Raw genomic sequence first — 219,908 nt, 5'->3', positions numbered from 1 at the left:
CCAGCACCTGGTACTGGAAAAGGTCGATGGCATGGCGCTGCTGCGCCTGCGCCCGGACGGCAGCGGCGGCGGCGGCGCTGGCGGCATCCCCACCGACACGGTCCGCGTCTCCCCGCGGATCCGCTACGAAGCCCTGGCGGACGCAGCCATTCCCACCCTGCAGCCCCAGGTGATCGAGCCCTTCCTGTCCCAGGCCATGATCGTGGACGAGCTCACGCTGGAGCGGGCGCCGCGCATCGTCGGCACCCAGGACGGCCGGGTCCTGCTCACCCGCGGCGACCGAGCCTATGCGCGCGGCGCCAACGGCTCTCCCTTCACCGAGCAGGATCCCACCAAGAGCGAGCAATTCCGGGTGTTCCGCAACGCCAAGCCGCTGCGCGACCCGGTCACCAAGGCCATCCTCGGTTACGAGGCCGCGTACCTGGGCAAGGCCTCGCTGATGCGAAGCGAGACGGTGCGCGACATCCAGACAGCCAGCGGCGCGGTGCAGAACACGGTAGTTCCCGCCACGATCGACATCATTGCAGCCAAGGAAGAGATGCGGGTCGGCGACCGGCTGGTCCCGGAGCCGCCGCGCGAACTGGTGAGCTACGTGCCGCGTGCGCCCGAGCGGCCGGTCGACGCCACCATCGTGTCCGTGTACGGCGACGCCGTCTCCATCGTCGGCCAGAACCAGGTGGTGGTCATCAGCCGCGGCACCCAGGATGGCGTCGAGACCGGCCACGTGCTCGCCATCCAGAAGGCCGGTGCGGTGATCCTGGACCGCTCGCAACCCGGCGAGCGCGCCACCCTGAAGCTGCCGGACGAACGGGCCGGCCTGCTGATGGTGTTCCGCGCCTTCGACCGGCTGTCCTATGCGCTGGTGCTGGAAATCACCGACACCATCCAGGTCGGCGACAAGGTCGTGAACCCGCGTTGACCGCGGTCCGGGGCGATGGAGCGCGAGGAACTTGGCTCCTGGCTCCGGCTGGCCCTGACGCCGGGGGCCGGTAACGCGGCGGCGCGCAAGCTGATGGCCGCCTTCGGCCCGCCCTGCGACGTCTTCTCCGCTCCCGCCGCCGCCCTGCGCGAATTCGCCGGCCCGACGCTGGCCGCTGCCCTGGCCCAGGAGCCGGCGGAACTGCCGGCCCAGCTGCGCGCCACGCTCGAGTGGCTGGACGCGGAACAGCCCGGCGTGCCCCGCCGCGTGCTCAACCTGTCCGACGTCGACTACCCGCAGGCCCTGCTGGACACGGAAGATCCGCCGCCGATCCTCTACGTCATGGGGCACGTCCAGATGCCCTGGCCGCGAGCGATCGCCGTGGTCGGCAGCCGCAATCCGACGCCGCAGGGGCAGGCCAACGCCCGCCAGTTCGGCCGCAGCCTGGCACAGGCCGGACTGACCGTGGTGTCGGGGCTGGCGCTGGGAATCGATGGCGCCGCGCACGAGGGAGCACTGGAGGGCGCCGGGCCGCAGCAGCTGGCAACCATCGCGGTGGTCGGCACCGGGCTGGACAGCGTCTACCCGCGCCAGCACGAAGCGCTGGCCGGGCGGATCGCGCAGCGCGGCCTGATCGTCAGCGAATATCCGCTCGGGACCGCGCCGCTGCCCGCCAACTTCCCGCGCCGCAACCGCATCATCGCGGGGCTGAGCCAGGGCACGCTGGTGGTGGAGGCCGCCGTGCGATCGGGCTCGCTCATCACCGCGCGCATGGCGATCGAGCAGGGCAAGGATGTGTTCGCGATCCCGGGCTCGATCCATTCGCCGCAATCGCGTGGCTGCCATGAGCTGCTGCGCCAGGGCGCCAAGCTGGTGGAGTCGGCGCAGGACGTGCTGGAAGAATTGCACCCCGGCGTCGCAGCGAGGGCAGAGACGGCAGGCACGGCACCCGCGCCTGCAACCGGCGCGCCGGCCAGGCTGCTGCAAGCGCTGGGCTTCGATCCGGTCAGCCTCGACGCGCTGGTGGCGCGCACCGGAACCAGCGCCGCCGAACTGCAGGCATTGCTGCTCGAGCTGGAGTTGTCGGGCCACGTTTCCCGGCTGCCGGGCGGTCTGTTCCAGCGCAGCGCGGCCGTCTGAGATTTGCCACACATCGCGGCGCCGTGAGCCCGAACGCAGCGTCGTTCTAGGCTATATTGGGGCATGTTTGAAGTGCTCGTGTTCGTGTACGAAAACTACTGGCGCGGCGATGCGTGCCCCGAGCTGGAGCAGCTGGGCCGAAAGCTGAGCGCCCACGGCTTCGAAGCCGAAGAAATCAACGAGGCACTGGTCTGGCTCGATGGCCTGAACCTGGCAGCCCAGAACACCCAGCTCACGCCCGATCTGTCGCCGCATCCCGCCGTCGGCCGCGCGCAGGCCAGCACCAGCATGCGCGTGTACTCGGTCGCGGAACAGGACCACCTCGGCGCGCAGTGCCTGGGCTTCGTGAGCTTCCTGGAATCCGCCGGCGTGCTGCCGGCGCCGATGCGCGAAATCGTGATCGACCGCGCCATGGCCGCCAGCGGCGCCCCGGTGTCGCTGGACGACCTGAAGATCATCGTGCTGATGGTGTACTGGAGCTTCGGCGAAGAGCCCGATGCCCTGGTGCTGGACGAACTCTGGGACGACGCCGAGTTCCGCCTGCCGCACTGACCGCCTTCTACCCCAGCAGCCGCTCCGGATTAGCGTCCAGCTTGGCCAGCGCGTCGCGCGTCGCGCGGACCGTGAGCGCTTCCTCTTCGTTGGGCAAGAGCAGGCCGGCCTGCAGGTAAGACGCCATGCGGCGGGCCTGCAACAGGTAGCTGCGGCCTTCGGGCGACGCGAACAGGTGCAGCTGCTTGCGGTCGCTGCGCCACACGTACTGCACCTGCGCGGTGATGCCGTTGTGGTCCAGCGTGAACCAGTTGCCCAGCTGCAGCTCCTGGGCCCAGGCCACCATCGCGATCGACGGCCGCGAGCCGCCGTCGGCGATCACCTCGATCATCGAGGCGTCGATGCCCAGCATCAGCTCGATGCTCTCGGCATCCAGCGGCAGGTCGGTGTTCGGGTCGTCGCCGACGAAGTCTTCCAGGTTGGCCAGCCGCTGCGCCATCGCTTCGATGCGCGCCTGCGGGATCGCCGCGGTCTTGGACAGGAAGGCATCGGCCAGCGTGTCGCCGATGATCTTGATGTGGCCTTCCTGCTCGGAGCCGGTGATCGCCATCAGCTCCATGCCCTGGCGCAGCTTGAGCAGCAGCGCCGGCAGGTCCTGGATCACGCGGGCGCGGTCGTTGCGATTGGGCTTGGCGCTGGCGGCCCAGACCAGGTCGGTGGCCGCCTTTTTCAGCGCCAGCGTCTCTTCGTGCTGCGGGCCGTTCTTGACGGCCGACACGGCCAGCACCTCGGCCCACACCTTGAACAGGAATTCGCGGATCTCGTCGCGCACCGGCATGTCGTTGAGCATCCGGCGCATCTCGATGGTGTACTGGATCGCCATCGTCTCCTTCTGCTCGACCTGCTGCGCCACGCTCACCAGCCGCTGGGTCGGCCCCTTTTCCGTGAGGAAACGGGACAGGAACTTCTGGAATTCGTCGTACACCAGCTGGAACACGCGCCGCCCCGTCTCCGGGTACTGCTCGATCACCTGCACCACGCGCTTGATTTCGGTTTCCAGCGCGCTGCCGCCGATGCTGCTGGCGTCGAAGCCCATCACGCAGGAGCCCATGCGGTCGATCAGCTGGCGTGCCGGGTGCGAGAGCGAGCCGAAGAACTCGGGCTCCGCGATCGCGACCCGCAGCACCGGCATCTGCAACCGCGCAAACCAGACCCGCACTGCCGGCGGAATCCGCTCCTCGGCCAGGATGCTCTGGAACATCAGGGCCACGATCTCGATCGTCGCCTTTTCGGTCGAGGTGACGGCCTTCTTCTTGAGTTCGCCGGTGCGCTGCCGCAGCTCGGTGGCGACCTGCTCGACCCGGGCGTTGTCGTAAACCACGATCTCGTCGCCGCTGGCCGTCGTTCCGGCCGAGCCACCGGCCTGCGGCCCGCCACCCAGGGCGCCGGCGACCGTGTTCTGGACCGCGGTCTGCTGGATCGACAGCGCCTCGTCGAGCGCCGGCGAAGGCCGGGTCTCATGGTTGATGTCGAAGCCCGCCACGCGATCGGTCAACAGGCGCCGCAACTGGCCCAGCACGCCGTTGGCGCGCTGGCGCGCGCGCGCCAGCGGCGTCCCGCTGGTCATCATCCGTGTTTCTTCGCTGACGTTGCCGGGGCCGCGCGAGGCCTCGCCCGAGCCGCCCCTGCCGCCGCCGGCCGGCGCCGCGCCGGAGCGGCTTCCCAGCTGCGCGGCGTTGGCCGGGACGGAATCGGCATAGCCGCCGCTCCCGCCTCGCCCGCCGCCCTGGGCGCCACCACCGCCGCCACCGGCCGCGGCGCTGCCCGGGGCGCCGTAATTCGAGTCGCCGCCGCCGTAGCCGCCGCCGCCTGGACCGCCGCCACCGCCGCCGCCCGGGCCGCCGCCCATGCCTTCGTCGCCATAGTCGGTCGACGGGGCCTGGCCGGCCTGGCTGCCCGCGCCCCGGCGGGCACTGGGCGCCGGGGCGCCGCGCTTGACCTTCTTGGCCAGGTCAATGTCGGGCAGCACGCCGTGGTCCACCAGGAACTTGTTGGTGCGCTTGTATCCCTCCAGCAGCCGTTCGACCATGTGCTGCTGGATCACGTCCTTGACCAGGCTCCAGCTCTGGCGGTTCAGTTCCGAGCCCGTCCATTGCTCGATCAACACCTGCGACACCGCCTCCGGCTGCAGGATGTCGTGGCTGGCCAGGTCGTCGGTGCCTTCGAGGTGCTGCATCCGCACCTTCAGGTCGTTGAGTTCCCAGCTGGCCTTCTCGCGCACGGCCAGCGCCAGGCGGGACGACAGGATCTTCTTCTCGACGACGTCGTCGCCGATCAGTTCCAGGTTCACCGCCCCGAGCCGGACCCGCGTCGTTGTGGTCGGCGGAATCACGGCGTCGTGCCAGGCCTTGGCCGTGGCCTGCACCCAGCGGGCCCGCTGCCGCTCGAAGTCCAGCATGGCGTCGCGCCGGTCCTGCATGTCGCGGGTGCTGGTGCCGGTGTCCACAAGCTCGATCAGCTTGAGGCGGATCGCATCCGACAGCGGCGTCAGCACGCCTTCGACATAGGCCACGAACTGCTCACGCGCCTGCCGCGCGAGCGGCACGGGGGAAGCTGGTGGCAATTGCTCCGACATTGGATGGCGGCTAGACGGTGGCGCCCGCGTTCGGGTCGTTTGGATCCTCGCCCTTGCGGCCGGACGACTTGACCAGGTCTTCGCGCTTGACGCCCAGCCACATGGCGATGGCGGCGGCGACGAACACCGACGAATAGATGCCGAACAGGATGCCGATGGTCAGCGCCAGGGCGAAGTAGTGCAGCGTCGCACCGCCGAACAGCAGCATGGACAGCACCATGATCTGGGTGGAACCGTGGGTGATGATGGTGCGGCTGATGGTGGACGTGATCGCATTGTCAATGATCTCGACCGTGTTCATCTTGCGATAGCGCCGGAAGTTCTCACGGATCCGGTCGAAGATCACGACCGACTCGTTGACCGAGTAGCCCAGCACGGCCAGCACCGCCGCCAGCACCGCCAGCGAGAACTCCCACTGGAAGAAGGCGAAGAAGCCCAGGATGATGATGACGTCGTGCAGGTTGGCGATGATGGCCGCGACCGCGAACTTCCACTCGAAGCGGAAGGCCAGGTAGACCATGATGCCCACCACCACCATCGCCAGCGCCTTCAGCCCGTCGGTGGCCAGCTCCTCGCCGACCTGCGGACCGACGAACTCGGTGCGGCGCAGCACGACGGCCGGATCCTGCGCCTTCAGGGCGGACAGGACTTTCTCGCTTTGTTGCGCGGAGCTGACATTTTTCTGGGCCGGCAGCCGGATCATGACGTCGCGCGAGGTGCCGAAGTTCTGGACCTGGACGTCCGAAAAGCCCAGGCCGGCGACGGTGCTGCGGATCTTTTCCACGTCCACCGTCTGCGTGTAGGCCACCTCCATCACGGTGCCGCCGGTGAACTCCACCGACAGGTGCAGCCCCCGGTGGAAGAGGAAAAACACGGCGGCGGCGAACGTCAGGAAGGAGATCACGTTGAACACCAACGCGTTCTTCATGAACGGGATGTCCCGCCGAATCTTGAAAAACTCCATATTTCTTGTACTTCCTCACTCGGCTTTGGTTATAACGCCTTCGCCCGACGGGCGCCAGACGGTTCCGATCGAAACCGTCTTGAGCTTCTTCTTGCGGCCGTACCAGAGGTTCACCAGCCCGCGCGAGAAGAACACCGCGCTGAACATGGAGGTCAGGATGCCGATGCAATGGACCACCGCGAAGCCCCGCACCGGTCCCGAGCCGAAGGCCAGCAGCGCCAGGCCGGCGATCAGGGTGGTGATGTTCGAGTCCAGGATGGTGGCCCAGGCCCGGTCGTAGCCGGACTGGATCGCCGCCTGGGGCGAGGCGCCGCTGCGCAGCTCCTCCCGCACCCGTTCGTTGATCAGCACGTTGGAATCGATGGCCATGCCAAGCGCCAGCGCCATCGCCGCCATGCCGGGCAGGGTGAGCGTGGCCTGCAGCATCGACAGCACCGCCACCAGCAGCAGCAGGTTCACCGCCAGCGCGATCCCCGAGAACACGCCGAACAGCATGTAGTAGATCGCCATGAAGGCGCAGATCACCGCGAAGCCCCAGGCCACGCTGTGGAAGCCCTTGGTGATGTTCTCGGCGCCCAGCGTGGGGCCGATGGTCAGTTCCTCGATGATTTCCATCGGCGCGGCCAGCGAGCCGGCGCGCAGCAGCAGCGCCGTGTCGTTGGCTTCCACGGTGGACATCCGGCCGCTGATCTGCACCCGGCCGCCGCCGATCTCGCTGCGGATCACCGGCGCCGTCACCACTTCGCCCTTGCCCTTTTCGAACAGCAGGATCGCCATCCGCTTGCCGACGTTCTCCCGGGTCACGTCCTTGAAGATGCGCGAGCCCTTGGCGTCCAGCGTCAGGTTCACCGTCGGTTCCTGGGTCTGGCTATCGAAGCCGGGCTGGGCGTCGGTCAGGTTCTCGCCGGTCAGCAGCACCTGCTTCTTGACGATCACCGGCTGGCCGCTGCGCTCGAGGAAGCGCTCGTCGCCGAACGGCACGGCGCCGCTGCCGGCCTCCGCCGCCCGCGCCTCGGCGCTCTCGTCCACCAGCCGCACTTCCAGGGTGGCGGTGCGGCCCAGCAACTCCTTGGCCTTGGCCGTGTCCTGCACGCCGGGCAGCTGCACCACGATCCGGTCCAGGCCCTGCTGCTGGATCACCGGCTCGGCCACGCCCAGCTCGTTGATCCGGTTGTGCAGCGTCACCATGTTCTGCTTGAGCGCCTGCTCCTGCACCCGGCGCGCCGCCTCCGGCTTGATGGTGCCCGTCAGCTTGTAGTCGGTGCCTTCCATCGTCTCGGCGACCACCAGGTCGGGAAACTGGTCGGCGATGACGCCCTTGGCCGCGGCCAGCGTTTCCGAGTCGCGGAACCGCACTTCGATGGCCTGGCCGTTGCGGCTGATGCCGGCGTGGCGGACGTTCTTTTCGCGCAGGATGCTGCGCAGGTCGCCGGCGAAGGATTCCGCCTTCTTGGTCAGCGCCGCCTGCATGTCCACCTGCAGCATGAAGTGCACGCCGCCGCGCAGGTCCAGCCCCAGGTACATCGGCGCGGCGCGCAGGGCCGACAGCCACTTGGGCGACGCGGACAGCAGGTTCAGCGCCACCACGTACGACGGATCGGACGGATCGGGCACCAGCGCCTTCTGGACCGCGTCCTTGGCCTTGAGCTGGGTGTCGCCGTTCTCCAGCCGCACCTTGACCGAGTTCGGGTCGAGCGTGATCGCCACCGGCGTGATGCCCGCCGCCGCCAGCGCCTGCTGCACCCGCACCTGGGTCGTGCCGTCCACCTTGACCGTGGCCTTGGCGGAGGAAACCTGCACGGCCGGCGCTTCGCCGAAGAAATTGGGAAGCGTGTAGATCGCCCCCACCAACAGCGCGATCACGATGATCGCGTACTTCCAGACCGGATATCGGTTCATGTGCTTGTCAAACCTTCAAAGACGCGCGGTGCGCAGCACCAGCGTTCTTATTTAATGGTGCCCTTGGGCAGGACCTGGACCACGGCGCTGCGCTGCACCGTCACCTCGGTGCCGGGCGCGATCTCCACGCTCAGGTAGACGTCGCCCAGCTTGGTCACCTTGCCCAGCAGCCCGCCGGCGGTGGCGATCTCGTCGCCCCGGGCCAGCGCCTCCACCATGGTGCGGTGCTCCTTCTGGCGCTTCATCTGCGGCCGGATCATCACGAAATAGAGCACCACGAACATGAGCACCAGCGGCAGCATGCTCATGAGCGACGACTGCATGTCGCTGCCTCCGGCGGCTGCGGGTGCGGTCTGGGCGAAAGCGGAAGAAATGAACACGGAAACTCCAGGACGGGTCGGTTATCGGTTGCCCGCTCGCAGGCGGGCACGCCCGGGCGTGCCACGGGCGGGACTTGCGATTGTAGGTGCACGCCCGGACGGCGTGCGTCACGCGTGGCTTCAGGCGGCCTGGCGGGCGCTTTCGGGATCGTTCCACTGCTGCTGCAGGCGCGCCCACTGGAGGCGGGCCGCCGCCAGGTTGCGCTCCTTGACGTGGCCGAAGCCCTTGATCTGCTCCGGAATCCGCGCGATCTCCACCGCCAGGGCGTGGTTGCCCGCATCCAGCGAGTCCAGCACCCGACCGATACTTTCGCGGTACTGCCCGATCAGGGCCCGCTCGCTCCGGCGTTCGTGGGTGCGCCCGAACGGGTCGAGCGCCGTGCCGCGCAGTCCCTTGAGCCGGGCCAGCAGCTTGAAGCCGGTGAGCATGGCGGGGCCGAACTTCGACTTCTGCAGCTCGCCCTTGTCGTTGCGCTTGGCCGTCAGCGGCGGCGCCAGGTGGAAGTTGATCTTGTAGTCGCCTTCGAACATGGCGGCCACCTTCTGCTGGAAGCCGGTTTCGGCATGCAAACGGGCCACCTCGTATTCGTCCTTGTAAGCCATCAGCTTGAACAGGGAGCGGGCGACGGCCTCGGTCAGCGTCGTCTTGCCCAGCGGCGCCTCGGCGGCGCGGACCTTTTCCACGAAGGCCCGGTACTGGCCGGCATAGGCCGCGTTCTGGTAATCCGTCAGGAACTCGACCCGCCGCCCGATCACGTGCTCCAGCGTCTCGCGCTTCTTGAACTCCACCACCTGCGCCGGTGCCAGCAGCTTCTCCACCGAGGCCCAGTCGTGGGCGGCCCGGCGGCCCCATTCGAAGGCGGCCTTGTTGTTGTCCACCGCCACCGCGTTCAGTTCGATGGCCCGGATCATGGATTCGCGGCTGAGCGGAATCCAGCCCTTCTGCCAGGCGTAGCCCAGCATCATCGGGTTGGTGTAGATGCTGTCGCCCATCAGGCGGGTCGACGCGGCATCGGCATCGAAGGCGGACACGCCGTCCGGCCCGACCGCATGGACGATCTCGGCGGCGCAGGCGTCGGCCGGGTTGTGCCAGTTGGCGTTCTTGACGAAGGCCGCGGTCGGCGTGCTGTGGGAGTTGAGCGCCACGTGGGTGCGGCCCGGCCGCATGCGCAGCACCGTTTCCTTGCCGGCGGTAACGATCGGATCGCAGCCGATGATCAGGTCCGCGCCGGCCATGCCGACGCGGGTGGTGCGGATGTCCTCGGCGCGCTCGCCGATCAGCACGTGGCTCCAGGTGGCGCCGCCCTTTTGCGCCAGGCCGGCCGCGTCCTGCGTCACGATGCCCTTGCCCTCGATGTGGCCCGCCATCCCCAGCAGCTGGCCGACGGTGATGACGCCGGTGCCGCCGACGCCTGCCACCACGATGCCGAACGCGCCGTCGATCGACGGCAGCTGCGGCTCTGGCAGTGCGCCCAGCGAGAACGGCGACACCGCCTTGTCCTTGGCCTTTTTCTTGAGCTGTCCGCCTTCCACCGTGACGAAGCTGGGGCAGAAGCCCTTCAGGCAGCTGGTGTCCTTGTTGCAAGTGCTCTGGTTGATGGTGCGCTTGCGGCCGAATTCGGTTTCCAGCGGCTCCACCGACAGGCAGTTGCTCTTCACGCTGCAGTCGCCGCAGCCTTCGCAGACCAGGTCGTTGATGACCACCCGCACGGCTGGATCGACCATCGTGCCCCGCTTGCGCCGGCGCCTCTTTTCCGTGGCGCAGGTCTGGTCATAGATGATGACCGTCGTTCCCTTGATCTCGCGGAACTCGCGCTGGATCTTGTCCAGGTGGTCGCGGTGCTGGATGGCGATGCCGTCCGGCAGGCCCTTCACCTCATCGTATTTTTCCGGCTCGTCGGTGACGATGGTGATCTTCTGCGCGCCCTCGGCCCGCATGCTCTGCGCGATCTGCACCACCGAATGGCCCTCGGGCCGCTCGCCGACCTGCTGGCCGCCGGTCATGGCCACCGCGTCGTTGTAGAGGATCTTGTAGGTGATGTTGACGCCGGCGGCGATCGACTGGCGGATTGCCAGGATGCCGCTGTGGAAGTAGGTGCCGTCGCCCAGGTTGGCGAACACGTGGTTCTCGGTGCTGAACGGCTGCTGGCCGACCCACGGCACACCCTCGCCGCCCATCTGGGTGAAGCCGATGGTGGCGCGGTCCATCCAGGTGGCCATGAAGTGGCAGCCGATGCCGGCCATCGCGCGCGAGCCTTCCGGCACCACGGTGGAGGTGTTGTGCGGGCAGCCGGAACAGAACCAAGGCTGGCGGTCGCCCTTGACCTCCAGCACCTGCATCGAACGCTCCTTCGCCTCGAGGATTGCCAGCTGCGATTCGATGCGCGCCGCCATGTCGCCGTCGATGCCCTGCTTCTTGAGGCGGTGGGCGATGGCGCGGGCGATCAGCGCCGGCGACAGGTCGGCGTTGGCGCGCAGCAGCGTGTGGCCGGTCGGATTGGGACGCGACCACTCGCCGCCGGAAAAATCGCCTTCCTCGTCGTTGAACTTGCCGACCACGTTGGGCCGCACGTCGGGCCGCCAGTTGTAGAGCTCCTCTTTCACCTGGTACTCGATGACCTGGCGCTTTTCCTCCACCACCAGGATCTCGCGCAGCCCGGTCGCGAATTCACGCGTGCCTTGCGCCTCCAGCGGCCAGACCACGCCCACCTTGTGCAGCCGGATGCCGAGCTGGCGGCAGGCCGCGTCGTCCAGGCCCAGGTCGATCAGGGCCTGGCGGGTGTCGTTGTAGGCCTTGCCGCTGGCGATGATGCCGAAGCGGTCGTTGGGCCCTTCGATGACGTTGTAGTTCAGCCGGTTGGCGCGGATGTACGCCAGCGCCGCGTACCACTTGTAGTCGAACAGGCGCGCCTCCTGCTCCAGCGCGGTGTCGGGCCAGCGGATGTGGAGGCCGCCCGGCGGCATCTGGAAGTCGGGGACCACGATCTGCACCCGCTCCGGGTCGATCATCGCGGTGGCGCTGGATTCGACGATCTCCTGGATCGTCTTCATGCCGGCCCAGACGCCGGAGAAACGGCTCAGTGCGAAGGCGTGGATGCCCAGGTCCAGGATCTCCTGCACCGAGGCCGGGAAGAACACCGGCAGCCCGCAGGCCTTGAAGATGTGGTCACTCTGGTGCGCCGCCGTCGAGCTCTTGGCGACGTGGTCGTCGCCGGCCACCGCGATCACGCCGCCCCATGGCGTGGTGCCGGCCATGTTGGCGTGCTTGAAGACGTCGCCGCTGCGGTCCACGCCCGGGCCCTTGCCGTACCAGATGCCGAACACGCCGTCGAACTTCTGGGTGCCGGCCGGCGCGAACCCGAGCTGCTGCGTGCCCCACAGCGCGGTGGCCGCCAGCTCCTCGTTGACGCCGGGCTGGAACACGATGTTCTGCGCCTTGAGGAATTTCTCCGCCTTCCACAGCGCCTGGTCGTAGCCGCCGAGCGGCGAGCCGCGGTAGCCGCTGATGAAGCCGGCGGTGTTCTTGCCGGCCTGCGCATCGCGCAAGCGCTGCAGCATCGGCAGCTTGACCAGGGCCTGCACCCCGCTCATGAAGGCACGGCCGTAGTCGAGCGAATACTTGTCGTCGAGCGTGACGGTTTCCAGGGCCTTGCGGATGTGTTCGGGCAGCGGTGCGTTCATGAAGCTGTTGTCTCCGGAATCGTTCGGCAAAGTGTATGCCCGATGCCCGGATCAGTCATTGCTTTGTGTGCCCGGAGATTGGCAAGCCGCGAAAGGATCTTGCTTAAACTCCAGCGATATGGGAACACTCGACAAGTTTGACGTGAAGATCCTGCAGCAATTGCAGGCCGACGCCCGGCTCACCAATGCCGAACTGGCGCAGCGGGTCGGCCTGTCGGCCGCGCCGTGCTGGCGGCGCGTGCGGGCGCTGGAGGAGGCCGGCTACATCAAGGGTTACCACGCCGAGATCGACCGCCACAAGATCGGCATGGGCGTGCTGGCCTTCGTGCGGCTGGACGCCAACCGCAACACCGGCGAACTCACGCGCGAGATGGAGGAAGCGATCCGCAAGATCCCGGAGATCGTGTCCTGCCACTACATCAGCGGCGCCGGCACCTTCGAGCTGCAGGTGGTCGCCCGCGACCTGGACAGCTTCTCGCAGTTCGCCCGCAAGGTGCTGATCAACCTGCCGAACGTGAAGGACCTGCACACCAGCTTTTCGCTGGGCGAGGTCAAGTCCAGCAGCAGCGTGCCCCTGAACCATCTGCCCGTTTGACGGGCGGTCGCACCGACCGGGAGTGACGGCAGGGGGCGCTAGTCGACAGCCTTCAGGTCGTCCAGCAGGTACGTGAAGTAAGCGTCGCGCCAGACCGAGTCCGGACATTCCATCAGCAGCCCGCCGCACTTCTTGCGCGCGAGCACGTTGGCGCCCAGCCAGTCGTCCAGCGGCACGCCGGCCCGTTGCGCCAGCAAGCCGGGGAGAAAGACGATGTCGGTCACGGTCGCAGGCCCCCGGGTCAGCGGCGTGCCCATGTTGGTGGAGATGTTGTACCAGGTGATGAGCTTGTCAGGAACCTGGGGCTGCGCCGGTGCGGCCTTGATCGATTCGCGCAGCACCGGCGCCCCGGCCAAAGGTGGCTGGTGGTCGCCAAACCACGCGAGGACCGCCGGCTTGGTGTAGTTCATCTGCGACACGTCTGCGACGAGATAGCCGGTCGCGGCCCCGGCCTCTCCCTGTCAGGTGGCCCCTGTCAGCGCGGTGACGCGCCGATCGCAGCATCGTGTCCGCGCCTCAGCGCGGCCACAGCACCCACAGCCGCAACGGCTGCTTGAGCCGCCCGGCCAGCTCGCCGGCCTCCGGCCCCCAGCCGGCGAAGTAGTCGGCGCGCACGGCGCCGTTGATGGCGCTGCCGGTGTCCTGCGCCAGCACCAGCCGCTGCAGCTTCAGCAGCGGCCCGCTGGAGGCCAGCCAGACCGGCGTGCCGTAGGGAATGCTGTCCTTGTCCACGGCGATCGAGCGGCCGGGCGTGAGCGCGACGCCTTGCGCGCCGCGCGGGCCGAAGGCCGCATCGAGCTCCGACATCGCTTCCTCGCGGAAGAACACGGTGCGCGGATTGCTCCACATCAATTCGTTCAGGCGCTGCGGGTTCTGGGCGACCCAGGCCTTGATGCCGGGCCAGGAGGCATCGCGCACCGCGCCCTGCTGCAGCAACCAGCCGCCGACGCTGCGATAGGGCTGGTCGTTGGTGGCCGCATACGCCAGCCGCACGACGCGCTGGCTGCCGTCGCGCTCGACGATGCGCAGCCGCCCCGAGCCCTGGATCTGCAGCATCAGCGCATCCAGCGGATCGGCGACGTAGGCGATCTCGCGCCCGCGCAGCGCCGAGCGCGCGGCCGGCAGCGTGTCGATTTCTTGCCGGCTGTACCAGGGCCTTCTCTGGCCGATGCCGGCCGGCGGCGCGTACAGCGGGATCTCGTAGCCCGGCCCCGGCTGGCGCGAGGCCTGGATGACCGGCTCGTAATAGCCGGTGAGCAAGCCTTCGGACGGACCGAAGAGCGGCTCCACGCGGTACGGCTGCAGCCGCTGCACCATCCAGGCGCGCTGCTCCTCGCCGCTGGCGATCGACAGCCGCCGCACCTCGGGGCACAGCGCCGCGAAGGTCGGGCCCGGCCGTTCGCAGCTCTTGATCCATGCATTCCATGCTTCGTGCAGTGCGTCCTCGGCGAAGCCGGGCAGCTCGGACCAGCGCACCGCGATCCAGCGCGAGCGTCCCTGCAGCATCGGAGGCGGCAGCGGCGCGTTGTCGGCCGGCAGGTTGGCGGCGCCCGTGTCCGCCGGCGCCGCGACCGCGGGGCGGTCCAGCGGCGGCTGGGGCGGCAGGGGCACCGAGCCGCAACCGGCCAGCATTCCTACAATGGCACCCAACCTGAGGAAACGGTTCATGCTGCTGATTCTGCTCGAAGCCCTGCTGGCCGGGGTGCTGTTCATCGTCATCGTCTGGTGGACGATGTTCTCCGGCCGCAAGGGCGGCGAGCCGCCGCGCGACGACCATCCTCCCGAGGAGCGCTGAGCAAGCTCACAGGTTGCGCAGGAGGTTGGCCAGCTCCACCGCGGACTTCACTTCCATCTTGTCGAACACCCGGGCCCGGTGCACTTCCACCGTCCGCACGCTGATATCGAGCTGGTCGGCGATCAGCTTGTTCGGCAGGCCCTCCACCACCAGGCCCATCACGTCGCGCTCGCGGTCCGTCAGCTCCTGCAGCCGCGCCTTGAGCTGCTGGCGCGCCTGCTGCGCCGCCAGCACCCGCGCCGATTGCGTGATCGCCTGCTCGATCCGGTCCACCAGCGCGTTGTCGGAAAACGGCTTCTCGCAGAAGTCGAAGGCGCCGCGCTTGACCATGTGCACCGCTGTGGGCACGTCGGCGTGGCCGGTGAGGAAGATCACCGGCATCACCTCCACCAGCGCCCGGCCGGCCAGCAGGTCGAACACCTCCAGCCCCGACAGCCCCGGCATGCGGACGTCCAGCAGCAGGCAGCAGGGCTGGGCCGGAACGAAGCCAGCCTCCAGCATGGCGACGAAATCCTCGCCGCTGCCGAAGGTCTCCGACAGCAGCCGGCGCGAGCGCAGCAGCCAGGCCAGCGCATCGCGCACGCTGGCGTCGTCATCGACGATGAAGACGGTGGCGTCGAGTGCGGGCTGCATCAGGCGGGGGAAGGTGAAGCGCCCGGATCGACGGGCAGGGTGAAGCGGAAAATCGTACCTTGGGGGCGGTTGGCCTCGAATCCGAGGAATCCCCCATGTTGCTCCACCACCGTGCGGCACAGGCTCAGGCCCAGCCCCATGCCTTCGGCCTTGGTGGTGTAGAACGGCGTGAACAACTGCTGCGCGACCGGCTCGGGGATGCCGGGGCCGCAGTCCGCCACCGAGAACTCCACCCACCCCTTGGGGCCGGTGTGGCGCTCGCCGCCGCCGGCGCGCCGCACCTGGATCACCAGCGACGGCTCGCCGGCCTCGGCCTGGTCCATCGCCTGCATCGCGTTGCGCGCCAGATTGAGCAGCACCTGTTCGACCATGGTGCGGTCGCACAGCACCCGCGGCAGCCCGCCCTGCAGCTTGAGCTGCACCCGCACACCGAGCTTGCGGGCCTGCAGGTGCACCAGCGGCATGATCGCGTCCAGCAGCGCCTGCGGCGCGACCGGCTCGCGCTCGTTGTCGCGGCGGCGCACGAAGTCGTGCACGCTCTTGATCACCTTGCCGGCGCGCTCGGCCTGTTCGGCGATCCGCCGCATCGCCAGCTCCAGGTCCGCCACCGCATGCGGCCCGTCGCGCAGCAGGTTCAGCGAACCGTTGGCGTAGCTGGAGATCGCCGCCAGCGGCTGGTTCAGCTCGTGGCTCAGGAGCGACGCCATCTCGCCCACCGTGGCCAGCCGCGCGGTGGCCTGCAGCCGTTCCTGGCTGGCGCGCGACATCTCCTCGATCCGGCGCTGCTCGCTGATGTCCAGGAACGCGCTCATCCAGCCGGTCTGCACGCCGACCGCGTTGATCAGCGGCGCCTCGATGATCAGCACCGGAAAGCGCGAGCGGTCCTTGCGCATGAACACCGACTCGTAGCCCTCGCGCGGCGGCGCGTGCTGGCCGGACAGCCGGATCTCCTGCCGCTTCTGGTATTCGTCCGCCAGTTCCGGCGGCCAGTAGGGCGCCGGCGTGCCGTGCCCGAGCAGTTCTTCCGGCGCGAAGCCCACCATCGCGCAGAAGGCCGGATTGACATAGGTGATCCGGCCCTGCAGGTCGCGCGCCCGCAGGCCGGTCACCAGCGAATCCTCCATCGCCTTGCGGAACGCGAGCGCGTCGGCCAGGTCGTGCTCGGCCCGCAGCCGCCGCCGCATGTCCTTGCCCAGCATCACCAGCACCGTGACCAGCGCGATCGACATCGCCGTCACCAGCGCCGTCAGCACGTTCGGGAACAGGTCGGGCGCGCCGCGCCAGCTGTCCATCCGCAGCACCATGGTGTTGCCGGTCAGGTCCAGCAGCTGCTGCGAGGTGAACACGCGGCTGCCGCGGCGCGCCGAGCCGTGCATGGCCAGCCGGGTGCCGTCGGCCTCGGTGAAGGAGATCTCCTGGCTGCGGGTGAGCTGCGAGCCGACCAGGCCGCCCAGGATCTCGGACAGCGAATAGGTCGCCACCGCATAGCCGGTGAGCTGGCCGCCGTCGACCAGCGGCAGGCACAGCTCCATCACCTCGATGCCCAGGCCGTCGGCCTGCGGCACGAAATAGCTGCTCGAATAGGCCGGGCCGCTGACCCGGCGGGCGTTGGCGCAGGCCAGCGCCACGTCGGCCTGCGCGGTGGGCCGGCCCAGGCGCGAGAACACGGCCGGCCGGTACGGCGTGTCCACCGCCTCGCGCGTGACCAGCGAGCGGTCGCGCCACTCCAGGCGCATCCATTCGCGGTGCTCGCGCAGCAGCGCATGCGCGGCCGGCCTCCAGGCCTGCGGCCGCGGGCTGCCGGCATGCAGCGCCTGCAGGCTCTGCACGTTGCGCGTGAGGGCCGAGCGGATGTCGCCGAGCGCGTCGGCGGTGTCGCGATCGAGCTTGCTCTGGACCTGGCTGGCCTCGTAGCGGCCCGCCAGCCAGACCAGCGTCACCAGCAGCGCCGCCACCAGCGCGCTGAGCAGGATCCACAGCGACCAGCGCAGGTAGGCCGACGACCGCCGCGAACCCGGCAGGCGGGGCAGGGGCAGGGCGCTCACAGCACGCGGTGCTCGAGCGCGGGCAGCTGCTGGCGCACCTGGGCCAGCCGCCCGCGCTCCAGCGCGGCGGCCACCACGCCGGCGCCCTCGTCGCGCTGGGCCAGCACCTCGCCCCACGGATCGACCACCATCGAATGGCCCCAGGTGCGGCGGCCGTTCTCGTGCAGCCCGCCCTGCGCCGGCGCCACCACATAGGCCAGGTTCTCGATCGCGCGGGCCCGCAGCAGCGTCTCCCAATGGGCCTGGCCGGTGGTGTGGGTGAAGGCGCTGGGCACCAGCAGCACGTCGGCATTGAGCCGTCGATACAGCTCGGGAAAGCGCAGGTCGTAGCAGACCGACAGCCCGATGCGCCAGGCCTGGCCGTCGCGTGCGGCCAGCTCGAAGGCAACCGGCTCGCTGCCCGCCTCGATCACCCTGGCCTCGTCGTACTGCTCGCGGCCGTTGTCGTAGCGGAACAGATGGATCTTGTCGTAGCGCGCCGCGCAGTTGCCGTCCGGCCGGTACACCATCGTCGTGTTGCGCACGTGGCCGTCGTCGGCCGCTTCCATCGGCAGCGTGCCGCCGACCAGCCACAGCTTCAGTTCCTTCGCGCTGTCCGCCAGGAACTGCTGGATCCGCCCCTCGCCGGCGTGCTCGCGCAGCGCCAGCTTGTCGGTGTCCTTGCGCCCGAGCAGGCAGAAGTATTCGGGCAGCACCGCCAGTTCGCAGCCGGCCGCGGCGGCCTGCTGCAGCAACTCGCGCGCGGCCTGCAGGTTGCCCTCCAGCGCCAGGCCGGACACCATCTGGATTGCAGCGGCCTTGATCAATTGCTTGCTCCCGAGGTGGATTGCTGGGATGCGCCGGTGCGCAGTTCCACCGGGGCGATGGTGTGCGGCACCTTGGCGATCTTGGGGTCGGCCCAGGTGCCGTTGATGTGGAACTCCTGCGTGTTGGCCCTGATCAGCGGCTGGCGCAGGAACATCTGGGCCAGGAAGGTGCCCAGCCCGATCGCCGGGTTGATCACCGTCGCCACCAGCGAGGCCGTACCGGCGTTGATCTCCGGGATGACCACCACCTTGAGGTCCTGCGTCTCCTGCGCCAGGTCGGCCCGGCCTTCCATCAGCACGGCGGCGTTCACGCCCTTCATCTGCAGGTTGTTGGTGGCGGCCAGGCCCTGCTGGATGGTGATGTCGCCGCGCACGAAATCGAAGGCGAAGCCCTCGGTGAAGACATCGCGGAAGTCCAGCGTCAGTCGGCGCGGCAGCGACTGCAGGCTGAGCACGCCCAGCAGCTTGGCCAGCCCGGGGTCGGCCTTGAGGAACTGGCCGGCCTCCATGTTGACGTTGAAGGCGCCGTTCATCGACGGGTAGTCCAGCGACAGCGGCGAGCCGACCCAGGCCACCTGGCCCTCCATCCGGCCCTTGCCGCGCCGCACCACGTCCTTCATGCCGAAGCGCGCCAGCAGCTGGCCCGAATCGGCGATGTCGAAGCGGAAGTTCATCACCATCCGGCGCCGGTCGGCCGGCCGGGCGCCGGCACGCGCGGCCGGTGCCTGCGCGTTGAGCGCCACCCAGTTGCCATTGGCCATGAAGGCCGCTTCCGGCATCGTCAGGTTCAGCTTGTTCAGGCGCCACTCGCGCACGCCCTGCGCGGCCACGCGGTTGACCGCATCGACCTCCAGCTTTCCCAGCTTCTTGCCGCGCAGCTCGAAATCGTCCACCACGATGTCCAGCGCCGGCACGTTGGTGGGCTGCTCTTCCAGCAAGGCCTCCACTTCGCTGGCGGCGGCGGCCGCGATGTTCAGCCGCGCCAGCCGCGCCGCCACCAGGCCGCCGCTGCTGGCGGTCGGCTGGCGGTATTCGACATAGCCGTTGAGTTCCGCGGCGTCGACGTTGGCGCGCCAGACGGTGCCGTCGCGCGAGCCGCCCACCACCACGTTGTGCAGCTTGCGGCCTTCCATGGTCAGCTCGCGGGCGCGCACGGCCAGCACCGTCGGCAGGTAGCCCAGCGAAGCCGCCGCGCCGCCGGCGCCGGGACGCAGCGAAGGCGCCCCCGGGCCGGCCGCCGCTTCCAGCACCCGGCTCCACGCATCGACGTCCACGTTGGCCAGGTTGATGTTGGCGGCCACGCCCTGCTCGGGCATCGGCGCCGCCTCCCCGGCGGCCAGTCCGGCGCCGATGGCGCCGCGGATCACGCGCGGCTCCGCGCCCGACAGGTCACGCACGTACGCAATCGACAGCACCCGGCCCAGGTCCAGCGTGAGCTGGTCCTGCAGCCGCGGCGGGTTGGTGCCGAGCGAATCGCGCAGCAGGCTGTTCTCGAAACGCAGCGGCAGCACCTGCTCCGCGCTCTTGTTCAGCGGCGGCGGCAGGCTGGTCGCCAGCCCCTGCAGCGTGCTGGTGACGCCGATCTCGAACACGCCGCGGCGCAGTGCAAGCACTGCGTTGTAGGCGGCGCTGCCGCTGGTGTCCCTGGCCAGCCGCGACAGGAAACCCAGCTCGCGCGCCTGCCGCAGGCCGTCGGCGCTGGCCGTGCCCTGCACGCGCAGGCTCAGGCTCGGCTCGTTGCTGCCGGCAGCCAGGCTCTGGCTGCCGCCGTCCAGCCGCAGGTCGCCGCCGAGCGCGCGCGCCTGGACGCCCGCGATGTTGAAACCCGCCTCGCTGAAATTGACGACGCCACGTGCGCGCGCCAGCATCGGCGTCTCGGGCGAGATCTGCACGTCGTTGCCCGCCAGCGTGACGCTGCCCTTGACCCGCGATTTGTCGATGTGCGCGATCGGCAGTTCCAGCTGCAGCCGCACGTCGGCGTTGCCGTTGGTGCTGGCCTTGGCCAGCGCGTTGCCCATCAGCGGCGAGACCGGCGAGCCGTTGACGATGGCCAGCGATTCGGCCAGCGGCCCGTGCACCTCGCCCTTGACCAGCACCGTGGATGCCTTCAGGTCCGGGATCTGCGCCTCGGCCTTGAACTGCAGCCCGGCCGAGCCGGTGAAGCGGCCTTGCGCGCCCTTGATCTGCATGCTGTTGCGGTCGAACACGAGCTCACCCGCCAGCTGCGTCAGGGCCGGCCAGCTGCCGCCCGGATGCGCCCGGCTGGCCGGCACATAGGCATAGGTGGCGTTGCGCACGTCGGCGCTGACGCGGAACTCGCCCGCCCGCCCCTCGCTGAAGGGGAAGTCGTGCAGGTCGCCCTTGATCCGGAACTTCACCGCGCTGGCAGTGCCCACCGTCACGGACTCGCGCACGTAATCGCGGGTGGGCTTGGCAATGGTCTGCGGCAGGTAGCGGTAGACCCGCGTGCCGTCGGCCCGGCTCATGCTGGCCTGCAGGTCGAGCACGCCGGGAAAGCGCGAGCGCGTCGCCACCCGCGCCGGATCGCTGGTGTGCCAGCTGCCCTGGCCCTCGCCCTGCGCGTCCGCGTTGGCGAACTTCAGGTTGGCGACCGACACCGAGATGTCCTCGCCCTTTAGCCTCCACTGCAGGTCCGCGGCCAGCTCGTCGAGCAGGATCACCGGTTCCTCGAACACGCCCGGAAAGTCCAGCGCACCGCGCAGGATCGCCAGTCGGGCCTTGCCGCCGGCCTGGTTCAGGTCGAAGTCGACCGCCGCGCCGCGCACGCCCGGCGTGCCGACCGGCGGCCGGTTGGGTACCGGCGTGCGGGCCACGCCGGGCTGCGACGCCAGCTCCAGCCGCGAGGCCCGCCCCTTGGCTTGGTACTTGAGCGGCGCGTCCAGCGGACCGACCCAGCTGGCCTGCACCGCATCGACCATGCCCTTGGGTGCATAAGCCTGGATCCGGGCGTGCGTGACCGGCCCCAGCGGCAGCCGGCTGGCAATCTGGCTCAGGGCATCCAGGTCCAGCTTGTCGGCGCGCAGTTCGCCCTGCGCCGGCGCGCTGCCTTGCTCCTGGGTCCAGCCGACGAACACGTTGCCGCCCGGCCAGCGCTGGCCTTCGCGGGTTTCGAACTGCAGCCCGGTGGTCTGGAACTCGAAGCCGCCTTCGCGCCGCTTGCCGCCCAGCCGGCCCGACGCGGAACGCAGGGCCAGCGGCGTGAGGTTGCGCCCCAGCGTGGCCTCCACGTCGGCCAGCACGATGTCGGCGGTTGCACCGACCAGCCGGCCCTTGGCGACGTCCACCCAGGCGCGCAGCGCCCCGCGGCCTTGCGTCACCTCGACCCCCAGGCTGGCGTAGCGGCGCAGCTGCGAGACGTCGACCCGCGCGAAATCGGCGAACAGCTGGCCATCCCATTCCTGCCAGGCGGCCCGGCGCGCCAGCAGCGGCTGGCGGAACTGGCCGCGCAGGCTGAAGCGGTCGCCCCAGTCCGGCGGCGGCGTGGCGTCCAGCCGGATCGCATGGCGGCGAGTCGAGTTGCGCAGGGTGAAGTCGACGTCGCGCAGCGCCAGCGGCGGAGCGGCCCGCATGTCGTCGGTCCAGCGCACCGTGCCCTGGCGCACCAGCACCTCGGTCTGGCCGAAGAACCAGTCGGCGGCGCGGCCGTCGCCGCTGCCGGCCTTGGAGAAATCGAGGCCGGCCACATGGATGCGGCCGTCGGCCGAACGCCGGATGTCGACCTCGGGGCGGTCGATCACCAGCTGCTCGAAGCCGAGGTTCCACAGCGACTCCGGCGTCAGCGCCGCCAGCACGTGCGGCAGCCGCACCGCTTCGCGGCCCTGCGCGTCCAGCAGCACCACGTCGGTGAACTCGAAGGAGGGGATCAGCCCTTCGCTCTTGGCGCTGATGCCGCCGATCCGCACCGGCACGCCCAGCACCCTGGATGCCTCGATTTCCAGGTCGGGGCGAAGCTCTCCGATTCGGGGCACAATCCAGCCATGCAGCGCTCCCCACGTGAGGGCCAGCAGCAGCCAAGCGGCCGCCAGAAGCCACAAGATCCACTGCGCGATGCTGGCGGATGCCTTCAACAGACGTGAGGGAGACGGCGTCGACTCGTTCATGAATACTTGGATGTGGCAGGAATTATGACCCTCGGCGGTCCATCGGGTTCAGCAGTCGCGCCACCGCCGATGTCGGACGACAGCGCGTTTCCGGTCGCCGCCAGCCAGCCTCCCCTTTCCGGTTTTTCCCGCTTCTGCCAGCGGCTGCGCCGCCGCTACGGCGCCGAGCTGCAGCTGCTCGCACCGGGCACGCCGGACCGCGCGAGCATGCAGCAGACCTACCTGGCGCTGCGCGCGCGCGGCGACGACACCGGCACCGCCTTGCGGATCCTGCGCCAGGTCGTGATGGAGCGGCTGATGCGGCTGGACTGCGACCAGCAGGCGCCGCTGGCGCTGGTGTGCGCCGTGGTGACCGAGCTGGCCGAGTTCGCGCTGGACACCGCCTGCACGCAGGCGCGTGGCGACCTCGACGCCGCCCATGGAGCGCCGCTCGGCCCCGAGGGCGCGCCCACCGCGCTGTGGGTGGTGGGCATGGGCAAGCTGGGCGCGCGCGAGCTGAACGTCTCCAGCGACATCGACCTCGTGTACGTGTACGACCAGGACGGCGAGACCGCCGGCAACGCCGACGGCCGCGGCCGCATTTCCAACCACGAGTATTTCGCGCGGATGGTCAAGGCCATCTACGCACTGATCGGCGACACCACCGAGCACGGCTTCGTGTTCCGGGTCGACCTGATGCTGCGCCCGAACGGCAACTCGGGCCCGGCGGCGGTGTCGCTGGGCGCCCTGGAGGAATATTTCCAGGTGCAGGGCCGCGAATGGGAGCGCTTCGCCTGGCTCAAGAGCCGGATCGTGGCGCCGACCGCCGCGGTAAAGGACGGCTCGGCCGCCGCGCTGCGCAGCGCGGTGCTGCCGTTCGTGTTCCGCCGCTATCTCGATTACAGCGTGTTCGATTCGCTGCGCACGCTGCACAAGCAGATCCGCGAGCACGCGGCGCGCCGCAGCGCCGGCCGGCCCGAGCGCGCCAACGACGTCAAGCTGTCGCGCGGCGGCATCCGCGAGATCGAGTTCATCGTGCAGCTGCTGCAGGTGGTGCGCGGCGGCCAGTTCCCCGAGCTGCGCACGCGCCCGACGCTGCAGGCGCTGCAGCGGGTGGCCAAGGCCGGCCTGATGTCGCAGGCCACCGCCGACGCGCTGGCCGCGGCCTACCAATTCCTGCGCCGGGTCGAGCACCGCATCCAGTACCTCGACGACCAGCAGACCCACGTGCTGACCTCCAGCGACGAGGACCTGGCCTGGATCGCCAGGACCATGGGCTATGCGGACTGCTGCCCGTTCCTGCACGAGCTGGACACGCACCGCGAATTCGTGGCGCAGGAGTTCGACACGCTGCTGGGCGGCGGGGCGGCCGAGTGCAAGAACTGCAACGGACCGCGCGGCGCCCGCGCCGCGCCGCCGGACATGGACACCCTGCTGACCCAGTTGCCGCCGCAGTTGCGCGAGCGCGTGGCGCGCTGGCGCGAGCACCCGCGGGTGCTGGCCCTGCGCGAAGATGCGCGCGCCCGGCTGGTGCGGCTGGTGGCGCGCACGGCCGGCTGGCTGCAGGAAGGGCGCGTCAGCGAGGAGGCGGCGCTGCGCATGACCGACTGGATCGAGCCGCTGCTGCGCCGCGAAAGCTACCTGGCCCTGCTGGTGGAGCGCCCCGGCGTGCACGAACGGCTGCTGCGCTTGCTGGGCGCCGCGCGCTGGCCGGCGCGCTACCTGCTGCAGCATCCGGGCGTGATCGACGAGCTGGCCAGCGACGCGCTGCTGTCGGACCGCTTCATCGCCGAGGAGTTCGACCGCGAGCTGGAGCACCGGCGCAAGTCGCTGCAGATCACCGGCGAGGACGACGACGAGGCGATGCTCAACCTGCTGCGCCGCGCCCACCACGCCGAGATGTTCCGCACGCTGGCGCGCGACGTGGAGGGCCAGATGACCGTGGAGCAGGTGGCGGACGACCTGAGCGCGCTGGCCGACGCCACCTTGCGCATCACCGCGCGCTGGTGCTGGCAGCGGCTGAAGAACGCGCACCGCGAGCAGCCGCGCTTTGCCATCATCGGCTACGGCAAGCTGGGCGGCAAGGAGCTGGGCTACGGCAGCGACCTGGACATCGTGTTCGTCTACGAGGACGAGGACGAACGGGCGCCCGAAGCGTACGCCGCCTTCGTGCGCAAGCTGATCAACTGGATGACGGTCAAGACCGCGGAAGGCGACCTGTTCGAGATCGACACCGCGCTGCGCCCCAACGGCAGCTCGGGGCTGCTGATCACCACCTTCGAGGCCTACGCCAACTACCAGCAGCGCCGCGGCAGCAACACCGCGTGGACCTGGGAGCACCAGGCCATGACGCGGGCCCGCTTCGTGCTGGGCGAGGAGTCGCTGCGGCCGCGTTTCGACGCCGTGCGCGAGGCCGTCATCACCGCGGCGCGCGACGTGGAAGCGTTGAAGCAGGAAATCGTGAGCATGCGTGACAAGGTGCGCGCCGCCCACCCGGTCAAGGCCGACCGCTTCGACGTCAAGCACAGCCGCGGCGGGATGGTGGACGCCGAATTCGCGGTGCAGTTCCTGGTGCTGGCGCAGGCGCACCGGCATCCCGAACTGATCCCCAACGTGGGCAACATCGCCCTGCTGCAGCGGGCGGAGGCCTGCGGCCTGCTGCCCGCGGGCGTGGGGCAGGCGGCCGCCAACGCCTATCGCGAACTGCGGCGGGTCCAGCACCGCGCCCGGCTGAACGAGGAGCCCACCCACGTCGCGCCCGACGTGCTGGCGGCCGAGCGCGACGCCGTGCTGGCCTTGTGGCAGGCGGCCTTCGGTTGAGCCTGCGACGCGCACCCCGGCCGGCTGGCCGATGGTAGGCTTGCGCCGATGAAAATGTTCCCCCTGCTCGCAGCGGTGGCGGCATCGCTGTGGCTGGCCGGCTGCGCGACGCCACCGCCACCGCCGGCGCTGGCGGCCGCCGCACCGCCGCAGTGGTACGCACCGCTGCCGCACCAAGGCACGCTGACCGACCTGACGCAATGGTGGCAACAGCTGGACGACCCGCTGCTGGTGCGGCTGATCGAGTCGGCCCAGGCCGCCAGCCCCACGGTGGCCAGCGCCCGCTCCCGCATCGAACAGGCGCGGGCCACCCGCACCTCGGCCCAGGCGGGGCTGTTGCCGACGCTGGACGCGCAGGCCAGCCTGCAACGCGGCAACACCCAGCCGCCGGTGCCGCTGGCGACCACGCTGCAGGCGGGCGTGCAGGCCGGCTGGGAGATCGACCTGTTCGGCGGCAACACGCAGGCGCTGCGGGCCGCGCAGTCGCGGCTGGAAGCGGCGCAGGCCGGCTGGCACGACGCCCGCGTCTCGGTGGCGGCGGAAACGGCGACCAGCTATGTGAACCTGCGCACCTGCCGGCGGCAGCTCGATGTGACGGCCAACGACGCCGGCTCGCGCGCCGAAACCGCGCGCCTCACCGATCTCACGGCCAGGGCGGGCTTCACCGCGCCGGCCACCGCCGCACTGGCGCGCGCCAGCGCGGCCGAGGCCGCGGTGCGATCGACCCAGCAGGCGGCGCAGTGCGAGCTGGAGCTCAAGGTGCTCGTCGCCCTGAGCGCGCTGCCGGAGCCGCAGCTGCGCGAGCAATTGCAGCAGCCCTGGCAGGAACCGGAGCGGCCGCTGCCGCTGCCCATCCTGGCGCTGCCGGCGCAGCTGCTGGAGCAGCGCCCCGACGTCTACCAGGCCGAGCGCGATGTCGCGGCCGCCGCCGCCGAGATCGGCAGCGCCCAGTCCCAGCGCTATCCGCGGCTGACCCTCAACGGCTCCATCGCCGCCGGCCTGGTGCGCATCGGCGGCGCAACGCAGGACGCGCAGACCTGGTCGATCGGACCGCTGGCGGTGTCGCTGCCGCTGTTCGATGGCGGCCGCCGCGCCGCCAACGTGGAGGCGGCCAAGGCCCGTTACCAGGAGGCGGTGGCGCTGTACACGGGGCGGGTGCGGCAGGCCGTGCGCGAGGTGGAACAGGCGCTGGTCAACCTGGAAAGCGCGCGCCGCGCGACCCAGGATGCGCGCATCGCGAGCGACAACTACCGCGCCTCGTTCGTCGCCACCGAGGCCCGCTACCGCAGCGGCCTGGGGACGCTGGTGGAACTGGAAGACGCGCGCCGCACGCTGCTGGCCGCGCAGACGACGCTCGTGACCCTGCAGCACGACCGCCTGGCCGCCTGGATCGCCCTGTACCGGGCGGTCGGCGGCGGCTGGACCCGGCCGGACATGCCGTCCGCCTGACACGATGGAACCGACAACAATGAACGACAACAGCCGATTCAATCCCGCCGTGCTGGCGGCCGCGCTGGGCCTGGCCGTCGCCGTGCTGGGGCTGCAGGCCGGCAGGTCGGGCGCCGCCGAGGAGAACAAGACCGTCAGGCCGGCGCTCACCGTCACCACCGCGCTGCCGCAGCGCGTCAGCCTGCCGGTCCGGCTGGCGGCCAACGGCAACATCGCCGCCTGGCAGGAGGCCAGCGTGGGCGCGGAGGCCGGCGGCCAGCGGCTGACCGAGGTGCGCGCCAATGTCGGCGACCGGGTCGCCAAGGGCCAGGTGCTGGCCACCTTCGCCGCCGACACGCTCGGCGCGGAAGCGGCGCAGGCCCGCGCCAGCCTGGGCGAAGCGCAGGCCAATGCGGCCAATGCCGCGGCCGATGCCGAGCGCGCGCGCAGCCTGCAGGCCACCGGCGCGCTCAGCGCGTCGCAGATCAACCAGTACCTGACGGCGGAGAAGACCGCGCAGGCCCGGGTGGAAGCGGCACGGGCGCTGTTCAATGCGCAGCAGGTGCGCCTGGGCCAGACCCAGGTGCGCGCGCCCGACAGCGGCATCATCTCCGCCCGCTTCGCCACCGTCGGCGCGGTGGTCGGCACCGGCGCCGAGCTGTTCCGGCTGATCCGCCAGGGCCGGCTGGAATGGCGCGCCGAAGTGACGGCGACCGAACTGGGGCGCATCACCACCGGCACCACCGCGCTGATCACTGCGGCCAGCGGTGCCCGGCTGGCCGGCCGGGTGCGCGTCATCGGCCCGACCGTGGACCCGCAGACCCGGGCGGCACTGGTCTACGTGGACCTGACGCCGCTGCCGGGCCCGGCCAGCGGCAGCGCCCGGGCCGGCATGTTCGCGCGCGGCGAATTCGACCTCGGCGCGGTGCCCGCGCTGACGGTGCCGCAATCGGCGATCGTGGTGCGCGAAGGCTTCAACTATGTCTACCGGGTCAACGCCGACAACCACGTCGCGCAGCTCAAGGTGCAGACCGGCCGCTTCGACGGCGGGCGGGTGGAGATCGTCACGGGCCTGCCGCCCGATGCGCGCATCGTCGCCAGCGGCGCCGGCTTCCTCAACGACGGCGACCTGGTGCGGGTCGCCGATGCGCCGGCCCGGCCGGCACCGGCCCCGGCGGCCACGAAGTAAGGCCACGCCATGATGAATGTGTCGTCCTGGTCGATCCGCAACCCGATTCCGGCGGTGATGCTGTTCGTGCTGCTGTCGTTCGCCGGCTTCCTGTCCTTCAACGCGATGAAGGTGCAGAACTTCCCCGACATCGACCTGCCCACGGTGATGATCAGCGCGGCGCTGCCGGGGGCGGCCCCGGCGCAGCTGGAGACCGACGTCGCGCGCAAGATCGAGAACGCGATCGCCACCCTGCAGGGGCTCAAGCACATCTACACCAAGGTGCAGGACGGCGCCGTCACCATCACGGCCGAATTCCGGCTGGAAAAGCCGGTGCAGGAAGCGGTAGACGACGTGCGTTCCGCCGTCGCCCGGGTGCGCAGCGACCTGCCGGGCGACCTGCGCGAACCGGTCGTCACCAAGATGGACCTGGCGAGCCAGCCGGTGCTGGCCTTCACCGTGAAATCGGCCAGGATGGACGAGGAGGCGCTGTCCTGGTTCGTGGACAACGAGATCTCGCGCCGGCTGCTGGCCGTGCGCGGGGTGGGCGCGGTCAACCGCGTCGGCGGCGTGACGCGCGAGATCCGCGTGGCCCTCGATCCCTCGCGGCTGCAGGCGCTGGGCGTCTCGGCGGCCGAGATCTCGCACCAGTTGCGCCAGGTCCAGACCGAGAGCGCGGGCGGGCGCACCGACCTGGGCGGCGCCGAGCAGCCGGTGCGCACGCTGGCCACCGTCACGACGGCGCGCGAGCTCGGCGAGATCGAGCTGCCGATCGCCGGCGCGGGCAGCGGCGCCGCTGCCGCCGGCCGCAGCCTCAAGCTCGCCGACGTGGCGACGGTCAGCGACACCACCGCCGAACCCAGGGCCGCGGCGCTGCTCAATGGCAAGCCGGTGGTCGGCTTCGAGGTCTCGCGCAGCCGCGGCGAGTCGGAAGTGGCGGTCGGCGCCGCGGTGCAGAAGGCACTGGCCGAACTGAAGCTGCAGCACCCGGACCTCGAGCTGACCCAGGCCTTCGACTTCGTCACCCCGGTGGAAGAGGAATACCACGGCTCGCTGCACCTGCTCTATGAAGGCGCGATCCTGGCCGTGCTGGTGGTCTGGCTGTTCCTGCGCGACTGGCGCGCCACCTTCGTCTCGGCGGTCGCCCTGCCGATGTCGGTGATTCCGGCATTCATCGGCATGCACCTGCTGGGCTTCTCGGTCAACGTGGTGACGCTGCTGGCGCTGTCGCTGGTGATTGGCATCCTGGTGGACGACGCCATCGTGGAAGTGGAGAACATCGTGCGCCACCTGCGCATGGGCAAGACGCCGTACCAGGCGGCGATGGAGGCGGCCGACGAGATCGGGCTGGCGGTGATCGCCACCACCTTCACGCTGATCGCGGTGTTCCTGCCCACCGCCTTCATGAGCGGCATCGCCGGCAAGTTCTTCAAGCAGTTCGGCTGGACGGCGTCGCTGGCGGTGTTCGCTTCGCTGGTGGTGGCGCGGGTGCTGACGCCGATGATGGCGGCCTACATCCTCAAGCCGATCGTCACGGCGCACCAGGAGCCGCGCTGGATGACGATCTACCTGCGCATGGTCAACTGGAGCATGCGGCACCGGGTGGTGACCATGGTGCTGTCGACGCTGTTCTTCATCGGCTCCGTCGCCCTGATCCCGCTGCTGCCCACCGGCTTCATCCCGCCGGACGACAACTCGCAGACGCAGGTCTACATCGAGCTGGCACCCGGCTCCACGCTGGAGCAGACCAAGGCGGTGGCGGAACAGGCCCGGCTGATGGTGGCCGGGGTGGACCACGTCAAGAGCGTCTACACCACGATCGGCGGCGGCGCCGCGGGAACCGACCCGTTCGCCAACGTCGGGGCGGCCGAGGCGCGCAAGGCCACGCTCACCATCCTGCTGGCCGACCGCGGCCAGCGGCCGCGCAAGCAGGTGATCGAGAACAAGCTGCGCGCCGCGCTGGAGCCGCTGCCCGGGGTGCGCACCAAGGTCGGCCTCGGCGGCTCGGGCGAGAAGTACGTGCTGGTGCTGACCGGCGAGGAGCCGCAGGCGCTGCAGAGCGCGGCGCAGGCGGTGGAGCGCGACCTGCGCACCATCCCCGGCCTGGGCAGCGTGGCATCGACCGCCAGCCTGATCCGCCCGGAGATCGTGGTGAAGCCGGATTTCGCGGCCGCGGCCGACCTGGGCGTGACCAGCGCGTCGATCGGCGAGACGCTGCGGATCGCGACCGCCGGCGATTACGACATCGCCCTGCCCAAGCTCAATCTGGCGCAGCGCCAGGTGCCGATCGTGGTGAAACTGGACGACAAGGCGCGCCAGGACCTGAGCGTGCTGGAGCGGCTGACCGTGCCGGGCACGCGCGGGCCGGTCATGCTGCGGCAGGTGGCGAGCCTGGAGCTGAGCGGCGGGCCGGCGGTGATCGACCGCTACGACCGTTCGCGCAACGTCAACTTCGAGGTGGAGCTGTCCGGCCTGCCGCTGGGCGACGTCAAGGCCAAGGTGCAGGAGCTGCCGTCGATCAGGAACCTGCCGCCGGGCGTGCGGGTGGTCGAGATCGGCGACGCCGAGGTGATGGGCGAGCTGTTCGCCAGCTTCGGGCTGGCGATGCTGACCGGCGTGCTGTGCATCTACATCGTGCTGGTGCTGCTGTTCAAGGACTTCCTGCACCCGGTGACCATCCTGTGCGCGTTGCCGCTGTCGCTGGGCGGCGCCTTCGTCGGCCTGCTGGTCGCGCAGAAGAGTTTCTCGATGCCGTCGCTGATCGGGCTGATCATGCTGATGGGGATCGCGACCAAGAACTCGATCCTGCTGGTGGAGTACGCGATCGTCGCGCGCCGCGACCACGGCCTGTCGCGGTTCGACGCCCTGCTGGATGCCTGCCACAAGCGGGCCCGCCCGATCATCATGACCACCATCGCGATGGGCGCCGGCATGCTGCCGATCGCCATCGGCTTCGGCGCCGCCGATCCGAGCTTCCGCTCGCCGATGTCGATCGCGGTGATCGGCGGCTTGATCACGTCGACGGTCCTCAGCCTGCTGGTGGTGCCGGTCGTCTTCACCTACATGGACGACCTGGAGCACTTCATCAAGCGCAGCGCGGGCCGGCTGCGGCGCAAACCGCCGGCGGCGACGGTCGTTGCAGCAGCCACGGAGTAACGTCTCGTTTCATCTCTCGCCGCCTGTCCGCGCTTGATGAACATTCGTCAGTAGGTGTGATGAAGTTGTCGACGGCTCCATCCTGATCAGCTATACCCTCTCATCAACGCGACGAACGCCACCGCTTTGCTCCAATTCCTCATCTACTTCCTCGGCCTGGTCGCGATCGGCCTGGCCGGCTGGGTCAACCGCACCTTCGGCGACCCCACCATCGACCAGATCCTGTTCCACCTGCGGTTTTCCGACGGTGCGGCGGTGGAGATGAGCACCATCTTCCTCTTCACCTTCGTCGTCGAAGTCATCGCGTTCCCCCTGCTGCTGGCAATCGCCGCGGCACTGCTGCACCACGTGGTCGCCCAGGTCCGGCCCCAATGGCGCAAGCACGTGCTGCGCGCCCTGCCGCACGTTGCGCTGCTGGTCGGCGTCGCCGCGCTGCTGATGCAGTTCTCGGTGTTTTCTTACGCGGCGGCGCAGCTGGAGGGGGACCGCTTCGCGCAGGCGTATGTCAACCCGGCGGCGGTGCGGCTGACGGACGGCAAGCCGCGCAACCTGATCCTGATCTATGCCGAGAGCATGGAAGACACTTACGGTGAGAAGGCGCTGTTCGGGAACGACTTGCTGGCGCCTCTGCGCAAGCTGGGCGGCACCAGCTTCGACAGCTACCAGGAGGCGGTCGGTGCCAACTGGACGATGGCGGCGATCGTCGCGACCCAGTGCGGCGTGCCCCTGACCGTCTACAGCGAATACGACATCAAGCGCCGCGACGGGGGCAGGGTGTTCCTGCCCGGAGCCACCTGCCTCGGAGACCTGCTGCAGGCGCGCGGCTATCGCAATGTGTTCATGGGCGGCGCGCCGCTGTCGTTCTCAGGCAAGGGCACGTTCCTGCGCGACCACGGATACCAGGAAGCCTATGGTCGCACCCAGTGGAAGGAGCAGGGAGTCAAGGCGACCGAATTGAATGTCTGGGGGCTTTACGACAGCGCACTGTTCGAGCGGGCCCGCAACAAGCTCGATGCGCTGCATGCCTCGGGCCAGCCTTTCAACCTCACGCTCCTGACCCTGGACACCCACAATCCGCGCGGCTTCCTGTCGCCAAGCTGCGCCAGCCGCGGGGCCAAGGACTTCGAGGGCATCGTCGCCTGCAGCAGCAGCGCACTGGCGGACTTCGTGACCTTCGCGCGGGCCAAGGGCTACCTGAAGGACACCGACGTGGTCATCCTGGGCGACCACCTGGCCAAGCCGAACTCGGCATTCGACAAGCTGCAGCAGGAAGGCCAGCGCCGCATCTTCAATCTGTTCATCGCGCCGACCCGGATGCAGCCCAACGCCCGGGAGCTGGTTGCATTCGACATCTTCCCGACCGTGGTCGAGATGCTGGGCACGCACGTCGATGGCGACCGCCTGGGGCTGGGCTTTTCGGCCCTGGCCGGAAGCAGCGACTCGCTGGGCATCGGCAGGGCAAGCCGGTCCGATTTCGCGTCGCTCAGGGGATCGGGGGTCTACCGCGCCCTGTGGAGCCCGCAGCACCTGCCTGCTGCGGTGCATACCAAGCTCGCTGCCGCCATCGCGGCCAAGTGACTCAAAGCCCCGCCTGGATCCGCCGGACCAGCGCGGTGGTGGAATAGCCGTCCACGAAGGGGATGGCCTGCGCCCGGCCGCCATAGCTTTGCACCAGCTGCGTTTCCGCCAGCTTGCTCATGTCGTAGTCGCCGCCCTTGACCAGCAGCGCGGGGCGCAGTTCGCCGATCAACTCCAGCGGCGTGTCCTCGTCGAACCAGGTGACCAGGTCGACCGACCCGAGTGCGGCGATCACCTCCGCGCGATCCTGCTGCGAATTGAGCGGCCGGTCGGTGCCCTTGTTCAGGCGCCGCGCCGACGCGTCGGTGTTGAGGGCGACCACCAGGCTGGCGCCCAGCGACCGCGCCTGCGCCAGATAGGTGACGTGGCCGCGGTGCAGGACGTCGAACACGCCGTTGGTGAGGACCACCGGCTGCGGCAAGGCGGCGGCCCGACTCGCGGCCAGGGCGCGGGGGACGATCTTGTCCAGGAATGCCGGCGCGGTCACGGCCTCAGGCGGCGCCCGGGACCAGGCCGGCCTTGGCCGCGTTCAGCGATGCCGTCACTTCCTTGCGGTAGCGATTGAGCTCCTGCACGGTCTTGAAGCTGCGGTCCATCAGCAGGCTCATGTTGTGGAGGATGCGCTCCACCACCTTGCTTTCCCAGACGGCGTCGAAGTTGATCTGCTTGTCCAGCCAGTGCTCCAGCCATTCCGGGTCGGGCAGCCGGCTCTGGATGGTGTCGTTGGGGAACAGCGCCTTGTTGACGTGCAGGTTGGTGGGGTGCAGCGCCTGGGCCGTGCGGCGGGCGCTGGCCATCAGCACGCCGACCTTGGTGAACGCCGCCTTGGCCTCGTTGCCGAAGTTGTTGATGGCGCGCTTCATGTAGCGCAGGTAGGCGCCGCCGTGGCGCGCTTCGTCCTGGCTCAGCGTGGTGTAGATATGCTTGATGACCGGCTCGGTGTGCCATTCGGCCGCGCGGCGATACCAGTGGTTGAGGCGGATCTCGCCGCAGAAGTGCAGCATCAGCGTTTCCAGCGCCGGCGCCGGCTCGAACTCGAAGCGCACCTCGTGCAGCTCCTTCTCGGTGGGCGCCAGGTCGGGACGGAAGCGCTTGAGGTATTCCATCAGCACCAGGGAATGCTTCTGCTCCTCGAAGAACCAGATCGACATGAAGGCCGAAAAGTCGCTGTCGTCCTTGTTGTCTCGCAGGAACATCTCGGTGGCCGGCAGCGCCGACCACTCGGTGATCGCGTTCATCTTGATCGTCTGGGCCTGTTCGTCCGACAGTTGGCCAGGGTCGAACGCGGCCCAAGGAATATCCTTGTCCATGTCCCAGCGGACGGATTCCAGTTGCTTGAACAGTTCGGGGTAGAGCATCACGTTCCTTCTAGAGCGGCCGATTTTACGCGGCCGTGTTAAAAGTGCTTGACAAGAGTGCACAAACTTTTTACGGCGCGCGCGCCGGACAGGAGCCGACATGATCAATACACTGCGCCTGCTGGCCCTGCCGCTGGCCATCGCCGCTTCGCTGCCGGCGCACGCTGCCGACGAGGCCGGCTGCCCGAAGACGCTGCAGCACACCTTCCCGCGGCTGCAGGACGAGAAGCCGCAGTCGCTTTGCCAGTACAGCGGCAAGGTGGCCCTGGTGGTGAACACCGCCAGTTATTGCGGCTTCACGCCCCAATACAAGGGGCTGGAAGCCCTGTACGCGAAATACAAGGACCAGGGGCTGGTGGTCCTGGGCTTCCCGTCCAACGACTTCGCGCAGGAGAAATCCTCCAACAAGGAAATCGCCGATTTCTGCGAAAGCACCTTCGGCGTCAAGTTTCCGATGTTCGGCAAGAGCAGCGTGCGCGGGCGGGACGCCAACCCGCTGTTTCGCCAGCTGGCCGACCAGACCGGGCGCGCGCCGCTGTGGAACTTCCACAAATACCTGATCGGCCGGGATGGATCGATCGTCGCCAGCTACACCAGCCTGACGACCCCCACGGACAAGGCGTTGCTGCGCGACATCGAGAAGCAGCTCGCCGTGCACTAGTACCTTGCGCCATTAAAACTCATTGGTCATAATACGACTGATGAGTTTTCAGCGGTCGCAATCTCCGGGCGTGTTCACAAAAATTTACCTGCCGACAGGGGCGTCGGCGGGGAACTGCGCGGGTGCTGCACTCCTCTACTACTGGCATGCGGGACAAGTCCCGTCTAGATTCCAGTTATTGTTGCGAAGCCGGCCGGGAGCAGTTAGCCTGGCTGCAATCCCGGGGCGACTCTTCTCCTCCTCCCTCCCTCCCTCCTTCGTCCAGGGGCGCTTCGCAGCATTTTTCTTTCCCGCCGGCCGGCACAGGTGCCCGGCATGAGGGTCGCCATCGTCGGCTCCGGCATCGCCGGCCTGGCGGCCGCCCACACGCTGGCCGGCCATGCCCGGGTCACGCTGTACGAGGCGGGCCCCTGGTTCGGCGGCCACACCCACACGGTCGATGTCACCCTGCCCACGGCGCAGGGCCCCGTCACCCATGGCGTGGACACCGGCTTCCTGGTCTTCAACGAACGCACCTATCCGCGCCTGATCGAGCTGTTCGCGCAGCTCGGAGTGCCGACCGTCAAGTCGGACATGTCGTTTTCGGTGCAGGTCCCCGACGCTTTCCGCAGCGGTCCGCTGGAGTGGAGCGGCTCCAGCCTCAACACCGTCTTCGCCCAGCGCGCCAACCTCGGCCGGCCGCGGTTCCTGCGCATGCTGCGCGACCTGCTGCGGTTCAACCGGCTGGCCACCGCCTGCGCCCGCTCCGGCCAGGAGGCGCAGTTGCTGCAGCCGCTGGGCGAGTTTCTGGCCGACCACCGCTTCAGCGATGAGTTCCGCGACTGGTACCTGCTGCCGATGATCGGCTGCATCTGGAGCTGCCCGACGGACCAGATGCTGCGCTTCCCGGTCGCGACCCTGGTGCGCTTTTGCCATAACCACGGCCTGTTGCAGGTGACGGACCGGCCCCAGTGGTGGACGGTGGCCGGCGGGGCGCGCGGCTACGTCGACAAGATCCTGGCCGGCATCGGCGACCAGCGCCTGAACACGCCGGTGCGCAAGGTGATCCGCAGCGCCGGCGGCGCCACTGTCGTCACGGACGGCGGCAGCGAGCGCTTCGACCATGTGGTGATGGCCACGCATCCGGACCAGGCGCTGGCCGTGCTGGCCGACGTCAGCGCCGCGGAGTCCGAGCTGCTGGGCGCCATCCGCTACCAGCGCAACCGCGCTGTGCTGCATACGGACGCCTCGGCGCTGCCGCGCCGCCGCAGCGCCTGGGCCGCGTGGAACTACGAGAGCGGCCCGGCAGGCGGCGGGCAGGTGTGCCTGCACTACTGGCTCAACCGCTTGCAACCGCTGCCGTGGCCGCAGCCGGTGCTGGTCTCGCTGAATCCGCTGCGCGAGATCGCGCGTAACAAGATCATGGGCGAATACGAGTATGAACATCCCGTGTTCGATCGCGCGGCGATCGCCGCGCAGGCCGGCGTCACGCAGCTGCAGGGGCAGCGCCGGACCTGGTTCTGCGGCGCCTGGACCGGCTACGGCTTCCACGAAGACGGCCTGAAGGCCGGCCAGCGGGTCGGCCGCGCGCTGCGCGATGGCGCCAATCCGCTGCCCGCAACCGGCGTGCGTGTCCCTTCCGAGGCATCGACGTGAACGTGCCGCTGATCGGCTTCGGCCAGGTCCGCCACACGCGCGTGCGGCCGGTTCGCAACGCGTTTGCGTACCCTACCTACTTCCTGATGCTGCCGCTGCGGGCCATGCACCGCGACGGCAGCGGCGTGCTGGCGCACAACCGGCCCGGCGCGATCAGCTTCTTCGACCGCGACCACGGGGACGGCGGCGACAACGCACTGGCCTGGCTGGACGCGCTGCTGCGCGCCGAGGGCATCACCAACGCCACCGGCGAGGCCTGGCTGCACTGCTACCCCCGGGTGCTGGGCTACACCTTCAAGCCGGTGAGCTTCTGGTACTGCCACCGCGACGACGGATCGCTGCGCGCGATCGTGGTGGAAGTGAACAACACCTTCGGCGAGCGCCACTGCTACCTGCTGGACCAGCCGGCCTACGGCGTCGAGCTGCGCGCCGACAAGGCGTTCCATGTGTCGCCCTTCTGCGCGGTCGAAGGCGGCTACCGCTTCCGCTTCCTGGTCGATCCGCGACGCACGCACACCGTGGCCCGGATCGACTACGACGACGCCGAGGGCCTGCTGCTGCAGACCAGCGTCAGCGGCCAGCTCGAACCCATCACCCGCGCCGCGCTGCGCCGGGCACTTTGGCGCCATCCGGCGATGACGCTGGCCGTGATCGGCCGCATCCACTGGCAGGCGCTCAAGCTCTGGAGCAAGCGCGTGCGGTTCCTGCGCAAGCCGCCTGCGCCAGACACCTTCCTGACGCGGTAACCAGCCATGAACACGACGACTGCATCCCCGGCCTTCCCCGTTCCCGCCAGCGCCCCGGCCGCCGCCCGCCAGGTGCTCGGCCTGCTGCGCAAGCTTGTGCACGGTTCGCTGACGCTGCAATTGCCCGACGGCAGCAGCCTGCGCTTCGGCAACGGCCAGTCGCCGCACGCCGCCATCGCGCTGCGCAACTGGAACGTCTGCGCCGCGGCGCTGCGCTCGGGCGACATCGGCTTCGCCGAAAGCTATGCCGCCGGCGACTGGACCACGCCCAACCTGACCGACCTGCTCACGCTGTTCATCGCCAACCGGCGCGTGATCGACGACGTGGTGTACGGCAGCTGGGCCGGCCGGCTGTACCACCGGCTGCGCCACCTGCTCAATCGGAACACGCGCGGCAACAGCCAGAAGAACATCCACGCCCATTACGACCTGGGCAACCGCTTCTACGAGCTCTGGCTGGACGAGACGATGAACTACTCGTCGGCCTGGTTCCAGGGCGACCGCAGCCAGCCGATGGCGGCGGCGCAGGACGCCAAGGTGCGGCGCGCGCTGCGCATGGCGGGCGTGCGGGCCGGCGACCGGCTGCTGGAACTGGGCTGCGGCTGGGGCGCGCTGGCCGAGACCGGCGCCGGCGAGTTCGGCGCCCAGGTGACCGGGGTGACGCTGTCCGGCGAGCAGCTCGCGTTCGGGCGCAAGCGCATCGCCGACCGGCAGCTGGCCCAGCGCGTGGACCTGCGGCTGCAGGATTACCGCGACATCGCGGACGCGCCCTTCGATGCGGTCTGCTCGATCGAGATGGTGGAAGCGGTCGGCCGCGAGTACTGGCCCCAATACTTCAAGACCGTGCACCGGCTGCTCAAGCCAGGCGGGCGCGCCTGCATCCAGAGCATCGTGATCGACGACGCCCTGTGGGACCGCTACATCCACTCGACCGACTTCATCCAGCAATACATCTTCCCGGGCGGCTGCCTGCCGTGCCCGCGCGAGTTCCGGCGCGAGGCGCAGGCTGCCGGCTTCCGGGTGATCGACGAGATGGCCTTCGGTGCCGACTACGCGGAGACGTTGCGGCGCTGGCGCGACAGCTTCCATGCCCAGCGCAGCCAGGTCCTGCAGCTGGGATTCGACGAGCGGTTCATCCGCATCTGGGAGTTCTATCTGGCCTATTGCGAAGCGGCCTTCGACCAGGCCAACATCGACGTCGTCCAGTACACGCTGCTCCGGTGCTAGCCGCCCAGTTGCTGGCCGCGGCCGCCCTGGCCCTCGGCGCCCCCTGCGCGCTGCGCGCCCAGCCCGCGCCGGGCGTGGGGCAGTTCGTGCCCTCGGCTCAGGCGGCAGGCAGCGCCCGGCTGCGCTTCTGGGGCCTGGAGGTCTACGACGCCAGCCTGTGGGTGGCGCCGGGGTTCCGTCCGGCCGATTTCTCCAGCCACCGCTTTGCCCTGGAGCTGCGCTACCTGCGCGGCTTCAGTGGCGCCGACATCGCGCAGCGCTCGCTCGACGAGATGCGGCGCGTCGGCGGCTTCTCCGCCGCGCAGGCGGCACAGTGGCAGTCGGCACTGGCGCGGCTGCTGCCCAACGTCGCCGCCGGCGACAGCATCACCGGCATCAACCGTCCCGGCAGCGGGGTGCTGTTCCTGTCCAACGGCCGGCCGCTCGGCGAGATCGGCGACGCGCACTTCGCGCGGCTGTTCTTCGGCATCTGGCTGGCCCCCTCCACCTCCGAGCCGGCGCTGCGCACCGCGCTGCTGGCAGGCAGCCAGCGATGACGCCGCAAGCGCCCTTCTCCAGCATGGACGGCCTGCGCTACGGCCTGCTCGGCCTGCCGCTGGCCTTCGTCGCCTTGCCGCTCTACGTGATCCTGCCGAATCACTACGCCCGCGAGTTCGGCGTGCCCCTGGCCGCGCTCGGCGCCGTCCTGCTGGCCGCGCGCCTGTTCGACGCGGTGATCGATCCCTGGATCGGACGGCTGAACGATCGACTGTTCGCGCGCTCACCCGCTTCGGTGCTGGGGCTGGGCGCACTCGCGGCCCTGCTGCTGGTGGCCGGCTTCGCGCTGCTGTTCTTTCCATTGGCGCGGCAGCCCGGCGCGTTGCTGGCGTGGGCTGGCGCGGCGCTGGTGCTCACCTACGCCGGTTACAGCATGCTGTCGGTGGCGCACCAGTCCTGGGGCGCGCGGCTGGGCGGCGACGAAGCGCAACGCGGGCGCATCGTGGCCTGGCGCGAAGGCCTGGGACTGGCCGGCGTGCTGCTGGCGTCCGTGCTGTCGGTGGCCGGCGGCCCCGCGGTCGCGACCGCGGCCTTGGCCGTGGCCCTGATCGCAGGCTGGTTGGCGTGGGCGCGCAGCCGCCAGCCATCGCCTTCGCCGCCGGCGGCCGCGGCCTTCAGCCTCTGGCTGCCGCTGGTGCGCCCGAAATTCCGCCGCCTGCTGGCGGTGTTCCTGCTCAACGGCATCGCTTCCGCGATCCCCGCGACGCTGGTCCTGTTCTACGTGCAGGACCGGCTGCAGGCGCCGGCGGCGCTGCAACCGGCGTTCCTGGGCTGCTACTTCCTGTGCGCCGCGCTGGCCATGCCGCTGTGGCTGGCCGCCGTGCGCCGCATCGGCCTGGCGCGCAGCTGGCTGTGCGGGATGGCGCTGTCGATCGCCGTGTTCGCGTGGGCGGCGCTGCTGGGTGCCGGCGACAGCGCTTCCTTCCTCGCCGTCTGCGCCCTCTCGGGGGCGGCGCTGGGCGCCGACCTGGCGCTGCCCGGCGCGCTGCTGGCCGGGCTGATCGCCGACGCCGGCGAGCGCGGCCGCGCCGAGGGCGCGTACTTCGGCTGGTGGAACTTCGCCACCAAGCTGAACCTGGCGCTGGCGGCCGGCCTGGCCCTGCCGCTGCTGGCGCTGGCCGGCTACAGCCCGGGCGCCCGCGACGGCGGCGCATTGGGTGCACTGGTGTTCGCCTACTGCGTCCTGCCTTGCGTGTTGAAGCTGCTGGCCGCGGCCACGCTGTACCTGGGCCTGATCCGCCCCGAAAGGAACCGATGAAACGCCGCCTTCTCCTCGTCTCCACCGGCGCCGGCCTGCTGGCAGGCTGCGCCGGGCCGCAGCTGGCGGACTTCACCGGCGCCACCCCACGGCTGGACCTGCGCAGCTATTTCGACGGCAAGGTCGATGCCTGGGGCATCTTCACCGACCGGGGCGGCAAGGTGGTCAAGCGCTTCACGGTGGCGATGGAGTGCCGCTGGCAAGGCGACCAGGGCGTGCTCGACGAGGCATTCCTGTATTCCGACGGCACCCGCCAGCGGCGCGTCTGGCGGCTGACGCAGCTGGCGGACGGCCGCTACAGCGGGCGCGCCGACGACGTGGTCGGCGAGGCGCTCGGCCGCCAGTCGGGCAATGCCTTCCAGTGGCGCTACACGCTGGCGCTGCCGGTGGACGGCCGGGTGATCGAGGTGCAGATGGACGACTGGATGTACCTGATGTCCGAGCGCGTCCTGTTGAACAAGGCGGCGATGAGCAAGTTCGGCGTGCAGCTGGGTGAAGTGACGCTGTCCTTCACCAAGCGCTGATGGCCACCTGGTTCGGCCCGCTCAATCCGCCGCAGCGCGAGTGGCGCGGGCGCACGGTCTGGGTCGTCGGCGCTTCCAGCGGCATCGGCCGGGCCACCGCCGCGGCGCTGCATGACGCCGGCGCCCGGGTGATCGTCTCGGCCCGCAACGAACGGGCGCTGCTCGACTTCGCGAGGCAGCATCCGGGCGCGCTGGCGGTGCCGATGGACGCGGGCGACCGCGCCTCGGTGCAGCAGGCCGCGCAATCCATCCTGGCGGTGTCCGCGCTGGACACGGTGCTCTACTGCGCCGGCCATTACCGCGAGCAGCGGGCCAGCGAGTACGACCTGGGCGAGATGCTGCTGCACCAGCAGGTCAATTACGTCGGCGCGCTGAACTTGCTGGACGCCGTGCTGCCGCATTTCCTGGCGCGGGGCCGCGGCCACATCAGCCTGGTCAGCAGCGTCGCCGGCTACCGCGGCCTGCCCAAGAGCCTGGCCTACGGGCCGACCAAGGCCGCACTGATCAACCTGGCCGAGACGCTGTACCTGGACTTGCGCGACCGGCGCATCGGCGTGAGCCTGATCTGCCCGGGTTTCGTCGCCACGCGGCTGACGGCGCAGAACGAATTCGAGATGCCGGCGCTGATCACGCCGGAGCAATCGGCGCAGGCCATCCTGCACGGGTGGGCGAAGGGGCGCTTCGAGATCCACTTCCCGCGCCGCTTCACGCTGGCGATGAAGCTGCTGCGGCTGCTGCCCTTGCGGCTTTACCGCAACGTGGTGCGCCGCACCACCGGCCTGTGATCAGGCCGGCTTGCTGTCGATGAAACTCTGGCGCTGCATCAGCTTTTCCTGCAGCTTGGCCAGGTTGGGGTAGCCGGGGCGCCAGTCGATTTCCGGGAAGCGGAAATCCACATAGCCCAGCGCGCAGCCCACCGCGATGTCGGCCAGGCTGAGATAAATGCCGGCGCAAAAGGGCTTGTCACCCAGTCCCTGGCTCATGGCCTTGAGGCTGGCGTGCACCTTGGACAGCTGCCGGTCGATCCAGGGCTGGCAACGCTGCGCCTTCGGCCGGCCGGCCCAGTTGTTTTCCAGCCGGGCCAGCAGCAGCGCGTCCAGCACGCCGTCGGCCAGCGCTTCCCAGGTCTTGACCTCGGCGCGCTCGCGTCCCATTGCCGGGATCAGCTTGCCCACCGGCGACAGCGTGTCCAGGTATTCGACGATCACGCGCGAATCGAACAGCGCCTCGCCGCCTTCCATCACCAGGCAGGGCACCTTGCCCAGCGGATTGGAATGGCCGATCGACGTGTCGGCGGCCCAGACGTCCTCGATCACGAACTGGTAGTCCAGCTTCTTTTCCGCCATGACGATGCGCACCTTGCGCACGTAGGGGCTGCTGTCGGATCCAATCAGTTTCATGAAGGCTCTCTGCGTCTGTTCGAGTTGTCGGGGAAGGCTTGCATTTTAGGGGAAGCTGCACTTCCCCCTGTGGTTCCCCGGCGACATGATGACAGCGACCTACAATCCACGCATGACGCTTTCGACCATTTCAGCGCTGTCGCCGCTCGACGGCCGCTATGCCGCCCGGCTGGCGCCGCTGCGTCCGCTGATGAGCGAGCAGGGCTACATGCACCGCCGCGTCCAGGTGGAAATCTGCTGGTTCATCGCACTGAGCGATGCGGGCTTTCGCGAGTTCAAACCCCTGACGCCCGGAGCGCGCACTTACTTGCTCGGGCTGGCCAAGAACTTTTCGGAAAGCGACGCCTTGGCGATCAAGGAGATCGAGAAGACCACCAACCACGACGTGAAGGCGGTGGAGTACTGGATCAAGTCCAAGTTCGAGGCCCGGCCCGAGCTGAAGGCGGCCAGCGAGTTCGTCCACTTCGCCTGCACCAGCGAGGACATCAACAACACCAGCCATGCGCTGCAGCTCAAGGCCGGGCGCGACCAGGTCATCCTGCCCGCGCTCGACGCAGTGATCGCCAGGCTGCGCGAGCTGGCCCACGCCCATGCGGCGGTGCCCATGCTCAGTCGCACCCACGGCCAGACGGCCAGCCCGACCACCGTCGGCAAGGAAATCGCCAACGTCGTGGTGCGGCTGGCGGCGGCACGCGAGCGCATCGCCGCGGTCAAGCTGCTGGGCAAGATGAACGGCGCCGTCGGCAACTACAACGCCCACCTGGCCGCCTGGCCCGACTTCGACTGGGAGGCGTTCAGCCGCAAGGTGGTGGAAACCCCCGAGCCGCTGGGCCTGGGGCTGACCTTCCAGCCGTACAGCATCCAGATCGAGCCGCACGATTACATGGCGGAGCTGTTCGACGCGATCGCCCGCGCCAACACCATCCTGATCGACTGGTCGCGCGACATCTGGGGCTACATCAGCCTGGGCTACTTCAAGCAGCGGCTCAAGGAGGGCGAGATCGGCTCGTCCACGATGCCGCACAAGGTCAACCCGATCGACTTCGAGAATGCCGAAGGCAACCTCGGGCTGGCCAACGCGCTGCTGCGCCACCTGTCGGAGAAGCTGCCGGTCAGCCGCTGGCAGCGCGACCTGACCGACAGCACGGTGCTGCGCAACATGGGCGTGGCGCTGGGCTACGCGGCGCTGGCCTATCACTCGACCATCATCGGCCTGGGCAAGCTGGAACTCAACGAGGAGGCGCTGGCCGCCGACCTGGACCGCGCCTGGGAGGTGCTGGCGGAGCCGATCCAGACCGTGATGCGGCGCTTCGGCCTGCACGGCGCCTATGAACAGCTCAAGGAAGTGACGCGCGGCAAGAGCGTGCGGCCGGAAGACCTGCACGGCCTGGTCCGCTCGCTGGACATTCCGCAGGAAGAGAAAGACCGGCTGCTGGCGATGACGCCGGCCAGCTACATCGGCAAGGCGGCCGAGCTCGCCCGCAGGGCATAGGCGCTTTGGCCCTCAAGTCCACCATCTTCAAGGCGAACGTCCAGGTTGCGGACATCGACCACGGCTACTACGCCGACCACCAGCTGACGCTGGCCCGCCATCCCAGCGAGACCGACGAACGCATGATGGTGCGGCTGGTGGCGCTGGCCCGCAACGCCCACATGCTGCAGACCGTGCTGAACGGGGACGGCACGCTGTCCTTCGGTGCCGGCCTGTCCAATCCCGACGAGCCCGACGTCTGGCTGCGCGATTACACCGGCCGCACCCGCCTGTGGATCGAGGTCGGCCAGCCCGAGGACAAGCCGCTCACCCGCGCCTGCAGCAAGGCCGACCATGTGCAGGTCTACTGCTTCAGCCATGCCGCCGAGATCTGGTGGCGCGGGATCGAGAACAAGGTCGCGCGGCTGCAGAACCTGAGCGTGTTCCGGGTGCCCACCGAGCCCTCGCTGGCGCTGGCCAAGCTGGCGCAGCGCAGCATGCAGCTGCAGGCGACGATCCAGGAAGGCACCCTGATGCTCGGCGACGGCGCCACCACCGTGGACATCGAGCCGCAGCGCTGGAAATAGCGCTCAGTCCGGCATCGGCCGGCCGCAGTTCCAGCACGATTCGAAGCCGCCCTCCACCAGCTCGCCGCAGGCGCAGGTCCAGCGCCGCTGCCGCACGTTCTGCAGCGCATGCAGCAGCTCGCGGGCCTGCCCTTCCTGGGCGTCGTCGCTGATCCAGACTTCGGGCAGGCACTGGTCGGGCGGCAGTTCGCCGGCGACGGCGCCGAGGTAATAGCGCTGCATCGACGCCTGGATTCCCGCATGCAGCAGCGCGTCCACCCACAGCGCGGCGATCGCGATGTTGGGAGCACGCGTCAGGCGCCGCATCGGCCCTTCAGGTTGGCGCCGGGGTCGGCGTCGGCTGCGGGCCCTCGGCGGCGCGCTCGGCGTACTTGTTGAAGCGCCAGGCGTCGCTTTCCAGCGTGATCCGGCGCCAGGTCTGGCGCTTCTCGGCCGGCGTCATCTCGGGCCAGCGCTGCACCTCCTCGAAGCTGCGGCCGCAGCCCTTGCAGCTGTCGTCGCCCTGGCTGGTGGAGCAGATGGCGATGCAGGGCGTGTCCGGCGTGCTGTCGTACCAGGCCTTCCACGCCGCGTAAGCCTTGGGCGGGAAGCCGCGCTCCTCGGCCTGGTCCTCATGGTAGAAAACCATGAGCGCGTACACCTCCGCCAGCGCCCGCAACTCGGGTGCCAGCGTGACCCCGTCGGGGGAGGGGCTGCGGTCGCGCCAGTAGTTGATGGCGGCCTCGATGTCGGTGATGTGGATTCCGGCCATTTGCTTGCGGGTAGGGGAGCGCGATGATAGCGCCCCAGCATGCACCGGATTGCATGCCTGTGCTGTAATCGGGTCACGAAGGGGAGTAGCTCCCGCTCGTTGCGGCACAGGGAGGTGGCGGGAACAACCGGCATCGCTGCAGCGGGTATCAGCAAAGTCGTCAATACGAAGTGAAAACTTCCGGCTTGCTGGGCACAGATCTGCATGACACCATGCCGAGCAAGACCTTCGACTGGAACCCGGGACGGGTTCGGTCGAAGCGCGCTTGTGGTTCACGGCAGCCACCAGTTCCACCGGCCGGACGCGTCCCGGGTTGTTGATCGATTTCTTCAACCTGGAGTGTCTCGTCATGGAATTTCTATCCGCACCCTGGTGGTCCGCGCTGCTGGCCATCATCCTCATCGACCTGGTGCTGGCGGGCGACAACGCGATCGTGATCGCGCTGGCCGCCCGCAGCCTGCCCAAACACCTGCAGAAAAAGGCCATCGTCTGGGGCACCGTCGGCGCCATCGTCGTGCGCTCGGCGATGACCGTGGCCGTGGTCTGGCTGCTCAAGATCCCCGGCCTGATGCTGGTCGGCGGGCTGGGCCTGGTCTGGATCGCCTACAAGCTGCTGGCCGACCAGGGCGACAGCGGCCACCACGGTCCGCCGGCCAACAGCTTCTGGGGCGCGATGCGCACCATCGTGGTCGCCGACGCGCTGATGGGCATCGACAACGTGCTGGGCGTCGCAGGCGCGGCGCACGGCGCGTTCGACCTGGTGCTGATCGGACTGCTGGTCAGCGTGCCGATCGTGGTGTTCGGCAGCACCGTGGTGCTCGGGCTGGTGCAGCGCTTCCCGCTGATCATCCACGCCGGCGCCGCGGTGCTGGCGCTGACCGCCGCCAGGATGATCGTCAGCGAACCCCTGCTCGATCCGCTGTTCGACCCGCCGCAGCTGGCCAACACGGTCGCCCGCTACGGCACCTATGTGGTCGCAGTGGCCGGCGTGCTGCTGGCCGGCTGGTGGGTCAGCCGCCGGCAAGCCGAGGCCGCAGCCAAGTCCGGCGACGGCCACGCCGCCTGAGCGATTGCCGCCACCCCTTCAAACCTTGCAGGAGATCATCATGGAAACCATCATCGTGTACCTCGACGACGCCGCCCACGCCCAGCAGCAGCTCGCCCCGATGGCAGTCGCCGGTGCGCCGGCCGCCCATTGGGTGCTGGTGGCCTGCGCTCCGCGCATGACCCGGCACGTCAGCAAGTTCGTGACGCACAGCGCCCGCCAGAACTGGCGCGCCAAGTGGGCCGACAAACTGTTCCGCCAGGTCGTGCCCCACCTGGCGGCGCGCGGCGACGCAGTGACGGCAGTGCTGGCCAACGGGCCGCTGCCCGAGCTCACCCGCCAGCTCGCGGCCCGGCATGGCGCCGCGAGGGTGCTGGACGCCCGCAGGCCCCGGTTCGGCCAGGACCTGCAGCCGGTCACGCCGGAGCAGCCGACGGCGACGCAGGAACGCTGGTCGGTTCCCGGCGCCGTGCTGGGAATGGGCGCCGTGCTGCTGCTGGCTGCCGAATAGCGGCGCGCGCGCCGGCAATGCGGTGCTATCCTGCGCCCATGAAGCTCCTTGTCAAATGGCTGCTGAGCGCAGCCGCATTGCTGCTGGTCGCGTATCTGTATCAGGGCGTCGAGGTGCGCAGCTTCACCGCCGCCCTGATCGCAGCCTTCGTGATCGGCCTGCTCAACGCCGTGGTGCGGCCGGTGCTGGTGCTCCTGACCTTGCCGGTGACGGTGCTGACGCTCGGCCTGTTCCTGTTCGTCATCAACGCCCTGATGTTCTGGGCCGCGGCCTCGCTGCTGGACGGCTTCGCGGTGCGCGGCTTCGTCGCCGCCCTGATCGGCTCGCTGATCTACTCGGTGATCGGCATGGTGATCGAATCAGCGCTCGAGCGCCTGTTCCCGAAGCATTGACTGGACCTCCCGGGCGCGGGTGTCCACGATCGACGCCTCGATGTGGTCGCTGCCGGCGCCGCCGCGCACCACCAGTTCCTGCGCCGCCCTGAAGCGGTCGACCGCCGCTGCGTAATCCAGGTGCGCAACCTGCGCCTCCGCCTCGGCGCGGATCGAGCGCAGCGTCTGTCCCTGGGCGGTATAGGCACTCGCCAGCAGCTGCCACGCCGTGGCATCGCGCGGATGAAGCGCCACCCACGTCTGCAGGCGCGAGGACACCTCCGGCGCCCGGCCCGATCGCACGCGGGCCTGCGACCCCAGCAGCACTTCCGGCCGGCCGGGTGCAGCGAGGTCGACCAGGGCGGCGGCGCGGGCCGCGTTGCCTTCGCCCAAGGCGATCTCGGCCTCCAGCAGGCGCGTCAGGCGCGCTGCACCCGCGTCGCCCCGGGTCACGGCGGCGAGCCGCGCCAGCCACTGCGCCGCGCCGGCGCCATCGCGCAAGCGCGAGCTGGCGAAGGCGGCCGCGTACAGCACGCCGGCCTGGCGCGCGGGGGCCAGCCTGGCCGGGTCCATGCCCTGGGCCTCGGTGACCAGGGCCCGCAGCCCGTCGACGCCCGGATAGGAAAACACCTTGGCCCGGGCGGCCATCATGCTGTGCTCGAAGGTCGGCGCCGGCGGCGTCGCCGCGCGGCCCATCGGCTGGCGTGCCTGCATTTCGGCGATCCGCTCGGTGTTCATCGGGTGGGTGCGCAGGTACGGGAAACTGCCGTTGTCGTTCAGCCGCGATGCCTGCTGCAGCTTCTCGAACATGGTGACGAAACCCTGGGGGTCGTAGCCGGCCTGGGTCAGCACGCCGAAGCCGATGCGGTCGGCCTCGCGCTCCATGTCGCGGGAAAAGTTCAGCTGGCTCTGCACCGCCACCGCCTGGCTGCCGGCGATCATCGCGTTGGCGGCGTCGGGGCTCTTGCTGGCGGCCAGCGCACCGAGGATCATCGCAGCCAGCATCAGCGGGCCCTTGCGGTTCTCTTCGGCCATGATGCGCGAGATGTGGCGCTGGGTGACGTGACTGAGCTCGTGGGCCAGCACCGAAGCCAGTTCGTCCTGGCTGGTCGTGACGCTCAGCAGGCCCAGGTTCAGCCCCATCCAACCGCCCGGCAGGGCAAACGCGTTGATCGCCCGGTCCTTGCCGATCAGGACCTCCCAGGCGAAGCGATCATCGAGTTCCGCCGTCAGTTCGCCGCGCTGGCGGGCCGCGGTGAGCAGGCGCTGCCAGATGCCCTGGACGTACTCGGACAGCACCGGGTCATCGAGGTAGTCGGGATCGCGGTACAGCTCGCGCGCGATCCGCTCTCCCAGCTTGCGCTCGGCGCTGACGTTCAGGTCGCCGGCGTCGCCCAGGGTGGGCAGTTGCGCCCGGGCCGCGGGTTGCACCAGCGCGAGGCACGCCAGCAGGGCCGCGGCCGCCCGCCGGGCACCGGACAGCGTCCGCTTGGGGTTGGCAGTCGGGTTCAAAACGAATCCAGTGCGAGGAAAGCCACCACATCGGTGCTGGCCGGATCGACGAAGGCGGTCCAGAACGTCTTGCGTCCGGCCAGCGGAAGATACAGCGTGGTTGCCGGCTGGCACCCGGCCCGCGCCAGGGCGGCATCGATCTCCGCCGCCCGGGCCGGGAAGCGCGACTTGAGCTGGTCCACCGGCCTGGCCGCCTGCAGCACCTGTGCCCGTGCGTCCGCGTACGGCTGCCAGAAGTCGGGCCGCGTCCCGATCGGGATCCCCTGCAGCGCGACGATGGTCGCCTCGGCCTCCTCGTTGCGGCTGCGAAACGGCCGGACCGCCAGCATGGTGGGCCCCCGCAGCGGAAACGGGTCGATCCCCGCGGGCATCCGGTTCAACAGCTCCGGCGGCACGTCGACCGCGTGCACCACGCGATAGCGATCGATCTCGAACACCAGATGGACCGGGCGGGCCACGAACACCGTCCACAGGCCATAGCCCAATGCCAGCAGCTGGATCAGCACCACCACCGCCAGGTCGCGGCGCAGTTCGCGCCGCGGCTTGGCGCGATTGAAGATCGCCAGGGTGATCAGCGGCCCGAGCAGCACATCCACCGTGACCAGGATCAGGAACAGCTCCCGGCCGCCGGAAATCTCGCCGTATGGCGCCGGATACCAGACGACGAACACCAGCATCGCCGCCAGCAGCGCGACCGCAAGGCTGATTCCAAGATGGATGGCGGCGGCCCTGACCCGGACTTTCCAGTGAAGCATGGCCGTATGATGCTTGAGAAGCTGCAACGTTCCGGGCAGCGCTTTCCCCGAGCACCCGCATGAGCCCCTTGACCCACTTCGATGCCGACGGCCAGGCCCACATGGTGGACGTCGGCGCCAAGCCCGGCACCCACCGCGTGGCGGTCGCAGCCGGCCGCATCGAGATGCAGCCTGCCACGCTGGCGCTGATCCAGGCCGGCAACGCGAAAAAGGGCGACGTGATCGGGATCGCCCGCATCGCCGGCATCCAAGGCGCCAAGCGCACCAGCGAGCTGATCCCGCTATGCCATCCCCTGGCGCTGACGCGGGTGGCAGTGGAGTTCACCGTCGATCCGCAGGCCTGCTGCGTCCACTGCCAGGCGACCGCCGAAACCGTCGGACCGACCGGCGTCGAGATGGAAGCGCTGACGGCGGTCCAGGTGGCGCTGCTGACGATCTACGACATGTGCAAGGCGGTGGACCGCGGCATGACCATCACCGGCGTGCGGCTGCTGGAAAAGAAGGGCGGCAAGTCGGGCCACTTCGTGGCGGATCCCCCGCTCACTTCGTGACCTGGCTGGCCGGCCGGCTTGCCTGGCCCACCGCCGCCGCGGCAGCAGCCGCTTCGGCCGGAAAGGCCGCCCGATAGCGCTGCAGCAGCCAGAGCGCCTGGTCTTCGCGCCGCAGCACCATGGCGCTCTCGATCGCGACATCGATCACCCGGGGTTCCGGCGAATAGTGCAGCAACTCCATGGCCGCCGCATTCATCCTGGCCGCGTTGGCGCGCGTCAATGGCGTGATCGACAGAACGGCAAAACCGACCTGGTCGCGGTACAGCCAGGAGTCGCCGACTTGCGGCAACGGCAGGCGGCGAAACAGCGCAGTGCGGTTTTCCGCCGGGATGTAGATCTGGCTGATCCTCAGATAGTCCCAGGCGCTGAACAGCAACGCCATCGACAGCAGCCCCGCAACGGCCAGCCGGCCGCCGGCGCCGACCATGGCGGGAGTGGTTGGGCGCGGCTCGCGCACCAGCAGCCCGAGGGCTAAGCCGAAGGCCATCTGGAACGGCCCGTACCACAGGGGATACTCCAGCAGGCTGTGCAACAGGATCACCGCGATCACCGCCCAGGCCATCCGGCGGATGGGATCGGTCTCGCGCCAGGGCCGGCGCCAGGCCAGCCATGCAATGAAGCCGGCGCAGGCCAGCAACGCCACCGGCACGCCGAGCTCCACGGCCAGGTGCAGCGGCAGGTTGTGGGCGTTGTCCAGGATGTCGCAGAAGCGGGGGCCGGGATAGAGGGTGGCGAAGTGCGCGAAGTCCAGTTCGCCCCAGCCCCACCCGAACCACGGCTTCTGCGCGATCAGGTGCAGCACGTTGCCCCACAACACGGTGCGGCTGGCGCAGCCGTCGGCCGAGACCAGCCGGCCGAATGCATTGGGCGCGTCGACCTCCAGCAGCGCATGCAGCAACAGCGGAAAACAGAACGCCGCCGCGGCATAGGCCAGTGCCGCAGCGGCGCAAACGGCGGCCACGGCGCGGTGCATCGGACGTACCCACCACGCGGCCAGGCCGATCACCAGTACCACCTGCAAGGCGCCGGTGCGGGACGCGGAGGCGGCGTTGGCAGCCGCCAGCAGGACGGCGGCCGGCACAGCCCAGTGCAGCCGCACGCCCTGCTGCACGCGCCACAGCAACGCCACCAGCCCGATCGACGTGAGGGTGGCAAACTGGTTGCGCTGCCGCAGGTTGGCGAAGGCCTCGCCCGGCGAGGTCGGATTCACCAGCGGCGCCAGGTCGGCGCCCAGGCCGAAGTACTGGGCAATGGCGAAGGCGCTGCTGGCCAGGGCAGCCACCAGCCACGCGGTTGCCACCAGCGACGCCGCGCCCTCGCGCCGGAGCGCTGCGCCGACGGCGGCGCTGATGGCGATCACGATCAAGCCGCCGACCGCGAGCAGCACGGGCGGAGCCGCATGGCCCAGGCCGACCAGCGCGGCACCCACCGCCACGCTGGCGCCCAGCTGCATGCGCGTCACTTCCGGCGCCACCAGCACCCACAGCATCAAGGTGCATGCCGCCGCCACCAGCCACGGCTGGATCACGGCCGACGGGCCGCCGGCCAGCGGATTGAGCCAGGGCAGGACGGCGCAGGCCAGGAACAGCGCAACCGCGCCGCGGCCGGCCAGGCGCGCGCCGGACGAGCCGGCCTGGATCTTCCAATCGGCGGGCCTGCCCGCGGTGACGTCAGGGTCCATCTGCAAGCGCGGGCTCCAGTTCCAGCGGCGAGCGGCGCCACAGATCCCAGGCCCGTTCGATCACGTCGGCGAATTCCCGCAGGAAGCGCTCCTCGCTGAAGGTTTCGGCCCACTGGCGGCAACGATGCGGATCGAACACCGCGCCGGCCGCCTCGAACTCATCGACCGCGGCGGCCAGCGACTCGGGCGTCTGCTGCGCAAAGAACAGGCCGGTCGGCTCCGGCCCGTCGTGCAGGCCCCGCACCGTCTCGCACGCACCGCCGACGCCATAGGCGATCACGGGCGTGCCGCAGGCCTGCGCCTCCACCGGCGAAATGCCGAAATCCTCGTGCGCCGCAAACACGAAGGCCCTGGCGCGCCCCATGTAGTCCTGGACCACCTCGTCCGGCTGCCATCCCATCAGCTCCACGTTCTGCGGGCAGCGCGCGCGCAAGGCGTCGAGGTCGGGGCCGCTGCCGATGACCACCAGCTTGCGCTGCGGCATCGCCCGGAAGGCGTCCACGATCAGGTCCACCCGCTTGTACGACACCAGCCGCGAGACGGTGACGTAGAAGTCCTCTTTCACCGGCTGCAGCGTGAACGACGAGGTGCGCACCGGCGGGTAGAGGACCCGGGAGCGGCGCCGGTAGGTGCGCCAGATGCGCTGCTGCACATGGCGCGAATTGGCCAGGAACAGGTCGACGTTGTTGGCGGTCTGCCGGTCCCAGATCCGCAGGCGATGGAACATCCAGCGGGCCAGCCAGCCTTTCGCGCCGGAGTCGAGCTTGTAGTCGGCGAGATACTGATGGTGCAGGTCCCAGGCGTAGCGCATCGGGGAGTGGACGTAGCTGACGTGCAATTGCTCGGCCGTCGTCAGCACGCCCTTGGCAAAGGCATGGGAACTCGAAACGATCAGGTCGTGGTCGCGCAGGTCGTGGGTCTCGACCGCCAGCCCGGTGAGCGGCAGGTAGTTCCAGAAGGACCGGCGCACGAAGGGCGCGCGCTGCAGGAACGTTGTCGTGATGGACGGTACCGGAAGCATCGCCCTGTTCTTGGGGGAAAGGAAATCAATGGTGGCGTAGAGCCGCGAGCCGGGAAAGCAGTCCAGGATGCAGCGTGTCACGCTCTCGGAGCCGCCCCATTCCGTCAGCCATTCGTGCACGACGCCGACGCGCCGGGGACCGCCGAGTGGCTCTGCTTGTGTGGTCTGTGCGGACATTGCTTGTGGTGCCGTGGTAATCAAGGCCGGGCGACGGAACGCGGATGCAGCATCAACTTCATGACCAGGCCCGCGCGCGCCCATTCGCCGTGGATGACCCGGTCGGCGACCAGCAGGAGCAGGCTGAGCCAAACGACCGGAAGCAGGTGCGGAGAGAACTTGCGGGTGTATCTGAGGCGATTGAGGACGCCGTAATATTCCGACAGCATCGACTTGCGCCTGACCCCGCCGGTAGATCCCGTGCTGGCACCTTCCTTGTGTCGAACCCGGCTCTGGAGCGCGACGGCCGGCCGGAAGCCCTGGGCGCGGCCGCGCTCGCACCAATCCAGTTCCTCGTAGTACAGGAAATAGCCGTCGTCCATCGGGCCGACACGCTGCAGGTACTCTTCGGTGACGTAGAGGGACGCACCGACCGGATAGTCGATGTCGAAAAGAACGGACTGCGCCTGGGCGCCCGCCGGAACCGCCTTGGTATGCCATCCCACGGCAAGGTACTTGCGGAACACGCCTGCGATGGCCTGCACCCGCAGCGGCTCCTCCCATTCGAGCAGCACGGAGCCGCAAAGGCCCATGTCGGGATATCGCTGCGTTGCTGCCACCAGGTGGGCCAGGGCATCAGGCTCGACCTTCACGTCGTTGTTCAGGAGCCAGAACCCCCTGGCGTGCAGCTGTTGCCGGCCCCATTCGATGCCCTTGTTCAATGCGCCGGCGTAGCCGAGATTGGATGGGATCGGCATCAGGTACAGATCCTGCGGTGCCCCGCCGCCCTTCTGCGCGCAGCGCCCCAGCCTCATCACTTGCCCCTGCACGTCGCCCGGCGCAGCCGCGTCGACGGCGCCGCCGTCCGCTCGCAGGGCCTGGACGAGGTGCTCGATCGAGCCGTCGCTCGATCCGTTGTCACAGACCAGCACGGCCAGCCTGGGCTCCGTCATCGCGCAGAGACTGCGGATGCATTCGAGCGTGTCCTGCCATCCGTTCCAGTTGACCACCACGGCCAGGATCTCGGCGGGACGCAGCGGTCCGTTCGATGCGTCTGTCATGTCGGATCCCGCGGCGGCGCCAGGGCAGCGTCAGGCCTTTTCGAACAGGATGCCATCGTCCCCTTGGTCTTTGTCGAACATGTCCGCCAGCAGGGGCAGAAAGCCCGCAGCACCCACCGTCTCGCCTCGGGACGGAACCGTCAACTTGCTGAAATAGGGCGCCACGACGGACAGGAACTGCGCGACGGTAACACCGCTCACGTTCCTCAGATGATGGGGCAGGAACTCGACTGCCAGCAGCTTGGTGCCGGAGAGGATCTCCCGCATCCCGCGCAGCGCAAAATATTCCGACCCCTCGATGTCCATGATGACGACATCGAAGGCCTTGTCGTCCAGGTACTGGTCGAGACTGAATGCCGGCACGGTGATTTCTTCGGGACGATCGTAGTAGTAGGCGTGCGTCTTGTTGATCGGAGTACGCTTGCTTCCTCCTGAATTCACCTTGTTGAGCAGGAACTTGATGCTCTCTTCCTTGTCGCTCGCTGCGATATTGATCGCCTGGCAGTTGGAGATCGCATTCAGCGCGATATTCTGCGTCAGCAGCTTGTAGGTGGCGGGATTGGCTTCGATGGCGACGACTTCGCGGCATTTCCTCGCCAGCGGGATGGCCAAGGTCCCGATATGGGCGCCGACCACCAGCACCCTGCTGCCGGGCGTGATGCGCGAACCCAGTCTTTCGATCTCCTCGGTGCCGTACTCGCCGTTCATCCTCAGCTGCCGGCCGACCGCAAAATCCTCCGAGTCGATGGCGAAGAAGCCATTGCTGGTGTCCACGATCAATCCCGACACGTGGCGGCCGTTGATCTTCCTGGTCAAGGATCCGACCAGCGACCGGACGAACAGTTCGAGGCGTTGCAGCATGGTCAGGCTTTCGTTGGCCGCATGATATTTTCGATGGACATTTTCCGGAAGAACTGGCGCTCCGGAACCTCTCCGTACAGCTCGTAGCGGTCGTCGTAGAGGTCCTGGTCGGTCCACACCCAGCCGGCGCCCGGCGGGCACTTCCGGCCCGGGTGGGTGGGGCCGAAGATCGCTGTCAGGTTGGGGTTGAGGGCGCCGGCCATGTGCATCAGGCCCGTGTCGGTGCTGAAGACCGATTGCGCGTGTCTGAGCAGGTCCCACGCCTCGCGCAGACTGGTCCTGCCGCAGAGATTGACTGTGCGCTCGCCGGCGAATCTGTCGTAATACCGGGCTTCGTCCTTTCCGCCGAGAAAGACGACCTTGCCTCTGGCGCGGCAGGCGCTGACCAGGTCGGAGAACAGCGATTCGGGCATGCGGCGGACGGTCGATTGCTCGTTGGCGTTGGCGCCGCCTCCGTTGACCAGCACGGTATAGGGCTGCTCCATCGGGCAGGGGTCGGATGGCGGCAGCTCCATCGCAACGTCGGCACCGTCGATGGGCAGGCCCAGAGCTTCTCCAAGCGCCAGGTAGTAGGCGATCTCGTGTTTCACCGGGCCGTAGGGGACCGTGCGGGTGAGGAACATGGCGTCCAGCGGCCTGCGGGCAAAGCCGATGCGCACCGGGACCCCGGCCAGGCGCGCCAGCAACGCGAAGATCCAGTGCTTGTCGAGGACAAGGATGGCGTCATAGCCGCGCAGCAGGCGCACCAGGGAGCCCAGCCTCGCGATTTTGCGCCGGTACAGAATGCTCTCGTCGAAGCGGACGAGCCGGCTGATGTGCGGGTTCCCCTCCAGGATGGCGCCGCTGGCCTGCCCGACCAGGTAGTCGATGCTGGTCTGCGGAAGCGCCCGCCGCAGCTGCCGCACCAGCGGTGTCGTCATCAGCACGTCGCCCAGTGCCCCGATCTTCAGGAGCGCGATCTTCTTCACCGCGCGGCACCGGCGACGGCGGCGGGGAAGCAATCCGGCCCCAGGGCGCACACCTCGGCCGGCGCGGTTCTCATATCTCGCGGTCCCACGGCATTCCGGTGCGGCCGCGGATGTTCCTGCAGTCGACCACATCCTTGCCCGCCAGGACCCCCTCGACCGTGCCGATCGGCGCCGGGTTCAATGCCCGCCAGAATTTGTACATCACGGTTCCGTCGTCGAGCACATAGATCTTCATGTCGGACTCGGAATACTGGCGGACGGCGCCACCGTTGATGCGCATCGTCTTGGAGTTTCCGGGCGGGAAAAACCGCGGGCAGTCGTGCTCGATCCGGTTGAATACCAGCTCGACCCTGGGTGAAACCGGCTGCTCGGGCGCCTGCGTGGCGGCGACCGGGTAGCGCAGGGGGCAGACCCAGAACCCAACGCCCTCCGTTGCCGGGCCTTCCGGCTTGCGCCTGATGGTGATGGCTTCGATGCCGCGGGAGCGAAACAGCTTGCAGGTATCTCCCTCCAGCGCCAGGCGCTGCGAACGCAGCAGCTGGTCCAGCGCATCGCGCACCTTGGGTTTCGCCTTCCCATCCGGGGCGACCTCGCCCTGGATCGACGGCGCGACCAGCATGATCGGGCCCGGCGCCGCTTTCAGGAAGTCCTGCGCCCAATCGGCATCGCGCCCGACCGCACCGACGTTGGAGACGTTGATCCAGCGCGAGGCGGCGGGAAACTGCGGTGCGATCAGCGAATACGAAATGGAGCTCAAGGTCACATAGGTCGTCGGCGGCCCCGCTGCCAGGGACGCCGGGACGTCGATATGGAAGTACGGCGCCTCCTTCCACGGCAACCAGGCCCAGGAATCCCAGGGGGGAGTCATCGCGACGACGAAGGTCTGGACCGCCAGCACTGCAATGGCCAGAAAAGTCCGGAACCACCTGGTGAGCGGAAGCAGGTAGACCAAGCCCACGGTCAGCGGACCGGCGCACAGCAGCATGGGCAGGTAATAGCGGCCGTTGCCCGAACTCATCAGCCACGGCGGCACGGACACCACCAGCAGCAGCAGCATCACGAGTGCAGGGCGAGGGTTGGCGCTCAATCGCTTGCGAAAGGCGAAGACGGCAATGGCGAGGAAGACGATCGCGGCGAATCTGATGTCGGGAGCGGCGATTTCCACGTAGACATTGGCCTCCGGGGCCGCCATCGCGAAGAAGCGCAGCAGGCCGTCGCTGATCGTGTCCGGCTCGAAGCGAATCATCGCTTCCACCCGGTCGCGAGCCGCAACGGCTCCAGCCAGGGATCGAAGAAGGGGTAGAACGGATTGCCGTAATTGGTCCAGAGCAGCCAGCCCCAGTAGCCGTAAGTGACAGCCAGTGCCACGGTCGCGGCGAGCCCGCCAAGCAGCACGTTGAGCAACCTGCCGGACGGGCTTGCGCCGCGCCAGGCCCACAGCAGCGGCAACAGGATGGCGATCGGAACGTTGCTCAATTTGAAGCCCACCGAAACGCCCGCCAGCAGTCCCGACAGCACGACCGCCCTGCGAAAGCCGGTTTGCGCCGGCGAGGCCAGCGCCTCGATCATCAAGGCGATCGCCCAGACCAGCGGGATTGCGGCGAGCAGGTCGTTGCTCGTGCTGTCGAGCATTGACAGCACGACACCGCCCATGAATGCGAGCGCCACGGCAAGTGCGCGCATGCCGACCTCGAACCACTCGCGGCCCGGGATGCAGGCATGGGCGAGCTTCCACAGCGCCGGCGCCACCGTCAGGTGCAGCAGCGTCAGGACGATGCCGGCAACCACTCCGCTCGCCCCGAGCATGGCCAGCATGTACACCGGCCAATAGAGGTAGGGAAACTGGTAGGACTGGTAGGAAGCAGCGAGATAGTCCCGATCGAATCGCGGATGGTCCGCCGTCCACCCCAGGTAGATGTGGTGGTTCAGCGCATCCCAGCTCAGGCCGGTGTGCCCCAATGCGACCGGCACCGAACAGAGCGCCAGGACGCATCCCACAAAGACGATGAGGGGTTCCCACCGAATGAGCCAGTCGGGGGCCAGGAACCGCGTGTCATCCATTGCGTTTGCGATCCACCGTACGCCAGCAGATCTCGGCGGAACCGGCAAAGAGGGCGCCGGCAACCGCCTGCATGCCGACGATCATCAGGGTCACCGCGGGGATGACGACCCGCATGCCCTCTGCAGGATTGAGCGCGCCAAAGCCCGAAGACCCCCATCCGTACAGGATTCCGATCGACCACAGCACGCCGATCAGGAACAGCACGCCGCCGAACAGCAGGCCCGTCTCGACGGTGCGCAGGGGTTTGGTCCGCATCAGCCAGGGTGGCTCCGGAACGATGCCCGAGACGACGCCGAGCCACTTGGTGAGCAGTGCCAGCTGCACTGCCTGCACGCCGATCACGATGGCGGCCGCCATGTACAGCAGCGTGTGCACCCGGCTGCCCATGGAGAAGGCGAGCCCGAACAAGGGCTGCAACGCGAGAAATCCGAGCATCCCCACCGACGCCAGCAGCAGCCCGGGGTACAGGAACAACCAGCGGGGACAAAAGAGCAGCAGGAATCGCAAGTGCCGCCAGCCGTCGCGCCAGGTCCGCAGGTGCGGAGGGCGATCGCGCCTGTCGGGGCGAAGAACAGTAGGGACTTCCTCGATCCTGGCCCCCGCCAGGGCGAACTTCGCCACCATTTCCGACGCAAATTCCATCCCGGTACTGACCAGCCCCAGCCGCAGCACGGCATCGCGCGAAAAGCCTCTGAGGCCGCAGTGAAAGTCGCCAATCGACGTGCGGAAGAACAGGCGGCCGATGAAGCTCAGGACCGGATTGCCGAGATAGCGGTGGAGAAAGGGCATGGCGCCGGGCTCGATGCCGCCGCGGAAGCGATTGCCCATGACCAGCTCGGCGCCGGCGCGCAGGCGCTCGACGTACGCCTGGAGCTGCGAAAAATCGTAGCTGCAGTCGGCGTCTCCCATGATGATGAAGCGGCCCTTGGCCTCGTGGATTCCCGCCTGCAGCGCAGCTCCGTAGCCGCGGCGCGGCGCATGGACCACGCGGGCGCCCGCCGCTTGCGCGAGTTCGACCGATCCGTCGGTCGAACCGTTGTCCGACACCAGAACCTCGCCGTCGACCCCGGCGGTCGCGAGGTACTTGAGCGCGTCCGCAATGCAGGCTTGCACCGTCCGTGCCTCGTTGAGGCAGGGCATGAGCACCGTCAACTCGCACGACCGGATCATTGTTGAATGATGCATGACTTCGCAGTCGAGGCTAGCACGATCATGATGGATGTCCGTGTGGCCGACAGGACTTCCCGCGGGACAAAAAAAATGAGCGGCCGAAGCCGCCCATTTGACGTGTCAAGAATTAACCGCGGCAAGAGCCCGGCAGGTACTTGGCCAGGATCGGGCTGGTGGCGCCAGGGCCGCACTTCCAGCCGCCGACAACCGTGCCTTGCGAGTAGGCGGTGATGGCGGTGCCACCGGACGTGGTCGGGACCAGGTCAAGCGTCTTGTCGTCGATGTTGGCATCGCCGAAGCCCGTCGCCATGACGGTGATCTTGCCGGCGGTGTCGGTGTGGATCGACTTCACGTACTTGGAGGACTGGCCGGTCGACTCGCAACCCCAGGCGTCGGCAGCAACCGTCGACAGGGAACCGGTCTGATACACCTCGGAAATCGTCGTACGGCAAGCAGAAGCGGCCAGAACGACCTCAGACAGCTTGGCGCGCTTGGTGTAGTCCTGATAGGCGGGCAGAGCCACCGCAGCAAGAATACCGATGATCGCGACCACGATCATCAATTCGATCAGGGTGAAACCCTGTTGGACGGAACGCTTCATAAATCAACTCCTCAAGTGGTTTGGGTCTTGTTGGTCAGCAGGTTCTGTGCCAACCGGTTTTCGCGCTCTGGGCGGGGGCTGAATGTGAGAAAGTGCGGTTTCGGCGGCCTGGAGGGCCATTTTTGGCATTCGAAGTGACAAAAATGTTTCCCCTTACTTGATGCAGACCGACCTGACCTGCTTCAGGTCAGTCAGTCCCAGCATGATCTTCTCCATGCCGTCCATCTTCAGGGTCCGCATTCCGGTTTCGACCGCGGTGGCGAAGATCTCCGCCACCCGGGCCCGCTCCTGGACCAGGCGCTTGATGCTGTCATCGGCGATCAGGAGCTCGTGCAGGCCGATCCGGCCCTTGTAGCCCGACTTGTTGCACTTTTCGCAGCCCACCGCCCGGTAGAACTTCAAATTGCCGTCCTGGCCGTACAGCTCGACCCAGCTTTCATACAGGAGCTGTGCCTCGCCGCCCGGATCCGCCTTCCACTTCTGCGTGTGTTGCAGCTCCTGGGCGTATTCGGCAATGAAGGTCCGCAGTTCGTCCGAGCTCGGCGTGTACGACTCCTTGCAGTCGCACAGCTTCTTGGCCAGCCGCTGCGCCAGGATGCCGAGCAGCGCGTCGGCGAAGTTGAACGGGTCCATCCCCATGTCCAGCAGGCGCGTGATCGACTCGGGCGCGGAGTTGGTATGGAGCGTGGAGAACACCAGGTGGCCGGTGAGGGACGCCTCGACGCCCATCGCCACCGTTTCCTTGTCGCGCGACTCGCCCACCATGATGATGTCCGGATCGGCCCGCAGGAAAGCGCGCATCACGAGCGCGAAATCGATGCCCGCCTTCCGGTTGACCTGGACCTGCCGCAGGCCCTTCTGCGTGATTTCGACCGGGTCTTCCGCGGTCCAGATCTTGGTGTCGGGCTTGTTGAGGAACTTCAGCACCGAGTGCAGCGTGGTCGTCTTGCCCGACCCTGTGGGGCCGCAGACGTAGAAGAGGCCGTAGGGCTTGCTGACGGTTCTTTCCAGCCGCTCCCGGTTGTGGTCCGTCAATCCCAGCTTCTCCAGCGGGATCGGTTCGCCGGCCGCCAGGATCCGCATCACCACGTCCTCGACGCCGCCGGCCGACGGAATGGTGGCGACCCGCAGCTCGATGTCCAGCGGGCCGAACTTCTTGAACTTGATCTTGCCGTCCTGGGGCTTGCGCTTTTCCGAGATGTCCAGGTCGCACATGATCTTCAGGCGCGTCACGAGCGGCTGGCGGAAATGCGCCGGCACCTCCACGTAAGGCTGCAGGCTTCCGTCGATCCGGAACCGGATGCCGGTCTTGGCCTTGCCGGGAAGCGGCTCGATGTGAATGTCCGATACGCGCTGGTGGTACGCGTCGATGATCACCTTGTTGACGAACTTCACCAGTTCGTTGTCCGCAGCGGCCGATTCGAGGGTCGATTCGTCGCCGCTCTCGTCGTCGATCGGCGAGCTCAGGTCGGCCAGCAGTTCGTCGATGGAAGCGCCTTCGCCGTCCCCGTACAGCTGCCCCAGGGTCTGGTCGAATTCGGTCTTGGTAGTGACGCGATAGACGTACTTGCCGAAGCGGGGAAACACCTGGGGCACCACGCGGGAGCCGCGCACTGCCTCCGGGTCGAGGCACATCACCACCAGCCCTTCGGGGCTTTCTTCCAGCGGCAGCCAGCCCTGCTCATCGATGAACTCGCGCTTGAGCGGGCCCTGCAATGCCTCGATGCGGATTCTGCCGGCGTTGAACGGCTCGTACGGCACGCCGAAGAACTTCGCAAACGAAGCCCCGATCTGCGTCGGCAGGATGCGGTAGTCCGAGATCAGGGTCGCCTCGACCGAGCGGCCGTCGTCGCGCGCCTTTTGCACGCAGCGCTGGAGCTCCTCGGACGTCAGCACGCCGTCTGCGATCAGGCCGTCGTACTTGGTCGCCTTGCGCCGCTGCGCGTCCTCGGCCTTCTGCATGCGCTGGCGGATTGCGGTCGCCAGGGTGCGGCACAACTGGGTTGCGCCTTCGATCTCGAGATCGCCGAACGGCTGGTCGCTCTTGTTGTTGATCACCTGCAGCACGCCGTGCAGCGTGTCTCCGTCCAGGATCGGCACCACCAGCATCTGCTTGGTGCGGTAGCCCGAGCGCTTGTCCACCTGCTTGAGGAAAGTCAGGGTGGGGTGGACACGCTTGAGCGCTTCCTCGTCGTAGACGTCCGCGATGTTCACCATCTGCCTGCTGTACGCCGCATAGCCGGCGATGCTCTGCGCGCTGATCGGCAGCTTCAGGTCGCTGGTGGTGTTCAGGCCAGTCTTGACCTTGGAGATGATGGACGTGCGGTCGTCGCTGATCGCATACAGCGTCAGGCGGTCAGCGTTGAACAGCTTGCAGATGTCCTGGCTCGCCTCGAGCATGATCTGGTCGATGTTCTCGGTGTCGTGGATCCGGGTCGATACCTGCTGCAGCTGCCGATAGAACAGCACCTCGAACGTGACGCCGCGCTTTTCCGGCGGCAGCATCTGCGAATCGTAGAAAGCCTGCTCGGAGTCCCTGACAGGCCTGAGCACGGCGCTCACAGGTTGAACTCCTGTCCGGCGCGCAGCCAGCGGATGTCGTGGACCACGTTCACCCCGAAAGGCTGGGTCTGGTCGAACTTCTGGATCTCGCTCATGATCAGCTCGGTTTCGGCCGGCTTGGTGTGGGTGATGTAGATCGGGAAGGACTTGCCCTTGTCGATGCAGTCGAGTTCTTCCGCCAGCGCCAGCGGGGAAAGATGCAGGCTGCGCCGCGCGAGCTCCTTCTCGCGGTTGCTGAAGGCGGTTTCGATGACCAGCGCGGCGACGTCCATCTGGTTGATGCGGGCCCAGAAGGCCGGGTTGCGCTCGGTGTCGCCCGAAAAGACCCAGCAACCACGGCCGCTGCTCACGGCATAACCGACGGCGGGGACGGTGTGCACCGCCGGCAGCACTTCGATCCGCTTGCCCGTGATCTCCAGCGTCTGGCCGATCTCGATTTCGTGGAAGGTGATGAAGGGCGCGTCCACCGTCGGGATCCGGCTGAAGTCGGGCCAGATCACGTTGTTGAAGATGTGCGCCTTGATGGCGGCGATGGTGCCGGCCAGCGCATGGATGCGGACCGGGCTGGAGCGCTGCGCGGCGATCGCATCGATCATCAACGGCAGGGCGGCGATGTGATCGAGATGCGAATGCGTCAGCAGGACGTGGTCGATGCCGCGCATTTCGTCCAGGGTCAGGTCGCCGACCCCCGTCCCGGCGTCCACCAGCATGTCCGCGTCGACCAGGAAGGACGTGGTCCGGCAGTCCTTGGCGATGGCGCCAGAACAGCCGAGCACGCGCACCTTCATGATCGGATCCTTACTTGGTTTCGAAATTGGTGGCGCCGTCCCAGGCCGGGTCGAACGGAAGCAACCTCATCGAGGCTACACGGTCCGAATATAGTTCGTAAAGGTATTTTTTGGCATTCATCCTCTGCAGGTTGAGGAGCATCAGGTCGCATTGCTCCCAATCCTGCGCGCGATAGGCCTTGACCAGTCCGGCCCAGGTTTTCACTTCGTCGGTTTGCGCCTTTGGAAGCTCCTGCAGCAGCCCCAGCGGGTAAAAGATCCCGACGGCCTGCTCCTTGCCCTTGACCCGCACCTTGTCCAGTTCCTGCCAGCCGAATTCGGGCGCCAGCCTGCGCGTGCTCTCGCTGACCACGATGTCGACGCCGTAGACCTTGGACAGCCCCTCGAGCCGGGAGCCCAGGTTGACGGCATCGCCGATCACCGTGTAGCTGCGCCTGATGTCCGAGCCCATGTCGCCGACGCACATCGTGCCGGTGTTCAGGCCGATGCCGATGCCGATCTCGGGAATGCCCGAGGCCCGGTGCTCCTCGTTGATCTTCCTGACGGCGGCGGACATCTCGAGCGCGGTCTTGACGGCGAGGTGCGCGTGATTCGGCGTTTCCACCGGCGCGCCCCAGAACGCCATGACGCAGTCCCCCATGTACTTGTCGATGGTTCCCCGGTTGGCCTGGATCACGTCCGTCAGCCGGCTGAAGACCGCGTTCAGCAGCTCCTGCAGCCTGGTGGGCTCCATCGACTCGGACATCTTGGTGAAGCCCCGCATGTCGCAGAACATGACGGTCAGCTCCTTGTTGGTGGCCTTCATGCTGTAGCTCAGAGGATCCTTCACCATCTCGTCGACCAGCTCCGGCTGCACGTAGGTCCCGAACAGGTTGGCCAGCTCGCGCTTGGAGCGGCTCTCCACGAAATAGCCGTAACTCATGTTCAGCGCGAACGCGGTGATGGCGACGGTGAGCGCAGAAGCCAGCGGCAGCACCAGCCCGCCGCCCAGGTACAGCCAGACGTTCACCCCGATCAGCAGGGCCACCATCGCGGCGCTCACCATGACGGCCCTGGTGGCGGACAGCAGCGGCAGCGAAAACGCCAGCGCCAGGCCGGACAGGATCAGGATCACCACCTCGTATCCCACCGCGTAGTCGGGCTTGACGAAGATCTTGCCGTCCAGGAGTCCGGAAATGACGTTGGCATGCGCCTCGACCCCGGGGTAGGTTTCCGCGACCGGCGTGACCCGCACGTCCTGCAATCCGGGGGCGGTGGTGCCGACCAGCACGATCTTTCCCCTGAGGGTTTCCGGGGCCACCCGCTTTGCCAGCAGGTCGCTGGCCGAGACGTACCTGAACGAGCCCGCGCCCGGCCCGCCCGGGCCGCGGAACGGAACCAGCGTCGCCACGCGGGCGTCCACCGGGATCGCCAGGGTCTTGTCGCCCTGGCGCAGGACGATGCTCTCCAGCCCCTGGTAGTTGCGCGACACCAGCCGGTCCCGCGGAAAGCCCGGCTCCACCGCAGGCAGGCCATTGAGCAGCCGGAACATCGCCAGGGCCAGCGACTCGTAGTACTGGCCCTTGTACTCGGCGACCAGGGGAATCGAACGCACGACGCCGTCGGCATCGGTGATGGAGTTGAAGTACCCGGCCAGCGGCGCGGCGCCGGCGATCCGTGCGATGTTCGAGCCGTAGCCAGACCAGGTGGTGAAAGCGATCGGGCGGCCCTGCAGGCTTTCCCGCCCCATCACCGGCGCCGGCAGGACGCCTGAGGTGCGGCCGTCGCGATCGCTGGTCAGGTAGTAGCCGAGCACCACCCGACGCCGCTCCAGCGATTTTGCGAACAGCCCGTCGTAGTCCAGCGAGGGCTGCAGTTGCGCCAGCTTGTCGGCGAACCCTGGCTGATCGCGCAAGTCGGTTTGCGCCAGTTGCTGCAAGTGCTTCAGGCCCGAGCTTTCGTCGGGCTCGGCGAACACGATGTCGAACCCGAGCAGCGCGATCTTCTGCTGGCCGTACAGCTCGTCGACCAGGTCCGCAACGCGGCTGCGGGCCCAGGGCCAGTGTCCGACTTCGGCCAGGCTCTTTTCGTCGATGTCGACGATGACGATCCGTTCGTCCAGGGTGCGCGGCATGGTGGCCCGCAACCTGGCGTCGTAGATGATGTCGTCCAGACGCTGCACCACCCCGATCGGGAGTATCCCCGTGGCATGCAGCAGACCGAAAACCAGCGGAATCAGCGTGACGGCGATCCGGGACCAGTGTTTGGAGAGCAAGCCCATAAGCCCCCGACCTCGCTAGCGTGGGATGTTCGCCGGCCGACGGCAGGCGCTCAAACCTGCACGAACTGCATCTGCGTTCCGGCCAGCTCCAGCAAATCGCCGTTCTTCAGGGTGACCGGCTCGGCGCCGATGGCCGCTCCGTTGAGCGTCGGCTTGTTGGCGCCCTCCACGTGCGCCACCACGAAGCCGTGCGGGCGCTTGGTGATCGCGGCCACGGCAACGCCCGGCTTGCCGATGGTCGTCACTACCTTGACCAGTGGCACCTCGCGGCCGGCCGCCGCACCCGACAGGACCTTGATGGCCGCCGCCAGGCTGGCCAGTTCGGAGGCAGCGACGGTGCCGCCCTCGGCACGGGCGGCCGCCGACGCGGTCACCGGGGCGGGCGGAATCGAGCCCGCCTTGATGATCATCGTCTTCTCGTAACCGGGGTTGGCGGCCTCGTTGATGTACTTGATCTTGTACTTCCCGATCTCCACCGTGTCGTTGTTTTGCAACAACTGCTTCTTCACGGCCTTGCCATTGACGTAGGTGCCGTTGGTGCTGTTGAGGTCTTCGAGATAGACGTCGTTTGCCATCATCTGCAGGACGGCATGCTCGCCGCTCACCGCGAGATTGTCGATCACGATGTCGTTGTAGGGGCGTCGCCCCAGTGTCGTGCGGTCCTTCGTCAACTGCACTTCCTTGATGACAACACCGTCGATCGAAACGATCATTTTCGGCATGGTCGGCTCCTGTTTCTGAACTCGTTATCTGAGACTAACATCAAGTCCTATTTTCCCAGCAATCTGGAAATGAAGCCGCGTTTTTCGGATCCGGTCTTGGCGTAGGCGAGCAGAACCGAGATATTGTCCCGGCCTCCGTTGGCATTCGCGGCTTCGATCAACTGCTGCGATTTCTGCTCCAGTGTCGCCTCGCCCACCAGAATCTGCGAAATCGCATCGTCATCGAGCATGTCGGACAGGCCATCAGAACACATCAGGTACAGATCGCCGGCTTCGACGCGATGCTCGTTGACCTCCAGCAACACCGCGTCCTCGACCCCGAGCGCGCGGGTGACCAGGTTCTTGTTGGTGGACACGGCCGCCTGCTCCGGCGTGATCAGGCCGGCATCCATCTGCTCCTGCAGCAGGGAATGGTCCTTGGTGATCTGGGCGAACTCGGCACCGCGCAGCCGATAGCAGCGCGAATCGCCGATGTGGCCCAGCATCAGGCGTGAGTCCTGGAAGACGCCTAGCACCAGCGTCGTGCCCATCCCGCTGTATTGCGGGTTGGAGTTGGCGGCGTTGAAGATCGAGCGATTGGCATTGTCGACGCAGATTTCCATCGCGCGGCGCACTTCCCTGCTGTTGGCATGCCGTCCGGCCTGCGACAGCCAGCGCCCCAGCTCCGACTTGATGAAGGTGGTGGCCATCCCGCTGGCGATCTCGCCGGCGTTGTAGCCGCCCATGCCGTCGGCCAGGATCCCGAGCCGGGTCGGTTCATCGATCGCAACTGAGTCTTCGTTGTTCTCTCGGGCGAGACCCGGGTCGGTGCGGATGCAGAACTCGTAAATCATAGATGCCCGGTTGTCGTGTCGTCCCGATCGGACTTGCCGTCGCCAGCGGAAGGTACGTCCGGTTCGTCCGGCCTGGGGAAGGCGGCCGTCCTGACAAAAACCTCGCCCGCTGCTGCCTCCGGTCGCTGGGCGGAATCATAGCCGGGCGCGCCGGACGTCATGACGGTGGTCTTCTCCGGCACGGCAGGAACCTCGTTGTCGGGCCGCATCAAGGGCCCGGGGTGTGGCTTTTCTGTCGCAGACGGCTGCACTGCGGGGGCCGCCATCACCGCCCGGAGATCGGCGGCGAACGCGTCGCCGTCCTGGTAACGCAGGTCGGGACGCTTGGTGAGCGAGCGCGCAACCACGCCGGCGAGCTGCGGCGAGATCTCCTGGCGAACGGCGCGGATGTCCGGCGCCTCCTCGTTGGCGATCTTGTACATCAGTTCGGCCATCGAATCGCCCCGGAACGGCAGCACGCCGGTCAGCATCTGGTACAGCATCACGCCCAGCGAATACAGGTCGGAGCGGCCGTCCACCTTCTTGCCCGCGATCTGTTCGGGGGACATGAAGCTGGGGGTGCCCAGCACCAGGCCCGTCTTGGTCTTGCTCGAGTCCGTGATCCGGGCGATGCCGAAGTCGGTGACCTTGACCGTGTCGCTGTCGACCTCGTACATGATGTTGGCCGGCTTGATGTCGCGGTGGACGACGTTCTGCCGGTGCGCATAGGCCAGCGCCTCCGCCACCCGGGCCACGATCGACAGGACCTTGGGGATCGGCAACAACGCGCCGCCCTTGCAGAACTCCACCAGGTCGCGGCCCTTGAGGAATTCCATGGCGATATACGCCAGGTCATGCTCCTCGCCGGCGTCGAAGATCGTGACGATGTTCTGGTGCTGCAGCCGGCCGGCGGTTTCGGCTTCGCGGAAGAAGCGTTCCCGCGCGTCGGTGAGCTCCTCGCCCTCGAATTCCTGGCTCAGTGCCATCGTCTTGATGGCCACCACCCGGCCGATCTTCGGGTCCCTGCCCAGGTACACGACGCCCATCGCGCCCTTGCCCAGTTCCTTTTCCACCTGGTAGCGCCCCAGCATCGGCTTTTCGACGGCACCGCCATCGAGCAGCATGGTGCCGCCCGGGTGGGACCCGCCGCCGCCCAGGATCACCGTTTCCGACAGGTTCCTGGCGCGATTGAGCTTGGACTGCAGATCCTTGTAGTCCTTCTTCCACGCCGCCATGTGTTCGTAGATGGCCTGGGCCTTGTTGAACTGGCGCTTGCGTTCGAAGTCGAGGGCGAGGTTGTACAGGTTGTCCATCAGCGGCTCGCTCATGGGCACGCGCCGGAAGCGGTCGAACGAGGCGTCCAGCTGCCCCTGGCCCTGCAAGGCCAGGCCCATCATCCGGTTCGTCTCGGCCGACTCTTCGTCCGACTTGAGCTTGCCGGCCTCGGTCATGAGGAAGCGCTTGGTCGTCACGGCCAGATGGCCGATGACCAGCAGCGTGGCCGGCAGCATTAGCTTCAGCCACAGCGCCGCCCCGGCAAGCAGCCCGAATTCGGCGCCCAGCAAGGCGACGAAGAGGGCCGCCGTGATGGCGCCCGCCATTCCCGCCGACAGCCGCGGCAAGGCGGCAATCAGGTACGCCGCCACCAGCAGGAAGATGCCCAGGGCCGCGACCACCCCCCAACTGGGCTCCACGATGAAGTGCTCGCTGAGGATGCTGGAGGTGGTGTGCGCCAGCATCTCGGCCGGCGTCATGTTCGGATTGCCGGGCGCCGGAAACTGCGTGCCCACGCCTGCCGCCGTCGCGCCGATCAGGACGATCTTGTCCGTGTACTTGGACGCGGGGATCTTTCCTGACAGGACGTCGTAGAACGAATCGATCGCGAACGGCGGCTTGCCGTCGCGTGCCTTGTAGAACTGCGGCAGCATGCGCGCGATCTCGTTGGTCTTGATCCGCAGCTTTCCGATCTGCACCGACTCGCCCGGATTGAGCCTGATGTCGGACGGGCCAAGGTTCAGGCTGTTGCCGGCCGCGAGCAGCGCGAGCGATGGGATCGCCTTACCGTAATAGTTCACGAGCAGGGGCTGCTGCCGCACTGCGCCGTCCACGTCGTTGAGGAAGTTGAGGTGGCCTACCCCCGCGGCCGCATTGCCGATGCTGTCGATCGGTTGCTGCCCGCTGACTGCCGGCTCGGAAAAACCGTTGTTCTCGTCGATCGCGCTCTTCAGGGCAAAGGGCGGCAGCGGTTTGTCGGGCTTGCCCAGCGGCTCGGCCAGCGCGAACACCGACGGGATCAGGACGTTGCCTGCCTTCGCCATGCTCGCGGCGAGCTTGGAATCGGTGTCCAGCGACGATTCGGCATCCGCGATCACCTTGCCGAGTTGCTCCGTGAGGGGGCCCTGTTCGGCCCGGCCAAGTGCCTCCTTCATCTTGCGGATGTAGACCAGCCCGCGATCGGTCTGCGGCTCGAAGAAGAAGACGGTGTGGACGATGGTCTTGGCCTTCGCCGCCGCCAGCATGTCGATCAGCTGGGCGTGGACGTCGCGTGGCCACGGCCAGCGGCCGATGTTGCGCACGCTGGTGTCGTCGATCGCGATGATGGCGATCCGGTCGGAAGGCTGGCGGCCGCTGCTGGTGCTGGCGAAGTCGTAGAAGCGCCGCTCCAGTGTTTCCACCACGTCGGTGGAGCGGTCCAGGATGACCACCGCCAGCACGATGAGCACGGCCACGAACCAGTCCCTGCGCCAGAACTGCCCGCGTCTCTCGGATGAGGATGTGCTCACTGACCCCGCCTTTGAACAGATAGCTGGCCGCCTGTGTTTCCATCCACAGGCGCGCGCGCCGCACGCCTAGGATGGGTGCAGCTCTCCCTGCGGCACGTTAACAGAGGGCTCCACAGCGGACAAGCGACAATCGCCGGTCCCCGCTACGTTTTGTAGCAATTGTGCACAGATGCTGATGAGCAGGCTTTGCTTCAGGTCGCAGCCGGCTTCCGGCTGCGGGCGCTGATCAGCTTTCCGAGGGCGATCACCAGCGCAGCGCCGCCGGCGGCCGCGACGTAATGCGCCCACCCGTTGGCGGCGAAGAAGTCCTTGAACACGAAGTCGCTGGCGATGGTTTCGCCGCCCACCCAGCCGATCAACGCGGCACCGAGCACGACGATGATCGGGAACCGCTCCATCAGCTTGATCATCAAGGTGCTGCCGAAGATCACCAGCGGAATGCTGATCGCGAGGCCCAGGATCAGCAGCAGCATGCTGCCCTTGGCGGCGGCCGCGACGGCGATCACGTTGTCCAGGCTCATCACCAGGTCGGCGATCAGGATCGTCCGCACGGCCGCCATCAGCGTTCCGTGCTCCTTGGCCTCCCCTTCGCCCTCGTCCTCGTCGCCCAGCAACTGCACGCCGATCCACAACAGCAGCAGGCCCCCGACGATCTGCAGGTAGGGCAGGGCAAGCAGCTTGGCTGCAACCACGGTCAGCAGGATCCGCAGGACCACCGCCGCACCCGAGCCGAAGAAGACCGCCTTGCGCTGCTGGGTCGGCGGCAAGGTCCGCGCGGCCAGCGCGATCACCACCGCGTTGTCTCCCGACAGGATGATGTTGATCCAGATGATCTTCAGCAGGCCGATCCAGAAGTCGGCGCCTTGCAGCATTTCCATGCGGTGGTCCCCAGAGATATGAATGCGAAAAGCGCCCAAAACCGGAGTTCCGAGCGCTTTCTTTTCTAGACCGCAGTGTACCGGTCAGTTGCCGGTCAGCTCGTTGGTGATTCTGCTTACAGCAGCGCCTTCAGCAGCTTGGCCATCTCGGAAGGGTTGCGCGTGACCTTGAAGCCGCACTCTTCCATGATGGCAAGCTTGGCGTCGGCCGTGTCCGCGCCGCCGGAGATCAGCGCGCCGGCGTGCCCCATGCGCTTGCCGGCAGGCGCCGTCACGCCGGCGATGAAGCCCACGATCGGCTTCTTCATGTTGGCCTTGCACCAGCGCGCCGCTTCCGCTTCGTCCGGGCCGCCGATCTCGCCGATCATGATGACCGCGTCGGTTTCCGGATCGTCGTTGAAGGCGCTCATCACGTCGATGTGCTTGAGCCCGTTGATCGGGTCGCCGCCGATGCCGACCGCCGTCGACTGGCCCAGGCCGATCTCGGTGAGTTGGGCGACCGCCTCATAGGTCAGCGTGCCCGAGCGGCTGACGACGCCGATGCGGCCCTTGCGGTGGATGTGGCCCGGCATGATGCCGATCTTGATTTCGTCCGGCGTGATCAGGCCGGGGCAATTGGGGCCGAGCAGCAGCGTCTTCTTGCCGCCGGCGGCTTCCTTGGCCTTCATGCGGTTGCGCACTTCCAGCATGTCGCGCACCGGAATGCCTTCGGTGATGCAGATGGTCATGTCCAGGTCGGCCTCGACGGCTTCCCAGATCGCGGCGGCAGCGCCGGCCGGTGGAACGTAGATCACCGAGACGGTGGCGCCGGTCTGCTTGGCCGCTTCCTTCACCGAGGCGTAGATCGGGATGTTGAAGATCGACTCGCCGGCCTTCTTCGGGTTCACGCCGGCGACGAAGCAGTTCTTGCCGTTGGCGTATTCCTGGCACTTCTCGGTGTGGAACTGGCCGGTCTTGCCGGTGATGCCCTGGGTGATGACCTTGGTGTCTTTGTTGATGTAGATCGACATGGATTTGTTCCTAATCAGTTGAGGACAGAGCTGAAGATCTGTCCCCAAGGTCACTTGAGAGCGGCAACGACTTTCTGGGCGGCCTCGGCCATGGTGTCGGCGCTGATGATCGGCAGGCCGGACTCGGCGAGCATCTTCTTGCCCAGCTCCTCGTTCGTTCCCTTCATGCGCACGACCAGCGGCACACTCAGATTGACGGCCTTGCAGGCGGTGATCACGCCGGTGGCGATGGTGTCGCACTTCATGATGCCGCCGAAGATGTTGACCAGGATGGCCTTGACCTTCTTGTTCTTGAGCATGATCTTGAAGGCCTCGGTGACCTTCTCCGGCGTCGCGCCGCCGCCCACGTCCAGGAAGTTGGCCGGCTCGGCGCCGAACAGCTTGATGGTGTCCATGGTGGCCATCGCCAGGCCGGCGCCGTTGACCAGGCAGCCGATGTTGCCGTCCAGGCTGATGTAGGCCAGGTCGAACTTGCTGGCTTCCACCTCCGCCGGGTCTTCCTCGTCGAGGTCGCGCAGGGCGACGATCTCGGGGTGGCGGAACAGCGCGTTCGGGTCGAAGTTGAACTTCGCGTCCAGCGCCTTGATGCCGCCGTTGCCTTCCAGGATCAGCGGGTTGATCTCCACCAGGCTGGCGTCGGTCTCCATGTAGACCTTGTAGAGCTTCTTGAGCACGTCCACGGCCTGCGCGGTGGAACCGGCGGGAACGCCGATGCCGTTGGCCAGCTCGCGGGCCTGGTCGTCGGTCAGGCCGGCGATCGGGTCGGCCAACACCTTGATGATCTTCTCGGGCGTGGCGTGGGCCACTTCCTCGATGTCCATGCCGCCTTCGCTGGAGGCCATGAAGGCCACCTTCTGCGAGGCGCGGTCGGTCACGGCCGACACGTAATATTCCTTCTTGATGTCGGCGCCGTCCTCGATGAGGAGGCGGCGCACCTTCTGGCCCTCGGGGCCGGTCTGGTGGGTCTTGAGCTGCATGCCCAGGATCTCGCCGGCCAGCTTCTTCACCTCGTTGATCGAACGCGCCAGCTTGACGCCGCCGCCCTTGCCGCGGCCGCCCGCATGGATCTGCGCCTTCACCACCCACACCGGGCCACCGAGCTTCTGGGCGGCTTCCACCGCTTCCTGGACCGTGAAAGCCGGGATGCCGCGCGGCACGGGCACGCCGAAGTTGCGCAAGATTTCCTTGCCTTGGTACTCGTGAATCTTCATGAGGGTTCTCTGGAGGATCGAATGAATTTGAGGGCCGGAGGCTGGGCGCAGGCCCCCGGCAGAGGCTGCAAGGTGCAGCCGTGAACTGTATCATGGTGCGATGCACAAACTGGGTGCGCGGCGCTGCGTCAGCGCCGGCACTTACGACAGGAGAAGCGATGCCAAGGGTGTTCATTGACGGTGAGGCCGGCACGACCGGATTGCAGATTCGCGAGCGGCTCCAAAAGATGCCGCAGATCGAGCTGGTGAGCATCGCGCCGGAACGACGCAAGGACCCGCAGGCCAAGCGCGAACTGATGGCGGGCGTGGACCTGGTCATCCTGTGCCTGCACGACGACGCGGCGCGCGAGTCGGCCGCCATGGTCGCCGACATCGAGAAGACTTCCGGCAAGCCTGGCCCGAAACTGATCGATGCTTCCACCGCGCATCGCACCGCCGAAGGCTGGGTGTACGGCTTTCCCGAACTGGCGCCGGGCCAGCGCAACGCGGTGGCGAAGGCACGCCGGGTCAGCAACCCCGGCTGCTATTCGACCGGGGCGATCGCCCTGCTGCGGCCGCTGGTCGATGCCGGCTTGCTGCCCAAGGACTACCCGGTGGTGCTGCCCTCGGTCAGCGGCTATTCGGGCGGCGGCCGCACGATGATCGAAGCCTTCGAAGGCGGCAAGGCTCCCGCGTACGAGGTGTACGGCCTGGGCCTGAAGCACAAGCACCTGCCGGAGATCGTCAGGTACAGCGGGCTCGCCCGGCGGCCGATCTTCATTCCGGCCGTCGGCAATTTCCGCCAGGGCATGCTGGTCGAACTGCCGCTGCACCTGGACATGCTGCCGCGCCAGCCGACGATGGCCGACCTGCACGCCGCGCTGGCGAAGCATTACGAGGGCAGCGAATGGGTCGCGGTGGTCGCGCCGACCGAGGACGGCAAGCTCGAGCCGGAGGCGCTGAACGACACCAACAGGATGGAGCTGCGCGTTTACGGCAACGACGACCTGCGCCAGGCCATCCTCGTTGCCCGGCTGGACAACCTGGGCAAGGGCGCCAGCGGCGCCGCGGTGCAGAACCTCAAGCTGATGCTGGGGCTGTAGCCCGGGCGGCGAGCTCGCGCCGCACCCGCTCCAGCACTTTCGCCCAGTCGCGGCTCTCATCCTGCCGGAACAGGCGGGCGCCGGGGTACCAGGGGCTGTCCTCGCGCTGCAGCAGCCAGCGCCAGTCGGGGCTGAACGGCAGCAGCAGCCACAGCGGGCGCCCCAGGGCCCCGGCCAGGTGGGCCGCGCTGGTGTCCACCGACACCACCAGGTCCATCGCGGCCACCAGCCCGGCGGTCGCCGCCAGGTCCTGCAGTTCGGCGCCGACGTGGGGCACTCCGGCGGCCTCCAGCAATTGCGCTTCGCCGTCACGCAACTCCTTTTGCAGGCTCACCAGTTGCACGCCGGGCGTGGCCAGTTGCAGCATGGCCTTCAGCGCAATGGAGCGGTTGTGATCGTTGACGTGCGCCGGGTTGCCCGACCAGACGATGCCCACCTTCAGGCCGGCGCCGACCAGGCGCTCGCGCCATGCGCGCGCGGCGGCCGGATCGGCGGACAGGTAGGGAATGGCCGCCGGGACCGTCTCCGGCGTCGTGCCGAAAGCCAGCGGCAGGCTGGGCAGCGGACAATGGACATCGAAGCGCGGCAGGGGCTCGCCGTCCACCAGCAGCCTGTCCACACCGGCCAGCCGGCCCAGCAGGCGCCGGAGCGTCGGCGGCACGGCGAGCAGCACCGTGGCACCCCTGTCCTGCACCGCTTGCGCATAGCGGCAGAACTGCAATGTGTCGCCCAAGCCTTGCTCCGCATGCAGCAGCATGGTCTTGCCCCGCAGTGACGCCGCGCCGTCCCATTGGGGCTGCGAATAGCTGGCCGCCCCCTGCGCCAGCGTCAGCGCTTTGGCCTGTCGACGCCATTCGTGGCCACGCCAGCCCGCCTCCCAGTTGCCCGTCACCAGATGGCAGAGCGCCTTGTTCCAGTGGATGTTCGCATCCTCCGGCGCCAGCGCCAGGGCCTGTTCGTAGGCGGCCAGCGCCTGGTCGAATGCGTTCTGCTCCTGCAGGACGCTGCCCAGGTTGATCAAGGCCGGGAGATAACGCGGGTCGAGTTGAAGCACGGCGCGGTAAGACTGTTCGGCCTCGGCGAAACGCCCCATGCGCAGGAGCGCGTTGCCGCGATTGACCAGCGTGTCCGGCTGCCGCGGCTGCAACTCCAGCACCTTGTCGTAGGCCGCCAGCGCCTCGACCAGGCGGCCCCGCGCCAGCATGGCGTTGCCCCGTGCCGCATGGACGGGGGCGGCCTTCGGTGCCAGCTGCGCGGCGCGATCGAACCACTGAAGCGCTTCGTCATGCTGCTGCTGGCGCAGCAGAGAACGCGCCAGGCCGAAGGCGCCGGCGGCGGACGAAGCGTCCAGGGCCAGCAGGCGACGGTAGCACGCGACCGCCTGCTCCTGGAGGTCCTGGCTGCGGCTCAGGTCGGCGACCTCGAGCAGCAATGCGGGGCTCTCCGGCTGCAGCGCCAGCGCCGCTTCCAGGCTCCTGCGTGCCGCCTCCGGCCGGCCGCCCGCCTTGTGCAACGCAGCCAGGCGGACATGGGCATCCACGTCCTCGGGATTTGCCGCCACCAGGCCGGCAAAGATCTCGCCGGCCCGGCCGTGCTCGCCCCGCTCCAGCGCCAGCATGCCCGCGACGTGCAGCAGCTCCGGCGCGCCCGGACAGGCTGCCAGCCCCTGGTCGACCGCCAATTGCGCTTCCTGCGGCCGGCCCATCCCCGCCAGCAGGCTTGCCAGATCGCGCCAAGCCACGTCAAAGGCGCTCTTGCAGGCCAGCGCCGCGCGGTAGCTCGCCAGGGCCTGCTCATGGTGTCCCTGCTGCTGCAGCGCACCGGCCAGCAGATAGCGGGCGTCGGCCGAGCCCGCGTCCAGTGCCGCCGCCTGCTCCAGGCTGTGCTGCGCCGGCCCGAACGCCTGCAGCTGCAGCAAGGCAAAGCCCAGGTTGACGTGCGCGGCCGCACTGCGCGGATCGTGTTCCACGGCTTTGCGGTAGCAGGCGGCGGCGCCCTCGAGGTCGCCGGCGGCCAGCTTGCCGTTGCCTGCCTGCAACCAGTCGTCCTCGGGCCCGGCCGCAGCCTGGGCCGGCGGCGCAGCGCGCGACCACAGCTTCCTGAGGCCGCTCAGCATCGCGCCTCCCGCTGCGGCTCGGCGCCTTCCAGCTCGGCGCGCACCCGCGCCAGCACCGGCGCCCATTGGGCGTCCGCGCCCTGGCGGAACAGGCGGGCGGACGCGTACCACGGACTGTCCTGGCGCTCCAGCAGCCAGCGCCAGTCGGGCACCGCGGGCAACAACAGCAGCAGTCGCTTGCCCAGCGCCCCCGCGAGATGGGCGACGCTGGTGTCGACGCTGACCACCAGGTCCACGCAATCGATCAGCGCTGCCGTGTCGTCGAAGCCCTGCAGGGCGGCACCGGCGTGGAACATGCCGCTGGCCTGCAACACACCCGCATCGCCGGGCCGAACTTCCTTCTGCAGGCTGACCGGCGTGCAGTGCGCCGGCACCGCCCGCAGCAACGCCTCCAGCGGCATGGAGCGATTGGCGTCGTTCTTGTGCTGGGTGCCGCCGGACCAGACCAGGCCGACGCGCGGGCCGCGGCGCGGCCCCAGGGCCTGCTCCCAATGAGCGCGCTTGGCTGCATCGCTGCGCAGATAGCCGCCGGCCGCGGGGATGCTGTCCAGCGTGGTGCGGAAGGCGAGCGGCAGGCTCATGAGCGGGCAGTGGAAATCGAGGTGCGGCAGCGGTGCGTCTTGCGCCAGTAGCGTGCAAGCCGGGCTCAGTCCCGCGCACAGTGCGTGCAACGCCGGCGGCACGCGCAACACGATCCGCGCTCCCGCGGCCGCCAGCAGCGGGACATAGCGCACGAACTGGATGCTGTCGCCCAGCCCCTGCTCGGCATGGAGCAGCAGGGTCTTGCCCGCCAGCGGCTCGCCGGCCCACTGCGGATGGCTCTCGGTAAACGGCGCGCGCGCATGCCGCAGCACTGTCGCGCCCCAGCGCCATTCGTGCTCCGGCCAGCCCTGCGCCAGGTCGCCCAGCGTCAGCAGGGCCAGGCCGCGGTTCCAGTGCATGGCCGCATCCCGCGGTTGTTGCGCCAGTCCGCGGTCGAACCATGCCAGCGCATCCTGCAGCCGGCCCATGCGCATGCACGCGACCCCTGCATTGCCCATGGCATCGGCGAAGCCGGGATGCTGCGCCAGCACCTGCGCGCTGGCGTCCAGCGCGCCTTGGTGGTCCCCCAGTTCCAGCAGGATATTGGCCTTGCCATGCAGCGCGTCGGCATCGCCGGGCTGCTGCGCCAGGAGCTGGTCGATGCACGCCAGCGCTTCGGCATTGCAGCCCAGGCCATGCAAGGCGCGGGCACGCTGCTGCCTCAGGGGCATGGCCTGGCCGGCGCCCTGCGCATCGATCTGCGCCAGCGCCTCCTGCCAGCGTTGCAGGTCCAGCAGCAGGTCGATGCGCCCCAGCGCCGCGGCCGACAGCGCCGGGTCCAGCGCCAGCGCCCGGTCGTAGCAGGCCAGGGCTTGCGGCAGCAGGCCGCGCCGGGCATCGCTCTGGCCCAGCAGGAAGTGGGCATCGGCCAGGTTGCTGTCGATGCTCAGGGCGCGACGCAGGCAATCGCCGGCGGCATCGGCTTGCCCGGCCTGGAGCAAGGCGTAGCCCTGGTTCAACCAGGCCAGCGCGTCTTCGGGTGCGCTCTCGCAGGCGCGCCGGTAGCAGGCGATGGCCTCGGCGAGCGAACCTTGCTCCAGCAAGGCGTTGCCGCGCTGGCGCAGCGCTGCCGCCTCATCTTCCTTGTTGGCGTCAGGCGCCTGGCCGGCGCGCAGTTCGGGTGCGGAGTTGCGGCCGCCGCGCGCCGCCGACCAGATGCGCCCCAGGATGTCCATCCCCATGTCCTTGCCGCCCGTGACTTGTGCGGGGCATTATTCCATGGCGTGGTTTGCGCTATGCCGCTGTCATTGCCGCGGGGAGCGGCTCAGCACCTTGCCGATCACTTCCCCGTCGAAGCCCCGCGCCGCCAGGAAGCGCGCCTGCTTGCCGCGCTCCGCCGCATCGGACGGTGGCGCGTCGAACTTGCGGCGCCACACCTCGCGCGCCCGTTCCAGCTCGCCCGCCTTGAGCCCCGCCAGGGCGGCCTGCACCTTCTCGCTGTCCAGGCCCTTGGACTGCAGCTCCTGGCGGATCCGCAGCGCGCCGAGCTTGCCGGCGCGGCGGTGGACGACGGAATCGACCACCCGCTGCTCGTTGATGAAATCCTTGGCCTGCAATTCGTCGAGGACGCGGGCCAGCTGGCCCGGCTCCTCTTCATGCGGGGCGAGCTTTCTTTCCAGCTCGGCCCTTGAGTGCTCGCGGCCGCTCAGCAGCCGCAGGGCCCGGCCCTTCAGGGACAGTGTCGGCCGGGGCAATGGCATCGCGGGCTCGCCGATTGAGTCAGGCTTCCTCGACGTCTGCCGGCAGCAGCGGGATCTCCAGCGATTCGCGCACCTTGTTCTCGATCTCGCGCGCCAGCGCCGGGTTCTCGCGCAGGAATTCGCGGGCGTTGTCGCGGCCCTGGCCGATCTTCTCGCCGTTGTACGCATACCAGGCGCCCGACTTTTCCAGCACGCGGGCGTTGACGCCCATGTCGATGATCTCGCCGTGGCGGCTGATGCCCTCGCCGAACAGGATGTCGAATTCCGCCGTCTTGAACGGGGGCGCCACCTTGTTCTTCACCACCTTGACCTTGGTCTCGTTGCCGATCGCCTCTTCGCCCTTCTTGATGGTGCCGGTGCGGCGGATGTCCAGGCGCACCGACGCGTAGAACTTCAGCGCGTTGCCGCCGGTGGTCGTTTCCGGGCTGCCGAACATCACGCCGATCTTCATGCGGATCTGGTTGATGAAGATGACCATGCAGTTGGTCTTCTTGATCGAGGCGGTCAGCTTGCGCAGGGCCTGGCTCATGAGGCGGGCCTGCAGGCCGGGCAGCGAATCGCCCATTTCGCCTTCGATTTCGGCCTTGGGCGTGAGCGCGGCGACCGAGTCCACCACGATCAGGTCCACCGCGCCGGAACGCACCAGGCTGTCGACGATTTCCAGCGCCTGCTCGCCGGTGTCAGGCTGGCTGATCAGCAGGTCCGACAGGTTGACGCCCAGCTTCTGCGCGTATTGCACGTCCAGCGCGTGTTCGGCATCGACGAAGGCGCAGGTGCCGGCCTGGCGCTGCATCTCGGCGATGACCTGCAGCGTGAGCGTGGTCTTGCCCGACGATTCCGGGCCGTAGATCTCGATCACCCGGCCGCGCGGCAGGCCGCCGACGCCCAGCGCGATGTCCAGTCCGAGCGAGCCGGTGGAGACCACCTGGATGTCCTCGAGCTTCTCGCCCTCGCCCAGCCGCATGATCGTGCCCTTGCCGAACTGCTTGTCGATCTGCGCCAGTGCGGCCGCCAGGGCCTTGGCCTTGTCGCTGTCCGGGGCGCCGATCCGCGTTCCTTTGACTTGTGCATCCATGGGTTTCTCCTTGTGAATCAATGACTTGGGTTGATCGATCCAGTTGTTTTTATTCACAGGCTGGATGCTTGACCAGTAATGTAACGCGTCAGCTTGCGGAAGGTAAACCCGTTTTTTCGTCAGTTTGCCTTACCATCTTCCGATGATGCTGGAAGCGCTTTCCGAAACCCGCCGCCCGGTCCACCTGGGGCGCCTGCTGGGGCACGCGATGCGGCGCTTCGACGAACGTGTGCTGCACCTGATGGCCCACAACGTCGACGTGCCGCTGGCCCTGTCCAACCTGGCCGCGCGCGGCCAGGTCAGCGCGGCGCACATCCACATCACCCGCCATCTCGCGATCGACGGCGCGCGCCTGACCGACCTGGCCCGAAGCGCCGGCATGAGCAAGCAGGCGATGGGCGACCTGGTCGACCAGTGCGAAGCCTGGGGGCTGGTGCTGCGGGAAAAGGACAGCCGCGATGCCCGGGCCCGCCTGGTCCGCTTCACCGACAGCGGGCTGGCCTGGCTGCAGGCATTCAAGGAAGCGGTGGCCCAGGCGGAAGCGGAGTTCCGCGCCGAAGTCGGCGACGAGATCGCCGCCGTGGTCGCGCTGGGCCTGGAGGCTTACGCCGGCGGCAGCGCCTAGAATTTAAGCAGCGACCGGAGCCGGAGGCCGCGCCACAACGGGAGACAGGCCATGCGGATACTGATTGCCGAAGACGACCAGGTGCTGGCAGACGGCCTGCTGCGGACGCTGCGGGCATCGGGTGCGGCAGTGGACCACGTGGCCAGCGGCAGCGAGGCCGACGCCGCGCTGATGACCAACAACGAGTTCGACCTGCTGATCCTCGATCTGGGGCTGCCGAAGATGCACGGGCTCGAGGTGCTGCGCAAGCTGCGCGGCCGGGGCTCGTCGATGCCGGTGCTGATCCTGACCGCGGCCGACAGCGTCGAGGAGCGCGTCAAGGGCCTGGACTATGGCGCCGACGATTACATGGCCAAGCCCTTCAGCCTGCAGGAGCTGGAGGCGCGCGTGCGCGCGCTGACCCGCCGCGGCATGGGGGGCACCAGCAGCACGATCAAGCACGGCCCGCTGGTGTACGACCAGGCCGGCCGGGTGGCGACCATCGACGGCAAGATGGTGGAACTCTCCGCCCGCGAGCTCGGGCTGCTGGAAGTGCTGCTGCAGCGCGCCGGCCGGCTGGTGAGCAAGGACCAGCTGGTCGAGCGCCTGTGCGAATGGGGCGAGGAAGTGAGCAACAACGCGATCGAGGTCTACATCCACCGGCTGCGCAAGAAGATCGAGAAGGGCCCGATCCGCATCGCCACCGTCCGCGGCCTGGGCTACTGCCTGGAAAAAATCCCTCAATGAGCCCCCACGCTGGTCACTTCTTGGACTGCGCTGCCCCCCGAGGGGGCGTTCGCGCCGTGGGGCAGCCCGGCGGCGCTCAGTGAAGATCTTCCAGCGCGAACAGCGCTCGCTGTTCGGCGAGATCCTCGACTGGATGCTCACGCCGCTGCTGCTGCTGTGGCCCGTGAGCCTGGCGCTGACCTGGCTGGTGGCGCAAAGCATCGCCGGCAAGCCGTTCGACCGCGCGCTGGAATACAACGTGCAGGCCCTCGCGCAGCTGGTGACGGTGCAGAACCAGCGCGTGGTGTTCAACCTGCCGCAGCCGGCCCGCGAGCTGCTGCGCGCCGACGACTCGGACCTCGTCTACTACCAGGTGCTCGGCGCCAGGGGCGAGGTGCTCAGCGGCGACAAGGACCTGCCGGCCCCGCGCGAGGAAGACCGGCCGCTGGCCGGCGAAGTGCGCCTGCGCGACGACGAAATGCGCGGCCTGGACGTGCGCATTGCCTACACCTGGGTCAAGCTCGACCTGCCGGACTCGCAGCCCGCGCTGGTGCAGGTGGCCGAGACGCGCGAGAAGCGCTCGGTGCTCGCCACCGAGATCATCAAGGGCGTGATGCTGCCGCAGTTCGTGATCCTGCCGCTGGCGGTGCTGCTGGTCTGGCTGGCGCTGGTGCGCGGCATCAAGCCGCTGTCCCAGCTGGAAGAGCGGATCCGCCAGCGCAAGCCCGACGACCTCAGCCCGCTCGACGACAAGGCCGTGCCGCTGGAAGTGGCCCCGCTGGTGTCCTCGATCAACGACCTGCTGACCCGGCTGAAGGATTCGATCGCCACCCAGAAGCGGTTCCTGGCCGATGCCGCGCACCAGCTCAAGACGCCGCTGGCGGGGCTGCGGATGCAGGCCGATCTGGCGCAGCGCGAGGGCTCCAACGCCGAGGAACTGAAGCAGTCGCTCAAGCAGATCGGCCGCTCCAGCGTGCGCGCCACGCACACCGTCAACCAGCTGCTGGCGCTGGCGCGGGCCGAAAGCAGCGGCCAGCACACCATCGCGCGGCAGCCCTGCGACCTGGCGCAGCTGACGATGGAGGCGGTGCAGGACTCATTGCCCCGCACGATGGACAAGCGCTTCGACCTGGGCTATGACGGCGCCCGCCCCGGCGCGCCCGGCGTCACCCTGCCGGGCAACCCGACGCTGCTCAAGGAAATGATCCGCAACCTGCTGGACAACGCGATCAGCTACACGCCCTCCAGCGCCGACCATCCGGGCGTCATCACGGCGCGCGTGCTGGCCGATCCCTTCGGCCATGTGCTGGTGCTGCAGGTGGAGGATTCGGGCCCGGGCATCCCCGCGGCGGAGCGCGAGCTGGTGTTCCAGCCGTTCTACCGGGCGCTGGGCACCAACGTCGACGGTTCGGGGCTGGGCCTGCCGATCGTGCTGGAGATCGCGCGCCAGCACGACGCCAGCGTCACGCTGGAAGATGCCCATCCGGGCCAGGTTCCGCCCGGCACGCGGGTGACGGTGCGCTTCGTGGTCGGCGAGCCGAAGCCCGCCTAGGCAGGCTTGAACAGGTTCAGCTGCAGGCGCTCACGCTCGATCGCGCGCGCCACCGGCGGCAGCGCGGCGATCCGCTGCACGAAGGCCCATGTGGCCGCAAACGCGGTCGGGTCGATGCCGGCGATGCCGCCCCAGCGCGCCAGCGTCAGCGCGTAGGCGTCGAGCGGGCCGAAGTTGTCGCCTGCCAGGTAGGGCTTGCCCTGCGCCTGGGCCCTTGCCACCAGTGCGTCGAGTTCCGCCAGGTGGCCGCGGTACAGCCTGGTGTTGAAGGCCTTGAGTTCGGCTTTGGCGGCGTCGCTGTCCGCGAACTTCTGCGGCATGAAGATGTGGGTGAAGGTCGGATGCACCGTGTTGTTCATCCACGCCAGCGTCTCCAGCATGCGGGTGCGCGCGAGCGGGTCGCGCGGAATGAACCCGCACTGCGGGAAGCGGTCGGCCAGGTGGCCGACGATGGCCACGATCTGCGTGATCACCTGGTCGCCATCCACCAGCACCGGCACCTGGCTGCGCGGATTGATGGCCTTGTATTCCGGGCTGAAGTTCTCGCCCTTGTGCAGCTTGACCAGCACCGGCTCGAACGGCTCGCCGGCCGTCTCCAACAGCGTGTGCGGGACGAAGGAACAGGCGCCCGGCGAAAAATACAGCTTCATGCGACCTCCTGTGCAGGTTCAGCGGCAGGACCGCAGCGGCTTGCCGGCCAGCACGGTCTTGAGTTCGTCCAGCCGCGGGCGCAGCGCGTCGTCGACGGCCGGGAATTTCAGCTGCTGGCCGCGCACCTCGGGCCGCTCCACCACCACGCGGGCGGTGTGGACGCCGCGCTGCGACAGCTGGGCCAGCTGCTGGTTGGCTTCTTCCTCGGTGCGAAAGCCCCCCAGCGACAGGCCGAACTCCAGCGCCGGGTTGAGCAGCGACTGGAACGACACGCCGAGCTGGCGCAGCTCGCCCTTTTTCTTGTTCACCGCTTCGATGCTGGGGTACTTGCCCATGTAGACGATCCAGCGGGCCGGCTCCACGGTCTGCTCCAGCGTCCAGGAGCCGGTCGGCCAGGACGCCAGGCTGGCGCGCAGCGGCGCGGCCTGGGCTTCCTCGAACGGGCCGGCCAGCAGGCATTCCGCCGGCTTGGGTGCGGCCGCCGCGACCTCGACCTTCTTGGCTTCATCGGCCGGCAGGATCTTCAGCGCCTCGGGCCGGATCTGCTGCGCCAGCCGCTGCGGTTCGGACTGCTGCGCCGGCGCCACGCCCCAGTCGGCCAGCAGGCCGCGGGCCCAGGCGAAATAGGCGCCGTTGGCCAGCAGCAGCAGAAGGACGATCAGGCGCAGCAAGGTGGGTTAGGCGGAGGGCCGCACGCTGACTTCGGAGCTGGTGACGGCGTGCATGCCGTGCGCAGTATGCACCAGCAGTGCGCCGGTCTCGCTCACGCCGTGGGCCGTGCCGGCCGTGCCGTCGCTCAGGACCACGGCCCGCTCGCACAGCACGTCGCGCGCGTTGAAGCGGGCCTGGAAGGGCGCGAAGCCGAAGGTCTCGAAGGCCTGCAGCGTGCGCACCAGCGGCTCGGCAACGGCCAGCAGCGCCGCCGGCGCGTCGGCTGCGGGCAGCAGTTCGCGCAGGGCGGCGGGCGGGGTGGACAGGCCCGCCGCCGGTTGCTGCGCCAGGTTGATGCCGACCCCCACCACCGCATAGCGGGCCGCCGCGCCCGGGTCGGCGCCCGGGGAACTGGCGGTCTCGATCAGGATCCCACCCAGCTTGCGATCGGCCAGCCACAAATCGTTGGGCCACTTGAGCCGGACCTCCGGATGCAGGGCCTCGGCCAGGCAGACGCCCACCGCCAGCGACAGCCCGGCCCAGTCGGACGGGCGCAGCAGCAGCCCCAGCGAGAAGGTGAGCGAATCGCCCGGCCGGCTTTGCCACTGCCGTCCCAGCCGGCCGCGGCCGGCGCTCTGGTGCCCGGCCACCAGCAGCACCGGCTCGGTCTGGCCGAGGCGGGCACGCCGCATCAGCTCGCTGTTGGTGGAATCGACCTGCGGCAGCACTTCGACCGTGAAGCCGGGAAGGATCGGCGCCACCGCCTGCCAGATCAGTTCCGCGGCCCGGTGCATGGCCGCGTCACTTGCGGCGCTTGGGCGCCAGCAGGGTGCCGCGGCAGTTCTTGGCGCCGCACCAGCACGGATATTCGGCCTTGAGCTTGGGGGTATACCGCTCGTCGATGATCAGGCCGTAGTCGTAATTGAGCTCTTCGCCGGCCTTGATGTTGCGCAGGGCCTTGATGAAGATCCGGCCCTCCTCCTCGTCGGCCTCGCAGTTGGGGTTGCAGGAGTGGTTGATCCAGCGCGAGGAATTGCCGCCGACCTTGGCGTCGATGACCCTCTTTTCGTCCACGTGGAAGTAAAAGGTATGGTTCGGGTCTTTCGGGTCATGCGGATGGCGGCGCTGGGCCTCCTTCCACGTGATCACCTGGCCCACGTACTCGATGATCTTTTCGCCTTCGGCGATGTCCTGGACTGCGAAGACTCCCTTGCCATGGACGCCGGAGAGCCGGGTCTGGATCCGGCGGTTGTCGCCGGTTACTGCTTTTGCGGGCATTGCCGAAAACCTGTTAAGTTGAATATGCACACACGCGCGTGCATGCGCGAGAAAGCCGAGATTGTAAGGAGGCCGGGCGGTCTCCTATATAAAGCGGCCTAATGACGATTGGCAAAGACTGAAATGACGAAGACCCTGGTGATTGCGGAAAAGCCGTCGGTGGCGCAGGACATCGTGCGTGCGCTCACGCCCGATGCCGGCAAGTTCGAGAAGCACGACGAGTACTTCGAGAGCGACAAGTTCATCGTGACCAGCGCGGTGGGCCACCTGGTGGAGATCCAGGCGCCGGAGGAATTCGACGTCAAGCGCGGCAAGTGGAGCTTCGCCCACCTGCCGGTGATCCCGCCGTATTTCGACCTCAAGCCGGTCGACAAGACCAAGACCCGCCTGAACGCGGTGATCAAGCAGGCCAAGCGCAAGGACGTCTCCGACATCGTCAACGCCTGCGACGCCGGCCGCGAGGGCGAGCTGATCTTCCGCCTGATCGAGCAGTACGCCGGAGGCAACAAGGGCGGCAAGTTCGTGCCGCTGGGCAAGCCGGTCAAGCGGCTCTGGCTGCAGTCCATGACCCCGCAGGCGATCCGCGACGGCTTCGCCCAGTTGCGCACCGACAAGCAGATGCTGGGCCTGGCCGACGCCGCCCGCTCGCGCTCGGAGGCGGACTGGCTGGTCGGCATCAACGGCACCCGGGCCATGACGGCCTTCAACTCGCGCGACGGCGGCTTCTTCCTGACCACGGTGGGCCGGGTGCAGACGCCGACGCTGGCGGTGGTGGTGGAGCGCGAGGAGCAGATCCGCAAGTTCGTCAGCCGCGACTACTGGGAAATCCACGCCACCTTCCTGGCCGAAGCCGGCCAGTACCAGGCCAAGTGGATCGATCCCAAGTGGAAGAAGAATCCGGACGACGCCGAACTGAAGGCGGACCGGGTCTGGACCGAGCGCGAGGCGATGGCGATCGCCGACGCGGTGCGCGGCAAGGCCGCCACGGTCACCGAGGAATCGACGCCCACCACGCAAGCCTCGCCGGCGCTGTTCGACCTGACATCCTTGCAGCGCGAGGCCAACGGCCGCTTCGGCTATTCGGCCAAGACCACGCTGGCGCTGGCCCAGAGCCTGTACGAGCGGCACAAGGCGCTGACCTATCCGCGGACCGATTCGCGCCATCTGCCGGAAGACTATGTGGCGGTGGTGAAGAACACCATGGGCATGCTGGCCGACAGCGGCATGAAGCACCTGGCGCCGTTCGCCAAGCAGGCGATCGACGGCGGCTACGTCAAGCCGATGAAGCGCATCTTCGACAACGCCAAGGTCAGCGACCACTTCGCCATCATCCCCACGCTGCAGGCCCCCAGCGGCCTGTCGGACGCCGAGCAGAAGCTGTACGACCTGGTGGTCAAGCGCTTCCTCTCTGTGTTCTTCCCGAGCGCCGAATTCCTGGTGACCACCCGCATCTCGCAGGCCGTCGGCCACAGCTTCCGCACCGTCGGCAAGGTGCTGGTCAAGCCGGGCTGGCTGGCGATCTGGGGCAAGGAAGTGGCCGAGGAAGGCGACGAGAACGACAAGACGCTGGTGGCGGTCAAGCCTGGCGAGATGGTCCGCGCCGAGGTGGTCGAGCCCAAGCCGCTGAAGACCCGGCCGCCGGCGCGCTACTCCGAGGCGACGCTGCTGGGCGCCATGGAAGGCGCCGGCAAGATGGTGGAAGACGACGAACTGCGCGAGGCCATGCAGGAGAAGGGCCTGGGCACGCCGGCCACCCGCGCCGCCACCATCGAAGGCCTGATCAACGAGAAGTACATGTTCCGCGACGGCCGCGAGCTGATCCCGACGGCCAAGGCGTTCCAGCTGATGACGCTGCTGCGCGGGCTGGGCATCGAGGAGCTGTCCAAGCCCGAACTGACCGGCGAATGGGAATACAAGCTGGCGCAGATGGAGCACGGCAAGCTGTCGCGCGACGCCTTCATGCTGGAAATCGCCGAGATGACGAAGCACATCGTCAAGAAGGCCAAGGAATACGACAGGGACACCGTTCCCGGCGACTACGCCACGCTGTCCACGCCCTGCCCGAACTGCGGCGGCGTGGTCAAGGAGAACTACCGCCGCTACACCTGCGTCGGCAAGAGCGGCACCGGCGAGGACGCCTGCGGCTTCTCCTTCGGCAAGACGCCGGCCGGCCGCACCTTCGAGCCGGCCGAGGTGGAGGAATTCCTGCGCGAGAAGAAGATCGGGCCGCTGGAGGGCTTCCGCTCCAAGGCGGGCTGGCCGTTCACCGCGGAGATCGTGCTCAAGTTCAGCGAGGAAGACAAGAACTGGAAGCTGGAGTTCGACTTCGGCAACGAGAGCAATCCGGCCGAGACCGGCGAGGTGATCGACTTCAGCGGCCAGGAGTCGCTCGGCCCCTGTCCGAAGTGCGGCGCCCGCGTGTTCGAGTGGGGCAAGAACTACCTGTGCGAGAAGTCGGTGCCGACCGCCGAACAGACGGTGCCCAGCTGCGACTTCAAGACCGGCCAGATCATCCTGCAGCAGCCCGTCTCGCGCGAGCAGATGCAGAAGCTGCTGGCCACCGGCAAGACCGACCTGCTGGACAAGTTCGTGTCGATGCGCACCCGCCGCGCCTTCAAGGCCTTCCTGGCCTTCGACAAGGAAGCCGGCAAGGTGAACTTCGAGTTCGAGCCGCGCACCAGCAAGTTCCCGCCGCGCAAGACCGCCGGCGGCAAGGAGCCCGCCGGCAAGTTCACGCCGGTGGCGAAGGCGGCGAAGACCGCGGCCAAGACCGCCGCCAAGAAGGCGCCGGCGAAGAAGGCGCCGGCCGCCAAGAAGGCCGCAGCGCCCAAGGCGCCGCGCAAGCCCGGCGCGGGCCTCAAGCCCAGCGCCGACCTGGCTGCGGTGATCGGCGTGGAACCGGTGGCCCGCACCGAGGTGATCAAGAAGCTGTGGGACTACATCAAGGCCAATGGCCTGCAGGACGCCGCCAACAAGCGGGCCATCAACGCCGACGCCAAGCTGCTGGCAGTGTTCGGCAAGCCGCAAGTGACGATGTTCGAACTGGCCGGCATCGTCGGCAAGCACCTGAGCGCGCCATGAAAGACCTGATCTTCTATACCAACCCGATGTCGCGCGGGCGCATCGTCCGCTGGATGCTGGAGGAAGTGGGCGAGCCCTACGACACCGTGCTGCTGGACTTCGCCAGCACGATGAAGGATGCGAGCTACCTGGCGATCAATCCCATGGGCAAGGTGCCGGTGATCCGGCACCACGACACGGTGGTCAGCGAGGCCGCCGCCATCTGCGCCTACCTGGCCGACGCCTTCCCGAAGAAAAATCTGGCGCCGCCGCTGGACGAGCGCGGCCCCTACTACCGCTGGATGTTCTTCGCCGCCGGTCCGCTGGAGGCGGCAGTGACGGCCAAGGCGCTGGGTCTGCTGGCGCCCCCGGAAAAGCGCGCGATGGCGGGCTACGGCACATTCGAAACGACGATGGACACACTGGAAGCCGCCGTGGCCGGCCGCGAATACGTCGCCGCCGATCACTTCACGGCGGCGGACGTGTATGTCGGCTCGCAGATCGGCTGGGGCCTGATGTTCGGCACCATCGACAAGCGGCCCGCCTTCACCGCGTACGTGGAGCGGCTGCGCGCCCGTCCGGCGTCGCTGCGCGCAACCGCGCTGGACGACGCCGCGCTGCCGAAGAAAAGCTAGGGCCGCCCGGCCCGGCCCGTCACCGGGCCGCAGGCATGTGCTGCTCGATCTTGTCGAGCACTTCTTCCGGTTCGTCGGCGTCCTGCGGCGTCTCGTTGTTCAACACCTGCTGCAGCCGCACCGTGTCCAGGTCGCCGGTCCACTTGGCCACCACCACGGTGGCGACGCCGTTGCCCACCAGGTTGGTGAGCGCCCGTGCCTCGGACATGAAGCGGTCGATGCCCAGGATCAGGGCCAGGCCCGCGACCGGCACGTGGCCCACGGCCGACAGCGTCGCCGCCAGCACGATGAAGCCGCTGCCCGTCACGCCGGCGGCGCCCTTGGAGGTCAGCAGCAGCACCAGCAGCAGCGTGACCTGCTGGCCGATCGACATCGGCGTGTTGGTGGCCTGGGCGATGAACACCGCCGCCATCGTCAGGTAGATCGAGGTGCCGTCCAGGTTGAAGGAATAGCCGGTCGGGATCACCAGGCCGACCACCGACTTGCGCGCGCCCAGGTTCTCCATCTTGGTCATCATCCGCGGCAGCACCGATTCCGACGAGGACGTGCCCAGCACGATCAGCAGCTCCTCCTTGATGTACTTGATGAACTTCCAGATCGAGAAGCCGTGGTACCGGGCGATCAGTCCGAGCACGCCGAAGATGAACACCAGGCAGGTGAGGTAGAAGGTGGCCATCAGATAGCCCAGCTGCAGCAGCGAGCCCAGGCCGTACTTGCCGATGGTGAAGGCCATCGCGCCGAAGGCGCCGATCGGCGCCACCCGCATGATGTAGCCGACGATGGAAAACAGGACGTGGGAGAACTTCTCGATGAAGTCGAACACCAGCGTGCCGCGGCCGCCGAACTTGTGCAGCGCGAAGCCGAACAGCACGGCGAACAGCAGCACCTGCAGGATCTCGCCCTTGGCGAAGGCGTCGACCACCGTGTTGGGGATGATGTTCAGCAGGAAGTCGGTAGTGCTCGTCATCTGCCCCGGCTTCGTATAGGCGGCGATGCCCTTGGTGTCGAGGGAGGCGGCGTCGATGTTCATCCCGGCGCCGGGCTGCACCACGTTGATGATCACCAGGCCCACCAGCAGCGCGATCGAGCTGACGATCTCGAAGTACAGCAGCGCCAGGCCGCCGGTCTTGCCGACCTTCTTCATGTCCTCCATGCCGGCGATGCCGACCACCACCGTGCAGAAGATGATCGGCGCGATGATCATCTTGATCAGCTTGATGAAGCCGTCGCCCAGCGGCTTCATCGCCTCGCCGGCCTGGGGCGCCACATAGCCGAGCACCACCCCGATGACGATGGCCGTGATGACCTGGACATACAGCGACTTGTAGAGCGGCCTGCGCGCCTGGTCGTGGTCCATGCTGCCTCCTGGGCTGGTGAAGGCTGCCAGCCTAGCACCGGGCAGCCGGCCCGTGTGGCAAACGAGCCTCAGGTCGCCGGCAGCGGCAGGCGGCGCAGCCCGGCCAGGCTGGAGGCGAAGATGATCCAGGCCTGCAGGCCGAAGCCGGCCAGCGCCAGCCACAGGCAGGCCGCCTCGCCGAACTGCGCGCCCACCAGGCCGCCCAGGGCCGCGCCGACCGGCCGCGATCCGGCATTGACGGTGAGGAACACCGAGGACACCCGGCCCAGCATCGCGCCCGGCGTGACGCTCTGGCGCAGCGTGGTGGAGGTGATGGTCCAGATGATCGGCCCGGCGCCGAACAGGAAGAACGCCAGCCCGGCCAGCCAGCCCGACGGCAGCGCCAGCGTCGCCACCATCGTGGCAGCCGCCAGCACCGACACCGCCGGCCCGAGCTGGATGGCGCGCCCGAACGCCATCGCCGTCACCACCCGCGAGGCCAGCAGCGCGCCCACCACCATCCCGCCGCCGTAGCAGGCCAGCGTGATGCCGACCGCCTGCGTGCTCAGGCCCAGCACGCGCACGGCGTACGGGACGTAGGCGGCCTGCAGCACAAACCACGAGATGTTCCAGGCCACGCCGGTCAGCAGCATCGGCCGCAGGAACGGCTGGCGCCACACCATCTGTGCGCCGTCGCGGATCTCCAGCAGCGGATGGCGCGGCGGCGAGGCGGGGCGCGCCGGCTCATGCAGCTTCCAGAGCAGGGCGACGGCGGCGGCCGAGAGCATGGCGGCCAGCACGAATGCGGACGGCGCGCCTGCCCATGCCACCAGCGCCCCGGCCAGCGCCGGGCCGCCCGCGAAGGCCGCGCTGCGCGCCAGCTCCAGCCGGCCGTTGGCCTTGCCCAGCTGTTCGCGCGGCACCAGCGCCGGCACCAGCGCCGGCGCCGCCACGCTGAAGGCCACGGTGCCGACCGCGCCGAGGAAGCCCAGTACTGCCAGCCAGGGGATCGACAGCCGTCCGGACAGCACCATCGCCAGCAGCGCCAGCAGGGAAGCCGAACGCAGCACCTCGGCCGCGATCATCAGCCGCCGCCGCGAGATGCGGTCGGCAAGCAGTCCCAGCGGGATCGACAGCAGCAGGAAGGGCAGGGTTGAGACCGCCGCCAGCGTGCCGATCTCGCCCGGCCCGGCGCCCAGCGCCAGCACCGCCACCAGCGGCACGGCCGCCAGGCTCAGTTGCTCGGCCGACTGGGCCGCCAGGTTGGCGCCGGCCAGGGCGGTGAAGGAGCGCGGCAGTGGGGAGGCGGTGGACATGGAATCGAGTCTCGCCGAAAAGCGGACCGGCACTGGCCGTTTACGGACACGCGATTGCGCAGCATCATTGGCGTCCCGACATCCCACCACCAGGAGAGACGCATGTTCCAACGCACCCTGCTCGCCGCCGCCCTGCTCGGCGCCGCCACCCTGGCCAGCGCGGCCGGCTTCACGCTGAGCAGCCCCGACATCAAGGCCAACGGCATGATCGACAAGAAGTTCGAGTTCAAGGGCTTCGGCTGCGACGGCGAGAACAAGTCGCCCGCCCTCAAGTGGAGCGGCGCCCCCAAGGGCACCAAGAGCTTCGCCCTGAGCGTCTACGACCCCGACGCGCCCACCGGCTCGGGCTGGTGGCACTGGTACGTGGTGAACCTGCCGGCCGACACGACCGAGCTGAAGGCCGATGCGGGTGCCGTCGGCGGCGCCAACCTGCCCAAGGGTGCGACGCAGGTCAAGACCGATTTCGGCGCGGCCGGCTTCGGCGGCGTCTGCCCGCCGCAGGGGGACAAGCCGCACCGCTACATCTTCACGGTGCATGCGCTCAAGACCGACAAGCTCGACATCCCCGCCGACGCGTCGCCCGCGCTGGCCGGCTTCATGGTCAACGCCGACACGATCGCCAAGGCCAGCTTCACTGCCCGCTACGGCCGGGCGAAGAAGTAAGCAAGGAGACGGACATGAGCTTCACTCTCAACAGCCCCGACATCCCGGCCGGCGGCACCATCGACAGGCGTTTCGAATTCGAGGGTTTCGGCTGCTCGGGCGAGAACAAGTCGCCGGCCCTGAAGTGGAGCGGCGCACCAGCCGGCACCAAGAGCTTCGCCGTCACCGTCTACGACCCCGACGCGCCGACCGGCTCGGGCTGGTGGCACTGGTTCGTCGTCAACATCCCGGCCAGCGTGACCGAGTTGAAGGCCGATGCCGGCGCCGTCGGCGGCAACAACCTGCCCAAGGGCGCGAGCCATGTGCGCATCGACTACGGTGTGGCCGGCTTCGGCGGCGTCTGCCCGCCCGAAGGCGATCCACCGCACCGCTACATCTTCGCCGTGCATGCGCTGGGCGTGGAGAAGCTCGACATCCCGGCCGATGCGACTGCGGCGTTGGCCGGGTTCATGGTGAACGGCAATTCGATCGGGAAGGCGAGCTTCGAGGCGAAATACGGGCGCGGCAAGGCGCGTTAGCGCGCGACGCGAGCGTGGTTTGCCTGTATGGTCCGCGACGTGGCGCTTCGCCCACCCCCAGGAGACATTCGTGACCGTTCCAGCTTCCTTTCGCCTCGCAGCCGCACTGGCCGCCGGCGCCACGGCCTTGCTGACAGCCTGCAGCAGCTTCACGCCCGTCGCCACCGCTCCCCTCGGTTGCGACGACAACATCAAGAGCGCGTTCAAGCCGGATGCCAATACGACGGTCGTCGCCGTCAGGCAGGTCAGGAAGGGCGAGGCGCTCGTCGCCGTCGATTCGGCTTCGCCCATCACCGCCGCCACCGACATGTGCCTGGTGAAGCTGCTGGTCGGCCCCGGCGCAACCACAGAAAAAGACCGGACGGCGCGCTCCTGGTCGGAGGGCATCGGCATCGAGGTCTGGTTGCCCGCGCCTGCGAGCTGGAACGAGCGGATCCGCAATTACGGCGGCGGCGGCTGGGTCGGCGGCGGGCACCGCTATGCAGGCCAGATCGGCAGCAAGGTGCCGGCCATCGTCAACGCGAACATGGGCTATGCGTCGGGCACGACGGACGCCGGCCAACCCTGGTACCAGGACGCGTCGTTCGCATTCCTGTCGAATGGCAAGGTCAACGAGGAGTCGCTGCGCGACTTCATGTCGCGGGCGATGGTGGAGCAGGCCGTCAAGACGCGCGCACTGGTCAGGCTCTATTACGGCAGGCCGCAGAAGTACGCCTACTATGACGGTCACTCGCAAGGCGGGCGCCAGGGCCTGAAGGTGGCGCAGGAGTATCCGGACCTGTACGACGGCTACATGATCGGCCAGCCGGCGATCAACGCGCCCCGCTTCGGGACCACCGCCATGTATGCCCAGATCGTGCTCAAGACCGAGCTCGGATTCACAGCCGCGGACAAGGCCCGGGCTTCGGCCTTTGCAAAGAAGGTGGAGGCTGCGAACGCCCGCGCCGTCGCCAGCTGCGACAAGGAACGGCTGGGCTTCCTGCTCGATCCCTTCAGCTGCAGCTATGACCCGGCCGGGGATCCCGCCGCGCTTTGCGCCGGCGTCGCGGGCAAGGGAGTCACCGGCAGCAACACAGAAACCGCGACATGCATGACTGCCCGTGAGGCCGAGGCGCTCGGCAAGATCTGGTACGGCGCGACCACCGACGGCAGCTACAACGCCAGCCAGTCGGCCGATGCCCGCAGCGGCAAGTCGCTGGAGCCCAAGCAGCTATGGTGGACGTTCACCCGCGGCACGGCGATCGGCGGCCTCATCACGAGCGCCGGCACGGACAACCTGGCTCTGGCGCTGCAGGACGTCCGCTATGCTGCCGACGCGACGACGACATCGGCGCCGCCGATCCTGAATGCCTCGACTCCGGTGCGCAACAAATGGATGGAGCTGGGCTACGCGGATCTGGCGAACGCGCTCGACAAGGGCCTGGCGCAACCCGTCATCCGCAGCTACATGACCGACAACCCGGACCTGCGCAAGCTGCGTGACCTGGGCCGCAAGGTCATCGTCTGGAACGGGCTGGCCGACGACGCAATTCCGCCGGCCGGCGCGGTCAACTACTACAACCGCGTCGCCGCCGGCATGGGCGGGGATGCGGAAGTGCAGAAATTCCTGCGCATGTACATGCTTCCCGGCGTGGCCCACAGCTCGCAAGGCCGCGCCTACACCGTCACCGGCAACAACAACACGGTGCCGTTGCCGAAGCTTCCGGGCAATGCCAACCAGACGCCGCCCCGCGACCAGGACCAGCTGTTCAGCGCGCTGGTCGACTGGGTCGAACGGGGAACCGCGCCGGGCGAGATCACTCTTGTTTCCAGGGACAACAGCGTCAGCCTGCCGATCTGCGTGTATCCCAAGAAGACGACGTGGAACGGGACGGGGTCGGCTAAGGTGGCGGCGAACTACGGTTGCCGATAGACGACCGCGCTGCCGCGCCAGATGCTTCGCTCGACAATGTCCGGCGAGCGGCTGGCGACCACCCATCAGAAAGTTCGGATAAACGGCCCATCCAGACCGAAACCGCACCAAACAGGGCCGGTCGGCGCGACACTGGGGATCTCTCTCCTGCAGTGGAAGGAGGTGGCTGTGCCAGGCGCCGGACCCGATCCCCGCCCTTCGCTCGTCTTCATCGTCGACGAGGATGAAGCGGTGCGCCAGACCCTCACCAGCCTGCTGGGCCAGGAGGGACGGCAGGCGATTGCCTTCGGTTCCGGCCAGGAATTCCTGGCGGCCGAGCGGCCGCCGCAGCCGGCCTGCCTGGTGACCGAGGCCAGGCTCCCCGACAAGGACGGCCTCGAGTTGCAGTACGCCCTGTCGGACCGGGGCGACCCCATCCCGATCATCTTCATCGCCCGCGACGGCGACGTGCGCACCAGCGTGCGCGCGATGAAGGCGGGCGCGATCGACTTCCTCACCAAGCCGGTGGACGAACCGGAGCTGCTGGCCGCCGTGCGGCTGGCGCTCCAGCGCGACGAGGTACAGCGGCGCGAGCGCGAGCGGCTCGGCGAGCTGCGGCGGCGGATCGCTTCGCTGTCGCCGCGCGAGCGCGAAGTGATGCGCCGGGTGGTGCGGGGCGTGCTGAACAAGAAGATCGCCATCGAACTGGGCATCGCCGAGATCACGGTGAAGGTGCACCGGCGCCACATGATGGACAAGATGGGCGCGCAGTCGCTGGCCCACTTGGTGCGGATGGTGGACCGGGCCGAGCCCGAGCCGGACTGACCGCGCCCGGCGCCTTCAGGGCTGGCGCAGGTGCCAGGCCCGCGGCCGGGTGAAGGCCTGGATGCCATAGGTGGACAGCGTCAGGCCGATGCCCGAATCGCCGTAGCCGCTCCAGGGCAGGCGCGGGCTGACGCGGTCGCAGCAGTTCCAGTAGACGCTGCCGGCGTTCACCTGCGACAGCAGGCGGCGCGCCCGCGCTTCGTCCGGCGTGTAGACGCCGGCCGTGAGCCCGTAGCGCGTGTCGTTCATCAGGCGCACCGCTTCCTCGTCGCCGGCCACCTTCTGGATGCCGATCAGCGGGCCGAAGCTCTCCTCGCGCATCAGCGCCATCCGGTGGTCGACATTGGTCATCACCGTGGGCGCATACCAGTTGCCGGGGCCCGGCAGGCGCTTGCCGCCGGTGTGCAGCCTGGCGCCCTGCGCCAGCGCATCGCTCACCTGCGCATCCAGCACGTCCAGCTGCGGCGCTCGGGTGATCGCGCCGATGTAGGTGTCCTCGCCCATCGGATCGCCGGCCTTCATGCCTTCGACCGCGCGCACGAAGGCATCGACGAAGGCATCGTGGATCTTCTCGTGCACGTAGATGCGCTCCACCGAGCAGCAGCTTTGCCCCGTGTTGTACATCGCGCCGTCGGCCAGCGACGCGGCAGCGGCCTTCGGATCCGCATCCTCGCAGACGTAGGTCGGGTCCTTGCCGCCGAGCTCCAGCTGCAGCTTCACCAGCTTGCCGGCCAGCGCTTGCGCGATGCGGGCGCCGGTGGCGTGCGAGCCGGTGAAAAACAGGCCGTCGATCTTCTGCGCCAGCAGCGCCGCGCCGACCGCGCCTTCGCCGACCAGCGCGATGAACACGTCCTTCGGCACGCCGGCCTCGTGCAGCAGGCGCGCGATCTCCAGGCCGGTGAGCGTGGCGTATTCGGACGGCTTGTAGAGCACGGCGTTGCCGGTCAGCAGCGCCGGCACGATCACGTTGCAGCCGACGAACCACGGGTAGTTCCAGGCCGAGATGTTGGCCACCACGCCCAGCGCCACATGCTCGATCTGCTCGCGCATGCCGGCTTCGTCGAACACGGTCTCGGTCGCCGTCGCCGGCCGGGTCTGCTGCAGGAAGAAATCCAGCCGCGGCAGCAGGCCGTTGAGCTCGTTGCGCGACATGCTGATCGGCTTGCCGGTTTCGCGCGTCATGGTGGCGGCCAGCGATTGCAGGTCGCGCACCACACCGGCGCGGAAACGCTCGATGCAGGCCTGGCGCTCGGCCAGCGGCGTGGCGGCCCAGGCCGGCTGCGCCGCGCGGGCCCGGGCGGCCTTGGCGGCCACCGACGCCGCGTCGTCGGCCGGGACGACGGCGATGCGCTCACCGGTGGCGGGGTTGTGGATGGCAAGCTCGGTCATGCGGTCCTGCCGCGGGCCGCGGCGGCGGCCTCCAGAAAATCGTTGAGCAAGGCCGAATCGTCCAGCGTGCGCGACTCGGGAAGGTGGAACTCGGGATGCCACTGGACGGCGGCCAGGTAGGGCCGGCTGCCGTCGGCGCAGCGGATGGCTTCCACCAGGCCGTCCTCGTTGCTGACCGCTTCCACCCGGAAGCCGGGCGCCAGCTGCTTGATCGCCTGGTGGTGGATGCTGTTGACGGTGACACGGCCGGCATCCGGATAGAGCGCGGCCAGCCGCGAGCCGGGTTGGATGTCGATCGTGTGGAAGTTCTGGTCGTAGACCTTGGCGTCGCGGTGCACCAGCGAATCGGGCACCTGGGTGGCGATGTCCTGGTACAGCGTGCCGCCGTAGGCCACGTTCATCAGCTGCAGGCCGCGGCAGACGCCGAACACCGGCTTGCCCCGGCGCTCGAACGCCGCCACCAGCGCGATCTCGTACTCGTCGCGCACCTTGTCGCCGGCCCACTTCTCCTGCAGCGGCTGCTCGCCATAGCTCAGGGGCGACACATCGGCGCCGCCGTGCAGCACCAGGGCGTCCAGCCACTGCGCGAAGTGGTCCAGGGTGACGTCGCCGCGCTGGGTGGCGCCGGTGGGGCTGGGCACCATCACCGCCAGCGCGCCGGTGGACATGACCCAGTGGGCGATCGACTGCTCCACGTATTGCAGCGTCTTGCCGGTGAAGAGGGCGCGCGCCGGGTCGGCGTGCATGAAGCAGGCCGAGATGCCGATCTTCAGGCGCGCGCCGGCATCCATCCTTACATGGCCTCTTCGAACAGGCGGCGGAAATCGGCCGCCGCCACCGGCCGCGGGTTGGTCTTGTGGCAGATGTCGGCCACCGCAATCTCGACCAGCCGCGGCAGCTGCTCCGGCTTGACGCCGTGGTCGGCCAGCCGGCTCGTGATCCCGACGCGCGCCTTGAGCTGGCGCAGCCATTGCACGAAGGCCGGGCCGCCGCCCGCCACGCCGCAGACGTGGGCGAGCTCGGCGAATTTTTCCGGCGCCGCCTCGTAGTTCCAGGCCAGCACCGTGTCGATCATCAGCGCGTTGGCCAGGCCGTGGTGCAGGTCGCACACCGCGCCCAGCGCGTGGGCGCAGGAATGGACGGCGCCCAGGTCCTTCTGGAATGCGATTGCGCCCATCATCGAGGCCATCATCATGTCGCCGCGCGCCTGCAGGTTCTGCGGCTGCGCCACCGCCTTCACCAGCGCCCGCGCCGCGATCCGCGTGCCCTCCAGCGCGATGCCGTCGCACAGCGGGTGGTAGGCCGGCGACAGGTAGCTCTCGATGTTGTGGGTGAGCGCGTCCATGCCCGTGGCCGCCGTCACGTGGGGCGGCAGCCCCAGCGTCAGTTCCGGGTCCGCGAACACCACGCGGGCCAGCACCCTGGCATTGAAGATGATGCGCTTGAGGTGCGTCTGGTCCTCGCTGATCACCGCCGAGCGCCCGACTTCCGAGCCGGTGCCGGAGGTGGTGGGCAGGGCGACGAAGTAGGGCAGCTCCTTGTCGATCCGCCTGGCCTGCGGATGGTCCCAGGCGTATTCGATGATGTGGCCGCCGTGGGTGGCGGGGATGCCGACTACCTTGGCCACGTCCAGCGCGGCGCCGCCGCCGAAGCCGATCACGCAGTCCGCGCCATGGGCCTGGAAGGCCTGCGCCCCGTCCATCACCTGCTGCGCCGTCGGGTTGCCGTGCACGCCGGAATAGACCGAGACCTGCAGGCCGTCCAGGTGGCGCTTGAACTCGGCCAGCACCGGCAGCATGGCAATGGCCTTGTCGGTCACGATCAGCGGTCGCTTGAAGCCGCGCCCGATCAGGTGGGCGGCCACCTCCTTGCGGGCGCCGGGGCCGAACTTGATCGCCGTCGGGAAGGAAAAGCTGTTGATGCTCATGTCGGTTTCAGTTCGATGTACATGTGGCGCTTGGCGAAGCTGCGGCCGTCGACCCGGATCGCGTCCGGCTCGACCCCGAAGGAATGGAAGCCGGCGCGCTGGTAGAGCGTCGTCGCCGGCTTGTTGCCGTCGGTGACGGTGAGCACCAGCAGCTCGACGCCGCCCAGCCGCGCCTCCGCCACCAGCCGGTCGAGCAGCGCCCGGCCGATGCCGCGGCCGGCGTCCTCGGGTGCGACGTACATGCCCACCACCTTGGCCTTGTGCCGGGTCTTGCTGCGCTGCTCGCGCTCCAGCCCCACCATGCCGCACAGGCGCTGGCCGTCGAAGGCGCCCCAGAAGCGGCTGCCTTCGCCGGGCAGCAGCCGCTTTTCGGTGTGGGCCAGCGGCAGCAGCGCGTCGTCCTGGTGGCTGGACGAAAACGCCTCGGCGTGTTCGCGCAATGCGCGCAGGCGCAGCGCCCGGTAGGCCGGGGCGTCGCTGGGGGTGAGCTGGCGGATGTCCATGGGTGCTCAGATGATCTCGAAGTAGCGCTTCAATTCCCAGTCGGTCACGCCATCCAGCCACTGGCGCCATTCCCACTCGCGGGTGGCGGCGAAGTGCTCGACGAAGGTGTCGCCCAGCATCTCGCGCGCGATCGTGGAGTTGCGGAAGATCCTGGTGGTTTCGTTCAGCGAGCGCGGTGCGCGGGGAATGTCCTCGGCGCCCTGGTTGGTGCCGGTGATCGGCGGCGCCGTGAGCTTCATGCCCTTCTCGACGCCGTACAGGCCGGCAGCGATCACGGCCGCCATCGCCAGGTAGGGATTGACGTCGGAACCGGGGCAGCGCGTTTCCAGCCGCGTGCTCTTGACCCCGCCGGTGATCACCCGGAAGCTCGCGGTGCGGTTGTCGATGCCCCAGGTCGGCTTGACCGGCGCCCAGAAGCCGTCGACCAGCCGCTTGTAGCTGTTGATGGTGGGCCAGAACATCGGCGCGAATTCCATCAGGCAGGCCACCTGGCCGGCCAGGTAGCTCTCGAACAGCGGGCTCATCTTGCGCGGGCTGTCGGCGCCGTAGAACTGGTTGGCCTTGCCGTCCGACAGGCTCTGGTGGATGTGGCCGGAGCAGCCGGGCAGCTGCGCGTTCCACTTGGCCATGAAGCTGGGCATGATGCCGAAGCGCGCGCCGATCTCCTTGGCGCCGGTCTTGAACAGGATGGCCCGGTCGGCCTGCTCCAGCGCCTCGGAAAAGCCCAGCGCTGCCTCGTAGACGCCGGGCCCGGTCTCGGTGTGCAGGCCCTCGATCGGCACCCGGAACGCCTGCATCTCGTCCATGATGGCGTTGAAGAACTCGCGGTTCTGGTTCACCCGCAGCAGCGAGTAGCCGAACATCCCGGGCGTCAGCGTCTCCGGCCCGACCCCCTTCTTCGCGGCCCAGGACTGCGGCGTCTCGACGAAGTTGAACCACTCGAACTCCATCCCGGTCATCACCTGGAACCCCAGCTTGTGGGCCCGCGCCAGCACGCGCTTGAGCGTCTGGCGCGGGCACACGGCATAGGGCGTGCCGTCGGTGTTGATGAATTCGCCAAGGAAGAAATCGATGCCGCCGTCCCACGGCACGTTACGGTGCGTGTCCAGGTCCAGCCGCGCCAGCGCGTCCGGGAAGCCGTGCTGCCAGCCGGTGACGGCGGCGTTGTCGTACGGGCTGTCGCCCATGTCCCAGCCGAACACCACGTCGCAGAAGCCGAAGCCGTCGTCGGTCGCGCCCTCGAACTTGTCCTTGTGCAGGTACTTGCCGCGCAGCACGCCGTCGATGTCGCTGCAGGCCACCTTGACCTTCTGGACGCCTGACTTGCGCACTGCGGCCAGGGCGGGATGGACACTCGGGTTGGCCATGCTGGGGGGACCTCTCGTGAAGACGTTGCCCCGGATCGGGACAGGACAGCCTACGCGAAAAGCGGCGCGCCGTGGGCGCTAGCCGGCCCGGTCGTGCTGCGGCGGATTGCCGTGGGAGTCGAAGGAGCTGTCTTCGCCGTGCGCCGAGCTCGACGCCGAGCCCGAGGCTTCCATCTGCTGCTGGAGCAGCTTGCGCTGGATCGTGCGGCCCAGCTCCTTGGTGTAGTAAGCCACTTCGTATTCGCGGCGCGGCTTGCGCTCTTTTGCTTTGTCTGGTTCCATGGGGTGCAAGCGTAGCGAGCAGGCACTCACGTGGTGTAGGACAAGCGCCATCGCATTGCGGGAATCCGTCCGGCACAGCCGGTTTCACGGCGCGGCGTTTTCCCAGTTCCAAGGCGCCGCGGTCCGGCTTACCATGGGCCCCTGTTTCCACCGGAGACGTCCATGCCCATGCCCGACATCGCCGCGCTGCGGACCCTGGCCCTGGTGGGCCCAGCCACGGCGGGCAAGACCAGCCTGGTGGAGGCCCTGCTGTGGAAGGCCGGCGCCATCGGAGCGCCGGGCAGCGTGGAACGCGGCACCACCGTCTCCGACCACGACCCGCTGGAGCGCAAGGCGCTGCACTCGCTCAATTCGTCGCTGGCGCATTTCCGCATCGGCGACGTGCAGACCCACCTGATCGACACGCCCGGCGCGCCCGAGTGCCTGGGCCAGTCGCTGCCGGCGCTGGAAGCGGTGGAGACCGCCGCCGTCGTGATCAGCGCCACCGCCGGCGTCGAGCCGATGGCGCGCAAGATGATGGAGTGGGCGGCGCAGCGCGGGCGAGACCGGCTGATCGTCGTCAACAAGATCGACGCCCAGGGCGTCAATCCGCAGGCGCTGCTGCAGCAGATCCAGGCCGAGTTCGGCCGCGAATGCCTGCCGGTCAACCTGCCGGCCGGCCGCGGCGCCCGGGTGGTGGACTGTTTCTACAACAAGGCCGATGCCGGCACCGCCACCGATTTCTCCTCGGTGGAGCAGGCCCATCGGGCGCTGGTGGAGCAGGTGGTGGAGGTGGACGCCGCCTTTGTGGAGCGCTACCTCAACGACGGCGACGTCGACCCGGCCGAGCTGCACGCGCCGCTGGAACAGGCGCTGCGCGAAGGACACCTGATCCCCGTGTGTTTCGTGTCGGCGCGCACCGGCGCCGGCGTGCCGGAACTGCTGGAAGTGATCGCGCGGCTGCTGCCCAACCCCGGTGAGGGCAATCCGCCGGAATTCCTCAGGGGCGAAGGCGCCCAGGCCAAGCCGATCGAGGCAGTGCCGGACCCCGCGAAGCACGTACTGGCCCATGTGTTCAAGATCACGCAGGACCCCTACGTCGGCAAGATGGGGATCATCCGGGTGCACCAGGGCACGATCACGCGCGACAGCCAGCTGTTCGTCGGCGACGGCCGCCGCCCGTTCAAGGTCGGCCACCTGTTCATGCTGCAGGGCAAGGAATTCGCCGAGGTGCCGCGCGCGCTGCCGGGCGACCTGTGCGCCATCGCCAAGGTGGAGGAGCTGCACTTCGACGCGGTGCTGCACGACGCCGCCGAGGACGACCACATCCACTTGAAGCCCCTGGAGTTCCCGGTGCCGGTGCACGGCCTGGCGATCGAGCCCAAGCGCCGCGGCGACGAGCAGCGGCTGCACGAGATCCTGCAGAAGCTGGTGAGCGAAGACCCCTGCCTGCGGGTGGAGCACGTGCCGGCCACCAACGAGAGCGTGGTTTACGGCCTGGGCGAGCTGCACCTGCGCACGGTGCTGGAGCGCCTGACCGAGGTCCACAAGTGCGAAGTGAACACCCGGCCGCCCCGCATCGCCTACCGCGAGACCATCACCGCCCCGGCCGAGGGCCACTTCCGCCACAAGAAGCAGACCGGCGGCGCCGGCCAGTTCGGCGAGGTGTTCCTGAAGGTGGAGCCGCTGCCGCGCGGCTCCGGCTTCGAGTTCGTCGACCAGGTCAAGGGCGGCGCGATCCCGTACAACTTCATCCCCGCGGTGGAGAAGGGCGTGCGCCAGGCGCTGGAGCAGGGCGTGATCGCCGGCTATCCGGTGGTGGACCTGCGGGTGGTGGTCTACGACGGCAAGCACCACAGCGTCGACAGCAAGGAGATCGCCTTCATCACCGCCGGCCGCAAGGCGGTGATCGCCGCCGTCCAGGCGGCGGCGCCGAACGTGCTGGAGCCGATCGTCAACATGGAGATCGCGGCGCCGGAAGCCAACATCGGCGACATCACCGGCGACCTGTCCTCGCGGCGCGGCCAGGTCAACGGCACGCAGTCCGGCGGCAACGGGGCGCTGACGGTGGTCGGGCAGGCACCGCTGTCGGAGCTGGCCAGCTACCAGTCGCGCCTGAACGCGCTGACCGGCGGCCAGGGCAGCTTCCGGCTGGAATTCAGCCACTACGAGCCGGTGCCGCCCACGGTGCAGCGGCAGCTCGTGTCCCAGTACAAGGTGCGGGACGAGGCGTGACGGCGTGGCGCTGCTGCCGCATGGGCCGCTGGCGCTGACGCTGTTCAGCCGGCTGGCTTGAAAGACAATCTCCAGGCCCTCACCTGGGTGTTTTGGAGTGTCCATGCCAACCACGACCGCGTCTGCCGTCCTCGGCGTTAAGCCGCTGGGCTTCCCCTGGGAAACATCCGATCCCTTCCTGTTCTGCGCCTACCACGACGACGCTTATCCCAAGTCCAACGGCAAGCTGGGCGTGCTGCCGGCGGCGCTGGCCGGCCGCGAGATCGGCCAGGACTTCAGCCGCAAGGACGGCTGGAGCATGTACCACGGCGACAGCGTGCCCGGCTTTCCAGCCCATCCGCATCGCGGCTTCGAGACCGTGACCATCGTGCGCAAGGGCCTGATCGACCATTCGGATTCGCTGGGCGCGACCGCGCGCTTCGGCCAGGGCGACGTGCAGTGGCTGACGGCCGGCCAGGGGGTCGTGCACTCCGAAATGTTCCCGCTGCTCGACGCCAATCAGGACAACCCGCTGGAGCTGTTCCAGATCTGGCTGAACCTGCCGGCCCGCAGCAAGATGGCGCCGCCGCACTTCACCATGCTCTGGTCGGGCCAGATTCCGCGCAAGGTGGACACCGACGCGGCGGGGAGGAAGACCGAGGTCGCCGTGATCGCCGGGGCACTGGAGGGCGCCGGCAAGCCGTTGGCCCCGCCGCCCGATTCCTGGGCCGCGCAGCCGCAATCCGACGTCGCGATCTGGACCGTCACGATGGAGCCGGGCGCGCGCTGGACCCTGCCCGCCGCCGGCGGCGACGGCACGCAGCGGCGCCTGTATTTCTTCAAGGGCGCGTCAGTGCAGGTCGCCGGCCGCGACGTCCAGCCGGCGTCGGTGATCGAGCTGCAGGCCGATGCGCAGGTGGAACTGGTCAACGGCGACGGCATCGGCGAGTTCCTGCTGCTGCAGGGCAAGCCGGTCGGCGAACCGGTGGTGCAATACGGGCCGTTCGTGATGAACACCCAGGCCGAGATCATGCAGACCATGCAGGACTACCGCCGCACCCAGTTCGGCGGCTGGCCCTGGCCCGACAGCGCACCGGTGCACGGCACCGATCCGGCGCGCTTTGCCAGGCACCCGGGCGGGCGCGAGGAGAGGCCGGACCCGGTGTCCGGCAAAATCGCGGCATGAAAATCGCAAAAGACACCGTGGTCACCCTGCAATACAGGGTGGCCGATGCCCAGGGCAAGCTGGTCGAGGCCAGCGACAAGCCGATGACCTACCTGCACGGCGGCTACGAGAACACGCTGCCGAAGATCGAGCAGGCGCTGGACGGCAAGGAGGCCGGCCACCAGGTGACGCTGGCGCTCGACGCCAAGGATGCGTTCGGCGAGCGCGACGAAGGGCTGGCCAAGACCATCTCGCGCGCGGACTTCCCGCCCGGCGTGAAGGTGGGCGGCCAGCTCGAGGGCTACACCGACGACGGCCGCAAGCAGGTGTTCAACGTGGTGAAGATCAAGGGCCAGCAGGTGCTGCTGGACGCCAACCATCCGCTGGCCGGCAAGGCGCTGAAATTCACGCTCAAGGTCACCGGCGTGCGCGCCGCCAGCGAGGAAGAGATCGGCCACCGCCACGTGCACGGCGAACACGGACACCAGCACTGAGCATGGACATCCGACGCATCGCCGGCGCGCTGGGCGCCGAACTCTCCGGGGTGAATCTCGCGGACGGCGTGTCACCGGCGCTCGCCGCCGACCTGCGCCGGGCCTTCCTGGAGCACCAAGTGATCTTCCTGCGCAACCAGAACCTGACGCCGCAGCAATTCCTCGATTTCGCCAGGGCGATGGGCGAGCCGGTGGAGTACCCCTTCGTCAAGGGCATCGAGGGCTTCCCGCACATCATCGAGGTCAAGAAGCTGGAGCACGAGAAGAGCAACTTCGGCGGCATCTGGCATTCGGACACGACCTATCTGGACCAGCCGCCGATGGGCTCGATGCTGCTGTCGCGCGAGGTGCCGCCGTACGGGGGCGACACGCTGTTCGCCAGCCAGTACGCGGCCTACGATGCGCTGTCGGACACGATGAAGGGATTGCTGGCCAACCTCAAGGGCATCAGCAGTTCGGCCAAGGCCGACGTCAGCAAGACGCGCGAGGACCGGATCAAGGAGGGCGGCAAGCAGGAAGCGCCCAAGCAATACCTGGCCGAGCATCCAATCGTGCGCACGCATCCGGAGACGGGGCGCAAGGCCCTGTACGTGAACGTGGCGCACACGGCCGGCATCAAGGGCATGACCGACGAGGAAAGCGCACCCCTGCTGCGCTTCCTGTTCGAGCACCAGGTCAAGCCGGAATTCACCTGCCGCTTCGTCTGGGAGCCCAACGCGATCGCGTTCTGGGACAACCGCTGCGTGCAGCACAACCCGGTCAACGACTACCACGGCTTCCGGCGCGTGATGCACCGCATCACGCTGCAGGGCGATACGCCGGCGTAAGCCGCGTCATGCAGCCCGGTGGTTGTCATGCCGGGCCTGACCCGGCATCCAGACTGGGGCGGGCCAAAAAATACCGTCGATCAGGAAAGAAGCTCCAGCCTCCCTTCTTGATGACGGTATTTGCTTTCGGACCTCTGGATCCCGGGTCGAGCCCTGGATGACGCCGCTACGCTTGCGTCACTTGGCGACGACGCGCACCATCTCCAGGCACTTGTTCGAGTAGCCCCATTCGTTGTCGTACCAGGACACCAGCTTGACGAAGGTGCCGTCCAGCGCGATCGAGGCGTCGGCGTCGAAGATCGAGGTGCGGGGATCGCCGCGGAAATCGGTGGCGACCACCTTGTCCTCGGTGTAGCCCAGGATGCCCTTGAGCGCGCCTTCGCTCTGCGCCTTCATCTCGGCGCAGATCTCCTTGAGCGTCGCTTCCTTGACCAGCTCGCAGGTCAGGTCCACCACCGAGACGTCGGAGGTCGGCACCCGGAAGCTCATGCCGGTGAGCTTCTTGTTCAACTCGGGGATCACCACGCCGACCGCCTTGGCCGCGCCGGTGGACGACGGGATGATGTTCTCCAGGATGCCGCGGCCGCCGCGCCAGTCCTTGTTGCTCGGGCCGTCCACCGTCTTCTGCGTCGCGGTGGCCGCGTGCACGGTGGTCATCAGGCCGCGCTTGATGCCCCACTTGTCGTTGACCACCTTGGCCAGCGGCGCCAGGCAGTTGGTGGTGCACGAGGCGTTGGAGATGATGGCCTCGCCCTGGTAGCTGTTGTGGTTGACGCCGAACACGAACATCGGCGTGTCGTCCTTGCTGGGCGCCGAGATGATCACCTTCCTGGCGCCGGCGGCCAGGTGCTTGCCGGCGCCGGCCTTGTCCAGGAACAGCCCGGTCGACTCCAGCACGATGTCGGCGCCGATCTCGCCCCACTTGAGGTTGGCCGGGTCGCGCTCCTGCGTCAGGCGGATCTTCTTCCCGTTGACGATCAGCGTGCTGCCGTCCACCTTGACCTCGCCCTGGAAGCGGCCGTGCACGCTGTCGTACTGCAGCATGTAGGCCAGGTAGTCGGGCTCCAGCAGGTCGTTGATGCCGACGATCTCGATGTCGCTGAAGTTCTGCACTGCGCTGCGCAGCACGTTGCGGCCGATGCGCCCGAAGCCGTTGATGCCGATCTTGATGGTCATGAAAGCACTCCTGAGATGAAAGCCAAGATCCGTTCGACCTGAGCTTGTCGAAGGCTTCGACAGGCTCAGCCCGAACGGTGTTTAGTTGCCCGACAGCACCTTGCGCACGGTGTCGGCGACGTTTTCCGGCGTGAAGCCGAAGTGCTTGAACAGCACGCTGGCCGGGGCCGACTCGCCATAGGTGTCGAGGCCGACCACCGCGGCGCAGCCGTATTTCCACCAGCCGTCGGTGGCGCCCATTTCCACCGCAATGCGCGGAATGCCGGCCGGCAGCACGGAGACCTTGTAAGCCGCGCTCTGGCGGTCGAAGGCGGTGGTGCTGGGCATCGAGACGACGCGCACCGCGATATTGCGCTGCGCCAGTTGCTCCTGCGCCTTGAGCGCGAGCTGCACTTCGGAGCCGGTGGCGATGATCACGGCCTGCGCCTTCTTGGCCAGTCCCACCTCGGCCGGCTCGGCCAGCACGTAGGCGCCCTTGCTGATGTCTTCCAGCCCCGCCTTCGGCGCGTAGGGCAGGTTCTGCCGCGACAGCAGCAGCGCGGTCGGCCGGTTCATGTTCTGCAGGGCGACGGTCCAGGCCACGGCGGTCTCGGCCGTGTCGCAGGGGCGCCAGACGTCCACGTTGGGGATCAGGCGCAGGCTGGCGGCGTGCTCGATCGACTGGTGGGTGGGGCCGTCTTCGCCCAGGCCGATGGAATCGTGGGTGAACACGTGCACGACCCTGCGCTTCATCAGCGCCGCCATCCGGATCGCGTTGCGGCTGTAGTCGCTGAAGGTCAGGAAGGTGCCGCCGTAGGGGATGTAGCCGCCATGCAGCGCGATGCCGTTCATGATCGCGGCCATGCCGAATTCGCGCACGCCGTAGTTGATGTGGCGACCGATCTTGCCGTCCTCCGACAGCTTGACGTTGCCCGCCAGGTCGAAGCGCAGGGGCGGCGTGCTCTTGGTGTTGGTGAGGTTGGAGCCGGTGAGGTCGGCCGAGCCGCCCAGCATCTCCGGCAGCGCCGCGGTGAAGGCTTCCAGCGCCAGCTGCGAGGCCTTGCGCGAGGCCACCGTCTCCGCCTTGACGTGCGCGCTGACGGCGGCATCCACCGCCACCTGCGCGAAGTTGCGCGGCAGCTCGCCCTTCATGCGCCGGCCGAATTCGGCGGCCAGCTCGGGATGGGCCTGGCGGTAGGCGGCAAAGCGCGCCGTCCACTCGGCTTCGGCGGCCTTGCCCTTGGCCTTGGCGTCCCAGTCGTCGTAGGCGGCCTGCGGCAGCTGGAACGGCTCATGCGCCCAGCCGAGCGCGGTCCGGGTGAGGGCGATCTCGTCGGCGCCCAGCGGTTCGCCATGGGCCTTGGCGGTGTTGGCGCGGTTGGGCGAACCCTTGCCGATGTGGGTCTTGGCGACGATCAGCGTCGGGCCGGTGCTGCCGTTGCTGGCGCTGCGGCGGGCATCGGCGATGGCGCGGTCCACCGCCTCCACGTCGTGGCCGTCGACCGGGCCGATCACGTTCCAGCCGTAGGCCTTGAAGCGGGCCGGCGTGTCGTCGACGAACCAGGGCGTCACCTGGCCGTCGATCGAGATGCCGTTGTCGTCGTAGATGGCGACCAGCTTGTTCAGCTTCCAGGCGCCGGCCAGGGCGCACGCCTCGTGGCTGATGCCTTCCATCAGGCAGCCGTCGCCCATGAACACGTAGGTGTGGTGGTCGACGACGGCGTGGCCGGCGCGATTGAAGTCGGCCGCCAGCAGCTTTTCCGCCAGCGCCATGCCGACGGCGTTGGTCAGTCCCTGGCCCAGCGGGCCGGTGGTGGTTTCCACGCCGGGGGTGACGTCCACTTCCGGATGGCCGGGCGTCTTGCTGTGCAGCTGGCGGAAATTGCGCAGCTCCCGCACCGGCAGCTGGTAGCCGCTGAGGTGCAGCAGCGAATACAGCAGCATCGACGCGTGGCCGTTGGACAGCACGAAGCGGTCGCGGTCGAACCAGTGCGGATTGCCGGGGTTGTGCTTCAGGTGCCGGCCCCACAGCGCGGTGGCGATTTCGGCCATGCCCATGGGGGCGCCGGGATGTCCCGAATTGGCTTGTTGTACGGCGTCCATGGCGAGCGCGCGGATCGCATTCGCCATCAGGGAGGTGTTGGCCATCGGGGAGAACTCCGGGGGGAAGGGTCGGGAAAACCCGGGATTTTACCTGCTGCTCCTTCGCGGCCCGGGCGGGCCCGGCGCCGCCGGCCGCATCGTCTACAGTGGGGTGCATGCAAGGACTCCACCTCACCGCCGACCTGTACCGGTGCCGTTGCGACGGCGCCTGGTTGACGGATGCGCAGCGCCTGGGCGACTGGTGCGTGGAGGCGGTGGCAGCCGCCGGATTGCAGCCGGTGGACCAGTTGTTCCACACCTTTCCCGCGACCGCCGCCGGCGCCGGCGGCGTGACGGCGACGGTGCTGCTGGCCGAATCCCATGTCTGCCTGCACACCTGGCCGGAGCAGCGCTCGGTGACGGCCGACGTGTATGTCTGCAATTTCAGCGCCGACCATTCGGCCAAGGCGCGCCAGCTGATGGACGCGCTGGTGAACCGCTTCCAGCCGGAATGGACCGAGCAGCGCTCGCTCGATCGCGGGGACGGCCAGTGAGCGGTGCGCAGGCGATGGTGCTGGCGGCCGGCCGCGGCGAGCGCATGCGGCCGCTGACCGACAGCTGCCCCAAACCGCTGCTGCCGGTGCGCGGCAAGCCGCTGATCGAGTGGCATCTGGAGGCATTGGCTCGAGCCGGCATCGGCAGCGTCGTGATCAACACGGCCTGGCAGGAAGAACGGCTGATCGCGTCCCTGGGGGACGGTTCGCGCTGGGGATTGCGCATCCACTACTCGCGCGAAGGCCGCGACCACGGCGGCGCGCTGGAGACCGCCGGCGGGATTGCCAAGGCGTTGCCGCTGCTGGCGGAGAGTTTCTGGCTGGTCTCGGGCGACATCCACGCGCCCGCCTTCGACTTCGACCCCGCGGCGGCGGCTCGATTCGCCACCAGTGAACTGCTTGCCCACCTCTGGCTGGTGCCGAATCCGCCGTTCCACGCGCAGGGCGATTTCGGCATCGACGCCGATGGCTTCGGCCTGGCCGACGGCCCCGGGCCCGACGGCCAACGATGGACCTACAGCAACATCGCGCTGGTGCGGGCCGGGCTTTGCTCGCACATTCCTGTCGGCCGCAAGGTGCCGTTGGGGCCGCTCCTGTTCGAAGGCATGCGAGAGCGCCGCATTCGCGTCGCGCCGTACCTTGGCGAGTGGCACAACGTGGGAACCCCGCAGCAGCTCGAACAGTTGGCACAATCCAACGCACCAGCGTGAGAACACCATCTATGTCCGAAATCAACACCACCTACGCCCAGCGCCGCGCCCGCGTCGCCGCCCAGATCGGCGCCGAGGGCATCGCCATCATCCCGACCTCGCTGGAGCGGCCGCGCAACCGGGACAGCGATTTCCTGTACCGGCACGACAGCTACTTCTACTACCTCACCGGCTTCACCGAGCCGAACGCCTGGCTGGTCATCACCGGCGACGGCAAGAGCACGCTGTTCTGCGCGCCGAAGGACCTGGAACGCGAGATCTGGGACGGCTTCCGGCTCGGGCCGGACGCGGCGCCGGCGGCGCTGGGCGTGGACAACGCGATGGCCGTGGCGCAGCTGGACGAGCAGATGCCCAAGCTGCTGGAGAACCGCGACGCCGTTTGGTTTCCGTTCGCGATCCACGAGGGCCTGGAAGCGCGGGTCGGCGGCTGGCTGAACAAGGTGCGGGCACGGGTGCGCTACGGGGCGCTGTGCCCCGAGCAGCAGCGCGACCTGTGCGCCATCCTCGACGAGATGCGACTGGTGAAGGACGCGGCGGAGCAGGACACGATGCGCCGCGCCGCCCAGATCAGCGCCCGCGCCCACATCCGCGCCATGCAGCTGTCCGCGAAGATGCTGCGCGAAGGCAAGGACGTGCGCGAGTACCACCTGGATGCCGAACTGCTGCATGAATTCCGCCTCGGCGGCTCGCAGTACCCGGCCTATGGCTCGATCGTCGCCGCCGGCGCCAATGCCTGCGTGCTGCATTACCGCGCCGACGTGGCGCCGGTGCGCAAGGGCGAGCTGGTGCTGATCGACGCCGGCTGCGAACTGGACGGCTACGCCAGCGACATCACCCGCACCTTCCCGGCCGACGGCAAGTACAGCGGGCCGCAGCGCGCGCTGTACGACCTGGTGCTGGCCAGCCAGCAGGCCGCGGTCGATGCGACCCGGGCCGGCGCGCGCTTCACCGACCCGCACGACGCCACGGTGAAGGTGCTGGCGCAGGGCATGCTCGACGTCGGCCTGCTCGATCGCAACAAGGTCGGCAGCGCCCAGGACGTGATCGACAACCGCAGCTACTTCCAGTTCTACATGCACCGCACCGGCCACTGGCTGGGCATGGACGTGCACGACTGCGGCAGCTACGTCGAGCCGTCGCAGGTCGGCGAGGTGAACGAGCGCAAGGACCCGCTGTCGGGCGAGATCATCAAGAACCGTCCCAGCCGCATCCTCAAGCCCGGCATGGTGCTGACCATCGAGCCGGGCCTGTACGTGCGCCCGGGCGAGGGCGTGCCCGAGAAGTTCCACAACATCGGCATCCGCATCGAGGACGACGCCATCGTCACCGAGACCGGCTGCGAGCTGATCTCGCGCGGCGTGCCGGTCATGGCCGACGAGATCGAAGCGCTGATGCGCGCCTGAGCGCGCCGGGTTGGACGGGTCAGGCGCGGCGGCCCGCCTCGTGCCCGGCCGCCATCGCTTCCTCGAACACCGAGTAGCCCGACCAGTCGCTGTGCGCGAACAGCAGCCGGTCGCTGCGCAGGGCCGCGCGTCCGGCCCAGGCCCGCAGCGTGCCGGGCTGCGGCATCGCCATCGCATGGCCGTAGCGGGTCACCTCGACCCGGCTGGCCTTGGCCGCCATGTCGGGATGCGGCACCGACAGTTCGGCCAGCATCTGGTCGCGCCACGCCGTCCAGGGCTGGTCGAGCAGGCGCTGGCGGGCGCCCGGCTCGTCACCCAGCGGCCGGTACCAGCTCAGCACGGTCGGGCCCGGTGTCGGGTCCAGGCTCTGGTGCCGGGCGTCGACATAGCCCAGGCCCTTCGTTCCGTACAGCACGTTGTCCCAGGCCGGCGCCGGGCCGCGCCGGTCCGCCAGCGGCTCGCGCAGGTGCAGGTTCGCCACCACCCAGGGCGCATGGCGGATGCGCGCGGCCGCCTGCTGCAGCAGGGCCGGCGGGCTTTCGACCACGCGCGCGGCGACGAACACCGGCAGCGCCACGATGCAGCGCTCGGCCTGCCAGCGCTCGGCCACGCCGGTCGCGACGTTGACCGCATCCACTTCCACCTCATGGCGCAGCGATTCGATCCGCGTCACCACGCGGCCGGTGCGCAGGCGCTCGCCCAGCGGCCAGGCCATGCGTTCGCTGAGCCAGGCGTTGCCTTGCGGCCAGGTCAGGACGGCGTCGCGATCGGGTCCGTCGCCCGGCACGTGAAAGCCGTGCCGGCTCGCGAAGTAATGGATGCCGGCCCAGGCTGAAACCGACGCCAGGCCGGCCCCATAGTCGTCGCGGCAGCAGTAGTCCAGGTACCAGCGCAGGTGCGGATCGGTGAACTGTTCGCGCTGCAGCCACGCGTCGAATGTCTGGGCATCGAGCGCAAGCTGCGGCGCGGATGCCGGCGCGTCCGCCAGCGGGACCGAGTAGCGGGCGGCCTTGCGCGCATCCTCCACCCGCTGCGACAGGCGCCGGTATTGCGCGAGCGTGCCCGCGCCCACGCCTTGCAGCGGCAGCAGGCCGTCCTGCCACCGGCCCTCGAAGAACAGCCGCTCCTGCGGGCTGTGGCACAGGTGGCGCTCGTCGTACTGCCAGCGGCCGGCGACCCGGCGCCGCAGGCCCAGCTCCTCCAGCAGGTTCTGCACCTGGGGCGCATCGTCGCCCGGCAGCGGCAGGTAATGCGCGCCGAGCGGACACGCGATGCCGCCGACCATGCCGCCGCGGCTGTTGCCGCCGGCGCTGTCCTCCAGCTCCAGCAGCACGACGTCGTCGATGCCGCGCAGCCGCAGCGCGCGCGCCGCGGCCAGCCCCGCGATGCCGGCGCCGGCAATCAGCACCCGCGTGCGCCGCGTGGTCGAGGGAGGCGCCACGCCGGAGCGGTTGCGCAGCAGGTGGCCGCGCTCGTGGCCGATGCCGTTGAACCCGCCGGGAATTTCCGGCGCGCCGCTGCAGGCGAGCAAGGGCGTCGCGGCAGCCATCAGCAGCGCGCGGCGCGTCAGCGCGTCCGGCCCCGGGCCCGAAGGCAGCGTCACTGGGTCACCTTGCCCCATTCGCGCTCGTAGGTCGTCACCAGCACCTGGTTGGACAGGCGGTTGACCTCGGCCGGCACCCGCGCCATGTCGCGCGGAAAATCGAACAGCTGCGGCAGGCTCTCCAGCGTCAGGAAGCGCAGTCCGGCCGGCAGCTCCTGCGGCATCCGGAACGGCCGCCGGCTGGCGATGACGTAGCCCCACTCGCCGAAGCTGGGCACGTTGGCGTGATAGGGCGCTGCGCGCAGCCCGACCGATTCCAGCGTCGTCACCACCGTCCAGAAACTCTGGCGGGCCACCAGGGGCGAGGTGGTCTGGACCACGGCGTAGCCGCTGGCCGCGAGCCGCTGCTCCAGCAACGCGTAGAAGGACTGCGTGTAGAGCTTGCCGATCGAGAAGTTGGTCGGATCGGGAAAGTCGACCACGATCACGTCGAAGGTCTCGCGCGACTCCTGCAGCCACTTGAAGGCGTCGGCATTGACGATCTTCACCTTGGGCGACGCCAGCGATCCGCCGTTCAGGCGCGACAGTGCCGGGTGGCTCGAGAACAGCTGCGTCATGTTGGGGTCCAGTTCGACCAGCGTCACGCTCTCCACGCCCGGATAGCGCAGGATCTCGCGCACCGCCAGGCCGTCGCCGCCGCCCAGCACCGCCACCTTGCGCGCAGCGCCGTGCGCGGCCATCGCCGGATGGACCAGCGCCTCGTGGTAACGGTATTCGTCACGCTCGGAGAACTGCAGGTTGCCGTTGAGGAACAGCCGGTAGCCGGCCCGGCCGTGGGTGACGACGATGCGCTGCCATGGCGAGGTGGCGCTGAACACGATGCTGTCCTGGTAGAAGCGGTCTTCCGACAGCGTGGTGATCTGCGCCGCGCCGGCGAAGGCGGCCGCCAGCGCCGCCACCGTGAGCGCGCAGGCCAGGACATGGGCGCGCAACCGGCGCAGCTCGTGCCGGAACAGCCACAACGCCCACAGCGCCACCGCGGCGTTCATCAGGCCGAACAGCACGCCGGTGCGGATCAGCCCCAGCTGCGGCACCAGCAGCAGCGGGAAGGCGACGGACACGGCCAGGGCACCGAGGTAGTCGAAGGTGAGCACCTGCGACACCAGCTCCCGGAGCACCACGTTGCGGCGCAGGATCCGCATCACCAGCGGGATCTCCAGCCCCACCAGTGTTCCCACCGCCAGCACCAGGGCGTACAGCAGGAAGCGGAAGGCGGATGGCGCGTAGGCGTTGGCCAGGAACAGGGTGGCGGGCATGAGGCCGCCCACCAGCGCCACCAGCAGTTCGATGCGCAGGAAATGGGCCGGCAACTGGCGCTCGAAAAAGCGCGACAGCCAGGAGCCCACGCCCATCGCGAACAGGTAGCTGCCGATGACGGTCGAGAACTGCAGCACCGAGTCGCCCAGCACGTACGACGCGAGCGCGCCGGCCGCCAGTTCGTACACCAGCCCGCAGGCGGCGACCACGAACACCGAGGCCAGCAGCGCGACCTCCAGCGGTCGCGGCGCCGGAGCGTCCGGGCGGACGGCGGTGGTGCTCACCCGTGGATGGCGGCGGCCACGATGATCGAGATGCCCAGCGCCATCGAGGCCACCACCAGCGCCAGCGCGCGGTTCTGCTTCTCGACGATCTCCTCCCACAGCTTGTAGGGGGTGAGCAGGTCGATGACGATGAAGCCCAGCCAGAACACGACGACGCCGACCAGCGCGTAGACGATGGAGCCGAAGAAGGCGGCCGGTTTGAGCCATTCGATGTCCATGGGGTTCTCCTTGTGAAATCTTGAAAGCTACTTGTGGCCGCCGCCGCCGGAATAGCCGCCGAACGAGCCGCCGCCGCTGCGGAAGCTGCCGCCGCCGCCGGGCGCCTGGTCCGAGCAGGCGCGGATCAGCACCAGCAGGATCAGCAGCACGATGACCAGCAGGATGATCGTGCCGCAACCGATGCCGCCGATGCCTGCGCTGCTGGTCGGTCCGGCGTCGCTGCGCTTGAGCAACTGCTTCTTGTCCTGGACGCCGAAGGCCTTGGCCACCGTGTCGCTGTCGATGGTGCTGCCGCTGGACCAGGTGATCTCGCGCGGCGTCTGCTCCATCGACAACAGGCTGGCGCCGCTGGCGAAGTCGCGGTTGAAGCTGGTCTGGCCGCGCGCCACCGGCCAGTAGAACTCGCCCGCCACGAAGGAGGTGGTCGCCTGGTAGCTGTACTTGAGTTGATAGCTGGTGCCCAGGTAGCTGGCGAAGGCCGCGCCGTCGGCGTACTTGGGCGCGCCGGTGGTGGGCTTGACGACGCTCCAGCCTTCCTCGGTATCGACCAGGAAGATGAAGCCGCGCTGGCGGTTGTACAGCAGGTACTCGTCCCAGCCGAACTGCTCGTCCTCACCGGGCTCGTGGCCCATCCGGTGCTGGAACCCCACCACCTGCCAGGTTGCGCCCTGCAGCTGGCCGGTGCTGCCCAGCGGGATCAGCGGTTCGATGCTCTCCTCCTGGCGCACGTGCGACAGCTGGGCGCCGATGCCGCGGCTCAGATCGATCACGCTGTTGCAGGAGCGGCAGGTGACACTCTTGCTTTGCTCCAGCTGCACTTCCACCGGGGCGCCGCAGTTGGGGCAGGAGAACTGCCGCGCCTTTTCCTCCTTGACGCTGTCCTCGCGCAGGCCGCTGAGTTGCAGCTCCTCCAGCAGCACGGCGCGGCCGCGGGTGACGGCCGGCGGCACCGAGCCGTAGTCGATGCTCAGCACCTCGCCGTCGGCGCTGCGCAGCTCCACCATCGGGAACGGCTGGCCCAGCGGCGGCAGCTTGGGCAGCTCGCCCTGCGCCGAGGCCAGCATCACCGCCTCGTTCGACGCGATGTTGTAGGTCTTGCCGTCGATGGCGGTGGCGGCGCCGACCCGGAACCGCTCCGCCGGCGGCAGCTCGCGGTTGGCGGCCGCCGGCAAAGCCATGACGTAGGCGCCGTTGTCCTCGGCCAGCGTTGCGCCGCTGCCGTCGTCGAACAGCACGTTCCATTCGGCCCAGTTGCCGCTCGGGCCCTTGTATTGCAGCCGGCCGACCAGGGTGAAGGGTCGGGCCTGCCAGCGGCCCGACGCCATCAGCTGCAGCGGGCTGTGGTCGTCGAACACCTCGGCCATCTTGCCGATGCGCGACAGCGTCTCGCCGTCGCGCACGACGGTGCTGTGGCAGAAGCTGCAGACGGCGTAGGTCGACTGGGCGCTGCGGAATTCGACCGGTGCCCCGCAGCCGGGGCAGGGTGCGCGGTAGACGCGTTGCGGCGTCACACCAGCTTCTTGAGCAGCTCCGCCTTCTTGGCGTCGAATTCCTCTTGCGTCAGGATGCCCTTGGCCTTGAGCTCACCGAGCTTTTCCAGCGTGGCCATGACGTCGTCGGCTTTCACCGGGACGGCTGCCGCGGCCGCGGCAGCCTGCGAGGCGGCTCCGCCCTGCAGGCCTTCCTGCAGGTTCTTGGCCAGCACCTGCCCCATGGCGATGCCGGCGCCCAGGCCCATGGCGTCGCCGGCAATCCCGCCGCCGCCGCCGGACCCCACGCCCTTGGCCATCTCGGGAATGGCCTGCGCGGTCTGGTACTGCATGAACTTGCCCATGTCGTTGCCGACCATGCCCATGCCGATGCGCTGGTCCAGGAGCTTCTGCAGCTCCTCGGGCAGCGACAGGTTCTGCACCGTCATGCCTTCCAGCTTCAGGCCGATGGCCTCGAAGGCCGGCGCCAGCTCGGTGGCCAGGGCCCGGGCGAACTCGGTCTGGTTGGACGCCAGGTCCAGGAAGGGCAGGCCGCTGCTGGCGATGGCATCCGAGATGTGCTGCAGCACCATCCCGCGCAACTGGCCGTCGAGGTCGCCGACGGTGTACAGGTCGCGGGTGCCGGAGATCTGGGTGTGGAACAGCTTGGGGTCGCCGATCCGGTAGTTGTAATTGCCGAAGGCCCGCAGCCGCACGGCGCCGAAGTCCTTGTCCCGGATGGTGATCGGCTGCGGCGTGCCCCAGCGCTGGTCGACCTGCTGGCGGGTGCTGAAGAAATAGACGTCGGTCTTGAAGGGCGACTTGAACAGCTTGTCCCAGTTCTTCAGGTAGGTCAGCACGGGCAGCGTCTGGGTGGTCAGCTTGTACATGCCGGGGCCGAAGACGTCGGCGACCTTGCCCTCGTTGACGAACACCGCCATCTGCGATTCGCGCACCGTCAGCGAGGCGCCGTTCTGGATCTCCATGTCCTGCATCGGGAAGCGCCATGCCAGCGTGCCGTCGCGGTCCTCGGTCCACTGGATGATGTCGATGAACTGTTTCTTGATGAAATCCATCAGTGCCATGGCCGCTCCTCGTTGGGTGGAATGTCGGCGGATGATACTGCCGCGCCAAATGGGGGCTATCCATCGTTTAGCCAGAAGCAATTGGCATTTGATATAGCCAATGCCTACCATCTCAAATGTGCCGATCGATTCCCTCAATCGGCTTTGACCAAGGAGATCCCATGGCTGCCCTGCAACGCCCCGACATCAAGACCTTCGCCAACCTGGAAGCCGCCTTCGCCGGCGAGTCCATGGCGCACATCAAGTACCGCTACTTCGCCAGGCTGGCGCGCGAGGCCGGCGACGAGGAAACCGCGCGCACCTTCGAGGAGACCGCCAACCAGGAAGTGGCGCACGCATTCGGCCACCTCGACCTGCTGTATCCGAAGGCCGACATGACGCCGGCGAAGGCGCTGCAGATCGCCATCGACGGCGAGACCTACGAGTACAGCGAGATGTACCCCGGCTTTCGCAACACCGCCGAGGCCGAAGGCAACGCCGCCGCCGCGGCGGAAATGAACCAGCAGATCGAGGAGTCGAAGGTCCATGCCGCGCAGTTCCGCGCCACGCTGGAAAAAGCGCAGAAGCGCTTCGCCGCCCTGGCCAGGGTGGAAGAGCGGCACGCCGCCAACTACCAGGCGCAGCTCGACAAGCTGCGCGTTGCCGCCTGAGCCACCCGCCACCAGTCACCAGTCACCAGTCACTACCCGAATCATGAAAACCTATCTGTGCATCGTTTGCGGCTTCATCTACGACGAGGCCGCCGGCCGGCCCGAGGACGGCCTGGCGCCCGGCACCCGCTGGGCCGACATTCCCGACAGCTGGGCCTGCCCGGACTGCGGCGTGGCCAAGTCCGATTTCGAGGTCGTCGAGATCTGACGTGGGCGGCCTGCATGCGGCGCTGCGTCCCTGCCCGACGCCATGTGCGCGTCGGTTGCGCAGCAGCGGATCAGGCTGTTTTCGGCACGGCTGTCGTGACCGGTGCGGGCCGGAGCCGGGACTACAATCCCCCTCCCTCAGAAGCCAAACAGCGTCGCTGCGATGGCTTAAGCTGTGCTCCAGGAGACGACAACCATGCCAGACAACCAGCAGGCGACCGACATCGAGAAGCGCGCCGAACTGCGCCGCGCCGCCCTCGAATACCACGAGTTTCCGATCCCCGGCAAGATTGCGATCGCCGCCACCAAGCAGCTGATCAACCAGCACGACCTGTCGCTGGCCTACACGCCCGGCGTCGCGGCGCCTTGCGAGGAAATCGTCAAGGACCCGAACAACGCATTCAAGTACACAGCGCGCGGCAACCTGGTGGCAGTCATCACCAACGGCACTGCGGTGCTGGGGCTGGGCGACATCGGCCCGCTGGCATCCAAGCCGGTGATGGAAGGCAAGGCGGTCCTGTTCAAGAAGTTCGCCGGCATCGACGTGTTCGACATCGAGGTCAACGAGAAGAACGACCTGGACAAGCTGGTGGACATCATCGCCTCGCTGGAGCCGACCTTCGGCGGCATCAACCTGGAAGACATCAAGGCACCGGACTGCTTCTACGTTGAGCGCAAGCTGCGCGAGCGCATGAAGATCCCGGTCTTCCACGACGACCAGCACGGCACGGCGATCACGGTGGCCGCGGCCATCATCAACGGCCTGAAGGTCGCGGGCAAGGACATCAAGAGCGTCAAGCTGGTGACATCCGGCGCCGGCGCAGCGGCGCTGGCCTGCCTCTCGCTGCTGGTGAAGCTGGGGCTGCCGCGCGAGAACATCTACGCCACCGACCTGGCAGGCGTGGTGTACGAAGGCCGCAAGGAGCTGATGGACGAGGACAAGATCCAGTTCGCGCAGAAGACCTCGGCCCGCACGCTGGGCGAGATCATCGAGGGCGCGGACATCTTCCTGGGCCTGTCGGCCGGCGGCGTGCTCAAGCCGGAGATGGTCCGCAAGATGGGGCCCAAGCCGATCATCATGGCCCTGGCCAATCCCAATCCCGAGATCACGCCGGACGACGCCAAGTCGGTGCGCGACGACGTGATCATGGCCACCGGCCGCACCGACTACCCGAACCAGGTCAACAACGTCCTGTGCTTCCCCTACATCTTCCGCGGGGCGCTCGATTCCGGCGCGACCACGATCACGGCGGAGATGGAGATCGCCGCCGTGTACGCGATCGCCGAACTGGCGCAGGCCGAGCAGAGCGAGGTGGTGGCCGCCGCGTACGCGGGCCAGCAGCTGGCCTTCGGACCGGAATACCTCATTCCCAAGCCCTTCGACCCGCGGTTGATGATGAAGATCGCGCCCGCCGTGGCGCAGGCGGCCGCCGACAGCGGCGTCGCGCTGCGCCCGGTCAAGGACATGGACGCCTACCGCGAGAAGCTGCAGAGCTTCGTGTATGCCTCGGGCACCACGATGAAGCCGATCTTCCAGATGGCGCGCCAGGCGCTCAAGAAGCGCGTGGCTTTCTGCGAAGGCGAGGAAGAGCGGGTGCTGCGGGCCGCCCAGATCGTGGTGGACGAGGGGATTGCCCGCCCGACGTTCATCGGCCGGCCGGCCATCATCGCCCAGCGGATCGAGAAGTTCGGCCTGCGGCTCAAGGAAGGCGCGGACTACGACATCGTCAACGTCGAACACGACCACCGTTACCGCGACTTCTGGCAGACCTACCACCGGATGACCGAGCGCAAGGGCGTGACGGTCCAGATGGCGAAGATCGAGATGCGGCGCCGGCTGTCGCTGATCGGCTCGATGCTGCTGTACAAGGGCGAGGTGGACGGGATGATCGTGGGCACCTGGGGCCACACCTCCACCCACCTGCCGTACATCGACCAGGTGATCGGGCGGCGCGAAGGCGTCTGCACGTATGCCTGCATGAACGGGCTGCTGTTGCCCAACCGGCAGGTGTTCCTGGTGGACACCCACATCAATTACGACCCGACGGCGATCCAGCTGACCGAGATCACGATCATGGCGGCCGAGGAGATGATGCGCTTCGGCATCAAGCCCAAGGCCGCCTTGCTGAGCCATTCGAACTTCGGCAGCAGCAACCAGCCCAGCGCCGTCAAGATGCGCGAAACGCTGGCCATGCTGCGCGACCGTGCGCCCTGGCTGGAAGTGGACGGCGAGATGCACGGCGACGTGGCCCTGGACGGCGCCACGCGGGACGCGATCATGCCGCACAGCACCCTGTCCGGCGACGCCAACCTGCTGGTCTGCCCGAACATCGATGCGGCCAACATCTCCTACAACCTGCTGAAAACCGCGGCCGGCGGCAACATCGCCATCGGCCCGGTGCTGCTGGGCGCCGCCAAGCCGGTCCACATCCTCACGGCGAGCACGACCGTCCGCCGGATCGTCAACATGACAGCCCTGACCGTGGCGGACGCCAACGCCGCTCGCTAAGGCCATTCCCGACAGCAGGCGCTCACTCGCCTGCTGTCCGCCGGGCCATCAAAGGCCCCTGCGGCTGCCCAATTTTTGTGCATCCGCTTGCGTTTTCGTGGCAGATACGTCACACTAGCGCCTTGAAATTTCCGGGTTTACCCGAGGACCGTGATGGGTCCCGGGCGTCTGGAAATGGCGTCTCCCCCGAAGGTCACCCCCAAGAAGGTCCGTTCATGTCGCGCGCCGCGGCTATCAAGTTTGCACTTACTAGCTTCTTGTTGGCAGCGTCGTTGGCTGGTCCCACGTCGGTCCAGGCCAGGCAGCCCTCGTGGGAACGATCGGTCGGAAGCAAGTTGGCAGTCATCTCGACTGCCGAGCTGCCGCCGGCAGGCCGGGTGACTTACGAATTGATCCGCGCTGGCGGGCCTTTCCCCTTCGACAAGGATGGCGTGGTGTTCGGCAACCGGGAGCGACAGCTGCCGACCGATAGGCGCGGTTTTTACCGCGAGTACACCGTGCCGACGCCAGGATCGCGCGACCGGGGAGCCCGGCGCATCGTGTGCGGAGGGCCGGTCCGGGCGCCGCATGCCTGTTATTACACCGCCGACCACTACGCCAGTTTTCGCATGATCGTGGAGAACCCCCAATGAGTCGGGACCTGTTTTTGACTATGGAAAGAGACGCGGAGATGGATACACCACTTCGTCAGGAAGCCGGCGAGGCGCCCCTGAAGGGCGTCCGCAGCAACATCGTGCAGTCGATCCGCGCCTTCCGGGTGCAGGACCTGCAGGACGCTGCCATTTCGCTCGGGCAGCACTTCCTGTATGCGAACCTCGCCCCGGCGCAGAGCAAGCAGGACGTGCTCGACCTGATCGCCCAGCAGTTCACGTTCCCGTCGCACTTCGGCAAGAACTTCGACGCGCTGTACGACTGCATGACGGACCCGCTGCACAAATCGGGTCCCCAGCCCGGCTTCATCGTGGTGCTCGAGCAGATCCCGGCCAACGGCAAGTTCGACAAGGAGGCGCGCGAGCAGCTGCTGGATATCTTCCGCGATACGGCAGATTACTGGGCAGACCGGAAGATACCGTTCCGCTGTTTCTATTCTTTTCTGTAGCCCGTTCTGCACACACCAGCCAAGCAGAACGGGCGAACGAGGCTCAAGGGACCGAAGCGGCGGACGCTGTCGCACCGGTCACCGACAACGGCGAGAAAATGCCCACCGACCTGCTGGTCGACATTTCTCCCCTGGCGCTGCGAATGAGCAGCCCCTTCAACGCGGGATATTGGCTCGCGGCGGCCTGACTCTCCGCATCTTGAAAACGGCCCGTCCTTCGCGACGGGCTTTTTCTTGGCTGCGCACGATCGCCGCGCCGGCCAGGCTGGCCGCAGCCCCGCTAATCGAGGCCCTGGTCTTCAGGGCTGTGGCGAAACGGCGCGGGCGATGGCGAGGTATTCCGTCACCGGCACCTCCTCGGCGCGCCGCTGGACGTCGAACTCGCCGGCGAAGCCCTTCTGCTCCAGCCATTTGCCCAGCGTGTTGCGCAGGATCTTGCGGCGCTGGCTGAACGCCACCTGGACCAGCTCCGACAGCAGCTTCTCATCCACCGCGGCCGGCGCCGGCCGCGGCACCATGCGCACCACGGCACTGTCCACGCGCGGCGGCGGGTCGAAGGATTCGGGCGGCACGAACAGCACGTTCTCCATCTCGTAGCGCCACTGCAGCATCACGGACAGGCGGCCATAGTCGCTGGTGCAGGGCTGCGCCACCATGCGGTCGATCACTTCCTTCTGCAGCATGAAGTGCTGGTCCTGCACGCTGCCGACGAAGCCCAGCAGGTGGAACAGGATCGGCGTGGAGATGTTGTACGGCAGGTTGCCGACGACGCGGATCCGGGGCTGTCCCATCGAGGCCGCCAGCGCGGCAAAGTCCACCTTGAGCACGTCGGATTCGATGACCTCGAGCTGGCCGTGGCTGCGCAGGCGCGCCGCCAGGTCCCGGTCCAGTTCGATCACGGTGAGGCGGCCGAGCCGCTCCACCAGCGGCTGGGTCAGCGCCGCCAGCCCCGGCCCGATCTCCACCATCGCCTCGCCCGGCCGCGGATCGATGGCGCGCACGATCGCATCGACGATGCCAGCGTCGGCCAGGAAGTGCTGGCCGAAGCGCTTGCGCGGGATGTGCTTCATTGCGGCGGGTCGCGGTACTCCACGTAAGCCCGGCCGCGCACGTCCTGGGCCCAGCTGGCGTAGGCTTCGTCGAGCTTCTTCTCGCGCAGCAGGTTGCGGGCCAGGTCGCGCTGTTCGCGCTGGCTGAGCGCGGTTTCGCGCCGCTCCAGCAGCTGGATCAGGTGGACGCCGAAGCGCGACACCAGCGGCTCGGAGATCTGGCCGGGCGACAGGGCGTTGACCGTGTCCTCGAATTCCGGCACGAACAGGCCGGGATTGGCCCATCCCAGGTCGCCGCCCTTGGCGGCGCTGGCGTCCTGCGAATTTTCCTTGGCAAGCTGCGCGAAGTCGGCCTGGCCGGCCTCGATCCGCTTCTTGAACTCGGCCAACTTGGCCTTGGCCGCGGCTTCGCTCAACTGGGCGCTGGGCCGCAACAGGATGTGGCGCGCGTGGTTCTGGATCACGTGGGCGCCGGGCAGGCCGCCATGGCGCTTTTCGATCACCTTGATGATGTGGAAACCGGCGCCCGATCGCACCACCTTGCTCACCCCGCCTTCGCGCAGCGACTGGGTCGCCTCGACGAACAGCGGCGGATAGCGGTCCGCCGTGCGCAGGCCGACGACACCGCCGGTGGCCGCGGCGCCGGGGGCTTCGGAAAACTCGCGCACCAGCTTGCTGAAGTCCTCGCCGGCGGCGGCGCGCTCCTGCACGCGCTGCGCCTTGGTCTGCAGCGCGGACACCTGCTGGACGCTGGCGCCCTCCGGAATGGCGATCAGGATGTGGGCCAGGTTGAGTTCCACCGCCGACGTGTCGGTCAACCCCTGCTGCTCGCGGATGAACTGGTCCAGCTCCAGGTCCGAGACCTTGACGCGGCTTTCCAGTTCGCGATCGCGCAGGCGCGTCAGCAGCAGCTGGTTGCGCAGCTCCTCGCGGAACTGCGACGGCTCCATGCCGTCCGCGGCGATCCGGCGCCTGAATTCGGCCACGTCGACCTGGTTCTGGCGCGCCACGTTCTGCTCGGCCTGGTCCAGCATCGCGTCGTCGATCTTCAGCCCGGTCTCCTTGGCCAGCTGCAGCTGGGCCTTCTCGCTGATCAGGCGTTCCAGCACCTGGCGGGCCAGCTCCGGCCGCGCCGGCAGGGCCACGCCCTGCTGCGTGAGCTGCTGCTCGAAGCGGACCATCCGCGAGCGCACCTCGTTGTTGGTGATCGGTTCGGAGTTGACCACGGCGACGATGTAGTCGGCCGCACGCGGCCCGGTGTCCCCGGGGCGGGGGACGGGCCGGTTGGCGCCCAGCTGGGGCGACACCCGCAGGCCCTGGGCCTGCGCTGCGGGAAGCAGGGCCACGGCCTGCGCCGTGAAGGCCAAGCCCAAGACGAAGGCGCGTAGTTTGATCATGCTGTGCTTGGAATTCAATCGTAGTTGCTGAAGCGGCTGGGCGTGGTGACCTTCTCGCGCAGGTACTGATAGCGGGGAATGTTGTCCTTGAGCGACTGCAGCGCGCTCGAGCCCAGGCGGGTGAAGCCGACGAACTCGAGCTGGAACAGGATCCGCTTGTTGGAGGAGGTCGTGCTGCTTTGCAGCCGCTCGACCACCACCCGTCCCAGCCAGCAGCCGGCATCGTACTCCAGCCCGACCACGGCATCGACCAGCTTCTTGTCCATCAGGCTGTAGTTGAGCCGGCCGACGCTGTACCACCGGCCTTCGCCTTCGCCCATGCCGGGCCCGAGGTTCTGGCCCTTGTCGCCCCACAGGTCGTTGATCGGCCACTGCCAGCCGACGTCGAGCTGTTCGCTCGAATCGCGCTGCAGCCGGTAGGCGGCGCTCACCACCCGGTAGTTGCCGGGGCTGTAGCGCGCGCCGATGGTGGAGCGGATCGACCGGCCGGTCTTGGGGTTGTATTGCACGGTCGCATCGGTGCTCCACTGCGGCGCCCAGTTGATCGTCGCGCCGAACAGCACGTCCGACAGGCGCTCGCTGACCGGCGCGCCGCCCGGCAAGGTGACCAGCTGGTCCTTGAAGCGCAGCCGCTGGGCGACGCCGAAGCGCGCCGCCTCGGCGCCGGTGTCCGGGTCCAGCAGCCGGGTGGTGGCGCCCAGCGTCAGCAGGTTGTTGTCCGAGATGCGGTCGTTGCCGCCGAACGCATTCTCGGTGTAGATGGTCGCGAAATTGAAATCGGTGGCCGCCGAATCGTAGTTGGGCAGCTGGTTCTGGTCGCGAAACGGCGTGTGCACGTAGAAGGCGCGCGGCTCCAGCGTCTGGCGGAACGCGCGACCGAAGAAGCTCGCGTCCCGTTCGAACACCAGCCCGCCGTCCAGGCTCAGCGTCGGCACCACACGGCTGGCGGTGGTGGCGCCTGTGACCAGCGGCGCATCGAACTGGTAGCTGGTGGCGTGAAGCTGCAGTTTCGGCGTGAAGAACCAGCCCGGCGCCTGCCACGGCCGCGTGATCTGCGCCAGCGTGTAGGCGCGCTTGGCGTTGGGCTGGAGCGTGAGCGTGCGGTCCGAATGGAACTGCGTGTAGTCCCCCTCCACCGAGGCGTCCAGCCCGCCGGGCAGGCTGGTGCGCGAGTAACGCGCGACGATCTGCGGCAGGCGATCGTACGGCGGCACGATCGGCGAGCTCACGTCCTGCAGGGTCTGCCAGGTCAGCGAGCGCGCCAGCAGGGAGAAGTTGCCGCGCGCCCATGTCAGGGAGCCGTCACTTGCCAGCAGGCGCTGGGTCAGCGAGCTGCCGGAACGCGCGAAGTCGCGCCAGTAATTGTCGTCGCTGACATGGTTGAGGTTCAGGTTCAGGCCCACCGACCCGAGGCCGGCCAAGCCGGTGGTGATCGTGCCGGAGTGGATCAGCGAATAGCCCCAGCGATCGCGATCCCGCAGCGTGTCGGTCGGCATGTAATTCGCCCGCAGCGTGCCCTGGTAGTCGCGCTCCAGGTAGCGGAATTCGCCGCCCAGGTCGACGCCGCGCTTGGTCATCAGGGCGGGGAAGAACGTCGCATCGCGGTTCGGCGCGATGTCCCAGTAATAGGGGACCGTGAGCTCGACGCCGTTGAGGTTGTCCAGCCCGAAGGTGGGCGGCAGCAGGCCGGACTTGCGCTTGTCGCTCAGCGGAAAACTCAGCTCGGGCACGGGCAGGATCGGCACCTGGAAGAAGCTCAGCACCGCGCCGCTGGCGTGCCCCACCTCCTCTTCGTTGTCAATCCGGATGCTGGCCGCGCGGATGATCCAGTCGGGCAGCCAGCTCGGACCGGGCCGGCGCTGGCAGGTGGTGTAAGTCGCGTTCTTGATAACGGCGCGCTGGTCGTCCAGGAAGTCGACGCGCTCGGCCTCGCCGTAGGCATTGTTCTGCAGGAAACGGTAGCGTGGCGCCAGGAAGAAGCCCTCGAAGGCATCGATCTTGAGCTCCAGCGTCGGCCCGTCGAAGGTGTTGCCGGCCCGGTTGATGTGGACATTGCCGCTCGCCTTGGCCAGGTCGTCGGGCTGGTGATACTCGAGCCGGTCGGCGCGGATGATGGTGTCACCCCGGCGCAGCTGAGCGTCTCCCTCGATCACCGTTTCCAGGTCGGTGCGGCCGGAGGCCCGCTCCCCCGACAGGAAGGTGGGCAGGCCGGGCCGCACCGTGGCCGGAATGTCCTCGCGCAGGCGCGGGCTGGCCTTGAGCACCGGCTGCCCGACGTCCAGCGGGGGCGCAGCCGGATCGACGGCCTGCGCATGCACCGGGGCTTGGACCAGGGCGCACGCCACCAGAGCCACCGGGGTCAGGGCAAAGCAATGGCGAAACGCCTTCGTCGGGTGGTGCATTCGTGGACTGGGTGGGTTCCGGCCGCGAGCTGCCGGACTGGATTTGTAGAATGGATTATCCATGAGCAATCCACCGTCTCCGACCGCCGCACCTGCCTGCACCCCCCCTTGCGTCGAGTGGACCGACCCGGTCCGCGAAGCAGCCTTCCGCGGCTGGCTGGACCGCGTGGGCCCCGCCCATCGCCTGCGCCCCTTGAGCCTGCGGCCGGCCTCCGCCGACGCCAGCTTCCGGCGCTACCTGCGCATCGACGACGACCAGGGCAGCCGGATCATCATGGATGCGCCCCCCGAGCAGGAGAACTGCGAACCCTTCGTCAAGGTGGCGGCGCTGATGGCAGAGGCGGGCCTGCATGTGCCGCAGGTGCTGGAGTGGGACCAGGCCAACGGCTTCATGCTGCTGCAGGACCTGGGCACCCAAACCATGATCGACGTGGTGGACCGCGAGGTGGCCGGCGCCAACAAGGACCTGTACCTGCGCGCCGTCGACGCCCTGGTCGCCTGGCAAGCCGCTTCCCGGCCCGGCGTGCTGCCGGCCTATGACAAGCCCCTGCTGGCGCGCGAACTCGATCTGTTTCCGCAGTGGTACCTGGCCCGGCACAAGGGCATCACGCTCGAAGGCCGGGTCGGCGAGACGCTGGACGCCATGTTTTCGCTCATCATCGAGCGCAACCTGGCGTCGCCGTCGGTCTTCGTGCACCGCGACTTCATGCCGCGCAACCTCATGATGCCCGCCGATCCGGCCGAGCCGCGGCTGGGCGTGCTCGATTTCCAGGACGCGGTCTACGGCCCGATCACCTACGACATCGCCAGCCTGATGCGCGACGCCTTCCTCAGCTGGGACGAGGAGTTCGTGCTGGACATCACGGTGCGCTACTGGCAGCGGGCGCAGAAGGCCGGCCTGCCGGTGGACAGCGACTTCGGCGAGTTCTACAAGGCGGTCGAATGGATGGGGCTGCAGCGGCACCTCAAGGTGGCCGGCATCTTTGCCAGGCTGACGCTGCGCGACGGCAAGCCCCGTTACCTGGCCGACACGCCCCGCTTCCTCGGCTACATCCGCGCCACCGCCAACCGCTACCGCGAGCTGGCGCCCCTGTTGCGGCTGGTCGACGAAGTCGAGGGCACGCAGCAGGCCGCGGCCTTCATGTTCGGCCGGGCCTGACGCGGCCGCCCGAGTTCCGCCTCTTCGTCCTCGTCTTCATGCCACGGATCCATTGCCCGATGCCGCTGGCCAGCGGCGACACGCTGGCGCTGCCGCCGCCGGCGGCCCGCCACGTGCAGGTGCTGCGGATGCAGCCCGGGGACAGCCTGACGCTGTTCAACGGCGAAGGCGGCGAGTTCGAGGCGCAGGTCGAACGCATGGGCCGCAGCGACGTGAGCGTGATCGTCGGCGCCCACCATGCGGTCGAACGGGAAGCGCCGCGGGCGATCCATCTGGTGGTGGGGATGCCGGCCAACGAGCGGATGGACTGGCTGGTGGAAAAGGCTGCGGAACTCGGTGCCGCGAGCATCCAGCCGGTGCTGGCGCAGCGCAGCGTGCTCAGGTTGCAAGGGGAACGCGCCGAAAAGAAGCAGGCGCACTGGCAGGCGATCGCCATCGCCGCCTGCGAGCAAAGCGGCCGCAACCGGGTTCCCCAGGTGCACGCGGTGGCCGCGCTCGCGGCATGGCTGGGGGCGCTGGCGCCAACGCCGGGCGAATCGCGGCTGCTGCTGTCGTTGTCGGCGCAGGCCCGGCCGGTCCGCGTCGCCGCAGGGGACCAAGGCCCGGTCTGGCTGCTGTCCGGACCGGAAGGCGGGCTGGCACCGCAGGAGGAGGCGCTTGCCACCGGCGCCGGCTTCCAATACGCGACGCTCGGACCGCGGGTGCTGCGCTCGGAAACCGCTCCGCTGGCCGCGCTGGTGGCTCTTACACTTCAGGAATGAATCGCAACCTCTGGCTGCTGGCGGTCTGCCAGGGGCTGTTCCTCACCAACAACGTCACCTTCATCGCCATCAACGGCCTGGTCGGACTGTCGCTGGCGCCCCTGGGCTGGATGGCGACGCTGCCGGTGATGGGCTATGTGGTCGGCGGCGCGCTCTCGACCGGCCTGGTGGCGCGGACCCAGCGCCTGGTCGGGCGCAAGCGCTCGTTCCAGCTCGGGCTGGCGGTGGCGCTGCTGTCGGCACTCCTGTGCACCTACGCCGCCGCGAGCCGCAACTTCTGGCTGCTGTGCTTCGCCACCGTGGTGGCCGGCTACTACAACGCCAACGCCGGCCTGTACCGGTTCGCCGCGGCCGAACTGGCGGCGCCGGCAGCACGCGAGAAAGCCGTGTCGCTGGTGATGGCCGGCGGTCTGCTGGGCGCGGTGCTGGGGCCCAACCTGGCGGCGCGCACGCGCGACCTGTTCGACGTTCCATTCGCCGGGGCCTACATCTCGCTGGCGGCGGTGGCGCTGCTGGCCATGCTGCTGCTGTCGTTCATCGAGTTCGCGCCGCCCCCGCCCAAGGGCGGCAGCACCGGCGGCCGCCCGCTCTCGGCGATCATGGCGCAGCCGGTGTTCATCGTGTCGGCCGCCGCCGGCGCGCTCAGCTATGGCGTGATGAACCTATTGATGGCGGCGACGCCGATCGCCATGCAGCAGTGCCGGCTGCCCTTCAGCGACGCCGCGCTGGTGCTCGAATGGCACGTGATCGGCATGTTTGCCCCGGGCTTCTTCACCGGCCACCTGATCAGGCGTTTCGGCGCGCTGCCGATCATGGGCATCGGCGTGGCGCTCAACCTCGCCTGCGTCCTGATCGCGCTGTCCGGCGTGGAACTGCAGCAGTTCCTGCTGGCGCTGTTCATGCTGGGCGTGGGATGGAACTTCCTCTTCACCGGCAGCACGACGCTGTCGCTGGCGGCCTATGGTCCGCAGGAGCGCGACCGGGCGCAGGGCGCCTTGAATTTCTTCGTGTTCGCGACGCTCGCGATCAGCTCCTTGTCGTCCGGCGTGCTGGTCACCACGCAGGGCTGGACGCTGCTCAATTACGGCTCGCTGCTGCCGCTCGGCCTCACGGCCGGCGCGTTGGTCTGGCTGGGTCTGCGAAACGCTCGTCCAGCCACCGCTTGAGCACCTGGTAGACCGGCTCCGGGTCGGCCTCGTTGAACAGCTCGTGGTAGAGCCCTTCGAAGCCCTTGGTGCGCACCACGCCCGGCGGCGCCGCAGCGGCGAAGGCGCGGCTGCCGGCCGGGTTGACGACGCGGTCGTCGCCGGCGAACAGCAGCAGGGTGGGAACGGTCCAGGTCCGGGCGCTCGCCACCGTGGCGGCCGACGCGTCGGCGATGAAGCGTCCCATCCGGCCGGACACCCTGTCGTGCACCCGGGGATCGCGCCGGTAGGCAGCCACCACCTCCGGGTCGTGCGACAGGAAAGTGGGATCGATGCCGTTGCCCACGGCGAGGTTCGGCGCGATGCGCGGCAGCGTCGCCAGCAGCAGCTTCTGCAGCGGGCTCAGGCCTGGATCCAGCGCAGGTGAGGACATGACCAGCCCCTGGACCGGGCGCAGGTTCAGCGAAACGAAGCGGCCCGCCACCAGCCCGCCCAGGCTGTGTCCCAGCAGGATCAGCGGCGTGCCGGCCGGCAAGCGCAGGCGGGTGCTGTCGATGATGTCGCCCAGGTCGTCCAGCAGCCGCATCGGCGTGGGCAAGCGTCCGCGGCCGCCGCCCGATTCGCCATGCCCGTACTGGTCGTACCCGCGCACGGCAAAGCCCCAGCTGTTGAGGCGATTGGCCAGTGCGTCATGGCGTCCCGCGTGCTCCCCCAGCCCGTGCACCACGATCACCATGCCGCGCAGCGCCACGTCGTCCGGCAGCGCCCAGTCCTGCAAGGCAATGTTGTCGCCGTCGCTGGCGGTGTAAGTGGACAGCGTGGAGTCCGTGACGGGGCTTGTCATGGCTGGAATGATTGTCCTGCGCCGGCGCTGCCGCAATCCGCAGCGGACCGGCGGCAAGCGCGGCGGGACCAGCGCAACCGAAGCTGCGGGTGGTGCGCGCGATCGTGAATTAGTTGCGGCAGGCCGGGCACGCAGCCAGGCGTCATGGCAGCTGCGCGATCACTTCGGCCACGGCCGCGGTGAGCTTTTTCGCGTAGGGAACGTGCAGGAACTCGTTGGGGCCATGCGCATTGCTCTTCGGGCCCAGCACGCCGCAGACCATCATCTGGGCCTTCGGGAATCCCTGGCTCAGCATGTTCATCAGCGGAATCGTGCCGCCCTGTCCGATGTAGCCGCAGGAGGTGCCGAAGTGCGCCTGCGACGCGCGGTTGAGCGCCTGCTCGAACCAGGGCGCCGTGTCCGGCGCGTTCCATCCGGTGGCGCCGCCATTGCTCTCGAAAGTGACCTTGGCCTGGTAAGGCGCGTTGTCTTCCAGCAGCCGCTTGAGTTCCTGCACCGCCTGCCCGGCATCGATCAACGGCGGCAGCCGCAACGACAGCTTGAACGCGGTATAGGGACGCAGCACGTTGCCGGCGTCCTTGAGCGCCGGGAAGCCCTCGGCGCCGGTGACAGACAGCGTCGGCGTCCAGGTGCGGTTGATCAGAGCCTGCACCGGCTCGGTGGTGGTGGGCAGCGCGAACATCGTGGAGCCGCCGCAGTCGTAGTGCGCCCAGGGGAAGCGCTTGTACACCTCGTCGCCCAGGATGGCGGCCGTGGCCTTGGCCTGCGCCAGCCGCTCGGCCGGCATTTCGCAGTGGAAGCTTTGCGGCAGCAGGCGGCCGGTCTTGCTGTCCTCCAGCCGGTCCAGCACCTGCCGCATGATGCGAAAGCTGGAAGGCACCAGGCCGGAGGCGTCGCCCGAGTGCACGCCTTCGGTCAGGATCTCCACCTTCAGCGTGCCGCTGGCCATGCCGCGCAGCGACGTCGTCAGCCACAGCTGGTCGTAGTTGCCGGCGCCGGAATCCAGGCAGATCACCAGCGAGACGTCGCCCAGCCGCGTGCGCAGCGCGTCGATGTAAGGCAGCAGGTCGTATGAACCCGATTCCTCGCAGGTCTCGATCAAACCGACGATGCGCGGATGCGGCGCGTTCTGCGCCTTCAATGCCTGCACCGCGGCAATGCTGGCGTAGACGGCATAGCCGTCGTCCGCGCCGCCCCGGCCGTACAGCTTGCCGTCCTCGTACTTCGGCGTCCAGGGACCGAGGTCGCTGCGCCAGCCGGTGAATTCCGGCTGCTTGTCCAGGTGGCCGTACATCAGCACCGTCTGGGCCGACATCGGCTTGGTGGCGGCGATCTCGAAGAACAGCACCGGCGTGCGGCCCGGCAGGCGGACGATTTCCAGCGTGAGCCCCTCGACCTTCTGCGCTTCCACCCAGGCGGCTGCATTGCGCAGCACGGTCTCGATGTAGCCATGCTCGGCCCAGTCCTTGTCGAAGCCGGGCGACTTGGCCGGAATCTGGATGTAGTCGGTGATCTGGCGGACGATGTCGCGGTCCCACTGCTGGCTGGCATGGGCCAGCGCGGCGGTAGCGTCGAGCATGCCGGCCGGCATTTCGTGTTGGATCGGTTTGTTCATGTGCTTTGTTCCGGAACGGGTCGAACCCATCACTTTACGCCTGCCGCGCGGGCCGCGCCGGCCGGGCTACCATGTCCGCCGGCGGCCGGTGGGATCGCGCCGCGAAAGGAAACGACATGCAAGAAGATCAGCGCATTCGCGTCGGCGTCGGCGGCTGGACCTACGAGCCCTGGCGCAACAACTTCTATCCGCAGGGCCTGTCGCAGAGCAAGGAACTGCAATACGCCAGCAGCAAGCTGACGGCGATCGAGGTCAACGGCACCTACTACAGCACCTTCAAGCCGCCGACCTTCGCCAAATGGCGCGACGAAACGCCCGACGGCTTCATGTTCTCCCTGAAGGCCAACCGCTTCGCCACCACCCGCAAGCTGCTGGCAACGGCCGGCGAGTCGATCGAACGCTTCGTCGGCAGCGGCATCTCGGAACTGGGCGACAAGCTCGGCCCGATCGTCTGGCAGTTCATGCCGACCAAGCAGTTCGACCCTGCGGATTTCGAAGCCTTCCTCGCCCTGCTGCCGCGCGCGGTCGACGGCCGCAGGCTGCGCCACGTGCTCGACGTGCGCCACCAGAGCTTCGATACACCGGAATTCCTGGCCTTGGCTGGCAGATACGGCTGCGTCGTGGTCCACACCGATTCGGAAAAGTTCCCCGCCATCGCCGATGCGAAGGCGCCGTTTGCGTACATCCGCCTGATGCGCAGCGAGGCGGCGCTTCCCACCGGCTATCCGCCGGAAACGCTCGACCAATGGGCCGCGGGTGCGCGCGCCTGGGCCGGCGACTCGCAGCGCGATGCCTTCATCTATTTCATCAATGGCGCCAAGGAACGCGCGCCGGCAGCGGCAATGGCCCTGATCGAGCGGCTCGGCCCGACGTGAGCCCTGGGCTTTCACCGGTAGGAGCGGGCTTACACCTTGTTTCGGTCTCAACGGGCAACAAGGTTTACACGGCGGGTGCCAAATCTCGCCAAGGCAGTCGAACAAAAGGGAGATGACGCCATGGCATACGTATTCGAGAGCGTGCCTGCGCAACGCAGTCGCATCGACATGAGCAATCCGTCGGAAGTGATGTACTGGGCCAAGCAATTCGGTTGCAGCCAGGAGCAGCTGCGACAGGCGGTGGCCCAGGTCGGGGACTCGTCCGCCATGGTGGAACAGCTGCTCGACGGCAAGGACTTGCTGGCGCTCTGACGGCGCTCAGAGATCGTAGGTCACGGGAGTCTCGTCGAGCATCGACAGGTCCAGCGGACGCACCGCCCCCATCCACATCGCGCGATCCCGGTGGTCCACCAGGTCGTTGCCGGTGAGCGGGTGGACGAACACCACCAGCCCGTCGCGATTGAGCATCAGCCAGGGCACGACCTGCGCGAACAATTCCGCCCGGAAGGCCAGCTGGCAACTCCAGTCCGGATGCGGGCCGACCGGACGCTCGTGCACCCGGCCCATCTTGAGCGGAAACGCCGCGGCGGCGCGCTCGCACAGGGCGCGCGCACGCCCGGCACTGCCGGCGTCGAAATAGACATGGGCGTGATAGCCCTGGATCGCCGGCGTCATGCCCTGGCCTGCCGCTTCCATGCCTTCATCCAGCCCAGCCCCGCCGACGTGCCGCCCGGCGCGCTGCCGCGCGCGGGCCGGTATTCGCAGCCGACCCAGCCCTGCCAGCCGCACTGCGCCGACACCTCGTCGATCACGCCGAACAGATAGGGATAGTGCAGTTCGCCCAGGTCCGGTTCGTGGCGCTGCGGCACGCCGGCGATCTGGAAGTGGCCGACGTGCCCGGTCGGCAGGTAATGGCGGATCTTGCTCGCCACGTCGCCATCGACCACCTGGCAGTGGTACAGGTCGAACTGCACCTTGACGTTGCTGGCGCCGATCTCTTCCACCAGCCGGTGCGCATCGTCCTGCCGGTTGAGGAAGAAGCCGGGAATGTCGCGCGTGTTGATCGGCTCCAGCAGCAGGTCCACGCCCTGTTTGGCGGCGACCGCGGCGGCCTTGCGCAGGTTGTCGACGTAGGTGGCACGCACCGATTCCCGCGTGCTGCCGGCCGGCACCAGTCCGGCCATCGCGTGGATGCGTGGGCACTCCAGCGCCTGCGCGTAGGCCAGCGCCTGCTCGACCGCGCTGGCGAATTGGGCCTCGCGCCCCGGGATGCAGGCCAGGCCGCGCTCGCCGCCTTCCCAGTTGCCAGGCGCGGTGTTGAACAGCACCTGCTGCAGGCCGTTGGCCTTCAGGCGCGCCGCGATCTCGCGCGGCTCCCAGGCATAGGGGAACAGGTATTCGACGCCTTCGAAGCCATCCTTCGCGGCGGCCTCGAAGCGGTCCAGGAAGTCCAGCTCCGGATAGAGCATCGACAGGTTGGCGGCGAACCGTGGCATGGCCTTTTTCCTTCAGCGCACGGGCAGCTTGACGGCGCCCGGGTTCTCCCGGATGTAGTCCCGCACCACGCTCTCGAAGTCCTTGTCCGGCAGCAGCCCGAGCTTGCTGGCACGCACGGAGGCGACGTTGCCCGGCCAGGTGTTGACCAGCTTCAGGATCGCAGGGTCCGGCGTCCAGTCCAGCAAGGCGGTGGCGGCCTTGCCGCCGACCCGCTCGAGCGCGTCCGCCATGTCGCCCACAGTGGTGCGCAGGGAGGGCAGGTTCATGCCGGTGAGCGGTCCCCATTGTTCCTGCGTGGCCTCGGCCGCGCGGATGATGCCCTCGACCGTCCTCGCGGGAGATGCCAGCGCCACCAGGGTCTCGCGCGGCACCGGGCAGGCGCCCTTGAGCCCTGCGAGCGGTTCGCGGATCATCCCGCTGAGGAAGCCCGAGGCGGCGCCGTTGGGCTGGCCCGGCCGCACGCTCACCGTCATCAGGCGCACGCTGCGCCCGCGGATGAAGCCCTTGCGGGTGTAGTCCGCGACCAGTTGCTCGCTGATGTACTTCTGGATGCCATAGCTGCTTTGCGGCGTCGGCAGCGTGTCGTCCTCGATCAGCTCCGGCAGCGCTGTGCCGGGCGCGTTGCCGAACACCGCCAGCGAACTGGCGAACACGAAGGTCGGCTTGCTGCCCAGGGCGCGGCTGGCTTCGAGCAAGGCCCGCGTGGTGTCCAGGTTGCTGCGCATGCCGAGGTCGAAATCGGCCTCGCATTCGCCGCTCACGGCGGCTGCCAGGTGGAACACCAGGTCGGTGCCGGCTGCCGGCAGCTTGCGGCCCTGCGCCAGCTCCAGCAAGTCGCCCTGGACGAGCGCCACGCGCGGGTCGGCCGCCAGGTCGGGAGGCGCAGGCACCCGATCGGTCAGGGTCAGCCGCTCGATCCGCCGCGCCGGTTCGCCGGCCAGCGACAGAGCGCCTTGTTTCAGGAGGGTGCGCGCCAGCCGCGCGCCAAGGAAGCCGCAGCCGCCGGTGATCAGGATATTCATGGGCCTTCGTCTTTCAGCAAGAGAAACAAGCGCAAAGGATAACGCCGGTCGCCGCCCTCCGGCCTCAGGCCTCAGGCCGGGCCCGCCGGCCGCGGCGAGGCAGGGTTCCAGCCGTGGCTGTCGCCCTGCGACCATTTGCACCAGGCGTAAAGGGCGTCATACATCGGAAGCGCGGCAGCGAGCATCGCGTGGTCGTCGTCATGCAGCCGCGACAGGCCCAGCGACAGTGCCAACAGGCCGGCCGACTGGGGCGCCAGCTCCAGGCGCGCGGTATCGGCGCCGCGGACGATGGTTGCCAGCGTGGCAAGGCCCGGATCGTGCAGCCCGAACGCCTGCTTCAACGCATCGAAGCTGCACAGCTCGCCTTCGTGCGTGATCGGCGCGCCAGGAATGTCGTAGGCGACGGCGTCCAGCCGGGCGGCTTCGGCCATGACCTTGTCGGTCGGGACGTAGATGAATTGCGCCTGCGGGTCGATGAAGCGCAGCACCAGCCAGGGACAGGCGATGCGGTCGATCTTGGGCCGCTCCCGGGTGATCCAGCGCGACGGGCGGCGGAACTGCTCGAGGGAAAAGGAATGGGAATGGGAATGCATTGCGGTGTCCATGGATCGCTCCAGCTGCGTTGCCAGCGCTTGGACGGGACACCGTCTTGGGATGCCGGGAGGCTGGAATCCCGACGCCGCAATCCTACATCAGCCGCGCTTTTCCGGCACGCTTTCGCCGGTGGGCAGGCCGCGCAGGAAGTCGAAATCGCAGCCCTGGTCGGCCTGCGTCACAGCCGTCAGGAACAGCTTGCGGTAGCCCCGCGTCGCCGGGTCGGTCGCCCCGGCCGGCGCGGCGGCCGCGCGGGCCGCGAGTTCCTGCGGACTGACCAGCAGGGACAGGGTTCGGGAGGCGACGCTCAGCCGGATCCGGTCGCCGCTGCGCACCAGCCCGAGCGGGCCGCCCTTGGCCGTCTCCGGCGTCACGTGCACGACGATCGTGCCGCCGGCGGTGCCGCTGATCCGCCCGTCCGAGATCCGCACCATGTCCTTGACGCCCAGCCGCCCGAGCTTCTTGGGGATCGGGATGTAGCCGGCCTCGGGCATGCCGGGCGCGCCGACCGGGCCGATGCCCTTGAGCACCAGGATGTCGTCGGCCGCCACGTCCAGCGCTTCGTCGTCGATGCGTTGAGCCAGGTCCTGCATGTTCTCGAACACCACGGCGCGCCCTTCGTGCTCCATCAGCGCCGCGGTGGCGGCGGACTGCTTGATGATGGCGCCGCCCGGAGCGATGTTGCCGCGCAGCACGGCGATGCCGCCCTCGCGGTAGATCGGCCTGGCCATCGGCCGGACCACGTCCTGCGCGAAACCCTGGCCGGCAGCGTCGATCTCCTCGCCCAGCGTGCGCCCGGTGACGGTCAGAGCGTCCAGGTGCAGCAGCGGCCGCAGCTCGCGCAGCACCGTGACCAGGCCGCCTGCATGGTGGAAATCCTCCATGTAGTAGCGACCCGAGGGCTTGAGGTCGACCAGCACCGGCGTGTCGCGGCTCATCGCGTCGAGCCGCTCCAGGTCGATGGCGATGCCCAGCCGGCCGGCGATCGCCGTGAGGTGGATGATGGCGTTGGTCGATCCGCCGATCGCCAGCAGCACGCGCAGCGCGTTCTCGATCGACCTGCCGGTGAGGATGCGGTCCGGCGTCAGGCGCTGCTCGATCATCTTCATGGCCTGGGCGCCGCTGCGCTCGGCGATGCGGATCCGGTCGGCGGTGACGGCAGGCGGCGAAGCGGCGCCGGGCAGCGACATGCCGAGCGCTTCGGCGATGCAGGCCATCGTGCTGGCGGTGCCCATCACCGAGCAGGTGCCGACGCTGGCCACCAGCTGGTTGTTCACTGCGGCGATCTCCTGCGCGTCGATCTGGTCGCCCCGAAAGCTGGCCCAGAAGCGCCGGCAGTCGGTGCAGGCGCCGACCCGCTCGCCCTTGTTGGAGCCGGTCAGCATCGAGCCGGTCACCAGCTGGATCGCCGGGACGTTGGCCGAGATCGCCCCCATCAGCTCCGCCGGCACCGTCTTGTCGCAGCCGCCGATCAGCACCACCGCGTCCATCGGCTGGGCGAGCACCATCTCCTCGACGTCCATCGCCATCAGGTTGCGCAGGTACATGCTGGTCGGGTAGGCGAAGCTCTCGTGGATCGAGATGGTCGGAAAGTCGATCGGGATGCCGCCGGCCAGCATCACGCCGCGCTTGACCGCCTCGATCAGCTGCGGCGCATTGCCATGGCAGGGGTTGAAGCCGCTGCCGGTGTTGACGATGCCCACCACCTTGCGCTGCAGCGCGTCGTCGGTGTAGCCCGCGCCCTTGATGAAGGCCTTGCGCAGGAACAGCGAGAACTCGATGTCGCCGTAGTTGGTCAGGCCCTTATTCAGGCCGCCGCGTTCGTCGGTGGGATTCGTCATGCCCGCAATGGTAGTGCCGCGGGCGCGGTGCGTTCGCGCCTAGCCGCGCTCGAACTTGAACACCGCCGTGCCGGCCCTGGCGTTGGGCAGCAGGCGGACTTCGCGCCCCTCCTGCAGGCCGAAGGCGTCCAGGATGGTCAGCCGGTTCTTGGTGGCGAGCACCTCGAAGTCCTTGAAGGTGCCGACCCGGATGTTCGGCGTGTCATACCACTGGTAGGGCAGGCGCTTGGTCACCGGCATGCGGCCGCGGGCGATCGAGAGCCGGTTGGGCCAGTGCGCGAAATTGGGGAAGGCGACGATGCCGACCCGGCCCACGCGCGCCGTTTCCACCAGCATGGTTTCGGCATTGCGCAGATGCTGCAGCGTGTCGATCTGCAGCACCACGTCGAACGAGCTGTCGTCGAACATCGCCAGCCCCTCGTCGAGGTTCAGCTGGATCACGTTGACTCCGCGCTTGACGCAGGCCAGCACGTTGGCGTCGGCGATCTCGATGCCGTAGCCGTGGCAGCCGCGCTCGCGCTGCAGGTAATCGAGCAGGGCGCCGTCGCCGCAGCCCAGGTCCAGAACACGGGAGCCGTGCGGCACCAGGCGGGCGATCGATTCCATGGTCAGGCGGTCGCTCATCGCACAGCCTCCGCGGCGATCCGCTCGAAGTAGGAGCGCACGGTGCCGAGATAGCGCGGGTCTTCCAGCAGGAAGGCGTCGTGGCCGTGCGGCGCGTCGATCTCCGCGTAGCTGACGTCGCGGCGGTTGTCCAGCAGCGCCTTGACCAGTTCGCGGCTGCGGCGCGGCGCGAACCGCCAGTCGGTGGTGAAGCTCACCAGCAGGAAGCGGGCGCTGGCCCGGGCGAGGGCCCTGGCCAGGCTGCCGTCGTAGTCGAGCGCGGGGTCGAAGTAATCCAGCGCGCGGGTGATCAGCAGATAGGTGTTGGCGTCGAAATACTCGCTGAACTTGTCGCCCTGGTAGCGCAGGTAGCTCTCGATCTGGAACTCGATCTCCTGCGTGCTGTACTTCGGCGCGATGCCGTCCCGCAGCTGCCGGCCGAACTTCTCGTTCATCACGTCGTCGGACAGGTAGGTGATGTGGCCGATCATGCGGGCGATGCGCAGGCCGCGCTTGGGCACCACGCCGTGCTCGTAGAAGTGGCCGCCGTGGAAGTCCGGGTCGGTGACGATGGCGCGGCGCGCCACTTCGTTGAAGGCGATGTTTTCGGCCGTGAGGTTCGGCGCGCTGGCGATCACCACCCCGTGGCGGACCCGCTGCGGATACTGCAGCGTCCACGACAGCGCCTGCATGCCGCCCAGGCTGCCGCCCATCACGGCGGCGAGCGTCCCGATGCCGAGTCCGTCCAGCAGGCGGGCCTGGGCGTCGACCCAGTCCTCCACCGTCATCACCGGGAAGTCGGCGCCGTAGACCTTGCCTGTGTCCGGGTTCACGTGCATCGGCCCTGTCGAGCCGAAGCAGGACCCCAGGTTGTTGACGCCGATCACGAAGAAGCGGTCGGTGTCCACCGGCTTTCCGGGCCCGATCATCGTGTCCCACCAGCCCTGGGAATCGGGCTTGCCGGCGTAGACGCCGGCCACATGGTGCGAGGCGTTCAGCGCATGGCAGACCAGGACGGCATTGCTCCTGTCTGCATTGAGCGTGCCGTAGGTTTCGTAGGCCAGCGCGTAGTCGCGGATCGACGCACCGCTGCGCAGTGCGAGCGGGCGGCTGAACGACATGGACTGGGGCGAAACGATCATGGCAAAACAAAACCCGGCATCGCTAAGGAAACGAGGCCGGGTTCGGGCTGTCGGTCTTTAGCTGAATTTATTGAGCGCCCGCAAGCTGGAGCAAATCGGCGCTGCGGAAAGTATAAGCCAGCGTTTGCGAAGGGCAGCCCTGACGGGTGGTCTGCGGCGGCCGCACGCTTCTGGCGCAAATTTTGCTTGGTTATGGTGCGAGAGGCGCATCGAGCCCTCTCACGCACCAATAACACTCACATTTCATCGCAGAGGTTCTCATGGAAGCACTAAAACAGGGCGTCGACGCCCTGTTCATCCTGCTGGGCGGCGTCATGGTGCTCGCCATGCACGCCGGCTTTGCCTTTCTCGAACTGGGGACGGTCCGCCAGAAGAACCAGGTCAACGCCCTGGTCAAGATCCTCGTGGACTTTTCCGTCTCCACTGTCATGTACTTCCTGGTGGGATACACGGTCGCCTACGGAACCAGCTTCTTTGTCGGCGCCGAACAGCTGGCGGCGCGCAATGGCTACGAGCTGGTGCGGTTCTTCTTCCTGCTGACGTTCGCAGCAGCCATCCCCGCGATCATTTCGGGCGGCATCGCCGAGCGGGCACGGTTCGGTCCGCAACTGATGGCCACCGCCGTCATCGTGGGGCTGGTCTATCCGCTGTTCGAAGGCGTGGTCTGGAACCACCACTTCGGCATCCAGGACTGGATCAGGCGGGCGACCGGCGAGGAGTTTCACGATTTCGCCGGTTCGGTGGTGGTCCACGCCATGGGCGGCTGGCTGGCGCTGCCGGCGGTGGTGTTGCTCGGTGCCCGGCGCAATCGGTACCGCAAGGACGGCGCGGTCTCGGCCCACCCGCCGTCGAACATCCCCTTCCTGGCGCTGGGCGCCTGGATACTGACGGTGGGCTGGTTCGGTTTCAACGTGATGAGTGCCCAGACCATCGACAAGATCTCCGGGCTGGTGGCGGTGAATTCGCTGATGGCCATGGTGGGCGGCACGCTGGCGGCGCTGGCGCTCGGGCGCAACGACCCTGGCTTCGTGCACAACGGCCCGCTGGCAGGGCTGGTCGCGATCTGCGCCGGTTCTGACCTGATGCATCCGCTGGGGGCGCTGGTGGTTGGAGGCGTCGCCGGCGCGGTGTTCGTCGTCATGTTCACGCTGACCCAGAACCGGTGGAAGATCGACGACGTCCTGGGCGTCTGGCCGCTGCACGGCCTGTGCGGCGCCTGGGGCGGGATCGCCGCCGGCATTTTCGGCAGCAAGTTGCTGGGCGGCCTGGGCGGCGTCAACATCTGGGCCCAGGTCATCGGCACCGCCATGGGCGTCGGCTGGGCCCTGCTGGGCGGCGTCGTCGTCTACGGCCTGATCAAGTCGGTCACCGGATTGCGGCTGACGCAGGAGGAGGAATACGAGGGCGCGGACATCTCGATTCACCGCATCGGGTCGACGCCGGACCGCGAAGTGAACTGGTGAAGCGGGCAAACGAGCAACGCCGCAATGGGGTCTCTGCGTTTTTTTACCAAAGTCTCAGGATTTAGCCCATAATGGCCCGGTGCCGTGGTCCTAGACCCGGCGCAAGGTCTGCGGTGAATGGTCAGTTTCGCGTCTTCGAAGTGAAGTTTTTCGGTTTGTGATTGCGTGTCGGACTCCCCATCGCTTCGTGCGTATTTTTTTTAGATGATGGAGTCCAACGATGGGCAACAAACTTTACGTGGGGAACCTTCCCTACTCTTACCGTGACAGCGACATGGAACAGGCTTTCAGCCAGTACGGTACCGTGTCCAGCGCCAAGGTCATGATGGAACGTGACACCGGCCGCTCCAAGGGTTTCGGCTTTGTCGAAATGTCCAACGATGCCGAGGCGCAAGCCGCAATCGCTGGCATGAACGGCCAGCAAATCGGCGGCCGCGGTCTCGTGGTCAACGAAGCCCGTCCGATGGAAGCTCGCGCTCCTCGTAGCGGCGGCTTCGGCGGCGGCGGTGGTGGCGGCGGCTACGGTGGTGGCGGCGGCGGTGGCGGTTACGGCGGCGGTGGTGGCGGCGGTGGCCGTTCCGGCGGCGGCGGCGGCTACGGCGGCGGCGGCGGTGGCCGCAGCAGCTACTAAGACCTTCCTGTCAGCAGGAAGCAACAAAGGGACCTTCGGGTCCCTTTTTCATTGGCAAATCGCCTCTTTTCCACGCTTGAGCGCGACCGTTGCACTTGCCTCAGATCCAGACACCTGCGCCATAATGGAATTGCGTGAAGGCATTCTTCACGCAGGATTGCGGTGATCAGGTCACTTTCGCGTCACTGGCTCGGTTGAATGCGTTTTCGGGACTCCATCGCTCACGTCAATGTTTTTATAGGAGTCCCAGTCATGGGCAACAAACTGTACGTCGGCAATCTGCCGTATTCGGTGCGCGATAGCGATCTCGAACAGGCCTTCGGCCAGTTCGGTGCCGTCACCAGCGCAAAGGTCATGATGGAGCGTGAAACCGGGCGCTCCAAAGGCTTCGGATTCGTGGAGATGGGCAGCGATGCGGAGGCGCAAGCTGCAATCAACGGCATGAACGGCCAGCCACTGGGCGGACGCAGCGTCGTGGTCAACGAGGCCCGTCCCATGGAATCGCGTCCCCCGCGCAGCGGCGGTTACGGTGGTGGCGGCGGCGGTGGTTATGGCGGCGGTGGCGGAAGCGGCGGCGGTGGCGGCGGCTACGGTGGTGGCGGCGGCACGGGCGGAGGCGGCGGCGGCGGCCGCAGCGGTGGCGGCGGAGGCTACGGTGGTGCTGGCGGCGGCGGCCGCGATGGCGGGTTCCGCAGTCCCTACGGCTCCGGCCCGCGCGGCGGCGGTCGTGACGGCGGCGGCGGCGGCGGCCGCGGCGGCTACTGAAGCCAGCCGATCCCAGCAAAAAGGGCTCCGGTGGGAGCCTTTTCGCTGTCGGAGCATCTATTGCTCGTTGTGGCGCTGCTTGCGGGCCCGCCCGGCCAGCAGCTTGTCGAACAGCGGATTGGGCAGAAGGCGCAGCAGCTTGGCGACGATGCCCATCTGCCAGGGAATGACGCAGTAGCTCGCGCCACGGTCGATCACCGCGCTCGCGCGCGCAGCGAAGTCCGTTGCCGTCATCAGGAACGGCATCGCGTAGCGGTTGCTGCGCGTCAGCGGGGTGTCCACGTAGCCCGGGCAGATGGTCACTACCCGCACGCCGCTGGAGCGCAGCTCTCCGCGCAGGCTCTCGCAGTACGCAACGACGGCGGCCTTGCTGGCGCAATAGGCTCCGTGCCCCGGCAGCCCGCGGATGGCCGCGACGCTGGCGATGCCGACCAGCCTGCCGCTGCCGCGGCGGACCATGGGGGCCACAAAGGGCTGGAAGGTCGCCGCCAATCCGACGTTGTTCACTGCGAAGGTCCGCGCCAGGACATCCAGGTCCGCCCGGATGGCGGTGTCGACGCCGGCGCTGATGCCCGCGTTGGCGACCACCACGTCAGGCAGTCCCTGGCCCGCAATGCAGGCGAGGCCGGCCGCGACGATGCTGTCGATGTCGGCGACGTCGGCGCCGTAGATGGCATACCTTCCACGATCCAGCCGCTGCCCGTCGGCCCAGCGCTGGATCTCGTCGGCGCGGCGGGCCACCAGCGCCAGTCGCCAGCCGGCCTGGTAATAGCGCCAGGCCAGAGCCTGGCCGATGCCGCTGGAGGCACCGGTGATGAAGACGAGCTTGTCCATCGTGTGCGGTGGACGGCGCTCAGGGCTTGCGGGCCGGGGTCAGCGTCCCGCGCACCCGCCCCTGCAGGAGCACGACCCGGCTGACGTTGTCGAAGTCCAGGCTGTCGGCCGTGAACTTGTCGGTGCCGCGGATCAGGGTCACCGGCTTGTGCGACTTGACCCGTTCGGTGGTCACGAAGGCGTCCAGGAAGTCGCCGCGGAACTCGAGCGGTGGCGTGGCACGCCCGTCCGGACCCTTGGTGGGCTGGCGCTTGACGACCGCATCGCCGATCAGCTGCACCTCGGAGCCATCGGCATTGGACAGGGCCCGGGTCGCGGTCGCCTCGGTGAGTTCGTCGTGCTCGTTGTAGGCGCGGATGCGGGGCTTGTCGATTTCCAGCGTATCGGTGTCCGGAAAGTGGCGCGCCTCGGTGCCGAACACTTCGCTCTTGAGCCGGCCGGTGGCATCGAAGGTTTTGACGGAAAACCCGCGCATGTAGTAGTCGGGCTCATGCCGGGCGGGCCGCACGGGCTCGGGCAGGCTGAACATGGGCGTGTTGCGGGCCAGCCAGTAGGTGCCCAGCGCCATCAGCCCCATCAGGATGATCGGCAGGTAGATCGACAGCTGGTCCCAGGCGTCGCGGGCCAGGGCCTGGCCGGTGCGCGCCGCGGGCGCCGGAGCCGGAAGCACCGCGCTCAAGCGTACGACTCCAGCAGGCCTGCATAGCGCCCGCTGGCCACCAGCAGCAGGTCGCAGAACTCGCGCGCCGCTCCATGGCCGCCCGCGGCTGCCGTCACATGATGGGCGAGCGCCTTGACCTCTGCATGCGCGTTGGCCGGCGCCGCCGCCAGTGCGCAGCGCCTGAGCACCGGCAGGTCGGGCCAGTCATCGCCGATGGCTGCCGCCTGGGCCCAGTCCACGCCCAGCGTGGCGAGCGTCTTCGCGGCCGCCGGCGCCTTGTCCTCGGTGCCGTAATGCACGTGGTCCACGCCCAGCGCAGCCAGCCGGGCGCGCAGCGGACCGGAGTCGCGGCCGGTGATCACGGCCGGCGTGATGCCGGCCCGCTGCAGCAGCTTCAGGCCGAGGCCGTCGAGGATGTGGAAGCGCTTGAGGCTTTCGCCCTGGTCGGACAGATACAGGCCGCCATCGGTCAGCACGCCATCGACGTCGAAGAAGGCGACCCGGATTCCCTGGGCCCGGAGCAGCAGTTCGGGCGGAAAGTTCACTGCGGCCACTAGATCACCTTGGCGCGCATCAGGTCGTTGCTGTTGACGGCGCCGCACAGCCGTCCCTGCGCATCGACCACCAGCACGCTGGTGATGCGGTGCTTCTCCATCAGTTCGGCCGCCTCCACCGCGAGCGCGTCGTCGCGGATCGTGCGCGGCTGCGGGAACATCACCTCGCGGGCGGTGACGGCGCGCAGGTCCACGCCCTTTTCCACCAGCCGGCGCAGGTCGCCATCGGTGAAGATGCCCAGCACGCGGTTGTCGTCGTCGACGATCGCGGACGCCCCCAGCCCCTTGGCGCTCATTTCCCGCATCAGGGCGGTGAACGGCGTGTCAGGTCCGACGCGCGGAATCGCGTCGCCGGCGCGCATCACGTCGCTCAGGTGCGTGAGCAGCTTGCGCCCGAGCGCGCCGCCCGGATGGGAGCGCGCGAAGTCCTCGGTGCGAAAGCCACGCGCGTCCAGCAGCGCCACCGCCAGGGCGTCGCCCATCGCCAGTTGCGCCGTGGTGCTCGCCGTCGGCGCCAGGTTGAGCGGACAGGCCTCTTTCTCCACGCCGCTGTCCAGTGCGACGTCGGCGTGCAGCGCGAGCGTCGATGCCGCACTGCCGGTCATGGCGATCATCGGCACGCCCAGCCGCTTGAGAACCGGCAGGATGACCGTGATCTCCTCGCTCTCGCCACCGTTGGAGATCGCCAGCACCAGGTCCACCGGCTTGATCATCCCCAGGTCGCCGTGGCTGGCTTCGGCCGGATGCACGAACATCGCCGGCGTGCCGGTGGAGGCCAGCGTCGCCGCCACCTTGCGTCCGATGTGGCCGCTCTTTCCCATCCCCATGACGACCACCCGGCCGCGCACGTCGAGCATCATCCGGACCGCCCGGCCGAAGGCCTCGCCGGTGCGCGCCTTCAGGCCCAGGACCGCCGCCGCCTCGATCTCGAAGGTCTCATGGGCCAGGCGCAGGGCCCGGGCTGCATCGAAAGTCATCCGGCGATTCTATGGCCCGCCCAGGGGGCACGCTAGCATCGGGGCATGTCCGGCCTCGAACTCACGCTGCTCTACCTGCTGGCCGCCGTGATCGGCGTGGTGGCCAGCCGCTCGCTCAAGCTGCCGCCGATGCTGGGATACCTGGTGGTGGGCGTGATCATCGGCCCCAACGCACTGGCTGTGGGCCACAACGCGGACGGCGTGCGCCACCTCGGCGAATTCGGCGTCGTGTTCCTGATGTTCGTCATCGGGCTGGAGTTCAACCTGCCCAAGCTGCGCGCGATGCGCCGGCATGTCTTCGGGCTGGGGCTGATGCAGGTCATGCTCACGATCCTGCTGGCGACCATCGGCTCGCTGTTGCTGGCGGCGCTGGCGCCGACCCTCTGGAAGATGAGCTGGCAGACGGCGCTGACGCTGTCCGGGGCGCTGGCAATGAGCAGCACCGCGATCGTGATCAAGCTGATGGCCGAGCGGCTCGAACTGGAGAGCGAACATGGCAAGCGCGTGATGGGCGTGCTGCTGTTCCAGGACCTGGCGGTGGTGCCGCTGCTGGTCCTGATCCCGGCCCTGAGCAGCCCGCCGGAGACATTGCTGATCGCGCTGGGCGTCGCGACGCTGAAGGCCGCCGTTCTCATCACGCTGCTGCTGGTCGGCGGCCAGCGCATCATGCGCTGGTGGCTGACGATCGTCGCGCGGCGCAAGAGCGAAGAGCTGTTCGTGCTGAACCTGCTGCTGGTGACGCTGGGGCTGGCGTGGCTGACGCAGCTGGCCGGCCTGTCGCTGGCCCTGGGCGCCTTCATCGCCGGCATGCTGATTTCGGAGACCGAATTCAAGCACCAGGTGGAGACCGACATCCGGCCCTTCCACGACGTGCTGCTCGGACTGTTCTTCATCAGCATCGGCATGTTGCTGGACTGGCGGATGGTGGCGGACCGCTGGGGCCTCGTGCTGCTGCTGGTGACCGTGCCGGTGTTGTTCAAGCTGCTGCTGGTCACGCTGCCGGCGCGGCGCCTGGGCGCCTCGTGGGGCGTCTCGCTTCGCACCGGCCTTTACCTCGCGCAGGCCGGCGAGTTCGGCTTCGTGCTCCTGACGCTGGGGCAGCAGAACGGGCTGGTGCCGGCACGGCTGCTCAATCCCGTGCTGGCCAGCATGGTGCTGTCGATGCTGGCGACGCCGTTCATCATCATGTACAGCAACCGGATCGTTCTCAAGCTGGTGGCCGGCGAGTGGCTGCAGCAGTCGCTGCAGATGACCTCGATCGCGCGCAAGTCGATCAACGCCAACAGGCACGTGATCATCTGCGGCTACGGCCGCTGCGGCCAGAACCTGGCGCGCATGCTCGAACGCGAAGGCATTCCTTACCTGGCGCTGGACCTCGATCCCGACCGCGTGCGCCAGGCCGCCGCGGCCGGCGATTCGGTGGTGTACGGCGACGCCGCAAGGTTGCAGGCGCTGATGGCCGCCGGGCTTGCGCGCGCCAGCGCGGTCGTCGTCACCTACCTGGACGTCAACAGCGCGTTCAAGGTGCTCGCCCACAGCCGCAGCCACGCGCCGCACGTGCCGGTGATCGTGCGGACGCTCGACGACAGCAACCTGGAGAGGCTGCAGAAGGCGGGGGCGACCGAGGTCGTGCCGGAAACGCTGGAGGCCTCGATGATGCTTGCCAGCCACGCGCTCGCGCTGGTGGGGGTGCCGATGCGCCGCGTGATCCGCATCGTGCAGGACCAGCGCGATGCGCGCTACAGCCTGCTGCGGGGCTACTTCCACGGCGCCGACGACGACACCGTGGCGGAGCGCGAGCAGGAGCGGCTGTCGACCGTCACGCTGCCGCCGGACGCCAAGGCGATCGGCCATCCGCTGTCGACCTTCGCCTTCAATGCAATGGGAGTGCGCATCGCCAGCCTGCGCCGCGCCAACGGCCAGGCCGTGGCACTGGAAGGCCAGCCGCTGTTGCTGGACGGCGACGCGCTGGTGCTGTCCGGCGTGCCCGAGTCGCTGGCGCTGGCGGAAGAAAAGCTGCTTCGCGGCTGAAAGAGCAACCCATGGACCAATTCCCGAGCGTCAACGACTACCTGCGCCACCACATCCGCACCGTGCCCGACTGGCCGGCGCCCGGCGTGCAGTTTCGCGACATCACGCCGCTGCTGCAGAACCCGAAGGTGTTCCGCGTGCTGATCGACGCCTTCGTGCACCGCTACATGGACCGGCGGCCCGACGTGGTGGCCGGCCTGGATGCGCGCGGCTTCATCCTGGGCGCTGTGGTGGCGTACGAGCTCAACGTGGGCTTCGTGCCGATCCGCAAGAAGGGCAAGCTGCCCTTCACCACGGTGGAAGAAACCTATGAGCTCGAATACGGCAGTGCCACGGTGGAATTGCACACCGACGCCGTCCGGGCGGGCGACCGGGTGCTGTTGATCGACGACCTGATCGCCACCGGCGGCACCATGATGGCGGGCAAGAAGCTGCTGGAGAAACTGGGCGCCGTCGTGATCGAAGGCGCGGCGATCGTCGACCTGCCGGAACTGGGCGGCTCGGCCAGACTACGTGCCAGCGGACTGCCGCTGTTCACGCTGGTGGACTACGCCGGGCACTAGCGCAATTCGCCGTACTGCGTGCCGCTGAGCAACTGGGTCTTCTGCTCGGCATCCGGCATTTCGGTGTCTTCGAAGCCGGTCAGCAGGGTATAGCTGCGCGGGCCATGGTGGCCCTTGCCGTCCGGTCCCTGGGCGCTGGCGGAGCCGGGCGCTGGCGTCAACGCAGCGGGACGGGACCCAGCCACCAGCGCGCGCTTGAAGGCCTCCACTTCCTCGGCCTCGATCGGCTCGTACGCCGCACCCCTGGGCGCGGAGGCGACGATCGGCGCAGGCACGGAATGCAGGTCCGCCGGCTGCGAGTCGGCCTGCGGGTGCGAGTCTGCGGCGCGCTGGCGGCGCCGGACGTCCGCACGGCCGACGGCGACATGATCATTGACTCGCCAGTAGACGGCCGTCACCACGATGTCGTGGCGCGCCTTGGCCGACTGGGCGATCAGCGCCTCGATCTCGGCGAGGTTGGCCGCGTCTCCACCCATGCCGTGCGCGAGATCGACCATGATCAGGAACTGGCGGCCCTCCGCATCCAGGGACAGCACCTTGAACTTGTAGCTGGCCGACAGGACGCCGGCGCGAACCATCGCTTCACGCACCACCGCGTACAGCAACTCGCGCCGTGCCGCCCGCTCGGTCCTGCGCTTGGCGGAACTGGTGGCGGGCGCGGCTTCGCGCGACGACTTGCGTTGGACGCCCCCCGTGATCGTCGATGCGGGCGGGGCTTTCGAGCGCTTCTTGCTGGGGAAAAGCCAGCTCATGAGGGACATCAGTGGTCCTTTGTCATTTTTGGGAATTGTGGCTTGGGGCGCCGCAAAAGAGGAGGGCCGCGCTGCACTCGTGGGCGCGCGGAACGCAGCCGGCTTCAGGTGACTGCGACCCGGCGCGGCTTGTTCATCAGCCGCCGCGATACCAGCGAACCCAGCCCCATCGCAACCTCGAGCGCGACGGCGGGTTGGCGATTGGTGAGTTCGGTGAAGCGGATCGGCGTCAGGCACCAGATCTTGGCTGCGGTGGCGGCCTGGACCGTCGCGTTGCGGGGCAACCGGGAAAAGAACGCGCCCTCGCCGACAGCAGAACCCGGCTCCACCATGGCCAGGCGCACACGGCCCTTGTCGTCTTCGTAATGAACGCTGAGCGTGCCCGCTTCCACCAGGTACAGCGTACGGTCCAGCGCGCCTTGTTCGATCAGCTTCTGGCCCTGCGTCAGGGCAAAGGGCTGCAGGTAGCCTGCCAGCAGGTCCCACTGCTGCGGCGTCAGATGCGGGGTGAACGCGTCGGAGGACTCGCTCTGTTTAATGACCTTGATCAGGGCCTGGATGTCGAACTTGACGGGCGATCGCAGTGGGGCGTTCATGGTGGCTGAACAGTAACCAGCCGCAGCGGGCCCCACAAGGCCTTTAACCTGCCCTTACACCTGAAACGGAAGTTACAGCCACAGTGTTGCTACTTGCCGATGCAAAAGCTCGAGAAGATCACACCCAGCAGGTCGTCGGAGTTGAATTCCCCGGTGATTTCGTTCAGGCAATTCTGCGCCAGCCGCAATTCCTCGGCCATCAGGTCCAGCGCCTGCGCCCTCTGCGCCAGCAGAGCGCCCGCTTCCATCAGATGCGATTCCACCCGGCGCAAGGCGTGGACGTGGCGCTCGCGCGCCATGTAGACCCCCTCCGGCGCTGACTGCCAGCCGGCCACGTCCAGCAACTTCTGGCGCAGGGCGCCCAGTCCGGCCCCGGTCTTGGCCGACAGCGTGATGCTGTCGTGTCCGGCAACCCGCGCAACGTGGGCCGAGGGCGCTGCATCCAGTTTGTTCCAGACGTCGATCACCGGTACGGCTCTCGGCAGACGCGTGGCCAGCGCGTGCGCGACGGCAACGTCCCCGCAGAGATAGTCGGGCGAAGACTGGCGGGTCAGGTCGTGCAGGAACAGCACCGCATCGGCCGTTTCGATCTGGCCCCAGGCCCGCTCGATGCCGATCTTCTCCACCGCGTCCTGGCTGTCGCGCAGGCCGGCGGTGTCGATCACGTGCAGGGGCACGCCTTCGATCTGAATGGTCTGGCTGACCACGTCGCGGGTGGTGCCGGCGACCGGCGTCACGATTGCCAGCTCCGCGCCCGCCAGTGCGTTGAGCAGCGAACTCTTGCCCGCATTGGGCTGGCCGGCGATCACCACCTTGATGCCTTCGCGCAGCAGCGCGCCTTGGCGGGCGCGCAGCATGACGCGCGCCAGCGTCTGTTGCAGCCGCTCGAGCTGGCCCTTGGCATCCGCCTGCTGCAGGAAATCGATCTCTTCTTCGGGGAAGTCCAGCGTCGCCTCCACCAGCATGCGCAGGTGGATCAGCGCATCGCGCAACGCATGGATCTCGCCGGAGAACTCGCCGGCCAGCGAGCGGCTCGCGCTGCGGGCTGCCGCTTCGGTGCTGGCGTCGATCAGGTCGGCGATGGCTTCGGCCTGCGCCAGGTCGATCTTGTCGTTGAGGAAGGCCCGTTCGGTGAACTCGCCGGGCTCTGCCACCCGCATGCCGTTTGCCTTGCCGGCTTCCAGGCAGCGCGCCAGCAGCAGTTGCAGCACCACCGGGCCGCCATGCGCCTGCAGCTCGAGCACGTCTTCGCCGGTATAGGAATGCGGCGCCGGGAAGTGGATCGCCAGGCCCTGGTCGATGGCGCTGCCGTCGGCAGCGCGGAAGGGCAGGTAGGTGGCCTCGCGCGGCTTCAAGGCCCGGCCGCACACCGCCTCGATCACCGCCGCCACGGATGCGCCCGACACCCGCACGATGCCCACCGCGCCGCGCCCCGGGGCAGTGGCGATGGCGGCGATCGGGTCGTTGTGTCGCGCTAGCACCTTCAAGGACAAGGCGGCCCGCGGGCCGCCCTGCTTCTCCTCTATCTGAACTTGGGCAGGTTGAACTGCGGCGGCACGCCCATCCGCTTGTTGATCAACCATTGCTGTGCGATCGACAGCACGTTGTTGGTGATCCAGTACAGCACCAGGCCGGACGGGAAGAAGAAGAACATCACGCTGAAGGCCAGCGGCATGATCCACATCATCTTGGCCTGCATCGGGTCCGGCGGCGCCGGGTTGAGCGCGGTCTGCAGCATCGTGGTCATGGTCATCACCACCGGCAGGATGTAGAAGGGATCGGGAGCGGACAGGTCATGGATCCAGCCGATCCACGGCGCGCCGCGCATCTCGACGCTGGACAGCAGCACCCAGTACAGCGCGATGAACACCGGGATCTGCACCATGATCGGAAGGCAGCCACCCATCGGGTTGACCTTCTCCTCGCGGTAGATCTTCATCATCTCCTGCTGCATCTGCTGCGGGTTGTCCTTGAAGCGTTCCCGCATGGCCGTGACCTTGGGATTGATGGCCTTCATCTTGGCCATGCTCTCGTAGCCCTTGGCCTGCAGCCAGTAGAAGGCGATCTTGATCAGCAGCACCAGGCCCATGATCGACCAGCCCCAGTTGCCGACCACGCTGTGGATCTTGTCCAGCAGCCAGTACAGCGGCTTGGCCAGGATGGTGAGCCAGCCGTAATCCTTGACCAGTTCCAGCCCGGGGGTGATCTTCTCCAGCACTTTCTCCAGCTGCGGGCCGGCGAAGAACTTGGCGTCAACCGACCTGGCGCTGCCCGGGGCAATGGCGTCCAGCGGCGCGATCATTCCGACTGCGTACAGGTTGTTGTCGACCTTGCGCACGAACAGCTCGCGCTTGACGCCCTCCGGCAGGATCCAGGCGCTGGCGAAGTAGTGCTGCACCATGGCGACGTAGCCGCCGGTCGACTCCTTGTCGATGTCGGCCTTGTTGTTCTCGATGTCCTTGAACTCCACCTTGTGGTACTTCTTGGCATCGGTGTAGACCGCCGGCCCGGTGAAGGTCGAATAGAACGACGACTCGCCCGGCAGCTTGTTGCCGTCGCGCACCAGCTGCATGTACAGCTGCGGCGACACCGGGGCCGTGCCGGTGTTGATCACCTCGTGCTTGACGGCCACCTCGTAGGCGCCGCGGTTGAGCGTATAGGTCTTCACCAGCTTGACGCCGTTGACGTCGGGCGACTCGAACTTGATGGTCAGGGTGTTGGCGCCATCCCTGAGCTCGCGGGCGCCGCTCACCGTCATCGGCGTCTTGTGGTTCGGGAAGGTACCGCCGATCAGGCCGCTCTGCGCCACATAGACGCGGTCCGGTCCCTGGTCGAGCAGGACGAAGGTGCCGGTCTTGCCGCTGCCGGCCTGCTTGAGGAATTCGGACTTGACGATGGTGCCGCCTTCGGTGTCGAAGGTCAGGCGCAGCAGGTCGGTGGTGGCAGTGACGCGCTCGTGCGGGATGGCGGCGCTGTCGGTCGCGGGCGGCGGCGTGCCCGGCACCGACGAAGGCGCCGTGGCGGCCGCGGTCGAGGGGACCGCCGCCGACGGCACGGCGCCGCCAGCCGGCACGCTCGATGCGGCCGGAGCGGCGACCGGCGCCGGAGCGCTGACCGAGGCCTTGGTCCCGAGCAGGAAGGTGCCCTTCTGCCCGTTATGGATCTGCCACTTGTCCCACAGCAACACCATGGAGAAACCAAAAATCACCCACAGGATGGTGCGGCGAATGTCGTTCATGAAGACTTCTTATCTGAAAAGGGTGAAAGCAGGTGGGACAGGAAGCGCGGCGTTTCAAGCTGCTCCGGCACGGGATCGGACCCGCCCTGGCACCACGGGTGGCAGCGACCGAGGCGCGCCAGCGTGAGATAGGTTCCGCCCGCGGCGCCATGCCGTTCGAGCGCCTGCAGCGAATAGACCGAGCAGGTGGGTGTGAAGCGGCAGGCCGATCCCAGCCAGGGCGACAGCAGCAGCCGGTAGCCCTTGACCAGCCCGATGAGCGCGGCGCGGATCATTTCGCGGCCCGGGCAAACAGCTGCTGCAGCTCGCTGCGCACCGCCTGCTTGAGCGCTTCGGAGCTGGCGCTGGGAAATTTGGCGCGATCGAACGCGCTGCGCAGGCGCACGACGTGGGCGGCCGGCGTCAATCCGGGTTCGAGAGCGCTGCTCACGGCGTAGATCTGGCGCTTGATCGCGTTGCGCGTCACAGCCCGCTTGGCCCAGCGCTTGGGAATCAGGGCCCCGACCCAGGGCTCCATCACGGCAAACAGGGCCTGAGACGTCATGGACTCAGGCCCTGGATTTGCGGGTTGGAGCTGCGTGTCGAGGCCGGTCCGGTGCAAGGCGAAGTGCGCGGTTCTGGAGATCGTGGCGCCTGCCAGGACAGCCTGGAACTGCGCCCGGGTCTTGAGCCGCTGCACTGGACAACCGCGTGGCTGCGGCAGCGGCTTCAGACAGCCAGGCGCTTGCGGCCCTTGGCGCGGCGTGCATTGATGACGGCACGGCCGCCGCGGGTCTTCATGCGGACCAGGAAGCCGTGGGTGCGTGCGCGGCGCACTTTGGAGGGTTGGTATGTGCGTTTCATGTTGGCTCTCAGGGAAACCCATGATTATCGCGGAATTCTTCAATCGCGGCAAGGACATAGCGGTGCCCGAGGGGATTTGCCCCGGCCCTGGGCGGCCGGATCGGGGGCGGCCGGCGGGGCGGGGCGCGATTGTGGATAAGGCTTTGATAAATTAGAATGGCCGGTTTCGCGCAATGAACAATATCCACAGAGGCGTCAGCCAAGAATGAGCGAGGGGCAGCACAAGATCGTGGCCACCAATCTGGCCCTGAGTGCGGGCGAGAGCCTGTGGCAAGCATGCATCGAGCAGCTGGCGCAGGAGCTCCCGGAGCAGCAATTCAACACCTGGATCAAGCCCCTGCTGGCCCAGGTGTCGGACGATTTCACGCGCGTGACGTTGTTCGTCGCCAACAGATTCAAGCTGGACTGGGTGCGTGCACAGTACTCGCATCGCATCGCCGTGATGCTGGAAAAGCTGTATGGACAGCCTGTCCACCTTGAGTTAGCGCTTGCTCCGAGAGAAGCGCAAGCACGTTCTTACGCCACGCCGGCCTCTGCCGACATGGGCGCGGTCGCGGAGCCGGCTGAGCTGGCCGACGACAGCGCGTCGGCCGCTTTCAAGAACCGCCTCAACACCGCGCTGACGTTTGATACTTTAGTAGAAGGTACCGCCAACCGGATGGCGCGCGCCGCCGCCATGCACGTGTCGGGCATGCCGGGGCAGCTCTACAACCCGCTATTCATCTACGGCGGGGTTGGCCTGGGGAAAACCCACCTGATGCACGCCGTCGGCAACAAGCTGCTGGCGGACAAACCGGGCAGCAAGGTGCTCTACATCCACGCCGAACAATTCGTCTCGGATGTGGTCAAGGCCTACCAGCGCAAGACCTTCGACGAGTTCAAGGACAGGTATCACTCGCTGGACCTGCTGCTGATCGACGATGTCCAGTTCTTCGCCAACAAGGACCGCACCCAGGAGGAGTTCTTCAACGCCTTCGAGGCCCTGCTGGCCAAGAAGTCGCACATCGTGATGACGTCGGACACCTACCCCAAGGGCCTGGCCGACATCCACGAGCGCCTCGTTTCGCGCTTCGATTCCGGCCTGACGGTGGCCATCGAGCCGCCCGAGCTGGAGATGCGGGTCGCCATCCTGATCAACAAGGCCCGCGCCGAAAGCGCCGAGATGCCGGAGGAAGTGGCCTTCTTCGTGGCCAAGAACGTGCGCTCCAACGTGCGCGAGCTCGAAGGGGCGCTGCGCAAGATCCTGGCCTATTCGCGCTTCAACCAGAAGGAGATCTCCATCATGCTGGCGCGCGAGGCGCTGCGCGACCTGCTGTCGATCCAGAACCGGCAGATCTCGGTGGAGAACATCCAGAAGACGGTGGCGGACTATTACAAGATCAAGGTCGCCGACATGTATTCCAAGAAGCGGCCGGCCTCGATCGCGCGGCCGCGCCAGATCGCGATGTACCTGGCCAAGGAACTGACCCAGAAGAGCCTGCCCGAGATCGGGGAACTGTTCGGCGGGCGCGACCACACGACGGTGCTGCACGCGGTGCGCAAGATCTCCGGCGAGCGCCAGCAGCTGACCGAGTTGAACCAGCAGCTGCACGTGCTGGAACAGACCCTGAAAGGGTGAAAATGCTGTCTGTTGTGCCTGAAACGAAGAAATCAAACCACAAAGAGGAGTCCGCATGATCGTCCTGAAGGCAACTCAAGACAAGGTGCTCGCGGTGCTGCAGTCAGTCGCCGGCATCGTCGAGCGCAGGCACACGTTGCCGATCCTGGCCAATGTGCTGATCCGCAAGACCGGCAGCTCGCTCCAGCTGACGACCAGCGACCTGGAGATCCAGATCCGCACGACGGCCGAACTCGATGGCGACAACGGCAACTTCACCACCACGGTCGGCGCGCGCAAGCTGATCGACATCCTGCGCACCATGCCGGCGGATCAGACGGTCAGCCTGGAAAGCAACCAGAACAAGCTGATCCTCAAGGGCGGCAAGAGCAAGTTCACGTTGCAGACGCTGCCGGCCGAGGACTTCCCGCTGGTGCAGGAGGCAGCCAGCTTCGGCCCGGTGTTCAGCGTGCCGCAGAAAACGCTCAAGGACCTGCTCAATCAGGTCTCCTTCGCGATGGCGGTGCACGACATCCGTTACTACCTCAATGGCATCCTGTTCGTCGCCGAAGGCAAGCAGCTGTCCTTGGTGGCAACCGACGGCCACCGCCTGGCTTTCGCCAATGCAACCCTGGATGTCGAAGTGCCGCGCCAGGAAGTGATCCTGCCGCGCAAGACGGTGCTGGAGATGCAGCGCCTGCTGTCGGACGCCGAAGGCGCGATCGAGATGCAGTTCGCCAGCAACCAGGCCAAGTTCAGTTTCGGCGGCATGGAGTTCGTCACCAAGCTGGTGGAGGGCAAGTTCCCCGACTACAACCGCGTGATCCCCAAGAACCACAAGAACTCCGTGACGCTGGGCCGGGCGCCGCTGCTGGCCAGCCTGCAGCGCACCGCGATCCTGACCAGCGAGAAGTTCAAGGGCGTGCGCCTGAACATCGAGCCGGGCACGCTGCGGGTGGCCAGCAACAACGCCGAACAGGAAGAAGCGGTGGACGAACTGGACATCGATTACGGCGGCGACGCCATCGAGATCGGCTTCAACGTCACCTACCTGATCGACGCGCTGGCCAACATGGACCAGGAGATGGTGAAGATGGAGCTGGCCGACGCCAACAGCTCGGCGCTGCTGACCATTCCGGACAACGCGACCTTCAAGTACGTGGTGATGCCGATGAGGATCTGAGGCCGTTCGGGCTGAGCCTGTCGAAGCCCGAGAACGGATGAAGGACCCGCCCACAAGGCGGGTTCCGTGTTTCAAGAGTTTGAGAGAAGTTGTCTATGTCTGAAGAAAACAAGCCCGATGAGTCCGTCCATGTGGGCGCCGGTGAGGAAGGAAGCTCCAATTTCCAGCCCCTGATCGACACCAACCAGGCCGGCGCGAGCGCGGCCTATGGCGAGGGCTCGATCCAGATCCTGGAAGGCCTGGAAGCGGTGCGCAAGCGGCCCGGCATGTACATCGGGGACACGTCGGACGGCACCGGCCTGCACCACCTGGTGTTCGAGGTGGTGGACAACTCCATCGACGAAGCACTGGCCGGCCACTGTGACGACATCATGGTGACCATCCACACGGACAACTCGATCAGCGTCACGGACAACGGCCGCGGCATCCCCACCGGCATCAAGATGGACGACAAGCACGAGCCCAAGCGCTCGGCCGCCGAGATCGCGCTGACGGAACTGCACGCCGGCGGCAAGTTCAACCAGAACAGCTACAAGGTCTCGGGCGGCCTGCACGGCGTCGGCGTGAGCTGCGTCAACGCGCTGTCGAAGATGCTGCGCCTGACGGTGCGGCGCGAAGGCAAGGTCCACGTGCTGGAGTTCAGCCGCGGCTTCGTGCAGAACCGCATCATCGAGAACATCAACGGTGTCGAAGTTTCTCCGATGCAGATCCTGGGCGACACCGACAAGCGGGGCACCGAGGTGCACTTCCTGCCGGACAACACCGAGATCTTCAAGGAGAACAACGATTTCCATTACGAGATCCTCTCCAAGCGCCTGCGCGAGCTGAGCTTCCTGAACAACGGCGTCCGCATCCGGCTGCTGGACGAGCGCACCGGCAAGGAAGACGACTTTTCCGGCGCCGGCGGCGTCAAGGGCTTCGTGGCCTTCATCAACAAGGGCAAGCAGGTGCTGCACCCCAACGTGTTCCACGCGATGGGCGACCGCCAGAGCGACCAGAACACCAACATCGGCGTCGAAGTGGCGATGCAGTGGAACAGCGGCTACAACGAGCAGGTGCTGTGCTTCACCAACAACATCCCGCAGCGCGACGGCGGCACCCACCTGACCGGCCTGCGCGCGGCGATGACGCGCGTGATCAACAAGTACATCGAAGAAAGCGAGCTGGCCAAGAAGGCCAAGGTGGAAGTGACCGGCGACGACATGCGCGAGGGCCTGACCTGCGTGCTGAGCGTGAAGGTGCCGGAGCCGAAGTTCTCCAGCCAGACCAAGGACAAGCTGGTGTCCAGCGAGGTACGGGGGCCGGTGGAAGACGTTGTCGCGCGCACGCTCGGCGACTACCTGCAGGAGCGGCCCAACGACGCCAAGATCATCGTCGGCAAGATCATCGAGGCGGCCCGCGCCCGCGAGGCGGCGCGCAAGGCGCGCGAGATGACGCGGCGCAAGGGCGTGCTGGACGGCATGGGCCTGCCGGGCAAGCTGGCGGACTGCCAGGAGAAGGACCCGGCGATGTGCGAGATCTACATCGTCGAGGGAGACTCCGCCGGCGGCTCCGCCAAGCAGGGCCGCGACCGGAAGTTCCAGGCCATCCTGCCGCTGCGCGGCAAGATCCTGAACGTGGAGAAGGCCCGCTACGAGAAGCTGCTGACCAGCAATGAAATCCTGACGCTGATCACGGCGCTGGGCACCGGCATCGGCAAGGCCGGCGGCAACATGAACGCGAACGGCCAGACGGCCACCGGCGCCGACGACTTCAACGTCGCCAAGCTGCGCTACCACCGCATCATCATCATGACCGACGCCGACGTCGACGGCGCCCACATCCGCACCCTGCTGCTGACGTTCTTCTACCGCCAGATGCCCGAGCTGGTGGAGCGCGGCCACATCTACATCGCGCAGCCGCCGCTGTACAAGGTGAAGGCCGGCAAGGAGGAGTTGTACCTGCAGGGCCAGTCCGACCTGGACGGCTTCCTGCTGCGCATCGCCCTGAACGGGGCGGCGGTGCACACCGGCGGCGGGAACAGCAGCACCATCACCGGCGAGACCCTGGCGGAATTGGCGCGCAAGCACCAGGTGGCGCAATCGGTGATCAACCGGCTGTCCGGCTTCATGGATGCGGAAGCATTGCGGGCCATTGCCGACGGCGTGGGCCTGAACCTGGACACGGTGCCCGATGCCGAGGCGTCCGCCATCGCGCTGCAGGCGCGCCTGCAGGAGATGGATGGCGCCACCAGCGCCAGCCCGGCCGAAGTGGCGGGCGAATTCGACGTGCGCACCGACAAGCCGATCCTGCGCATCAGCCGCCGGCACCACGGCAACATCAAGAGCAGCGTTATCACTCAGGACTTCGTCCACGGCGCCGACTACGCGGCGCTGGCCGAGGCCGCCAATACCTTCCGCGGCCTGCTAAGCGACGGCGCCAGGGTGACGCGCGGCGAAGGCGAGCGGATGAAGGAAGAAAAGGTGGGCGACTTCCGCCAGGCCATGCAGTGGCTGATCGCCGAAGCCGAGCGTGCCACCAGCCGCCAGCGCTACAAGGGCCTGGGCGAGATGAACCCGCAACAGCTCTGGGAAACCACCATGGACCCGACGATCCGCCGCCTGCTGCGCGTGCAGATCGACGACGCGATCGAAGCGGACCGCGTGTTCACCATGCTGATGGGCGACGAGGTCGAGCCGCGCCGCGAGTTCATCGAGACGAACGCGCTCCGGGCGGCAAATATCGACGTTTGACCCAGCGCGCCGGCGCAAGAAAAAAGGGAGCCGAGGCTCCCTTTTTTCTTGCGGTCGGGGCGATTCCCGCCCTGGCTAAGCCTTGCGGCCGGTGACCAGTTGGAAAATGATGATGATCACTGCGATCACGAGCAGGGCATGCACGAGGCCGCCCGCGGTGAACGAAGTGACGAGGCCCAGGGCCCACAGAATCAGCAGAACGATGGCGATGGTGTAAAGCATGGGAAGCTCCTTGCGGGGACATGCGGCATGACATGGCCGCAAGCATGATCGAAGGTGTTCCAGCTGCCAGCCATCGCTGAGGTGGCTGCTTGACCTGTCGACGGGTCAAACATAGCCAAGCGCGGCTGGCTCGTGTGTAGGTGACACGACCGAGCGCTTGTAGGTGGCTCAGCCATTCCACCCTCGGGAAGACCCTAGCCCCCCGACCACGCTGCCAGCAATTCCCCCTCCACCTCTGCCTCCCTCCCGCGATACCGCGGCGAAAAATGAAAGGGCACAACCGACTTCGCGCCCAGCTCCCGTGCGATGCAGCCCGCCTGGCGCGCCGTCAGATGGTTCTTGCGCAGGCCGTGCTCACTGTCGGCGTCCAGGAAGACACTCTCGATGAACAACTGGTCGACGCCGGCCAGCAACTGGCCCAGGGCGCGCCGGTTGGCGTCGGTGAAGCGCAGGTCGGTCACGTAGCCGACGCGGCGGCCGGGGGCGACATCGATCAACACCGGCGCCAGTTCGCCCACGCTGCGCGTCATCTCGTGCTGGCCCAGCTGGTCGCGCCACTCCACCCGGATCGGTGTCTCCGCCGGCGCGCCCGACAGCACGGCCAGCTTCAGCTCGCGCAGCCATGGCCCGGTAGTCACCCCCAAGGCGGCAAGCCGGTCCTTGGCGACCCGGCCGCGCGCCTTCTCCTCCAGGGCGAACGCCAGGCAAGGCATCTCGTGGTCGACGAACCGGCCGCGCACGCGAAACAGCGCTTCGTCGTGCAGCACGTCGCCCTCGCATCGGAACGAAGCACCGTCCTCCCGCGCAAAGCCGGTGCGGCTGGAAAAGCGCGCGCCCCGGCCGCGGCCGTCGACGCCGACCTCGCGCACCGCCAGCACCAGTTCGACGGCGTAGCGGTGCACCACGTTCCACGTGTAAGCGCGCAGCTTGTGCTCCACCTGCGCGACGAAGCCCGGGCCGCCCACCAGCACGATGCAGTCCTTGCGCCCCAGCACCACCCGCAGCAGCTGGTCGAAACCGGCAAAGTGGTCCATGTGGGTGTGGCTGACGAACACGTGTGAAACCCGCACCAGCTTGCGCGGCGGCAGCGCACTGACGCCCCCCAGGTCGAACAGCAGCGCCCGGTGCTCGTCGTTGAAATCGACGTGCAGGCCGGGGTCGCCGAAGGCGTCGTTGACCAGGTGGGGCTCGAACAGGTGCCGCATTGGGTGGAGCTGCGATCCGCACGCAGCTTAGCGCGTGGCGATGGCAGCCGGGTCCCGCGGGGATGCCGGGCTCATGCGCGGCCTCAGGGCCTGTCAGTGAAGCGAAGAGGCGTTGGCCGTGGCGTCGGCGATGGCCAGTTCCTGGCCCTCAGCCATCATCTCGACCGCCGCCACGTAGGTCGGCTTCATCTCGCCGGCCAGCAGCGGCCGCAGGCCCTTGCCGGGCTGCGGATCGATCACCGTGCCGCCCAGGATCCGCACGTTCCCGCGCCGGGACTTCTCGTACGTCAGGCTCACCAGCACCACGGCATGCTGCATGGCGCCGAGCAACAAGGGGTTTCCATCGGCGAGCTCGGCGACGACCTTGTGCTCGCTGACCTGGAACCGGTTCGCGTATGCATCGGTGGCCACCGCGTGGCCCTGGAACGGCCGGTGCCTGCCATCCACCCAGGCCTTGGAGAGCGCCCTGGTCATCGCCTGGCCCGAGGGCGCCGGCATGTCGACAACCGCACCGTAACCGTCCTTGACGATGTCTTCCTGCCGCACGGCGTAGCCGTGGTGCGCGAAGATCATCGAGATGGCAGCCGCCCAGCACCATTGCGGCTGCTCCTGCGCGACGACCAGCCGCTCCGCGCTGCCGGCCGGCAGGCCGGCGCTGCAGATGGACACGCCGTCGCCGTTGGGGGTGCCGCAAACCTCTTCGGCCTGGCCTGGAAGTGCCAGCGCAGCCAATGCCAGAGCCGCCAGGAATGAGCGGAAGGTTGGCGGGGACAGGCGGCGAAACATGATTTGTCATCGTGAACTTGTTGGCGGGTCGCGAGTGTTACCAATGGCTAACCAGGGGGTAGGGATTTGACTTGCTCCTGGCGGAGTAGCCGGCGCCGACCGACGTCCGGGCGCTGCGGCAAACCCTGGGGACAGATCCGGCACAACTGTAGAGTTATCCACAGCAAACGCCCGGCCGGCCGAGTTGTTCATTGCGGCACGACAGCACGGACGCAGGGGTGCCCACAGCCGCGGCCCCGCGGCAAGTCGTTGATGCTGCTCGGGAAAGAGCGCTTGTCCACAGCGCAGGCCAGACCTTATCTACTACTACTAGTTTGAATAACAAGATAAAGAAGAAGACAGGCGCAGCGCTGCCCGGTGCGGCGGGGCCCTGGTCCGCGGCCCGACGTGGCTCGAGAATCGGCGGCCGAACCCCTGCGCACCGGCGCGATCCGGCAACGCAAAAATATTCTTTCCCACTGTTCGTGCACAGTGTCCGGCTCTGGTGTCAACAAGCTTGTCCGGCATGAACAGCGTTGCCGGGAAAGGAGAAAGCCAGGTTGTCCACAGGTGGATCGAACAACCTGAGATCGCTGGATAATTGGCGTTTGGACGGGGCCGACCGGCCAGCCGCACTCGCCGGCGGCCTGTTCGCAGCCCATAATCGCGCCTCCACAAACCGGAGGAGTGCCCGATGGCCGTCCTGATCCTGGGTCTCGTCCTCTTCCTGGGCGTTCATTCCGTGCGCATCGCTGCCGACGGCTGGCGCACGGCGACGATTGCCCGCATCGGCGAGAAGCCGTGGAAAGGGCTGTTCGCGCTGGCCTCGCTGGCCGGTTTCGTCCTGATCGTGCTGGGTTTCGGGCTGGCGCGGCGCAACCCGGTGTACCTGTGGGAAGCGCCGATGGGCATGCGCCACCTGGCCGGCCTGCTGATGCTGTTTGCGTTCGTCCTGCTGGCCGCCGCCTACGTTCCGCGCAATTCGATCAAGGCCAGGCTGCACCATCCGATGGTGCTGTCGGTCAAGGTCTGGGCCGTCGCCCACTTGCTGGCCAACGGCAACCTGGTGGACGTGGTGCTGTTCGGGGCGTTCCTGGTCTGGGCGGTGTTCGACTTTCGCGCTGCCCGGCGCCGCGATCGGGCGGCCGGCACCGTGTATCCCGCCGGCACCGCGGCCGGCACGGCCATCACTGTGGTGGTGGGCGTCGCCGTCTGGGCGCTGTTCGCGTTCTGGGCCCACGGCCTGCTGTTCGGCGTGCGGCCGTTCGGCTGATCGCAGCCGATGCAAGTCCACGTGCTGCGCCTGCAACCGGGCGACGACCTGCGGCTGTCGCTGGAGGCGGCCTTTGCGGAACTGGCGAAGTCCAAGGGCATTGCCGCCGCCTGCATCGTCTCCGCCGTCGGCAGCCTGTCGCGCGCCGTGCTGCGCTATGCCGACAAGCCCTCGGGCAGCGACATCAACGCTGCGCTGGAGTTGCTGATGCTGTCGGGCACGCTCAGTCCCGACGGCGCCCATCTGCACGCCAGCGTGGCGGATGAACAGGGCGAGGTGCGGGGCGGCCATCTGCTGCCCGGTTGCATCGTGCGCACCACGGCGGAAGTGGTGATCGCGCTGCTGCCAGGCTGGGAGTTCCGGCGCGAGCTGGATGCGGCCACCGGCTTCAACGAGCTGCAGCCGCGGCCGCGATAAGCTTGGTGCCTTGACCACCGTCGCCGTCATCGACTTCGAGACCACCGGACTGTCGCCCGCCATGGGCGACCGCGCCACCGAGATCGCCATCGTGATCCTGGAGGGCGAGCAGGTGGTGGACCGCTACCAGAGCCTGATGAATGCCGGCGTGCGGATCTCGTCGTTCATCGAGGCCTACACCGGCATCAGCAACGAGATGATCGCCGCCGCGCCGCAGGCGAGGCAGGTGATGGACGAGGCCAGCCGCTTCGTCGCCGGCCGGCCGATGGCGGCGCACAACGCCTCCTTCGACCGGCGCTTCTGGGCCGCGGAACTGGAGCGCATCGACCGGCCGGCCCCGGAGCCGTTCTGCTGCACGCTGCTGCTGTCGCGGCGGCTCTATCCGCACGCGCCCAACTACCGGCTGGGCTCGCTGGCGGCCTTCCACGCGCTGCCCACGTCGGGGCGCGCGCACCGGGCGATGGCGGATGCGGAAGTGGCCGCGGCCCTGCTGGGGCGCATCCGCGACGACCTGCGGATCCAGTTCAAGGTGCCGGAGCCCCGGCACGAACTGCTGATGAAGTTGCAGGCCTGCAGCCGCAAGGCGGTGCCCAAGGCAATCGAGAAGCACCTGGCCGGGGAGTCAAGCCAAGCCGAAGGGTGTCACCCCGGGGCAAGCCCGGGATGACAGCCTTTTACTGCGCGTTGGTCTGCGGCTGGCCGGCCAGCGTGGTGCCGGCGTTGCGGACGCGGTACTGCGCCAGGTAGGCCGAGCCGCTGTCTTCGCTGTTCAGCGCGGCGACCTGGTCGCGCGAGTTCACGTATTGGGCGGTGACTTCGGCGCGGGTGGTGCCGCTCTTGAAGCTGCGCAGCGGGTTGTACTGGATCGACCAGGGGCTGGTGCCGGACTGCTTGAACTGGCCCAGGTCGGCCTGCACTTCGGCGCGGGTCCTGGCGGAAACGAAGGGTGTGGTGTCGACCGTGATGTCGTCGGCGAAGGCATTGCCGGCAACGGCGGTGGCGGCAAGGACGAGGGCGGTAGCGAATTTGCGGGAAATCATGATGAGACCTTTCAGTGGCAGTGAGTGAACCGTTTGTGTTCCGGTGCATTCAATGTAGGTCTGCGCTCTTAGGCCACAGTGACGGCTTCGTTAGGCGGGAATTAGCTACAGTCGGACCATGACACGCTACCTCCTGGCCTATGCGGGCACCTTCGTTGCACTGGCTGCGCTCGACTTCCTCTGGCTCGGCGTGCTGGCCAGGAGCTTCTACCGCGAGGGCATCGGCCACCTGATGGCGCCGGCGCCCAACCTGGTCGCCGCGGCCGCCTTCTACCTGCTGTATCCGGTCGGCCTGGTGGTGTTCGCGGTGCTGCCCGCCGGCGGGGACTGGCCGCGCACGCTGGCGCTGGGCGCGCTGTTCGGGGCGTTCTGCTACGGCACCTACGACCTCACCAGCCTGGCCATCCTGAAGGACTGGCCGCTGCCGGTGACGCTGGTGGATATCGCTTGGGGGGCGGTGGTGAGCGCGGCCGGGGCATCCGCCGGGGCCTGGGTGCTGCGCTGGCTGGTGCGCTAGGACAGCACGCCGATGCGGCGCGTGAACAGTTCCTTGTCCAGCGTTGCCAGCATCTTGATCCAGCCGTTGCGCGTCTGCTCTTCGAACTGGTGTGCATAGCGGCTGTCGCCCATGTCGTGCGTCAGCCTCAGTTCGCAGGAGCCGATCCCCTGCGGCGCGATCTCGATGGTGACGCGGGTCGGGTCGTCGGTGTAGGGCGGAACGCTGAAATCGAACACCAGCCGGCGCGGCCGGTCGATTTCCACGTAGGTGCCGCGGTGCTCGGCGTCGAACACGCTCTCGTCGCCGTCCGAATGGGGCCGCCGGTCCGTCACCGTGAAGCCGCCGCCGACTTCGGGCTCGATCTCGCAGCGCAGGATGTTGCCGGTGCGGGTGGCGAAGAAGAAGCGGCTGGCCAGCGACGGCGTCAGCCAGGCATCGAACACACGCTCCGCCGGGACGTTGAACCGGTGCGTGACCTGGACCAGGAGGGGAGCTGCGCTCATTGGGCTGTTATCCCCGGCCTGCCCGCCGCTGTCAAGGCCCGGGCCGCTACTTGGCATCCGGAAGCTCGATTTTGACCTCCAGCACCTCCAGGTTGTCCTGGCGCTCCAGGTGCACCTTGATGTCGTTCGGGTTGATCTTGATGTAGCGCGAAATGACTGCCACCAGGTCGCGCTGTAGCGCCGGCAGGTAGTCCGGCTCGGCCGCGTTGCGGCCGCTGCGCTCGTGCGCCAGGATGATCTGCAGCCGCTCCTTGGCGACGCTGGCGGTCTTCTTCTTCTCGCCCAGCAGGAAGGACAGGAAAGAGCCCACGTCAGCGCCCCCCGAAGATGCGCTTGAGGAAGCCCTGCTTCTGGGCGTCGACGAAGCGCATCGGCTTGTCCGCGCCCAGGAAGCGCGCCACCACGTCCTTGTACGCTTCCGAGACGTCGCTGCCCTTCATGTGGACCGCCGGCGTGCCCTGGTTGGAGGCCTGCAGCACCGATTCGCTTTCCGGGATCACGCCGATCAGCGGGATGCGCAGGATGTCCTGGATGTCCTCCAGCGACAGCATCTGGCCCTGGTCGACCCGGCTGGGGTTGTAGCGGGTGATCAGCAGGTGCTCCTTGATCGCTTCCTTGCCCTCGATCGCGCGCTTGGTCTTGCTCGACAGCATGCCCAGGATGCGGTCCGAGTCGCGCACGCTGGAGACTTCCGGGTTGGTGACCACCAGTGCCTCGTCGGCGAAGTGCATCGCCATCAGGGCGCCGGTCTCGATGCCGGCCGGCGAGTCGCAGACGATGTACTCGAAGCCCATGGCGGCCAGGTCGCCCAGCACCTTCTCCACGCCGTCCTTGGTCAGGGCATCCTTGTCGCGGGTCTGGGAGGCGGCCAGCACGAACAGGTTGTCGCACTGCTTGTCCTTGATCAGCGCCTGGTTCAGGTTGGCCTCGCCCTGGATCACGTTGATCAGGTCGTACACCACGCGCCGCTCGCAGCCCATGATCAGGTCCAGGTTGCGCAGGCCGACGTCGAAATCGATCACCGCGGTCTTGTGGCCGGCCAGCGCCAGCCCGGATGCGAAGCTGGCGCTGGTGGTGGTCTTGCCGACCCCGCCCTTGCCGGAGGTGACGACGATGATTCTTGCCATGGGGAAGGGGTCCTTGGGGTTAGGTCTTGATCGGGTCCATCACCAGCTTGCCTTCGGCGCCGCCGACCAGGCGCACCTGGGTCGGCCGCGACAGCACGTCGGCCGGCAGCGGCACTTCGCTGGTCCGGTACACGCCGGCGATGGAAATGAGTTCGGGGTCCAGGCACAGCGAAAAGATGCGGGCCTGCGTGTCGCCGCGGGCGCCGGCGATGGCCTTGCCCCGCAGCGGCGCATAGACGTGGATGTTGCCGTCGGCGATCACCTCGGCGCCGGCGTTGACCATGGCCATCACCACCAGGTCGCGGCCGCGGGCATAGACCTGCTGGCCGGAGCGCAAGGGCTTGTCGATGACCATCGCGCCGCTGGGCACCGGCTCCGGCGCCGGCTCCTCGGCGCGTTCGGCCGGCGCCTGGCGCAGCCCCGCCAGCACGGCCTCGGGCGCGGCGGCCAGTCCTGCCGCCTGCGCCGCCTGCATCTGGGCCGCGCCGCCCCCTTTCACGGCCAGCGGCAGCAGCCGGTATTGGCGCAGCAGGGGCAGCAAGCGCGCGAAATCCGGCACTGCGCCGTCCGGCAGCGGCGCCAGGTCGATCACCAGCGGGTCGTGGTCGAAGAAGTCGGGGATGTCGCCGAAACGGACCGCCAGTTCGCGGGTCAGTTCGGCCAGGTCGGCGGATTTGAGCAGCAGGGCCACCAGGGGCAGGGTCGCGCTCTTGATCTCGAACGTGGCAGGCGTGCGGCCTGCGATGGCAACGGTCATTGAAGGGTACTGCGGCAGCCGGGGAACGAGAGGGAAAACGCGGCGAATCTTAACAGCCGGGCAGTTGAGCCGGCCCTGTCCTACACATTCTGTTGCCCATTGACGCTAGGGCATTTCCTGCGCAAGCTCACACTGACTGAGCATTCGCATCACCTGGAGAACTGCCATGCGCTTCAACCATCGTTCCCCGTATCACTGGCTGGTCGTCGCGATCGTCGCCCTGGTCGCGCTTCTGACCTTCGGCCGTGCCCACGGCCAGGGCACCGGCGCCGCGGCCGCCTTCGAGGGCCGGCCATCGCTGGCCGGTGCCCAGGGCGGCCTCGGGGCCCAGGCCGGCATGCCGCAGGGCGGCATCGGCGTGCAGGGCAACGAGGCGGCGCAGCGGCAACTGAAACTGCGCAAGCCCAGCGGCCTGGACAGCACGCCCGCCACCCCCGGCGCCGCGCCGCCGGTCGCCGCGCGCTCGGACGTGACCCTGGTGCCCAGCAAGGACCAAGTCGCGCGCGAGGTGCGCAGCCCCACCCGCACCATCAAGCGGGCGGCCAAGCGCACGCTGCAGCGTTCACGCACCGGGGTGGGGGGCATCGACGCCGCCGGCAACGCTTCCAAGTGAATGGGACTACAGTCACCCATGCAAGACACAAAACCCACTGACGCCGCCCTGAGCGACGTCGTTCGTGCCTATTTCGGCGCGTACGAAAGCGAAAACCGCGACGCCGCCGAACTGCTGCTGGCCGAGGGGTTCACCTTCACCAGTCCCAACGACGACGCGATCGACCGCGCCACCTACTTCGAACGCTGCTGGCCGCAGGGCGACGCCGCCCGCGACCAGACCATCGAGAAGATCGTGGTGGAAGGCGACAAGGCCTTCGTGACCTACAACTGCGCCACCGGCAACGGCAAGAGCTTCCGCAACACGGAGTTCTTCACCTTCACCGGCGAGCAGATCGCCAGCGTCGACGTCTATTTCGGCCCCGCCTACCAGGACGGCGTCATCGTCTAGAGCAGCTTCTTCGCCTGCGCCAGGTCGCGGGCGAACTGGGCGAAAGCCTGGTCGCGGTCCCCCGGCGGCACCCGCAGCAGCGCCGACGGATGCAGCGTCACCAGCACCTGCAGGCCGTCCTCGCGCGCCAGCCAGCGGCCGCGCTCGGCCATCACCGGCACCGGGCGCCCGAGCAGGGAGCGGGCTGCGGTGGATCCCAGCGCCACCAGCGCCAGCGGCTTGACCAGCGCGATTTCATCTTCCAGCCAGTGCAGGCAGGCCGCGGCCTCGCGCTGCGTCGGGCTCTTGTGGATGCGGCGCTTGCCGCGCAACTCGAACTTGAAGTGCTTGACCGCGTTGGTGACGAACACGCGGTCCCGGGCGATGCCGATCTGCTCCAGCGCCCGATCCAGCAGCCCGCCGGCCGGACCGACGAAGGGGTGGCCTGCCAGGTCCTCCTTGTCGCCGGGCTGTTCGCCCACCAGCATCAGCGGCGCCTGTTTCGGGCCTTCGCCGACCACCGACTGGGTGGCGAATTCGCCGATCGGGCATTCGCGGCAGCGCATGGTCCGCACCTTGAGCTGCGCCAGCGTGCTGATGCCATCCGGGCCCGGCACCGGTCGGCTCCTCAGGTGCTGTCGCGGCCGCCGAAGATGCCGCTGTAGCCGGCCAGCAGGAAGGCATCGTCCGGATGCGGGACGTGCGCCGGCGCCCCAGCCACGCCCGGCCCGAACTCCAGCCGCTCGCTGGCCGGCGTCCAGCGCACGCTGCGCTCGGGCGTGAGGATGGCCCAGCGCTGCTGGGCGAAGCGGCGCACGAACCAGGGCGCCGCCGCCTCCAGGATATGGTGCGACGGCTCGAACCAGCCCAGGTGCAGGGGCGAGTCGCCGTTGTTGTCCTCCAGCGGCTTGAAGCGCAGGAAGGCCTTCATCTTGTGCAGGTCGCGCCGCACCGCCTGGCCCATCTGCTGCGCCGCCAGCATGTCGGGGTCGATCGGGTCGCTGCGCAGCCCCGGCTCGTGAACCAGCCGCCACAGCAGCCGGTAGAGCAGCGCGAAGCGGTCCGGGTCGCGGTGCAGCACGACGATCTCGCACAGCCGCAGGAACGACGCCGGGACGATGGCCATCGCTGCCCGCGGCACGTGCTTCGAGCCCCTGGCGTCGGCCGGCACCACTTCGGCGAACTGGTCGGCGTTGTCGGCCGTGCGCCAGTCCACCTGGTCGGGCGGCACCTGGTGCGCCAGCAGCGAGCGCGCCTCTTCGCGGAAGCCCGCCAAGTCGGTTTCGCTGGCCAGGCGGGCTTCCATCTCAGGCCGCCGCTTTCGCGTCGCCGGTGCGCAGCGTGCCGCGTTTGGCCCGCAGCTCGAACACCAGGTACATCGCCGCGGCGACCAGCGTCGGCACGATGTAGTAGAGCGCCCGGTAACCCAGCAGCGCGGCCAGCAGCCGGCTCTCGGGAACCACGTGCGACAGCAGCGCGACGAACACGAACTCGAACACGCCCAGCCCCGCCGGCACGTGGGCCACGACGCCGGCGATGGCCCCGACCAGCAGCACGGTGAGCACGTCGGTGTACGCCACCTTCTGCTGCAGCAGCACGTAGACGATGCCGGCCATCAGCATCCAGTTGATGCAGGAGACCGCCATCTGCACCAGGGCCATGCGCCAGGGCGGCAGGTAGATCTCGTGGCCGCGCACGGTCCAGCGGTGGTCGCCCATGCGCACGCAGGCCACGATGTAGGCGCCGGAGATCGCGACCAGCAGCACGCCGACCCACTGCAGTCCGTGGTTGCCCATGTGCCAGGCCGGCGGCAGCACCAGCGGATGGAAGATGAACAGCAGGCCGGCCAGCAGCTTGTAGCCCAGCCAGTTGGTCAGCATGCTCATCGAGACGATGCGGGTGATCACGCCCTTGGCCAGGCCGGCCTGCGAATACAGCCGGTAGCGGAAGCCCACGCCGCCCACCAGCGAGCCGATGGTGAGGTTGAAGGCGTAGCTGATGAAGTTGATCGTCATCACGATCGGGGTCGGCAGGTTGTGGCCGGTGTAGCGCCGCCCGAGCAGGTCGAAGCAGCTGTAAAGCAGATGGCTGGCCACCGCCAGCGCGATCGCCGCCAGCAGCGCCGGGCGTGGCGTGTCCTTGATCGAGCTCCAGACGTCCTGCCAGTCCACGTGCTGGGCGTAGCGCCACAACAGCGCGGCGACGGCGCCGAAGAACAGCAGCGTCGTCGCCCGCTTGGCCCAGGGCCACCAGCGGCGGTCGGACAGGCGGGCCCGCTTGCGCCGCTCCGGGTTGCCGGCCGCCAGGTGCGGGTTGCTCAGGGCCTGGGCATTCATTGCGCCTGCCTGGCCCGTGGCTGCGGGGTGGTTGCCGCCGCGATGTCGTCGATCATGGCGGGGTGCAGCCGCGGCACGTGGCGCGGCAGCCACCTCGCCCAGCGGTGGTAGCGCCGGATCATGTGGAACGCCAGGTAGCTGCGCAACAGCTTCCAGCCGCTCAGGTCGCCTTCGTGCTGGATCTGGGTGCAGCTGTTCGACATCAGGTCCTGCAACCGCTGGGTGAGCCGCTGGTTGAACGCGCCGTCGCGGATCACGACGTTGGCCTCGAGGTTCAGCGACAGGCTCAGCGGATCGAGGTTGCTGGAGCCGACCGTTGCCCATTCGTCGTCGGCCACCGCCACCTTGCCGTGCAGCGGCCGGTCGGTGTATTCGTAGACCTTGACGCCGCCCTTGGTGAGGTAGCCGTACAGCATGCTGGCCGCGGTCTTGACGATCTTCATGTCCGGCATGCCCTGCAGGATCAGGTTGACCTCGACGCCGCGCCGAACCGCCTTGCGCATCTCCTTGATCAGCCGGTAGCCCGGGAAGAAATAGGCGTTGGCGATGATGACCCGCTTGCGCGCCGCCCGGATCGCGATGCGGTAGTGGCGCTCGATGTCGTTGAGGTGGTCGCCGTTGTCGCGGGTGACGAAGATGCACTCGGCGCTGCCGGCCGGCGGCAATTCCTCCGGGGTGCTGCGCAGCTGCTTGCGGCGGCGCCACCACTGGCGCTGGCGCTGGTGGCGCATGCCGGCGGCCAGGGCGCCATGGGTGAAGCGGTGGATCTCGGCCACCAGCGGGCCGCGGATCTCCACCGAGAAATCCTGCTTGGCCTCAGGACCGAAGTCGCCCAGGTGGTCGGCCGAATAGTTGATGCCGCCGACGAAGGCCACCTCGTTGTCCACCACCACGATCTTGCGGTGCAGGCGGCGCAGCAGGCTCACCCGGGCGCCGAGCACGGTCTTGCCCGGCTCGAAGATGTGCAGCCGGACGCCGGCCTGGCACAGCGAGGAGATGAACTCGGTGGACAGGTCGGGCGAGCCGAAGCCGTCCACCGTCACGTCCACCTGCACGCCGCGGTTGGCCGCCGCCAGCAGCGCTTCATGCAGCTGCAGGCCGACCTTGTCCTCGAACAGGATGAAGGTTTCCAGCACCACCTCGCGCCTGGCGCCGGCGATGCGCTCGAACACGGCGGGGAAGAATTCCTCGCCGTTTTCCAGCAGCCGGATGGCGTTGCCCTCGATCCACTTGCCGCTCATGGTCCGGCCTTCAGAGGTGGATCTCGGCCACCAGCGGCGCGTGGTCCGACAGGTGCGACCAGGGCTTGCGCGGCAGCACCACCGGCAGGTGCACCGAGGCGTTGCGCACGAAGATGCGGTCCAGCGAGAGGATGGGAAAGCGCGCCGGGAAGGTGCGGGCCGATTCGCCGTAAGCCGCCACGAACACCTCGCGCAGGCCCACTTCGCGCTCCAGCACGGCGGCGGCACGGCGCCGCCAGTCGTTGAAGTCGCCGGCGACGATCAACGGCGCGTCGTCCGGCACCTCGCTGCGCACCATCTGGCACAGCAGGTCCAGTTGCTGCTCGCGGTGGCTTTCCGCCAGGCCCAGGTGCACGCAGATGGCGTGGACCTCGCTGGCCTGGCCTGGCACCGCGATCACGCAATGCAGCAGGCCGCGCTTTTCCGGCCCGGCGATCGACACGTCGTGGTTCTGGTAATGGACGATCGGGAACTTGGACATCACGGCGTTGCCGTGGTGGCCCTTGGGATAGACCATGTTGCGGCCGTAGGCGAACTGGGGCCAGATCTCGTCGGCCATGAACTCGGCGTGGGGCGTGTCGGGGTGGTCGTGGCCGGTGCGGCCCTTGGTCTCGATCGTGCCCATCACCTCCTGCAGGAACACCAGATCCGCGCCCACCTTGCGCACGGCGTCGCGCAGTTCGGGCAGGATGAACTTGCGGTTGAAGGTGGTGAACCCCTTGTGGATGTTCACCGTCATCACGGTCAGCGGCGGTGTGGCCACGGTCTCGGTCATGTTGTCTTGGGCTCGTTTTCGGGGGAGACTTTTTTTACGTCCGGGGTCTGCGGGGGGGTGTAGGACGCGGCGCAGAGTTCTTGTCTGTCGTGATGCGGACAGATCGCGCAGCTGCCCTGGTGCACGCCTCCTGTAGGACGCCATCCATTTCTCCTTGACTGGCCCATCGGCATGTACCCAAACGCAGGTTCATTGCGCACACTCCGCGCGATGCAATCCAGACACATCCATCTCCGGTCGCTGGCGCTTGCCGCCGCCGCGCTCGCCATCGCCCTGCCCGCTGCCGCCGACGGTTGGCGGCCGGCCGGCTATTACGTGCAGGCCGGGATCGGCGACAAGAGCACCTGGGACGCCAGCGTCGGCCTGACCTGGCCCTGGGCCTGGAAGGGCAGCCTGCTGGGGACGCAAGTGGGCGGCCTCACCGAGGCCTACGTCGCACACTGGGATGCACCGGGCGCCGACGGCGGGCGGCGCGGCTTCGTCCAGGTCGGTTTGGTGCCGATGTTCCGTTTCCGCTTCGCCCAGGGCGGCTCGCCGTGGTTCGCCGAAGCGGGGATCGGCATCTCGACGATGAACCGGCACTTCGAAACGCCGGAAAAGCGCTTCACCACCGCCTTCAACTTCGTCGACGTGCTCGGCATCGGCCGCAGTTTCGGCAATGGCCAGGAGATCGGCGTGCGGGCGCAGCACGTCTCCAACGCCGGCATCCGCAGTCCCAACCCGGGCCAGAACTTCCTGCAGCTGCGCTACGGCGCGGCGTTCTGAGCGGCGCGGCTCATTTCGGGCGCGGCGCCGCCAGGTCGGCGCCCGGGTCTTGCAGGGCGCCGGCGCGCAGCAGGCCCACCGCCGCGGCCACCGAGCGCGCCACGTTGCGCACTTCCTCCTGCACCGCGGTATCGGCGTCGAGCGCCTCGTGGCTGCTGGCATAGGGCGCGTAGTAGCCGATGTAGCGGTCCAGCCGGGCCTTCGCGCCGGCATCGACCAGACCCATCCAGTCCAGCCAGTCGCACAGCGCGCGGCGCGAGCCTTCGATGCCGGCCACGTCGCCGTGCACCACCACGCCATAGGTGCGGCCGGCCAGGTGCTTGGGGTAGTCCCAGCCCTTGAGCTCCAGCGCCTTGGCCTCCTCGGGCTTCTTGCCGTGCGTGGTGGTCGGGTCCGGGTTGCCGCCGTCGGCGCATACCAGCCGGTCGATCATCAGCTTGAGCGGGCTGGCGACCTGGTACCAGTACACCGGCGTCATCAGGATCACGCCGTGGGCCGAGACCCAGCGTTCGTAGATGTCGGCCATCCAGTCGCCGGTCTGGCGCTCGGCGTGGTTGGGATAGCAGCTGCAGGGCCAGTGGCACAGCGGCATGGCGGTGGACACGCAGCCCTTGCAGGGATGGATGTGCAGGTCGTAGCTGGAGGTGACGAGGCTCAGGTCGAGGACGTCGACCTCGATCGCCGCCGCCTCCAGCACCTGCCTGGCCAGCTGCACCAGCCGGAAGGTCTTGGAGATCTCCCCCGGACAGGTGCCGTCGTTGCGCGAGGAGCCGCACACCAGCAGCACCCGCGACGGCGAGGCCGGCTCGCCCCAGCGTTGCTGCGCGGCGATCAGCTTGTCGCGGGTGGCGCGCCATTCGATCGACAGGTCGTAGTCCGGGTCGGCGAAGCCGGGCCCGGCCTTGGCGGTGCGCGGCGCCTTGCGTCCCTGCTGGTAGGCCTGGAAGGCGATCTCCTCCAGCCGGCCCAGCGCCGCCGATTCGGCCTGGTAGGCCGGGTCGTAGAACGACTGCATGAAGCGCAGGTGGAACTCGTTGCGCGCGAGGGGGGCCGGCGCCTGGCCTTTGCGGACGGTGCTCATGCGTCCAGTTTAGGAGCCGCGTGCGTGCCGTGCGGGCGCCGGGCCAGCTCGCGCCGGCGTCCTACAAGGGGCCCGGCGGCCGTCCGATAACGCGCCCTCTGCCGGCGTCTAGATTGGGTCATCGGCTGTCACACCGGGGGGAACGCAAATGGGTCATCAGGGATTCGCTGTCATGCTGCTGCTGTCTGCCGGCCTGTGGGCCGGTGCAGCGCAAGCGCAAGCTCAGGTACCGGCGGCCGACGCGCTTGCCGCCGCCAACGCCACCTCCAACGTGCCCCCGCGTTCCGGCGAGGCCAGCACCATGACCAACGGCGTGCCCAACCTGCTGACTTCCAACGTGCAGCCGGGCGAACTGGGCATCCAGAGCCGGCTCACGGTGCGCAAGAAGGCGGCCCCGGCGTATGCGGGCGACCCGGCGCTGAAGCTGATGGGTGCTTCCGGTCCGATGCGGCCGGTGCTGATTGCGCCTCCGCGCACCGAGCCCTGAGCCGGCGCGTAGGGGCAGGTCCTACAGCCCTGCCCGGGCTCGTCCGATAGTTCGGCGCCGCCGCCGCACCTAAGGTTGCGCCAAGCCCCGACTCCCGGGGTCCTCGATCTCAAAGGAATTTGAATATGAAGAAGCTTGCATTGACCTCCATCGCACTGGCCGGCCTGATGGCGCTGGGCGCGGCAAACGCCCAGACCGCAGCCGGCACCTCCAACACGCCGCTGCAGGCCGGCGAGGCAAGCACCGTCACGCAAGGCGCGCCGAACGCGGTGACCACCAACAGCACCGTGTCGGAAGCGCCGACGCTGAGCAAGAGCGAGATCCGCGAAGACGCGCAGGGTCGCAGCAAGGCCAGCGCCTCCACCCGTTCGCCGGGCCGCGCCGGTGAGGCCACCACCATGGTCAAGGGCAACCCGAACGCCAACCCCGACTCGCCCATGCTGACCAAGAGCAAGTCCGAACGCCGGATGGAAAAGGAAATGAAGAAGGCCGAGCGCCGGCAGGCCCGCGAGATTGCCGTGATGGGCCAGAAGGGTGCCCAGGCCGGAGCCGAAGCGGGCACGCCGCCGAACTCGCCGGCCGGCAACCCGTCGGTGTTCAAGGGCGGCACGCCCCAGTAAAACCGGCGTCGCCACGAAAAAGGCCTGCGCTTGACGGCGCAGGCCTTTTTTTCTGCTTCGGGCAGGGCTGCGGGTCAGCGGCCCCAGCCGTGGCGCTCGCCGCGGCCGCCTTCACGCTCGCCGCGGCCACCATGGCCGTGGCGCGTGGTCACCACGTCGAACACGCGCTTCTGGGTCGGGTTCAGGGTGGCGTAGAAGGCCTTGGTGGCGTCGGCGCGCCGGTCCGCCATCGCGTTGCGTTCGGCGCGCAGTGCCCGCATGCGGTCGATCCGCTCGGGCGTCGACAGGTGCTCGAGCTCGGCGCGGTCCGGCCGCTTCCAGTTGGCCGGCGGCTGCATCGCCGCGGTCCAGGCGGACCAGGCGCCTTCCTGCGCCGCGGTGATCTGCAGCGTGTCCTTCAGCTTGGCCATGCGCTGGGCGTGGCGCTGCTGCCGGAACTGCTGCATTTGGGCAGGGTCGGGGCGCTCCATCCGCTCCATCCGGCCAGGGCCGCCGGGCGGCGGGCCGGGCGGCATCTGGGCGACGGCGGCGAAACCGAGGCCGGCCAGCATCAGGGCGGCGATCAATTGCTTGGGAGAATGTGTCATGGTTTCCTTCCTTGGAGACAACGGGCCCGGGTCGGGGAACAGGCTCAGGCTGGAGGCAAGTTTGGGCAGCGCATGTATCGCCGCCATGGCTCTGCGGTAGCGATTGTGTAAAGCCTTTGGGCCCGCCGCGGGCTCAGCCGTTGCCGGCCCGTGCGTCCCTTCCTACAGCCGTTTGCCCCCTCGGGCCACAAGCCTTGCGCGGGGGCCCGGTCACCATCGCGCCAACATCAAGGAGACTTCCATGGGGATCCGATCGCTTGCTCCGCCGGCCCTGGCGGCCGCCGCGTTGCTGGGGGCGGCCGCTGCGATGGCCCAGACGGCAGCCCCGCGCGTGACCGACGTCGGGCCGCCGCCGGCCGAAGAGCGTGACAGCGCCGGCGCGGTGCTGCTGGAAAAGTCGCCGGTGCCGGCGCAGCGCAAGGCCTTTGCCGAGTCGGCCGCCCGCACCGGGGTGGTGTCGGTCGGCCGCGGCGTGATGCGCGCCACCACGCGGGCCCGGACGGCGGCGGCGCTGGCCAGTGCGCGCCAGGCCGAGGCGGCCGAATTCAGGCGCCGCGGCGCCGGCGCACTGACCGGGGACTGAGCGCGCTCAGCTCAGGAGCCGGGCCAGCAGGTCGGGGTGCAGCTTCCAGCCGGCAAGCCCGGCCAGGCCCATCACGGTGCCGAAAGCGGCCGGCACCATCGACAGGCCGAACAGCCACCAGATCTGCGTCAGCGAGGCGATGGCGAGCAGCGCGATGGCGATCGCGATGGCCGCATCCGACAGGTCGAACTGGTCGTCGCGGTAATTGAGCGTGTCGTAGGTCTGCTGGTCGGCCTGGGCCGACTGGCGCAACTCCTCCTTCTTGGCCGCCTGGTCGGCGGCGATCTTCTCGTACTGCGCGATCGCGGCGTCCACCTGCGGGCGCAGCGCCGGGGTGCTGGCGGCCGCCTGCAGGCGCAGCTGCACCAGGGTGCCCTTGGCCACTTCCTCGCGCAGGTTGCGCGCCTGGTAGAACGACCAGTGATCGAGCTTGTCGGCCTGCGCCTGCTGCATGGCCTGCACGATGTTGTCGTCCTTGACCTTGCACACGCCCATCAGCGTGCTGAGCAGGGCCACGGAGATGGCGACGGCGGTATTGAGCCTGGACGGGCTGCTGCTGGTTTCGACTGGGTCCACGGTACGCTCCAAGAGTGCTGGCATCATGCCTGCCCAGGCTGAGCGGCGCCTGAGGGATTCTGAACACCGCCTGACCACGCGGCTAGGTAGAAGCCACTGTGGTTTTCGCCGGGCGGCGCCCCAGAATCGTCGTTCCCGCAGTTGCATCGAGGAGGCAGGCGTGCAGATCAAAAGCCACAAGGATTTCTTCTCGGGCCTGCTGTTCATCGGCATCGGGATCGCGTTCGCGTGGGGCGCGACCACCTACAACGTGGGCGAGGGCGCGCGCATGGGCCCGGGCTACTTTCCGCTGATGCTGGGGATCGTGCTGGCGCTGATCGGCGCGGTGGTGCTGTTCACCTCGCTGGTGGTGGAAGTCGAAGGCGGCGACGCGGTCGGCCAGTGGGCCTGGCGGCCGCTGTTCTTCATCATCGCGGCCAACCTCGCGTTCGGCGTGCTGCTGGGCGGCCTGCCGTCGGTGGGCGTGCCGGCGATGGGGCTGATCGCCGCCATCTATGGGCTGACCGTCATCGCCAGCATGGCCGACGGCCGCTTCCACGGCCGCCACACGCTGATCCTGGCCACCGTGCTGGCGGTGGGCAGCTACCTGGCCTTCATCGTGCTGCTCAAGCTGCAGATCCAGGTCTGGCCGTCCTTCATCACCGGCTGAGGAGGACACGCGATGGACCTGCTTTCCAACCTGGCGCTCGGTTTCGGCGTCGCCTTCACGCCGATCAACCTGCTGTACGCCTTCATCGGCTGCATGCTGGGCACGCTGATCGGGGTGCTGCCCGGCATCGGCCCGGTGGCGACCATCGCGATGCTGCTGCCGGCCACCTATGCGCTGCCGCCGGTGTCGGCCCTCATCATGCTGGCCGGCATCTATTACGGCGCGCAGTACGGCGGCTCCACCACCGCCATCCTGGTGAACCTGCCGGGCGAATCGTCCTCGGTGGTCACCTGCATCGATGGCTACCAGATGGCGCGGCAGGGCCGCGCGGGACCGGCGCTGGCCGCGGCCGGCCTGGGATCGTTCTTTGCCGGCTCGGTCGGCACGCTGATCCTGGCGGCGTTCGCGCCGCCGCTGACGGAGCTGGCCTTCAAGTTCGGCCCGGCCGAGTACTTCTCGCTGATGATCCTGGGCCTGATCGGCGCGGTGGTGCTGGCATCCGGTTCGCTGCTCAAGGCGATCGGCATGATCGTGCTGGGCCTGCTGCTGGGACTGGTGGGGACCGACGTCAATTCGGGCGTGGCGCGCTACAGCTTCGACATCCCGGAGCTGACGGACGGCATCGGCTTCGTGGTGATCGCCATGGGCGTGTTCGGCTACGGCGAGATCATCAGCAACCTCTCCACCCACGAGGACGACCGCGAGGTGTTCACCTCCAAGGTGACCGGCCTGTGGCCGACCAAGGCGGACTTCAAGCACATGACGCCGGCCGTCCTGCGCGGCACGGCGCTGGGCTCCGCGCTCGGCATCCTGCCCGGCGGCGGCGCCTTGCTGGCGGCCTTCGCGGCGTACGCGCTGGAAAAGAAGATCAGGATGAAGCCGGGCGAGATCGCCTTCGGCAAGGGCAACATCCGCGGCGTGGCCTCGCCGGAATCGGCCAACAACGCCGGCGCCCAGACCTCCTTCATCCCGCTGCTGACGCTAGGCATTCCGCCCAACGCGGTGATGGCGCTGATGGTGGGCGCGATGACCATCCACAACATCCAGCCCGGCCCGCAGGTGATGACCAGCAACCCGCAGCTGTTCTGGGGCCTGATCGCCTCGATGTGGATCGGCAACGCGATGCTGGTGATCCTGAACTTGCCGCTGATCGGCATGTGGATCAAGCTGCTGACGGTGCCCTACCGCTTCCTGTTCCCGGCCATCGTGCTGTTCTGCGCCGTCGGGGTCTATTCGACCAACAACAACACCTTCGACGTCTGGATGGTCGGCGCCTTCGGCTTCATCGGCTACCTGTTCGTCAAGCTCGGATGCGAGCCGGCGCCGCTGCTGCTCGGCTTCATCCTCGGCCCGATGATGGAGGAGAACCTGCGGCGGGCGCTGCTGCTGTCGCGCGGCGACTGGAGCGTATTCGTCACCCGCGGCCTGTCGGCCGGGCTGCTGGCGGCCGCCGCCCTGCTGCTGGTGATCGTGCTGTTGCCGGCGGTCAAGAGCAAGCGCGCGGAAGCGTTCGTCGAGGAATGATGCTGCCGCCCCAACCCCTTGTCCCGGGCCGGCGCCGGCCGATGCTGGCCCGCGCCCGTCACCAGCCTGCCTGAAGGACCGGAGCCATGCGCATCCTGCTGGTCGAAGACGATGACGTGCTGCGGGACACCGTGTCGCGCAGCCTGCGCGACCGCGGCCACACCGTCGACGTCGCCGCCTCCATCGCGGCGGCCCGCCAGGCCTGGCGCGGCAAGAAGCTCGACGCCATCCTGCTGGACCTGCGGCTGCCCCGGACCGCGGCGCAGCGCAGCGGGCTGGGCAGCGGACTGAAGCTGCTGCAGGAAATGCGCGGCGCCGGCGACCGCACCCCGGTGCTGGTGCTGACGGCGCACGACCGCACCGAAGACCGCATCGCGGGCCTGAACGCCGGCGCCGACGACTACCTGGGCAAGCCCTTCGACCTGGACGAAGTGGAGGCGCGGCTGCGCTCGCTGCGGCGCCGGGTGCAGGCCGCCGACGAGCGCACCACGCTGGGCGCCCTGACGCTGGACCGGCTGGGGCGGCGCTTTTCCTATTGCGGCCAGTCGCTGGACCTGCCGGCGCGTGAATTCGAGGTGCTGTGGGAGCTGATGACGCCGCCCGGCCGGGTGGTCAGCAAGCGCGAACTGGCGCAGCGACTGTCGCAGCCCGAGGAGCCGCTGGCCGACAATGCGCTGGAGGTGTTCGTCTCCAAGCTGCGCAAGCGGCTGGCGCCCGGCGACGTCTCGATCCGCACCCTGCGCGGGCTGGGTTACTCGGTGGAGGAAATCCCGTCGCTGCGGGCCAAGGGCTGACGTATGCTCGGCAGCTGTTCCACCCTGTGACGGCTTGAACTCATGCGAATCCTGCTGGTAGAAGACGACGAGGTGCTGCGGGCACTGATGCTGCGCAGCCTGCTCGATGCCGGCCACCGGATCGATGTGGCGACCACCATCGAGGAGGCCCGCCACTGGTGGCAGGTGCAACCCTACGACGCGGTGCTGCTGGACCTGAACCTGCCCCATTCCGCCAGCGAACGCAGCGGCATGGGCAACGGGCTGGCGGTGCTGCGCGAGGCCCGCGCGCGCGGCGACCGCACGCCGGTGCTGGTGCTGACGGCGCGCGACCGCACCGAAGAGCGCATCGCCGGCCTGGACGGCGGCGCCGACGATTACCTGGGCAAGCCCTTCGACCTGGCGGAAGTGGAGGCGCGGCTGCGGGCGCTGGTACGGCGCGCGCACGGCACCGACGACCGAGTGGACGTCGGCCAGCTGGCGCTGGACCGGCGCGCCCGCCGCTTCTTCCTGGCCGGCCAGCCCTGGGACCTGCCGGCACGCGAGTTCGAGGTGCTGTGGGAGCTGATGACGCCGCCCGGGCGGGTGGTGAGCAAGCGCGACCTGTCGGGCAAGCTGTCGGAGGCCGACGGGGCGCTGGGCGACAACGCGCTGGAAGCCTTCATCTCCCGCCTGCGCAAGAAGATGGGTGCCAGCGGCGTCGCGATCCGCACCCTGCGCGGCCTGGGCTACGTGCTCGAGGAAGAACAGTGAGCGCGGACAGCGCGACGCTGTCCAAGCCAACCCTGCAGGCGCGGCTGGCGCGCCGCGTGATGCTGCCGCTGGTGCTGACCTGGGCGGTCGGCACCGCAGTGGCCATGGCGGTGGCCAACAATTTCGCCGGCCAGGCCTTCGACCGCGCGCTGCTGGACGACGCCTATGCGCTGGCCGCCAGCATGCGGGCGTCGCCCGAAGGGGCGTCGCTGGTGCTGACGCCCGCCGAGCTGACGGCCCTGATGTTCGACCGCAGCGAATCCAACTACTTCGCGGTCTACACGCCGCAGGGCAGGCTGGTGGGCGCCCATGGCGACCTCTCGCTGCCCTTCCTGCCGGCCGGCGGCGGCCACCAGTTCGCCACTGTGTCGCTGTCGGGGCGCGAGCTGCGCACCGTGGCGCTGTACCGCGACCAGCCGGCCGAGTTCACCGTGGTGCTGGCCCAGACCACGGCCAGCCGCAGCCGCCTGTTGCGCCGCATGCTGGCCTATTCGGCGGTGCCGCAGGTGCTGCTGCTGCTGTTCCTGGCGTGGCAGCTGCGCCGGGTGATCCAGCGCGACCTGGAGCCGCTGGCGCAGCTGCAGCAGGCGGTCGACCAGCGCGACGCCAGCGACCTGACGCCGGTGCCCGAGGCGATCACGCGCGACGCCAGCACGGTGGACGTGGAGCGGCTGGGCACGGCGCTCAATTCGATGCTGTCGCGGCTGGCGCAGAGCATCGCGGCGCAGCGCGAGTTCGCCGGCAACGTGGCCCATGAACTGCGCACGCCGCTGGCCGGCATCCGGGCCCAGGCCGGCTATGCGCTGGCGCAGAACGACCCGGCGGTGTGGCGCGAACAGCTGCTGGGCATCGCGCAGGGCGAGCAGCGGGCCAGCCACCTGGTCAACCAGCTGCTGGCGCTGGCCCGCGCCGACGAAGGCGCGCCGACCCTGCCGCTGCAGCAGATCGACCTGAGCCAGCTGGTGCGGGCGGTGCTGCTGCGCTTCCTGCCCAAGGCCGACGCCAAGGGGGTGGACCTGGGCGGCGAGGGGCTGGAGCATCCGGTGCTGGTGCGCGGCGACGCCGCCCTGCTGGAAGGCATCCTGAACAACCTGCTGGACAACGCGCTGCGTTACGGCACCAGCGACCAGCCGCGGGTGACGGTGGCGATCGGCCAGGAGGGCGAGCAGGTGCTGCTCAGCGTCTCGGACAACGGCCCGGGGCTGGCGCCGCAGGACGCCGAGCAGCTCGGCCAGCGCTGGGCCCAGGGCCCGGCCGGCCAGAAGCTGGGCGAGGGCGCCGGCCTGGGGCTGGCGATCGTCGGCCGCTATGCCGAGCTGCTGGGCGCCAGCTTCACGCTCGAAGCCGCGCCCGGCGGCGGCCTGCGGGCAGTGCTGCGGCTGCCGGCGCCGCCGGCTCAGGCCAGCGTCGGGTAGTCGGTGTAGCCCTTGGCGCCGCCGCCATAGAAGGTGGCCTTGTCCGGCGCGTTCAGCGGCGCGTCCTGGCGCAGCCGCTGCACCAGGTCGGGATTGGCGATGTACGGACGGCCGAACGCGACCAGGTCGGCGCCGTCGTCCAGCGCCTGCTGCGCCAGCCTGGCGTCGTAGCCGTTGTTCACCATCCAGGCCGCCTTGCCGCCGGCGGTGCGGTAGGCCTGGCGCAGCGCCTTGTAGTCGAAGGGCCGGTCGGCGATCTCGCGCGGGCCGCCGGTGGCGCCCTCGATCACGTGGATGTAGGCCAGGTGCAGCGGTGCCAGTTCGCGCATCAGGTACTCGAACAAGGCCTGCGGGTTGTCGTCGCTCACGTCGTTGGCCGGCGTGACCGGCGAGATACGCAGCCCGGTGCGGCCGCCGCCCACCTCCTCGGCCACCGCGCGCACCACTTCCAGCAGCAGCCGGGCGCGGTTCTCGATCGAGCCGCCGTAATCGTCGGTGCGCTTGTTGGCGCCGGTCTTGAGGAACTGGTCCAGCAGGTAGCCGTTGGCGCCGTGGATCTCGACGCCGTCGAAACCGGCGGTGGTGACGGCATGGCGGGCCGCGTGGCGGAAGTCGTGCACGATGCCCGGCAGCTCGGAGGCGTCGAGCGCGCGCGGCTCGGAGGTCTCGGCGAAGCTGCCGACGCCGTCCTTGATCAGGTAGGTCTTGGTCTTGGCCGTGATGGCCGACGGCGCCACCGGCTTCTGGCCATCGGGCTGCAGGTCCACGTGCGAGACGCGGCCCACATGCCACAGCTGCACCACGATGCGGCCCTTGTGCGCATGCACGGCGTCGGTGACGCGCTTCCAGCCATCGAGCTGCTCGGTGCCGTACAGGCCGGGCACGTCGGCATAGCCCTGGCCCTGCGCGCTGATGGCGGTGGCCTCGGTGATCAGCAGGCCGGCGCTGGCGCGCTGCGCGTAATACTCGGCCATCAGCGGCGTCGGGATGGCGCCGGGCGCGCGGTTGCGGGTCAGCGGCGCCATGACGATGCGGTTGGGAAGGTGCAGGTCGCCGGCGCGGGCGTGGTCGAACAGGGTAGGCATGTGAAGCTTGCTTTTGTGTTTGTGTAGTCCACAGGGTAATGCGCCTGCAAAAGCCTTGCCGCGACGGGCCGCCGGTTTTTGTGCCATGGCCGACAATCGCAGCGATGAGCCAACCTCCGGTCCGGTCGCAAGCGCAGGTGCTGCTGCTGGCCGCCGTGCTGTCGCTGGCGACGGCGATTTCGCTGGGCATCACGCGCTTCGCCTACGCGCTGCTGCTGCCGCCGATGCGCGCCGACCTGCAGTGGTCGTACGCGCTGGCCGGTGCGATGAACACCGCCAATGCGGTGGGCTACCTCGTCGGTGCGCTGCTCACGCCGGCGCTGCTGCGGCGCCTGGGGCCGTCGGCGCTGCTGCTGTGGGGCGCTGCGCTGGCCAGCGTGTTCATGGGCCTGAGCGGTTTCTTCGCCGCCGCCGGTGCGCTGCTGCTGCAGCGGCTGCTGGCAGGGGTGGCCAGCGCCTTCGTGCTGGTCTCGGGCAGCCTGCTGGCGGTGCGGCTGGGCGCGCTGCATCCCGGCCGCGGCGGCCTGCTGATCGGCTTGTACTACGGCGGCACCGGCGTCGGCATCGTGCTGTCGGCGCTGCTGGTGCCGGCCCTGCTGGAGGTGGCGGCCGGCCACCCGCACGGCTGGGCGTGGTCTTGGTGGGGGCTGGCGCTGGCGTGCGCGGGTGCGACCGCGGCGCTGGCATGGCCGGCGCGCGTGCTCGGGGGGCGGGCGGCCCCCGCGTCCGCGACGGGCGACGGCATTGCCGCGGCGATCGCGTTCCGCTGGCGCGACTTCGCGCCCTCGCTGGCGGCGTATTGCCTGTTCGGCGTCGGCTACATCGGCTACATGACCTTCGTGATCGCGCTGCTGCGCGAGCAGGGCGTGGGCCCGGGCCGCTTGACGTTGTTCTATGCGTTGCTCGGCGTCGCCGTGCTGGCGTCCCCGCGCATCTGGGCCGGCCTGCTTGATCGCTTCGACGGCGGCCAGCCCTTGGCCATCCTCAGCGCGCTGCTGGGCGCCGCGATCCTGGTGCCGGCGCTGACGGCGCAATGGGCGGCGGTGCTGGCCTCGGGCCTGCTGTTCGGCGCGGTGTTCCTGTCGGTGGTGGCCTCGACCACGGCGCTGGTGCGGCACAACCTGGCGCCCTCGCAGTGGACCGCCGGCATCAGCGCCTTCACCATCATGTTTGCCGCCGGCCAGATCGTCGGACCGACGGTGGTGGGCTGGATCGCGGACGGCGCGGGCGGACTGGCGCGCGGCCTGCTGTTCTCCGCCGGCGCGCTCTGGCTGGGCGCGGCGATCGCCTGGCGCCAGCGGCCGCTGGCCGCCAGGCGCGCCGCCGTGCTTACTTGAGCAGGCCTTCGGCCTTCATCGCTTCCTGCACCGCCGGCCGGGCGGCAACCCGCTCGCGGTAGGCCGTCAGGTTGGGATAGGCGGCCAGGTCGATGTTCATCGGCTTGGCCCAGTTGGTGACGGTGAACAGGTAGCCGTCGGCGACGCTGAAGTTGTCGCCCATCAGGTACTGCTTGTCCTTGAGCTCGCCGTCGATCCACTGGAAGCGCTGCGCCAGCTTGTCGCGCTGCATCTTCTTGACCTCTTCGGGCATCGCGGGATTGAACAGCGGCGAGAACTGCTTGTGGACTTCGGTGCCGATGAAGGTCAGCCATTCCTGCAGCCGGTAGCGCGGCAGCGTGCCGTTGGCCGGCGCCAGGTTCTTGGTCGGCACCTGGTCGGCGATGTATTGCACGATGGCCGGGCCTTCGCGCAGGCGGGTGCCGTCGTCCAGTTCCAGCATCGGCACGTAACCGAGCGGGTTGATCGCATAGTAATCGGTTCCATCCTGCAGCTTGTGGCTCTTGGTGCTGGCCAGCACCGGTTCGAAGGCCAGGCCGGCCTCGCGCAGGGCGATGTGGGGCGACAGCGAGCAGGCGCCGGGAGAGTAATAGAGCTTCATGGGGTTTCCTTCGCGCGATGGGTGAAATGGAGGCGCCCGCAATGCTAGCCGGTGGCGCCGATTCCTGCTGCCGGCGGCGCCGGTCGATTGGCGACAATGGGGCATGTCGCGCTGGATCAGGATCGTCTCGCTGCTGTTCGGGCTGGCCGTGCTGCTGCTGCTGGCCGTGGTGCTGTCGCTGCAGTACTGGGTCGGCACCGGCGACTTCAGGGGCCGCATCGAACGCGAGGCGTCCCTCGCGCTGGGGCTGCCGGTGCGCCTGCGGGCGGTGGCGGTCGACATCTTTCCGCTGCCCTCGGTGGCGCTGGACGGGTTGTCGATCGGCAGCCAGCCGCCGGTGACGCTGGAGCGGATCGAGGCGCGGCCGGTGTGGGCGGCGCTGCTGCGCGGCCGGCTGCAGGTGGCGACGCTGGTGGTGCGCGACGCGGTGATTCCCGGGCGCGGGGTGGCGGCGGTCGCCGCGGCCATGATGAAGCGCGCCCCCGGCGCCGCTGCGCCCGGGCCGGCGGCCAGCGCGCCGGGGCAGCCGTGGTGGCCCAGGCGGGCGCGCTTCGACCGGCTCAGCTGGACGGACGCGCGCGGAAGCACCACCACGGTCGACGCGCAACTCTCGATGGACGAGGACGGCCTGCCGTCGACTGCGTCGGTGAAGGTGCTGCGTGGGCGCGTGGCGGGCGCGACGGCCGACCTCACGCGCAAGGGCACCGCGTGGCTGCTCAAGGCCGGCGTCGGCGGCGGCACGGTCGACGGCACGCTGGCGCTGCAGGCCGCCGGCGGCAGGCCGGCCGGCACGCTGCAGGGCAATTTCCGGATTGCAAACGTGGAACTGGCGGCGCTGACGGCGCCGAGCCGCACCCTCGCCGGGCGGCTCGACGGCAGCACCACGCTGCGCGCGCCCCTGCAGGACCTGGGCAGGCTGGGCGAGACGCTGCAGACCCAAAGCCAGTTCACGGTGCGCAACGCGGTGGTGCATGGCATCGACCTGCGCCAGGCCGTGCGCACCGTGGGCCTGAACCGCGGCGGCGACACGCCGCTGGACATGCTGGCCGGCCGGCTGGCGACGCAGGGTGGCGCGATGCAGCTCACGGAGCTGGTGGCCAGCGCCGGCAACCTGTCGGCGACCGGCCAGGTGGCGATGGCCACCGACAAGAGCCTGAGCGGAACCGTCGACGTCAGCCTGGCCGGCGCCGCGGCCGGCAACGCGCTCAGCGTGCCGCTGCAGGTCGGCGGCACGCTCGACAACCCCAGCGTGACCCTGAGCCGCGGCGCCTTGATCGGCGCAGCCATCGGCACCGCGGTGATGCCCGGCGTCGGCACCGGCGCCGGCGCCAAGCTCGGCGACCGGCTGGGCCGCAGCCTGCGCGGCCTGTTCGGCAAATAGGACGCTCCTCGGCCGTGGGGCTGGTCCTACAGCAGCCGGCGGCCGCTGCCGATGACCTGGGGCCGGCGGATTCCCTATGCTGTGGCATCGCTTTCCGAGATTGATCCAGTGCACCTGTCCACCGTCGAAACCGTTCTCGAGTACGAGATCCTCGCGCCCACGCATTTCTGCTTCAACATCGAGGCGGCCCACTGGCCCACCCAGAACATCGTGAGCGAGCGGCTCGCCGTCTCCTCCGGGGTGTCGGTGCACAGCTTCACCGACCCGGGCAGCGGCAACCGCTTCTTCCGCTTCGACGCCTCGCCCGGCCCGCTGCTGGTCGACTACAAGGCCGAGGTCGAGGTGTTCACCGAGCACATCGACGAGCATCTGGCGGAAACGCCGGTCAGCCAGGTGCCCGACCAGATCCTGCATTACCTGATGCCGACCCGCTACTGCGAATCGGACCTGCTGGGCGCCGAGGCGCAGAGCCTGTTCGGCAACGAGGCGCCCGGCATCTCGCGCATCCGCAGCCTGATCCGCTGGATCCACGACAACATCGACTACCGGCCGGGCAGCACCACCTCGACGACGACGGCGCAGGAAGTGTTCACCCAGCGCTCGGGCGTCTGCCGCGACTTTGCGCACCTGGGCATCACCTTCTGCCGCGCCCTGAACATCCCGGCCCGGCTGGTGGTGGGCTACGTGTGGTTCGACGAGCCGCCGCAGGATTTCCATGCGATCTTCGAAGCCTGGATCGGCGGCCGCTGGGTGCTGTTCGACCCGACCGGCATGGCGCCGGTCGACCGGGTGGTGCGCATCGGCACCGGCCGCGATGCCAAGGACGTGGCCTTCAGCACCATCTTCGGCAGCCTGCGCATGACGCGCAAGGAAGTGAACGTGCTGGAGCACGACCCGCGCGGGCGCGCGGCCAGCGGAGCGGAGGCGCTACAGCTGGCGGCCTGCGCCCCGGCGGCGCCGCTGGCGGCCGCCTAGTCCTTGTAGCTGTCGTCGACCCGGTCCAGCCGGCGCAGCAGCGACGGCCACACGAACGCCCCGCCCAGGCCGCCGGTCTGCACCTTCATCGCCTGCGCTACGCCCTGGACGATCAGCGGGTTGACCTCGACCAGCTCGCCGCCGGCCTGGGCGTCGATCTGGATGCGGCAGGCATTCTCGAAGGTGTACATCGACAGGAAGGCGTCGGCGATGCTCTTGCCGACGGTCAGCAGCCCGTGGTTGCGCAGCACCAGGAAGCTGGCGGTGCCGAGGTCGGCCTGCAGCCGCGGCTTCTCCTCGTCGCGGAAGGCCACGCCCTCGTAGTCGTGGTACGCCAGCGAGGCCAGGATGAAGGTGGACTGCTGCGAGATCGGCAGGATGCCGCGCTTTTGCGCGCTCACGGCGACGCCGGCGCGCGTGTGGGTGTGCAGCACGCAGGTGATGTCCTCGCGCGCCTCGTGCACCGCGCTGTGGATCACGAAGCCGGCCGGGTTCACCGGGAACGGCGAGTCGATGATCTTGTTGCATTGCTGGTCGACCTTCACCAGCGACGAAGCGGTGATCTCGTCGAACATCAGGCCGTAGGGATTGATCAGGAAGTGGTGCTCCGGCCCGGGGATGCGCGCCGTGATGTGGGTGAAGACGAGGTCGCTCCATCCGTACATCGCGACCAGCCGGTAGGCCGCCGCCAGGTCGACCCGCAGCTGCCATTCCTGCGCGCTGACCACATGCTTGAGGGATGCGATTTCCATGGCGACTCCTGGGGACGTTAGCGGGATGCCTGCGGGCGCAGGCGGAATTCGCTGGGGCTCATGCCGATGTGGTCGCGGAACACCCGGCTGAAGTGCGACAGGTTCGAAAAGCCCCAGGACAGCGCGATCTCGGTGATCGGGCGGCCACCGGGCGCGTGCTCGCGCAGGTCGCGCACGCAGGCCTCGAGCCGCTGGCGCTGGATGTAGCCGGCCAGCGTGACATCGTCGCCGGCGAAGGCATTGAACAGGTGGCGCTTGCTGCAATTGAGCGCCCGGGCGATGCTGTCGATCGACAGCTGCGGGTCGCGCAGGTGGCTCGCGACGTGGTCGCGGATCCGGTCCTTCAGCGCCTCGCGCTGGGTGACCGCCGTTTCCTGGCCGGACAGCTCCAGCAGCGACAGCCGCACCAGCTGCATGATCAGCTCGCCGGCGCCGCGGGCCGCCGCCTCGCTCATGTTGGGCAGTTCCTGGTAGGTGCTGCGCATGGTGTCCAGCGCGATCCGCGAGATGCCGTTGGCGCCGCCCACGTGGCGCGCCATCAGGTCGCCCAGGCGCACGCCGCGCTCGGCCATCTGGTCCTTGGGCAGCATCACGATCAGGTGCTCGGCGCGCTCCGGGTTGGCGATGGAATAGCTGCCGGTGGTGTCGTAGATCACCCAGCCGCCGTAGCGGGCGGTGGCCGTGCGCCCCTGCTGCTCCACCTGCGCGCTGCCGCGCCAGGGGGCGACGATCTTCAGGTAGCCGGCGCTGCTGCCGCGCGCCATCTGCGGGGTGCGCACGACGCGGTGGCGGTTGGCATCGAGCCGGGTGAGGATGACGTCGCCGGCGTGCGAGGCCGCCATCCGGCCGTCGAACTCGGTATCGCCGTACAGGTCGGAATCGAGGCCGCCGAAGTGGCGGTAGATCCATTCGCGCCACAGCCCGGCCCGCTCCGCAGGAGCGACGTCGTCGGTGCTCATCACCGTTGTCGCAGTCATCGTGTGTGGGGGGCTTTGCTGGCTGGGGATGAAGCATTATGGTTGTGGTAACCGGGACGGCCGCCGCTGGCTGCTCGGGGTAAACCCCAGCGGCCATGCACGCCCAGGCAAGCGGTTTGTGCGCCCTGAGCAAAGCCCGGGCCGCCGCTCCTGCTTACGATTCGATTCCAGCCCAGCCGGGCGACAAGGAGACATCATGGTTCAGCAGACACGACGCCAATTGATCAAGGGTGCAGCCGCCGCGGTGGGCGCAATGTCGGTGGCGCCCGGCCTGCTGGCGCAGGGCGCGCCGGTGCGCATCGGCTACGCCATCGCCCGCACCGGTCCCTGGACCGGCGGCGCCCAGGTCAGCCAGGAGCCCAACTACCTGCTGTGGACCGAACAGGTCAATGCGGCCGGCGGCCTGAGCGTGAAAGGCGGCGCCCGGCGCCGGATCGAGTTGATCAGCTCGGACGACCGCTCGGACATGGAAACCTGCGTGCGCTCGTACGAAAAGCTGATGGGCAGCGACAAGGTCGACCTGATCCTGCCGCCCTGGGGCAGCAACGCCAACTTCGGCATCGCGCCCCTGGCCAACAGGCACGGCTACCCCATGCTGGCGCCGACGGCGCTGTCGCGCAAGCTGATCGACATGAACCTGCCGTACTTCTTCTCGCTGCTGCAGCAGCCCGACCGGATGATGGGCGCGCTGGTGGACATGCTGGTGGCCAACAACGTCAAGAACGTCGCCATCGTCTACATGGACGACCTGTTCGGGCTGGAGAATTTCGCGGCACTCAACAACGCGCTCAAGAAGACCAGCATCCACGTGCTCGAGCGCAAGAGCTACCCGCTGGGCGTCAAGGACCTGTCGCCGGTGCTGCGCGACATGAAGGCGATGAACCCCGACGCCTTCATCGGCATCACCTATCCGCCCGACACCATCCTGGCCAGCAAGCAGTCCAAGGAAATCGGATTCAACCCGAAGTTCTTCTACGCCTCGGTGGGGACTGCATTCCAGCTGTACAAGGAGGTGATGACGCCGGCCGGCGCCGAGGGCGTGACCGGCATGGGCTCGTGGAACACCAAGACCAGCCCCGGCGCCAAGGCGTACTTCGAGGCGCACACCAAGAGATTCGGCAAGGAGCCGGACCGCTGGGCCAGCGGCCATTGCTGGGCCGGGCTGGAGATCATGCAGGCCGCGGTGGCCAAGGTCGGCCTGGACCGCAAGGCGATCCGCGATTACGTGGCCAACACCAACCACAAGACCATCGTCGGCGACATCAAGTTCACCGGCAGCGAAAACACCAGCACGCCCGGCACGGTGAGCCAGTGGCAGAAGGGCGAGTTCGAGGTGGTCTGGCCGCAGAGCGTCGCCACCGCCAAGCTCAACCCGTCCAAGCCGGCCTGGTAAGACATCGATTCCGTTCGGGCTGAGTCCTGTCGAAGCGGCGCGAGCGCTTCGACGGGCACGGTGCGAACGGATGGATTGCGTTGTCCCATGCCCCTGTTTTCCTGGCTTGAACTGATCGCCTCCGGTCTCATCACCGGCGGCATCTATGCGCTCGTCGCGCTCGGGCTGAACCTGCAATACGGCCTGATGCGGATCCTGAACATCGCGCACGGCGAGTTCCTGATGCTGGGCGCCTACCTGACCTGGATGGCGTCCACCACGCTGGGCGTGTCGCCGCTGGCGATGGTCCCGGTGTCGTTCCTGGTGATGATGGCGCTGGGGATCGTCATCCACCGCCTGTGCTTCCGCCGGCTGGCCGCCACCTCGCCCAACCTCGACGTGTTCGAGGCCCGCGGCCTGATGGTGGCGTTCGGCCTGATGTTCGTGGTGCAGAACTTCGCCTCCTGGGTCTGGGGTGGCGACCTGCGCGGCTACGACTACCTGGCGGCGCCGGTGTCGATCGGCGGGGCCCAGTTCGCCGGCAACAAGCTGCTGGTGTTCGGGCTGGCGCTGCTGTTCTCGGGCGCGCTGATCGTGCTGCTGCGCATCACGCTGCTGGGCAAGGGCGTGCGGGCGCTGATGCAGTCGCCGGTCGGCGCGCAGCTGGTGGGCATCGACACGGCGCGGCTGCATCCGCTGATGTTCGGCGTCGGCCTGGGCCTGTCGGGCATGGCCGGCGCGCTGCTGTCGATGGCCTACACCATCAGTCCGGCAATGGGAGAGCCTTACACCGTGACGGCGCTGATCGTCATCACGCTCGGCGGCTTCGGCAGCATGAGCGGCGCGCTGCTGGGCGGCCTGCTGCTCGGCGTGATCGAGGCGCTGGGCATGCACTTCACCAACCCGTCGCTGAAGGCGCTGCTGTCATACACCGTGTTCATCGCCGTGCTGTTGCTGCGCCCGCGCGGGCTGTTCTCCAAATGAGGCCGCCCTCGCTGCCCCGGCGCGACCTGCTGGTCCTCGCGGTGCTGGGCCTGGCGTCGCTGGCCGTGCCCTTCGTCGCCAGCGAATTCCTGATGTCGCTGGCCCTGAGCTGCCTGATGTACGCGGCGCTGTCCTCCAGCTGGGCGCTGTTTTGCGGCAGCACCCGCTACCTGTCGCTGGCGACCTCCGCCTTCTTCGGCCTGGGCGCCTACGCCAGCGCGCTGGTGCTGGGACAGCTGCCGTGGCTGGTTGCGATCGGCCTGGGCGCGCTGCTGGCGGCAGCGGTGGCGGCGGTGATGGGCGCGGCCGTGCTGCACTTGCGCGGCACCTATTTCGCGGTGCTGACCTTCGGCATGACGGAGTTGATCCACCACGCGGTCACCTATTTCGAAAAGCAGGTGACGGGCACCGTCGGCCGCGTGCTGACCACGGTGCCGGAGCCGAACACCGTGTACTTCACGATGCTGGGACTGGCAGTGGCGGCGGTGGCGGTGTCGATCGCGGTGCGCCGCAGCCGCTTCGGGCTGGCGCTGGCGGGCATCGGCGCCGACGAGCAGCGCGCCCAGACCCTGGGCGTCAACACGCGGCGGGTGAAGATCGTCGGCTTCACGCTGACGGCCGCATTTGCCGGCGCGGTGGGCGCGGCGATGGCGGTGCGCTGGACCTACATCGATCCGGTGACCGTGTTCAATCCCTTCATCGGTTTCCAGACCGTGCTGATCGCCCTGATCGGCGGCGCCGCGACGCTGTGGGGGCCGCTGATCGCCGCGGTGGTGTTCAGCCTGCTGGCCGAGACGCTGCGGCTGCAGCTGCCGCAGATCTACATGATGACGCTGGGTGTCCTGCTGATCCTGTGCGTGCTGTACCTGCCCGGCGGGCTGGCGTCGCTGCGCTGGGGCATGTGGAAGCGCCGTGTGCCGGCCCCGGGCGAGGAGGGCGGCCATGGCTGATGCGCTGCTGCAGGCGCGCGACCTCACGGTGCGGTTCGGCGGCCTCACGGCGGTGGACGCGGTGAACGCGTCGTTGCGCCCCGGCGAGCTGGTGGGCATCATCGGGCCGAACGGCGCCGGCAAGACCACCTTCTTCAACGCCATCTCCGGCGTGATCGCGCCGACCTCCGGCGCGCTGCTAGTGGACGGCCAGGACCTGGCCGGCCAGGGGCCGCACCGCTACGCCGCGCACGGCATCGCCCGGACCTTCCAGACCCCGCGCGTCTTTGCCGACATGACGGCAGCGGCCAACATCGATTTCGGCCTGCAGTTCGCCGGCCGGCTGCGCCCGGCGCCGGCGCTGCTGCCGGACGCGGACGCGATCCTGGCGCTGATCGGGCTGTCGCGGCAGGCCCTGTATCCGGCGGCTGCCATCACGCCGTCGCAACAGCGGCTGCTGGAGATCGGCATGGCGCTGGCGACACGGCCGCGCATCCTGCTGCTCGATGAAGTGGCGGCCGGCCTGACCGAAGCCGAGGTGGAGGCGATGGCGCGGCTGATCCGCCGCCTGCGCGACGAGATGGGGCTGGCGGTGGTGTGGATCGAGCACGCGGTCACCACGCTGCTGCGCCATGTGGAGCGCGTGATCGTGCTGCACCAGGGCCGCAAGATCGCCGACGGCACGCCGGCCGAGGTGGTTCGCAACGCCGAGGTGGTCGAGGCCTACCTGGGAGACGAAATGAACGAGGAGACGGCATGAGCCCGGCCCACCTCCGCGTCCAGGGCCTGGCCGCCGGCTATGGCGGCTTCCTGGTGCTGCGCGACCTCAGCCTGGAAGCGGCGCCGGGGCTGACGGTGATCCTGGGCCCGAACGGCGCCGGCAAGACCACGCTGCTCAAGGCGCTGGCCGGCCTGATTGCGCGCACCGGCGACGTGCTGCTCGACGGCGAGCCGCTGCCACCCCTCAATGCAAGCGCCGCAGTGCGCCGGGGCCTGAGCCTGGTGCCCGAGGGGCGCCAGCTCTTTGCGCAGATGACGGTCAGCGAGAACCTGGAGCTGGGCGGCTGGCTCAGTACCAAGGCCGAGCGCACCGAGCGCCTGCAACAGGCCTTTGCCGATTTTCCCAAGCTGCGCGAGCGGGCCCAGCAACTGGCCGGCACCATGAGCGGCGGCGAGCAGCAGATGGTGGCGGTGGCCCGCGCCATGATGAGCGCGCCGCGGCTGCTGCTGCTGGACGAACCCTCGCTCGGCCTGGCGCCCCGGATGGTCGACGAGCTCTTGGCGATCGCCCGCCGGATCGCCGACGCCGGCACCACCGTGCTGATGGTGGAGCAGAACGTGCGCAAGGCGCTGGCCGTGGCCGACCGCGGCTACGTGCTGGAGCGCGGCGCGCTGGTCGCCAGCGGCCCGGCCGCCGAGCTGGCGCGCTCTTCCGCCGTGCGTGAGGCCTATCTCGGCCCGCAGGCCGCGGCCAATCCCTGATGTCGTTCCACAAGGAGTTTCCATGTCCGACCTGTCCATGCTAATCAACGGCCTGAAGCTGCCGGCCGAGAACAACGCGACCTTCGAGCGCTGCAATCCGCTCGACGGCACCGTGGCGACGCGCGCCGCCGCGGCCTCGCCGGCCGATGCGGTGCGCGCCGTCGAGGCCGCCGCGCAGGCCTTCAAGACCTGGGGCGACAGCGGGCCGGGCGAGCGCCGCGCGCTGCTGCTCAAGGCCGCCGAGATGCTCGAAGCCAGGCTGCCGCAGTTCATCGAGGCGATGGCGGCCGAGACCGGCGCCACCGGCATGTGGGCCGGGTTCAACGTGATGCTGGCCGCCGGCATCGTGCGCGAGGCGGCGGCGCTCACGACCATGGTCAGCGGCGAGGTGATCCCTTCCGACGTGCCGGGCTCGCTGGCCATGGGGATCCGCCAGCCGGCCGGCGTGGTGCTGGGCATCGCGCCGTGGAACGCGCCCATCATCCTCGGCGTGCGCGCCATCGCCACGCCGCTGGCCTGCGGCAACACCGTGGTGTTCAAGAGCTCGGAGAACTGCCCGCGCACCCACCAGCTGATCGTCGAGGCCTTCGTCGACGCGGGCTTTCCGCCCGGCGTGGTCAACTCGATCAGCAACGCGCCCGCCGACGCCGGTGCGGTGGTGGAGGCCATGGTGGCCCACCCGGCGGTGCGGCGGGTTAACTTCACCGGCTCCACCCGGGTCGGCCGGATCATCGCTCAGACCTGCGCCAGGTACCTGAAGCCGGTGGTGCTGGAACTGGGCGGCAAGGCGCCGCTGGTGCTGCTGGACGACGCCGACATCGACGATGCGGTGAACGCCGCGGCCTTCGGCAGCTTCGCCAACAGCGGCCAGATCTGCATGTCGACCGAGCGCATCATCGTCGACCGCAAGATCGCCGACGAGTTCGTCCGCAAGTTCGCAGCCAAGGCCGGCGCGCTGCCGCTGGGCGACCCGCGCAAGCCCGAGCCGGTGGTGCTGGGCAGCGTGATCGGCATGGCGACCGTGCATCACTGCAACGCGCTGATCGAGGATGCGCTGGCGCAGGGCGCGACGCTGGTGTGCGGCGGCAAGGCCGGCAGCACGCTGATGCCCGCGACGGTGCTGGACCACGTGACGCCCAAGATGCGGATCTACCACGAGGAGACCTTCGGCCCGGTGAAGTGCGTGGTGCGGGTGAACGGCACGCAGGAGGCGATCGCCTGCGCCAACGACAACGAGTACGGCCTGGCGGCGGCGGTGTTCGGCCGCGACATCGCGCGGGCCTTCAACGTGGCGCGCAAGATCGAGTCGGGCATCTGCCACGTCAACGCGCCCACGGTGCACGACGAGGCGCAGATGCCCTTCGGCGGCGTCAAGGGCAGCGGCATGGGCCGCTTCGGCGGCAAGGCCGGCATCGCCGAGTTCACCGACCTGCGCTGGATCACCATCCAGACCACGCCGCGGCATTACCCGTTCTGAACCGACCCGCTCGGCCGGCCGGGCGAGGTGAGTATTTCGAGCCGCGCCAGGAACAGCATCGCGTGCTCGCGGTCCGGGCCGCACATCTCCTGCGACGGCATCAGCTGCGCGCAGACGGCGGGACGTTCGACGCGGCCGAAGATCCTGCAGCCGTGGTCCGCATCGAGCTGGATGCAGCGCACGCCGGCCGGCTTGCCGTGCGGCATGCCGGGAATGGCGGAGCTGATGGAGGGCGCGGTGCAGCAGGCGCCGCAGCCGGGACGGCAGTTCATGCTATTGAATTAGAAGCATCAAATCAAGTCTGCAAGCGGCCCGCGGCCCAGACGACCTGGTCGATGACGGCCTGGACATGGCGCCTGGCAGGCTCGTTGACCAGCGCGCCGTCGGCGTCGAAGGCATCGGCGGCGTGCGCCAGCGCGAAGTTCAGCGGCGCCAGCCAGCATTGCAGGTTCAGCAGCAGCGGCGCCAGGTGGCTTTGCGAGCGCAGTCCGCCCAGCGCGCCCGGCGAGGCGCTGAGCATGCCCACCACCTTGCCGCGGGTGGAGCGGAAGCCGTCGTTCCAGGTGGCGTGGCCCTGCACCGGGCTGGAGACCCAGTCCAGCGTGTTCTTCACCAGTGCCGGATAGCTGGCGTTGTATTCCGGCGTGCAGATGATCCAGGCCGGATGGGCGTGCATGATTTCCTTGAGCCGCAGCACGTCGGCCGGCGTGCCGCGGGCTTCCAGGTCGGCGTTGTACATCGGGATGTCGAAGTCGCCCAGCTCGAGGTGGGTGACCTCGGGGCCGCTGGCCGAGGCCATGGCGGCCGTGGCGCGGGCCAGCTGGCGGTTGAAGGATTTCAGCCGCGTGCTGCCGGCAAAGACGAGGAGTTTCATGGCCCGATTGCAGCACAAGGGCGCGCAATATTCCTGCGAAGGGGGAGCAGCCGCCGGGCCGGGCAGGAATTGGCACCCGCCGGTAAAATCATGTCCCTTTCCCTCCGGGGCGCCGGCCCCACCGCGCAGAGGCGCAACTCCATGCTGTATCCAGAAGAATTCGACGTGATCGTGGTCGGCGGCGGCCATGCCGGCACCGAGGCTGCGCTGGCGGCCGCGCGCATGGGCTGCAAGACACTGCTGCTGAGCCACAACATCGAGACGCTCGGCCAGATGAGCTGCAACCCCTCGATCGGCGGCATCGGCAAGGGCCACCTGGTCAAGGAGGTGGACGCGCTCGGCGGTGCCATGGCCATCGCCACCGACGAGGGCGGCATCCAGTTCCGGATCCTCAATTCCAGCAAGGGCCCGGCGGTGCGCGCCACCCGCGCGCAGGCCGACCGCATCCTGTACAAGGCGGCGATCCGCCGGCGGCTGGAAAACCAGCCCAATCTCACGCTGTTCCAGCAGGCGGTGGACGACCTGATGGTGGAGGGCGACCGGGTGGTCGGCGCAGTCACCCAGGTCGGGATCCGCTTCCGCTCACGCACGGTGGTGCTGACGGCCGGCACCTTCCTGGACGGCAAGATCCATGTCGGGCTGAACAACTACGCGGCCGGCCGGGCCGGCGACCCGCCGGCGATTTCCCTGTCGGCACGCCTGAAGGAACTGAAGCTGCCGCAGGCCCGCCTCAAGACCGGTACGCCGCCGCGGCTGGACGGCCGCACCATCGATTTCTCCAGGTGCGAAGAGCAGCCTGGCGACCTCGACCCAGTGCCCGTGTTCAGCTTCATGGGCAATGCCGCCATGCACCCGGCGCAGGTGCCGTGCTGGATCACCCACACCAACGAGCGAACCCACGAGATCATCCGCTCCGGCTTCGACCGCAGCCCGATGTTCACCGGCAAGATCGAGGGCGTCGGCCCGCGCTACTGCCCGAGCGTGGAGGACAAGGTCAACCGCTTCGCTGACAAGGACAGCCACCAGATCTTCCTGGAACCGGAAGGGCTGACCACCAACGAGATCTACCCCAACGGCATCTCCACCAGCCTGCCGTTCGACATCCAGTACCAGCTGGTGCGCTCGATGGCCGGGCTGGAGAACGCCCATATCCTGCGGCCCGGCTATGCGATCGAATACGATTACTTCGACCCGCGCTCGCTCAAGTCCAGCTTCGAGACCCGCTCGATCGGCGGCCTGTTCTTCGCCGGCCAGATCAACGGCACCACCGGTTATGAGGAGGCGGCGGCCCAGGGCCTGTTCGCCGGCGTCAACGCCGCGCTGCAATGCCAGGGCAAGTCGTCGTGGTTGCCCGGCCGGGACGAGGCTTACCTGGGCGTGCTGGTGGACGACCTGATCACCAAGGGCGTCACCGAGCCGTACCGGATGTTCACCAGCCGGGCCGAGTTCCGGCTGCAGCTGCGGGAGGACAACGCCGACATGCGGTTGACCGAGCAGGGGCGGACGCTGGGCCTGGTGGACGACGCCCGCTGGGAGTCCTTCAACCGCAAGCGCGACGCTGTTTCACGTGAAACAGAGCGGCTGAAGTCGACCTGGGTCAATCCGCGCAACCTGCCGGCGGCCGAATCGGAGCGGGTGCTGGGCAAGGCGATCGACCACGAGTACAGCCTCGGCGACCTGTTGCGCCGGCCCGATGTGAGGTACGCCGGCCTGATGTCGCTGGACGCGGGCCGGTATGCCAGCGCCGATGTTTCACGTGAAACCCTGGCCGAGCTGTGGCAGCCGGTGGTCGAACAGATCGAGATCGCCGCCAAGTATTCCGGCTACATCGACCGGCAGAAGGACGAAATCCTGCGTGCCGCCCAGTACGAGCACCTGAAGCTGCCGCTGGATTTCGACTACCTGGGCGTGCCGGCCCTGTCGTTCGAGGTGCGGCAGAAGCTGAACAAGCACAAGCCGGAAACCCTGGGGCTGGCCTCCCGGATTTCAGGCGTCACGCCGGCCGCCATTTCCCTGCTGCTGGTCCACCTGAAGAAAAGCCGGGCCAGGGGCTTCGCCGCAGCGGCGAAGTCCGAGGACGAAGCGGCGGCATGAGCCATCCGCTGGAGCCAGGCCTGCGGCAGGGCCTGTCCGCGCTCGGGCTGGCGCTGGACGACAGGCAGGTCGGCCAATTGCTGGCCTACCTCGACCTGCTGCAGAAGTGGAACAGGGTCTACAACCTGACCTCGGTTCGCAGCCCCGCCGAGATGTTGACCGTCCACCTGCTCGACAGCCTGTCGGTGGTCGCTCCGCTGCGCCGGCAGCTGGGCGAGCGCCCGGTCAGCCTGCTGGATGTCGGCTCCGGCGGCGGCCTGCCCGGTGTCGTGATCGCGGTCTGCTGCCCGCAGGTGCAGGTGGATTGCGTCGACACCGTCGCCAAGAAGGCTGCCTTTATCCAGCAGGTTGCCGCCACGCTGCAACTGCCGAACCTGCGCGGGCTGCACGCCCGGGTAGAAACCTTGCATGGCCCCTACGACGTCATCGCCTCGCGCGCCTTCGCGTCCTTGCCCGATTTCGTCAGCTGGTCCGATGGCGCCTTGGCGCAGCAGGGCGTCTGGATGGCGATGAAGGGCAAGCGGCCGGAACAGGAGCTGGAGCGATTGCCCAAGGCCATCGACGTGTTTCACGTGGAACAGCTCCAGGTTCCGGGCCTGGATGCCGAACGCTGCCTGATCTGGCTGCGCCGGGCCGCCGACGTAACGTAAACTCAGCCTTCAGAATTCGGCGTCCAGCTCGGGGGAAACATGTTCGGCGTAGCAGACTACGGCGCTTTCGTCGCCGCCATCATCATCTTTCTCGCGATCCCCGGACCCGGCAACCTGGCCGTCATCACGTCCACCGGCAAGGGCGGAATCCGCGGCGGGCTGGCGGCGACGCTGGGCATCATGGTGGCCGACCAGCTGCTGATGTGGCTGGCCCTGGCCGGCGTCGCGGCGCTGCTGGCGACCTATCCGGCCGCCTTCCACATGGTGCAATGGGCGGGCGCCGCCTACCTCGGCTGGCTCGGCCTGCGGATGCTGCTGGCCAAGCCCGGCAGCAAGCCCGTGCTGAACATCCAGCCGCGCCACTACTTCAAGCAGGCCGGCCTGATCACCCTGCTCAACCCGAAGGCGATCGTCTTCTACATGGCGTTCTTTCCCCTGTTCGTCGATCCGGCCCATCACCGCGGCCTGCTGACCTTCGCGGTGATGGCCGGAACCACGGCCGTGCTGACCTTTGCCTACGGGCTGGGGGTGGTGCTGCTGACCCACCACCTGGCCGAGCGGATGCGCGCCAATCCCCTGATCGGGCGGGTGCTGGAAAAGCTGGCGGGCGTGTTCCTGCTGGGCTTCGGCGTCAAACTGGCGATCAGCAAGTGAGCGCCGCCGCGGCCGTATCGGCAACCACCGGTGCCAAGGTCTTCTGTGTCGCCAACCAGAAGGGCGGGGTCGGCAAGACCACCACCACCGTCAACCTGGCCGCCGGCCTGGCCAAGGTCGGCCAGCGCGTGCTGATGATCGACCTGGATCCGCAGGGCAATGCCACCATGGGCTCGGGCGTGGACAAGCGCAAGCTCAAGCTCACGGTGTACGACGTGCTGCTGGAATCGGCCTCGATCGCGGAAGCGAAGATCCGCAGCGAGAAGTGCGGCTACGACGTGCTGGGCGCCAACCGCGAACTGGCCGGCGCCGAGGTGGAGCTGGTGGAGCTGGAGCACCGCGACCAGCGGCTCAAGCAGGCCATCGCCGCCGTTGCGGCCGGCTACGACTTCGTCCTGATCGACTGTCCGCCCTCGCTGTCGATGCTCACGCTCAACGGCCTGTGCTCGGCCCATGGCGTGATCGTGCCGATGCAGTGCGAGTACTTCGCGCTGGAGGGGCTGACGGACCTGGTCAACACCATCAAGCAGGTCCACGCCAACCTGAACAAGGACCTGCAGATCATCGGGCTGCTGCGGGTGATGTTCGACCCGCGCATCACCTTGCAGCAGCAGGTCTCGGACCAGCTCAAGGCGCACTTCGCCGACAAGGTGTTCAACACCGTCATCCCGCGCAACGTGCGGCTGGCCGAAGCCCCCAGCTACGGCCTGCCGGGCGTGGTGTTCGATCCGGCGGCGCGCGGCAGCCAGGCCTATGTCGAATTCGCCCAGGAGATGGTGGAGCGCATCCGCAAGATGTGATTGCCATCACGATGCCCCGCAGACCGCGCCAATCCTGCAATCTATGCTATTGAAACAAGAGCAATGAAGCCCTCCAACGTGCTCCTGCTGCCCGGCTGGGAAAACAGCGGCCCGCAGCACTGGCAAAGCCTGTGGCAGGCCCGGCACGGCTATGTGCGGGTGGAGCAGCACGAGTGGATGAAGCCCCTGCGCGGCGACTGGGTGGCGCGGCTGGAGGAGGTGATCCTCACCTGCGACGAGCCGGCGGTGCTGGTGGCGCACAGCCTGGGTTGCGTGCTCACCGCGGCGTGGGCCGCGCACTCGCGCAACACCCACCGGGTGAAGGCGGCGCTGCTGGTGGCGCCGGGCGACGTCGAGCGGCCCGAGATCCGCGAGCAGCTCCCCAGCTGGTCGCCGATCGAATTGCGGGCGCTGCCTTTTCCCAGCGTGCTGCTGGCCAGCCGCGACGACCCGTACTGCGAGTTCGAGCGGGCGCGCCTGTTCGGCTATGCCTGGAATTCGCAGTTCATGGATTACGGACCCTGCGGCCACATCAACGGCGACTCGGGCCTGGCCAGCTGGCCCGAGGGCCATGTGCTGCTGCAGGATTTGATGAAGGATTGAGGTAACAAGAACATGGCCACCAAGAAACCCAAGGGACTGGGCCGCGGCCTGGAAGCGCTGCTCGGCCCGACCGCGCACGAGGGCGGCGAGGGCGAGCATGGCGCCACGCCGGGCTCGCCGTCTTCCCTGCCGCTGGGCGAGATGGTGCCGGGCATGTACCAGCCCCGCACCCGGATGGACGAGGGCGCGCTCTACGAGCTGGCCGAGTCGATCAAGGCGCAGGGCATCATGCAGCCGATCCTGGTGCGCCGGCTGGTCGACGGCGCCAACGGCGGCAAGTACGAGATCATCGCCGGCGAGCGGCGCTTCCGGGCCGCGAAGCTGGCCGGCCTGGACAGCGTGCCGGTGCTGGTGCGCGACGTTCCGGACGAGTCGGCGGCAGCGATGTCGCTGATCGAGAACATCCAGCGCGAGGACCTCAATCCGCTGGAAGAGGCGCACGGCCTGCAGCGGCTGGTCAAGGAGTTCGGCCTGACGCACGAACAGGCGGCCCAGGCCGTCGGCCGCTCGCGCAGCGCGGCGACCAACCTGCTGCGGCTGCTCAATCTCACCGACCCGGTGCAGACCATGCTGATGGCGGGCGACATCGACATGGGCCACGCGCGCGCGCTGCTGGGTCTGGAACGCGCGTCCCAGATCACGGCCGCCAACCAGATCGCCGCCAAGAAGATGTCGGTGCGCGAGGCGGAGGCGCTGGTCAAGAAGCTGGGAGCCGAGTTCAATCTGGTGTCGGCCAAGCCGAAGAAGGAAAAGTCGCGCGACCTGCGCCGGGTCGAGGAGGAGCTGTCCGACCTGCTGACCGCGCAGGTGGACGTCCGCGTCAAGAAGCGCGTCAAACGCCATGGCCGGCTCGAGGAGATGGGCGAGCTGGCGATCCAGTTCGGCTCGCTGGACGAACTGAACGGCCTGATCGACCGGCTGCGCGCCTAGCTCCGTCCCCATGACAGCGTCGAGGATCGTGCTGGTGGACGGCGACGCCCATACCGCCGCCGTGCTGGCGGCCGAACTGGAGCGGCGCGGTTTCGGTGCCGTGACGGTCGTTCCTGCCGCGGCATCCTTGCCGCTCGCCCTGGCGCAGGGCGCGCCCGATGTGCTGGTCGTCAATCACCGCTATGGCGATGAAAGCGCATTGGCGGCCTGCCGCCTCGCCCGGCAGCACGCGCCCGAATGCGCCACTGTCGTGGTCACTGCGCCGGGTCCCGCGCTGGCGGCCGTGCACGAGTGGGCGCGCCAGTTGCCCGGCATCGACGTGATCGCCGAGAAGCCCTTCGTTGATGACCGCTTCTACTGGACCCTCACCGAGTTGCTGGCCGCGAAGGCCGCGGTGCGCGAGAGCCGGCGCCGGGCCGAGCGGCTGGCGCAGCTGCTGCCCGAGGGCGCGGTGTCGTCGGCCGGGGAGGATGCGCAAAAGCGCGCCGAGCTGTTCGAGGCGGCCGTGTTGTTCACCGACATCCGCGATTCGTCGCGGCTGGCCAACCAGATGGCGCCGCGCGAATTCTTCGACGTCCTGAACCTGTCCCTGAGCGAGCAGACCTCCCGCATCCGCCTGTGGCAGGGCTCGGTCGTCAAGTACACGGGCGATGGCGTCATGGCCGTGTTCCGCGGGATGGGCCGCTCCTACCTGGCCCTGCGCTGCGGGCTGGAGCTGGCCGCGATGAGTTCAGGGCAACGCCTGCCTTACGGCGTCGGCATCGCCCAGGGGCTGGTGCTGGGCGGCCTGATCGGCGACGCCGGCCGCACCGGGCAACTGCGCCAGTTCGACGTGATCGGCGCCACCGCCCACCTGGCGGCCCGCCTGTGCGCGCTGGCCGATCCGGGGCAGCTGGTGGCGACCAACGGCGTCAATGCCGTGGCCCAGGTGCGGACGCCGCAGCCGCGGCCGATCGCGCAGGTGTCGATCCGGGGCTTCGCCGCGCCGGTCGACTGCGTCAAGTTTTCCTTCGAGGCCGCATGAAACAACACTTCGACCCTTCGCAGATCAGCAGGATCATCGACCAGTCGCTGACGTACCAGTGTGCCTGCCCGGCGCAGGTCGGCCGGGCGATCTTCGAACTGCGCGAGCTGCACCGCTACCAGATGGAGTGCCTGAACGACACGGACAACGACGTGCTGGTCCATCGGGCGATCGCGCAGGCGACCGAGCGCTCGCATGCGCTGATGGAGGAGTGCCTGCTGCGCGTGCTGCAGGTCGAGGGCTGGGACCTGCAGACCCTGGCGATGCCGCCGCAACTCAAGGCCAGGCAGCTGAAGTCGCTCTGAGCCGCCGGCGGTTCGGGGTCCACGCGCCGACGGTACTTGGATTCGGTCGGTCTGGACGCCGGGTCGAGCCCGGCATGACACGCGGCATCAGAGCGAGAAGATCTTCCCCGGGTTCATGATGTTCTTGGGGTCGAGCGCGCGCTTGATGGTGCGCATCATCTCCACCGCGCCGGCACCGGCTTCGGTCACCAGGAAGTCCATCTTGTGCAGGCCCACGCCGTGCTCGCCGGTGCAGGTGCCTTCCAGCGCGAGCGCGCGGGACACCAGCTGGTGGTTGAGCTTTTCGGCGGTGATGCGTTCCTGCGGCAGCTCGGGGTCCAGCAGGTAGCCGAAGTGGAAGTTGCCGTCGCCCACGTGGCCGACCAGGAAGTACGGGATGCCGCTCTCGTCGGCTTCCTTCACCGAGTCGAGCAGGCAGTCCGCCAGGTTGGAGATCGGCACGCAGGTGTCGGTGGAGATTACGCGGCAGCCTGGCTTGGACTGCACGGCGGCGAAGTAGGCGTTGTGGCGAGCGGTCCACAGGCGGGTGCGCTCTTCCGGCGTGCTGGCCCATTCGAAGGCATTGCCGCCGTGCTCCGAGGCGATCTCCTGCACCAGTTCCGCCTGTTCCTTCACGCCGGTCGGCGAGCCGTGGAATTCCATCAGCAGCATCGGTTCCTCGCGCAGCTTGAGCTTGCTGTGCGCGTTGACCATGCGCACCGTGTTGTGGTCGATCAGTTCCACCCGCGCGATCGGCACGCCCAGCTGGATCACCTGGATGGTGGTGCGCACGGCCGCTTCGATGCTGGGAAAGGAGCAGACCGCCGCGGAGATCGCTTCGGGCAGCGGATAGAGCTTGACGGTCACCTCGGTGATCACGCCCAGCGTGCCTTCGCTGCCGACCATCAGCCGGGTCAGGTCGTAGCCGGCGCTGGACTTCCTGGCGCGGGTGCCGGTGCGGATGACGTCGCCGCTGGCGGTGACCACTTCCAGGCCCAGCACGTTCTCGCGCATGGTGCCGTAGCGGACCGCGTTGGTTCCGCTGGCGCGGGTGGCGCTCATCCCGCCGATCGAGGCGTCGGCGCCCGGGTCGATCGGGAAGAACAGCCCGGTGCTCTTGACCGCTTCATTGAGCTGCTTGCGCGTGACGCCTGGCTGCACCGTGACGGTCAGGTCGTCGGCATCGATGGCCAGCACCTGGTTCATGCGGCTGACGTCGATGCTAATGCCACCCTGCACGGCCAGCAGGTGGCCTTCCAGCGAGGAGCCCACGCCGAACGGAATCACAGGGACGCTGTATTGGGATGCCAAGCGGACGGCGGCGGAGACGTCGTCGGTGCTTTCGGCAAACACCACGGCGGCCGGCGGCGGCGCCTGGAACGAAGACTCGTCGCGGCCATGCTGCTCGCGCACCACCAGCGCGGTGGAACACCGTTCGCCAAAGCGCGCCTTCAGGGCGTCGATCAGCGCGGACGGGACCTCGCGCTGGTTGATTTCGGGAACGAGGTGCGTCAGATCGGTGGGGGCGTTCATGCGGGTCTCCGTCGGGGATCCGCCAGTTTACGCCGGGCGGCGTGGCGGCGATCAGCGGCTGGCGTCCTCGTACTCGGAGCGCGTCACCACGCCGTTGTGGTCGCGGTCCATCTCGTCGAACGAGGCCGGCGCGATCGTCAGGTGCTGGAACTCGGCGCGGGTGAGCTCGCCGTCGCGGTTGGCATCGGCCCGCAGGAAGGACTCGGACAGCTGCAACGCCGTGTATGGGCCGGGCCCCGAAGGGACCAGCTGCGGCGCATTCGGGCCGCCTCCAGCGCCCATCACTGCCGTCGGATTGCTGACGGCGTTGTTGACGGCGTTGTTGACGGCGGTGCCGGTGCTGCCGATGGCGCTGGCCGGCATCAGCACGGTGCCGTCCAGGGGCGGCGTCACGGTGGCGGTGGCCGGCGTGGTCGCGGCCGAGGGCGTGGTTCCCGCAATGCTCGGCGCCGTCACCGTCGGCAGCGATGGGATGCCGGCCGGGAAAGGCGAGGGCGAGGGCAGGCCGGCTGCGCTGGGCAGCGCAGGGCCCGGCGTGATGGGCGTGCCCGCAGGCGGCGCGGCGCGCGGCGGCACCTGCACCACCGAGCGGTTGGCCTGCGCATGGGCGGTCCCCGCCAGCAGCAAGATGGCGACGGCCAGCAGATGGGAATGTGGACGGACGTTCATCGGCTTCTCCTGCACCTCCCGCCCGGGCGGAAGGACTTCAGAAAAATGTTGCGCTTGGCCCATCCCGGCGCGCCCCCGCCAACGCCGCCAGAAGCTGTAGGACGCGCCGCACGGGCCGGCGCGTCCGCAGAGCTAGCGGGCCGCGCGCTCGAACTCTGCCATTGACAGCGTGCCGTCGTGGTTGCTGTCCAGGGCGTCGAAGTTGCGGGCCACGGAGCCGCCGGCGGCGCCGGCCTCCTTGCGCGAAATGCCGCCGCTGCGGTCGGTGTCGAGCTTGTGGAACAGCTCGGCGCCCTTGGCGGGCTGCGCCTTGGTGGATGGGGAGGAAGGCGCGGCCGGGCCGACGGTGAACTGGGCCGCCGCCAGCCCGCTGCCGACGGCCAGCGAGGCGAACAGCGCGAGGCTGCGGCGATGGAAGGAAAAGCGGCTGAATCGTTTCATGTGCATGGGTTGCCCTGAGTGAAGAAGCCGCCATTCCATCGCAGCCGCGCCGCCCCGGCCAGCACACTTGCTTGCTGTTGCGTCCCTGACATCCGCAAGCGTCCGGTAACGGGAACTCGGGCGCCGCCGGCTGCTCCGGCCACAATGGAGGCTCCAGTGGTTCTTCGAGAGGCTCCCATGGGCAAGCGCCTGACACAGATCGCAACCCGCACCGGCGACGACGGCAGCACAGGGCTGGGCGACAACACCCGCGTCTCCAAGGACAACCAGCGCGTCCACGCGATGGGCGACGTCGACGAGCTCAACTCGCACATCGGCGTGCTGCTGTGCGAGCACATGCCCAACGACGTGCGGGCGCTGCTGGTGGAGATCCAGCACCAGCTGTTCAACCTGGGCGGCGAGCTGTCGATTCCCGGCTTCGAGCTGCTCAAGGCCGACGCGCTGCTGGCGCTGGACCAGGCGCTGGAGCACTACAACGGCGCGCTGCCCAAGCTGCAGGAATTCATCCTGCCGGCCGGCAACCGCGCCGCGTCCCAAGCGCATGTGTGCCGCACGGTGGCGCGGCGGGCCGAGCGGGCGGTGGTGGCGCTGGGCGCGGTGGAAGCCGTCAAGGACACGCCGCGCCAATACCTCAATCGCCTGTCCGACCTGCTGTTCGTGCTGGCGCGGGTGCTCAACCGCATGAACGGAGGCGACGACGTCTACTGGAAGAGCGAGCGCCTGGCCCGCAACGACGACCCCGGCGTCGCCTAGGCTCAGCGCGGGGCGAGGATCGCCAGCGTCAGCCGCGAGACGCAGGTCAGCTCGCCGGCGTCGTTGCGCATGTCGATCTGCCAGACCTGCGTGGTGCGGCCGATGTGCACCGGCCGCGTGATGCCCGTCACCCAGCCCGAGGTGGCGCCCTTGATGTGGTTGGCGTTGATGTCCAGCCCCACCGGCCGGTGGCCTTCCGGGCAGGCATAGGCCGCGCCGCACGAGCCCAGCGTTTCCGCCAGCACCACCGACACGCCGCCGTGCAGCAGGCCGTAGGGCTGCTTGGTGCGCTTGTCCACGGGGATGCGGGCCCGGATGAAGTCGTCGCCGACCTCCAGGAACTCCATCCCCAGGTGCTCGGGGGCGGTGTCCTTGTGGATGGCGTGCAGTTCCCCGACCGAGACCGGCTTCTTCCAGATGCGCATGGCGGCTCCTTTGCTGCGCGATTCTAGGGGCCGGGCAGCGGCGTGGTGGACGGCCGGCCGCGGCTCAGCAGCGCGTACAGCAGGATCGCACCGAAGGTTGCGGTGCCGATGCCGCCCAGCGCAAAGCCGCCGAACTTCAGCGTGAAGTCGCCGGTGCCCAGCACCAGCGTGATCGCGGCGACCAGCAGGTTGCGGTTGTCGGAGAAATCGACGCGGTTGTCGACCCAGATCTTGGCGCCGGCGGTGGCGATCAGGCCGAACACCACGATGCTCACCCCGCCCATCACCGGCAGCGGGATCGCCTGGATCACCGCGCCGAACTTCGGCGAGAAGCCCAGGATGACCGCGATCGCCGCCGCCACCACGAACACGGCGGTGGAGTAGATCTTGGTGGCCGCCATCACGCCGATGTTCTCGGCATAGGTGGTCACGCCGGTGCCGCCGGAGGCGCCGCTGATGACGGTGGCCACGCCGTCGCCGATGAAGGCGCGGCCGATGTACTGGTCCAGGTTGCGTCCGGTCATCGCGGTGACGGCCTTGATGTGGCCCAGGTTCTCGGCCACCAGGATGATGGCGACCGGCGCGATCAGCAGCATCGCGCTGCCGTCGAACACCGGCGAGGCGAAGCCCGGGGCGCCGACCCAGGCGGCAGCGGCGATCCCCGAGAAGTCCATCGGCTTGCCCAGGCCCATGCCGTTGGTGAGCACGGCGTAGACGATGGACGCGACGATCAGGCCGACCAGGATCAGCAGGCGCTGCACCATGCCTCGGGTGAACACGGCCACCATCGCCACGCTGACGAAGGTGACGGCCTGCATCCACGAATCGAAGTTGCTGGCCGCCATGTTCTTGATCGGGATGCTGGCCAGGTTCAGGCCGATCACGGCCACCACCGCGCCGGTGACCACCGGCGGCATCACCTTTTCGATCCAGGCCGTGCCGACCGCCTGCACGATGGCGCCGATGGCGACGTAGACCACGCCGCACGCGATGATGCCGCCCAGGGCCAGGCCGATGCTGGCGTTCGGCCCCTTGCCCGCATAGGAGGTGGCGGCGATCACCACGCCGATGAAGGCGAAGCTCGAGCCCAGGTAGCTGGGCACCTTGCCGCCGGTGATGAGGAAGAAGATCAGCGTGCCGATGCCGCTCATCAGGATGGCGACGTTGGGGTCGAACCCCATCAGGATCGGCGCCAGCACGGTGGCGCCGAACATCGCAATCACGTGCTGCACGCCCATCGCCGCCGTCTGCGGCCAGGGCAGGCGCTCGTCGGGTGCGATCACGCCGCCTTGATGCAGCACGTCGGCGGACTTCTCGGCCCAGTCGAACATTCCCATCTCTCGCTCCTCGTTGTTGGTTGTGCAGCGATGCTATGAGCATTGGCTGGGCGCGGCAAGGCACGCCGTAGCATTGCCGCCGGCCGCCTGCCCGCCAGGCCCTCCCTGTCATGCCGGGCTCGATCCGGCATCCAGACGCACCGAGTCCAGATACCGTCGATCAGCAGGAAGCAGCCCTTCCCTTCATTGATCCACGGTATTCGAGGCGCGGCGTCTCGGTCCCGGGTCAAGCCCGGGACGACATCACTGGAGAAACAGCGTCACCCGGCCCAGCACGGCGGCGTCCTTCAGGATCCGCCGGTGTCCCAGTCCATCCGTTGCCAGCAGGTCGGCGCCGCGCACGGCATGGGCGAAGGCCTGGCCGTCGGCGAAGCGGTTGATGCGGTCGTCGCGGTCGTGCACCACCAGCGTCGGAAGGCGGATGCGCGGGCCGACCGCGTCGGGCTCGAACTGCCGCATCAGCACGCCTTCGCGCGCTTCGATGCGGCCCTGCATCGCGGCGCGCGTGGCTTCCGACAGGCCGAACGCTTGGCCGAACAGGCGGGTGTAGTCGCGCGGCGAGGCCGGCGGCGCCAGCAGCACCAGGCGCTGGGCCGGCAGGCCGCGGCCGGCGGCAAAAGCGGCGGCGTTGGCGGCCAGCGAATGCGCCACCACGGCGCGCAGGCCATGGCCCTGCTGCAGCAGGCGCGCCGCCACGTACTCGATGGCGCGCGCGAACTGCGGCAGGTTGCTCACCGAGCCGCTGCTGCGTCCGTGCGCCGGCATCTCCACCAGCACCGGCCGCAGCCCGTGGCCGGCGAGCGCCTGCGCCAGCGGCAGCATCTGCCCGGCATGGCCGCCCCAGCCATGCAGCAGCAACACCACCGGCCCGTGCGGCGCCGCGCCCTGCGCATAGACGGTCAGGCTGGCGTCCTCGAACGGCCAGCGTTCCACCTTCCAGTCCGGCTCCCAGGCCCGGCGGCGGCGCAGCCAGCGTGGCGGCAGCGGCGTGCCGAACAGGCGGCCGGCGGCGCGCACGGCCAGCGCCGGCCACAGGCGCTGCGAGGCTGCCAGCGCGAGGCGCAACAGGCGCACGCCCGGCCCGGTCTGGTAGAAGTCCGATGCGGCTTCGAGGCTGCTGGGATGCATGGCGCGCTCCATCAGAACAGGACCATGTCTTCGTTGCAGCGCGGCAGGCCGTGCAGCGACGCCAGGGCGGCTGCGACGGCGTACCAGCCGCCCGCGAGCACGGTGAGGATCAGCAGGAGAGTCATGATCTTTCCTTTCTTCGCACAACCGTGCGAAATATCGGCGAACGACGGGGCGGTGGCATGGCGTGGCGGCCTAGGCGCGGTAGGTTTGCAGCAGCCGGGCCCAGGTGGCCTGGGCCCGCTCGGCCGCCTTCGGGTCGCGCAGGAAGCGGATGTCGTGGATCAGCCCCAGCGCCAGCGCCGACATCTCGCTGACCATCTGGTCCGGGTCGGTGACTGGCTTGAGCTCGCCGGTTTCCACCGCCTGCAGCACCGTGCGGCGCAGCGCGGCGCGCCAGCGCGTCACCTCGCCCAGCAGCAGGTCGCGCAACGGGCCTTCCCGGTCGTCCAGCTCAAAGGCGCCGGCGCTGTAGATGCAGCCGTGCTGGGCCTCGACGTCGCGCATCCGGATGATCCAGCGCCGCACGATCTCGTTCAGCCGCGCCAGGCCCTTGGGCAGCTGCATGGCCGGCACGAACACGTCGGCCAGGAAGCGGCGGCCGAATTCCTCGATCACCGCCTTCTGCAGCGCCTCGCGCGAGCCGATGCGCGAGAACACGCCGCTCTTGGACAGGCCGATGCGGTCGGCCACCGCCTGCAGCGTGATCGCCTCCAGTCCCTCAGCCGAGGCGAGGTCGATCCCGGCGCCGACGATGGCGGCGCGGGTGAGTTCGCTTTTCTGGGTGCGGGCATCCATGCGGCGGATATTAGCACGATCGTGCGAAATAGCAATCGGGCCCTCAGCCCGCCGCCTGCAGCGCGTCGTCGAAGATGGCGACGGCGCGGGTCCAGCCGGCCGAGGCGCCGCGGATCTTGTGCGGAAAGCAGCTGATGAAGAAGCCGTCGGCCGGCAGCGCCTCCAGGTTGTGCAGCTTCTCGATGTGGCAGTAGCCGATGTCGCGGCCGGCCTTGTGGCCCTCCCAGATCAGCGAGGCGTCGTGGGTCTCGCCGTACTTCCTGGCGGTGTGGACGAAGGGCGCGTCCCAGCTCCAGGCGTCGGTGCCGGTCAGCCGCACGCCGCGCTCCAGCAGGAACATGGTCGCCTCGTAGCCCATCCCGCAGCCGGAGGCGACATAGTCGGAGTGGCCGTAGCGCGAGCCGGCGCGCGTGTTGACGACCACGATCTCCAGCGGCGCCAGCGCGTGGCCGATGCGCCGCAGTTCGGCCTCGACGTCGGCCGCCGTCACCACGTAGCCATCCGGAAAGTGGCGGAAGTCCAGCTTCACGCCGGGCTGGAAACACCATTCCAGCGGCACGTCGTGGATCGCGATCGAGGGCTTCTTCTGCCCCAGTGCCTGGTCCATGGTGCTGTGGAAGTGGTAGGGCGCGTCCAGGTGCGTGCCGTTGTGGGTGGACAGCGTGACCACCTCCACCGCCCAGCCTTCGCCGTCGGGCAGGTCCTCCTTCTTCAGCCCCGGAAAGAAGGGCTCGATCTGCTCGAAGGTGTTCTGGTGCGTGAAGTACTGGATGCGCGGCGCGAAGGCGGGCGGATCGGACACCACGTCGTTTTCCAGGAAGATCGACAGGTCGACGAATCTGCGGGGCATGGAATCTCCTTTTCGCCGCGGCGTCACGTCGACTGGCGGCAGTTGCGCAATTCTGCCGCCAGCGGCAACGGGCAGCAGGGGCGGGCGGGCATCGACCGCATGGCAGGGATTCCAGGGGCTCCATTGCGCCCGCGCGGCCGTTAAGCTTTTGCCCATGAAAGCTCCCTTCGTCCCCCAGATCCGCCGCTACCAGGACTGGTTGCGCCAGCAGCGCGGCCTGGCCTTCGACAGTTACCAGGACCTGTGGCAATGGTCGGTGAGCGACCTGCCGGCGTTCTGGCAAAGCATCTGGGACTATTACGGGCTGCATTCGCCCACGCCGCATACGTCGGTGCTGTCCGGGCGGCAGATGCCGGGCACGCGCTGGTTCGAGGGCGCGCAGTTCAACTACGTCCACCAGGTGTTCCGGCACGTGGACAAGGCGCACGCCGCCGGCTTTCCGGCGCTGGTCAGCCGCAACGAGAGCGGCCGGCAACAAGAGCTCGGCTGGCCCGAGCTGCGCCGGCAGGTGGCGTCGCTGGCGCTGCACCTGCGCGAGCAGGGCCTGCAGCCGGGCGACCGCGTGGCGGCCTACCTGCCCAACATCCCGGAGGCGATCGTCGCCTTCCTGGCGGTGGTGAGCATCGGCGGCGTGTGGAGCATCTGCGCGCCCGACATGGGGACCAACGCCGTGCTGGACCGCTTCCGGCAGATCGAGCCCAAGGTGCTGATCGCCTGCGACGGCGTGCGCTACGGCGGCCGCGACTTCGACCGCATCGACGTGGTCGCCGAGCTGCGCGAGGCGCTGCCCACCGTGCGCCACCTGATCGTGCACCGCAACCTCGGCGTGGGGCAGGAGGCAAGCGAGCGGCTGGCGCCGTTCACCCCCTTCGGCCAGACCACGGCCCGCGACGACGCCGCCACCGCGGCATTCGAACCGCTGTGGCTGCCCTTCGACCACCCGCTGTGGATCGTCTATTCGAGCGGCACGACCGGCTTGCCCAAGCCCATCGTGCACGGCCATGGCGGCACGGTGATCGTCGCGCTGCAGATGGCCAACCTGCACAACGACGTCGGCTGCAGCTACGAGGACAACAGCCTGGGCGAGCGCTTCCACTGGTACAGCTCCACCGGCTGGGTGATGTGGAATGCGCAGGCCGCCGGGCTGCTGCTGGGCACCACCTGCTGCATCTACGACGGCAATCCGGGCGGCTCCCGCGACAAGCCGGACTGGGGCACGCTCTGGCGTTTCGCCTCCGAGCTGGGCGTCACCTTCTTCGGCGCCGGTGCCGCCTTCTTCGCCAACTGCATGAAGGCCGGCGTGGACCTGGCGCATTGCGGCGACCTGAGCGCGGTGCGTGCGCTCGGCACCACCGGCTCGCCGCTGTCGCCCGAAGTGCAGACCTGGGGCACCGAGCAGTTCGCGCGCATCGGCACGCCCGCCATCTGGTGGTGCAACATCTCCGGCGGCACCGACTTCGCCGGCGCCTTCATCGGCGGCAACCGCGAGCTGCCGCAGGTGCCGGGGGAGATGCAATGCCGGCTGCTCGGATGCGCCGTGCAGGCCTGGAACGAGCAGGGCCAGCCGGTGATCGGCGAAGTGGGCGAACTGGTGTGCACGGAGCCGATCCCGTCGATGCCGCTCCATTTCTGGGGCGATGACGGAAACAAGCGCTACCTCTCCTCCTACTTCGACATGTACCCCGGCGTGTGGCGGCACGGCGACTGGCTGAAGATCACGCCGGCCGGCGGCTGCATCATCTACGGCCGCAGCGACGCCACCATCAACCGGCACGGCCTGCGCATGGGCACCAGCGAGTTGTACAGCGCCGTGGAAGCGCTGCCCGAGGTGCTGGATGCGCTGGTGGTCGACCTCGAGTTCCTGGGCCGCGACAGCTACATGCCGCTGTTCGTGGTGCTGCGGCCCGGCGTGCCGCTGGACGCGGCGATGAAGGCGAAGATCGGCGGCGCGATCAAGACCGCGCTGTCGCCGCGCTTCGTCCCCGACGAGATCCTGCAGGTGGCCGAGGTCCCGCGCACGCTCTCGGGCAAGAAGCAGGAGCTGCCGATCAAGAAGCTGCTGCTCGGCCAGCCGATCGAGAAGGTGATCAACAAGGAAGCGATGGCCAACCCGGGGTGCCTGGACTGGTACGTGGCGTTCGCCAACTCGCGTCCGCACTAGTTGTCAGGCCCACTTGTCATGCCGGGCCTGACCCGGCAGCCGGACCGCCGCAACAAATACCGTCACCGGGGAGCAGAAGCGCTTCTCACTGATCGACGGTATTGGCATTCGGAAGGTTCGCGTCCGCTTCCAGCGCATCCAGGAACGCCCGCACCTTCGCCGGCACCAGCCGGCGCCCGGGCAGCATCGCGTAGATCTTCAGCGGCGCGCACGCGTGGTCGGCCAGCAGCGGGACCAGCCGCCCCTGCGCCACCGCAGCGGCGCAGAACGTCGAGGTGATGCGGGCCACGCCCAGCCCGGCCAGGGCCGCTTCCAGCCGCACGCTGGCATTGCCGCTGCGCAGGCGCGGATTGCGCACTTCCAGCTTGGCGGTCGCGCCGCCGGGGAGCGTGAACTCCCATTCGGTGTCGTCGGCGCCGGCCAGCAGCGGCAGCGCATGCAGGTCCTCGGGCGCTGCCAGCGGCGCATGCCGCGCCACCAGCGCCGGCGCCGCATACAGGCCGCGCGCCAGCGAGAACACGCGCCGCACCACCACGGTCGAGGGCGCGAAGGCATGCTCGATGGCCGAGAACACGATGTCGTAGTTGCGGTCGAACAGCGCCACCCGCGCATGCTCCACGTCCAGGTGCACCTTGAGCTGCGGATGCTGCGCCATCACCGTGCAGGCGACCTTCGCCAGGTGGTGGGCGCCGAACTCATAGGGCGCGGCGATGTGCAGCGTGCCCTGCACGCGCGCGCCCTTGGCCAGCGTGTCGCTTGCCACCTCGCGCAATTGCGCCAGCGGCCGCGCGACATCGCGGTAGAGCGATTCGCCGGCGTCGGTCAGGCGCAGGCTGCGGGTGGTGCGTTCCAGCAGCCGGTTGCCCAGCTGCTCCTCCAGCCGGGCCACCGACACGCTCAGGCTGGACTTCGGCCGGTCCAGCGCGCGCGCCGCGGCCGTGAAGCCTCCGTGCTCCACCACCTGGCAGAAAGCCTCGACGTCGTCCCAGTTCATTGTTCAGTTTTCGGAACAGAGTAGTCAGCGCTGCGCATTGCCGCGGCGCCAGCATGTCCTTAGGATTCTCCCACCGCCCCCAAGGAGAGCTCCGTGTTCCTGAAAAACTGCTGGTACGTGGCCGCCTGGGACCACGAACTGATCGACGGCAAGCTGCTGCCCCGCACCCTGCTGGGCGAGCGCGTGCTGATGTACAAGGGCGAGAGCGGCAAGGTGGTGGCGCTGATCGACCGCTGCTGCCACCGCGGCGCGCCGCTGTCGCTGGGCCGGCGCGAAGGCGACTGCATCCGCTGCATGTACCACGGCCTGAAGTTCGACGCCACCGGCAAGTGCATCCAGATCCCGGGCCAGGACAAGATCCCCGACAAGCTGGGCGTGCGCAGCTACCCGGTGGTGGAGCGCGACCACCTGATCTGGATCTGGATGGGCGACGCCGACAAGGCCAACCCCGACGACATCATCGACTTCCCCTACCTGCGCGACCCGCAGTGGAAGGGCATCCCGGGCTACCTGCACTACGACGCCAACTACCTGCTGATCGTCGACAACCTGAGCGACTTCGCCCACCTGGCCTTCGTCCACACCAAGACGCTGGGCGGCTCGGAGGAATACGCCTACGTCACCAAGCCGCTGGTGATGGAGCGCCAGGAAAGGGGCTTCCGCGTCGAGCGCTGGCACATGAACGCGGCGCCGCCGCCCTTCCACAAGAAGGTGATCCCGGCCGCGGAGAAGGAGGCGAAGGTCGATCGCCGCAACATCGGCCAGATGCACATCCCGGGCACCTTCTTCCTGGACACGCTGTTCTCGCCGGCCGGCACCGGCGCCGAGAAGGGCAACCTGGAAGGCGCGCGCCAGTACCGCAACTGCCAGTTCATGACGCCGGAGACCGAGAAGACCACGCACCACTTCTGGATCTACCTGAACGACTACGAGGCCGAGGACCACAACATCTCGCGCTCGCTGCACCTGAGCCTGATCGAGGGCTTCATGGAAGACAAGCACATCATCGAGGCGCAGCAGCGGGCGATGGACGAGGACCCGGAGTTCAAGCTGCTCGCCGTGGTCGCCGACGCGCCGCTGGCCCACTTCCGCCGCACGCTCGACACCCTGATCGCCAAGGAGCAGGCGCTGAAGATCACGGCGCAGGCGGCGGGTCCGGTCAGCGTGCCGGCCGCCGGTTGACCAGCACGATCCCGACCGCGACGCCGCACAGCGCCAGCATCAGCTGCGGCGTCAGCGGCTCGTCCAGCAGCAGCACGCCCAGCACCAGCGCGAACACCGGCGTCAGGAAGGTGAATGAGGACATCTGCGTGGCCGGGTAGTGCCGCAGCAGCCACATCCAGGCCAGGTAGCTGGCAAAGGCGCCGATCGCGGTCTGCAGCCCGATCGAGCCCCAGGCCTGGGCCGAATACGAGAGCGACCAATGCTCGCCCAGCAGCAGCGAGAGCACCGGCGCCGCCAGGGCCGTGACGCCCACCTGGTAGAACAGCGTCTTCTCGGCGCTGGCCGTCGCCAGGGCGCTGGCGCGGATCACCAGCGTCGTCAGTCCCCACAGCGTGCCGGCCGCCAGGGCCAGCGCGTCGCCACGCAGCTGGCGCGGACCGGCGTGGCCCGAGAAGAAGCCTTCGGCGAAGGCCAGCGCGACCGCGCCGAAGGCGATCAGCAGCCCGGCCCACTGCAGGCCGCGCAGCTTCTCGGCGGCAACGAGCCGCGGCAGCAGCAGCGCCACCACGAACGGCGAGGTGTACAGGAACACCGTGAGCCGAGACGCGGTGGTGTCGCGCAGGCCGAGGTAGATGCAGGCGAACTCGCCGGCGAACAGCGCGCCGGCCAGCAGGCCCGGGCGCAGGGTGCCGTCGGGCCCGGACAGCTTGACGCCGCGCACCGCGCACCACAGGCCCAGCAGCACGGACGCGCCGGCGAACCGGATCGACGCCTGCCACAGCGGCGGCACTTCCACCACCGTTGCCTTGATCAGGATCTGCTGGAAGCCCCAGAACAGGCAGCACGCCAGCAGCAGCGAGACGGCCAGCGTATCGAGATGTTGTTTTCGTTGCGTCATGCTTGCCGATGGTAGCGGGGCTACACGGCGCGGCCGCCCGGTGCGACACTTGCCGCATGAAAACCAAAGCTGCCGTCGCCTGGAAAGCAGGCGAGCCCCTGACCATCGAAACCGTGGACCTGGAAGGCCCGCGCGCGGGCGAAGTGCTGGTGGAAATCAAGGCCACCGGCATCTGCCACACCGACTACTACACGCTGTCCGGCGCCGACCCGGAAGGCATCTTCCCCGCCATCCTGGGCCATGAGGGCGCGGGCATCGTGGTGGACGTCGGGCCCGGCGTCACCTCGCTGAAGAAGGGCGACCACGTCATCCCGCTGTACACGCCGGAATGCCGGCAGTGCAAGTTCTGCCTGTCGCGCAAGACCAACCTGTGCCAGGCCATCCGCGGCACCCAGGGCAAGGGCCTGATGCCCGACGGCAGCAGCCGCTTCAGCCTGGACGGCCAGCCGCTGTTCCACTACATGGGCACCAGCACCTTCAGCAACTACACGGTGGCGCCGGAGATCTCGATGGCGAAGATCCGGGAGGACGCGCCCTTCGACAAGGTCTGCTACATCGGCTGCGGCGTCACGACCGGCATCGGCGCCGTGATCTTCACGGCCAAGGTGGAGGCGGGCGCCAACGTGGTGGTGTTCGGGCTCGGCGGGATCGGCCTGAACGTGATCCAGGGCGCGAAGATGGTCGGCGCCGACAAGATCATCGGCGTGGACATCAACCCGGCGCGCGAGGCGATGGCGCGCAAGTTCGGCATGACGCACTTCCTCAACCCGAAGGAGCACGAGAACATCGTCGACGCGATCGTGCAGCTCACCGACGGCGGCGCCGACTACAGCTTCGAGTGCATCGGCAACACCAAGGTGATGCGGCAGGCGCTGGAGTGCACGCACAAGGGCTGGGGCCGCAGCATCATCATCGGCGTGGCCGAAGCCGGCGCCGAGATCAGCACCCGCCCGTTCCAGCTGGTCACCGGCCGGCACTGGGAGGGCTCGGCCTTCGGCGGCGCCCGCGGCCGCACCGACGTGCCCAAGATCGTGGACTGGTACATGGACGGCAAGATCAACATCGACGACCTGATCACGCACACCATGCCGCTGGAGCGGATCAACGAGGGCTTCGACCTGATGAAGCGCGGCGAGTCGATCCGCGGCGTGGTGATCTACTGATGGCCGGGTTCGAACTGGTCAGCGAGCACGCCTGCTTCGGCGGGCGCCAGCTGTTCTGCAGCCACGAGTCGGTGGAAGTGGCGCTGCCGATGAAGTTCTCGGTGTACCTGCCGCCGCAGGCGCAGGCGGGCGCCAAGCTGCCGGCCGTGCTGTACCTGGCGGGCCTGACCTGCAGCGAGGAGACCTTCCCGATGAAGGCCGGCGCGCAGCGGATCGCGGCGGAACTGGGGCTGGTGCTGGTGGCGCCGGACACCAGTCCGCGCGGCGCCAAGCTCAAGGCCGAGGCCGACAGCTGGGACTTCGGCGTCGGCGCCGGCTTCTACCTGGACGCGACCCAGCCGCCGTGGTCGGCCTACTGGCGGATGGAGAGCTGGCTGCTGCGGGAATTGCTGCCGCTGCTGGTGCGCGAGCTGCCGGTGGACAGCCAGCGGATCGGCATCTTCGGCCACTCGATGGGCGGCCATGGCGCGCTGACGCTGGCGCTGCGCCATCCCGGGCGCTTTCGCACGCTGTCGGCGCTGGCGCCGATCTGCGCGCCCAGCCGCTGCCCCTGGGGCGAGAAGGCCTTCACCGGCTACCTCGGCGCGGACCGCACGGCGTGGGCCGGCCACGACGCGACCGAGCTGATGGCGGAGCAGGACGTGGCGCCGTACCCGGGCGGCATCCTGATCGACCAGGGCCTGGCCGACAAATTCCTGCAGGAGCAGCTGCATCCCCACCTGTTCGAGGCGGCCTGCCGGGCCGTCGGCCAGCCGCTCACGCTGCGGCGACACGCGGACTACGACCACGGCTACTATTTCGTCTCCAGCTTCGTCGAGGACCACCTGCGCTTCCACGCGCAGGGCCTGGCCGGCGCCCACGCGTCGCCGGGCCTGCCTCAGGCGTGAGCGCCTTGGGTGAGCTTGTGCAGCAGCTTGCGCAGGGCCGCCTTTTCCGAGGCGCCCAGCGAGCGCAGCAGCTTCGCCTCGTGGTCGCGCGCCTTGTCCACCAGCGGCCTGACCAGCCGGCGGCCCGCCGGTGTCACGCAGACCAGCGTGCGGCGCTGGTCTGCCGGATCGCCGCGCAGTTCCAGCCAGCCCTGCTCGCCCATGCGCCGCACCAGCTTGGTCACGGTGGGCTGCTTGGACAGCACTTCATGCGCCAGCTGGCTCACCGTCAGCGGCTCGCCGTCGTGCAGCGTGGCCAGCACCCGCCATTCGATCGAGCTCAGGCCGGCGGCGCGCACGTGGCTGTCGAACTCCTTGTACAGCGCGTGGTTGGCCTGACCCAGCAGGTAGCCGAGGTAGCCGTCGACAAAGCGCTCCGCGCCCATGGCTACAGCGGGTGTTCAGTATAGAAGCGGCCGCCGTGGAACAGCAGCGGCGGCACCCCGGGCCGATGCGTGCAGCGCTCCACCTCGCCGACGAAGATGACGTGGTCGCCTTCCTCGTAGCGGCTGCGGTTGAAGCATTCGAAGGTGGCGGCCGAGCCGTGCAGCACCGGGGCGCCGCCGCTGCCTTCGGTAAAGCCCACGTCCTTCCAGCGGTCGACGCCGCTGAGCGCGAAGCGTTCGGCCAGCGGCTTCTGGTCGGCCGCCAGCACGTTGATCGCGTAGTGCGAGCCCTTGCTGAACGCCGCCAGCGAGGCGGCGGCCCGCGACAGGCTCCACAGCACCAGCGGCGGATCCAGCGACACCGAGTTGAATGAATTGGCGGTCAGCCCGATCACGCCGCCCTGCGGCGTGCGGGCCGTCACGATGGTCACGCCGGTGGCGAACATGCCGAGCGCGGCACGGAACTCCTGCGTGGAGAAACTCGGCGGCTGGGCCTTGCGCGGCGGGCTCATGGACTTGTCGATTGCATGAATATTCATGAATAATACAAGCTTGGGGCAAGACCTTCGCCGGCGTCCCCGCATTTTCAAGACATGCTGCAGGAAATCACCGAGCCCGCCTGGATCCAGGCCTTCGAATCCGTGCTGCGCCGCTGCGCGCTGCAGCGCGGCGACGCGGTGGCCGTCCTGTGCGAAAGCCAGAGCCGGCCGATCCTGGCCGAGCTGGCGCGCCAGGCGGCCGCGCGCATCGGCTGCCGGGTGTTCACCATCAGCGTGCCCAGCGCGTTCAGCGCGGGCCGGCCCGGCACCCGCTCCACCGGCGCCTCGGACGCGATCCGGCACCTCACGCCGGTGGTCGCCGCGCTGGCCTGCAGCACGCTGGTGGTGGACTGCACGGTGGAGGGCCTGATGCACGCACCCGAGCTGCCGGCCATCCTCAAGGGCGGCGCCCGCGTGCTCTACGTCAGCAACGAGCATCCCGAGGCGCTGGTGCGGCTGGTGCCGGACGACGCGCTGGAGCCGCTGGTCAAGGACCACGTCAAGCGCCTGCGCGCCGCCCGCCAGCTCACCGTCACCTCCGCCGCCGGCACCGAACTGAGCGTGTCGCTGGCGGGCGCCGTCTGCGGCGGCAACTGGGGCTACACGGCCCGGCCCGGCACCATGACGCACTGGCCCGGCGGTCTGGTGCTGGCCTTTCCGGCCGCCGGCACCGTCAACGGCACGCTGGTGCTGGCCGAGGGCGACGTCAACCTCACCTTCAAGCGCTACCTGGACAAGCCGGTGCGGCTGACCATCGCCAACGACCACGTGGTCGACATCGAGGGCAGCGGCGTGGATGCGGAGCTGATGCGCAGCAACTGGGCCGCGTGGGGCGAGCAGGCGGCCTACGCGGTCAGCCACGTGGGCTGGGGCCTGAACGCGGCGGCGCGCTGGGACAGCATGGCGCTGTACGACAAGCGCGATTTCAACGGCACGGAGTTGCGCGCCTTTGCCGGCAACTTCCTCTACAGCACCGGCGCCAACGAGGTGGCGGGCCGGCACACGGCCGGCCACTTCGACCTGCCGATGCGCAACTGCACGGTGGCGCTGGACGGCGTCAAGGTGGTCGAGCAGGGGCGGGTCCTCGCATGATCGTGCCGACCTTCTCCACGCTGGGCGGCGGGCCGACGGTGCTGATGCTGCACGGCATCGGCGGCGGCCACCTGGCGTTCGCGCCGCAGGTGGAAACGCTGGCCTCCAGCGGCTACCGCGCCGTCGCCTGGGACATGCCCGGCTACGGCCACAGCGCGCCGATCGAGCCCTACACCTTCAAGGGCCTGGCGGCGAGCTGCATCGCGCTGATCGAGAGCCTCAAGTGCGGCGATGTCACGCTGATCGGCCACAGCATGGGCGGGATGGTGGCGCAGGAGGTGGTGGCGCGCCGGCCCGAGCTGGTGAGCAAGCTGGTGCTGGCCGGCACCTCGCCCTCGTTCGGCAAGCCCGACGGCGACTGGCAGCGCAACTTCGTGGCCGAACGCACTGCGCCGCTGGATGCGGGCTTGAGCATGGGCGAGCTGGCGGCGCAGCTGGTGCCGGCGATGGTGGGCCCGCGGGCGCTGCCCGAGGGCCTGAAGCTGGCGACGCACTGCATGGGGATGGTCAACCCGTCCACCTACCGGCGCGCGCTGGAGGCGCTGGTCACCTTCGACCGCCGCGCCAACCTGCCCCGCATCGCGGTGCCGACTCTCCTCATCGCCGGCGAGCAGGACCGCAATGCGCCG

Annotated in this window: 213 protein-coding genes and 1 pseudogene (2 of these 214 cut by a window edge); 98 read left to right on the top strand and 116 right to left on the bottom strand. The window is 68.5% G+C overall.

From position 1 onward, the window contains the following. The 3 genes from ACFPOE_RS04275 to ACFPOE_RS04265 all read left to right on the top strand — a co-directional run. On the top strand, positions 1 to 919 hold the 3' portion of the coding sequence (locus tag ACFPOE_RS04275) for a LysM peptidoglycan-binding domain-containing protein (protein WP_376848752.1). The gene continues 332 nt to the left of window position 1, outside the view; 919 of the gene's 1,251 nt are visible here — the last part of the coding sequence; its start codon lies beyond the left edge, outside the window; the stop codon is at positions 917 to 919. A 15-nt stretch (positions 920 to 934) separates the two neighbouring features. Continuing rightward, a complete protein-coding gene (dprA, locus tag ACFPOE_RS04270) occupies positions 935 to 2,059 on the top strand; it encodes a DNA-processing protein DprA (RefSeq protein ID WP_376848751.1) in 1,125 nt (374 codons plus the stop codon). Positions 2,060 to 2,122: 63 nt separating this feature from the next. Then, positions 2,123 to 2,611: a Smg family protein gene (locus tag ACFPOE_RS04265; RefSeq protein ID WP_376848750.1), complete on the top strand. Its 489-nt coding sequence runs from the start codon at positions 2,123 to 2,125 to the stop codon at positions 2,609 to 2,611. 7 nt (positions 2,612 to 2,618) lie between these two features. Here the strand turns inward: ACFPOE_RS04265 and ACFPOE_RS04260 are convergent, their stop codons facing one another. The 5 genes from ACFPOE_RS04260 to ACFPOE_RS04240 all read right to left on the bottom strand — a co-directional run bounded on the left by ACFPOE_RS04260 (position 2,619) and on the right by ACFPOE_RS04240 (position 12,110). Then, entirely contained in the window at positions 2,619 to 5,186 is a 2,568-nt protein-coding gene (locus ACFPOE_RS04260; protein ID WP_376848749.1) for a DUF1631 domain-containing protein, read from the bottom strand. 10 nt (positions 5,187 to 5,196) lie between these two features. After that, the gene (gene secF / locus ACFPOE_RS04255) at positions 5,197 to 6,150 is read right to left on the bottom strand and encodes a protein translocase subunit SecF (RefSeq protein ID WP_376848748.1); all 954 of its coding nucleotides are present in this window, start codon (positions 6,148 to 6,150) and stop codon (positions 5,197 to 5,199) included. A gap of 15 nt (positions 6,151 to 6,165) precedes the next feature. Then, entirely contained in the window at positions 6,166 to 8,049 is a 1,884-nt protein-coding gene (gene secD, locus ACFPOE_RS04250; protein ID WP_376848747.1) for a protein translocase subunit SecD, read from the bottom strand. A gap of 47 nt (positions 8,050 to 8,096) precedes the next feature. Beyond that, on the bottom strand, positions 8,097 to 8,429 hold the full coding sequence (gene yajC / locus ACFPOE_RS04245) for a preprotein translocase subunit YajC (RefSeq protein WP_376848746.1): 333 nt from the start codon (positions 8,427 to 8,429) through the stop codon (positions 8,097 to 8,099). 120 nt (positions 8,430 to 8,549) lie between these two features. Continuing rightward, positions 8,550 to 12,110: an indolepyruvate ferredoxin oxidoreductase family protein gene (locus ACFPOE_RS04240; protein ID WP_376848745.1), complete on the bottom strand. Its 3,561-nt coding sequence runs from the start codon at positions 12,108 to 12,110 to the stop codon at positions 8,550 to 8,552. Between the two features lie 118 nt (positions 12,111 to 12,228). Here ACFPOE_RS04240 and ACFPOE_RS04235 point away from each other — a divergent pair, with 118 nt between their 5' ends. Continuing rightward, the gene (locus tag ACFPOE_RS04235; protein WP_376848744.1) at positions 12,229 to 12,705 is read left to right on the top strand and encodes an Lrp/AsnC family transcriptional regulator; all 477 of its coding nucleotides are present in this window, start codon (positions 12,229 to 12,231) and stop codon (positions 12,703 to 12,705) included. Positions 12,706 to 12,743: 38 nt separating this feature from the next. Here the strand turns inward: ACFPOE_RS04235 and ACFPOE_RS04230 are convergent, their stop codons facing one another. Both ACFPOE_RS04230 and mltA read right to left on the bottom strand, forming a co-directional pair. After that, on the bottom strand, positions 12,744 to 13,115 hold the full coding sequence (locus ACFPOE_RS04230; RefSeq protein WP_376848743.1) for a hypothetical protein: 372 nt from the start codon (positions 13,113 to 13,115) through the stop codon (positions 12,744 to 12,746). 106 nt (positions 13,116 to 13,221) lie between these two features. Next, positions 13,222 to 14,424: a murein transglycosylase A gene (gene mltA, locus ACFPOE_RS04225; RefSeq protein ID WP_376848742.1), complete on the bottom strand. Its 1,203-nt coding sequence runs from the start codon at positions 14,422 to 14,424 to the stop codon at positions 13,222 to 13,224. Between mltA and ACFPOE_RS04220 the strand changes: the two genes are divergently transcribed. Continuing rightward, complete coding sequence (locus tag ACFPOE_RS04220) at positions 14,372 to 14,500, top strand: hypothetical protein (protein WP_376848741.1); 129 nt, start codon at positions 14,372 to 14,374, stop codon at positions 14,498 to 14,500. The genes mltA and ACFPOE_RS04220 overlap by 53 nt on opposite strands. 6 nt (positions 14,501 to 14,506) lie before the next feature. Here ACFPOE_RS04220 and ACFPOE_RS04215 read toward each other — a convergent pair whose 3' ends face one another. Genes ACFPOE_RS04215 through ACFPOE_RS04200 form a run of 4 tightly spaced genes read right to left on the bottom strand, consistent with a single transcriptional unit; the run spans position 14,507 to position 22,105 of the window. After that, positions 14,507 to 15,133, bottom strand: coding sequence for a response regulator transcription factor (locus ACFPOE_RS04215; protein WP_376848740.1), 627 nt, complete (start codon positions 15,131 to 15,133; stop codon positions 14,507 to 14,509). Further along, the gene (locus ACFPOE_RS04210; protein ID WP_376848802.1) at positions 15,133 to 17,169 is read right to left on the bottom strand and encodes a two-component system sensor histidine kinase NtrB; all 2,037 of its coding nucleotides are present in this window, start codon (positions 17,167 to 17,169) and stop codon (positions 15,133 to 15,135) included. Before ACFPOE_RS04210 ends, ACFPOE_RS04215 begins: the two co-directional genes overlap by 1 nt. Before the next feature lie 5 nt (positions 17,170 to 17,174). Continuing rightward, positions 17,175 to 17,981: a carbon-nitrogen hydrolase family protein gene (locus tag ACFPOE_RS04205; RefSeq protein WP_376848801.1), complete on the bottom strand. Its 807-nt coding sequence runs from the start codon at positions 17,979 to 17,981 to the stop codon at positions 17,175 to 17,177. Beyond that, positions 17,981 to 22,105, bottom strand: coding sequence for a YhdP family protein (locus tag ACFPOE_RS04200; RefSeq protein ID WP_376848739.1), 4,125 nt, complete (start codon positions 22,103 to 22,105; stop codon positions 17,981 to 17,983). Before ACFPOE_RS04200 ends, ACFPOE_RS04205 begins: the two co-directional genes overlap by 1 nt. 69 nt (positions 22,106 to 22,174) lie before the next feature. Here ACFPOE_RS04200 and glnE point away from each other — a divergent pair, with 69 nt between their 5' ends. The 5 genes from glnE to ACFPOE_RS04175 all read left to right on the top strand — a co-directional run bounded on the left by glnE (position 22,175) and on the right by ACFPOE_RS04175 (position 32,234). After that, the gene (glnE, locus tag ACFPOE_RS04195; RefSeq protein WP_376848738.1) at positions 22,175 to 24,904 is read left to right on the top strand and encodes a bifunctional [glutamate--ammonia ligase]-adenylyl-L-tyrosine phosphorylase/[glutamate--ammonia-ligase] adenylyltransferase; all 2,730 of its coding nucleotides are present in this window, start codon (positions 22,175 to 22,177) and stop codon (positions 24,902 to 24,904) included. Positions 24,905 to 24,952: 48 nt separating this feature from the next. Further along, positions 24,953 to 26,353 carry an efflux transporter outer membrane subunit gene (locus tag ACFPOE_RS04190; RefSeq protein ID WP_376848737.1) on the top strand — a complete coding sequence of 467 codons (1,401 nt, stop codon included), beginning with the start codon at positions 24,953 to 24,955 and terminating at the stop codon, positions 26,351 to 26,353. A gap of 19 nt (positions 26,354 to 26,372) precedes the next feature. After that, complete coding sequence (locus tag ACFPOE_RS04185; protein WP_376848736.1) at positions 26,373 to 27,521, top strand: efflux RND transporter periplasmic adaptor subunit; 1,149 nt, start codon at positions 26,373 to 26,375, stop codon at positions 27,519 to 27,521. Between the two features lie 12 nt (positions 27,522 to 27,533). Next, a complete protein-coding gene (locus ACFPOE_RS04180; RefSeq protein ID WP_376848800.1) occupies positions 27,534 to 30,656 on the top strand; it encodes an efflux RND transporter permease subunit in 3,123 nt (1,040 codons plus the stop codon). Positions 30,657 to 30,782: 126 nt separating this feature from the next. Beyond that, positions 30,783 to 32,234, top strand: a complete 1,452-nt coding sequence (locus tag ACFPOE_RS04175; RefSeq protein WP_376848735.1) for a sulfatase-like hydrolase/transferase — start codon at positions 30,783 to 30,785, stop codon at positions 32,232 to 32,234. Between the two features lies 1 nt (position 32,235). Here the strand turns inward: ACFPOE_RS04175 and rfaE2 are convergent, their stop codons facing one another. Both rfaE2 and ACFPOE_RS04165 read right to left on the bottom strand, forming a co-directional pair. Next, complete coding sequence (gene rfaE2 / locus ACFPOE_RS04170; protein WP_376848734.1) at positions 32,236 to 32,721, bottom strand: D-glycero-beta-D-manno-heptose 1-phosphate adenylyltransferase; 486 nt, start codon at positions 32,719 to 32,721, stop codon at positions 32,236 to 32,238. Between the two features lie 4 nt (positions 32,722 to 32,725). Further along, the gene (locus ACFPOE_RS04165) at positions 32,726 to 33,592 is read right to left on the bottom strand and encodes a ferritin family protein (protein ID WP_376848733.1); all 867 of its coding nucleotides are present in this window, start codon (positions 33,590 to 33,592) and stop codon (positions 32,726 to 32,728) included. Between the two features lie 100 nt (positions 33,593 to 33,692). On the opposite strand from ACFPOE_RS04165, the gene ACFPOE_RS04160 reads away from it, so the two are divergent. From ACFPOE_RS04160 to ACFPOE_RS04125, 8 genes are all read left to right on the top strand, one after another. Then, positions 33,693 to 34,253 (top strand): glutathione peroxidase, encoded by a 561-nt coding sequence (locus ACFPOE_RS04160; RefSeq protein WP_376848732.1) that lies wholly within the window; start codon positions 33,693 to 33,695, stop codon positions 34,251 to 34,253. 315 nt (positions 34,254 to 34,568) lie between these two features. Next, positions 34,569 to 35,888 (top strand): NAD(P)/FAD-dependent oxidoreductase, encoded by a 1,320-nt coding sequence (locus ACFPOE_RS04155; protein WP_376848731.1) that lies wholly within the window; start codon positions 34,569 to 34,571, stop codon positions 35,886 to 35,888. Beyond that, a complete protein-coding gene (locus ACFPOE_RS04150) occupies positions 35,885 to 36,634 on the top strand; it encodes a DUF1365 domain-containing protein (RefSeq protein WP_376848730.1) in 750 nt (249 codons plus the stop codon). Before ACFPOE_RS04155 ends, ACFPOE_RS04150 begins: the two co-directional genes overlap by 4 nt. Positions 36,635 to 36,640: 6 nt before the next feature. After that, entirely contained in the window at positions 36,641 to 37,861 is a 1,221-nt protein-coding gene (locus ACFPOE_RS04145; protein WP_376848729.1) for a class I SAM-dependent methyltransferase, read from the top strand. Continuing rightward, entirely contained in the window at positions 37,855 to 38,397 is a 543-nt protein-coding gene (locus tag ACFPOE_RS04140) for a chalcone isomerase family protein (RefSeq protein WP_376848728.1), read from the top strand. The genes ACFPOE_RS04145 and ACFPOE_RS04140 overlap by 7 nt, the downstream gene beginning before the upstream one ends. After that, positions 38,394 to 39,656, top strand: coding sequence for an MFS transporter (locus ACFPOE_RS04135; protein ID WP_376848727.1), 1,263 nt, complete (start codon positions 38,394 to 38,396; stop codon positions 39,654 to 39,656). The genes ACFPOE_RS04140 and ACFPOE_RS04135 overlap by 4 nt, the downstream gene beginning before the upstream one ends. Continuing rightward, positions 39,653 to 40,180 carry a DUF3833 domain-containing protein gene (locus ACFPOE_RS04130; protein ID WP_376848726.1) on the top strand — a complete coding sequence of 176 codons (528 nt, stop codon included), beginning with the start codon at positions 39,653 to 39,655 and terminating at the stop codon, positions 40,178 to 40,180. Before ACFPOE_RS04135 ends, ACFPOE_RS04130 begins: the two co-directional genes overlap by 4 nt. Continuing rightward, the gene (locus ACFPOE_RS04125) at positions 40,180 to 40,965 is read left to right on the top strand and encodes an SDR family NAD(P)-dependent oxidoreductase (protein ID WP_376848725.1); all 786 of its coding nucleotides are present in this window, start codon (positions 40,180 to 40,182) and stop codon (positions 40,963 to 40,965) included. Before ACFPOE_RS04130 ends, ACFPOE_RS04125 begins: the two co-directional genes overlap by 1 nt. Here the strand turns inward: ACFPOE_RS04125 and ACFPOE_RS04120 are convergent, their stop codons facing one another. Beyond that, positions 40,966 to 41,580 carry a glutathione S-transferase N-terminal domain-containing protein gene (locus ACFPOE_RS04120; protein WP_376848724.1) on the bottom strand — a complete coding sequence of 205 codons (615 nt, stop codon included), beginning with the start codon at positions 41,578 to 41,580 and terminating at the stop codon, positions 40,966 to 40,968. 112 nt (positions 41,581 to 41,692) lie between these two features. Between ACFPOE_RS04120 and purB the strand changes: the two genes are divergently transcribed. After that, positions 41,693 to 43,072: an adenylosuccinate lyase gene (gene purB, locus ACFPOE_RS04115; RefSeq protein WP_376848723.1), complete on the top strand. Its 1,380-nt coding sequence runs from the start codon at positions 41,693 to 41,695 to the stop codon at positions 43,070 to 43,072. Between the two features lie 5 nt (positions 43,073 to 43,077). Further along, on the top strand, positions 43,078 to 43,638 hold the full coding sequence (locus ACFPOE_RS04110; protein ID WP_376848722.1) for a YaeQ family protein: 561 nt from the start codon (positions 43,078 to 43,080) through the stop codon (positions 43,636 to 43,638). A 3-nt stretch (positions 43,639 to 43,641) separates the two neighbouring features. Here the strand turns inward: ACFPOE_RS04110 and ACFPOE_RS04105 are convergent, their stop codons facing one another. Together ACFPOE_RS04105 and ACFPOE_RS04100 are read right to left on the bottom strand one after the other, a co-directional pair. Then, positions 43,642 to 43,944 (bottom strand): DUF2007 domain-containing protein, encoded by a 303-nt coding sequence (locus tag ACFPOE_RS04105; RefSeq protein ID WP_376848721.1) that lies wholly within the window; start codon positions 43,942 to 43,944, stop codon positions 43,642 to 43,644. Positions 43,945 to 43,951: 7 nt separating this feature from the next. Then, a complete protein-coding gene (locus ACFPOE_RS04100) occupies positions 43,952 to 44,389 on the bottom strand; it encodes a DUF3717 domain-containing protein (protein ID WP_376848720.1) in 438 nt (145 codons plus the stop codon). A gap of 349 nt (positions 44,390 to 44,738) precedes the next feature. Between ACFPOE_RS04100 and ACFPOE_RS04095 the strand changes: the two genes are divergently transcribed. From ACFPOE_RS04095 to ACFPOE_RS04085, 3 genes are read left to right on the top strand one after another with little or no spacing between them, the layout of a single operon-like run. Beyond that, positions 44,739 to 45,455, top strand: coding sequence for a TerC family protein (locus ACFPOE_RS04095; RefSeq protein ID WP_376848719.1), 717 nt, complete (start codon positions 44,739 to 44,741; stop codon positions 45,453 to 45,455). A gap of 40 nt (positions 45,456 to 45,495) precedes the next feature. Beyond that, positions 45,496 to 45,945: a hypothetical protein gene (locus tag ACFPOE_RS04090; RefSeq protein ID WP_376848718.1), complete on the top strand. Its 450-nt coding sequence runs from the start codon at positions 45,496 to 45,498 to the stop codon at positions 45,943 to 45,945. A 38-nt stretch (positions 45,946 to 45,983) separates the two neighbouring features. Then, positions 45,984 to 46,337 carry a phage holin family protein gene (locus ACFPOE_RS04085; protein ID WP_376848717.1) on the top strand — a complete coding sequence of 118 codons (354 nt, stop codon included), beginning with the start codon at positions 45,984 to 45,986 and terminating at the stop codon, positions 46,335 to 46,337. Here ACFPOE_RS04085 and ACFPOE_RS04080 read toward each other — a convergent pair. After that, positions 46,305 to 47,828: a M48 family metalloprotease gene (locus ACFPOE_RS04080; RefSeq protein ID WP_376848716.1), complete on the bottom strand. Its 1,524-nt coding sequence runs from the start codon at positions 47,826 to 47,828 to the stop codon at positions 46,305 to 46,307. The two genes, ACFPOE_RS04085 and ACFPOE_RS04080, sit on opposite strands and share 33 nt — an antisense overlap. After that, positions 47,825 to 48,583, bottom strand: coding sequence for a TfpX/TfpZ family type IV pilin accessory protein (gene tfpZ, locus ACFPOE_RS04075; protein ID WP_376848715.1), 759 nt, complete (start codon positions 48,581 to 48,583; stop codon positions 47,825 to 47,827). The genes ACFPOE_RS04080 and tfpZ overlap by 4 nt, the downstream gene beginning before the upstream one ends. A 59-nt stretch (positions 48,584 to 48,642) precedes the next feature. On the opposite strand from tfpZ, the gene moaC reads away from it, so the two are divergent. After that, a complete protein-coding gene (gene moaC / locus ACFPOE_RS04070) occupies positions 48,643 to 49,134 on the top strand; it encodes a cyclic pyranopterin monophosphate synthase MoaC (protein WP_376848714.1) in 492 nt (163 codons plus the stop codon). Here moaC and ACFPOE_RS04065 read toward each other — a convergent pair. From ACFPOE_RS04065 to sucC, 18 genes are all read right to left on the bottom strand, one after another. Continuing rightward, positions 49,124 to 50,815, bottom strand: coding sequence for a PglL family O-oligosaccharyltransferase (locus ACFPOE_RS04065; protein ID WP_376848713.1), 1,692 nt, complete (start codon positions 50,813 to 50,815; stop codon positions 49,124 to 49,126). The two genes, moaC and ACFPOE_RS04065, sit on opposite strands and share 11 nt — an antisense overlap. Continuing rightward, entirely contained in the window at positions 50,805 to 51,836 is a 1,032-nt protein-coding gene (locus tag ACFPOE_RS04060) for a glycosyltransferase (RefSeq protein ID WP_376848712.1), read from the bottom strand. The genes ACFPOE_RS04065 and ACFPOE_RS04060 overlap by 11 nt, the downstream gene beginning before the upstream one ends. A gap of 197 nt (positions 51,837 to 52,033) precedes the next feature. Further along, entirely contained in the window at positions 52,034 to 53,053 is a 1,020-nt protein-coding gene (locus ACFPOE_RS04055; protein WP_376848711.1) for a glycosyltransferase family protein, read from the bottom strand. Positions 53,054 to 53,083: 30 nt separating this feature from the next. Continuing rightward, positions 53,084 to 53,914 (bottom strand): FkbM family methyltransferase, encoded by an 831-nt coding sequence (locus ACFPOE_RS04050; RefSeq protein WP_376848710.1) that lies wholly within the window; start codon positions 53,912 to 53,914, stop codon positions 53,084 to 53,086. Between the two features lie 2 nt (positions 53,915 to 53,916). Next, on the bottom strand, positions 53,917 to 54,882 hold the full coding sequence (locus ACFPOE_RS04045) for a glycosyltransferase family 9 protein (protein ID WP_376848709.1): 966 nt from the start codon (positions 54,880 to 54,882) through the stop codon (positions 53,917 to 53,919). A 70-nt stretch (positions 54,883 to 54,952) separates the two neighbouring features. After that, a complete protein-coding gene (locus ACFPOE_RS04040) occupies positions 54,953 to 56,128 on the bottom strand; it encodes a hypothetical protein (protein WP_376848708.1) in 1,176 nt (391 codons plus the stop codon). Further along, positions 56,125 to 56,943, bottom strand: coding sequence for a hypothetical protein (locus tag ACFPOE_RS04035; RefSeq protein ID WP_376848707.1), 819 nt, complete (start codon positions 56,941 to 56,943; stop codon positions 56,125 to 56,127). The genes ACFPOE_RS04040 and ACFPOE_RS04035 overlap by 4 nt, the downstream gene beginning before the upstream one ends. Continuing rightward, entirely contained in the window at positions 56,936 to 58,114 is a 1,179-nt protein-coding gene (locus tag ACFPOE_RS04030; RefSeq protein ID WP_376848706.1) for a glycosyltransferase family 2 protein, read from the bottom strand. The genes ACFPOE_RS04035 and ACFPOE_RS04030 overlap by 8 nt, the downstream gene beginning before the upstream one ends. Positions 58,115 to 58,241: 127 nt before the next feature. Beyond that, entirely contained in the window at positions 58,242 to 58,715 is a 474-nt protein-coding gene (locus tag ACFPOE_RS04025) for a pilin (protein WP_376848705.1), read from the bottom strand. 153 nt (positions 58,716 to 58,868) lie between these two features. Beyond that, positions 58,869 to 61,277, bottom strand: coding sequence for a GspE/PulE family protein (locus tag ACFPOE_RS04020; protein WP_376848704.1), 2,409 nt, complete (start codon positions 61,275 to 61,277; stop codon positions 58,869 to 58,871). Then, positions 61,274 to 62,065: an MBL fold metallo-hydrolase gene (locus ACFPOE_RS04015; RefSeq protein ID WP_376848703.1), complete on the bottom strand. Its 792-nt coding sequence runs from the start codon at positions 62,063 to 62,065 to the stop codon at positions 61,274 to 61,276. The genes ACFPOE_RS04020 and ACFPOE_RS04015 overlap by 4 nt, the downstream gene beginning before the upstream one ends. Before the next feature lie 10 nt (positions 62,066 to 62,075). Further along, positions 62,076 to 64,325, bottom strand: a complete 2,250-nt coding sequence (locus ACFPOE_RS04010) for a CHASE2 domain-containing protein (protein ID WP_376848702.1) — start codon at positions 64,323 to 64,325, stop codon at positions 62,076 to 62,078. Between the two features lie 50 nt (positions 64,326 to 64,375). Beyond that, positions 64,376 to 65,047, bottom strand: coding sequence for an FHA domain-containing protein (locus tag ACFPOE_RS04005; RefSeq protein ID WP_376848701.1), 672 nt, complete (start codon positions 65,045 to 65,047; stop codon positions 64,376 to 64,378). A 47-nt stretch (positions 65,048 to 65,094) separates the two neighbouring features. After that, on the bottom strand, positions 65,095 to 65,880 hold the full coding sequence (locus tag ACFPOE_RS04000) for a Stp1/IreP family PP2C-type Ser/Thr phosphatase (protein ID WP_376848700.1): 786 nt from the start codon (positions 65,878 to 65,880) through the stop codon (positions 65,095 to 65,097). Continuing rightward, positions 65,877 to 68,588 (bottom strand): CHASE2 domain-containing serine/threonine-protein kinase, encoded by a 2,712-nt coding sequence (locus ACFPOE_RS03995; protein WP_376848699.1) that lies wholly within the window; start codon positions 68,586 to 68,588, stop codon positions 65,877 to 65,879. The genes ACFPOE_RS04000 and ACFPOE_RS03995 overlap by 4 nt, the downstream gene beginning before the upstream one ends. 245 nt (positions 68,589 to 68,833) lie before the next feature. Beyond that, positions 68,834 to 69,520, bottom strand: a complete 687-nt coding sequence (locus ACFPOE_RS03990) for a TerC family protein (RefSeq protein ID WP_376848698.1) — start codon at positions 69,518 to 69,520, stop codon at positions 68,834 to 68,836. Positions 69,521 to 69,636: 116 nt separating this feature from the next. Further along, positions 69,637 to 70,530, bottom strand: a complete 894-nt coding sequence (sucD, locus tag ACFPOE_RS03985) for a succinate--CoA ligase subunit alpha (RefSeq protein ID WP_376848697.1) — start codon at positions 70,528 to 70,530, stop codon at positions 69,637 to 69,639. Positions 70,531 to 70,580: 50 nt separating this feature from the next. Beyond that, positions 70,581 to 71,741, bottom strand: a complete 1,161-nt coding sequence (sucC, locus tag ACFPOE_RS03980) for an ADP-forming succinate--CoA ligase subunit beta (RefSeq protein WP_376848696.1) — start codon at positions 71,739 to 71,741, stop codon at positions 70,581 to 70,583. A 158-nt stretch (positions 71,742 to 71,899) separates the two neighbouring features. Between sucC and argC the strand changes: the two genes are divergently transcribed. Next, entirely contained in the window at positions 71,900 to 72,823 is a 924-nt protein-coding gene (gene argC / locus ACFPOE_RS03975) for an N-acetyl-gamma-glutamyl-phosphate reductase (RefSeq protein ID WP_376848695.1), read from the top strand. Here argC and ACFPOE_RS03970 read toward each other — a convergent pair. From ACFPOE_RS03970 to recA, 4 genes are all read right to left on the bottom strand, one after another. Then, positions 72,801 to 74,939, bottom strand: coding sequence for a tetratricopeptide repeat protein (locus tag ACFPOE_RS03970; RefSeq protein WP_376848694.1), 2,139 nt, complete (start codon positions 74,937 to 74,939; stop codon positions 72,801 to 72,803). The genes argC and ACFPOE_RS03970 overlap by 23 nt on opposite strands. Continuing rightward, on the bottom strand, positions 74,933 to 76,696 hold the full coding sequence (locus tag ACFPOE_RS03965; protein WP_376848693.1) for a tetratricopeptide repeat protein: 1,764 nt from the start codon (positions 76,694 to 76,696) through the stop codon (positions 74,933 to 74,935). Before ACFPOE_RS03965 ends, ACFPOE_RS03970 begins: the two co-directional genes overlap by 7 nt. A gap of 69 nt (positions 76,697 to 76,765) precedes the next feature. After that, complete coding sequence (recX, locus tag ACFPOE_RS03960) at positions 76,766 to 77,221, bottom strand: recombination regulator RecX (protein WP_376848692.1); 456 nt, start codon at positions 77,219 to 77,221, stop codon at positions 76,766 to 76,768. Between the two features lie 19 nt (positions 77,222 to 77,240). Beyond that, entirely contained in the window at positions 77,241 to 78,296 is a 1,056-nt protein-coding gene (gene recA / locus ACFPOE_RS03955; protein ID WP_376848691.1) for a recombinase RecA, read from the bottom strand. Positions 78,297 to 78,438: 142 nt separating this feature from the next. Between recA and ACFPOE_RS03950 the strand changes: the two genes are divergently transcribed. The 3 genes from ACFPOE_RS03950 to ACFPOE_RS03940 all read left to right on the top strand — a co-directional run bounded on the left by ACFPOE_RS03950 (position 78,439) and on the right by ACFPOE_RS03940 (position 81,178). Continuing rightward, positions 78,439 to 78,921, top strand: coding sequence for a MarR family winged helix-turn-helix transcriptional regulator (locus ACFPOE_RS03950; RefSeq protein WP_376848690.1), 483 nt, complete (start codon positions 78,439 to 78,441; stop codon positions 78,919 to 78,921). Between the two features lie 51 nt (positions 78,922 to 78,972). Beyond that, the gene (locus ACFPOE_RS03945) at positions 78,973 to 79,647 is read left to right on the top strand and encodes a response regulator (protein WP_376848689.1); all 675 of its coding nucleotides are present in this window, start codon (positions 78,973 to 78,975) and stop codon (positions 79,645 to 79,647) included. Between the two features lie 79 nt (positions 79,648 to 79,726). After that, positions 79,727 to 81,178, top strand: a complete 1,452-nt coding sequence (locus ACFPOE_RS03940) for a sensor histidine kinase (protein ID WP_376848688.1) — start codon at positions 79,727 to 79,729, stop codon at positions 81,176 to 81,178. Here the strand turns inward: ACFPOE_RS03940 and ACFPOE_RS03935 are convergent. From ACFPOE_RS03935 to ACFPOE_RS03920, 4 genes are read right to left on the bottom strand one after another with little or no spacing between them, the layout of a single operon-like run. Continuing rightward, complete coding sequence (locus ACFPOE_RS03935) at positions 81,175 to 81,828, bottom strand: glutathione S-transferase family protein (protein ID WP_376848687.1); 654 nt, start codon at positions 81,826 to 81,828, stop codon at positions 81,175 to 81,177. The two genes, ACFPOE_RS03940 and ACFPOE_RS03935, sit on opposite strands and share 4 nt — an antisense overlap. 18 nt (positions 81,829 to 81,846) lie before the next feature. Continuing rightward, a complete protein-coding gene (locus tag ACFPOE_RS03930) occupies positions 81,847 to 82,500 on the bottom strand; it encodes an SPOR domain-containing protein (RefSeq protein WP_376848686.1) in 654 nt (217 codons plus the stop codon). A 6-nt stretch (positions 82,501 to 82,506) separates the two neighbouring features. Then, the gene (locus ACFPOE_RS03925) at positions 82,507 to 83,274 is read right to left on the bottom strand and encodes a biotin--[acetyl-CoA-carboxylase] ligase (RefSeq protein WP_376848685.1); all 768 of its coding nucleotides are present in this window, start codon (positions 83,272 to 83,274) and stop codon (positions 82,507 to 82,509) included. A 7-nt stretch (positions 83,275 to 83,281) separates the two neighbouring features. Next, entirely contained in the window at positions 83,282 to 83,758 is a 477-nt protein-coding gene (locus tag ACFPOE_RS03920; RefSeq protein ID WP_376848684.1) for an SET domain-containing protein, read from the bottom strand. Positions 83,759 to 83,881: 123 nt separating this feature from the next. Between ACFPOE_RS03920 and ACFPOE_RS03915 the strand changes: the two genes are divergently transcribed. Continuing rightward, the gene (locus ACFPOE_RS03915; protein WP_376848683.1) at positions 83,882 to 86,839 is read left to right on the top strand and encodes a DNA topoisomerase III; all 2,958 of its coding nucleotides are present in this window, start codon (positions 83,882 to 83,884) and stop codon (positions 86,837 to 86,839) included. Then, the gene (locus ACFPOE_RS03910) at positions 86,836 to 87,453 is read left to right on the top strand and encodes a glutathione S-transferase family protein (RefSeq protein WP_376848682.1); all 618 of its coding nucleotides are present in this window, start codon (positions 86,836 to 86,838) and stop codon (positions 87,451 to 87,453) included. Before ACFPOE_RS03915 ends, ACFPOE_RS03910 begins: the two co-directional genes overlap by 4 nt. A 19-nt stretch (positions 87,454 to 87,472) precedes the next feature. Here the strand turns inward: ACFPOE_RS03910 and ACFPOE_RS03905 are convergent, their stop codons facing one another. Both ACFPOE_RS03905 and ACFPOE_RS03900 read right to left on the bottom strand, forming a co-directional pair. Continuing rightward, positions 87,473 to 88,810, bottom strand: coding sequence for a dicarboxylate/amino acid:cation symporter (locus ACFPOE_RS03905; RefSeq protein WP_376848681.1), 1,338 nt, complete (start codon positions 88,808 to 88,810; stop codon positions 87,473 to 87,475). 68 nt (positions 88,811 to 88,878) lie between these two features. Then, on the bottom strand, positions 88,879 to 90,105 hold the full coding sequence (locus tag ACFPOE_RS03900) for an MFS transporter (protein ID WP_376848680.1): 1,227 nt from the start codon (positions 90,103 to 90,105) through the stop codon (positions 88,879 to 88,881). A gap of 102 nt (positions 90,106 to 90,207) precedes the next feature. Between ACFPOE_RS03900 and ACFPOE_RS03895 the strand changes: the two genes are divergently transcribed. From ACFPOE_RS03895 to ACFPOE_RS03880, 4 genes are all read left to right on the top strand, one after another. Beyond that, on the top strand, positions 90,208 to 90,768 hold the full coding sequence (locus tag ACFPOE_RS03895) for a YbhB/YbcL family Raf kinase inhibitor-like protein (RefSeq protein WP_376848679.1): 561 nt from the start codon (positions 90,208 to 90,210) through the stop codon (positions 90,766 to 90,768). A gap of 14 nt (positions 90,769 to 90,782) precedes the next feature. Next, positions 90,783 to 91,286 (top strand): YbhB/YbcL family Raf kinase inhibitor-like protein, encoded by a 504-nt coding sequence (locus ACFPOE_RS03890; protein WP_376848678.1) that lies wholly within the window; start codon positions 90,783 to 90,785, stop codon positions 91,284 to 91,286. Between the two features lie 70 nt (positions 91,287 to 91,356). After that, the gene (locus ACFPOE_RS03885) at positions 91,357 to 93,198 is read left to right on the top strand and encodes a tannase/feruloyl esterase family alpha/beta hydrolase (RefSeq protein WP_376848677.1); all 1,842 of its coding nucleotides are present in this window, start codon (positions 91,357 to 91,359) and stop codon (positions 93,196 to 93,198) included. 168 nt (positions 93,199 to 93,366) lie between these two features. After that, a complete protein-coding gene (locus ACFPOE_RS03880; protein WP_376848676.1) occupies positions 93,367 to 94,002 on the top strand; it encodes a response regulator transcription factor in 636 nt (211 codons plus the stop codon). A gap of 15 nt (positions 94,003 to 94,017) precedes the next feature. Here ACFPOE_RS03880 and ACFPOE_RS03875 read toward each other — a convergent pair whose 3' ends face one another. The 6 genes from ACFPOE_RS03875 to ACFPOE_RS03850 all read right to left on the bottom strand — a co-directional run bounded on the left by ACFPOE_RS03875 (position 94,018) and on the right by ACFPOE_RS03850 (position 99,471). Next, positions 94,018 to 95,391, bottom strand: coding sequence for an aldehyde dehydrogenase family protein (locus ACFPOE_RS03875; protein WP_376848675.1), 1,374 nt, complete (start codon positions 95,389 to 95,391; stop codon positions 94,018 to 94,020). Further along, complete coding sequence (locus ACFPOE_RS03870; protein WP_376848674.1) at positions 95,388 to 96,182, bottom strand: gamma-glutamyl-gamma-aminobutyrate hydrolase family protein; 795 nt, start codon at positions 96,180 to 96,182, stop codon at positions 95,388 to 95,390. Before ACFPOE_RS03870 ends, ACFPOE_RS03875 begins: the two co-directional genes overlap by 4 nt. A 2-nt stretch (positions 96,183 to 96,184) precedes the next feature. Continuing rightward, positions 96,185 to 97,318, bottom strand: coding sequence for an iron-containing alcohol dehydrogenase (locus tag ACFPOE_RS03865; RefSeq protein WP_376848673.1), 1,134 nt, complete (start codon positions 97,316 to 97,318; stop codon positions 96,185 to 96,187). Further along, complete coding sequence (locus ACFPOE_RS03860; protein WP_376848672.1) at positions 97,315 to 97,821, bottom strand: GNAT family N-acetyltransferase; 507 nt, start codon at positions 97,819 to 97,821, stop codon at positions 97,315 to 97,317. The genes ACFPOE_RS03865 and ACFPOE_RS03860 overlap by 4 nt, the downstream gene beginning before the upstream one ends. Before the next feature lie 6 nt (positions 97,822 to 97,827). Continuing rightward, a complete protein-coding gene (locus ACFPOE_RS03855) occupies positions 97,828 to 99,189 on the bottom strand; it encodes a glutamine synthetase family protein (protein WP_376848671.1) in 1,362 nt (453 codons plus the stop codon). Between the two features lie 78 nt (positions 99,190 to 99,267). Next, positions 99,268 to 99,471 carry a hypothetical protein gene (locus tag ACFPOE_RS03850; RefSeq protein ID WP_376848670.1) on the bottom strand — a complete coding sequence of 68 codons (204 nt, stop codon included), beginning with the start codon at positions 99,469 to 99,471 and terminating at the stop codon, positions 99,268 to 99,270. A 162-nt stretch (positions 99,472 to 99,633) separates the two neighbouring features. Between ACFPOE_RS03850 and fusA the strand changes: the two genes are divergently transcribed. The 4 genes from fusA to ACFPOE_RS03830 all read left to right on the top strand — a co-directional run bounded on the left by fusA (position 99,634) and on the right by ACFPOE_RS03830 (position 104,150). Beyond that, positions 99,634 to 101,685, top strand: coding sequence for an elongation factor G (gene fusA, locus ACFPOE_RS03845; RefSeq protein WP_376848669.1), 2,052 nt, complete (start codon positions 99,634 to 99,636; stop codon positions 101,683 to 101,685). A gap of 103 nt (positions 101,686 to 101,788) precedes the next feature. After that, positions 101,789 to 102,850, top strand: coding sequence for a pirin family protein (locus ACFPOE_RS03840; protein ID WP_376848668.1), 1,062 nt, complete (start codon positions 101,789 to 101,791; stop codon positions 102,848 to 102,850). Next, on the top strand, positions 102,847 to 103,323 hold the full coding sequence (locus ACFPOE_RS03835) for an FKBP-type peptidyl-prolyl cis-trans isomerase (protein ID WP_376848667.1): 477 nt from the start codon (positions 102,847 to 102,849) through the stop codon (positions 103,321 to 103,323). Before ACFPOE_RS03840 ends, ACFPOE_RS03835 begins: the two co-directional genes overlap by 4 nt. A 2-nt stretch (positions 103,324 to 103,325) precedes the next feature. After that, positions 103,326 to 104,150, top strand: coding sequence for a TauD/TfdA dioxygenase family protein (locus ACFPOE_RS03830; protein WP_376848666.1), 825 nt, complete (start codon positions 103,326 to 103,328; stop codon positions 104,148 to 104,150). A 177-nt stretch (positions 104,151 to 104,327) separates the two neighbouring features. Here ACFPOE_RS03830 and gap read toward each other — a convergent pair whose 3' ends face one another. Together gap and tkt are read right to left on the bottom strand one after the other, a co-directional pair. Next, positions 104,328 to 105,326 (bottom strand): type I glyceraldehyde-3-phosphate dehydrogenase, encoded by a 999-nt coding sequence (gene gap / locus ACFPOE_RS03825; protein ID WP_376848665.1) that lies wholly within the window; start codon positions 105,324 to 105,326, stop codon positions 104,328 to 104,330. A gap of 81 nt (positions 105,327 to 105,407) precedes the next feature. Next, a complete protein-coding gene (gene tkt / locus ACFPOE_RS03820; protein WP_376848664.1) occupies positions 105,408 to 107,453 on the bottom strand; it encodes a transketolase in 2,046 nt (681 codons plus the stop codon). A 110-nt stretch (positions 107,454 to 107,563) separates the two neighbouring features. Here tkt and speD point away from each other — a divergent pair, with 110 nt between their 5' ends. Genes speD through ACFPOE_RS03805 form a run of 3 tightly spaced genes read left to right on the top strand, consistent with a single transcriptional unit; the run spans position 107,564 to position 110,054 of the window. Next, entirely contained in the window at positions 107,564 to 107,941 is a 378-nt protein-coding gene (speD, locus tag ACFPOE_RS03815) for an adenosylmethionine decarboxylase (protein WP_376848663.1), read from the top strand. Between the two features lie 14 nt (positions 107,942 to 107,955). After that, on the top strand, positions 107,956 to 108,651 hold the full coding sequence (locus ACFPOE_RS03810; protein WP_376848662.1) for a nucleotidyltransferase family protein: 696 nt from the start codon (positions 107,956 to 107,958) through the stop codon (positions 108,649 to 108,651). Between the two features lie 11 nt (positions 108,652 to 108,662). Further along, positions 108,663 to 110,054 carry an aminopeptidase P N-terminal domain-containing protein gene (locus tag ACFPOE_RS03805; protein WP_376848661.1) on the top strand — a complete coding sequence of 464 codons (1,392 nt, stop codon included), beginning with the start codon at positions 108,663 to 108,665 and terminating at the stop codon, positions 110,052 to 110,054. A 19-nt stretch (positions 110,055 to 110,073) separates the two neighbouring features. Here ACFPOE_RS03805 and ACFPOE_RS03800 read toward each other — a convergent pair whose 3' ends face one another. Genes ACFPOE_RS03800 through ACFPOE_RS03780 form a run of 5 tightly spaced genes read right to left on the bottom strand, consistent with a single transcriptional unit; the run spans position 110,074 to position 115,971 of the window. Continuing rightward, positions 110,074 to 111,675, bottom strand: coding sequence for an FAD-dependent oxidoreductase (locus ACFPOE_RS03800; protein WP_376848660.1), 1,602 nt, complete (start codon positions 111,673 to 111,675; stop codon positions 110,074 to 110,076). Then, positions 111,654 to 113,198: a polyamine aminopropyltransferase gene (locus ACFPOE_RS03795; protein ID WP_376848659.1), complete on the bottom strand. Its 1,545-nt coding sequence runs from the start codon at positions 113,196 to 113,198 to the stop codon at positions 111,654 to 111,656. The genes ACFPOE_RS03800 and ACFPOE_RS03795 overlap by 22 nt, the downstream gene beginning before the upstream one ends. After that, positions 113,195 to 113,416 (bottom strand): DUF350 domain-containing protein, encoded by a 222-nt coding sequence (locus tag ACFPOE_RS03790; protein ID WP_376848658.1) that lies wholly within the window; start codon positions 113,414 to 113,416, stop codon positions 113,195 to 113,197. The genes ACFPOE_RS03795 and ACFPOE_RS03790 overlap by 4 nt, the downstream gene beginning before the upstream one ends. Positions 113,417 to 113,443: 27 nt before the next feature. Next, positions 113,444 to 114,928 (bottom strand): DUF4178 domain-containing protein, encoded by a 1,485-nt coding sequence (locus tag ACFPOE_RS03785; protein WP_376848657.1) that lies wholly within the window; start codon positions 114,926 to 114,928, stop codon positions 113,444 to 113,446. Further along, positions 114,925 to 115,971, bottom strand: a complete 1,047-nt coding sequence (locus ACFPOE_RS03780) for an SPFH domain-containing protein (RefSeq protein ID WP_376848656.1) — start codon at positions 115,969 to 115,971, stop codon at positions 114,925 to 114,927. Before ACFPOE_RS03780 ends, ACFPOE_RS03785 begins: the two co-directional genes overlap by 4 nt. 161 nt (positions 115,972 to 116,132) lie before the next feature. Here ACFPOE_RS03780 and ACFPOE_RS03775 point away from each other — a divergent pair, with 161 nt between their 5' ends. The 5 genes from ACFPOE_RS03775 (at position 116,133) to ACFPOE_RS03755 (ending at position 120,436) form a co-directional block, all read left to right on the top strand. Next, positions 116,133 to 116,621 carry a rubrerythrin family protein gene (locus ACFPOE_RS03775; RefSeq protein ID WP_376848655.1) on the top strand — a complete coding sequence of 163 codons (489 nt, stop codon included), beginning with the start codon at positions 116,133 to 116,135 and terminating at the stop codon, positions 116,619 to 116,621. 43 nt (positions 116,622 to 116,664) lie between these two features. Further along, on the top strand, positions 116,665 to 116,829 hold the full coding sequence (locus ACFPOE_RS03770; protein WP_376848654.1) for a rubredoxin: 165 nt from the start codon (positions 116,665 to 116,667) through the stop codon (positions 116,827 to 116,829). A gap of 174 nt (positions 116,830 to 117,003) precedes the next feature. After that, entirely contained in the window at positions 117,004 to 119,337 is a 2,334-nt protein-coding gene (locus ACFPOE_RS03765; protein ID WP_376848653.1) for an NADP-dependent malic enzyme, read from the top strand. A gap of 215 nt (positions 119,338 to 119,552) precedes the next feature. Further along, entirely contained in the window at positions 119,553 to 119,969 is a 417-nt protein-coding gene (locus ACFPOE_RS03760) for a guanyl-specific ribonuclease (protein WP_376848652.1), read from the top strand. Between the two features lie 38 nt (positions 119,970 to 120,007). Further along, positions 120,008 to 120,436, top strand: coding sequence for a barstar family protein (locus tag ACFPOE_RS03755; RefSeq protein ID WP_376848799.1), 429 nt, complete (start codon positions 120,008 to 120,010; stop codon positions 120,434 to 120,436). Between the two features lie 299 nt (positions 120,437 to 120,735). Here ACFPOE_RS03755 and rsmA read toward each other — a convergent pair whose 3' ends face one another. The 3 genes from rsmA to ACFPOE_RS03740 are packed head-to-tail and all read right to left on the bottom strand — an operon-like array spanning position 120,736 to position 125,284. After that, positions 120,736 to 121,506: a 16S rRNA (adenine(1518)-N(6)/adenine(1519)-N(6))-dimethyltransferase RsmA gene (gene rsmA / locus ACFPOE_RS03750; RefSeq protein ID WP_376848651.1), complete on the bottom strand. Its 771-nt coding sequence runs from the start codon at positions 121,504 to 121,506 to the stop codon at positions 120,736 to 120,738. Continuing rightward, positions 121,503 to 122,882, bottom strand: coding sequence for a peptidylprolyl isomerase (locus ACFPOE_RS03745; protein ID WP_376848650.1), 1,380 nt, complete (start codon positions 122,880 to 122,882; stop codon positions 121,503 to 121,505). Before ACFPOE_RS03745 ends, rsmA begins: the two co-directional genes overlap by 4 nt. A gap of 14 nt (positions 122,883 to 122,896) precedes the next feature. Next, positions 122,897 to 125,284 (bottom strand): LPS-assembly protein LptD, encoded by a 2,388-nt coding sequence (locus ACFPOE_RS03740; protein ID WP_376848649.1) that lies wholly within the window; start codon positions 125,282 to 125,284, stop codon positions 122,897 to 122,899. 61 nt (positions 125,285 to 125,345) lie between these two features. On the opposite strand from ACFPOE_RS03740, the gene ACFPOE_RS03735 reads away from it, so the two are divergent. From ACFPOE_RS03735 to ACFPOE_RS03725, 3 genes are read left to right on the top strand one after another with little or no spacing between them, the layout of a single operon-like run. After that, positions 125,346 to 126,443, top strand: a complete 1,098-nt coding sequence (locus ACFPOE_RS03735) for an aminoglycoside phosphotransferase family protein (RefSeq protein WP_376848648.1) — start codon at positions 125,346 to 125,348, stop codon at positions 126,441 to 126,443. A gap of 38 nt (positions 126,444 to 126,481) precedes the next feature. Beyond that, positions 126,482 to 127,204, top strand: a complete 723-nt coding sequence (locus ACFPOE_RS03730) for a 16S rRNA (uracil(1498)-N(3))-methyltransferase (RefSeq protein ID WP_376848647.1) — start codon at positions 126,482 to 126,484, stop codon at positions 127,202 to 127,204. After that, positions 127,201 to 128,370: an MFS transporter gene (locus ACFPOE_RS03725; RefSeq protein ID WP_376848646.1), complete on the top strand. Its 1,170-nt coding sequence runs from the start codon at positions 127,201 to 127,203 to the stop codon at positions 128,368 to 128,370. Before ACFPOE_RS03730 ends, ACFPOE_RS03725 begins: the two co-directional genes overlap by 4 nt. Here ACFPOE_RS03725 and ACFPOE_RS03720 read toward each other — a convergent pair. Beyond that, positions 128,312 to 129,193, bottom strand: a complete 882-nt coding sequence (locus ACFPOE_RS03720; RefSeq protein ID WP_376848645.1) for an alpha/beta hydrolase — start codon at positions 129,191 to 129,193, stop codon at positions 128,312 to 128,314. The two genes, ACFPOE_RS03725 and ACFPOE_RS03720, sit on opposite strands and share 59 nt — an antisense overlap. A gap of 142 nt (positions 129,194 to 129,335) precedes the next feature. Further along, on the bottom strand, positions 129,336 to 130,808 hold the full coding sequence (locus tag ACFPOE_RS03715) for a M20 family metallopeptidase (protein ID WP_376848644.1): 1,473 nt from the start codon (positions 130,806 to 130,808) through the stop codon (positions 129,336 to 129,338). A gap of 116 nt (positions 130,809 to 130,924) precedes the next feature. On the opposite strand from ACFPOE_RS03715, the gene ACFPOE_RS03710 reads away from it, so the two are divergent. Both ACFPOE_RS03710 and ACFPOE_RS03705 read left to right on the top strand, forming a co-directional pair. Further along, positions 130,925 to 131,683, top strand: coding sequence for a DUF72 domain-containing protein (locus tag ACFPOE_RS03710; protein ID WP_376848643.1), 759 nt, complete (start codon positions 130,925 to 130,927; stop codon positions 131,681 to 131,683). Between the two features lie 120 nt (positions 131,684 to 131,803). Then, positions 131,804 to 131,995 carry a DUF3606 domain-containing protein gene (locus ACFPOE_RS03705; RefSeq protein ID WP_376848642.1) on the top strand — a complete coding sequence of 64 codons (192 nt, stop codon included), beginning with the start codon at positions 131,804 to 131,806 and terminating at the stop codon, positions 131,993 to 131,995. 6 nt (positions 131,996 to 132,001) lie between these two features. Here ACFPOE_RS03705 and ACFPOE_RS03700 read toward each other — a convergent pair whose 3' ends face one another. The 7 genes from ACFPOE_RS03700 to metX form a co-directional block, all read right to left on the bottom strand. Then, positions 132,002 to 132,379, bottom strand: a complete 378-nt coding sequence (locus ACFPOE_RS03700) for a DOPA 4,5-dioxygenase family protein (protein WP_376848641.1) — start codon at positions 132,377 to 132,379, stop codon at positions 132,002 to 132,004. After that, on the bottom strand, positions 132,355 to 133,179 hold the full coding sequence (otnI, locus tag ACFPOE_RS03695) for a 2-oxo-tetronate isomerase (RefSeq protein ID WP_376848640.1): 825 nt from the start codon (positions 133,177 to 133,179) through the stop codon (positions 132,355 to 132,357). Before otnI ends, ACFPOE_RS03700 begins: the two co-directional genes overlap by 25 nt. Before the next feature lie 12 nt (positions 133,180 to 133,191). Then, positions 133,192 to 134,202 (bottom strand): D-erythronate dehydrogenase, encoded by a 1,011-nt coding sequence (gene denD / locus ACFPOE_RS03690; RefSeq protein ID WP_376848639.1) that lies wholly within the window; start codon positions 134,200 to 134,202, stop codon positions 133,192 to 133,194. Positions 134,203 to 134,273: 71 nt separating this feature from the next. After that, on the bottom strand, positions 134,274 to 134,795 hold the full coding sequence (locus tag ACFPOE_RS03685; protein WP_376848638.1) for a chromate resistance protein ChrB domain-containing protein: 522 nt from the start codon (positions 134,793 to 134,795) through the stop codon (positions 134,274 to 134,276). Positions 134,796 to 134,894: 99 nt separating this feature from the next. Next, complete coding sequence (locus ACFPOE_RS03680) at positions 134,895 to 136,637, bottom strand: IlvD/Edd family dehydratase (protein WP_376848637.1); 1,743 nt, start codon at positions 136,635 to 136,637, stop codon at positions 134,895 to 134,897. Between the two features lie 39 nt (positions 136,638 to 136,676). Further along, entirely contained in the window at positions 136,677 to 137,261 is a 585-nt protein-coding gene (gene metW / locus ACFPOE_RS03675; RefSeq protein WP_376848636.1) for a methionine biosynthesis protein MetW, read from the bottom strand. Then, positions 137,258 to 138,361, bottom strand: coding sequence for a homoserine O-succinyltransferase MetX (metX, locus tag ACFPOE_RS03670; protein WP_376848635.1), 1,104 nt, complete (start codon positions 138,359 to 138,361; stop codon positions 137,258 to 137,260). Before metX ends, metW begins: the two co-directional genes overlap by 4 nt. Positions 138,362 to 138,642: 281 nt before the next feature. Between metX and ACFPOE_RS03665 the strand changes: the two genes are divergently transcribed. From ACFPOE_RS03665 to ACFPOE_RS03655, 3 genes and pseudogenes are all read left to right on the top strand, one after another. Next, complete coding sequence (locus ACFPOE_RS03665) at positions 138,643 to 139,845, top strand: ammonium transporter (RefSeq protein ID WP_376848634.1); 1,203 nt, start codon at positions 138,643 to 138,645, stop codon at positions 139,843 to 139,845. 220 nt (positions 139,846 to 140,065) lie between these two features. Further along, positions 140,066 to 140,467, top strand: a pseudogene (locus ACFPOE_RS03660) (RNA recognition motif domain-containing protein); the annotation flags it as partial. Positions 140,468 to 140,728: 261 nt separating this feature from the next. Then, positions 140,729 to 141,241 (top strand): RNA recognition motif domain-containing protein, encoded by a 513-nt coding sequence (locus ACFPOE_RS03655; RefSeq protein ID WP_376848633.1) that lies wholly within the window; start codon positions 140,729 to 140,731, stop codon positions 141,239 to 141,241. 57 nt (positions 141,242 to 141,298) lie between these two features. On the opposite strand, the gene ACFPOE_RS03650 is transcribed toward ACFPOE_RS03655, so the two are convergent. The 4 genes from ACFPOE_RS03650 to ACFPOE_RS03635 are packed head-to-tail and all read right to left on the bottom strand — an operon-like array spanning position 141,299 to position 144,267. Further along, complete coding sequence (locus ACFPOE_RS03650) at positions 141,299 to 142,075, bottom strand: SDR family oxidoreductase (protein ID WP_376848632.1); 777 nt, start codon at positions 142,073 to 142,075, stop codon at positions 141,299 to 141,301. A 19-nt stretch (positions 142,076 to 142,094) separates the two neighbouring features. Then, complete coding sequence (gene lptC, locus ACFPOE_RS03645; RefSeq protein ID WP_376848798.1) at positions 142,095 to 142,745, bottom strand: LPS export ABC transporter periplasmic protein LptC; 651 nt, start codon at positions 142,743 to 142,745, stop codon at positions 142,095 to 142,097. 5 nt (positions 142,746 to 142,750) lie between these two features. Continuing rightward, positions 142,751 to 143,290, bottom strand: coding sequence for a KdsC family phosphatase (locus ACFPOE_RS03640; RefSeq protein WP_376848631.1), 540 nt, complete (start codon positions 143,288 to 143,290; stop codon positions 142,751 to 142,753). After that, the gene (locus ACFPOE_RS03635) at positions 143,290 to 144,267 is read right to left on the bottom strand and encodes a KpsF/GutQ family sugar-phosphate isomerase (RefSeq protein ID WP_376848630.1); all 978 of its coding nucleotides are present in this window, start codon (positions 144,265 to 144,267) and stop codon (positions 143,290 to 143,292) included. Before ACFPOE_RS03635 ends, ACFPOE_RS03640 begins: the two co-directional genes overlap by 1 nt. 45 nt (positions 144,268 to 144,312) lie before the next feature. On the opposite strand from ACFPOE_RS03635, the gene ACFPOE_RS03630 reads away from it, so the two are divergent. Together ACFPOE_RS03630 and ACFPOE_RS03625 are read left to right on the top strand one after the other, a co-directional pair. After that, entirely contained in the window at positions 144,313 to 146,298 is a 1,986-nt protein-coding gene (locus ACFPOE_RS03630; protein ID WP_376848629.1) for a cation:proton antiporter, read from the top strand. 11 nt (positions 146,299 to 146,309) lie between these two features. Beyond that, entirely contained in the window at positions 146,310 to 146,861 is a 552-nt protein-coding gene (locus ACFPOE_RS03625) for an adenine phosphoribosyltransferase (RefSeq protein ID WP_376848628.1), read from the top strand. Here ACFPOE_RS03625 and ACFPOE_RS03620 read toward each other — a convergent pair. The 7 genes from ACFPOE_RS03620 to rpmH form a co-directional block, all read right to left on the bottom strand. Continuing rightward, positions 146,858 to 147,613, bottom strand: a complete 756-nt coding sequence (locus ACFPOE_RS03620; RefSeq protein ID WP_376848627.1) for a hypothetical protein — start codon at positions 147,611 to 147,613, stop codon at positions 146,858 to 146,860. The two genes, ACFPOE_RS03625 and ACFPOE_RS03620, sit on opposite strands and share 4 nt — an antisense overlap. Before the next feature lie 104 nt (positions 147,614 to 147,717). Beyond that, a complete protein-coding gene (locus ACFPOE_RS03615; protein ID WP_376848626.1) occupies positions 147,718 to 148,209 on the bottom strand; it encodes a Crp/Fnr family transcriptional regulator in 492 nt (163 codons plus the stop codon). Positions 148,210 to 148,298: 89 nt separating this feature from the next. Continuing rightward, entirely contained in the window at positions 148,299 to 149,690 is a 1,392-nt protein-coding gene (gene mnmE, locus ACFPOE_RS03610; RefSeq protein WP_376848625.1) for a tRNA uridine-5-carboxymethylaminomethyl(34) synthesis GTPase MnmE, read from the bottom strand. Positions 149,691 to 149,731: 41 nt separating this feature from the next. Continuing rightward, complete coding sequence (yidC, locus tag ACFPOE_RS03605) at positions 149,732 to 151,447, bottom strand: membrane protein insertase YidC (protein WP_376848624.1); 1,716 nt, start codon at positions 151,445 to 151,447, stop codon at positions 149,732 to 149,734. Then, positions 151,444 to 151,722 carry a membrane protein insertion efficiency factor YidD gene (gene yidD / locus ACFPOE_RS03600; protein ID WP_376848623.1) on the bottom strand — a complete coding sequence of 93 codons (279 nt, stop codon included), beginning with the start codon at positions 151,720 to 151,722 and terminating at the stop codon, positions 151,444 to 151,446. Before yidD ends, yidC begins: the two co-directional genes overlap by 4 nt. Next, entirely contained in the window at positions 151,719 to 152,126 is a 408-nt protein-coding gene (locus tag ACFPOE_RS03595; RefSeq protein ID WP_376848622.1) for a ribonuclease P protein component, read from the bottom strand. The genes yidD and ACFPOE_RS03595 overlap by 4 nt, the downstream gene beginning before the upstream one ends. A 29-nt stretch (positions 152,127 to 152,155) precedes the next feature. Further along, a complete protein-coding gene (rpmH, locus tag ACFPOE_RS03590; RefSeq protein ID WP_027101598.1) occupies positions 152,156 to 152,290 on the bottom strand; it encodes a 50S ribosomal protein L34 in 135 nt (44 codons plus the stop codon). 205 nt (positions 152,291 to 152,495) lie between these two features. On the opposite strand from rpmH, the gene dnaA reads away from it, so the two are divergent. The 3 genes from dnaA to gyrB all read left to right on the top strand — a co-directional run bounded on the left by dnaA (position 152,496) and on the right by gyrB (position 157,802). Further along, positions 152,496 to 153,908, top strand: a complete 1,413-nt coding sequence (gene dnaA, locus ACFPOE_RS03585; RefSeq protein ID WP_376848621.1) for a chromosomal replication initiator protein DnaA — start codon at positions 152,496 to 152,498, stop codon at positions 153,906 to 153,908. 55 nt (positions 153,909 to 153,963) lie between these two features. Beyond that, complete coding sequence (gene dnaN, locus ACFPOE_RS03580) at positions 153,964 to 155,070, top strand: DNA polymerase III subunit beta (RefSeq protein ID WP_376848620.1); 1,107 nt, start codon at positions 153,964 to 153,966, stop codon at positions 155,068 to 155,070. A 95-nt stretch (positions 155,071 to 155,165) separates the two neighbouring features. Next, the gene (gene gyrB, locus ACFPOE_RS03575; RefSeq protein WP_376848619.1) at positions 155,166 to 157,802 is read left to right on the top strand and encodes a DNA topoisomerase (ATP-hydrolyzing) subunit B; all 2,637 of its coding nucleotides are present in this window, start codon (positions 155,166 to 155,168) and stop codon (positions 157,800 to 157,802) included. A 75-nt stretch (positions 157,803 to 157,877) separates the two neighbouring features. Here gyrB and ACFPOE_RS03570 read toward each other — a convergent pair whose 3' ends face one another. The 3 genes from ACFPOE_RS03570 to ACFPOE_RS03560 form a co-directional block, all read right to left on the bottom strand. Beyond that, a complete protein-coding gene (locus ACFPOE_RS03570) occupies positions 157,878 to 158,024 on the bottom strand; it encodes a lmo0937 family membrane protein (protein ID WP_376848618.1) in 147 nt (48 codons plus the stop codon). Positions 158,025 to 158,218: 194 nt separating this feature from the next. Further along, positions 158,219 to 159,229, bottom strand: a complete 1,011-nt coding sequence (locus ACFPOE_RS03565; RefSeq protein ID WP_376848617.1) for a ribonuclease Z — start codon at positions 159,227 to 159,229, stop codon at positions 158,219 to 158,221. A 93-nt stretch (positions 159,230 to 159,322) separates the two neighbouring features. Then, a complete protein-coding gene (locus ACFPOE_RS03560) occupies positions 159,323 to 160,015 on the bottom strand; it encodes a C39 family peptidase (RefSeq protein ID WP_376848616.1) in 693 nt (230 codons plus the stop codon). A 673-nt stretch (positions 160,016 to 160,688) separates the two neighbouring features. Between ACFPOE_RS03560 and ACFPOE_RS03555 the strand changes: the two genes are divergently transcribed. The 3 genes from ACFPOE_RS03555 to ACFPOE_RS03545 are packed head-to-tail and all read left to right on the top strand — an operon-like array spanning position 160,689 to position 162,351. Next, positions 160,689 to 161,267, top strand: a complete 579-nt coding sequence (locus ACFPOE_RS03555; RefSeq protein ID WP_376848615.1) for an NnrU family protein — start codon at positions 160,689 to 160,691, stop codon at positions 161,265 to 161,267. Between the two features lie 9 nt (positions 161,268 to 161,276). Further along, on the top strand, positions 161,277 to 161,684 hold the full coding sequence (locus ACFPOE_RS03550) for a PPC domain-containing DNA-binding protein (RefSeq protein ID WP_376848614.1): 408 nt from the start codon (positions 161,277 to 161,279) through the stop codon (positions 161,682 to 161,684). 10 nt (positions 161,685 to 161,694) lie between these two features. After that, positions 161,695 to 162,351, top strand: a complete 657-nt coding sequence (locus ACFPOE_RS03545) for a 3'-5' exonuclease (RefSeq protein ID WP_376848613.1) — start codon at positions 161,695 to 161,697, stop codon at positions 162,349 to 162,351. A 7-nt stretch (positions 162,352 to 162,358) separates the two neighbouring features. Here ACFPOE_RS03545 and ACFPOE_RS03540 read toward each other — a convergent pair whose 3' ends face one another. Continuing rightward, positions 162,359 to 162,724 carry a DUF4148 domain-containing protein gene (locus tag ACFPOE_RS03540; protein ID WP_376848612.1) on the bottom strand — a complete coding sequence of 122 codons (366 nt, stop codon included), beginning with the start codon at positions 162,722 to 162,724 and terminating at the stop codon, positions 162,359 to 162,361. A gap of 118 nt (positions 162,725 to 162,842) precedes the next feature. Here ACFPOE_RS03540 and ACFPOE_RS03535 point away from each other — a divergent pair, with 118 nt between their 5' ends. After that, positions 162,843 to 163,241 carry a DUF2177 family protein gene (locus ACFPOE_RS03535; RefSeq protein WP_376848611.1) on the top strand — a complete coding sequence of 133 codons (399 nt, stop codon included), beginning with the start codon at positions 162,843 to 162,845 and terminating at the stop codon, positions 163,239 to 163,241. Here ACFPOE_RS03535 and ACFPOE_RS03530 read toward each other — a convergent pair. The 4 genes from ACFPOE_RS03530 to minC are packed head-to-tail and all read right to left on the bottom strand — an operon-like array spanning position 163,238 to position 165,610. Continuing rightward, positions 163,238 to 163,726, bottom strand: coding sequence for an SRPBCC family protein (locus tag ACFPOE_RS03530; protein WP_376848610.1), 489 nt, complete (start codon positions 163,724 to 163,726; stop codon positions 163,238 to 163,240). The genes ACFPOE_RS03535 and ACFPOE_RS03530 overlap by 4 nt on opposite strands. A gap of 46 nt (positions 163,727 to 163,772) precedes the next feature. After that, on the bottom strand, positions 163,773 to 164,036 hold the full coding sequence (minE, locus tag ACFPOE_RS03525; RefSeq protein WP_376848609.1) for a cell division topological specificity factor MinE: 264 nt from the start codon (positions 164,034 to 164,036) through the stop codon (positions 163,773 to 163,775). Between the two features lies 1 nt (position 164,037). Beyond that, a complete protein-coding gene (minD, locus tag ACFPOE_RS03520; protein WP_376848608.1) occupies positions 164,038 to 164,853 on the bottom strand; it encodes a septum site-determining protein MinD in 816 nt (271 codons plus the stop codon). Positions 164,854 to 164,872: 19 nt separating this feature from the next. Then, the gene (gene minC, locus ACFPOE_RS03515; protein ID WP_376848607.1) at positions 164,873 to 165,610 is read right to left on the bottom strand and encodes a septum site-determining protein MinC; all 738 of its coding nucleotides are present in this window, start codon (positions 165,608 to 165,610) and stop codon (positions 164,873 to 164,875) included. A 166-nt stretch (positions 165,611 to 165,776) separates the two neighbouring features. Between minC and ACFPOE_RS03510 the strand changes: the two genes are divergently transcribed. Beyond that, positions 165,777 to 166,223 carry a hypothetical protein gene (locus ACFPOE_RS03510; RefSeq protein ID WP_376848606.1) on the top strand — a complete coding sequence of 149 codons (447 nt, stop codon included), beginning with the start codon at positions 165,777 to 165,779 and terminating at the stop codon, positions 166,221 to 166,223. 18 nt (positions 166,224 to 166,241) lie between these two features. After that, positions 166,242 to 166,613, top strand: coding sequence for a nuclear transport factor 2 family protein (locus tag ACFPOE_RS03505; RefSeq protein WP_376848605.1), 372 nt, complete (start codon positions 166,242 to 166,244; stop codon positions 166,611 to 166,613). Here ACFPOE_RS03505 and ACFPOE_RS03500 read toward each other — a convergent pair. From ACFPOE_RS03500 to ACFPOE_RS03480, 5 genes are read right to left on the bottom strand one after another with little or no spacing between them, the layout of a single operon-like run. Next, complete coding sequence (locus ACFPOE_RS03500) at positions 166,610 to 167,209, bottom strand: UdgX family uracil-DNA binding protein (protein WP_376848604.1); 600 nt, start codon at positions 167,207 to 167,209, stop codon at positions 166,610 to 166,612. The genes ACFPOE_RS03505 and ACFPOE_RS03500 overlap by 4 nt on opposite strands. Positions 167,210 to 167,220: 11 nt before the next feature. Further along, positions 167,221 to 167,898: a TIGR03915 family putative DNA repair protein gene (locus ACFPOE_RS03495; RefSeq protein WP_376848603.1), complete on the bottom strand. Its 678-nt coding sequence runs from the start codon at positions 167,896 to 167,898 to the stop codon at positions 167,221 to 167,223. Position 167,899: 1 nt separating this feature from the next. Next, complete coding sequence (locus ACFPOE_RS03490; RefSeq protein ID WP_376848602.1) at positions 167,900 to 168,928, bottom strand: lysylphosphatidylglycerol synthase domain-containing protein; 1,029 nt, start codon at positions 168,926 to 168,928, stop codon at positions 167,900 to 167,902. After that, positions 168,925 to 170,169, bottom strand: a complete 1,245-nt coding sequence (gene clsB, locus ACFPOE_RS03485; RefSeq protein ID WP_376848601.1) for a cardiolipin synthase ClsB — start codon at positions 170,167 to 170,169, stop codon at positions 168,925 to 168,927. The genes ACFPOE_RS03490 and clsB overlap by 4 nt, the downstream gene beginning before the upstream one ends. Before the next feature lie 10 nt (positions 170,170 to 170,179). Beyond that, positions 170,180 to 170,944 (bottom strand): endonuclease/exonuclease/phosphatase family protein, encoded by a 765-nt coding sequence (locus ACFPOE_RS03480; RefSeq protein ID WP_376848600.1) that lies wholly within the window; start codon positions 170,942 to 170,944, stop codon positions 170,180 to 170,182. Positions 170,945 to 171,154: 210 nt separating this feature from the next. Between ACFPOE_RS03480 and ACFPOE_RS03475 the strand changes: the two genes are divergently transcribed. Then, positions 171,155 to 171,709, top strand: coding sequence for an acyloxyacyl hydrolase (locus ACFPOE_RS03475; RefSeq protein ID WP_376848599.1), 555 nt, complete (start codon positions 171,155 to 171,157; stop codon positions 171,707 to 171,709). Positions 171,710 to 171,719: 10 nt separating this feature from the next. On the opposite strand, the gene ACFPOE_RS03470 is transcribed toward ACFPOE_RS03475, so the two are convergent. After that, positions 171,720 to 172,790: a flavodoxin family protein gene (locus ACFPOE_RS03470; RefSeq protein ID WP_376848598.1), complete on the bottom strand. Its 1,071-nt coding sequence runs from the start codon at positions 172,788 to 172,790 to the stop codon at positions 171,720 to 171,722. 172 nt (positions 172,791 to 172,962) lie between these two features. Here ACFPOE_RS03470 and ACFPOE_RS03465 point away from each other — a divergent pair, with 172 nt between their 5' ends. Further along, the gene (locus tag ACFPOE_RS03465; protein WP_376848597.1) at positions 172,963 to 173,277 is read left to right on the top strand and encodes a hypothetical protein; all 315 of its coding nucleotides are present in this window, start codon (positions 172,963 to 172,965) and stop codon (positions 173,275 to 173,277) included. A gap of 125 nt (positions 173,278 to 173,402) precedes the next feature. Beyond that, positions 173,403 to 173,897 (top strand): hypothetical protein, encoded by a 495-nt coding sequence (locus ACFPOE_RS03460; protein WP_376848596.1) that lies wholly within the window; start codon positions 173,403 to 173,405, stop codon positions 173,895 to 173,897. Between the two features lie 74 nt (positions 173,898 to 173,971). Here the strand turns inward: ACFPOE_RS03460 and ACFPOE_RS03455 are convergent, their stop codons facing one another. Continuing rightward, on the bottom strand, positions 173,972 to 174,484 hold the full coding sequence (locus tag ACFPOE_RS03455; protein ID WP_376848595.1) for a Spy/CpxP family protein refolding chaperone: 513 nt from the start codon (positions 174,482 to 174,484) through the stop codon (positions 173,972 to 173,974). Positions 174,485 to 174,725: 241 nt separating this feature from the next. On the opposite strand from ACFPOE_RS03455, the gene ACFPOE_RS03450 reads away from it, so the two are divergent. Continuing rightward, positions 174,726 to 175,067, top strand: coding sequence for a hypothetical protein (locus tag ACFPOE_RS03450; protein WP_376848594.1), 342 nt, complete (start codon positions 174,726 to 174,728; stop codon positions 175,065 to 175,067). 6 nt (positions 175,068 to 175,073) lie between these two features. Here ACFPOE_RS03450 and ACFPOE_RS03445 read toward each other — a convergent pair whose 3' ends face one another. Then, positions 175,074 to 175,643, bottom strand: a complete 570-nt coding sequence (locus ACFPOE_RS03445) for a DUF4337 domain-containing protein (RefSeq protein WP_376848593.1) — start codon at positions 175,641 to 175,643, stop codon at positions 175,074 to 175,076. Positions 175,644 to 175,803: 160 nt separating this feature from the next. Here ACFPOE_RS03445 and ACFPOE_RS03440 point away from each other — a divergent pair, with 160 nt between their 5' ends. From ACFPOE_RS03440 to ACFPOE_RS03420, 5 genes are all read left to right on the top strand, one after another. Further along, complete coding sequence (locus ACFPOE_RS03440; RefSeq protein ID WP_376848592.1) at positions 175,804 to 176,292, top strand: tripartite tricarboxylate transporter TctB family protein; 489 nt, start codon at positions 175,804 to 175,806, stop codon at positions 176,290 to 176,292. 12 nt (positions 176,293 to 176,304) lie between these two features. Next, the gene (locus ACFPOE_RS03435) at positions 176,305 to 177,816 is read left to right on the top strand and encodes a tripartite tricarboxylate transporter permease (RefSeq protein ID WP_376848591.1); all 1,512 of its coding nucleotides are present in this window, start codon (positions 176,305 to 176,307) and stop codon (positions 177,814 to 177,816) included. Positions 177,817 to 177,902: 86 nt separating this feature from the next. Continuing rightward, positions 177,903 to 178,610: a response regulator transcription factor gene (locus ACFPOE_RS03430; protein WP_376848590.1), complete on the top strand. Its 708-nt coding sequence runs from the start codon at positions 177,903 to 177,905 to the stop codon at positions 178,608 to 178,610. Positions 178,611 to 178,652: 42 nt separating this feature from the next. Further along, a complete protein-coding gene (locus ACFPOE_RS03425) occupies positions 178,653 to 179,342 on the top strand; it encodes a response regulator transcription factor (protein WP_376848589.1) in 690 nt (229 codons plus the stop codon). Continuing rightward, positions 179,339 to 180,757, top strand: a complete 1,419-nt coding sequence (locus ACFPOE_RS03420) for a sensor histidine kinase (RefSeq protein ID WP_376848588.1) — start codon at positions 179,339 to 179,341, stop codon at positions 180,755 to 180,757. The genes ACFPOE_RS03425 and ACFPOE_RS03420 overlap by 4 nt, the downstream gene beginning before the upstream one ends. Here ACFPOE_RS03420 and ACFPOE_RS03415 read toward each other — a convergent pair. After that, complete coding sequence (locus ACFPOE_RS03415) at positions 180,739 to 181,842, bottom strand: alkene reductase (RefSeq protein WP_376848587.1); 1,104 nt, start codon at positions 181,840 to 181,842, stop codon at positions 180,739 to 180,741. The genes ACFPOE_RS03420 and ACFPOE_RS03415 overlap by 19 nt on opposite strands. Before the next feature lie 104 nt (positions 181,843 to 181,946). On the opposite strand from ACFPOE_RS03415, the gene ACFPOE_RS03410 reads away from it, so the two are divergent. Beyond that, positions 181,947 to 183,179, top strand: a complete 1,233-nt coding sequence (locus tag ACFPOE_RS03410) for a YbfB/YjiJ family MFS transporter (protein WP_376848586.1) — start codon at positions 181,947 to 181,949, stop codon at positions 183,177 to 183,179. Here ACFPOE_RS03410 and gstA read toward each other — a convergent pair. After that, entirely contained in the window at positions 183,172 to 183,780 is a 609-nt protein-coding gene (gene gstA, locus ACFPOE_RS03405; protein WP_376848585.1) for a glutathione transferase GstA, read from the bottom strand. The genes ACFPOE_RS03410 and gstA overlap by 8 nt on opposite strands. A gap of 103 nt (positions 183,781 to 183,883) precedes the next feature. Between gstA and ACFPOE_RS03400 the strand changes: the two genes are divergently transcribed. Both ACFPOE_RS03400 and ACFPOE_RS03395 read left to right on the top strand, forming a co-directional pair. Further along, on the top strand, positions 183,884 to 185,161 hold the full coding sequence (locus ACFPOE_RS03400; RefSeq protein ID WP_376848584.1) for an AsmA family protein: 1,278 nt from the start codon (positions 183,884 to 183,886) through the stop codon (positions 185,159 to 185,161). A 108-nt stretch (positions 185,162 to 185,269) separates the two neighbouring features. Beyond that, entirely contained in the window at positions 185,270 to 186,136 is an 867-nt protein-coding gene (locus ACFPOE_RS03395) for a transglutaminase-like domain-containing protein (protein ID WP_376848583.1), read from the top strand. On the opposite strand, the gene ACFPOE_RS03390 is transcribed toward ACFPOE_RS03395, so the two are convergent. After that, entirely contained in the window at positions 186,133 to 186,888 is a 756-nt protein-coding gene (locus tag ACFPOE_RS03390) for a class II aldolase/adducin family protein (RefSeq protein WP_376848582.1), read from the bottom strand. The genes ACFPOE_RS03395 and ACFPOE_RS03390 overlap by 4 nt on opposite strands. Positions 186,889 to 186,905: 17 nt before the next feature. Further along, positions 186,906 to 187,865 carry an AraC-like ligand-binding domain-containing protein gene (locus ACFPOE_RS03385; protein ID WP_376848581.1) on the bottom strand — a complete coding sequence of 320 codons (960 nt, stop codon included), beginning with the start codon at positions 187,863 to 187,865 and terminating at the stop codon, positions 186,906 to 186,908. 196 nt (positions 187,866 to 188,061) lie between these two features. On the opposite strand from ACFPOE_RS03385, the gene ACFPOE_RS03380 reads away from it, so the two are divergent. The 6 genes from ACFPOE_RS03380 to ACFPOE_RS03355 all read left to right on the top strand — a co-directional run bounded on the left by ACFPOE_RS03380 (position 188,062) and on the right by ACFPOE_RS03355 (position 194,109). Further along, complete coding sequence (locus ACFPOE_RS03380; protein WP_376848580.1) at positions 188,062 to 189,258, top strand: amino acid ABC transporter substrate-binding protein; 1,197 nt, start codon at positions 188,062 to 188,064, stop codon at positions 189,256 to 189,258. Positions 189,259 to 189,345: 87 nt separating this feature from the next. Next, entirely contained in the window at positions 189,346 to 190,221 is an 876-nt protein-coding gene (locus ACFPOE_RS03375; protein ID WP_376848579.1) for a branched-chain amino acid ABC transporter permease, read from the top strand. Continuing rightward, positions 190,218 to 191,171, top strand: coding sequence for a branched-chain amino acid ABC transporter permease (locus ACFPOE_RS03370; protein WP_376848578.1), 954 nt, complete (start codon positions 190,218 to 190,220; stop codon positions 191,169 to 191,171). The genes ACFPOE_RS03375 and ACFPOE_RS03370 overlap by 4 nt, the downstream gene beginning before the upstream one ends. After that, a complete protein-coding gene (locus ACFPOE_RS03365) occupies positions 191,164 to 191,910 on the top strand; it encodes an ABC transporter ATP-binding protein (RefSeq protein WP_376848577.1) in 747 nt (248 codons plus the stop codon). Before ACFPOE_RS03370 ends, ACFPOE_RS03365 begins: the two co-directional genes overlap by 8 nt. Beyond that, on the top strand, positions 191,907 to 192,632 hold the full coding sequence (locus ACFPOE_RS03360; protein ID WP_376848576.1) for an ABC transporter ATP-binding protein: 726 nt from the start codon (positions 191,907 to 191,909) through the stop codon (positions 192,630 to 192,632). Before ACFPOE_RS03365 ends, ACFPOE_RS03360 begins: the two co-directional genes overlap by 4 nt. A gap of 22 nt (positions 192,633 to 192,654) precedes the next feature. Continuing rightward, positions 192,655 to 194,109: an aldehyde dehydrogenase gene (locus tag ACFPOE_RS03355; protein WP_376848575.1), complete on the top strand. Its 1,455-nt coding sequence runs from the start codon at positions 192,655 to 192,657 to the stop codon at positions 194,107 to 194,109. On the opposite strand, the gene ACFPOE_RS03350 is transcribed toward ACFPOE_RS03355, so the two are convergent. Together ACFPOE_RS03350 and ACFPOE_RS03345 are read right to left on the bottom strand one after the other, a co-directional pair. After that, complete coding sequence (locus ACFPOE_RS03350) at positions 194,097 to 194,381, bottom strand: YkgJ family cysteine cluster protein (protein ID WP_376848574.1); 285 nt, start codon at positions 194,379 to 194,381, stop codon at positions 194,097 to 194,099. The genes ACFPOE_RS03355 and ACFPOE_RS03350 overlap by 13 nt on opposite strands. A gap of 23 nt (positions 194,382 to 194,404) precedes the next feature. Beyond that, positions 194,405 to 194,983: an NADPH-dependent FMN reductase gene (locus ACFPOE_RS03345; protein WP_376848573.1), complete on the bottom strand. Its 579-nt coding sequence runs from the start codon at positions 194,981 to 194,983 to the stop codon at positions 194,405 to 194,407. A gap of 141 nt (positions 194,984 to 195,124) precedes the next feature. Here ACFPOE_RS03345 and mnmG point away from each other — a divergent pair, with 141 nt between their 5' ends. From mnmG to ACFPOE_RS03305, 8 genes are all read left to right on the top strand, one after another. Then, positions 195,125 to 197,077, top strand: a complete 1,953-nt coding sequence (mnmG, locus tag ACFPOE_RS03340; RefSeq protein WP_376848572.1) for a tRNA uridine-5-carboxymethylaminomethyl(34) synthesis enzyme MnmG — start codon at positions 195,125 to 195,127, stop codon at positions 197,075 to 197,077. Further along, positions 197,074 to 197,727 (top strand): 16S rRNA (guanine(527)-N(7))-methyltransferase RsmG, encoded by a 654-nt coding sequence (rsmG, locus tag ACFPOE_RS03335; RefSeq protein ID WP_376848571.1) that lies wholly within the window; start codon positions 197,074 to 197,076, stop codon positions 197,725 to 197,727. Before mnmG ends, rsmG begins: the two co-directional genes overlap by 4 nt. Before the next feature lie 39 nt (positions 197,728 to 197,766). Next, entirely contained in the window at positions 197,767 to 198,381 is a 615-nt protein-coding gene (locus ACFPOE_RS03330) for a LysE family translocator (protein WP_376848570.1), read from the top strand. Then, positions 198,378 to 199,181, top strand: coding sequence for a ParA family protein (locus tag ACFPOE_RS03325; RefSeq protein ID WP_376848569.1), 804 nt, complete (start codon positions 198,378 to 198,380; stop codon positions 199,179 to 199,181). The genes ACFPOE_RS03330 and ACFPOE_RS03325 overlap by 4 nt, the downstream gene beginning before the upstream one ends. A gap of 63 nt (positions 199,182 to 199,244) precedes the next feature. After that, positions 199,245 to 199,784: an RBBP9/YdeN family alpha/beta hydrolase gene (locus ACFPOE_RS03320; RefSeq protein ID WP_376848568.1), complete on the top strand. Its 540-nt coding sequence runs from the start codon at positions 199,245 to 199,247 to the stop codon at positions 199,782 to 199,784. A 12-nt stretch (positions 199,785 to 199,796) separates the two neighbouring features. Further along, complete coding sequence (locus ACFPOE_RS03315) at positions 199,797 to 200,714, top strand: ParB/RepB/Spo0J family partition protein (RefSeq protein ID WP_376848567.1); 918 nt, start codon at positions 199,797 to 199,799, stop codon at positions 200,712 to 200,714. A gap of 10 nt (positions 200,715 to 200,724) precedes the next feature. Continuing rightward, positions 200,725 to 201,738, top strand: a complete 1,014-nt coding sequence (locus ACFPOE_RS03310; protein WP_376848566.1) for an adenylate/guanylate cyclase domain-containing protein — start codon at positions 200,725 to 200,727, stop codon at positions 201,736 to 201,738. Continuing rightward, positions 201,735 to 202,043: a hypothetical protein gene (locus tag ACFPOE_RS03305; RefSeq protein ID WP_376848565.1), complete on the top strand. Its 309-nt coding sequence runs from the start codon at positions 201,735 to 201,737 to the stop codon at positions 202,041 to 202,043. The genes ACFPOE_RS03310 and ACFPOE_RS03305 overlap by 4 nt, the downstream gene beginning before the upstream one ends. An 87-nt stretch (positions 202,044 to 202,130) precedes the next feature. Here the strand turns inward: ACFPOE_RS03305 and ACFPOE_RS03300 are convergent, their stop codons facing one another. The 3 genes from ACFPOE_RS03300 to ACFPOE_RS03290 all read right to left on the bottom strand — a co-directional run bounded on the left by ACFPOE_RS03300 (position 202,131) and on the right by ACFPOE_RS03290 (position 204,665). Beyond that, on the bottom strand, positions 202,131 to 203,555 hold the full coding sequence (locus ACFPOE_RS03300) for an FAD-binding oxidoreductase (protein WP_376848564.1): 1,425 nt from the start codon (positions 203,553 to 203,555) through the stop codon (positions 202,131 to 202,133). 51 nt (positions 203,556 to 203,606) lie between these two features. After that, positions 203,607 to 204,224, bottom strand: a complete 618-nt coding sequence (locus tag ACFPOE_RS03295) for an EF-hand domain-containing protein (protein WP_376848563.1) — start codon at positions 204,222 to 204,224, stop codon at positions 203,607 to 203,609. A gap of 132 nt (positions 204,225 to 204,356) precedes the next feature. Then, on the bottom strand, positions 204,357 to 204,665 hold the full coding sequence (locus tag ACFPOE_RS03290; protein WP_376848562.1) for an EF-hand domain-containing protein: 309 nt from the start codon (positions 204,663 to 204,665) through the stop codon (positions 204,357 to 204,359). Between the two features lie 177 nt (positions 204,666 to 204,842). Between ACFPOE_RS03290 and ACFPOE_RS03285 the strand changes: the two genes are divergently transcribed. Beyond that, positions 204,843 to 205,418: a cob(I)yrinic acid a,c-diamide adenosyltransferase gene (locus tag ACFPOE_RS03285; RefSeq protein WP_376848561.1), complete on the top strand. Its 576-nt coding sequence runs from the start codon at positions 204,843 to 204,845 to the stop codon at positions 205,416 to 205,418. A 2-nt stretch (positions 205,419 to 205,420) separates the two neighbouring features. Here the strand turns inward: ACFPOE_RS03285 and ACFPOE_RS03280 are convergent, their stop codons facing one another. The 5 genes from ACFPOE_RS03280 to ACFPOE_RS03260 all read right to left on the bottom strand — a co-directional run bounded on the left by ACFPOE_RS03280 (position 205,421) and on the right by ACFPOE_RS03260 (position 209,956). Further along, entirely contained in the window at positions 205,421 to 205,843 is a 423-nt protein-coding gene (locus ACFPOE_RS03280; RefSeq protein ID WP_376848560.1) for a hotdog fold thioesterase, read from the bottom strand. Between the two features lie 23 nt (positions 205,844 to 205,866). Beyond that, positions 205,867 to 207,180, bottom strand: a complete 1,314-nt coding sequence (locus ACFPOE_RS03275; protein ID WP_376848559.1) for a solute carrier family 23 protein — start codon at positions 207,178 to 207,180, stop codon at positions 205,867 to 205,869. 243 nt (positions 207,181 to 207,423) lie between these two features. Then, positions 207,424 to 208,308, bottom strand: coding sequence for an alpha/beta hydrolase (locus ACFPOE_RS03270; protein ID WP_376848558.1), 885 nt, complete (start codon positions 208,306 to 208,308; stop codon positions 207,424 to 207,426). Between the two features lie 195 nt (positions 208,309 to 208,503). Continuing rightward, a complete protein-coding gene (locus ACFPOE_RS03265) occupies positions 208,504 to 209,106 on the bottom strand; it encodes a TetR/AcrR family transcriptional regulator (protein ID WP_376848557.1) in 603 nt (200 codons plus the stop codon). Between the two features lie 43 nt (positions 209,107 to 209,149). Beyond that, a complete protein-coding gene (locus tag ACFPOE_RS03260; protein WP_376848556.1) occupies positions 209,150 to 209,956 on the bottom strand; it encodes a cyclase family protein in 807 nt (268 codons plus the stop codon). Positions 209,957 to 210,110: 154 nt separating this feature from the next. On the opposite strand from ACFPOE_RS03260, the gene ACFPOE_RS03255 reads away from it, so the two are divergent. Continuing rightward, positions 210,111 to 212,117 (top strand): acetoacetate--CoA ligase, encoded by a 2,007-nt coding sequence (locus tag ACFPOE_RS03255; RefSeq protein ID WP_376848555.1) that lies wholly within the window; start codon positions 210,111 to 210,113, stop codon positions 212,115 to 212,117. A gap of 85 nt (positions 212,118 to 212,202) precedes the next feature. On the opposite strand, the gene ACFPOE_RS03250 is transcribed toward ACFPOE_RS03255, so the two are convergent. Continuing rightward, positions 212,203 to 213,111 carry a LysR family transcriptional regulator gene (locus ACFPOE_RS03250; protein WP_376848554.1) on the bottom strand — a complete coding sequence of 303 codons (909 nt, stop codon included), beginning with the start codon at positions 213,109 to 213,111 and terminating at the stop codon, positions 212,203 to 212,205. Positions 213,112 to 213,204: 93 nt separating this feature from the next. Between ACFPOE_RS03250 and ACFPOE_RS03245 the strand changes: the two genes are divergently transcribed. Further along, positions 213,205 to 214,293, top strand: coding sequence for an aromatic ring-hydroxylating dioxygenase subunit alpha (locus ACFPOE_RS03245; protein ID WP_376848553.1), 1,089 nt, complete (start codon positions 213,205 to 213,207; stop codon positions 214,291 to 214,293). Here ACFPOE_RS03245 and ACFPOE_RS03240 read toward each other — a convergent pair. Further along, positions 214,271 to 215,173 carry a DMT family transporter gene (locus ACFPOE_RS03240; protein WP_376848552.1) on the bottom strand — a complete coding sequence of 301 codons (903 nt, stop codon included), beginning with the start codon at positions 215,171 to 215,173 and terminating at the stop codon, positions 214,271 to 214,273. The genes ACFPOE_RS03245 and ACFPOE_RS03240 overlap by 23 nt on opposite strands. A gap of 56 nt (positions 215,174 to 215,229) precedes the next feature. Between ACFPOE_RS03240 and ACFPOE_RS03235 the strand changes: the two genes are divergently transcribed. Both ACFPOE_RS03235 and fghA read left to right on the top strand, forming a co-directional pair. Beyond that, entirely contained in the window at positions 215,230 to 216,336 is a 1,107-nt protein-coding gene (locus tag ACFPOE_RS03235; RefSeq protein WP_376848551.1) for an S-(hydroxymethyl)glutathione dehydrogenase/class III alcohol dehydrogenase, read from the top strand. Further along, complete coding sequence (gene fghA, locus ACFPOE_RS03230; protein WP_376848550.1) at positions 216,336 to 217,223, top strand: S-formylglutathione hydrolase; 888 nt, start codon at positions 216,336 to 216,338, stop codon at positions 217,221 to 217,223. Before ACFPOE_RS03235 ends, fghA begins: the two co-directional genes overlap by 1 nt. On the opposite strand, the gene ACFPOE_RS03225 is transcribed toward fghA, so the two are convergent. Next, on the bottom strand, positions 217,214 to 217,648 hold the full coding sequence (locus ACFPOE_RS03225) for a MarR family winged helix-turn-helix transcriptional regulator (RefSeq protein ID WP_376848549.1): 435 nt from the start codon (positions 217,646 to 217,648) through the stop codon (positions 217,214 to 217,216). The two genes, fghA and ACFPOE_RS03225, sit on opposite strands and share 10 nt — an antisense overlap. Before the next feature lie 2 nt (positions 217,649 to 217,650). Further along, the gene (locus tag ACFPOE_RS03220) at positions 217,651 to 218,160 is read right to left on the bottom strand and encodes a flavin reductase family protein (RefSeq protein ID WP_376848797.1); all 510 of its coding nucleotides are present in this window, start codon (positions 218,158 to 218,160) and stop codon (positions 217,651 to 217,653) included. 81 nt (positions 218,161 to 218,241) lie between these two features. Here ACFPOE_RS03220 and ACFPOE_RS03215 point away from each other — a divergent pair, with 81 nt between their 5' ends. After that, complete coding sequence (locus ACFPOE_RS03215) at positions 218,242 to 219,279, top strand: 2,5-dihydroxypyridine 5,6-dioxygenase NicX family protein (RefSeq protein WP_376848548.1); 1,038 nt, start codon at positions 218,242 to 218,244, stop codon at positions 219,277 to 219,279. Next, positions 219,276 to 219,908: the 5' portion of an alpha/beta fold hydrolase gene (locus ACFPOE_RS03210; protein ID WP_376848547.1), read on the top strand. 150 nt of this gene lie beyond the right edge of the window; the window shows 633 of its 783 coding nt (coding positions 1-633); it begins with the start codon at positions 219,276 to 219,278; its stop codon lies beyond the right edge, outside the window. Before ACFPOE_RS03215 ends, ACFPOE_RS03210 begins: the two co-directional genes overlap by 4 nt.

Source organism: Caenimonas terrae (assembly GCF_042655405.1).
Classification (GTDB): domain Bacteria; phylum Pseudomonadota; class Gammaproteobacteria; order Burkholderiales; family Burkholderiaceae_C; genus Ramlibacter; species Ramlibacter terrae_A.
Note: the sequence above shows the minus strand (reverse complement) of the source record. Positions and strands in the feature narration are given on the sequence as shown.

What these genes read in the sequence shown, in the direction of transcription:
- dprA (WP_376848751.1), top strand. Translation starts at nt 935, where the DNA reads ATGGAGCGCGAGGAACTTGGCTCCTGGCTCCGGCTGGCCCTGACGCCG.
- ACFPOE_RS04265 (WP_376848750.1), top strand. Translation starts at nt 2,123, where the DNA reads ATGTTTGAAGTGCTCGTGTTCGTGTACGAAAACTACTGGCGCGGCGAT.
- ACFPOE_RS04260 (WP_376848749.1), bottom strand. Translation starts at nt 5,186, where the DNA reads ATGTCGGAGCAATTGCCACCAGCTTCCCCCGTGCCGCTCGCGCGGCAG.
- secF (WP_376848748.1), bottom strand. Translation starts at nt 6,150, where the DNA reads ATGGAGTTTTTCAAGATTCGGCGGGACATCCCGTTCATGAAGAACGCG.
- secD (WP_376848747.1), bottom strand. Translation starts at nt 8,049, where the DNA reads ATGAACCGATATCCGGTCTGGAAGTACGCGATCATCGTGATCGCGCTG.
- ACFPOE_RS04240 (WP_376848745.1), bottom strand. Translation starts at nt 12,110, where the DNA reads ATGAACGCACCGCTGCCCGAACACATCCGCAAGGCCCTGGAAACCGTC.
- ACFPOE_RS04235 (WP_376848744.1), top strand. Translation starts at nt 12,229, where the DNA reads ATGGGAACACTCGACAAGTTTGACGTGAAGATCCTGCAGCAATTGCAG.
- ACFPOE_RS04230 (WP_376848743.1), bottom strand. Translation starts at nt 13,115, where the DNA reads ATGAACTACACCAAGCCGGCGGTCCTCGCGTGGTTTGGCGACCACCAG.
- ACFPOE_RS04220 (WP_376848741.1), top strand. Translation starts at nt 14,372, where the DNA reads ATGCTGCTGATTCTGCTCGAAGCCCTGCTGGCCGGGGTGCTGTTCATC.
- mltA (WP_376848742.1), bottom strand. Translation starts at nt 14,424, where the DNA reads ATGACGATGAACAGCACCCCGGCCAGCAGGGCTTCGAGCAGAATCAGC.
- ACFPOE_RS04215 (WP_376848740.1), bottom strand. Translation starts at nt 15,133, where the DNA reads ATGCAGCCCGCACTCGACGCCACCGTCTTCATCGTCGATGACGACGCC.
- ACFPOE_RS04200 (WP_376848739.1), bottom strand. Translation starts at nt 22,105, where the DNA reads ATGAACGAGTCGACGCCGTCTCCCTCACGTCTGTTGAAGGCATCCGCC.
- glnE (WP_376848738.1), top strand. Translation starts at nt 22,175, where the DNA reads ATGTCGGACGACAGCGCGTTTCCGGTCGCCGCCAGCCAGCCTCCCCTT.
- ACFPOE_RS04190 (WP_376848737.1), top strand. Translation starts at nt 24,953, where the DNA reads ATGAAAATGTTCCCCCTGCTCGCAGCGGTGGCGGCATCGCTGTGGCTG.
- ACFPOE_RS04185 (WP_376848736.1), top strand. Translation starts at nt 26,373, where the DNA reads ATGAACGACAACAGCCGATTCAATCCCGCCGTGCTGGCGGCCGCGCTG.
- ACFPOE_RS04180 (WP_376848800.1), top strand. Translation starts at nt 27,534, where the DNA reads ATGAATGTGTCGTCCTGGTCGATCCGCAACCCGATTCCGGCGGTGATG.
- ACFPOE_RS04165 (WP_376848733.1), bottom strand. Translation starts at nt 33,592, where the DNA reads ATGCTCTACCCCGAACTGTTCAAGCAACTGGAATCCGTCCGCTGGGAC.
- ACFPOE_RS04160 (WP_376848732.1), top strand. Translation starts at nt 33,693, where the DNA reads ATGATCAATACACTGCGCCTGCTGGCCCTGCCGCTGGCCATCGCCGCT.
- ACFPOE_RS04155 (WP_376848731.1), top strand. Translation starts at nt 34,569, where the DNA reads ATGAGGGTCGCCATCGTCGGCTCCGGCATCGCCGGCCTGGCGGCCGCC.
- ACFPOE_RS04145 (WP_376848729.1), top strand. Translation starts at nt 36,641, where the DNA reads ATGAACACGACGACTGCATCCCCGGCCTTCCCCGTTCCCGCCAGCGCC.
- ACFPOE_RS04135 (WP_376848727.1), top strand. Translation starts at nt 38,394, where the DNA reads ATGACGCCGCAAGCGCCCTTCTCCAGCATGGACGGCCTGCGCTACGGC.
- ACFPOE_RS04130 (WP_376848726.1), top strand. Translation starts at nt 39,653, where the DNA reads ATGAAACGCCGCCTTCTCCTCGTCTCCACCGGCGCCGGCCTGCTGGCA.
- ACFPOE_RS04125 (WP_376848725.1), top strand. Translation starts at nt 40,180, where the DNA reads ATGGCCACCTGGTTCGGCCCGCTCAATCCGCCGCAGCGCGAGTGGCGC.
- ACFPOE_RS04120 (WP_376848724.1), bottom strand. Translation starts at nt 41,580, where the DNA reads ATGAAACTGATTGGATCCGACAGCAGCCCCTACGTGCGCAAGGTGCGC.
- purB (WP_376848723.1), top strand. Translation starts at nt 41,693, where the DNA reads ATGACGCTTTCGACCATTTCAGCGCTGTCGCCGCTCGACGGCCGCTAT.
- ACFPOE_RS04105 (WP_376848721.1), bottom strand. Translation starts at nt 43,944, where the DNA reads ATGCGGCGCCTGACGCGTGCTCCCAACATCGCGATCGCCGCGCTGTGG.
- ACFPOE_RS04100 (WP_376848720.1), bottom strand. Translation starts at nt 44,389, where the DNA reads ATGGCCGGAATCCACATCACCGACATCGAGGCCGCCATCAACTACTGG.
- ACFPOE_RS04095 (WP_376848719.1), top strand. Translation starts at nt 44,739, where the DNA reads ATGGAATTTCTATCCGCACCCTGGTGGTCCGCGCTGCTGGCCATCATC.
- ACFPOE_RS04090 (WP_376848718.1), top strand. Translation starts at nt 45,496, where the DNA reads ATGGAAACCATCATCGTGTACCTCGACGACGCCGCCCACGCCCAGCAG.
- ACFPOE_RS04085 (WP_376848717.1), top strand. Translation starts at nt 45,984, where the DNA reads ATGAAGCTCCTTGTCAAATGGCTGCTGAGCGCAGCCGCATTGCTGCTG.
- tfpZ (WP_376848715.1), bottom strand. Translation starts at nt 48,583, where the DNA reads ATGCTTCACTGGAAAGTCCGGGTCAGGGCCGCCGCCATCCATCTTGGA.
- moaC (WP_376848714.1), top strand. Translation starts at nt 48,643, where the DNA reads ATGAGCCCCTTGACCCACTTCGATGCCGACGGCCAGGCCCACATGGTG.
- ACFPOE_RS04065 (WP_376848713.1), bottom strand. Translation starts at nt 50,815, where the DNA reads ATGGACCCTGACGTCACCGCGGGCAGGCCCGCCGATTGGAAGATCCAG.
- ACFPOE_RS04060 (WP_376848712.1), bottom strand. Translation starts at nt 51,836, where the DNA reads ATGCTTCCGGTACCGTCCATCACGACAACGTTCCTGCAGCGCGCGCCC.
- ACFPOE_RS04055 (WP_376848711.1), bottom strand. Translation starts at nt 53,053, where the DNA reads ATGACAGACGCATCGAACGGACCGCTGCGTCCCGCCGAGATCCTGGCC.
- ACFPOE_RS04050 (WP_376848710.1), bottom strand. Translation starts at nt 53,914, where the DNA reads ATGCTGCAACGCCTCGAACTGTTCGTCCGGTCGCTGGTCGGATCCTTG.
- ACFPOE_RS04040 (WP_376848708.1), bottom strand. Translation starts at nt 56,128, where the DNA reads ATGATTCGCTTCGAGCCGGACACGATCAGCGACGGCCTGCTGCGCTTC.
- ACFPOE_RS04035 (WP_376848707.1), bottom strand. Translation starts at nt 56,943, where the DNA reads ATGGATGACACGCGGTTCCTGGCCCCCGACTGGCTCATTCGGTGGGAA.
- ACFPOE_RS04030 (WP_376848706.1), bottom strand. Translation starts at nt 58,114, where the DNA reads ATGATCCGGTCGTGCGAGTTGACGGTGCTCATGCCCTGCCTCAACGAG.
- ACFPOE_RS04025 (WP_376848705.1), bottom strand. Translation starts at nt 58,715, where the DNA reads ATGAAGCGTTCCGTCCAACAGGGTTTCACCCTGATCGAATTGATGATC.
- ACFPOE_RS04015 (WP_376848703.1), bottom strand. Translation starts at nt 62,065, where the DNA reads ATGAAGGTGCGCGTGCTCGGCTGTTCTGGCGCCATCGCCAAGGACTGC.
- ACFPOE_RS04010 (WP_376848702.1), bottom strand. Translation starts at nt 64,325, where the DNA reads ATGGGCTTGCTCTCCAAACACTGGTCCCGGATCGCCGTCACGCTGATT.
- ACFPOE_RS04005 (WP_376848701.1), bottom strand. Translation starts at nt 65,047, where the DNA reads ATGCCGAAAATGATCGTTTCGATCGACGGTGTTGTCATCAAGGAAGTG.
- ACFPOE_RS04000 (WP_376848700.1), bottom strand. Translation starts at nt 65,880, where the DNA reads ATGATTTACGAGTTCTGCATCCGCACCGACCCGGGTCTCGCCCGAGAG.
- ACFPOE_RS03990 (WP_376848698.1), bottom strand. Translation starts at nt 69,520, where the DNA reads ATGGAAATGCTGCAAGGCGCCGACTTCTGGATCGGCCTGCTGAAGATC.
- sucD (WP_376848697.1), bottom strand. Translation starts at nt 70,530, where the DNA reads ATGTCGATCTACATCAACAAAGACACCAAGGTCATCACCCAGGGCATC.
- sucC (WP_376848696.1), bottom strand. Translation starts at nt 71,741, where the DNA reads ATGAAGATTCACGAGTACCAAGGCAAGGAAATCTTGCGCAACTTCGGC.
- argC (WP_376848695.1), top strand. Translation starts at nt 71,900, where the DNA reads ATGCCAAGGGTGTTCATTGACGGTGAGGCCGGCACGACCGGATTGCAG.
- ACFPOE_RS03970 (WP_376848694.1), bottom strand. Translation starts at nt 74,939, where the DNA reads ATGCTGAGCGGCCTCAGGAAGCTGTGGTCGCGCGCTGCGCCGCCGGCC.
- ACFPOE_RS03965 (WP_376848693.1), bottom strand. Translation starts at nt 76,696, where the DNA reads ATGGACATCCTGGGGCGCATCTGGTCGGCGGCGCGCGGCGGCCGCAAC.
- recX (WP_376848692.1), bottom strand. Translation starts at nt 77,221, where the DNA reads ATGCCATTGCCCCGGCCGACACTGTCCCTGAAGGGCCGGGCCCTGCGG.
- recA (WP_376848691.1), bottom strand. Translation starts at nt 78,296, where the DNA reads ATGGATGCACAAGTCAAAGGAACGCGGATCGGCGCCCCGGACAGCGAC.
- ACFPOE_RS03950 (WP_376848690.1), top strand. Translation starts at nt 78,439, where the DNA reads ATGATGCTGGAAGCGCTTTCCGAAACCCGCCGCCCGGTCCACCTGGGG.
- ACFPOE_RS03945 (WP_376848689.1), top strand. Translation starts at nt 78,973, where the DNA reads ATGCGGATACTGATTGCCGAAGACGACCAGGTGCTGGCAGACGGCCTG.
- ACFPOE_RS03935 (WP_376848687.1), bottom strand. Translation starts at nt 81,828, where the DNA reads ATGAAGCTGTATTTTTCGCCGGGCGCCTGTTCCTTCGTCCCGCACACG.
- ACFPOE_RS03925 (WP_376848685.1), bottom strand. Translation starts at nt 83,274, where the DNA reads ATGCACCGGGCCGCGGAACTGATCTGGCAGGCGGTGGCGCCGATCCTT.
- ACFPOE_RS03920 (WP_376848684.1), bottom strand. Translation starts at nt 83,758, where the DNA reads ATGCCCGCAAAAGCAGTAACCGGCGACAACCGCCGGATCCAGACCCGG.
- ACFPOE_RS03915 (WP_376848683.1), top strand. Translation starts at nt 83,882, where the DNA reads ATGACGAAGACCCTGGTGATTGCGGAAAAGCCGTCGGTGGCGCAGGAC.
- ACFPOE_RS03910 (WP_376848682.1), top strand. Translation starts at nt 86,836, where the DNA reads ATGAAAGACCTGATCTTCTATACCAACCCGATGTCGCGCGGGCGCATC.
- ACFPOE_RS03905 (WP_376848681.1), bottom strand. Translation starts at nt 88,810, where the DNA reads ATGGACCACGACCAGGCGCGCAGGCCGCTCTACAAGTCGCTGTATGTC.
- ACFPOE_RS03900 (WP_376848680.1), bottom strand. Translation starts at nt 90,105, where the DNA reads ATGTCCACCGCCTCCCCACTGCCGCGCTCCTTCACCGCCCTGGCCGGC.
- ACFPOE_RS03895 (WP_376848679.1), top strand. Translation starts at nt 90,208, where the DNA reads ATGTTCCAACGCACCCTGCTCGCCGCCGCCCTGCTCGGCGCCGCCACC.
- ACFPOE_RS03890 (WP_376848678.1), top strand. Translation starts at nt 90,783, where the DNA reads ATGAGCTTCACTCTCAACAGCCCCGACATCCCGGCCGGCGGCACCATC.
- ACFPOE_RS03875 (WP_376848675.1), bottom strand. Translation starts at nt 95,391, where the DNA reads ATGACCGAGCTTGCCATCCACAACCCCGCCACCGGTGAGCGCATCGCC.
- ACFPOE_RS03870 (WP_376848674.1), bottom strand. Translation starts at nt 96,182, where the DNA reads ATGGATGCCGGCGCGCGCCTGAAGATCGGCATCTCGGCCTGCTTCATG.
- ACFPOE_RS03865 (WP_376848673.1), bottom strand. Translation starts at nt 97,318, where the DNA reads ATGAGCATCAACAGCTTTTCCTTCCCGACGGCGATCAAGTTCGGCCCC.
- ACFPOE_RS03860 (WP_376848672.1), bottom strand. Translation starts at nt 97,821, where the DNA reads ATGGACATCCGCCAGCTCACCCCCAGCGACGCCCCGGCCTACCGGGCG.
- ACFPOE_RS03855 (WP_376848671.1), bottom strand. Translation starts at nt 99,189, where the DNA reads ATGGCCAACCCGAGTGTCCATCCCGCCCTGGCCGCAGTGCGCAAGTCA.
- ACFPOE_RS03850 (WP_376848670.1), bottom strand. Translation starts at nt 99,471, where the DNA reads ATGGAACCAGACAAAGCAAAAGAGCGCAAGCCGCGCCGCGAATACGAA.
- fusA (WP_376848669.1), top strand. Translation starts at nt 99,634, where the DNA reads ATGCCCATGCCCGACATCGCCGCGCTGCGGACCCTGGCCCTGGTGGGC.
- ACFPOE_RS03840 (WP_376848668.1), top strand. Translation starts at nt 101,789, where the DNA reads ATGCCAACCACGACCGCGTCTGCCGTCCTCGGCGTTAAGCCGCTGGGC.
- ACFPOE_RS03835 (WP_376848667.1), top strand. Translation starts at nt 102,847, where the DNA reads ATGAAAATCGCAAAAGACACCGTGGTCACCCTGCAATACAGGGTGGCC.
- ACFPOE_RS03830 (WP_376848666.1), top strand. Translation starts at nt 103,326, where the DNA reads ATGGACATCCGACGCATCGCCGGCGCGCTGGGCGCCGAACTCTCCGGG.
- gap (WP_376848665.1), bottom strand. Translation starts at nt 105,326, where the DNA reads ATGACCATCAAGATCGGCATCAACGGCTTCGGGCGCATCGGCCGCAAC.
- tkt (WP_376848664.1), bottom strand. Translation starts at nt 107,453, where the DNA reads ATGGCCAACACCTCCCTGATGGCGAATGCGATCCGCGCGCTCGCCATG.
- speD (WP_376848663.1), top strand. Translation starts at nt 107,564, where the DNA reads ATGCAAGGACTCCACCTCACCGCCGACCTGTACCGGTGCCGTTGCGAC.
- ACFPOE_RS03810 (WP_376848662.1), top strand. Translation starts at nt 107,956, where the DNA reads ATGGTGCTGGCGGCCGGCCGCGGCGAGCGCATGCGGCCGCTGACCGAC.
- ACFPOE_RS03805 (WP_376848661.1), top strand. Translation starts at nt 108,663, where the DNA reads ATGTCCGAAATCAACACCACCTACGCCCAGCGCCGCGCCCGCGTCGCC.
- ACFPOE_RS03800 (WP_376848660.1), bottom strand. Translation starts at nt 111,675, where the DNA reads ATGGGGCAAGGTGACCCAGTGACGCTGCCTTCGGGCCCGGGGCCGGAC.
- ACFPOE_RS03790 (WP_376848658.1), bottom strand. Translation starts at nt 113,416, where the DNA reads ATGGACATCGAATGGCTCAAACCGGCCGCCTTCTTCGGCTCCATCGTC.
- ACFPOE_RS03780 (WP_376848656.1), bottom strand. Translation starts at nt 115,971, where the DNA reads ATGGCACTGATGGATTTCATCAAGAAACAGTTCATCGACATCATCCAG.
- ACFPOE_RS03775 (WP_376848655.1), top strand. Translation starts at nt 116,133, where the DNA reads ATGGCTGCCCTGCAACGCCCCGACATCAAGACCTTCGCCAACCTGGAA.
- ACFPOE_RS03770 (WP_376848654.1), top strand. Translation starts at nt 116,665, where the DNA reads ATGAAAACCTATCTGTGCATCGTTTGCGGCTTCATCTACGACGAGGCC.
- ACFPOE_RS03760 (WP_376848652.1), top strand. Translation starts at nt 119,553, where the DNA reads ATGTCGCGCGCCGCGGCTATCAAGTTTGCACTTACTAGCTTCTTGTTG.
- ACFPOE_RS03755 (WP_376848799.1), top strand. Translation starts at nt 120,008, where the DNA reads ATGGATACACCACTTCGTCAGGAAGCCGGCGAGGCGCCCCTGAAGGGC.
- rsmA (WP_376848651.1), bottom strand. Translation starts at nt 121,506, where the DNA reads ATGAAGCACATCCCGCGCAAGCGCTTCGGCCAGCACTTCCTGGCCGAC.
- ACFPOE_RS03745 (WP_376848650.1), bottom strand. Translation starts at nt 122,882, where the DNA reads ATGATCAAACTACGCGCCTTCGTCTTGGGCTTGGCCTTCACGGCGCAG.
- ACFPOE_RS03740 (WP_376848649.1), bottom strand. Translation starts at nt 125,284, where the DNA reads ATGCACCACCCGACGAAGGCGTTTCGCCATTGCTTTGCCCTGACCCCG.
- ACFPOE_RS03735 (WP_376848648.1), top strand. Translation starts at nt 125,346, where the DNA reads ATGAGCAATCCACCGTCTCCGACCGCCGCACCTGCCTGCACCCCCCCT.
- ACFPOE_RS03730 (WP_376848647.1), top strand. Translation starts at nt 126,482, where the DNA reads ATGCCACGGATCCATTGCCCGATGCCGCTGGCCAGCGGCGACACGCTG.
- ACFPOE_RS03725 (WP_376848646.1), top strand. Translation starts at nt 127,201, where the DNA reads ATGAATCGCAACCTCTGGCTGCTGGCGGTCTGCCAGGGGCTGTTCCTC.
- ACFPOE_RS03720 (WP_376848645.1), bottom strand. Translation starts at nt 129,193, where the DNA reads ATGACAAGCCCCGTCACGGACTCCACGCTGTCCACTTACACCGCCAGC.
- ACFPOE_RS03715 (WP_376848644.1), bottom strand. Translation starts at nt 130,808, where the DNA reads ATGAACAAACCGATCCAACACGAAATGCCGGCCGGCATGCTCGACGCT.
- ACFPOE_RS03710 (WP_376848643.1), top strand. Translation starts at nt 130,925, where the DNA reads ATGCAAGAAGATCAGCGCATTCGCGTCGGCGTCGGCGGCTGGACCTAC.
- ACFPOE_RS03705 (WP_376848642.1), top strand. Translation starts at nt 131,804, where the DNA reads ATGGCATACGTATTCGAGAGCGTGCCTGCGCAACGCAGTCGCATCGAC.
- ACFPOE_RS03700 (WP_376848641.1), bottom strand. Translation starts at nt 132,379, where the DNA reads ATGGAAGCGGCAGGCCAGGGCATGACGCCGGCGATCCAGGGCTATCAC.
- otnI (WP_376848640.1), bottom strand. Translation starts at nt 133,179, where the DNA reads ATGCCACGGTTCGCCGCCAACCTGTCGATGCTCTATCCGGAGCTGGAC.
- denD (WP_376848639.1), bottom strand. Translation starts at nt 134,202, where the DNA reads ATGAATATCCTGATCACCGGCGGCTGCGGCTTCCTTGGCGCGCGGCTG.
- ACFPOE_RS03685 (WP_376848638.1), bottom strand. Translation starts at nt 134,795, where the DNA reads ATGCATTCCCATTCCCATTCCTTTTCCCTCGAGCAGTTCCGCCGCCCG.
- ACFPOE_RS03680 (WP_376848637.1), bottom strand. Translation starts at nt 136,637, where the DNA reads ATGACGAATCCCACCGACGAACGCGGCGGCCTGAATAAGGGCCTGACC.
- metW (WP_376848636.1), bottom strand. Translation starts at nt 137,261, where the DNA reads ATGAGCGACCGCCTGACCATGGAATCGATCGCCCGCCTGGTGCCGCAC.
- metX (WP_376848635.1), bottom strand. Translation starts at nt 138,361, where the DNA reads ATGTCGTTCAGCCGCCCGCTCGCACTGCGCAGCGGTGCGTCGATCCGC.
- ACFPOE_RS03665 (WP_376848634.1), top strand. Translation starts at nt 138,643, where the DNA reads ATGGAAGCACTAAAACAGGGCGTCGACGCCCTGTTCATCCTGCTGGGC.
- ACFPOE_RS03655 (WP_376848633.1), top strand. Translation starts at nt 140,729, where the DNA reads ATGGGCAACAAACTGTACGTCGGCAATCTGCCGTATTCGGTGCGCGAT.
- ACFPOE_RS03650 (WP_376848632.1), bottom strand. Translation starts at nt 142,075, where the DNA reads ATGGACAAGCTCGTCTTCATCACCGGTGCCTCCAGCGGCATCGGCCAG.
- ACFPOE_RS03635 (WP_376848630.1), bottom strand. Translation starts at nt 144,267, where the DNA reads ATGACTTTCGATGCAGCCCGGGCCCTGCGCCTGGCCCATGAGACCTTC.
- ACFPOE_RS03630 (WP_376848629.1), top strand. Translation starts at nt 144,313, where the DNA reads ATGTCCGGCCTCGAACTCACGCTGCTCTACCTGCTGGCCGCCGTGATC.
- ACFPOE_RS03625 (WP_376848628.1), top strand. Translation starts at nt 146,310, where the DNA reads ATGGACCAATTCCCGAGCGTCAACGACTACCTGCGCCACCACATCCGC.
- ACFPOE_RS03620 (WP_376848627.1), bottom strand. Translation starts at nt 147,613, where the DNA reads ATGAGCTGGCTTTTCCCCAGCAAGAAGCGCTCGAAAGCCCCGCCCGCA.
- ACFPOE_RS03615 (WP_376848626.1), bottom strand. Translation starts at nt 148,209, where the DNA reads ATGAACGCCCCACTGCGATCGCCCGTCAAGTTCGACATCCAGGCCCTG.
- yidC (WP_376848624.1), bottom strand. Translation starts at nt 151,447, where the DNA reads ATGAACGACATTCGCCGCACCATCCTGTGGGTGATTTTTGGTTTCTCC.
- yidD (WP_376848623.1), bottom strand. Translation starts at nt 151,722, where the DNA reads ATGATCCGCGCCGCGCTCATCGGGCTGGTCAAGGGCTACCGGCTGCTG.
- rpmH (WP_027101598.1), bottom strand. Translation starts at nt 152,290, where the DNA reads ATGAAACGCACATACCAACCCTCCAAAGTGCGCCGCGCACGCACCCAC.
- dnaA (WP_376848621.1), top strand. Translation starts at nt 152,496, where the DNA reads ATGAGCGAGGGGCAGCACAAGATCGTGGCCACCAATCTGGCCCTGAGT.
- dnaN (WP_376848620.1), top strand. Translation starts at nt 153,964, where the DNA reads ATGATCGTCCTGAAGGCAACTCAAGACAAGGTGCTCGCGGTGCTGCAG.
- gyrB (WP_376848619.1), top strand. Translation starts at nt 155,166, where the DNA reads ATGTCTGAAGAAAACAAGCCCGATGAGTCCGTCCATGTGGGCGCCGGT.
- ACFPOE_RS03570 (WP_376848618.1), bottom strand. Translation starts at nt 158,024, where the DNA reads ATGCTTTACACCATCGCCATCGTTCTGCTGATTCTGTGGGCCCTGGGC.
- ACFPOE_RS03565 (WP_376848617.1), bottom strand. Translation starts at nt 159,229, where the DNA reads ATGCGGCACCTGTTCGAGCCCCACCTGGTCAACGACGCCTTCGGCGAC.
- ACFPOE_RS03560 (WP_376848616.1), bottom strand. Translation starts at nt 160,015, where the DNA reads ATGTTTCGCCGCCTGTCCCCGCCAACCTTCCGCTCATTCCTGGCGGCT.
- ACFPOE_RS03555 (WP_376848615.1), top strand. Translation starts at nt 160,689, where the DNA reads ATGGCCGTCCTGATCCTGGGTCTCGTCCTCTTCCTGGGCGTTCATTCC.
- ACFPOE_RS03550 (WP_376848614.1), top strand. Translation starts at nt 161,277, where the DNA reads ATGCAAGTCCACGTGCTGCGCCTGCAACCGGGCGACGACCTGCGGCTG.
- ACFPOE_RS03540 (WP_376848612.1), bottom strand. Translation starts at nt 162,724, where the DNA reads ATGATTTCCCGCAAATTCGCTACCGCCCTCGTCCTTGCCGCCACCGCC.
- ACFPOE_RS03535 (WP_376848611.1), top strand. Translation starts at nt 162,843, where the DNA reads ATGACACGCTACCTCCTGGCCTATGCGGGCACCTTCGTTGCACTGGCT.
- ACFPOE_RS03530 (WP_376848610.1), bottom strand. Translation starts at nt 163,726, where the DNA reads ATGAGCGCAGCTCCCCTCCTGGTCCAGGTCACGCACCGGTTCAACGTC.
- minD (WP_376848608.1), bottom strand. Translation starts at nt 164,853, where the DNA reads ATGGCAAGAATCATCGTCGTCACCTCCGGCAAGGGCGGGGTCGGCAAG.
- minC (WP_376848607.1), bottom strand. Translation starts at nt 165,610, where the DNA reads ATGACCGTTGCCATCGCAGGCCGCACGCCTGCCACGTTCGAGATCAAG.
- ACFPOE_RS03510 (WP_376848606.1), top strand. Translation starts at nt 165,777, where the DNA reads ATGCGCTTCAACCATCGTTCCCCGTATCACTGGCTGGTCGTCGCGATC.
- ACFPOE_RS03505 (WP_376848605.1), top strand. Translation starts at nt 166,242, where the DNA reads ATGCAAGACACAAAACCCACTGACGCCGCCCTGAGCGACGTCGTTCGT.
- ACFPOE_RS03495 (WP_376848603.1), bottom strand. Translation starts at nt 167,898, where the DNA reads ATGGAAGCCCGCCTGGCCAGCGAAACCGACTTGGCGGGCTTCCGCGAA.
- ACFPOE_RS03490 (WP_376848602.1), bottom strand. Translation starts at nt 168,928, where the DNA reads ATGAATGCCCAGGCCCTGAGCAACCCGCACCTGGCGGCCGGCAACCCG.
- clsB (WP_376848601.1), bottom strand. Translation starts at nt 170,169, where the DNA reads ATGAGCGGCAAGTGGATCGAGGGCAACGCCATCCGGCTGCTGGAAAAC.
- ACFPOE_RS03480 (WP_376848600.1), bottom strand. Translation starts at nt 170,944, where the DNA reads ATGACCGAGACCGTGGCCACACCGCCGCTGACCGTGATGACGGTGAAC.
- ACFPOE_RS03475 (WP_376848599.1), top strand. Translation starts at nt 171,155, where the DNA reads ATGCAATCCAGACACATCCATCTCCGGTCGCTGGCGCTTGCCGCCGCC.
- ACFPOE_RS03470 (WP_376848598.1), bottom strand. Translation starts at nt 172,790, where the DNA reads ATGAGCACCGTCCGCAAAGGCCAGGCGCCGGCCCCCCTCGCGCGCAAC.
- ACFPOE_RS03465 (WP_376848597.1), top strand. Translation starts at nt 172,963, where the DNA reads ATGCTGCTGCTGTCTGCCGGCCTGTGGGCCGGTGCAGCGCAAGCGCAA.
- ACFPOE_RS03460 (WP_376848596.1), top strand. Translation starts at nt 173,403, where the DNA reads ATGAAGAAGCTTGCATTGACCTCCATCGCACTGGCCGGCCTGATGGCG.
- ACFPOE_RS03455 (WP_376848595.1), bottom strand. Translation starts at nt 174,484, where the DNA reads ATGACACATTCTCCCAAGCAATTGATCGCCGCCCTGATGCTGGCCGGC.
- ACFPOE_RS03450 (WP_376848594.1), top strand. Translation starts at nt 174,726, where the DNA reads ATGGGGATCCGATCGCTTGCTCCGCCGGCCCTGGCGGCCGCCGCGTTG.
- ACFPOE_RS03435 (WP_376848591.1), top strand. Translation starts at nt 176,305, where the DNA reads ATGGACCTGCTTTCCAACCTGGCGCTCGGTTTCGGCGTCGCCTTCACG.
- ACFPOE_RS03430 (WP_376848590.1), top strand. Translation starts at nt 177,903, where the DNA reads ATGCGCATCCTGCTGGTCGAAGACGATGACGTGCTGCGGGACACCGTG.
- ACFPOE_RS03425 (WP_376848589.1), top strand. Translation starts at nt 178,653, where the DNA reads ATGCGAATCCTGCTGGTAGAAGACGACGAGGTGCTGCGGGCACTGATG.
- ACFPOE_RS03415 (WP_376848587.1), bottom strand. Translation starts at nt 181,842, where the DNA reads ATGCCTACCCTGTTCGACCACGCCCGCGCCGGCGACCTGCACCTTCCC.
- ACFPOE_RS03410 (WP_376848586.1), top strand. Translation starts at nt 181,947, where the DNA reads ATGAGCCAACCTCCGGTCCGGTCGCAAGCGCAGGTGCTGCTGCTGGCC.
- gstA (WP_376848585.1), bottom strand. Translation starts at nt 183,780, where the DNA reads ATGAAGCTCTATTACTCTCCCGGCGCCTGCTCGCTGTCGCCCCACATC.
- ACFPOE_RS03400 (WP_376848584.1), top strand. Translation starts at nt 183,884, where the DNA reads ATGTCGCGCTGGATCAGGATCGTCTCGCTGCTGTTCGGGCTGGCCGTG.
- ACFPOE_RS03390 (WP_376848582.1), bottom strand. Translation starts at nt 186,888, where the DNA reads ATGGAAATCGCATCCCTCAAGCATGTGGTCAGCGCGCAGGAATGGCAG.
- ACFPOE_RS03385 (WP_376848581.1), bottom strand. Translation starts at nt 187,865, where the DNA reads ATGACTGCGACAACGGTGATGAGCACCGACGACGTCGCTCCTGCGGAG.
- ACFPOE_RS03380 (WP_376848580.1), top strand. Translation starts at nt 188,062, where the DNA reads ATGGTTCAGCAGACACGACGCCAATTGATCAAGGGTGCAGCCGCCGCG.
- ACFPOE_RS03375 (WP_376848579.1), top strand. Translation starts at nt 189,346, where the DNA reads ATGCCCCTGTTTTCCTGGCTTGAACTGATCGCCTCCGGTCTCATCACC.
- ACFPOE_RS03370 (WP_376848578.1), top strand. Translation starts at nt 190,218, where the DNA reads ATGAGGCCGCCCTCGCTGCCCCGGCGCGACCTGCTGGTCCTCGCGGTG.
- ACFPOE_RS03365 (WP_376848577.1), top strand. Translation starts at nt 191,164, where the DNA reads ATGGCTGATGCGCTGCTGCAGGCGCGCGACCTCACGGTGCGGTTCGGC.
- ACFPOE_RS03360 (WP_376848576.1), top strand. Translation starts at nt 191,907, where the DNA reads ATGAGCCCGGCCCACCTCCGCGTCCAGGGCCTGGCCGCCGGCTATGGC.
- ACFPOE_RS03355 (WP_376848575.1), top strand. Translation starts at nt 192,655, where the DNA reads ATGTCCGACCTGTCCATGCTAATCAACGGCCTGAAGCTGCCGGCCGAG.
- ACFPOE_RS03350 (WP_376848574.1), bottom strand. Translation starts at nt 194,381, where the DNA reads ATGAACTGCCGTCCCGGCTGCGGCGCCTGCTGCACCGCGCCCTCCATC.
- ACFPOE_RS03345 (WP_376848573.1), bottom strand. Translation starts at nt 194,983, where the DNA reads ATGAAACTCCTCGTCTTTGCCGGCAGCACGCGGCTGAAATCCTTCAAC.
- mnmG (WP_376848572.1), top strand. Translation starts at nt 195,125, where the DNA reads ATGCTGTATCCAGAAGAATTCGACGTGATCGTGGTCGGCGGCGGCCAT.
- rsmG (WP_376848571.1), top strand. Translation starts at nt 197,074, where the DNA reads ATGAGCCATCCGCTGGAGCCAGGCCTGCGGCAGGGCCTGTCCGCGCTC.
- ACFPOE_RS03330 (WP_376848570.1), top strand. Translation starts at nt 197,767, where the DNA reads ATGTTCGGCGTAGCAGACTACGGCGCTTTCGTCGCCGCCATCATCATC.
- ACFPOE_RS03320 (WP_376848568.1), top strand. Translation starts at nt 199,245, where the DNA reads ATGAAGCCCTCCAACGTGCTCCTGCTGCCCGGCTGGGAAAACAGCGGC.
- ACFPOE_RS03315 (WP_376848567.1), top strand. Translation starts at nt 199,797, where the DNA reads ATGGCCACCAAGAAACCCAAGGGACTGGGCCGCGGCCTGGAAGCGCTG.
- ACFPOE_RS03310 (WP_376848566.1), top strand. Translation starts at nt 200,725, where the DNA reads ATGACAGCGTCGAGGATCGTGCTGGTGGACGGCGACGCCCATACCGCC.
- ACFPOE_RS03305 (WP_376848565.1), top strand. Translation starts at nt 201,735, where the DNA reads ATGAAACAACACTTCGACCCTTCGCAGATCAGCAGGATCATCGACCAG.
- ACFPOE_RS03300 (WP_376848564.1), bottom strand. Translation starts at nt 203,555, where the DNA reads ATGAACGCCCCCACCGATCTGACGCACCTCGTTCCCGAAATCAACCAG.
- ACFPOE_RS03295 (WP_376848563.1), bottom strand. Translation starts at nt 204,224, where the DNA reads ATGAACGTCCGTCCACATTCCCATCTGCTGGCCGTCGCCATCTTGCTG.
- ACFPOE_RS03290 (WP_376848562.1), bottom strand. Translation starts at nt 204,665, where the DNA reads ATGAAACGATTCAGCCGCTTTTCCTTCCATCGCCGCAGCCTCGCGCTG.
- ACFPOE_RS03285 (WP_376848561.1), top strand. Translation starts at nt 204,843, where the DNA reads ATGGGCAAGCGCCTGACACAGATCGCAACCCGCACCGGCGACGACGGC.
- ACFPOE_RS03280 (WP_376848560.1), bottom strand. Translation starts at nt 205,843, where the DNA reads ATGCGCATCTGGAAGAAGCCGGTCTCGGTCGGGGAACTGCACGCCATC.
- ACFPOE_RS03275 (WP_376848559.1), bottom strand. Translation starts at nt 207,180, where the DNA reads ATGGGAATGTTCGACTGGGCCGAGAAGTCCGCCGACGTGCTGCATCAA.
- ACFPOE_RS03270 (WP_376848558.1), bottom strand. Translation starts at nt 208,308, where the DNA reads ATGCATCCCAGCAGCCTCGAAGCCGCATCGGACTTCTACCAGACCGGG.
- ACFPOE_RS03265 (WP_376848557.1), bottom strand. Translation starts at nt 209,106, where the DNA reads ATGGATGCCCGCACCCAGAAAAGCGAACTCACCCGCGCCGCCATCGTC.
- ACFPOE_RS03260 (WP_376848556.1), bottom strand. Translation starts at nt 209,956, where the DNA reads ATGCCCCGCAGATTCGTCGACCTGTCGATCTTCCTGGAAAACGACGTG.
- ACFPOE_RS03255 (WP_376848555.1), top strand. Translation starts at nt 210,111, where the DNA reads ATGAAAGCTCCCTTCGTCCCCCAGATCCGCCGCTACCAGGACTGGTTG.
- ACFPOE_RS03250 (WP_376848554.1), bottom strand. Translation starts at nt 213,111, where the DNA reads ATGAACTGGGACGACGTCGAGGCTTTCTGCCAGGTGGTGGAGCACGGA.
- ACFPOE_RS03240 (WP_376848552.1), bottom strand. Translation starts at nt 215,173, where the DNA reads ATGACGCAACGAAAACAACATCTCGATACGCTGGCCGTCTCGCTGCTG.
- ACFPOE_RS03235 (WP_376848551.1), top strand. Translation starts at nt 215,230, where the DNA reads ATGAAAACCAAAGCTGCCGTCGCCTGGAAAGCAGGCGAGCCCCTGACC.
- fghA (WP_376848550.1), top strand. Translation starts at nt 216,336, where the DNA reads ATGGCCGGGTTCGAACTGGTCAGCGAGCACGCCTGCTTCGGCGGGCGC.
- ACFPOE_RS03225 (WP_376848549.1), bottom strand. Translation starts at nt 217,648, where the DNA reads ATGGGCGCGGAGCGCTTTGTCGACGGCTACCTCGGCTACCTGCTGGGT.
- ACFPOE_RS03220 (WP_376848797.1), bottom strand. Translation starts at nt 218,160, where the DNA reads ATGAGCCCGCCGCGCAAGGCCCAGCCGCCGAGTTTCTCCACGCAGGAG.
- ACFPOE_RS03215 (WP_376848548.1), top strand. Translation starts at nt 218,242, where the DNA reads ATGCTGCAGGAAATCACCGAGCCCGCCTGGATCCAGGCCTTCGAATCC.